The sequence below is a fragment of the Pseudoalteromonas sp. Ps84H-4 genome, assembly GCF_024124645.1.
GTDB classification, from domain to species: domain Bacteria; phylum Pseudomonadota; class Gammaproteobacteria; order Enterobacterales; family Alteromonadaceae; genus Pseudoalteromonas; species Pseudoalteromonas lipolytica_C.
Map to the genome: position 1 here is coordinate 1 of NZ_JAMXSK010000007.1, position 168,878 is coordinate 168,878.

Here is a 168,878-nt window from a genome sequence, read left to right on the forward strand (position 1 = left end):
ACATAGAAAAGGCGCTCAATGCGAGGCCGAGAAAATGTCTAGGGTTTAGGCAACCAGCGGTAATATTCGATGAATTACGCAAAGCAGCCTAATTTAGCGAGTGGTGCACTTCGGACTTGAATTCGCGCTTAACTCAACAAAAAATTATCGTATCTCGCAAAAAATAACAACAACTCCTGGTAAAACATATGAATTTAGCCTCTATTATTCTGCACGTGTTAACGGTGCACAAGGTACAAATAATATAGAGGTATATTGGAATGGTAGATTATTAGAAGCTTTAAATAGTAGTCAAAAAGGTTGGACAAAATACACTTATACTATCGAAGCTACAGGAACAAAATCTGAAATTGCAATTGCCGGTGCCGGTGCTGCAAACGGCTATGGTGGATTAGTAGATAATATATCTGTTATAGAAGTTACAAACCCAACAACAAACTTAGTTCAAAATGGCTCTTTCGAAGTAGACAGAGTAGCCTCTGCTGATGGCCGTTATCAATTTTTTGAAAACTTAACTGACTGGAGCGCCAATGAAAATCTTTGGCTTGAATTACAATCGTCTTCTTTAAATAAGATTGATGCTCAAGATGGTGAGCAGTACTTAGAGTTAAATTCAAATGGTGCTTATAGCGCTTTTCAAGAGATACCTACAGAAGCAGGTAAACAATATGAATTTAGCTTTTACTACTCTGGTCGAGTAGATAATGCTGAAGATGTTAATAATGTTGAGGTGTTTTGGAATGGTGAATTACTAGAAGCATTAAACACGACTCAGCGTGGTTGGACTAAGTATAGTTACACTGTTGAAGGCACGGATGTAAGTTCTCTTATCGAATTAGCAGGTACAGGTAGTCATGCAGGGCTCGGTGGTTTTATTGATAACGTTGTTGTGACAGAAGTTGCTGAACCTTGTGCAGTTACTACGGGTTTATACGGCATCAACAACTTTGGCTCAGAAACAGAGGGCTACGTTTATCACTTTAATCCAGAGTCAAGCGCTGTGTCGATTATTGCTGGCCTTAACAATACGGCATCAAATATCGCTAGCAAAGATGGTATGCTTTACTTCATGGAGCAGCTTGATAGCAGCAGTAAAGCATCAAAAATCTACAGCCTAGATTTAGCCACTGACACACAAGCTGAAGTTGCAGATGTAACATCATTCCCGATTTATCGCTCAACGGTAACCCCGGATGGCCTATCTTTACGTGCTACAAGCAAAACATACATGTACGATTTTGACCTAGCAACAGGTGCGAAAACAGTATTAGGGAAGCTTTCGTATGAGGGGGATACTTTCTCTGATGGCGACATTGCATACTCAAGTGACTTCAACGTGCTATACGTTTTAACAGGTAAAGCACTTTATACTTTAGATATGGGTAGTTTTGAATTAACCCAAGTCGGTGAGCACGGTGTTAATTGGGCATCAGGCCTTGCAATTGCTGATGATGGTACAATTTATATTTCAGGTAGAGAAAACGGTGAGAATGCGAAAATCTATACCTTAGATCAAAACACAGCAGAAGCGACATTCGTGATGGAAGGCCCGTCACATGTAAGCGATTTAACATTTGTTAGTGAAGCAGTTTGCATGAAGTAAACTGAGTTTAAAGCCATAAAATGCCAGCTAAGCTGGCATTTTTTTATTAATCACTAAATTGGTATCATTTATTTGTTAGTTTCTTTTGCTCTAACATTTCTTTCCAATGCATCACTTCTGTTGGCAAAATAGGTGTTACACCTTTAAAGCCAGCGACTTCAAGCATTTCCTCAACGCTCACAACGCCATTCTTACGTTTAAATACACCACGCACATAAGCAATCGCATGTAGACCACGCTCAGAGTGAAACTTTTGCTCAATATAAAAGTATTTATGATCCCAGCCAACTAAACGCGTACTCACTGTGTATTTTTGAAGAGGTTTGATATCACGAATATAGGTAATTGCAGTCGCATTAACGATTGGGAACCAACGGCGTTTCATAATATGTTTTAGTAAGCCTACTCGCTCAGTCATCCAGGTACGAGCAAGATCCATCATCGCTAAATAACGAGAATTAGTCAGATGGAAATTAATATCGCAATCGGTTGGTAACGCTTTGAATTCAATATCAATCGTGTCTAATAATTGTTGATAATCACGATTACGTTTAATTTTAAAAAACAGCAGTATTAGTCGAAAATAGAGGTTCACAGTAAAGGTCTAACCAGTTGATAATGCACAAAGTGTATCACAGCATATTGCTAAGGCGAATAATCTGCTCTAATCTGTGCATATATTAGTATAAAAAAAGAATAACCTAATGAAATTATTTAGTTTGGTAACTCTATTTAGTGCAAGCTTTTTCACCAGCTCAGCATTTGCTGACTTTAACTTTCCTGGTGAGGGCTCTTTACGCTATCCAACGGGTGTCGAAAAGGCATTTAAGTTTGGTTTTGCGTGGCAACAAGAAGCTGAGAAGTTCACCATTGGCGATAAAAGTTATGACATGTCACTACCAGAATCTTACTCTGTAGCCATCACGCTTAGTAAAGATGAAGAGCAAGTGTGGGTTCAAGAATTCAATAATGGCTTCATTGAAGGCTTTAGTTGGAATATTGCCGATCACACCTTAAAACTTGAAAAGAGAAAGTTCAGTGATTCTGTTAAAGGTGATTACGTAATTAGCCTTGATAACCGAGATTACTTTTTTGCCCGCAATAATATTAGTATCGTGATCAAATTCGATCACGATGGTATAAAAAATATCGCCATTGATGGTGTCACCAAAGATATGGGTACCAAACAATAGTATTCAACAGAAAAGTAAAAGGCTTAGTTTTCACCTAAGCCTTTTTTGCTTAATTAAATATTATTGCAAGCTGTTACCATTAAACCTTCACAGTCTTTCGGTTAATCCCATAATCTCTAAGTTTATTTGCCACTGCGGTATGACTCAACCCCAAACGTTTAGCGAGCTGACGAGAACTTGGGTATGCAGGGTATAACTTACGCAATAGCGTTGCTTCAAAACGTTTTACCGCTTGGTCTAAGGTTCCTTCAAAGTCAGACTCAAGATAACCTAAATCATGGGTAAAAGTTGGTAACTGCAGGTGCTCAATACGTAATTCATTATCATCTAACAAGGACACAGCACGGTAAATCGCATTTTCTAATTGGCGGACGTTTCCAGGCCAAGGATAATCTTGTAAAAAACGTAAGCAATCTTCCGATAATACAGGTACTGAATGACCATTTTGTTGGGCATACTTTTGAATAAAATGCTCTGCTAACGGGCCAATATCAGCTTTTCTATCGCGTAGTGGTGCAATTTCTAGAGTTAGTACATTGATACGATAATATAGATCTTCTCTAAATGTGCCCTCTTGAACCATAGCAGGTAAATCTTTTTGTGTTGCAGCAACGATACGCACATTTACTTTTACTTCGTTTTCATCGCCAACTTTACGGAAGGTACCGTCTTGTAAAAAACGTAGTAGCTTAGTTTGCAGCTGAGTCGACATTTCGCCAACTTCATCTAAAAATACCGTACCACCATCAGCTTGCTCTAAAACGCCGCGTTTTGGTGCTGCGTTTTCTTCGTAGCCCGCATAACCAAATAATTCAGACTCTGCGACATCATCCGGCAGTGAAGCACACGATAATGCAATAAATGGTTTTACAGAACGATTTGACGCGTAATGACAGGCACGAGCTAAGAGCTCTTTACCAGTACCGGTTTCACCTGTTATGAGGATCGGAGCCTCTAACTGCGCCATTTTACGCGCCTCGCGAACAACACGGCGCATTGCTGTACTAAAATTATGTATGGTAGCAAAGCTTTCTTGGCCGTAACGACGAAACGCACTCACTTGCTGACCTAGTCGACTTTGCGACTTAATATTAATCACCGCGCCAGCTAATACATCCCCTTCAGCGCCTTGTGGTACAGAAATAGGCAAAATATCTGCAATAAAGTCTTCACCTGCCACTTCTACCCGTGTGGTTTGACCAAGAACCTCTTTCCCTTCAAGCCAACGAGTAAAATTAAACCCTTTCAGCAAGTTATTGATGTTGGCGCCTATAACCTCACTTTCAGATAATTGCAGGTCGCGACAAGCAGCATCATTACACAAGCGCACCCACCCTTTTGCATCAATAGAAATAACACCATCAGGTAATGCACGCAGTAATGTATTTAATTCATTATGCTCTCGCTCAGAAGGTAAAAATGCAGTGGTACGGACATCTTTTACACCATCAATCAGGCGGATTGATGGCATAATTTTTTGGAATTGTTCAAACTCAATAGGTGGGAAACTGACGTACATACGACAATTTACCGAATCTACTTCGATGCCTTTTAAATCGACCTGGTAACTCACCAAGATATTGAGAATCTCTTGTGCGATACCTATTCGGTCAGCACAGTGGATATCTAAACGCATTACATCCTCAAAAAACGGGAACCTATAGTATGAGAATAATACGCTAAGTCCCATCAACTGGGTAGTCTATTGTAAAGAATTTTGGACAAATTTAAGTAAACTGTCTATTTACCGGGATATTTTGTCCACTCTCCACCATCAAGTTGAATATAGGGTTCATTTTTAAAATACATCATTACTGTGTCTTGATTTTCTGCTACTTTCGCAGAGGTAGGCAGATTATCTAATACACGCTTAACAGGCACTTTAGCGGCGAATATATCAAGTTCAAAGGCATTATTAATAAGCTCAGATAACGAAAAATAGCTCATCGTTTCATTTACTTCGGTTAACTGAGCATGCTGTATTTTAGGGCCAATAAACTTCACAGCTGCTGGCACAGAAACAATAGAAGGACTCGGAATTTCTCGTAAGCCTGCAAACTGAAGCTTGTCACCTTCTAAAGCAGCGCCATGCTCTGGCACTACCACTAACAATACATTTCGCCCTGAACTTTCTAATTGGCTAATAAAAGTATCAATGTCATCGAATAAACGTTGCTGTCTAAGCGGATAACTTGCCAAACTATTCATCCTCTCACGGCCAGCAACTTGATTGCCATCATGGAGACTAATGGTATTGTAGTAAAGTGCTTGAGGCTGCTGACTATTCTGATGTTTTTTCGACCAATTAGATAAAATATCAGCATCAGAGTATATAGGCTCACCATCAAAACCATATTGAGCAGGCTTTAGATTACTAAAATCAAGTTTAGGTACCGAAACACCACCATACTGTCTGATCAAGCCAATAAAATCATCAAAATGTCCATCATGATTCATAGCCACATTTGTGTTAAATCCTAACTCTGCCAAATTATTAAATAGTAAGCACTCTTGTCTGGCAGGTTTAAATAAGTCAGCTTGGCTTGTTTGTCCACAACTTGCTCGCAGCAAGCGAATAGCTGCCGGACCACTATACGAGGTCGCAGAATTAAATTGACTAAATAAAATGTCAAAATTAGCAAAAAGTGAACTAGGCTTTACACCAATTGCATTGAGATCTGCCGTTGCCAATGAACATATGTTAAGCACAACAACATCAAATGGTTCACCATTAAAGGCTTTCGGAAACTGACTAATAAGCTGCGATTGCTGTTGATAAAAGTCACCTAGCTGTTGATCTGGTGTTCTCTGCTGAGCACTGTGCGTCACAGTGACAGGCGTTTGAGCTTTTTCATTAGTAGCCACTAAAACCGGTGAGGAGCTATCATTTAAAGGTGTTGAGCCAAGCCAGTATACATAGATAAAACCAACAACTGACAAACTGGTATATCGTAACCATTTAACAGTTAGAAAATAAAAAACAATTGCAATAAATAAAGCGAAGACAAAATCTAAATTGATCAAGCGAAAGGCTATTTCAAAAAAATAGCTAATACTGAAATCTTGTAAATTATCTGCTTGCTTTGTTAAACGCGAAATAGGTGGCAGCCAAGAATCCTGATACATCAAGACAATGCCAATGACCACACTGATAGCCTGTTTAAGCCGTGTTAACCAAACCTTATCAAATGAAATAACCAGAAAACAAAAGAACGCTAAATTTGCAAATAGATCAAAGGAAATAGCTCCTTGGCTAAACAATACAAACTTAATTAAAAAATATAAATTCCAAATACCTAGACCTGACAACCTCACTTGTTATCCTTCTTTTGCTTTTTAGGGGTATAGGGGGTCAATATCACATGCCTAAATGTCAATGTGCGATATAAAAGTAAGGCTCTTTTAAACAGTAACTTACCTGCTCTACTAACAAAGAGCCCTAACACCAATGCAACAGCAAAGGTGATGAAAAATTGATTTAAGCTCATAATACTTCGCTTTTTAAGGTCACTTTAACCTGTTCTGAAATTGGCCGGCTAAGCTCTCTAAATTCAGGCTTCTCTTTATCCAAGTTTGCGATACCTGCCGGCTTTGCATCTAATATATTTCGCACATTATTTTGCAATTCTTTTGTGTAATCAGGTACATCGCTGTCAGCATAGCGTTGGTGAATACGTCGACATGCCTGTTGAATATAAAAATGATCTGCAATGATATTTTTTGATGAAAAGAAATCACTTATTTGCAACTTAAACAAATGTTTAATCGCATTCTCTACATCGTGTTCACGACAAGCATGAAGGTACAAGTAGATATACCCATCTGCATAGCTAAGAATGTCCCCCTCTCGTTTTACGTGAAATAAATGCAGCGGATGAATAGCATCTATTCTTGGTAACAATTGAAGTTTTACAAACACCCCACTGACACCTAAATTAGCTGCTGAATCACTGTGCTTTAATACTTGCTCAGAAAATTTCGTGATTGGCAAATAACCTTTTGATAATACATTTTCGCTTTCTTTAAGCACATCATCCAATGAGTGAGGAAGCGCTCTAGAAAATTGAAACCCTTGAATTGATTGAATTTGAGATAACAAACGTGATGGCTCTGAAAAACTATATAAAATAAGATTTACACCGAGCGTTAAAAATAGGCACTCATCTTGGTGACGAATGACACCATCTACATTTTGTATTACCAACTTTAATTTTCGACCACACTTTTTACGAAGTGAAAAACAATCTTTAGCTAACGCTAATAAGTCTGTATGGCGTGAAACAGCAAAAACTATGGTTGCCGCCTTCTTAGTTAGACTGATTGAAAACAAAGTATCATTATCATCTATCGTTTTAAATGAAGCCGGGAGCTTGGTACCTTGAGGAACTGCATTCCTAGTCAGCCATACCTCATCTTCGTCTAAATCTTGTTGTAATAATACATCGCTCTCTACAGTACGATTAACGTCTGAATCTATTAGTGCTAATTGACCATTAAATAATTGCAGGTTAATTGTACGTCCAGCAATTACACCCTCTCTATGCGCCCAAAAATCATACTCAAGCGAGCGAATTGACGCTTCTTTAGTCATATGAACTAAACCATCAAAAAAACGATTCATAGCGTGTAATCGCTGTCTCGCTTCACCAAGCTGCGCACCTGAAATTAAAAAGACTAAAGTCACATCCTTAGTTTTAGTGAGTGCTTGGTAGAGAGTAAGCTTCTCAATTAATTGCTCATCGCTTAGTGATGCGATAACAGCAGAGTCTAAATGCACAAAGACACTGCTATTTTGTAGCTGTTTGTAGTGCTTTAATTCTCGGATGATGCCTCGTGAAAAAGAGGCGCTTTTTGATACGTTATTACTATGCTGTAAATGAAACGGATAGAGTAACCCTTGCTCAAATAAATTAAACAAAACATCCGAGCCTTGGCTATCAAAAAACAAATCAATTTGTTCAGACAAGACAAATACAGGTTCTTTATTGTTAGACAACATATGCCCAACTAACTCCAAAAGCTGGCTATTTAAAGGTGAAAGAAACGCATAGCTTGCCCCTCGCCTTAACTCAGAATACGCAGCCTTTAACCCTGTTATGTCTAAATATGACACAAATATTTCCTTTAAAAAAATACTTTAGTACTAGTTTTAAGCAATATTCTATATATAATGCAGGCTATGTCCATCGCTTGTTGATATTTTTTAAACAAATATTTTTCTATGAGTTTTAAATGAATAACTTTGCAGTAACTAAATCGAATACATTAACTCAATACGACATAGACAACTTATTGCAAAAGTTTGGTGGCAGGCAGCAAGAGTATGTCGAAATTACAGATGTCGAAAAAAATCGTAAAACAATAGAGAAGTATCCTCTTATTAGCGATATTTCAAACGCAATAGCAGATGCCCAATACACAAGAATAATAAAGTAGTTAAAGAGTCATCATGAAAAGAGTTTTCTTAAAAGGAATTAAAGGAGGCACAGGCACAACCTCAGTGGTTGCAAACCTTGCCTGCGCGTTAAGAAAATCAAATGAGTCTGTATTTGTCATAGACTTAGACCAAAAAGGAGATCTAGGGCTTCATTTCGGACTAGCTTGGGAACACCGCTTAGGATGGACTGATTACGCTGATTTTGCTTCTGCTTGCGAGCAGTTTCACCAAGATAATGATGGCGTCATTTTTTTACCCTATGGTAATCAAACCAATATGGGGCTTGATTTTTCAAGTATTATCAAACACTCATTGCAACTTGATTGTGATGAAAATACATGGATGTTATTCGATTGTCCTGCGCATATCGATGTGCTTCGCTATCCACTAAATAGCAATGATATAGTACTTGAAATCGTTAACTGTGATGCCATTTGTCATAGTTTGGCATATAAGCGATTACAGTCTCTAAAAACGGCTACTTCAACTTGGCAGCACTATTTTTTAATCAACAAATACCATTCAGCCTCAGAAATTGAGTCCGACCTATTACAATTATGGCAATCGGAATTGCCGCTGCTAGCACCGCTATTTATTAATAAAGACGAAGTGATTAAAGAAGCCACCGCTTTTCGCAATGTTGCTATCAATTGTGCTCCGTACAGTGTTGCCAATGACGATTTTGAAACACTCGCAGGCTGGCTTGTAAGCCGTGCAAGTTATGACAAATAACCACAATAAAACACTCAGTTGGCCTGAGCGAGTCACCAGAATATTATTAAGCTTCTTTTTGACTAAGAAGCTCGTTCGCTTTGTTTTTTATAAATTTCATGGTTACTATAACCAACACAAAATGAGCCTGATTGGCGCATTCACATTGCCGTTTCTTTTATTACTAACTTCTGTATTTATAAAGTTAGACAAGCAACGTAAATACCAAATAAAACAAAAGCTAACATATTATTTTCCGCATATAAATCAGCCTGTATTCACTGCCAGCAATTGTGTCCGTATTTTATTACAGGCGTTTTACCTTGCCTTATTTAGAGTAACAAACAAAACATCAAACGATAAAAGCAACATACTATCTTGGCAAAAGGTTAGCGCTTTTTTTCGCTATTTAAATTTAATCGATCGGCTGTTAGTAAGAATTTGCAAACGCACATGGTCATTTAGTGTAAAGCGTGTAAAAGCAGCACCTTATCGACAACCTTTTGATTCAAAGTTGTGGCATCACCGCTATCTAAAAGTGTTATTTGCAGTCCTGCTCTTTTTCGCTGTTGCAGTGTTTGTCACTGTGCCTTTTAGTATTGAAGCACAAGCAATATTTATTAGTTTAATTTTAGTCGTCGCTTATTCTTTAAGACGAGTAAAGGGTCAAATGGCAACGATTGTCTTAGTCACTTTAGCAATCACAACATCAACACGTTACCTATGGTGGCGCTATTCAGATACACTAAACTTTGGCGATCCACTTGCCCTTGTATTAGGGATCGGCTTATTGCTGGCAGAAACCTACGCTTGGTTAGTGCTAATTTTAGGCTTTTTTCAAACCATCAATCCATTACAGCGTAAACCGATCGCATTGAGTAAAGATACGTCTAGTTGGCCGACTGTCGATATTTATATACCAACGTATAACGAGCCACTTGATGTCGTTAAACCAACAACAATTGCCGCTCAAAGTATTGATTGGCCAGCAGATAAGCTTAACATTTATATTTTAGATGATGGTAAGCGCCCTGAGTTTGCCGAATTCGCAAAGCAAATTGGTGTTGGCTATTTAACTCGTCCTGATAACAAACATGCCAAAGCTGGCAATATGAATCATGCAATGAAAGTAACCAATGGCGACTACATTGCTATTTTTGACTGCGACCACATCCCTGCTCGCTCATTTTTACAGATGACAATGGGCCAGTTCATCAATGATAGTAAAGTGTGCTTGGTGCAAACACCTCATCACTTTTTCTCAGCCGATCCGTTTGAACGCAACCTCAATAATCATCGAAAAATTCCTAATGAAAACATGCTGTTCTATGGGTTAATTCAAGATGGCAATGATATGTGGGATGCGACCTTCTTTTGTGGTTCGTGTGCTGTTTTAAGGCGCAGTGCCCTAGAAGAAATTGGTGGTTTTGCCGTAGAAACCGTCACAGAAGACGCCCATACAGCTCTTAGAATGCAGCGCGCTGGCTACAAAACCACGTACATTAATATTCCGCAAGCTGCTGGCCTTGCCACCGACAGTTTATCTGCACACGTAGGTCAGCGTATTCGCTGGGCACGCGGCATGGCGCAAATATTCCGTTTAGATAACCCATTATTAGGCAAAGGCTTGAGTATTGCGCAACGCGTATGTTACCTCAATGCCATGCTGCACTTTTTATCGGGCATACCGCGTATTGTTTTTCTTACTGCACCACTGGCATTAATTTACTTTAATGCGCAAATTATCTATGCCCCCTTTATCGCCATATTTCTATATATTGTTCCCACATTATTGCAAGTCAAAATGACCAATTCTCGTATCCAAGGAAAGTACCGATACTCTTTCTGGGGTGAGGTTTATGAATCAGTACTTGCTTGGTACATTTTAAAACCCACAACAGTTGCCCTTATCAATCCAAATAAAGGTAAGTTCAATGTCACCGAAAAAGGCGGCTTGAACAAGTCAGAACATTACGATTGGATAATATCAAAACCGTATATATTACTGTTACTTATCAATGTAATTGGTATGGCTTATGGCCTATCGAGATTACTCTTTGGTGATAGTTCTCATATCGGGGTTTTACTCATTAGCATGCTATGGGCAAGTTACAATATTATCACTTTAGGTGCCGCAGTCGCTGTTGCTGCTGAAGCAAAGCAAGTGCGCAGCTCACACAGAGTCAAAGCCAACTTCCCCGCTGCCATCCGCTTGGCAAATGGACGCACTATCAAAGTTCGCGTAACCGACTACTCAAATAATGGGGTTGGTATTGACACAGCCCACAATCATTTGTGCCAAGTAAACGATAAAATAGAGCTATTAATGAGTCGTGGTTTAAAACAATTTTCGTTTGACACCTATGTCTGCAATACCCGTGATTCATTGATGGGGTTAACCCTTAAAGAGCTCGATTTAGAGAAGCAAAAAGCATTTATTCAATGTACTTTTTCACGTGCAGATGCGTGGCTTGATTGGCAAGACAACTTTAAACATGACAAACCGTCATACAGTTTTTCACATGTTTTCTATACCAGCCTAAGAGGCTTTAAAAACTTAATATTTCATGCTCCAAATCAATTAAGACCGTTGATTCTATTTGTATCAAACATATTAAATTTTGTAGCGTCGTTATTACCTAAAAAACCAATAAAAGCATTAAAATCATCATGATAAAAACAATATCAACATTATTGCTGACTGTTTACGCACTAAGTTTTTCGCAGTGGGTCGTCAGTGCAGAGCCTCTTGCAAATAAAGCTATTTTTGAAGATGGCTATCCAGAGCAGGCACCTATAGAAACGCTGACTATGAGCTTTGAAAGCCTAGGGTTAAGTACATTCAAGTTAGATGGTATCAATAATAGTGCCCGTGTTGATTTTACAAACCGATTAGACAAGTTAGGTAAGCAGTTAACGCTAGACTTTTCGTATACACATTCACCGTCTTTGATTGGCAAGGTGTCTCACTTAAAAGTGTTCTTAAATGAAAACCTAATGACGGTATTACCCATCGGTGATAAAAATAACCTTATTGGTAACAAATATGAGCATAAAGTTCCTCTTAATCCCAAGTTAATCAAGGACTTTAACCAAATTCGCTTTGAACTTGTCGGTTTCTATGACCTCGTTTGCCAAGATGATCACAGTGCCACCATTTGGGCTGAGCTAAGTAAAAGTAGCCGGATCACAGTTGATAATCAGTCACTAGCACTTGACAGTTTATTTGAATATTTCCCAGCACCATTTTTTGATAACCGTGATTCAACGAAGGTCAATTTACCTTTTATATTTGCATCACAACCTGATGAACAAACACTTGAGGCTGCTGCCACATTATCAAGCTTCTTTGGTGCGCAAGCCAAATGGCGCAAAGCGCAGTTCCCAGTAAAAATCAATCACGCGCCTACTCAGCACAGTGTTGTTTTTGCCACCAATAACAATAAGCCTGATTTTTTGTTGAATTACCCTGATGTTGAAAAACCTACTGTAGAAATTATCAGCAGCCCGACTCAACGCTACGCCAAAGTACTTCTAGTATTAGGTAAAGACACTGCACAATTAAAAGAAGCCGTTGTTGGTCTAGTCTTTGGCTATAAAGTAATGACGGGTCGAAGCGCAACAATAGATGGCATAAACACGCTTCCTCGTAGAAAAGCCTACGATGCGCCTTTTTGGGTGCGCTCAGATCGCGCAGTCACATTTGCTGAGCTTATTGATTACCCAACCCAATTACAGTCAGAGGGCTTACGTGGTCAGCCAGTGCGTCTTGATTTACGCTTTGCACCAGACTTATTTACTTGGCGTGAAAATGGTATCCCGATTACCTTAAATTACCGTAACACTCCCGTTGAGCCAAACATGCTGTCACGTTTAAATATGCTGATAAACGGTCAGTTTATTGATGGCTTTATTTTAAGTAATAAAAGCAGTGACACCCTATCAAGCCAGACCATATTACCTCTACTGGCAAACGAAAAGTTGAACCAATCTCGACAAGATTTTGAGCTTAATGGTCTCGACTTATCAACAAATAATCAGCTTACTTATGATTTTAACTTTGCTGTTTCTAAGTCTGGTGAATGTAGTGCAATACCAGCTGGCGGTGAGTTTGGTGCAATTGACGGTAGTTCAAGTATTGATGTGAGCCGCTTTCACCACTATATTGCAATGCCAAACTTGCGCGCTTTTGCCAATGCAGGCTTTCCGTTTACTAAATTTGCTGACTTACATCAAAGTACATTATTGATGGAGGCAAATAGCTCTGTTAAAGCGATCAGTTTACTGCTCAATTTTACCGGCCACTTAGGAGCGATAACAGGCTATCCTACGCATCAGTTAGATATTCAGTTCCCAAGCGAACAGTTAAACCTCACTGATAAAGATATTATCATTATTGGTAAGCCCGACTCATTCACACAATCGCTAACAAAAGACAGTGATCTCAGTGTGTTAATCAATAATAGCCAACGTATTGTTGATCAAGCGATCTACAATGGTGCATACGACACACAAGATAGCGACAAAGTTAAAGTAAGCATAAAGAGTGTTGGTCGATTAGCGGTAATATCAGGCTTTCAATCACCGTTCGATTCTGAGCGCTCAGTGGTGTCGTTAATCGCCACTAACGACGATGCTTACACGCTGTTATCTGACACACTCTTAAGTGACGAAAAAACAGCCCAAATTATGGGTAGCTCAGCGATCATAAATAGTCAGGGTATAAAAACGATTAAAACGGATGAACAGTATTATGTCGGCCAAGTGCCAATCCATACTTTAATATGGTTCCATCTCTCAGATCGCCCCTTTGTTTTAGCAATTTTATCGCTTATTACATTATTACTTATTTCATTTATTTTTTGGCGATTGTTGGCACTACTAACGAAAAAACGTTTATCTGAAGGAGATAACGCATAATGAAAATATTTGCTTCTTTACTATTCGTTTTGACATTGTCTATCAATGTGTCAGCCGAGCAAAACTGTGCGGCTTGGCCTCAATGGAATACATTTAAACACCACTTTATCTCGCCTGAAGGTCGCGTGATCGATTTAGGCTCTCAATACGATATAACGACTTCAGAAGGACAGTCTTACGCACTTTTTTTCGCATTACTTGCTAATGACAAAGCAAGCTTTGATAAGTTACTCGAGTGGACCGAAGTGCAGCTTTCTGAGGGTGACTTAAGTACACGCTTACCCGCATGGCAATGGGGGATTAAAAACAATCAACCACAAATTTTAGACTCTAACCCCGCTTCTGATTCAGACTTATGGATTGCTTACACCCTGTCACAAGCTGCTATTTTATGGAATGAAAGACGATACGCAGTACTTAGCTCAGTGATGGCTGAACGCATTATTCGCGAAGAAACAGCCTATATTCCCAACCTTGGCCTCACATTATTGCCAGGGCCAAACGGCTTTGAGAAAGAAACACATTGGAAACTAAACCCTAGTTATGCGCCATTATTTATTTTGGCCCAATTTAGCCAGTTATACCCTCATTCACCGTGGCAGCAATTACATGATAACTCCGCAGACATGCTAATTAGCACTGCTCCCAAAGGTTTCAGTCCTGATTGGGTTAATTACAATACCGATAAGGGTTTTTATCATGATGAACATGCGCCGCCAACAGGGAGCTATAATGCTATTCGTGTTTACCTTTGGGCTAGTATGATGGCCAAAGATGCAAAATACAAAACAGCACTTATGCAGCAGTTCAAACCCATGGCCAATAGCGTAACTGCATCTGGTAAAGTGCCATTACAAACTAATGCTATTAACGGTAAAACTCGTGGCACAGGCCCAACAGGATTTAGCGCTGCGATGCTGCCTCTTCTAGAAACTGAGGATCAATCACAAGCTGTCGGTGCTATTCAACAAACACTGATGATGGATACACGCTTTACAACTAATCGATACTACGACAGTGTACTTTACCTATTTAGCAATGGTTTTATGACAAAACGTTTTAGTCTTGATAAAAACGGTGCCTTAACAACCAACTGGAGCAATAAATGCCAATAAAGTGGCTACTTGCTGTGTTTTTAGCAAGCTCCAGTGCATTCGCAGCAACAAATAAAGACCTTAATACTCAGTCTATTGATTGGCTAATTAGCCAAATACATTTAGGTGAAGTCGAGCGCGATACGCAATTAATGTCTGACAGCTTAGAAAAGCTGTTAAGTATTGCGCCGCAAAACACCCAAGTAAAATGTGCTGAAATACGTGTTTTGTATGCCCTTAAAGAAACGACAAAAGCACGTTCACGACTGAGTGAGCTGTCTGAAAAATCACACCCATGTGTAGCCAACATTGCACTGCTTATTCGGGTCGATAGCGAAGACAAGGCGGTTATCCAACAAGCTCGTTTACGTGCTCGCGCAGGTCAGTATGTTGAGGCTGTGAAAATTTATAACCGCTTATTTAAATCAACCTATCCAAGTATTGAATTTGAGCTTGAGCATATTAACTGGCTTGCGCAAGACGATGAACAATATGAGTATGCTTTAAATGGCTATCGCTCCTTAATGTCTCGATATCCGCACAGCGGTCGTATCGAGCTTGCTTATGCGCGCCATCTATTAAGTAAAAACCCAACAAATAAACAAGGCTTGGATCTATTAAGTCATTATGCTCATAGTAATTTTTACAGCGTTGAAGCAGAAAGTGCATGGCTATCAACACTAAAGGCGATGCCTCTTGATAAAAACACGCTTCACGCTTACGAGCAGTATTTAGATGCTTTTCCACTCAGCAGTAAGGGAAAACTTCAATTTAATGATTTTAAAAAGGATTACCAAGCGGAGCTAAAAAAACAAGCCGATCCTGCTTTCAAAACATGGCAAAAAGGCAGTGTCGAACTAGAAAAGCAAAATTTTACAAAGGCAGAAGCGCTATTTAAACGCGCCTTACAGGGCCGCCCAGATGACCCCGAAATATACAACAGCCTAGGTTTACTGAACCTAAGGCAAGGCAGAAATGCCAATGCCTACCAGTACTTTAAAAAAGCTCAAAAATACAGCATAGATGCAAATCGCATAACGGTATTAAAAGGTCTCGCCAATACCGCACGTTTTTGGCAATACATAGATGAAGCTAAATCGGCCATCAGTAGCAATGAATTAAAACAGGCTGATCTTAAGCTGGATTTAGCAGATACGTTAAATGAAGACCCTAATACCGTGTTGTTTTACCGCGCAGAACTTGCCAAACAAGCTGGGCAATACCAAAACGCGATGAACCTTTATAAGCAAGTGCTAAAAGATGATCCCCTACAACAGCCTACTTTGCGTGCCATGCTTGAATTAACTGCCTCTGATGGTAATTATGCACGTAGCCATCAATTTTATAATGGTTTAACTCGTCAGCAACAGGCATTGGTTGCTGAGGATTATACCCTCTTACAAACCCAACAATTACGAGCCCGTGCAGACGAACTTACAGCACAAGGCAAGCTTGATGAAGCGGTTGATGTATTACTGGTAGCAATCAAACAAAGCCCTCGCCAAAGCTGGCTTTACTACGACCTTGCAAACTTATATCAACAACAGGGTTTGGTTGATCATGCCAAAGCACTTTATAAAAAAACCTTGTGGCAATTTCCGTTAGATGCCGAGCTACGCTACAGCCATGCTTTATTTTTACGTTCGTTAAATGATTACCAAGGCGCACTGGCAACCTTAGATTACATTCCAAATAACGCACGTACTGAACAAATTAATGTACTAACAGAGCAGCTAAGCATTAATACCAAGCTTGAAAGACTCTCTGCCAACAATACAGCGACTAATAAAGCCACCGTGATTTATAAGCTCACCGAATTAGAAGCTCAACCATTAACGCCTTTAATGCAAGCTGAGCTTGCCAGCCAGTGGCAGCAAATCAATGAGCAACAGTATGCGATTAGGCAACTGAAGAAAGCCCTTACTCGTGACCCAAGCTTGAGCCCTTATTGGCATATGACTTATGCAAATTGGCTAATTGAAAGTAACGATAAAATTGCCGCTGAGAGCTGGTTTGCAGACTATCAACTGCCGAGGAACGCAACCGATGCTGATCAATCACAATGGTTAGCACTGCAAGTTAGTTATATTAATCGTTTTATTGATAATAATCATAGAGTTGCTAAGCTGTCTGAACTTGCAACGCAATACCCAGATAACTCAGAACTGGCAGAGGCGCTGATCAATGCTCATATCGAGCAAGGCAATAACAAAGAGGCTATTACTCGCTTTGAGCAGCACACCGCAAAAGGACAAACTGTGTCAACGGATACTGCTTTAGCTATTGCGACACTTGCTCGTCAGCAGCAAAGAGATGATTTAGCTGATCGCATCATTGCTGGGCAAATTAATCAAGTTTCAACTGAGCAAAGTTATCGTCAACAGCAGTTAATGACCGCACTTGAACAATTTACAGATACACAAAATGCCATTAATCTCGCTGAGCAGTTGCTGGCTAAATCAAACAATAACCAAGAGCTCTATTATCAAGCGGCAGCAGTTGCACAAGCTAAACAACAAACTACGCTTGCACAAAGCTGGTACCGTGCAGCCGTTGATAAAAAAACTGCAACAAGCAATTTAACTGATGAGCAGAACTATGAGCTGTATGCCCTTGATGAAAATGAAGCTTGGTATGTCAATAATGCCAAACGTCAATTGCAAAGCATCGAGCGCGATGAGCAGGCGTATATCACTGCAGCAATCAACCTAAGCAGCCAAACCAGTACGCAAAATGAGTCAACTCTTGGCGCTGGTGCAACACCTATTGAAGCTGGTTTTCCACTTTGGGGTGGCACAGGAATTGTTAAACTAGACCCGATGACAATATCGAGCCAAGAAACCCGCTTTGATGAAACCTTTGCAGGCAGTCGCTATGGACAAGGGGCTCTGTGTATTTTTGACTGTCCATTTTTAACAATTAAACCAGAGCAACAAGGCACGGATATTGGCCTTGCCTGGCAAAATGAGCAATGGCGCTTTGATATTGGCACTACCCCACTGGGGTTTTTAGTCGAAGACATTGTGTGGGGCGTTAATTACAAAGGTGATTTAGGCGATTTTGGTTATGGCGTCACGTTTAATAAACGCCCAGTCACTAGCTCTGTATTATCTTACGCCGGACTTGAAGATGTCTTTACCAACCAAGTATGGGGTGGCGTTAGAGCAACACAATTACAACTTAGCCTATCCCATGACCTAGGCCTAGACTGGGGTTTTTGGGCAAGTACCAACTATCAAATCTTGCAAGGTAAAAACGTTAAAGATAACCAAAGCTACAGCCTAATGGGTGGTAGTTATTATCGCTATATTCGCGAAAGAAACACTGAATTAAGCCTAGGACTTAACTTATTGCACTGGTCATATAAGTATAATTTAAGTGAAGAAACCTGGGGGCACGGAGGCTATTACAGCCCACAAAACTACTTAGGTGCATCTTTACCTGTTATTTTTGATAAACGGGTTGGTCATAATTTTATTTATAGGCTTCGTGCTGGGGTATCTTGGTCAACCACCACCACTGACGACATCGCGTTTTTCCCGAACGACCCTATTTTACAAGGCCAAGCTGAGGCACAAACTGCTGTAACGGGTGTTGTGCCTTACTTTGAGGGCGATACCAGCAGTGGTTTATCGTATAACTTAGGGGCAAGCTTTGAATACAGGTTCACGCCCCACTGGTTTTTTGGCGGTTATTTTAACCTAGATAGAGCCGATTTTTATGAGCCGAACTACGGTCAGTTGTATTTCCGTTATTACTTTAATCCAGTCTACAGTGAGCTGGCTTTCCCGGGTAAACCTGTTGTGCCTTATGCAAACTACTAACTATCGCACTACAAAGGGGAAGTGTCGCAAGATCTTCCCCTCACCATAAGGTCTATGTATACTGTAGCGCACTTGTAGCTAGGATAAGGGTGTGTCCCTTTCCTTCAAGTACAAAACTTGAGCAACAAACCATTATCTTAGCTGCATCAAAAAACATGGCCACCCGTTCACTCATTCTAAATATAGAACGATTAAAGCAAAAACAATAAGGCCTCAATAAAAATCTTAGAGTTAGGAAGTAAATATGAGTTCATTACCTAAAGCAGGTGACTTTTTAGGGCATCCTAAAGGGTTATTCCTGTTGTTCGGCACAGAGATGTGGGAACGTTTCGGTTATTACGGCATGCGCGCTATTTTAGTATTATATTTAGTTGCTCTTGTGCAAGAAGGTGGTTTTGGTTGGTCAAATGCCGATGCACTAAGCCTTTACGGTACCTTCACTATGGCTGTTTACATTACACCGTTACTGGGTGGATGGTTAGCTGATAATGTTTTAGGGCAACGTAAAGCGATTATCCTTGGTGGTTTATTAATGGCTGCGGGTCATTTCACTATGGGTATTCCTCACAGCTATTTAGCTGGCCAAGAAGAAAACGTTTTCTACATTGGTTTAACACTGCTTTGTTTAGGTAACGGTTTATTTAAACCAAATATCTCAACCATGGTAGGTGACCTATATAAAGAAGGCGACCAACGTCGTGATGGCGCGTTCACTATCTTCTACATGGGTATTAACTTAGGTGGTGCATTAGGTCCACTTGTTGCAGGTTATGCTGCAGCAGCAATGGGTTGGCAATGGGGCTTCATCGTAGCGGGTATCGGTATGGTGATCTCTGTACTTATGCAACTTGCATTAAGTAACAAATACTTAGGCGATATTGGTGTTGTACCTTCGGCTAAGCTTTCACAAGCTCAATCTGAATCAAACACTAAAGAGCCACTGACTAAAGTTGAAACTGATCGCATCAAAGTTATTTTCACTATGAGTGTATTCAGCATTATCTTCTGGATGGGCTTTGAGCAAGCAGGTGGTCTTATGAACTTGTTTGCTAACGACTACACTGACCGTATGTTACTTGGTTTTGAAGTGCCAGCTTCTTGGTTCCAATCTTTAAACTCAATTTTCATTATTGTATTTGCACCTTTAGTTGCCATTATTTGGTTAAAGCTTGATAAACGTGAACCTAATTCACCAGTTAAGTTTGCTATTGCACTTATTTTCTTAGCACTTGGTTTCATCACTATGATCCTAGCGCTTATGACACAAGGTCAAGGTGAGCACTTACAAATCAGCATGATGTGGTTAGTATTATTCTACTTATTCCACACGCTAGGTGAGTTATGTTTATCGCCAATTGGTTTATCTATGGTGAGTAAACTTGCACCTCTACGTTTAGCTTCAATGCTTATGGGTATTTGGTTCCTATGTACAGCGGTTGCAAACAAGATTGCTGGTTTCGTAGGTTCATTCCTAGGTGAAGGTGAAGAAGCGCTAGATAACGCTATGGGTATCTTCATTGGTTTAGGCGCAACAGCGGTTCTTTCTGCTGTTATCATGTACTTACTAAGCGACAAACTAGTAGCTTGGATGCATGGAGCTGAAGGCCAACATGAGCCACAAACTACTGAGCACATCTTAGCTGAAGAGCTAGAAGTGACAGCTGAAAAGCAATAATTTTTATTCCCCGTAGCGCCCGCTGCGGGGTATTTCTCTCTTCCCTATTCCCTCTGCGTCCTTAAAACTGATACTATATTCCGATATTAATTTGGTTTGCAAAGGAACTGAGCAAGTGCGCTTAAACACTCAACTACTGGTCATTATTCTGACTAGCTTTTTACTGACAGCATGTGGTGGCGATAAAACAACAAAAGAAGTCGCAACAGCTCCTGATCAGTCTGGTTTAATTATTTCTGTTGAAAATGGTTTTTCCGCACAATTTGCACAAGGCGATGTCACACTTAACGCAACAAGTAACACAGTTACAACAGATACCACGTTTACTTACACTGAAACAACCGCTTCAAGCACAGATATAGAGCAAGGTATTGTCTCCGCAATTCATACTTTTCGCCCCAATAATCTGATATTTGCAGAACCATTGAGTTTGGCGATTAAGTTACCAAATGAGCAAACTAACCTTGCCTTTAGCATAGTGCAGCTAGTCGATGAGCAATGGCAAACGCTAACCACTGAGCTAAGCGACGATGGATTTGCAGTCAGTGCTATCACTGAATTTGGCAGTTTTGCTTTAATGTCGCGCACCGTGCCTGCAGTAAGTAAAACCATTGGCGAGCAATGTAGTGACACTGCCAGTAACCAAACTGTACGCTTTATCCATGTTGCTGATTTACACGCGCGCTTTGGCTTTAAAGAGCAGTTATTTAGCCGTATTCGCAGTTACTACGACAATGCCAAACTTGAAAACCCAAATACCTTATTTACCAATGGCGGCGACGATTATGAAAAAGGCACCGTAGCTGAACAAACATCACAAGGGTTAGCCACTGTCGAAGCAATAAAAGCCATGGCCTTTGACGTACGTGTGATTGGTAACCACGACTATGCATGGGGACCAGAGCAACTGCTAGATTTTGCCGATGACGATAATGCTATCGTGTTATCAAGTAATACCAAATATGATGGTAGCGATGATACGCCGTTTGCCGGTGTCGATTTTTCAGTTGTTCAAGTTGGTTGTCTTCGAATTGGCTTTTTTGGCATGACTTCAGTACCTTGGAATGAACTTGATGAACCAGTTGAAGACGATCCTATTCCCGATTTTATCGCTAATTTCAAAATGAATTGGCAATGGCAAGAAGTGGCGGAGCAGATTGTTAACCAATACCGTCAAGATGTTGATTACATGGTGATGGTAAGTCACTTAGGTGAAGGCACAGATACCCGAATTGCACAAAATGTAGCGGGCATTGATTTAGTGCTTGGTGGGCATACCCATGGCGGTGAAAGTTATCAAACCTTAGATAACGGCAGCATTGTTATTCAGCCAAACTTTTTTGCACAAGGGCTAACTGATCTTACCTTAACCTTTAACCTTGAAGACAAAACTCTTGCTGATGTTGATTACAATACAGTTCCAACCGCCAGCATTACGACCCTAGATGAAAGCACTAAAACTGCCATCGATGAAATCATGGGTCGCTATGCCCCAGATGCAAACACCGAAATTGCCGTTTCAGAAAATTACCCCACAGCAGAAGAACTCACTGCAATTACAGCCAAAGCGACTATGCAGCAGTTCCCTGCTATTGATGCAGTCTTGCTTGATGCAAGCCAAGTACAAGATCGCTGGCTACCGGGTACATTAACCCAAGAAGACTTTCATGCCGCGTTTAAGGTTGAACGCCAGCCATCAAATACCTCAGGGTTTAATGCCATTTATCAAATCGCGGTGACTGGTAGCCAATTAAAAACCATGCTTGCAAGCCAGCCTGAATGGGTCTCTTTAGTACCAGATAACATTAACGATGCAAGCACTTATCAGGTTGCCCTATTTAAAGGCCCAGCGCTTAATACTGGGTTGTTCTTTCCTACTCTGCCAAGCTTAGAAGCCCAATTGGTCGCTGAAAGTTGGTGGTTGCTTGATAACTACGCGCGATCACGCACCAGCCAATGTTTATATATTGACACCGATAACACACTTAACGCCTGTAAAACGGATGATGCAGTCACAGTATGGAATTTTAATAACCCTGAGCAAGGTTTTAGTAGTGACGTTGGCCCTGCAACACTCAGCTTTTATGACCCTGAAGACAAAAACTGGGGGCCAGAGAATAGTCAATTTGCCACCACCACAGAGCTTGAAATTGCTGATTTACCAACTGGTGGCTCAGGCGTGTTAGCTTTCGCTCGCCATAGCCCTACCCAAGGCTTAATCTTAACGGCCAATAGTGCTGCCAACGGTGATTACCAAACAGAAGGGTTTATCGCTGATTACACCTTAGTGATGGATATTATGTGGCCAGAACAAAGCACCAATGAGTGGCGTTCATTATTACAAACCGATATGACTAATAGTGATGACGCAGACCTGTACGTTAGCCGAGATAACGCCATTGGTATTGCCACCACCGACAGCGGCTATTTTGGTGAAGTACCTGCTAACATTTGGCATCGTATTGCCTTTGTGTTTTATGCTGCTCCAAACAATGGTGCACTAAAAATTTACCTTGATGGCGAGCTAATTGGTTTTAAAGATGAAGGTGAGATTGATGAACGCTGGGCAATTAACAACGCGGCGCTGCTTTTAACCGATAATGACTACGAAACTAAGCCGGGTTACTTAAACGCCTTGTTATTTGCTGGTCGTGCGATGACTGATGCCGAAATTGCCAATATGGGCGCAGCGCAACAGCAACTTAATTTCACCCAATCAACCCGTACCCTAAACCAAGTGGTTGAGCGTCATTATCAAGCTGCACCACAAATTATGAGTAACCCTTGGTTACAACAACGTAGCAAGTTTTTTAACAAAGCGCGCCAAACCGTAAACTAAACTATACAATCAACTTAATAAAAAAGGCCGTTTCAGACCTTTTTTATCGCCTTACAAATGCTAAAATTAATGATTAAAAACAAATAGATAAATTAAATAAAGGATGACATCCATTAGTCAAAGTAGTGCCCTGTTCATTGCCTTTGATAATGCAACTGCTGAAATTAAAATCATTGTCCCATTTAATTTACAAAGGCTGCTTTGACTAAATGTAGTCGAGATCTTCCCCTTATTAGGATTCTGGTTAATCATCCGCTCATTACAGAACAATAATTCTTTTTAGCGCAGTGCTTATAATTGCGGGAGTAATGACAATGAGCGAAGTAAATAATCCGTTAGGCCTAGTGGGCATTGAATTCACTGAATACGCAACACCAGATGCAGATTACATGGACAAAGTGTTTACTGATTTTGGCTTTTCAAAGCTAAAAAAATTCAAAGGTAAAGACATTGTTTATTATAACCAGCATGACATTCATTTCTTACTAAACAATGAGCGTGATGGTTTCTCTGCTGAATTCGCTAAAAGCCACGGTCCAGCGATCTGTTCTATGGGTTGGCGTGTAGAGAATGCACAAAAAGCATTCGAAGTTGCTGTTGAGCGCGGTGCAAAACCTGCCACAGATTCAACACACAAAGATTTACCTTACCCAGCTATCTACGGTATCGGCGACAGCTTAATCTATTTCATTGAGCAATTTGGCGACAAAGGGTCTATCTATGAGTCAGACTTCGAAGATCTAAGCGAACAAAACATTGTTGAAGACAAAGGCTTCATCCGTATCGACCATTTAACCAATAACGTTTACAAAGGTACGATGGAAACATGGGCTAACTTCTATAAAGACGTATTTGGTTTTACTGAAGTACGTTACTTCGACATCAAAGGTCAAAAAACAGCGCTATTATCTTACGCACTTAAATCACCGTGCGGCACTTTCTCGATTCCGATCAACGAAGGTAAAGATAACAACAACAACCAAATCGATGAGTACTTAAATGAGTACAATGGTCCGGGTGTACAGCATTTAGCATTCCTTACTAATGACCTAGTAAGCTCACTTGATAAGCTTGACCAATCAACGATTGCGACGCTTGATATCATCCCTGAGTACTACGACACCATTTTTGACCGTGTGCCTTGGGTTAAAGAAGACAAAGAGAAGATCCGTAAGCATCAGATCCTAGTAGATAGCCAAAGCGAAAATTGTTACCTACTACAAATCTTCTCGAAGAACCTATTCGGTCCTATCTTTATCGAGATGATCCAACGTGTAGATGACGGCGGTTTCGGTGAAGGTAACTTCCAAGCCCTTTTCGAGTCAATCGAACGTGATCAAGAGCGTCGTGGTGTAATCTAAATCATCATCATGAATAAAAAGCAGCGTTATTCACACGCTGCTTTTTGTCGTTTTAAATTCTGTTTTAAAGTAACTGTTTAAATTGCGTTGATTGCCTCCATATAGATAACTAACAAATCAGCGCGAACAAATAAGGAAAGAGTATGAGCCTAATTAACGAAACCCACGATATTAATTTAAAAAGCTGGGTTGCATCTGCTAACGAAGCGAACTGTGACTTCCCAATTCAAAACCTTCCTTTTGCAGAAGTACGTCGTAAAAATTCAGACGAAGCGTTCCGTGGCGCTGTAGCAATTGGTGACCAAGTTATCGATTTAGCGAAAGTAAACGAACTTGGTTTATTCTCTGGTGATGCACAGGTTGCTGTTAAAGCAGCAAGCCAAGCTACATTAAATGAATTTATGGGCCTTGGTCAGCAGTATTGGTCTGCACTTCGTCTTGCCCTATCAAAAGCACTCCGTGAGGGTGCCAGTGAGCAAGCACAATTAAGCGAAGCGCTTATTGCTCAAGCAGACATCGAATTTGCGCTACCGTGTCGCATTGGTGATTACACTGACTTTTATACTTCTATTTATCACGCAACAGCAGTAGGTAGTCTGTTCCGCCCAGATAACCCTCTTTTACCTAACTACAAATGGGTACCAATTGGTTATCACGGCCGTTCATCGTCAATTGATGTATCAGGTCAAACGTTCCACCGCCCTAACGGTCAAACCAAAGCTCCTGATGCTGACGTGCCTTCATTCGGCCCTTGTAAACGCCTAGACTACGAACTTGAGTTAGGTATTTACCTTGGTAAAGGTAATGAATTAGGTGATGCAATTGCTATTGAAAACGCTGAAAACCACGTATTTGGTTTCTGTGTATTTAATGACTGGTCTGCGCGTGACTTACAAGCGTGGGAATATCAACCATTAGGTCCATTCCTTGCGAAAAACTTCGCTTCGACAGTATCACCTTGGATTGTTACAACAGAAGCACTGGCACCATTTAGAACAAACTGGACACGTGACGAAAACGATCCTCAACCAATGGACTATTTAGAGTCAGCTCATAACCGTGAGTTTGGTGCATTCGATATCAAAATGGATGTGCAAATTGAAACTGAAAAGATGCGTGCAGCTGGTGAAGCGCCAACACAGGTATCTAAATCAAGCTTCAAGCACTCTTACTGGACAGTTGCGCAAATGGTCGCTCACCACACAGTTAATGGCTGTAACTTCCAACCGGGCGATATGTTAGGTTCGGGCACGCAGTCTGGTCCTGAGCATGAAGAAGCCGGTTCATTACTAGAGCTATCTCGCGGTGGTAAAGAAAAGATCACTCTTGCGAATGGCGAGCAACGTACTTTCTTAGAAGACGGCGATAACGTAATTATGCGTGGTTGGTGTGAAAAAGACGGTTTTGCACGCATTGGCTTTGGTTCAGTTGAAGGTACAGTGTTACCTGCAAAATAAAAGTAATTATTTGTTATAAGGGCAATTTTTGCCCTTTTTTTTGCATTTTTTATAACTGGGTTACAAATTTTTGCTAGCTTTTTTGAATCATATTGCTATCTTAACTCGGTTATTAGTCATTTTTTATACGCTATGTTAGTTAAACTTAAGTCTTTTTATCGCACGTTTTTTCCAGCTAGGCAGCTGTTGATCCGTCAGAACGGCGAAGTAAAGCACCTTATCCTTGCACCTTGGTTACAACTAACGACGTTTTTAATTGTATTAACAGCAGTTGCTTGGTTGAGCATTTCGACGCTGCAAATCATTTCGCAAGCCGATCAAATATCCAGCATTGAACAATCACAACTTAGCAAGCAACAAGAATGGCAAAAAAAACATGCTCAACAACAACTTACATACCAAAAACAAGTAGAACAGTTGGCCATTCTAGAGCAAAAGCAAGCGTTATTACAAAGCATGATTGAGTCATTACCTGAATCAATCAATAAAACCACTTCTGAGGGCAGTATCGAGCCGGTACTGCTCCCAATTAAAGAACATGCCGAAGAGTTTCATGCACCGTTAGAAGATGAACACCCTAAACAAGCAATGCAACTTGAGAGCTTTTCAGAGCGTATAGCACGACTTGATAAAAGCTATAACTACACTTTTGGCATGCTCGAGCAACAAATCCAACAACGCCATCAAGAAATTTTAGCAATGCTTGAAGGTGCAGGGCTTAATGATGCGCTTGTCCGAAGCGCAACTGACGAAAGCGACACAGCACAAGGTGGTCCTTTAGATTTATTTGACGAGTCAAAAATTCCCGCTGAATTTCTAACGATTGCAGATAAATTGCTAGCGCTTAATAACCTTGAAAATCTGTTAAGTGAATTACCGCAAACCCTCCCTGCTGCAGATTATTATATATCCAGTAGCTTTGGTCTGAGAAAAGATCCAATGAATGGCCGTCGAGCATTTCATAAAGGGGTTGATTTAGCTGGCTGGCATAAAACCGAAATTTTTGCCCCCGCAGATGCAACCGTACTTCGCGCAGGAAGAAACGGTGGCTACGGCAACTTTATTGAACTTCAGCATAAAAACGGTTTTGTCACACGTTTTGGCCACCTAAATAAAATCAAAGTAAAAAAAGGCCAAACAGTTAATAAAGATGACGTTATTGGCTTAATGGGTAGTACAGGTCGCAGTACAAGTACTCATTTACATTACGAAGTTTTAGTAAATGGCAAGCATGTCAACCCAGTTAAAATAACAAAGGCGCTTTCTCGTGTTCGGTAAAAAAAAACAAGCTCCAGCTAGCTCAACTAGCTCTACTTTAAAAAGAACAAACCATACTCCCTCTATTATTGCAGAAGATGTTCGCTTAACTGGCACTTTAGTAAGCCAAGGTGAAGTTCAACTTGATGGTCGTATTGACGGTGATTTAAGAGTAAAACATCTTGTTATCGGCCTAACAGGCATGGTTGAAGGTCTTATAGAAGCAGATAGTGTCGTAATTAAAGGCAAGATCATTGGCTCCTTGATTGCGAATAAGGTAACCATAGAAAGTACAGCTCAAGTTCACGGTGATGTGTTTCACGATACATTAAGTATTGAAGCAGGTGCCAATATCGAAGGCAGCTTAAAGCATCGTCATGAAGAAGACAAAATTGCTCCTATCAAGCCAAGCTCAAGCGATGAAAGTAGCCCATCAATACTCCCTGACGATAGCAACGACTTGTCGTTTGTGAACAAACAAGCCGCTGATAAGTCTTAACGTTTTTTAGCCGTTACATACATCGTAATATCCGCGGTGAACACTAACTCATCGCGGCTATTATAAACCTTCACCGGGACAACGATATCTAGTTTATCTAACCACTCGTTTGGCACCTCAATCTGTGCGACTGCACGCATATCAGTATCAATTTTCGCTAAATAATTTACCGTCATCCCCTTTGGGATCCAGCGATGTGTTTTGGCCGGCACAGTTGCATCCACCATTAAGCCTGCGCAAAGCTCTGCTACATTACACTGGGCAATGGCGTGGATAGTACCAATATGATTATGAATTGCTCGGCGATTTTTAACGATTGCGCTGCAATGCCCTGCTGACAAATCTGTGACCAATGGTTTTATTGAGCCAAAATAAGGGGCTTTAAAACACACCGCTTTACTAAATAACCACTTCCCTTTAGGCAGTGACTGGCATTTAGTCCAAATTTTTAATAATGATGATTGTGAGCTCACGACGTTTATCCATTCTTTTTATGATGTGAGATAAAAAGCTAACACATCAGACCAGATAGCGAAATGGAAAATTTTTGTAAGCAGTTTTAATGATTACACATTTCGCTAAGTGAACGCTTTTCTTTTCCTTTAGGGGCACATAAAATACCGTTTTAAAGGAGAGCGAATGCAGTCACGCCAGCACAAAAACCTAAGTCTATTATTCATCCTAGGCCTTCTGGTTATATTTAGTCCATTAGCAATAGATATTTACCTTCCAGCATTTCCTACTATTGCTGAACAGTTCAATGCTTCAGAAAAGCAAGTACAACAAACTGTAGCCATATTTATGTTAACTGTAGGGCTTGGCCAACTCATTGCTGGCCCGTTAGCTGATAAATTCGGTCGTAAACCTGTGGCTTTAGCAGGTGTCATAATCTATGGTTTAGCTGCTTTTGGCGCTTATCTGGCACCTGATTTTGCAAGCCTTATGGTAGCAAGGGCCTTACAAGGTTTAGGAGCTTGCGCTACGTTTGTGGTGGCGTTTGCCATCGTAAGAGATAGGTTTGGTAGTGAACGAAGTGGCCAAATCATTACTTATCTCAATGGTATTGTCTGCTTTATTCCCGCTCTTGCGCCTATTCTCGGTGCTTGGCTCACAGTACAGTTTGGTTGGCGCATGAACTTTTTATTCATGGCTGGCTTTGCGCTAATTGGTTTATTCATAACTTTGTTAATGTACAAAGAAACACGCCCTGCAGACAGCATTTACAGCGGTCACCTGCTTGATTTACGTCGTTTTATTCCGATTATTAGCACACCTTTGTTTTTATTTCATAGCTTAATTTGTTTGGTAACTATGTCGGCTATATTAGTGTTTGTAACATTAGCACCTGGTTGGCTTATTACTGAATTAGGAGGCAGTGTTAGCGATTTTACATTCTGGTTTACTTGTAATGCGGTATTAAGCATTGTTGCCAGCTTTATTATGCCGCTGTACATCAAACGTCAACCAAAGCGCGCATTAAAAGCTGGTCTCTTATTACTTGTTATATCTGGTGTCTTAATGTTGACACTAAACCAACAACGCACTGCTCTGGCATTAATGTTTCCTATGTTTATTGCTGCATTTGGCTTTGCACTTACCCTCGGCTCATCAGCTGGTCGCGCATTAAGTATGTTTTCGAAACAAGCAGGCACCGCTTCAGCTCTTATTGGTGTAATGCAAATGAGTGGTGCCAGCTTACTGGTATTTCTTACACAGTTTCTAAATTTAACAACCCCATCACTGATTGGGGTACACTTTTTATTGCTCATACCATTTGCTTATCTATTATTTAGGTATAAGCAACTATCATAAAAAAGTTCACCCGCACTTTTATACTAAATACGGGTAAATGAGAATTGTTATACTTTATTTACCCGTTTAGACTTCCTGTTATACCAAAAAACTATAAAAAGCCTTTTTATAGAATAAATTGTTCCGTTTTTCTGAGTAATTTACCTTGTACCCATACTTTCGTTAATTTATTGTTTAGGCTCGTTAACGCAAAGTTAACCAAACAATATGTCAGGGATACTATTTATGAAAAAGAATAAATTAGCTTTAGCTCTAATCCTAAGTGGCCTTTGTGCTGCGGGTACAGCAAATGCAGCAAACGATCGCTTCATCATCCAAGTAGATAACAACAAAAAAGGCGTAGTTAAAGCACTCGCTAAAAAACTCGGCGGTGATATAAAAGTCGACGGTAATGGCTTTATTGCAGCACAATTTACCGGTCAAGATTTAGCAAGCATTAAAGGCTTGCTTAATAACCCACATATCAAACTGATTGAAGAAGACCAAAAACGTGTACCAATGGCGCTTTATAACGATGATGCTGGTAATGCAATGCAGCAGCAATTAACGCCTTACGCAGTTTACCAATCACAAGCTGACCTAGTAACCTTTGATGCTAATGCGGGCATGAAGGTGTGTGTTATTGACTCAGGTCTTGATGCATCAAACCCTGACTTCATTTGGGGTAATATCACGGGTGACAACGATAGTGGCACAGGTAACTGGTATGACAATGGTGGCCCTCATGGTACTCACGTAGCAGGTACAATTGGTGCTGCAGATAACAATATCGGTGTGGTGGGTATGGCACCGGGTGTTGCAATGCATATCATCAAAGTATTCAATGCCGAAGGTTGGGGTTATTCTTCTGATTTAGCACATGCAGCAGATTTATGTTCTCAAGCAGGCGCAAATATCATCAGCATGAGCTTAGGTGGTGGTGGTGCAAATAGCACAGAGTCTAACGCCTTTGCTAATTTCACTAATGCAGGCGGTCTTGTTGTTGCGGCGGCGGGTAACGATGGTAACAGCGTACGCTCGTACCCTGCTGGTTATTCATCTGTAATGATGGTTGGTGCAAATGATGCGAACAATCAAATTGCAGATTTCTCGCAATTTCCTAGCTGTACATCTGGTCGTGGTAAACGCGCTACTACAGATGAAACTATCTGCGTTGAAGTGACAGCAGGTGGTGTTGATACACTGTCTACTTACCCTGCAGGCATGGCAACTTCTGCAAGCTTAGCTGCTGATGGCGCGGGCTTTGCAACATCGTCAATGGAAAACTCAGGTAATGCATCTGGTACTGCTTATTACATGGGTACTGCTGAGAGCATTGATTCTGGTGCAGCTGGTAAAATCTGTATGATTGACCGCGGTAATATCTCATTCTATGACAAAGTAAATAACTGTGAAAACTCAGGTGGTATTGGTGCTGTTATCATCAATAACGAAGCGGGCATGTTATACGCTACATTAGGTGATACCAACGATACAACGATTCCTGCTGTAGGTGCTGCACTTGAAGACCGTTCAGCGCTGCTTGCAAGTACAACGATTGATATTACCATCGGTACTAGTGACTACGGTTTCATGAGTGGTACATCAATGGCAACACCTGCCGTTTCAGGTATCGCAGCACTCGTTTGGTCAAATCACCCTGAGTGTACAGGTACAGAAATTCGTGACGCATTAAAAGCAACAGCACAAGACCAAGGCGCAGCTGGCCACGATGTGTACTTTGGTCACGGTATTGTTAAAGCAGCCGATGCAGATGCATATTTAACTGCAAATGGCTGTGCTGGCGGCAATAATGGTGGCGATCCAACACCGGGTGGTGATGAAGTTAGCCTTTCAGCATCTGGTTATAAATCAAAAGGCACAGCCTATGTTGATTTAAGCTGGAGTGGCGCAGCGACTAGTACTGTTGATGTATACCGTAATGGTACTTTGGTAGGTTCTGTAGCAAACACAAATAGCTACACAGATACCATCACAACAAAAGGCGGTGGTAGTTACACATACCAAGTATGTGAAGCACAAAGCACAACTGTTTGTTCAAACAATAGCACTGTGGTCTTTTAAAACTTTCCCCAAACCAATATGAGCGGGCATTAATGCCCGCTTTTTCTTTTTTAATAAGCTTGTTAAAATCAGCTACCTAGCTTTTTTAATTTGTGCCAATGATCAATCCAGAATCGTTACTGTCGTTTTTAGGCGCCAGTTTTTTAATTGCCGTAGCCCCCGGCCCTTCTAATGCATTTTTAATGGCGCAAACTTTTGCCAATGGCCGTAAAGCCGGAATGCAAAGTGCCTTTGGCTTTGCACTCGGTGGCGTTGTGCATACCTTTTTTGCAGTCGTAGGCTTAACCGCAATTCTTAAAGCCTCTAGTGTCGCGTATACAACGGTACAATACCTTGGTGCCGCCTATCTTTGTTATTTAGGTATCATCACACTAAAGGACACCTTTAGTCAGCCAGAGCCGCACTGTGAAGATAAACCTCATGTGAGCACCAGTAAAAAGCAAAATGTGATGTTTCAAGCGATGATGACTGAGGTCCTCAATCCGAAAGTAGCCTTATTTTTTATTGCGTTCATTCCACAGTTTGTTGATCCAAGTTTATCTTCAACGACCTTTCAGCTCGCTTTTTTTGGTTTACTCTACCCGCTTTTTGCTTTTCCAATCGACTGCACGTATATTTATTTCGGCGATAAGATAGCCAGCTATTTTCGTGAGCATCCACAAACCCAAATTTGGATTGATCGGATCACGGGCATAGTATTTATTGCCTTAGCAATTAACCTATTGATATAAGAGCACTTATGGAACAAAAACAACAAGCCCTCCCCGCCAAAAAAAATATAGCCCTCGTTGCCCACGATGGTAAAAAAGCAGCGCTGCAAGCTTGGTGTGAAAAGCATCAAGATGTGTTAAGTAAGCACACCCTTTACGGTACTGGCACAACGGGTCATTTAATTGAGCGCACTACAGGGCTTGAAGTGATAAAGCTATTAAGTGGCCCAATGGGTGGCGATCAGCAACTCGGCGCTAAAATTGCTGAGCATGAAGTGCATATGTTGGTATTCTTCTGGGATCCACTTGCATCGCAGCCACACGACCCTGATGTGAAAGCATTATTACGTTTAGCTGCTGTTTGGAATATTCCTGTTGCCTGTAATGAAGTCAGTGCCGATATGCTATTAAGCTCACCTATGATGGAAACAGAGCTGTGCCGCACGCTGCCAGATTACGAAAAATACCTCGCAACGCGCCAAGTGACTCTTTAATTCTTAAAGTCGATATCTCAAAGTGGGGGCTATTAGCTATAAAGCTTTTGCGCCCACTTAGTTAAACCTGCAGTAACACTACCAAAGTGATCCCCGTTCAGCATAGTAATATCACCTAAATGGGATTTTAACGCGGCCTTGATCAGAGGTGATTGCGCACTACCACCCGTTAAGTAAATGACATCTGGCGTTGTGCCTGCCTCTTTAATCGCTTGTTTAGCTAAGCTCACTATTTGGCTTATCGAGTCATCAACAGCTAAGGCTAAATCATTTAAGGTCAAACACTGAGTTAATTCAGAATCTAAGAAATGCAAGTCTGTGGTAAATTCATTCGCTGACGACAATGCAATTTTTGCCGCTTCGCCTTGCTGTACTAATTGGTGACCTTGCTTATTTTGCTGCAATTGAATTAAGCGTTTAAATAGCGCTGGCTCTTTAACTTCACGCAGCTGAGTCAATAACTCACGATGATGAGCATCACTATAAAACTGGCTTTGTAGGTTCACATCATTGATTTTACACGCTTGCCAAAACGGTTGATTAGGTAATGGCAGCCCAGATTTAAAATCTGTGCCTAAACCAAGCAATGGCATTAAACCATGAAAACTCAGCGCAATATCTAAATCATTCCCTCCCACACGCTTACCACTGTGAGCTAAAAAGTCATTGTCACGACACTGTTTTTGACGGAAGCTTGGTCCCATTTGTACGAATGAACAGTCGCTGGTCCCCCCGCCAATATCAACAACCAATACTTTTTGGTCTTGCTGCAATGAGGTTTCATAATCAATCCCTGCCGCTAATGGCTCATATAAAAATGAAACCTCTTTAAAGCCAGCACGCTTTGCCGCTCGCTCTAATATACCCAGCGCTTGTTGATTAGACTCTTCACCACCAACTGATTGAAAGTTTACCGGTCGTCCAATTACCGTTTCTGTTAATGACTCTTGCAGTGATTGCTCAGCGCGTTGTTTTATTTTTAAAATCATCGCCGTAGCAATGTCTTCAAAGAAATTAATTTGCCCTTGCTTTAAGCCCACAGCGCCAAAGAACGACTTTGGCGATTTTACAAAATAACCTTCCTCAGGAAATTGCACATACTCGCTAATGGCTTCACGACCAATGAATAAGGTGTCATCTCCAGCTTGAATATCTAAATCTGATTTAATGCGGGGAATGGTATTTAGAAGCGCTTGACGCTCAGTTTTAAAATCGTGCTCAAATGAGCTGCCAGCAAGGTGTTTTGCGACAAAATCAACAACCAACGCACTGTGATGGGTATAAAGGGTTGATGGTAAATACTGTTTGCCTTGCTCAAGCGGTACTAAAGACACTTGTTGCTCGTTATCTAAAACACCGATTGCACAATTTGAACTACCATAATCAAAGCCTGCAAACATACTACCACCTATACATCATTAAAAAGGCCGCGAAATTTAACACAGTCGCGGCCATTTTTGAATGACGCTATGGCCTTTCGTGTAAAAAGCTGGCAAAGCGTGGCAAGCCATTTTTTGTAAAACCATGATATTTATAAGTAATCGTACTGCCAATCGCTGGAGGAGACTTTCTTTGCAGATCAGAAAATCCAGAGCCAATTTTAAATTCAATCCCTTCATTGTTGCGTACTTTTAGCGCCCCAAGCATATTTTTATATTTACCTTTTCCTGCTATGTGTTCAATAACAACAGCCTCAGCATCCAGGTAAGGCTTCAATTTTAACAGTACATTGCTGCGCCCCGCTGTGTGTTCCGCTTTTGCTAAGTGCAGCATAACGCCTTCGGCACCTTGTGCAATCAACTCATCCATAAACATACTAAGCTGTTGATTATTATCAAAGTGCTTCTGTTCAACTGCTTTTATATGGGGGCTATTTAGCTGTCTAACTAGCCGTGAATAGTTTTCATAGCGTTTACTAAATGGTAACTCGGCATTTGGCATATCGAAAATTAGATAGCTAACGGTCTGCCATTCGCTATCAACAGGTTGCTGCGATCGCACAATACCACTGACCTTGGCAAAATCTTGATGCTTGGTCCAAAGTTCACCATCCAACCATATATCAGGCAGTGGCGCAGTAAACCAGGTTGGAGCATTAATAGGGTTACCATTACGGGTAATTAATTGCTTACCTGTCCATATGGCACGTACACCATCATATTTTTCACTAACTAAATAGTCAGATACATTAACCTTTTCGGCTTCATAGACGTTTGCCAAAAGTACTGAGGGAGCTTGTTGAGCTTTTACTGAGAAAGCCAAAAGTAACGAAATTGCGCATACCAATGCACGAGTGAACATAACCATCATTGCTTCCTTGCAAATTTGTAAGTATTAACTGGTTATTACTGCTTAAAAATAACTGTTTAGCAATAGCCGTTTAATTATAGTTTAGTTTCTAGCCATTTATAAAATTCATGCAAATCACTAAACACCCCAGCCGCTTTGCTAAAATCATGCTCTTGGGTAAAGTGATTAGGCACTGCATACACAGCAACACCAGCGTTGCTAGCGGCTGTAACACCGGTAAACGTATCCTCGACTGCGACGGCTTCATTGGCTTTGATTTCTAACGTATCAAGAGCGAGTTGATATGGATCGCCAGCAGGTTTGGGATTGTTAACATCATCTTTGGTAACCACACAATCAAACCAATCAAAAATGCCGTAGCCTTTTAAAATAGGATAAGCTTCATCTTTGGCACTGCCTGTTACTAATGCCATTTTTACACCACTGGCTTTTACTTGCTCAAGCACAGCTTTTGCGTGCGGCATGAAAGTTGGTAAGTTTGTACTGACAAAACGGCCAAATGCAGCATATTTATCATCTGTTAGCTGCTCTGGACTGATGTTAAGTTGATAGTTGGTAACAACCTCTTTAGCTGCTTCAAGGGTTGGCCTACCAGAAAAGCGCTGACAAAACGTAGTCTCATCATATTGCACACCAAAAGGCGCTAATAAGTCGTTCCAAATATTAAAATGCACACTTTCTGAATCTACCAAAGTGCCATCCATATCAAACAAAACCGCTTTTAAAGTCATCCTCATTCCTTTTACGATCTAAAAACTAAAAGGTGCCTATGGCACCTTTAAATAATTCAATATAATTACTCGGTTAAGCCTGCCGGAGGTTCAGCAAACGCTTCTTCACCTGTTTCTACATCGACCAGCTCATAGCCTCGTTGCTTTCTAACTACTTTTAAAATCGGTTTAGAAAAAGCCGTTTTTAAACGCTCAGCATCTGCTTCTAGTTCTTCAACAGTGTGACCAAACGGAGCAGCTCCTGTTTCAGACCAATTGGTTACTTTACCATTGAGGTTATATTCAACTTCATGAATTTGATATTGTGCCGCTTCATCCTTTGTTGCTTCACAAAAAATAACGCGGTAGTTCCAAAATCCAGCCATAGAAATTCTCTTCTCTTAAATTAATCCTGCCACTTTAGCAGTTACAAATGCGATTATAAACGAAAAAACCCGCTATACAGCGGGTTTTAATAGGCTTTTAATTTCAGCTTAGAAGAAGCTTACTTTGAACTCAGCACCGATGTAACGCTCTTCGTTCACCATTGCTGTGTTGTTATTAAAGTCGATAGCGCCGATTGATTGCTGCTCGTCGAACATGTTACGAACGAATGCTGATACTTCATATTCGTTGTCGCCTTCAGCCCAAGCATAACCTGCACGTAAACCAACTTCAGTTAATGGCTTGCCTTCAAACTCAACTGACTCATATAAGAAGTAGTTGATTTCGCTACGGTAAGACACGTCAGCGTAAGTGAAGAATTCACCGTCAGCAACTTCGCGGCTATAACGTAAAGTTAAGTTTGAGATCCACTCAGGTGCGTGCGGTAAGCTGTTACCATCAAGGACAGCTTGACCTGCGCTGTTTAATGAGTTTGTAACAGTACACTGTGCACATACGTCAACGGCTAAGTCTTTATCTTTAAGCTCAGTGTTGTTGTAGCTTAAGTTAAATGTAGCGTTTAGGTTGTCTGTTAATACCCACTCAGTGTCTAACTCGAAACCGTAACCAGTTGTCTTATCAGCATTAACTAAGCGGTTGAAGTTTGCACCACCACCTACAGCTGTTAATTGTTGGTCATCCATTGTGTAGTAGAACACAGTTGCATTTACACGACCTTGGCCGTCAAGTACGTCAGATTTGATACCTGTTTCGAAAGACGTCACAGTTTCAGACTCAGCAACAGTTACTTCGTCACCGAATAAGATACGACCTTGAATACTTGGAGCACGGAAGCTGTTAGCAACACGCGCGTACCAGTTTACGTCATCGTTGATCTTGTAGTTAGCAGATAAATCCCAGCTAACGTGGTCGTCACTTGGGTTTTCTGTAAGGTATAACGCACTACCACCAATTGGGCTTAAAGTACGGTCTGCTGAGAACTCTTTTTCGTCATCTGAGTAACGAAGACCCGCAGTGATTTTTAAGTCGTCAGTGATTGTGTAATCTAATGAACCGAATACCGCCCATGCTTTAGTATCTTGTTGCTGGATAACATAGCCGTTTAACTCACCTGGCGTTGAACCGTATGTATCGTAGCTGAAGTTTTCGATTGTTAACGCTTCGTCAAAGTAGAATACACCTACTTGGAAGTTAACGTCGCCAGCATAGTTGCTAGATAAACGAAGTTCTTGCGTGTACTGGTCTTGGTCAGGAATACCGTCAGCACTTTCAGAGTAGAATGGGATAAAACCAGGGCCCATATCTGGTAAGTAGCTTGCACCGTAACCACCGTCGATGTCAGCGCGAGAATAGATTTCAGCACTTTCCCATGCAGAGATTGACGTAAGAGTTAAATCGTTGATATCCCACTCAAGCTTTAAGCTTGCGCCTTGAGATTCAACTTGCTGTGTCGCACGAGAAGCAGCATCGTGGTAAACCACATCGTGCTCGTAGTTATCAGCTAAATCGTTTGTGCCTGCTTTGATAGCGTTACCACGGAATGCGATTGGTGTACCATCCATATCACGTACATGGTAGTTGAAAAGACCCGTGAAATCGTCGCCTTCATATAAGAATTGAACACGTGCCGCTTTCTCAGTGTAACCACCTAATACGTCATTTTGCTCAAAACCTGGTGCACGGTTATCGATATAATCGTCTTTTTCTTGCCAAAGAACAGAAACACGTGTTGATAAACGGTCTGTTAAGCCACCACCAACAGCACCTTCAAAATCAACTGCGCCACGGCTACCGTAAGAAACTGAGCCATAGCCATCAAATTCTTGTGATGGTTTTACTGTATCAAATTTAACAAGGCCTGCCGGTGTATTACGACCGAATAAAGTACCTTGTGGACCACGTAGAACTTCTACGCGTGCTACGTCAAATACAGGGAAACCTTTTAAAATTGCGTTCTCTTGAACAACTTCGTCTACAACTAGCGAAACTGGTTGAGAGGCATTTAGGTCAAAGTCAGTGTTACCTAGACCACGAACATAAAAGCGTGGGAAAGAACGACCAAACGAAGATTCGATTGATAGGCTTGGGATTTTCGCGTTCATAAAACGAATATCCATACCAGCTGAGCTATAAGCGTCTAAACTGTCACCTTGTAGTGCAGATACTGCTACAGGTACTTCCTGTGCATTCTCTACACGTTTACGTGCAGTGATTTGAATAACTTCTAATTGGTTGTTTTTTGCTGCTGGTGCTTCGTCTGCAGCAAGAGTTGAAAATGAAGTACCTGCTACGGCAGAGAACAACGTTGCATTGATAAGTGTTGCTAACGTAGATCTTTTCATTGCTTTCATGTCGGGTTTTAACCTTTTTTATGCACTCTTATTCAACGGTGATGATGTTGCGTCAATTCATTTGACGGGCTCGGCCAATTTTTCGCGCCTTGTAATAAGCTGCGCGGACCTCTTAATCGAGAGTGCAAAACGAGGTAAAGAGGCTGAACGAACGCTGACGATTATAACACTTTATGACACTTTTACTGCATTAAAAATTATAAATATACAAATTTTTTACAACAATTAGCGGCAACATCGCCGCATTTAGAAGATTTTATGCAATTATTTTTCAACAAAGCGGACATATGTCCTGTGCAAATAATCACGACAATGTGTAGGCGTTGTGTACAGATGAGAGCCACTTTCATTTAACCCTTTTTTAGTAACTATTCACCAACGCGCGCGAATTCTGGATTAGCCAATTCACAATTATGCTCATTTAATAATCCTAGAATAGCAAGGTTTAACTCTTCAATTACTTCCATATAAAATGCAAAGTCAACCGTTTCTACGTAGCTTAGTACATCAATTTGTAAAGCCCAAGGTGTAAACCCTTTAAAACGCACTCTACAAGGTTCAAATGCAATATGCTGGTGCTGCTCTAAAAGCTCACGAAGGGCTGTCATAAAAGCTTGTAAGTTTTGCTGTTGGGTATTAGCGCTAAGCATCAGTTTAGGTCGATAAGAAATACGCTCACGCTCAGAAATATTCTCAAGCTGCATATCAATAAATTTAGCATTAGCAACATATATAACAGAGCGATCAAGGGTGCGGATACGCGTAGCCCTAAGCCCTATTTCTTCAATCGTACCAAGATGATTACCAAATTTGCACAAACTACCAATTTTAACCGGAGCCGAAATGTAAATTGTAATAGCCGCTATAATGTTCTCGACTGTTTTTTGCGCAGCCAAAGCAATGGCAAGGCCGCCAATGCCTAAACCTGCTAATAAGGTTGTTGCATTGAAGCCTAGATTTTCAAACCACACAAATAGCAACGAAATAACGATCGTCGTTTTTACAACATTGCTAACAGGTCTCAATAAAAATACAGCTTGTGGTTTATCTTGATTTATAAAGCGTTGGCTTAACCTATGCTTTGCTAAATCAACAGCGCGCAAACACACCCACCCCCAGGCAATAAGTAACACAGTCGCACCATGAAATAGAGCCATCACCGCAATAGTGACATTAGACTGATCACTTAATGAACGTGACAGTAATACTGCAAGTAATAAACAAATAGGACCATTTACAAAGCTCAAGACGTCGTCTTCAACCGCTACCTTTTTATGTCCAAGCACAAAAGTAATTAGCCGAGTAATGACAATCGCTGCAACTAAAAACAACACAAATGAAAAAGCAAAATAGATCCATTGCCATAACATTACGCCTAAAAATTCTAAATCAGGCAAATGCTTATATAACCATTCCCCAATCAAGTTATAGCCAAACTCCTTGGTTAAAAGAGGTATTTGACTAACGGTAGCGTTAGAGATTTTCCAGATCCGGTTACCTGTTTTTTCATCGGGCACAAGCTGTAATAAAACCTGCACTTTTCCTTCAGATGTTTTAATTTCTCCCACTAAGTCGCGATAGCTTGGCACATCTTCTTTTTGCTTCCCTTTGGGTTTATTACTTAAGCTATCTACATCTACCCACAACGTGCGATCAAGCACGACTGAAAGGTTCTCTGCAAGTTGTAATTGACCTACAGCTAGCACCTCTTGCGGCAGGTTTCTGTAATCAAGGTAATTTTTCGCACGTTCAAAGTCACGGTTTCGAGCAGCTTTTAAGTAACCTTGCATGGCACTTCGTGGGGTGAGTCGATCAAAGGCATCAAATGGCTGATCATCATATTGTTCAACGCTGGGGTCAGCGACAGTGGTTGTTGCTTCTTCAACTTGAAGGGGGGACTTTTTTTCTTCTTGCTGTTCTTTGCTATCTTTATCGATGAGCGATTTCACGGTTACTTCAGGTGTTGTAGCGAATACTGGGTTAAAAAACAATGCCAATAACCACACCGATAAACTAGCTAAATATAGCGGAAACTTGTTAGCGCAACTCTTCACACATCATTCCTTGTTCGAAAAACATTAAATACGATTACAAATTTTATCCTATAAATTAGAGCATGGTTTGGATAACTGTACAAAAAATAATTAAATACCTATGCAAGCAGTCAGCTAAATGTTAGTTATAAAGGAACATTAGCAAAGGAAAAATATAATGCAGATCTCAAGTTCACTGATCCCTCATTGGTCATCTTTACTTATTCATGGGGCTATCGCCATTATCTTTGGTTTATGTGGTTGGTTTGCACCTCAAGCCTCTTTAGCCGTATTAATGTTTATATTTGCCGCTTACTTCTTTGTAGATGGTTCCATTCGAACCTGGCTTGCAATTGCATCTAAAAAAGACAACCCGCTTTGGTGGATGCTATTAATAGGTGGCTTGATATCAATTGCCGCAGCACTCGTTACTCTGTTTGCACCGAATGTGACTGCTATTTTAATGTTGTACTTTATTGCTGCGTGGGCAATTGCTATAGGGGTAATTGAAATTGCAATAGCCAGCAAACTTCGTAAAGAGATAACTAACGAATGGCTACTAATTGGCAGCGGTATTATTTCAATTATCTTTGGTGGTTACCTGATGTTTAACCCGGGTGCGGGCATAATTACCCTACTTTGGCTAGTTGCAAGCTATGCCATCGTGTTTGGTATTATGATGGTGTTGCTAGCCTTCAAGCTTAAAAAACTTAATGAACAAGCATAAAAAAAGCGGCTAAGCCGCTTTTTTTATTTTTGACTATTACGCCTTGTTAGGGCAATTTCACCATCGATATGAATATCGCGCTGTGGGAACGCAATGGTAATGTTGTTTTCAGCAAATACTTTATAAATGCTAAAACGCAGTTCACTACGCACTTGGCGAAGCGGTGCTTCTGATTCGGCACACACCCAAAAAATAGCGCTAAAAGTTAAAGAGCTATCTGCAAAGTCATCAAATAACACAGATGATGCCGGTGTTTTTAAAATGGCAGGATGCTCATCAAGAATTTGCTTCATCAGCTTTTCAACTAACACCACGTCTGAACCATAAGCAACACCAACATTCACAAATGAACGAGCATTACGGTCAATCAAGGTCCAGTTTGTTACAGTATTCTCTAGCAAGTGACTATTTGGTACTAGCATGTGCACACCATCGTTACGGCGAATACGAGTTGAACGAGTATTAATAGTTTCAACCACTCCTTTTGCTGTACCCACTTCTAAAAAATCACCAATACGAATTGGTCGCTCCCACATTAATATCCAACCACTAATAAAGTTATTGATAATGTTTTGCGCACCAAAACCAACACCGATTGCAATGGCACCAGAGACAAATGCAAACGCCGTTAGCGGAATATTGAGTACCTCAAGTGAAGTAAACACCAGCACCGCGATAGTTACAACAAGGTAAATACGGGTGAATAAATGAACTGTGTCTGGCCCTAGGTTTTTTGCCAACAATGCTTTTTTAATTAATCGACCTATCCATGTGACCACAAACCACATTAAAAACAGCACCAGAGGCACTTGAATTACTTTAAGTACGGTAATTTGCACGTCGTTATAGGTGAACAACACAAACGATAATGCAGATTGCAGATCAGCAAAGGTCATAAATTAACATTCCTGGTAAAAAGAGAGTTTGATTCAGTTTTGACTAAGTTTAGCACGGCATAATAGGGTAAAACTTGGTAAATACTAAGTTCTTTATGCGCAAAATGCGCTAATTATTAACTCTTTTAGCCCATAGCTGCTATATACATAGGTAAAGCTTGTAGGTTTAGCAGGCTTTGAATAGCACGAGGAGAACACAATGTCACAAATGACACTCACACAAAAACTTGCCACTTTACAACCACTGGTTGATTTAAACTTATTTGAATCAAGTCTAGAATATCGCAACCGCATCTTGAACTTACTTGCTGAACAAGAACAGACACTTGCACTAATCAATAAAGAATTTGGTAATGCAATGCCTGAAAACTTTGGTTCAGAGAAAAAGTTTGTGTTGGGCTACAACTGATCAATGCCAGTTAACTCTAACAAAAATCTAATTTGGCAATCAGCGCCATTTTCAATTTAAGCTAGCCATCACCTTTATTTGATGGCTTTTTAAACACTTTATCCCTGAATCACTCTTTTTTGCGGCATACTTACCTATTAAAGCGACAAACTTGCTTCTTTCTACTTATAAATTTGATAAGTTAGAGAAGATTTATCCACATTTTTGGAGCTCTCATGCGTAAAACCTTAGTAGCAACCACCATTGCTAGTGTTCTTTTATTATCTGCTTGTAGTTCACAACAAGCTGACACTCAAACTCAAGTTGAAACAGCCGCTGAAACACAAACAGCCAATGTTGAAAACATTCTTTTTAAGCCAAGCCCTTTACAGTACATGGCACCAGAGTTTGATAAGCTTTCGACTAAAGACTATGAGCCAGCGTTTGAAGCAGGGATCGCACAACAAAAAGCTGAAATTGCAAAGATTGCAAATAACCCAGAGCCAGCAACATTCGAAAATACCCTTGTTGCAATGGAATACTCGGGTGAATTATTAGACCGCGCTTCTGCGGCATTTTTTAATTTATCGGGTTTAATCTCTGACAGTGAGTACCAACGTATCGCCGCGAAAATGGCGCCGATTATGTCAGCTCACACTGATGACATTTACTTAAACAAAGCTTTATTTTCTCGCGTACAAAGCATTTACGACAATAAATCGTCACTAAATGCTGAAGATCAACGCCTTGTTGATTACTACTACAAAAAATTCGTTAACGCGGGTGCAAAACTAACTGAAGCTGAAAAAGCAAAAATGCGTGAAATAAACGCAGAGCTTGCCAAGCTTTCAACGATGTTTTCACAAAACATCTTAAAATCATTTAAAGAAGATGTGATTTTAGTTAAAGATAAAAGCGAGTTAGCAGGTTTATCTGAAGGCGAAATTGCAAGCCTTGCGGCAGCAGCCAAAAAAGCAGGTAAAGAAGGCTACATAATCACACTAGTGAACACGACTCGCCAACCTATCTTACAAAGCCTTGAAAACCGCAAGCTACGTGAAAAAATTTGGACTACATCTGCAACGCGTGCCCAAGCGACAAATGGCCCTATTATCATTAAAGAAACCAAGTTACGTGCAGAAAAAGCTGCATTGCTTGGCTATAAAGATTGGGCTTCATATGTGATGACTAACCGTATGGCACAAACAACTGAAAACGTTTACGGCATTCTTGATGATTTAGCGCCAAAAGCGGTTGCTAAAGCAGAAGCAGAAGCAGAACAAATCCAGCAAGTAATCAAAAAATCAGGTGAAACGTTTGCACTACAGCCATGGGACTGGGCGTTTTATGCTGAAAAAGTTCGTCAACAGAAGTACGACTTAGACCCAGCTTTAGTTAAGCCTTACTTTGAAATGCAGTCAGTGATCCATGACGGCCTATTCTTTGCGATGAATAAACTTTATGGTATTACGTTCAAAGAGCGTAAAGATCTGCCTGTTTATCACGAAGACGTGATGGTGTTTGAAGTATTCAATGAAGACGGTAGCGCTATCGGCCTGTTCTATATGGACCCTTATGCACGTGAAGGTAAACGAGGTGGTGCATGGATGAGCGCCTATGTTAGCCAAAGCGGTTTAAAAGGCACCAAGCCTGTGATCTACAACGCACAGAACATTCCTAAGCCAGCTGAAGGTCAACCAACACTCATGACTTTCTCTGAAGTAACAACGATGTTCCACGAATTTGGTCATGCTGTACACGGTTTATTCTCTGATGTTAAATACCCAAGCTTAGCGGGTACAGCGACTGCACGTGACTTTGTTGAATTCCCTTCACAAGCAAACGAAGACTGGAATATTGAACCGACAGTACTTGCAAACTACGCCAAGCACTACAAAACAGGTGAGCCAATTCCAAAAGAGTTACTTGCAAAAGTACTTGAGTCACAAAAGTTCAACCAAGGCTTCGATACTACTGAGTATTTAGCGGCGGCACTGCTTGATATGGAATGGCACTCATTTGGTGTTGATGCTGACATTACAGACGTACAAAAGTTTGAACATGATGCATTAGACAAGCACGGTATCGCGTACTACCCAGTACCACCACGTTATAAGTCTTGCTACTTTAGCCACACTTTTGCTGGGGGTTACTCAGCTGGTTACTACGCTTATCTTTGGACTGAAGTATTCGCAGCAGATGCGTTTGCACACATGACTGAACAAGGTGGTTTAACACGTGAAAACGGTGACAATTTCCGTAAAGAGATTTTATCTAAAGGTAACAGCCGCGACTTAATGCAAAGCTATATTGAGTTCCGTGGTCAAAAACCAACTACAGACGCACTATTAAAGCGTCGTGGTTTAGTTGAATAATCACACCGTTATTTAAAGTATGAGGGGCAACCCTCATACTTTTTAGTTATTGGATTAATTTTCACCCCACTTTTATTCCTATTCACCTCAAAGCAATTGTCAGTTAACTCGTTTTTGCTAATCTCAAAGAAAAACACGAGTTCACACATGAGAAACGCTTTACTTTTAGGACTTTGCTCAGCTTTAGCTGCATGTTCATCAACCCCAGATGAGCGCGCCGATATCGTGATAGAAAACGCCCAAATTATTGATATGCAAACTGGGGCTATCACAGCAAAGCAATCACTTGCCATTCGCGATGGGATCATCATCAAACGTAGTGATAAACCTTTAAGTAGCCAATATCAAAGCTCAACATTGGTTGATGCAAAAGGTCAGTATGTCATGCCTGGTTTATGGGATATGCATGTCCATTTTGGCGGTGGTGATGAGCTTATTGAAGAGAATAAACAGCTACTGCCACTGTATTTAGCCTATGGCGTAACAACCGTTCGTGATGCTGCGGCTGATTTGAGTGAATCTGTACTTAGCTGGCGTGAACAAGTAAAACAAGGTCAGTTAGTGGGCCCAACTATTTTTACCTCTGGCCCGAAATTAGAAGGTAAAGGGTCTATTTGGCCCGGTGATTTAGAAGTAGAAACAACCGCAGAAATGCATGCTGCAATGGATCTGTTAGACAGCATGGACGTCGATTTTATCAAAATTACCGACAGCGCTTTAACGCCTGAGCTTTACCTAAAGGCAGTAAAAGAGGTTAAAAAGCGGGGTTACCAAATTTCAGGTCATATTCCATTTTCGTTGTCTGTAACTGATGTTTCTAAGGCGGGTCTTGATGCGATTGAGCATATGACCTATATGCTTAAAGCTGCAGCTAAAAACGAAGCAGATATTTCCGCAAAGGTTGCCTCAAAAGAGCTAAGTTATCGCACTGCGCTGCCCATTATCACCGCGCAGTTTGATGAACCAACAGCCATTGAGAAATTTACAGTTCTTGCCAACAATGACACTGCAGTGGTGCCGACCTTGATTGGTGGCAAAATAACGGCTTACATTGATGAAGATAATCATCAAGACGATGCTTTTTTAGATTATTTGGGTAAAGGTTTAAAAGCAACTTACCAGTGGCGAGTCGATAGAGCTAACAAAGACACGCCCGCACAAATCAAACAGCGCAAAGAGCGTTTTGTTAAAACCGCACAGTTACTCCCTATCGCCCAACAAGCAGGTGTGAGTATTATTGCAGGCACAGATGCAGGCTTTTTAAATTCGTATATTTATCCGGGGCTTTCTTTGCACCAAGAACTGAGTATTTTTACTGAATATGGCCTAACACCACTGCAAACACTGCAAGCTGCAACTCTTGCGGGGCCTGAGTTTTTAAATAAACAACAGCAATACGGTGCACTTAGTGAAGGCAAAGTAGCCGATCTCATTTTGCTTTCAGAAAACCCACTTATTGATATTCGTAACACACAAACACTAAGCGGTGTTGTCTCGCACAGCACGTTTTACGATAGCAACGCACTCGAGCTATTAAAGCAACAAGCCAAAGCCTTTGTTGCCAGCCAACCCTAACCCCCCATTGCCCATGACCACGTATTATCCGTCATGGGCAATTTTAATTTTCAGCCATCTCATATACACTGCCCTTTTTTGCACATAACTCGAATAACATGACCTACTTATTTGCTGTAACCCTGCTTTGGGCCTTTTCGTTTAGTCTTATTGGTGTCTATTTAGCAGGCCAAGTGGATGCATGGTTTAGTGTGTTAATGCGCATTGGCTTAGCAACTTGCGTGTTTTTACCTTTTTTACACTGGCGTAAAACTCCTAAAGCCTTAGCACTAAAGCTCATGGCAATAGGCGCAGTACAACTTGGTGTGATGTACAGCTTTTATTACCATTCGTTTTTGTACCTTAGTGTGCCCGAGGTACTGCTATTTACGGTTATGACGCCACTTTACATCACCCTGTTAAACGATTTGCTTGAAAAACGCTTTAATGCCAAGTTTTTATTCGCCGCATTACTGGCTATTTTAGGCGCCGTTGCTATTCGCTATGAAGGCGTCGATGAAAACTATCTCATTGGTATGCTAATGGTGCAGGCTGCTAATATTTGCTTTGCCACTGGGCAAGTAACTTACAAACGTTTAATGCAAGATCAGCAACTCCCCCACTCTCGGGTGTTTGCTTGGTTCTTTATTGGCGCTTTAATTGTCGCACTGATTTGTTACGGCTTATTTGGTGATACCAGTAAGCTGCCCACCACAACGACACAATGGGGCGTGTTAATTTACTTAGGCACGATCGCTTCAGGGCTTGGTTATTTCGCTTGGAATAAGGGCGCGACTATTGTCAATGTAGGTGCCTTGGCTGTAATGAATAACCTACTGATCCCAGCAGGGATCATCGTTAACATTGTTATTTGGAACCGTGATGCTGATATCATCAAGCTTGCCATTGGCGCAGCGATTATCTTGTTAGCACTTATTATAAATCAGAAACTTAATAAAACTGCCATGGAGCAATGATAAGCTAAACTCTATTAGAGGAATGCTGTTATGCGCGCACTGGTTTTATGTTGTTTAGTTTTCATTATTCAAGGTTGTAAGAGTCTGCCTGATGAGCAGGCAGTGCAAGTTGGCGCTAGGCCTTACTATTTAATCGACAAGATGACAGATGGACCCTTAAAGCAGCAACTTGCGGCATGCGGTAATGGCCCTTTTTACAAAACTAATTTTGTAATTGGTCATCGCGGTGCCCCCATGCAGTTTCCTGAGCACAGCAAAGAGTCATATTTAGCCGCTGCAAGAATGGGCGCTGGCGTACTTGAATGTGACGTCGCCTTTACAAAAGACAAACAACTCGTGTGTCGTCATTCACAGTGTGATTTACACACCACTACCAACATTTTAGCGATTCCTGAGCTCGCAGCAAAATGCAGCCAACCTTTTACCCCGGCCAAAGACGGCCAACCAGCTCAGGCTAAATGCTGCACCAGCGATATCACCCAAGCTGAGTTTTTAACCCTAAAAGCTAAAATGGATGGTGCCAATGCAAATGCCAAAACGGTCGCAGAGTATATGCAAGGCACACCAAGCTGGCGCACTGATTTATACGCAAACAGTGGCACCGTAATGACCCACCAGCAAAGCATTGACTTATTTAAATCACTAGGTGTAAAAATGACGCCCGAGCTAAAAAGCCCAGAAGTCAGCATGCCATTTAACGGTTTTAGCCAGCAAGATTATGCGCAAAAAATGCTTGATGAGTATCGAGCTTTAGGTGTGAATAGCCAAGATGTTTATCCGCAATCATTTAATCTTGAAGATGTGAAGTATTGGCTAAACAATCACCCTGAATTTGCAAACAACAGTATTTATCTTGATGGCAGAGATGAGCAAGCACACTTTGATGCGATGGATGAAACAACCTGGCAACCATCAATGCAGGCTCTGTATAACGATGGAGTACGCATTATCGCACCGCCAATGTGGATGCTTTTAAGCCTTGATGAGTCAGGTAAAATTGTGCCTTCGCTTTATGCTATTAAAGCTAAACAAGCCGGGCTGAACATCATTACTTGGAGTTTAGAGCGCTCTGGTCCATTAGATAATGGCGGGGGTTATTATTACCAGTCAATTGCCAGCGTGATTAAACAAGATGGGCAAATGATGAATGTGATAGACGTCCTTGCTAAGCAAGTGGGTGTAATGGCCATTTTCTCTGACTGGCCTGCTACTCTTACCTATTACGCAAGCTGTATGCAGTACCCTGCCTCAAAGAAATAACTGAGCATCAATAAATTTCAAGGGCTTTGACTCGTCCAAAAGGTGGGGCTGAGGTATTATTAGCTAAACCGATTTTACAAGGATTAACATGATTATTCAGCACCATAGCCACGACATAGCAACCAACACAGGCGCAATGCGCACCAGCATTTATCGTCCTGTAGAAGAAGGTAAATACCCGTGTGTTATTTTCTATTCTGAGATCTTCCAAGAAACAGCGCCGATTGCGCGCTCTGCTGCAATACTTGCTGGTCATGGCTTTGTCGTATTAGTGCCAGAAGTTTTTCATGAGTTAAATCCTATTGGGACGGTACTTGCCTACGATGATGCAGGTAAAGACAAAGGCAATGCCGACAAATGGGCAAAACCGCTTGAGAGCCATGACTCAGATACTGACGCTTTAATTGCATTTGCGCGTCAGCAAGATTACTGCACAGGAAATGTAGGTGCCATGGGCGTATGTATAGGTGGTCACCTTGCATACCGTGCTGCATTAAACCCAAGTATCAAAGCCGCTTTTTGTTTATACGCAACAGATATACACAGCGATACCTTACCAGCACAAGCAGATAATAACTCATTTGAGCGCATGGCAGATATTAAAGGTGAAATTCATTTTATTTGGGGTAAACAAGACCCACATGTACCAAAAGAAGGCCGCCTTAAAATTTACCAACAAGCGGTGGCAACAGGAATTAATTACCAGTGGCAAGAGGTTAACGCCCAACATGCGTTTATGCGCGACGAAGGCGACCGATACGACCCAGCCCTTGCCATCAGCATGTATCAACAAGCCGTTGCTTTATTTAACCGCACACTTGTTTAAATCGTCATAGTGGCTACTTGATTAGTAAAATAATCTTTCAAGTAATCAAGTAAAACCCGCAATTTTTTACTTCCCGCCGCCCCTGGCGGGAATACGCCATAAAGTTCAATATCGGCAGTTTTGTAATCATCTAATATTGTGCGTAACAATCCCGCTTTGATCCTGGGTAGCGCATCATAAACTGGGATCTTCGCTAAGCCATGCCCAGCTTCAACAAAGGCAGTTCGCGCAGCAGCATTATTGGTACTTATGCCACCACTAACAGGCACCTCATAGCGGCGCTTGTCTTTTTCGAGTGTGACAATGGCACTACTTGGTTGATACACCACCCACGTATGCTCAGCTAAATCGGCAATGCTCTTTGGTATAGGGTATTTTGTAAAGTAATCGACTGAGCCACATATGCAGGTCGCCAGACTTGCAAACTTAGTGGCTTGTAGATTTGAGCTCTCAAGGGCTACGCCTCTAATCGCTAAGTCATAGCCCTCTTTGATGATATCAACCACATCATCACTGAGCTGTAAATCGATATCAATTTTTGGATACAAACGCTTAAACTGGGCCAGTGCCGGTACCACAAGTTGTAAGCCAACATTCACCGGACAACTCAATTTAATAACCCCAACGGGCTCACTCTTTAAGTTTTCAAGGTGTAAGTTAGCAGCCTCAGCATGCTCAGTGATAGCCTGACAACGTTCGTAATAAGCCATTCCTGCTTCGGTGAGGGTCATGGTGCGCGTTGAGCGATTAAGTAACGTCAGCTTTAATTGCTGTTCTAATTTCTTTAAGTGGTAACTGACAACGGCCCTTGATAAACCAAGTTGTTGAGCCGCTTTAGTTAAGCTGCCTTGCTGCACAATATGGGCAAACACCACCATGCTTTTTAATTGCTCAAACGATACTTTCATACAAACTCCTAATCTAACCTGAATAATTGTATCAATTATTAAACCAATGAAGTCAAATTTATCTGCGTTGTTTAACTCGATTTTCACCCCTATAGTGTTATTAACGATGTTTAATAAGCAAAAAAGGGATTCACTATGTCAGCTAAGAAAATTTTAATGGTACTTACTTCACACGATGAGCTTGGCGATACCGGCCATAAAACGGGCTTTTGGGTTGAAGAATTTGCCGCGCCCTACTACGCCTTTATTGATGCTGGTGCAGAGGTAACTTTAGCCTCTGTTAAAGGTGGCCAACCTCCTATTGATCCAAACAGTGCGGCACCTGATGCTGCAACTGATGCTACAAAACGCTTTGATCAAGACAGCGCAGCACAAACCTTAATGGCTAATACAAAACCTCTGGCTGACGTAAAAGCCAGTGATTACGATGCGGTGTTTTACCCAGGCGGCCATGGTCCGTTATGGGATTTAGTTGATAACCAAGATTCGATCAATTTAATTGAGCAATTTCTTAATTCAGATAAGCCAGTAGGTGCAGTGTGTCACGCCAGTGCAGTATTACTTAATGCGAAAAATGCAGCTGGTAAATCTGTTGTGTTTGATAAAAAAGTAACTGGCTTTAGCAACTCAGAAGAAGACGCTGTACAACTTACCAATGTAGTGCCATTACTTGTTGAAGATGAGTTAATCAAACAAGGTGGTCAGTATCAAAAAACCGATGATTGGGGCGAGCTTGCGATTGAAGATGGCCTACTAATCACAGGGCAAAACCCAGCAAGTTCAGAGCTTGCTGCGAAAAAACTACTTACCAAATTAGGTTAACCCAAGCCTTTAGTAAACACCTTGCTTAGCAGGGTGTTTACCTTCACTTTTAATAAGTTATACTCATTCGGTCACCTTGATTTAAGAGCTTCTCATCATGACTGAAAAAAATGCTGTCAAACTTCCTCCTATCAGTAGTAAGCGATTCGCCATTTTAGGCATTATGCTGGTGTGCTTGGTACTGCAAATAATTAATACCCTACCCGGCATCAAATTGAATGGTTTAGGGATTTTACCAAGGCAAATGTCAGGTCTATCAGGGGTGATTTTTGCGCCATTTTTACATGGTGGCTGGGCACACCTTTTTAGTAACCTAGTGCCATTTACTATTCTCGGCTGGCTAGTTTGCCAATTTAGCGTAAAACGCTTTTGGCTGGTGTTTGCAGGCACAGCGCTTATTGGTGGATTACTAGTATGGCTATTTGGCCGCAGCAACATTCATGTTGGACTAAGTGGTGTTATATACGGTTTATGGGGCTACTTAATTAGCTACGGCATTATGCACCGTTCATTCAAAGCCATTTTAATCAGTATTGCGGTTGTTGTGTTATACAGCGGCCTAATTTGGGGTGTATTCCCGCAGCGCATCCATATTTCATTCGAAAGCCATTTATTCGGCGCAATTAGCGGCGCATTCATCGGCTATATTATGGCAAAACGTGATAAACATAAGAATCTGAAGCTTTAAACTTAAAGCTTCTAGCTTCTCAGCTTCATTGTCACCATTACAACACCATGGTCGGTGCTTTGATCATCATAGGCAAATTGCGGGTTGATCAAGTGCTGATCGTAGGTGTGATAATCCACCACTTCAAAAAAACTGCTCTGAAACCCGGCATCAAACTCTCGAGATAACAAAATATAATCAAACACTGAGCTGCTACTGCCAAAATAGTGGGTTGCTTCTCTATCATTTTCGATTACAACATGGCGCTGATACAGTTGCCAACTATCTTGTAGTTTAAACTCTGAACGAGATGGGCTATTTTGCCTATGACCGCTAAAGCGAAGATGATCAGCTATCAGGTGGTTAAGCACACCATCGTGTAACTCATTATTAAAATCCCCCATTACAATCACCGGGTTATTGCTGTGCGCTCTGCGTTTAATAATTTCAACGAGTAACAATACGGCTTCACTGCCACGCTGTATGCTGGATGCCCAGCGCCCAAGAGCTTGTGATTTTAACTGCATAACTAAGTTTTGCTGTTCACTGTGGCTTTCATCATCCTGATGATGGAGCATGCTGCGCTTTGATTTAAAGTGCACCACATAGCAATCGACGTGCCCTAAGTGAGGTACTTCAAGTGTCGCACGAATAATGCGGCGACTAAAGTTGAAATTAGCGCTCAAGCCCATCGCTAAAATATCATCTTGCTCTGCCTCAACATGACTGACAGCAACAACTTTATAGCGTGAGGCAATGGCCACAACCGGATCGCGATAAATAAAGTCATCAATCACCGTTGGCTCATCAACCACTGCAAAATAAGGGTAACCCTCTGCGTTAACTTGTTGTTTTAGTTCATTGATACTGAACACTTCTTGAAAGCCAATAATATCTGGCTGCTGATTTTTAAGGTAATCGGCCAACCAGCGCTGCTTTTTGGCCCACTGCTCAGCGCTATAAATGCGCTGAAAATCATAAAATGCGTCAGGTGGCGCTAAATAATTATATAAATTAAATGTTGCGACCTTTAATTGATTATAGTCTGTCACTTATGTCCTTGTTCATATAGCCATTCGCGAGCGATTGTTGCATCTTCAAAGTACTTAACTTCGCCACTGGTAAACCAATTACCAACTTTACTAGCAACTTGTTGCCATTTTTTATTACCCAGTACCGCAATGCGACAAAACTCTTTGTTATGTTTTAAGCCAAATTTAAAATCATCCCACGCCGCTTGTAATTCCCATCCTTCAAGCTCTGTTATATCTACAAACACTCTCATTTTGACCCGAGGCACCGAAGCAAGTGCATTATCAACCAGTGGCGTTAAGGTCGAATAATCGTCGTGAGTCAATTTACCCACCACTTTTAAGGTAAGGTAAAAGGTTGTGCCTGTTCGCTCTAAACCAATAGCTAAGCCATGCTTTTTCATAACAGCCTCCTGAAAATTATTTAAACTTAACAAGTTAACAATATCGACATAATACTATTTTATAACTCTACTTCCCTTGCTTAGGTTGATCAACTAGGATGGTAATCTCGTAATAACATTCATTAAAGCACAATTTAGGGAGTTTCAATGAGTAATACCGACAGTTATACGCCACCTAAAGTGTGGCAATGGGATGCAGAAAACGGTGGTGAATGGGCTAAGACTAATCGCCCGGTCTCAGGTGCGACCCACGAACAAGACTTGCCCGTTGGTAAACACAACCTTCAACTCTACTCACTTGCAACACCGAATGGTCAAAAAGTCACCATTATGCTCGAAGAGCTATTAGAGCTAGGTATTGATGAAGCCGACTACGATGCATTTTTAATTAAGATCGGCGATGGTGATCAATTCTCTTCTGGGTTTGTTAGTGTAAATCCTAATTCAAAAATTCCAGCCTTAATGGATCACAGTACTACACCTGTTACTCGCGTGTTTGAGTCAGGGGCTATTTTACAGTACTTAGCAGAGAAGTTTGATGCACTGATCCCAAGCGATCATACTAGTAAAACAGAATGTCGCAATTGGCTGTTTTGGCAAATGGGTTCTGCCCCCTACTTAGGCGGTGGTTTTGGCCATTTTTATAGCTATGCACCTTATAAAATGCAGTATCCGATTGACCGCTTCACAATGGAAGTTAAACGTCAGTTAGACGTGTTAAACCGTCACCTAAGTGACCATGATTATATGGCGGGCAGTGAATACTCAATTGCCGACATTGCTATTTGGCCTTGGTATGGCAGCCTAGTGCTTGGCTATTTATATGATGCAGCTGAGTTTTTAGATGTCGAGTCATATAGTCATGTAATACGCTGGGCAAAACAAATCGAACGTCGCCCTGCCGTAAAACGTGGTCGCCGAGTAAACCGCACATGGGGTGATGAAGCTGAACAATTAGCTGAACGCCACTCTAAAGATGATTTTTAAGGGCTTAACGGCCCTTTTTCATAAATACTAACTATATGAAAAAACTCAGCAAAGAAGACATATACCAACGCCTTAGTAACACCGAAGATGCCCGTGCCTGCAAAGCAATTGATGAGGCGGCTTGTAAAGTCGTACCCGGCAATTTTATTACCTTATTAGTGAGCCAACTATTTAGTAAGTTTGCCGACGCCTTGTTAAACCCAAAGGTAACCCTGCCTTGGCTGTTACAAAGCATTAATGTGCCGAGCAGTTTTATTGCTTGGCTTGTGCCCATTCGTGAATCAGGTTCTATGTTGCCACAGCTAGCGATAGCAAGTGCCATTCGTAAGCTGCCCGTCAGAAAGTGGGTGTGGGTAATTGGCGCGATTGTGCAGGCTTTGTGTATTGTGGGCATGTTGGTTTGTGCTTTAACGCTGCAAGGTACAAACGCTGGGTTTGCTATTATTGCTCTTTTGATTGTTTTTAGCCTTGCTCGCGGCTTTAACTCTATTGCTGCAAAAGATGTATTAGGTAAGGTTATTCCTAAACAACAGCGCGGAGGTATAAGTGGTCTTGCTGCCAGCTTTGCCGGATTTGCAACACTCACCTTCGGTCTTGGTTTGTGGTATCTACAAAGTCTTGGTTATGAGAATGGAGTGTATATTGCACTGATGCTAGCTGTGCTTATGTGGGTTTTCGCAGCGCTTAGTTACAGTCGTATTAAAGAATACAAAGGCGCAACCGAAGGCGCTGAAAACGGCTTGCTACATGCTCTTAAAAAACTAAAACTGCTTTACCAAGACAAGCAATTTGCACATTTTATAATTACTCGTGCATTGTTATTGTGCTCGGCCTTAAGCGCCCCTTTTTATATCGTACTTGCCAGTGAACAAGCTTTCGACTTTTCATTGCTTGCTACGTTTATGGCGCTATCAGGACTAGCAAACTTAGTATCCGCTCCTATTTGGGGTAGGCTCAGTGATTTGTCTAGTCGCCGCGTTTTAGTGCTTGCTGCGATACTCGTTACTTTTAATGGCTTTGCTGTTTATTTGGTTGCTTACTTAAGCCCATCCACTCTCAATGAGTTTTGGTTATTACCACTGTGTTATTTTTTACTCACTGTAGCTCATCAAGGAGTACGCCTTGGCCGTAAAACCTATCTTGTTGATATGGCAGAAGGTAACAAGCGTACAGACTATGTCTCTGTTAGTAATACAGTGATCGGGGTTATCTTACTGTTACTTGGCAGCGTTGGCTTACTAAATGCGTACTTAAGCACCGCCGAGCTTATATTATTTTATAGCCTTTTAGGCTTGGTAGGCGCTATTAGTGCTTGGTTTTTACCAGAAACTTAATTCAAAAAGGCGACCGAAGTCGCCTTTTATCTTTAGTTTTTCAAATTCTTATCGAAGAACTCTAAAAACGCTTTCAATGTTTTAATTCGATACGGCTGATGCGACAAGTAGTGGTCACCATCTTCAAGCTCAATATAGGTAACGTCTTTGCCTTCGTCTTTAAGCTCATCTTCCATTTCTCGACTATGATAAACAGGTACCACGTTATCATCAGAACCATGAACGAGTAACACTGGGCGATTAATTTGTTTTGCAAAATTAACTGGCGAGACCTTTTCTAATTTATCGCCATCAGTACCAAATTGCTTACGCACAATTTCTTTATTGGTGAAATATCGTGCCTTACTAACAATACGCTCAAGATCGGTGACACCAGCAAAGCTGGCTGCACATTTGAATGTTTCTGGGTGTTTAACCACTGCCATTAATGCAGCATAGCCACCATAACTTGCTCCACCAATACAGATTTTATCTTTATTAGCGATACCTTCACCAACAAGCCAATTCGCGGCATCTTGCAAGTCATCTTGCATTTCTTTACCAAAACCTTGTACAGCAGCCATTTCAAATTCATGACCATAACCACTTGAACCACGAAAGTTTGGTTGTAGCACTGCATAACCATTATAGGCAAGCAACGCAGTCCAATAGTCAAAGTCTGCGTAATCACGAGCCATTGGTCCGCCATGTGGGAACACAATGGTAGGCAATTTATCACCTTTTTTATAACCCACAGGTAAGGTTAAATACCCTTCAATAGTTAAACCATCACGGGCTTTATAACTGATTTTCTTTTTACCGCTGTAAACTGTGTCATCAATATCCGGAAATGCCGATACAAATACTGTTAACTCGTTCGTATCACGGTTACCTAACATATAGGTGCCGGGGATTTGCTCACCTGTAACCAAAACCACATATTGACGTTGATCTTTGCTGGTATCAATAATATCAATATCAAACTTATCTGCTGGCAGTACAGCGCGTAAGCCATTATAAAGGTTGCTTAAATCTTCATCCCAGTAATGGATCCCCTCATCAAGCTGTGAGTGAGTAAACCCTGCGACTTCACCAGTTAAAGGTGAATAGAATATATGACCGTCGAAGTCAGAGTTATCATCGCTAAACACTAACTCTTTTTTCATGGTCGTTAGGTTCATTTTATAAAGCGCATCGTAGCCATCTTTAAGTGCTTTGTAATAAATAATATTAGGGTCTTTATCAAAGCCCAAAACACTTACTACATCAGGGCTAAATGCTTTATATTTGAATAATGTTTTACGTTTATCTCTATCTTCGTCATATAGAATATATTCAAATTCGTCTTCATCCATTTTAAGGGCAATACGTACATTGCCTTGGCGGTCAATAATCCAATCGGTAACTTTGTTGAATGAACGCTGCACTTTCTTTTTACGAAGTGTATATAAATCAAGTTCATACACACCTGGCGCATTAGCAAAATCAAAGTCACCTTGAACTAAGATTTTGTCTTTTTTACTCGGTAAAAAACTGATGACCTGATCGCCAAATTGCGGTTGGCGCTTGTCACGATTAAAGTCTGCTTCATTGGCTGATCTAACTTTGCCTTTATCGTTAATGTTATAAGCATACATAAAAGTTGTTGAATATTTTGGGCCACCAAATTGACGTTGGATACGGCGTGCACCTATCAACAAAACTTCATCATTCGCCCACTCATACCAATCAAAGAAAATAGTGTGGTTATCTGAGCGGATCAGAGAGTTGACTTCTTCTGTTTTACGGTTATAAACCGTTAACACCAACTCTCCATTTACATTTCGAATAAACGATAGATGACTACCATTTGGTGAGAGCTTTACTTGACTAAAAGCCCGTAAAGAGGCGAATGATTCTACAGGGAGTTGCGTGTTTTCAGCAGCACGGGGCATTAAGCTTAGTACCGCAAATAGTGAAAGCAGTAAGTACTTCATCATAAAGTCCATTTCATTTTTTACTGTTCCTAAATAATAACATTAAAAGAAAATAAAAGACTATGTAAGAAATTTCACCTCTGACAATCATTCGTTTAAAACGAACAAAGTACTCGATTAAAAGCATTATTAATTTATTTTTTGCTAATTATAATGACTGCACAAATTCAGTTTTCTTAGGTGACATGATGAAAAAAGTACTTGTGTTAAATTCATCTTTAAATGGTGAACAAGGTAATTCAACCAAGCTTAGCCAACAATTTGTTGAGCAGCTTGCTAACAACCAACAAATTTCAGTAACAACTCGAGATTTAAGCGACAATGCCATTGCTCACTTAACGCAGACAGAAATGGCTGCCTGGATGACTGATGCAAACGAACGCAATGATGAACAAAAAGCACTTGCTGCAATATCTGACGATTTAATCGCTGAACTTAAGGACAACGAGTTAATCGTTATTGGTATGCCAATGTATAACTTTGGTATTCCTTCGACATTTAAAGCTTGGATTGATCGTATTGCCCGTGCAGGTATTACCTTTAAGTACACTGAGCAAGGCCCTGTAGGTTTAGTTGAAGGCAAAAAAGTAGTGGTACTTGCAGCGCGTGGTGGTATCTATCAAGGTACCGACATGGATACACAAACTAAATACTTAAAAGATGTACTTGGTTTTGTAGGTATGACTGACGTTCACTTTATTTATGCTGAGGGCCTAGCGATGCCAGACGCAGAGCAAAGTCTAGAAGCAGCGAAAAACGAAATCAACACATTTGCTGCAGCACTATAATCAGCAAAGTATAAAAAGCGGTCATCATGACCGCTTTGTGATTTATGCTGTGACCGATAACAGCGAATCACCTTCAGATAAAGCAAACTTTTCTTGCACAGTGGCAAAAGCCGCTTCTTTATCTACTCTCCTTATTGCTAAGAATATTGCGCTAACAGCGAAGTTACTAAAACATAAAGAGCAAATAAACGCTTCATAGCGACCCTCTTAAGTTATTTATGACTATAAACATAATCTGATTGCCATCAAAAAGTGTATAAGCAATACGCTAAAAATTTGGAAAGTGTGTGGATCGTGTAACTCATTAATCGAAGATAGGGATTGCTTCGTATATAAGAAGCATTTATTTCACTAACTTCAACATTATGGCAAGCTCAAATAAGCAAAAAGTGAATCTTGTTTGGTTCAAACGTGACCTAAGACTTTCTGATCATCAACCACTTGCCAGTGCGATTGCATCAGACCTGCCTTGCTTACTTATTTATAGTTTTGAGCCCCTACTACTCGAAGACCCCCATTACAGCTTAAGGCACTGGCGTTTTGTTGCTCAGTCACTTAAAGACATCAACCAACAGCTCGAAAAATACAACGCTGAAATCGCCATTTATAATCAACAGATGATTACAGTGCTAGAAACACTCAATGACGAGTTTGAAATTGCTGGAGTTTATAGTCATGAAGAAATTGGGCTTTACAACACTTTCGAGCGAGATAAACAAGTAAAACTCTGGCTAAATAATAAAGCTATTCCATGGCATGAAACGCCATTAGGAGGAGTAAAACGAGCACGACCAAAACAGTTTGATTGGCAAACTCATTGGCACGAGGTGATGAACCAACCTCTCGTAAAACCAAATTGGCAAGCTTTTAAAGCCGTACTACCTAATAATTATCAAGCAGCAGAGTGTTTTGACGATTTTCTAAACCACGATCCTCAGTTTCAATATGGCGGCCCTCATGAAGCAAGAGCCTGTCTTAAAAGCTTTATAGAACAGCGAGCTAAAGGCTACCAAAGCGGTATTTCAAGCCCATCAAAAAGTAGAGATTCATGCTCAAGACTCTCTCCATATTTAGCATGGGGGAATTTAAGCCTAAGACAGGTTTATCAAACATTGAGATACTACCTACCAAAACAACCTAAAAGTTGGCGACGTTCATTGCATGCCTTTGAGTCACGATTACATTGGCATTGCCATTTTATGCAAAAGTTTGAAACTCAATGCAGCATGGAGTTTGCTCCGCAAAACACAGGCTACCAGCACTACCCTTATCGCGATGATGATCACCTTGATGAGCACCTAAATCGCTTTGAGCAAGGCCAAACAGGCATTCCTATTATTGATGCCTGTATGCGCTGCCTCAAAGCAACTGGTTACATTAATTTTAGAATGCGCGCTATGTTAGTCAGCTTTATGACCCACCATATGAACATTCACTGGCATCCTGTTAGTTTAATTTTATCGCGTTATTTTTTAGATTTTGAACCGGGAATTCATTACCCACAAATCCAAATGCAAGCATCGGTCACAGGAACCAACATCATTCGTTTATATAACCCAATAAAGCAATCTGAAGATAAAGACCCAGATGGCATATTTATTAAAACATGGTGTCCTGAGCTTAAAGAGCTGCCTGTAGAAGATATCCACCAGCCATGGCAACTGCCGCCAATGGAAGCTTTGTTTAATAACTTTAAACTAGGCGAAGACTACCCCGAGCCTATGGTCGATATAGAAAAGGCTGCCAAGCAAGCACGTGAGCGATTATGGTCATTCCGAGAACGTGATGATGTAAAACGCGGCACAAAAGCCGTACTGCGTAAGCATGTGATTAGCCTAAAAAGGCAACGTCATGGCACATAAAAAACTTAATTTACCCAGCAAAACCTGTCCCGTATGTGACAGGCCATTTGTGTGGCGTAAGAAGTGGCAACGAGACTGGCAGCATGTTAAATATTGCTCTGAGCGTTGCAAGCGCGAAGCGAAAAGAAATATTGGCGTTTAAGTTGCAACTATATCGTTAACTCATACTTTTCGGCACGAAACCCTGAAAGCTTTTCACGGTCGCCGAAAAATTTACAAAGGAGATGACGATGACGATTAAAAAATCTGCACATACAAGTTGGTCTGGTGATATTAAATCTGGCAAAGGCTACATTTCTAGTGAAAGCGGTGCACTTGATAAACAGCCATTTGGCTTTAACACCCGCTTTGAAGGCAAACCGGGCACTAACCCCGAAGAACTTATTGCTGCTGCTCATAGTGGTTGTTTTAGTATGGCGCTGTCGCTGGCACTAACCGAAGCAGACTTTGTGGCTGACGACATAACCACCAAAGCAACCGTTAGCCTAGATGAGGTTGACGATGGCTTCGAAGTAAGCCACATTGAACTTGATGTTAGTGCGAAAATAAAAGAAATTTCGAGCGAAAAATTTGAGCAACTTTGTGAGCAAACCAAGCAAGGCTGCCCTATTTCAAAACTCATGAATGCTGAGATATCACTCACCACAAAGCTTAATTAATCCCGTTCGGCCAAGCACTGCTTGGCCTTTTCATATTCTAACAGGCCCACAACACTTTATTACAATGTAAATTCCTGCTTGTTGTATTATCTTTATGAAACAAAAACCAAATACAACAAGGATATGTATGTTTAAACAACTAGCCCCTATTGCACTTGCAACGCTCGCTTATTCAAGCTATTCAACAGCAGCAACAGAGCAACAGGTGAGTAAACAGTGGTTCAATAGTATCAATTACACTCACGTAGAACATGACAGATATAGCTTTAATGGCTACCAATTAGCAAGCCATTATTACTTTGAAGAGCAGCAGAGCTCAGGTGTGCTCGATGATTATGGCTACCTAGATACAGATTCAAACATCCTAGTCAATTACTCAGGAGGAGACTATTACAATGACATTGGTATATTTGGCGAGTATTTTTTAAATAACTGGTTTGCTGTAGCCGATATAAGGGATGTGAGGGATTTAGACAATTACACTCTAGGTATAGGCTACTTATTTGCCGATGCCTTAAAAGTTTCTGTAAATAGGGATGTGCGTGAATATGGTGATGATTATTTCCGCTTGAAAGCGCAGTATAACCTCCAAATCAACGATAAGGATTACCTTGGTTTTAGCGCAGAAACAGATGATGAACTCGACGTTTGGAATCTCTCGGCCAGATACTTTAATCACTTAAGCGGCAGCCATTACATTACCGTTGATGTTGGCCATCAAGACAGCGTTAATGATTCAGCAAGTAATGCCATGATCAGCTATTACTTTGGCGAACACTATGCCATAGGTGCAGGTTTGGATGATTCGGAACTCGTTTTACAAGGTAAGTACTTTATTAATGATAAATATTATTTAACCGCTAATTACACTGAAAGCGGCTCAGCTGAACTCTACAACCTCAAGTTTGTTGCCCAATTCTAAACAGAAATGAGTCAACAGTTTTAAACAAAAACGCCGCTATAAAGCGGCGTTTTCAGTTTATAGAATTACATATTACCTAGCTTCATCATCATTGCAGTATACATTTTTAAGTTCAGCGCTAACTGCTCTTCGGTAATAAACTCATGTTCTGAGTGACCAGTGTACTTTTTACCTGGCATTGATGGACCAAATGAAACAGCATTATCAAATAGCTTAGCATTGGTGCCACCACCGATTGACACAAAGCCCGCGTCTTTATCGCCCGTAAAATGCTTAAAGATATCAAGTAAAGCTTGGGCGTGAGGTGCACCATCTAACAGCATTGGCGTACCAATTACCACTTTTGTGTCTTTTAAAGTGACATTATTAGTGGTTTGCCAAGCGCTAAGTGCTTCATTAATTTGCTGTTTGAGCACAGCTTTTTGTTTACCAACAGGACGGCGCATATTAACCGACAATTTAATATCGTTACCATCGCGGCTTAATAACGTTGGCGAAACAGTCATCGGCCCCATAAAATCATGCTTGTAAGCAATTTCACCGAATTGCGCGCCATATAAATCAAGGCCAATTAGCTGATTAATAAACTCAATTGCTTGACCATCGCTATTGTTCTCAAGATCAATACCTTTAAAGATTTCTGCAAGGTACGCAATGGCATTTTCACCCGCTTCTGGCTCAGATGAATGTGCTGAAATCCCCTTCACTTGCACTAACAAGCCATTATCTTGCTCTGTCATCGCCACTTTTACGTTTTTAAGCTTAGCGACATTGTCGTGTAATTTAGCTACTGTCGCAGCATCGGCGTTATGCACAAGCACACTGGCATCTTCAGGGATTTGGCTAACAAAAGCACCGCCTTTTAAATTACTTACATATAAGCCTGTTTTTGCAGAGGTTGCTGAAAAAGTCGGCGCAATTAAGCTCCAGCCTTTTTCTGCAACAACCACAGGGTATGAAGCATCAATGGTGACAGCATATTTTGGTTGCTGATAGGTTTTCATAAACTCTTCGAGTGGTGCCCAGTCAGACTCTTCAGCAAGGTAAACCATTAATTCAATGCGGTTATTTAAAGTAATGCCGTTATCTTTAATCGCCTTCATTGCATGCAATGCTGTGGCAATAGCACCTTTATCGTCTTCTGTACCACGGGCAATTAGCTTTCCAGGTTCAGAGGTTTTATCCATTTTAAATGGGCTTTGCTGCCATTTACTGGCATCGGCTGGTTGCACATCACCATGGGTTACTATGGTTACTTTATCAGCTTGGTTCCCCATGCCAATTAACACTGTGTAGCCTAAATCTTGATAATCAAAACCAAACTGCGCCGCTTTCATTTTTAAGAATGACTTAAAGCCAATGAAATCTGGGTTATCTGGAGTCGCTAGCCCTTCTTTATTTACCGTTGGATACGAAACTAAATTCTCTAAGGTATGAATTTGCGCTTGTTGATATTGCTCTACCGCGTAGTTAGCCAGCTTTTCACTTTGCTCAGACACATCAGCCTGACTAGAGAAGGCGGTTAATAAGAATGCAGCAAGTAATGAATGTTTCAAGATAAGCTCCAGAGTTTAAAAAGATTTTTAAAGGTACTCGTTAATTGTAACGATTCTGACTAGGACATGATATCTCTAATTTAAGTAAAATGTATCGCTTAAAAATAACAACAAGGTACAATAGCCATTCACCCTATTAATTCGTTTGTTAGACTCATGAACCGCAGAAAAAAGATCTTCACTAAACTTAAGCAAAAAGATAAGCGCGCCAATGCAAAATTGCATAAAAGCAATAAACCGGCATACATCTCAAAGGCAGATCGCGAAAAATTAGCACAGCAAGAAGCTGAGCAGGAAAATTAAAATACCCAGCGGTAAGATTGTAGGCGCGATTTTATATCGCGCAACACACAAAGACATTTATTTGCACAAAGAGGATAAGAGACGCTTCGCTTTAGAGGAAAACAACAAGCAAGCTATTATTTTCCCTCATTGTCTTCTCATTCTGTTCTCTTTGTGAAAAAGACAAATTGAACCACAGAGTACACCGAGGCGCTTCGCGCTACACAGAGAAAACAATATTTACAAAGAGATAATGGTTTCTCCTTCTCTTTCTCTGTGCTCTCTGTGACCTCTATGGTTAGAAAAAATCTTTAACTCACAAAGAGGATAAGAGACGCTTCGCTTTAGAGGAAAAGATTAAACTGACTTCTATGGTTACCTCATTGTCTTCTCATTCTGTTCTCTTTGTGAAAAAGACAAATTGAACCACAGAGTACACCGAGGCGCTTCGCGCTACACAGAGAAAACAATATTTACAAAGAGATAATGGTTTCTCCTTCTCTTTCTCTGTGCTCTCTGTGACCTCTGTGGTTAGAAAAAATCTTTAACTCACAAAGAGGATAAGAGGCGCTGCGCTTTAGAGGAAAAGATTAAACTAACTTCTAAGGTTACCTCATTGTCTTCTCATTCAGTTCTCTTTGTGAAGATATTTCGGCACCAAAGTACCTCCTACGAGCTAGGCATTTGGTAAAGGCCTGTAAGCAACACCATCTGATAGCAGATCGCTCTTTGTGCGTTGGGTTTCGCTCCGCTCTACCCAACCTACGAGCTGATAGCTTTCTCTAAAACCGATAACTTACGCTGGCATTATACGAGCGGCCTTGCCCTGCAAGTTGCTCAAAACCATTACTCATATCTTGCTTATAATTAGCAATACTTACACCGCCAAGTGGCTGTTGGTAGTATTCATCAAGTAAGTTAGTAATTGCCAACTTAAAGGTTAAATTTTGCCACGTTTTCTGACTTGAGATAGCCAATAGCTGATAACTGTCGGTTTGGTTTTCTAAACGGCGCTCATCAACATGGGTTTTACTATCAACCCATTGCCAGCTAAGTGCGTTTTGCCAGCCTTTGTATTCGTGCTCTAGGCTCAGCTCAGTGTGCAGTGGCATAATTTGATATAAGTCTTCATTGCTATTATCACGTTCGCCATGTGTACTGGTTAGTGAGCCTTTTAACTGCCACTTCCCTGCTTGCTTTGTGTTGTAAAGCTCTACCAAGCCCGCAAGTTTTGCACCGTAAAGTGTCGCATCTAGGTTCGTAAAGGTAAGAATATTACGCTTGGTATGCGCCATGTCAGTGCGATTAAAGCTCTTAGTCACTTCAGCATCGATATAATCATTTACTTGCGTGTACCAAACATTTGCGGTTACTTGCCAGCTATCGTCTTTGGCAAGTTTGGTGTAGCTTGAACTCAATGTGTGCGCTGTTTCGGCTTCTAAATCTGGGTTACCAATGTAACCATTACCATCGCCAAACCAACCAATCATAGTGGTTGCCATCGTGCCTACACCCCAGCTGTAACGCTCATATAAATTAGGTGCGCGGTTTTTACGAGCTAAACCAAATTGCAGCTCATCGTTATTCGATAATTGATAGCGAGCAAGTAAACTAATATCAACTAAGGTGTCGTCACGTTTACGGTCTAATTGGTTAAATTCCATCGCGGCTTGGGCGTCGGTTTTTGACATATCCATCATTGAGCCCATATTAGCCATGCCGCTCATGCCACCTTCGTTATAAGCCTGCACTTCGCCAGTATCTGTGGTGACTTGCTCAACTCGAACACCTGCCGACACCCACCATGCTTGGTTTACTTGGTTTTGGTACTCAGCAAATGCCGCAAGGCGGTCACGTTTGCCATCGTTAATGTTTACGTATTCATTTGGGCCCATCATCATTGACCCTGCAACCGCTGGCCACCAGTCATCAATTCGATAACCGTAATATTCTTGCCCTAGCATTAATGATGACTGTTTTGATAAATCAGTGCGCCAATGAACTTGATAACTGTAATCTTGTGCATCGGTATTCATTGGCATCATGCCGGTTTTCTCATTACTGAAAAAACCCATTTCGTGTTTTACATCATGCGCATTCACTTGCACCTGCAAATCACCATTTTCAAGCTCTCGTTTATACTGAGCAACGGAACCATAGCTGGTGTTATCGGTCATATCCATGTATTGATTAGGAAAGCCTTGGTAAGGAATTTTTTGATGCATCAGCTTAACTACAAGCTGTTGTTTCTCATCACGAATAGCGCCCGTTAAGGCATGATTTTGCACTCGATATAAGGTATCAAGTACACGCTCACCATGCCCATCATCATAGCTGTTCGCATCTTCAAAGCTGCCTTGGTAAGACAAGCTAAACTGTTTGCTCGCAAGGCTGGCACCTAGCGCGTATGCTTGGCTATCGTTAACGCTTTTGTACTGGGCGGTAACATAGCCTGCGTGCCATTTCACTGAGTCTGAATCACTAAATTCAGGGGCAATCGTATTTACTCTAATAACGCCGGCAATATTATCCCCGCCACTGCTTACCGGTGAAACACCAGCAACGACACTGTAAGTGGCAATTTGGTTTGCCGACACATAAGAGAGTGGCGGGTTCATCTGGTTAGCACACGCTGCTGTGACATCAGCACCATCGACTAATACTTTAACTCTATCGCCCATCATGCCGTTCAGCACAGGCAAGTTAGACACTCCTCCGGCCGCTGAAAAATCAACACCTAAATCTTTCAGTAACGCGTCTGCAGAGCCAACTAATTGATGGTTATTTTGGGCATGACCTTGTACTTCTATCACTTCAATAGAATCATCAGCAAAGGCCGAAATACTTAAAACACAGCTAAGTGCTACAGCAATTTTAGAAAATAAAAAACCAGGGCGAGAAGATGGCGTGTTCATAACTGTTTTAAAATCAAAGCAAATAATTAATGACGCCGATTATAAAACTCATTAATTAGTCTGAACACGTGACATATTGTCGCACCCTGCCACAGGTAAATAACTTAGCGCAGCACCACTAAAGGAATACGGCTATCTTCAAGCATTTTTAAGGTCGTGCTGCCTAAAAAGAACTGCCGCCATTTAGAGTGACCAAATGCGCCCATCACCATTAAATCAACGGCGTGGTCACTTTTATATCGCCACAGCGCTTGGTAAACATCGCCATCGAGCATGCGCGCTCTCACATTAAAACCATTTTCAGCAAATCTTGCTGAGGCAGTGTCAAGTTTGTCTTGGCAGTGACCATCTTGTTTATCCACCATCACCAAATGGCAATCTAAGCCGGATAAAATGCCGCCATTGATAATTTGCGTAATCGCTTTGTCGGTACTTTCGCTGCCATCATAAGCTAGCATAAAGTTAGTGGGCTCATGAAATTGCGGCGGCACAATCGCAACCGGGGTATGCACCTGACGGATCAGCGTTTCAATGTGCGAGCCCAGTACTTTAAAATCATCGTAGTGCCCTTTACCAGAGCGGCCTATAATCATCACACGAGCATTGTCTTCATGTTCAAGTAAAGCATCAACAAGACTCATTGAAAGCTGTTGTTGCTCAATCTCGGTTAGGCCTGCATGCTCGGCTTTTTTCATTGCTTCATCTAGCAATAATTGACCATGCTGCGACGCTACTTTGTTGCGCTCTTGTTCAAGCTTTGCCAATTGCTCTAACAATGAGGTTTGCGAGCCTAAACCTATAATTGCGGTTAAATCATCACTGCCTTGTGGCAAAGGTGGCTCTAGTGCATGCAAAAAATTAATCGGGTGGCTGGAGCGCTTAGAAATCCAAATCGCCGCTTCTGTCACCGCATCGGTCATGCATGAACCGTCGATACAGGCAAATATCTTTTTCATTGCGCTCTCCTTTAAACCAATTCAGTTAACCAAGTATAGTTGGCTTTTTCTCTGTATTTATTTTGAACAGCAAAGACTTAAGAAGTTCAGGTTATTTTCTTATAGCAAACAAATATAGAACGTTCCAAAAAGTACTGTATCAAGCCCATTAATTTGTATTACAATAGCGCTGGGCACACACCTCTACTCCAGAACAAAGTATTTGTTACTGGCATTTTCAATTATCAAAAATCTATTTTGTTTTTAAATTTATTTTAAAGGAATTACATGACTAACGTAGCCAACTCCCAAGGCAACGCAAGCACGTTTACCATTCTGATAGTATTGGCTTTAGGCACATTCATTTTAGGCCTATCAGAATTTTCTATGATGCCAATGTTGCCCCTGATCAGCGAAACATTTTCGTCTACGCCAGCGCAAAGTGGTTATGCCATCAGTGCTTACGCGATTGGCGTAGTTGTCGGTGCCCCACTATTTATGATAACAACCGCCAACATGCGTAAGCGAAATGCACTGTTGATGTTTGTCAGCATGATGTTTTTATTCAATGGCTTAAGTGCTTTTGCAAACTCACTTGAGCAACTTATTTTATTTCGATTTTTAAGTGGCTTACCACACGGTGCCTACTTCGCCGCTGCTATTTTATTGGCTGCCGATATCGCCCCTGCCGATAAACGCGCAAGCTTTATGTCAAAAGTATTTATGGGTTTAACCATTGCCACTATTGTTGGTGTGCCCATGGTCACCCTAGTGGGGCAAAACTTTAGCTGGCGTTATTGTTTGGCAGGCACCGCTGTACTTGCGTTAGTTGCCTTGGTATTGATTGTGAAATACGTACCTAACGTAAAGAATACCGCGCCAACATCGATTCTCGATGAGTTAAGTGTATTAAAGAACAAGCTCGTATGGACTATTCTGGGTATCATCATTATTGGTTTTGGTGGCGTATTTTGTGTTTACACTTACATTGCCGACACTATTTTAGAAGTCACCCATACCCCTGCTTACACTATCTCTATTGCGATGATTATGTTTGGTATTGGCTGTACTTTAGGTAACTATGTATTAGGTAAAGCCGCTGACCATTCACCGCTGAAAACCACAGGCGCAGCGCTAATTGGTGCTGTAGTATTTGCAGCCTGTTATGTAAGCGCAAGCCATAATATTTGGCTGTTATACGCGGTGATTTTCTTTATTGGCTTTAGTGTTGGTTTAGGTACCGTGATCCAATCGCTATTAATGGATGTGTCACCACAAGGGCATGCCATGATTGGTGCGCTAGTACAGTGTGCGTTTAATACAGCTAATGCCATTGGCCCTTGGCTTGGTGGTATGGCCATTGCCCAAGGTGCATTGCCCAGTCAAACGGGTTATGTCTCGGCAGCCCTCTTTTTAGGCGGCTTTATGATGTGGTCATTAAGCGCAATACAAATGAAAAAATTACGCGTTGAAAGTTAACCAGTTAGTCAAATTTGTAGCCGCGATTCCATATCGCGTAGAAGGAGTGGCGTTTAACCAAGAATGGCTTACCATTCTGCGTTAAAACGCCTCCTTCAACTTGCTGCTCTCTTTTTATTGATCCCGAAATATCTCTTCGATTCTTACGTTAAATACACTTTATAAAAACGTGTATACATTCGATATGTTGATTTTTTTGTTTCAAAAAGGGCAACGCACTTGCTGTTAATCTCATAATATTGTATTAATCAAAGTATCGCGTAGTCTTATAAAAAATCGGTCCAATCGGACTGCGTTTCTAACAATAACAATGAAGATAACACTATGAATACGGCACTGTTTTTCGTTGGCGAATGGCAAGTTACCCCGGCCACTAATTCAATCAGGCGCGGTGAACAAACAAAGCATCTTGAACCCAAGGCGATGGATGTATTACTGCTGCTATGCGAAAAACAAGGTGAGCTACTAACGAGCGAAGAAATTATCAGCCATTGCTGGCCAAATGTGGCGCTGGGTGACAACCCCCTACATAAAGTGATCACCCAATTACGTAAAGCCTTTGACGATAAAGCAAGTGATCCGCATTACATAGAAACCATTCGTAAACGTGGTTATCGGGTTATTGCCGAAATCAACTTTCCACTCAACGAAGAACAAAAAGCCAGCCAAACCAGTTGGCAAGGTGATTCGCCCTTTGTTGGCTTAAGTGCGTTTGCACCAGAGCAAGCCGATGTATTTTTTGGTCGTAACAAACAAATTGCCACTTTGCTACAGCGAGTGTCGGCTCAAATTGAGTTTGGTCGCGCATTTTGCTTAATTTTGGGAGCCAGTGGTTCAGGTAAATCGTCGTTAGTTAACGCAGGTGTATTGCCCGCTTTAATGTCAAATAATGGCTACGATGGTATTAGAGTACACAGTTACTGCCAACTCGACTTTGCCGATGTCAGCAAAGAGCGCTTACTGCTTGATTTAGCCTCAACCTTGCTCGATTTAGAAATAAACGACGCACCTGTACTTAGCGATATAAGTGCCGATGCGTTGGCTGAATTGTTATTAAAAGACCCAGAACAGGTTATTTCCCGCTGTAAAGCAGCACTTGCAGCGCTAAATAAAGAGCGCACTACGCCCTATTTATTTTTATTTATCGACAGGCTCGAAGTGCTATTGTCATCGCCGCTATTTAGCGATGACGAGCGCAACCAGCTTTTAGCTCTTATTGAGCGCTTAGCAACAAGTGGCTGCATGATCATTTTTAGTGCCTGTCGTAATGACTTTTACCCGCAAGTAGTGAGTCAACCAAGTTTAATGGCAGGTAAAGCCAATGGTGCACACTTTGATTTATTAGCGCCAACTCGCTCTGAGCTTAAGCAAATGATCCGTTTGCCAGCACTTGCAGCAGGATTAAGTTGGCAACATCACCCAGAGCACCACACACCGCTTGATGAACAACTTTGTAACGATACTGCCAATAACCCAGATGCATTGCCAATGCTGCAATACACCTTGCAGCAGCTTTACTTGCAGCGCAGCCCAGACAACGAATTATTGTTTTCTGAATACCAAGCCCTAGGCACCATCGAAGGAGCCATCGGCCAAAAAGCCGAACAGGTATTTTGCCAATTACCCAAAGACCAACAAACTGAACTTGCTGCAGTTCTTTCTAAGCTGATCACCTTAAACCCAGATGGCGAAACACTCACCAGCCGTGCTGCACATTGGAGCGAATTAACCAGCCCTGCTGCGACCAAGCTTGTTCAGGCTATGGTCGATAGCCGCTTATTTGTATCACACCTTAAAAATGAGCAAGCCTGTTTTAGCCTTGCTCACGAAGCGCTGCTACGCCATTGGCAACGCGCCATAGATTGGGTGCAAGAGCACCAACAAAGCTTAGCAATTCAAAGTCGTGTGCAACTAGCCACCGAGCGCTGGCTGCTTGAACATAAACACAGCGACTTTTTATTAGCCCAAGGCAAACCGCTGCAAGAAGCACAAAGCCTAGTTAAAAACCCTATGTTTAGCTTATCGAGCGACGAACAAGCGTTAATTAAAGCTTCTAACAATAAAGCGAAACGTAAAAAACGGATGTTACAAATAACGGCGGCTGCACTTGTGTGCTTAACCTTTATTGCCACATTTATGAGCGTGCGCAGCTATCACGCCGAACAAATAGCAAAACAAAAACGCCAAGAGGCCGAAAGTTTATTGGGTTTTATGGTCGGTGAATTTGCCGATAAACTCAGAAGCGTTAAGCGCATGGATTTACTGGATGGTATTAGCAACAAAGCCCTTGAGTATTTTACCAATCAAGACGAAGAAGCAGCCTCGTTGTTTGACTTTAGCGATAAACAAGCCGAGTTTAATAACCGTTTTCAATACGCTCAAACCTTAGAGGCCATGGGCGAAGTCGCCTACTCTCGCGGCAAAACCGACGAGGCCTTCACCGCCTTTGATAATGCACGAACGCGCCTAGAATCATTACTAAAAATTCAACCCAACAACCTAGATGTTTTAATGCTCGCAGGGGCCAATGCTTTTTGGCTTGGTAATTTAACTTATGAGCAAAGTAATTATTTAGCGACTGAGCCAATGTTTAAACGTTACTTGGCTTACAGCGAAATGATGTATCAGCTTGCCCCTAATGACTTTAATTCAATTATGGAGCTATCTTACTCACACAATTCACTTGGCTCGCTGTATTTAAAACAGTTTAATTACGCACTTGCAAAACAAAGCTTTACTGAGTCTTTAAAACTTAAAAACCAAGCCCTTGAGCTTAAACCTAATAACAAAAATTTATTACGCGATAAAACAGACACCATTAGCTGGATTGCAAGCACAGAAGAAAGGCTAGGAAATTTAAACGAAGCATTGACCATGCTTGAGCAAGCTATTAATCAATTAGATTCTGTCCTAAAAATAAGACCTGATGATGCCAGTCTTCTTAGCGACATTTTTAATATTTATATGCAACAAAGCTATCTTTTAAGTTACTTTCCAGATAAACAAGATGCTTATAGAAAAGTAGAAAAAGCATTGTTTGCAATAAACAAAGCACGTTTACAAGATCCTGAAAATGAAAATTTCAAACGCAAATATTACAGGGCTCTTTCATTTCAATTAATGCTATCAGAAGAAAGTAAAACAAATATCGATGAAATAGTTAACTACACTGATAGCAACGGCTTTGAAAAATCTCAAATTATTGAAATCCAATTAAATACCATAAATTACTTAATAAACGTAAAAAACTTCTCCCAAGCAGAGAGCCTCTTACTAAAACTTGAGAATAACACTGACTATAAGGAAAGAGAAAGTAATAAAGAAAAAGTAGAAAGTAACATTGATTTTATAAAAGTAAGTTTAATAAAAGCAAAACTATCAAAAGATAAACTAGTTAAAAATTCTATTTGCCGAGATATCATTAATTCAATAAATGAAAACCACTACCGAAGTAAAAGCATAAGAATAACTCACCCGCTTATACAAGCTTACACATGTTTGAATATGGAAAGTGAAGTCAACACAATTAAAAGTAAACTAATAGAGTTAGGTATTACTAACTTTGATCTATAAAAAACAACTAGAAGGTAATAACAATGAGCGAAAGTCAAACTTACAACTTTACAGTGAATGTTACACTTAACACTGAAAATGAAGCTGTATTCAAATACTTCCAAGACGGTCAGCAAGTTTCTGGTGGCGGTACTGTCAATGAAAGAAACAGCCTAGGTATTTATACACTTGATGACGCAACTGTTGATGCTGGCTTTCAATTTACAGGTGCTAAATTTGCAAACCTTGAAGGTGATTGCGAGCAAGACTTTAGCTTTAAAATCACTAACAATGGTCAAACAATTGAAATAGCGGATACTGATGAAAATAGCGGCACTGCGTGTATGATTTTCATCGTTGAGTGCAATGGCACAAGCTATGAAAGTGCCGATCCGCAAGTAAAAAATGAAGACTAAAACTAAAAAAACTTCATAAAGAGCTCCTTTCAAGGAGCTTTTTTACATTTAAAAACAAACAATTAAAACCAGAAGATTACCAGAAGGTTAATTTGCACTTTTTTAAGTAACTTTATAGACACCAAAATCGTTTGCATCGGCGAAAAGGAAACGAACGTGTCTACTAACAAAAATGAACAACCAAGCACTGCTAAATCAGAAGCTAAAAACGCACTTGCGCAGTCTATCAATTCAGAGCAACTTGCACTAATTGCCCAAATGTTTCAGAACATTCCTGAAGGGGTGTTTATCATTAATGGTCAAGGCACGTTTGAATTTGCAAACCCGATGGCGGCACAACTTTTAGGTGACAACCAAGAAGCCTTAATCGGTCAAAACCTGTTACATTACCTACACGACACCGACCGTGATAAATACATGTATACCCTACTCAGTTGGTTAGATCATAAAGACTCGCCGATAAGCCTTGGTCCAAACGAAGTTAAAATAAACCGCGCCGATAGTAAAACCCTTGAAGCGGATTTATGTATTTCAAGCTTGCCAAAAAACATTGCCGTTGCAGATAATTTATTTATTTGTTTATTACATGATTTATCATCGCACAAAGAGCAATATAATCGCTTAGTTAAACAGGCCACCACTGATCATTTAACCGGCCTTGCAAATAGATTAACCCTTGAGGAATCATTAAAAGAGAATTGGCAAGAAAGCGTACAAACCAACCAAGCTATTAGCACTATATTAATCGACATTGATTATTTTAAATTATTCAATGACCGATTTGGTCATGTTAAAGGCGATAAGTGCTTACAAAAAGTAGCGAGTATAATTGCAGAATCACTCCCCTCTCATGACTGTTTGGCAGCCCGTTATGGTGGTGAAGAATTTGCGGTTATATTACCAAGGTGTCAAAAAGATACGGCAGCAGTTATTGCAAAGCATATTCAAATAAAAATAAACAATATGTCATTTACTGAAATTGGCTTACCGAGTGACTTTAGAATAAGTGTAAGTCAAGGAATTGCTTGCGAGTTTAATAATCAATACCGTACTTCTGAGGCACTAATTTGTGCTGCAGATACTGCTTTATACCGAGCAAAAACAGAGGGCAGAAATAAAATAAGCATAAGCGCATAAAAGGTTATTTTAGTGTAGAACTATGAGCTAAATAGCTTGTTTAGATAATCATATAGTATACTTTTATGTTATTTGTTTGTTCCTTTTTTATTGATAAACTGCAACGTGAAATCAACGTCACAAGGGATCCAACAATGACACTTTTTAAAAAAGTACCTTTGCAACTCGCTATTGCAAGTACGCTAGCTACATCAGTGACTGCAATCGCTGCTGAGCAAACAACAGAAAACACTGCTCAAGATGTTGAAGTTATTTCTGTAACAGGTACTCGCCGAAGCCTTCGTAGTATTTCTGAAAGTACTGTACCTGTCGATTTATTAACAAGTCGCGATCTAACAAGCACTGGCCAACTTGATATGAGCCAAGTACTTGCCTCTCAGTTACCTAGCTTTAACTACCCTAGTGCCACCATTGCTGATGGAACTGACCATGCAAAACCGGCTGTTTTACGTGGCCTTGCTCCTGACCACACATTAGTACTTATCAATGGTAAACGCCGCCATGCGGGTGCACTATTAAATTTAAACGGTACAGTAGGCCGTGGTTCAACAGCTGTTGATTTAAATAATATTCCTACTTCAGCAATTAAACGCGTAGAAGTACTTCGTGATGGTGCTGCTGCTCAATACGGCTCTGACGCGATTGCTGGTGTGATCAATATTGTATTAAAAGACGCCGATGAAGGCGGCAGCGTGAGCTTCACATATGGTGAATACGATACACAAATGGCAGGGTCTCCTCAGCTACTAAACACCACAACTGATAGCGAAGGCAACCTTAGCTTTGAGACTGGCGGCGACCGTGAAGTAAATGATGGTATTTCACGCACAGCAAGCGCTAACGCGGGTTTTGCGCTGGGTGATAATGGCTTTATTAACCTGTCTATTGAGTCACGAAATAACGAGCCAACGAATCGCTCTGGTTTTGACCAACGCGAACAGTACAGCCGTGACGCAAATGGCAATTTAGACCCTCGTGAATTCGACTTTGACCGCTATAACCACCGTTTTGGTAAAGCAAGCATTGAAGATTTCGCGCTTTTTTATAACCTAGGTTATGAGTTTGATAACTCGTTATCACTATACTCTTTTGCAAGTTACTCAAACCGTGAAGGTAACTCGGGTGGCTTTTATCGTCGTGCCAAAGACTCTCGTAACTTAACTGAAGTGTATCCTGACGGCTTCTTACCGCAAATAGATACTGATGTAGATGACTACTCATTTGCAATTGGCCTTAATGGCGAAACCAATGACTGGGCGTGGGATGTAAGCAGCAATTATGGTCGCAATGACTTTGGTATTGGCGTAAGCAACAGTTTAAATACCTCTATGGGTGTTAGCAGCCCAACAGAATTTGATGATGGCTCGCTCGTATATGAGCAATACCTAGTCAATATGGATGCCAGCAGCACGCTAGATTTAGGTTTACCTGATGATGTGTTTGTGACGATTGGTGCTGAATACCGCCACGAAAACTATCAAATCAAAGCGGGTGAAACGGCCTCTTACCTAACCGTATTAGATGACGAAGGTAACCCTGTTGCTGCCGGTGGCGCACAAGTATTACCGGGTTTCTCACCTGAAAGTGCAACTGATAAAAGCCGCCATAACATTGCAATATTTGCTGAGTTTGATACTTATCTAACAACAGATTGGAACCTTGTTTTAGCAGGTCGTTTTGAAGATTACAGCGATTTTGGTAGCACCTTTACCTCTAAACTAGCTTCGCGTTACAGCATTAATGAGTCACTGTCGTTACGTGGTGCAATTAGCACAGGTTTTAGAGCGCCATCACTTGCCCAAACTTCATATAAGTCGGTAAGTACTTTATTTGAGAATGGTGTGCCAAGTGAAGTAGGTTTATTCCCTGTAGATGAACCTGCAGCGCAAGCACTAGGGGCTCGTGATTTAGATGCTGAAGAGTCAGTTAATATGACGGCAGGTTTCATCTTTACTCAAGGCGGTTTTAGCTTAACTCTTGATGCGTATCGCATTGAAATTGATGACCGTATCGTATTATCTGAAAACTTAAGTGGCCCAGAAGTTGAAGCGATTTTAGCCGAAGCTGGCGAAGTTAATACACAACGCGTTCGCTACTTCACCAATGCCATTGATTCACGTACACAAGGTGTTGATATTGTTGCTACTTACTCATTAGGCTTAGAAAGCTATGGTGATTTACGCTTAAGTGCTGCGGTTAACTTTAACGACACTGAAGTAACACACGTTAAAGAAAATCCACCGGAATTAGAGGCGTTAGGTGACAGCTACGAGTATTTTTCTCGTCGAGAAGTAACCCGTTTTGAAAAAGGTACACCAGCGGATAAATGGAACCTATCTGCAACGTGGGATTATGAAAACTTCCAAACCACATTACGAGCAACTCGTTATGGTGAAGTTATTGATACCTCAAATAGTGCTGAAAACGATGAAGTACTTGATGCAAAATGGATTGCTGACTTAGAAGTGGCTTATCGCCCTGATGAGCAGTGGAAGTTTGCATTAGGTGCCAATAACCTATTCGATCAGTACCCTCAAGATACTGTAAGCAATATTGGTTATAGCGATTTTAACCACATATTCCCTTATAGTGGCTTTGCGCCATACAGCTTAGATGGCCGTTTTATTTACGGTAACATCACTTATAGCTTCTAAATTAATGTGTGCTGGTGTGCTGGTTTAGGCTAGCACACAGCTAACTTTTTAAAATTAGGCGCTTTTTTAAATAATATTTAAAAAAGCGCCTATGCCATAAACTTTATTCCCACTTGCTGCGACTAACTAATTAACATCACCTATTAGGAAAGACAGCATCATGAAATTACGAAATTTTACCACAAGAGCACTCCTCATCACTGCAAGTGCTGCATGCATCAGTTTAGCAAACGCAGATAATGCAGTTTCTCAGGGCGATTATCGCGTTATTACTTTTAAAGACTGTAAAAAGGTAAGCGAAAGTACCCTCAATAACGAACAGATTGCTGCATACCTAAAGCTTGAACGTGAACAAGTAAAACTAGAAGCGCTAGAACAACCAATTAGTGCCATAGAACAACAAGTTACTGACTATTCTGAGCAAATAGAAGCGGTCACCGAAGAAGCAGTTATTGAAGACGAGAACCACCTACGAATTAATAAAAGCTTATTAAAAGAGCAAGATAAACTGGCTAAAGAACTCAATAAACTTATGGCTGCTCATGATGCCGATTTTAAAGCGTTAGAACAGCAAGCAAAATTAATTGAACATGCCGCTAAACAATTTGATAAAACTATGAAACCGTTGATGGAACAAGGTGAGTCAACTCACCTACAAATTTTAGCGCCGGGTGAAGACGAAAAACCGGGCTGTTTTTACAATATTTAAAGTACGTTTTCTAGCTGTGCATAAAGCTTCGCGTGTGTTTTACGAATGTCACCTTTATGCACTTGCTTAAACCACTTTAAAGCTTGTTCTGGCTTGCCTGCCTGCCAATTGATTTCAGCCAAGCGTAGCTTATAAATAGCAAGAACAAAACGATCAGACTCTACATCAATATACTTAAGTGATTGAACATACAATTTATCTGCTTCGTCGTACTGAGCAAGTATTTGATACGTTCTCGCTAAATTGCCTAATGCTACAGAGATTTTACGCTTATGGTTTGTTTTTAAAATCCAATCTACAGCAACCCGACGACTTGCGAGTGCTCCATCTACATCACCCAGTGAATGGAAAACATTGGCTTTATTTGAAGCAAGTTCAAAATGAAAAATAGGATCTTTGCTCTTTCCAAAGCGACGTTCAGCCCTATCTAATATGTGCAATGCTATTTCTTTGTTGCCAAACACGTATTGCAAATTGGCCAATTCAACCATGCGCATTGGGTTACCGAATGAATCGAAAATAGCCTGTAGGTTTTCAAATGCCAAAGTCGCGAATTTGCGGCCTTGTTCATGATTGCCGAAATATTGCATCGACTTTGCGTAATAAAAATAAACTTGAACTTGAAAAACAACAGGAAGGTCTTTGCCATTTATAAATGGCTCGGTGCTATCTTTAAGGGCGAGATATTCCATTTTGTCGTAAAAGTAATCAAACTGATACGACTTAATTTCATACCAGCGTGCCGAACCAGGCTCTGCTACCGCTAGCTGTTGATTAATATAATCTAAGCATAGAGCCTGAGGTTGTTGGCTACAGAATATCTCATGGTCACTAAAGTTCTCTGATGCTAAAGCATTAAAGCTGCAGAAACTAAATAACAAAAAGGTTAAACTTTTCTTCATCTACTAACTTCTAAGTGACAATACACACAGAAAAATAACAAAATATCCTGCTATATTACAGCTCTTTTTAGCTAAATTTATATTTAATATTAATAATTTAGATTCTTCACACAGTGAATTTAAGCATTTTTATACACTTAATAAGTTTGAAATTGCATGACTAACAAAAAAGCAGGCTAAGCACCGAGTTAACCTGCTTTAAAATTATTTAGAGTAGCAACAAACTACCTAAGCCAAGAAAGGTGACAAAACCCACAATGTCGGTGACTGTGGTAAGAATCACAGAGCCTGAAAGAGCAGGATCGATTTTGAGCTTATCCAAAATAGATGGGATCACGACTCCCGATAACGAGGCAGCCACTAAATTAAGTAAGATAGCGATAGTAATGGTTAAACTTAACATGCCATCGTTGAACCAGAAATAAGTAAGCACGCCAATCACAAAGGCCCAAACACAGCCATTTAATGCCCCTACTCTTAGCTCTTTTTTCAACAGCGCTCTGCGGTTAGAGTCGGTCACCTGACCGAGTGCTAAACCGCGCACAATAACCGTTAACGTTTGACTACCTGCAATACCGCCCATAGAAGCGACAACCGGCATAAGTACCGCTAGTGCAACCACTTGCTCGATAGTTGCACCAAACAAACCGATAAACCAAGAGGCTAAAAATGCCGTTGCTAGGTTAATACCAAGCCATATACCGCGGTTTTTTGCCGATTTGGTCACGCTCGAGAACAGATCCTCGTCTTCACGTAGACCACCCGCTTTTGCAGCGGCTTCGTCTGTTACTTCTTGGCGTAATTCATAGGCTGATGACACCGACAAACGGCCTAACAGTTTGTTGTCGGCGTTAACCACTGGCATGGCCATTTTTTCGCTATGAATAACCACTTCGGCCGCTTCGTATAAGTCGTCATCAGCGTGTAAAGCCGACACATCAAGGTTCGCGTAATCCAGCAGGCTGTCGTTATCATTGGCTTTAAATAACGAATTAATTGCCACTTCACCAATGAGTGTGCCTTTACGACTCACCAAATAAATCACTTCGGTGTACTGTGGTAAGCCTTTTTGAAAAATTTTACGCGCGCCAGCTACGGTGAGTTTTTCTGACACTTTAAGCGCATCAAAATCGAGCCAGTGACCTAGCTGCTCAGGATTATATTGCTGTGCAAGGTCGTATTGCTTCGTTTGAACTTCATCAAGTTGTCTGCGTGCATAATCAACAAAGCGTTCGGGAATAATTTCTTCAAGTTCAAGTAGCTCTTCAACGCTAACTTCGTCAAGTAACTTAAAGCCCTCAGCTTCATCTAAACTCTGTAACAACCAGCGACAACTATCACCACCTAAGTTAATGAAAATTTCATGCTGGGTATCTTCATCAAGTAATTGCCAAATTTCTAAACGTTGTTCTTTAGGTAATGCTTCAAACAATAACGATAAATGCTCAGTAGAAAGCTTTTCTTTAGCATCGGCAAGTAACTTATTTTTACGTGTTGTAGTGTCACACTGAAGCAAGTCATCAATTAACTGGGGAAGTTGGTCGACAGGATACTCAATCATTTGAGACCTCGGTTAATTACATCAATAACAGTAGTCTAACGCAGCTTAATTAAAATAACTGCCCGTAATTGATATATTTTTATCTTCATCCAATCAGTCATATAGGTGAGCTTAAGGACTTTTTTCAATTATCACTCAGTAAATCTTAGTGAGTATTACCCCTTCAATTGACTTGGCGTAAGCCCGGTCCAGCGTTTAAATGCTCGTCTGAAATTAGCAATATCATAAAATGATAAGCGCATGGCGACTTGCTCATTGCATTGCTTGCGCATGGCAAGTAGGTAAATCGCTTTGCGCTTGCTTTGCTCATCATACAAGCTAGAAAAACGCACGCCATGAGCTTTTAGTTTGCGCTTGAAGGTTGCTGGGCTCATGGCAAATTGGCTGGCTACCTGCTCTAAATTTAACGCCGGATTTTGATAAATTAATCGGCTTACGGCTTCCACAAAAGTGCTGTTTGCAGTATTTAATGCCGCTAGTTGCGAGTTAATTTGTGAAAACCTAAAACTACTAAACACGGGGTTAGTGAGCCTGAGCGCGTGTTTATTCAATACCCAACGAGTTATAGGCTTTTCAAAAGCGACTTTAAGGCCCAAATACTGCTCGTATTCTTGGCTATGTCTGGCGCGTTTATAGGCAAACTCAAACTGACAAGGGACTCGCTCACCCACCACTTTTTTAAGAATTTGGTAAAACGCAGCGCTGTAAATTTCCATAACATACTGGCTTATTTCATCATCCAAGCCCACAGCATTTTGCAGCACAATGTAATACTGCTCGTTATGCACATAACTATAACTAAATAACAAAGGTGCCAGTTGCATGCGCAAATTGTGTAACTGCTTTAAAGCTTGGCCGATATGCGCTGCATGTAACACGCCTTGGGCGGCAACAGAGGTATCGTTTGCTAGTTGACTGCCTAATAAAAAGCCACTGTCGGCGGATTTCATCAACTGCTTAAACTGCGTCAATAAGCGCACTTGCTGCGAAATACTAAACTGATGCTGCACACTCATTAAGTCTTGCTCAAACACACCTGTGCCTCTGAGTAACTTATGCAGTGCAATGCCGCGACTTAAGGCCAGCTCCACCAGCGTGGTAATTAGCCCTTGTGCGGTGAGGTATTTGTCATCTTGGTTAAGATACGGCTTCACAATGGCTGACTCTTTGTTGTTTTTGTTGTTGTAACTTAGCGTGTAAACGCGAGCTTAAACTTTGTGGTGTATCGCCTTGCATACTGCCCACTAAGGCCGCTGTTACATCTTGAAACTTAGCATGTTTTTCGCCTTCAACCTTAAAAGCACAATGGCTCAGCGCCGAGGTAATTTGCGCCACCAGCTCTTTTGCTTGTACTGCGCTGGTGTTTGGCATCAGCACCATAAAGCAGTCTCCTGCATAGCGGCACACTACATCGGTAAGGCGGCAATTCATCAATAAAAGCTCGCTTACTTCACGTAGTAAGCGGTCTCCTTCGATAAAACCAAATTCAGCGTTAAAATCAGCAAATCCACGAATATCAATGGCTGCCAGTTGCAGTGGCTGTGGCTCACTTAATTGTTCTTTTAACACTGCTTGTAAGTAATCAGCCTTATACAGCCCTGTTATTGAGCACACTAACTCATGCTCACGATGCTGTGCTTCACGACGTTTTAATTGCCTATTCAGTACGTATTGCTCTTGATGCCATTGATACAGCCCAAGGCTTGTGAAAATCATGCCTATCGGCGCAGGCAGCGATTCAATCCAAGTAAGCCAAGTATTGGTTGGTTGATGTAACCACTCATCAAATAAATCAAGGGAAGCTGAAAACATAAAAAGCCCAAGTCCAAGCACTAAAAAGCTGGTGACTTTGCCGGGCGGCCTCGAAATAAGCAGCGCAGCTATCCAAGTAAGGGTCATTAGCACAATGCCCCCCTCGCCTAAAATATCTAACCATGCGATATCGGCAAGAGGCTTTAATTCTCCTGCTTGTGCGCTTAGCAAAAACGCAATTACAAATAGAGCAATAACTGCATTGGTTAAAAGTCGATGATGAGTAAAAGGATTATATCGCATTCTCAGTACCTAACAATAATTCACGCTGCCATGCTAACTCGTTAGCGTTTAAAGCAGCAGGGTCATATTAGCTCAATGATGTGACAGCAAAACGACAGTCAAACCTTGTTAAACCCCTTAAGCACTGTATTTACCTTAACAAGATGGGGTTATTGCAGCTCAAAAGTACTTTTAAAATCCGCTAATCACTTGTTTTTACAGGCTGTTAGCGATTTTCTGTCACATTTGCGTCATTTAAGCTGCGTACTTTGCTCATCAAACCAAGGACAACCAGGAGCAAACCCATGAAACAATTTAAAACGAAGGCGTTAGTAAGCGCCCTCGCCTTATGCCAATTTGCCGCTTACGCACAAGACGAACAAAACAGCGATGAGAAAAAAGTAAAAGTCTCTGAAGAGCTTGTTGTCTATGGCGAGATTGGTTATCGCAACCGCTCACAGGAGCTGGCACCGACGCTTGAATACTCACAAGAATACTTTCAACGTTTTGAACCGCTTACTGCCGGTGATGCACTAAAACGCGTACCAAGTGTGACGTTTTTATCAGATGTTTTAGAGTCTGATGGCGCGCGTATGCGTGGCTTAAGCCCAGCTTACACAAAGGTTCTTATTAACGGTGAAGAAGTACCAGGTGCAGGTGCTGACCGCTCATTCTTTGTTGACCGTATTCCTGCTGAGCTAATTGAGCGTGTAGAAATTATTCGTGCTTCAAGTGCAAACCGCTCTGCGGATGCCATTGCCGGTACGCTAAACATTGTATTGCGTGATGGTTACAGCCTAGATGGTGGTTACTTACGTGCAGGTGGCCTGCGTTATGACGATGGCGAATTAAAAGAAAGCTTTGCTGGTGTTTACGGCACCGAGTTTGCTGGTGGCCGTTTATTACTTGGCGCTAACTTACAAGGGCGTTATAACCCAAAACAAAAATCAAGCCTACGCTATGGCGACAGCCCAGAGAATAACGCTAATTACAAAACCGAAGAATTTGATAACCGCGAAGATCAATCAGATATTCGCGACGGTGACGATACCTCGCTAAATGCCAGCTACGAAATTGCTTTTGATGATGGCAGCAAGTTTGATATCAGCGCGATTTGGGTTGATACCGACCGTACTGAAGATGAGCGTTCATTTGAATATGACGACCCAACAGCAATCAATAACTCAATTGTTGAAGGCGGTAATCTTGAAACCGACAACGCCAATGTATCTTTCATCGATCAAACCAACTACAACATCAACTCGGGTTATGAGTTACCCCTTTTTGGTGGCACCAGTAAATTCAAACTTGGTTTTGCAAGCTTTGAAGAGTCTGTTTACGAGCAAGAAGTAGAAATCGATACCTCTGAACTACCTATGGTGTTTGAGGAAGAAGAAGAAACCGTAGACCTTGATGACAAAGAATGGTCATTACAATGGCAACATAGCTTATTTGCAGGCGAGAACAAAACAATTCAATTTGGTGCCTTTGTACAAGGTAAAGAGCGCGACACTGCGGTTTATCAAGCCGAAGATGAAAGCGAGCAAAGCTTTACAAGCTGGGATCAATTCAGCCAAACACCAATGTCACTGGCAGGCTTTAACAACGAGTTTGAAGCAGCCGCTGGTGGCGTAAATAAACTCGAAGAAGACCGCCTAGATGTATTTGCATTAGTTAAGCACGAAGACCAAGACTTCTCGTGGGAGTTAGGTGTGCGCTACGAAACAACTGACTCAACCATTACAGACAAAGCAGAAGGTGTGAGCGCTAAAAACGATTATGACTTCTTCTTACCATCGGCACATTTACGCTACAACGTCTCTGAAAATGGCCGTGTTAGTGCCTCGGTTGCACGTAGCTTACGTCGCCCTGATTTTGATTACATCACCCCAGCTCTACTTGAAAAAGAATTAGGCGATAACGACTTTTTAGGTAACCCAGACCTACAACCAGAATCATCGTGGGGTATGGACTTAGGTTATGAGTATCGCTTAGGTAAAAGCGGCGTTGTGGGTATTAATGTGTTCTACCGCGATGTGACTGACCTTATCGAAATAGCTAATACAGGCCAACAAGGCTCAGAAGGTGACGGTACTTACATTTTGCAACCGCGTAACACAGGCGATGGCAACGTAAAAGGTATCGAGCTTGATTTATCAACGCCGCTAAGCGCCATTAGCATGCCAAACACCGGGGTATTCTTTAACTACTCATGGCTTGATTCAGAAGTAGATGACACTTTCGGTAGCCGTAAATTCAACGACCAATCTGACTATGTGTTTAACGTTGGTTTTATTCAAGACCTACCTGATTTAGGCGCTTCGTTCGGTGCAACTTACCGTAAACAAGGTGATGCTTATGGCCGTATCGTGGGTGAAGAAGTGACCACACACTACGGTGCTGACCTTGAAATATTCGTAGAAAAACGCTGGCAAGACGTCACGCTTCGTTTAGTGGGCTCAAACCTACTTGATGCAAGCAAAGACGAAACGTTTAACAAGTTCGACACGGTTGATGACCAAATCAACCGCGATTTTGACGAGTATGAACTGGAGTCTGAAGAAGCAGGCCCTGTTATTCAGTTAATGCTGCGCTACGCGTTTTAATACACAAAAGAGTTATTAAGGCAGCGCATTGCTGCCTTGTTGTATATTTGGGGATCCCATGAATTTTAAAAAACCACTTAATCTTGTTGCCAGTGCAGTGATGCTGAGCACCCTAGCAGCGTGTAGCCAAACAACGGCAACCGAGGCGCCAAGTAAAAACCAATTAACAGCCTTTGGCACAACTGAAAATATGCAAGGCTCACAAGCTGCAGCCCTTGCTGATGACGCTTGGCTATTAAGCTCACAAAGCCAAGGCCTTCAGCTTATTGATGCCACAGGTAAACAGCACGCATTACAAAAAGGTAATTTCGAGGCGCTATCTGTAAAAGCAATCAACAAAAACAGTTACCTTGTTGCTAGCATCGACAACGAAGCCGACCAAGCGGTGATTTTTAGCTTACAAAAAGCGCCTAAATGGCAGCTGACTGAAATTAGCCGTATCAGCCCACCCAAAGCAAAACCTGAAGCGGTGTGTTTATTTGCTAACCCGACCACTCAAGCTGTGTCGGCGTTTGTGGCAGATGCTCGTGGTCTTATTCGCGAAACACTGGTGTTTGATATGGCAAACAAGCGCGCGTTAAACCTTGAATTACGCGAGTTTGCCGGTGTGAGTGAAACATCTGACTGTGCGGTTGATGATAACAGTAAAACCCTTTACTTAAGCGAAGGCGAAGTGGGCATTTGGCAAATTAACGCCGACGCTGAATCGCGCGCTGATAAAAAGCCCCTTGCTATGATGTCGCCATTTGGCAGCTTAGCACCTGAAGTTGGCGGTTTAAGCACAACAGATGATGGCAGCTTATGGTTTACCACTTCTGATGATAACCAATTACATCGCTACGAAAATAACACAAAGCGTTTTAGCAGCTGGCAATTTGCTGGTGAACTGGCAATTGAATCTGCCGCAGTGCGCTTTAACAATAATCAAGCTGATATCGTGCTGTACGATGATGAATCAGGTCATTATGTAAAAGGTCAAATCGATGGGCAAATTAAAGCACAAGCTAAGCAACAAAATAGCGCTAAAACAGCGGCTGTGACTTACATCAATGCACAAGCGCAAACCGATGCAGTACAAGCTTTTGGTGATGCCGCCGATGACCCTGCAATTTGGGTAAACCCAAATAATGCAGCAAAAAGCCTAATTTTAGGCACCGATAAACGCCGTGGTTTAATGGTATATAACCTTGCTGGCAAAGAGCTACAAGCGCTAGAAACGGGCCGCTTAAATAATGTTGATGTGCGCCAACATGCCAGTATCAACAACGCAACAAATACCTGGATTGCAGGTAGTAACCGTTCTCATAACAGCATCAGTGTTTACAGCGTCGATACAAGCAATCAGGTGCAACATCTTGCTGAGTTACCAACGACTCTAAACGAAATTTACGGTATGTGTATGTACTCATCAAACACAGGCAACTATGTGTTTATGAATGACAAATCAGGCCTATTTCAGCAATACAAACTAACTGGTAATAATGAGAGCGTATCAGCACAACTAGTACGCGAATTTAGTGTACCGAGCCAACCTGAAGGTTGCAGTGCTGATGATAAAACCGCACAGCTATTTTTAGGTGAAGAAGACGAAGGTATTTGGTTTATTGGCGCTGAGCCAACAGCAGGAAAAAAACCTGTAATGCTGCAAACCGTGAACGATATGCTGGTTGATGATGTAGAAGGCATGGAAATCTATCACGCGAAAGATGCCCGTTATTTAGTGGTTTCTAGCCAAGGTGATTACAGCTATGTGCTTTATAAAATTATCGATGGCAATACCCCTAACCTTGAATTTGCAGGTAAGTTTGCAATCAGCAATAACTTAGAGTTAGCAATAGATGGTGTTTCAGAAACCGATGGCCTAACGGTAACACCGGCTGCGCTACCGGGCTACCCTGAAGGGGTGCTAATTGTGCAAGATGGTTACAACCGTATGCCGCAAGCACCGCAAAACTTTAAGATTATTGACTGGCGCGAAGTAAAAAAAGCTATTCAATAAATTACTCCGTAAAGGTGCTCGGTTTATCTGGGCACCTTTTTTATCTGCACATGTTTAATCAGTAAAATAGGTAACTAAAGCCCCCAACTATTGCTCCGTAAATTAGCATCGGCAAAAAGGTTTTCTTAAGCACTGGCCCTTCTTGATTATTCACTCCAACAATACTGGCTACAGCAATAATATTGCTAATACAGATCATATTACCCATCGCCGCCCCTGTTGATTGCAATGCAAGCACTAAGGTTTCTGACAAGCCCACTTGCTCAGCAATACCATATTGAATACCGCCAAAAGTAAGATTAGACACCGTTGCCGAACCTGAAAAGAAAGTGCCGAGTGCCCCCAAGTAGGAGGCAAATAACACCCAGTGCTCACCGCTTAAATCAGCAAAGGTGCTTGCCATATAAAATATGGGCGCATTATGGCCGCCTTGCATTAAAACATTCACCATCACCAATGCACCGATTAAAGCAATACATGGCATAGCAATGCGGCCTAAGGTGTCGGAGCACATTTGCTTTACTTGTGGCTTACTCATCTTAAGTAACGGCACGCAGATCAACACCACCAATACAAACGGGATCAAGGCTGGAACAAACAAGGTTTTATACGACCACTCCACTGAGGTGCCGAATATCTCATGTAAAGATAAGATCAGCGCTTTACTTAATTCAAATTGCGCAAAGCCTAAATTGACACTCAGCCAGAGCGTTTCGTCGTTAAGCAGTGCTTTAATACCCAGCTGATGAATACGGGTTATGACCAGCACAACAATCAAGAGTAATAACGGGAATAACGCTACAAACAACGCTTTTGGTGTGAGCTCAGCTTTGCCTTTCGTGCTTTGTGCATTTACAGCTGAGTTATCTAACCCCACTCCCCGGCTTGCCAAATAAATAGTGACTAATAGCCCCACTGCACCACCTATCAACGATGGAAATTCATAGTTCCACTGGGCAAACAACCAATAAGGCAAGACACATGAAAACACACTTAAATAAATGAATACGCTATTTTGACGCACCTTTTTTAGTGGCAGCACTAGACACAGCGCAATCATAGGAATAACCAAAGCAGCAACAACATGACAAAGCGCCGTCCATCTTGAGATAGCCAACACTTGCCCATCGTCTAAGTTTAGCGCCGAAAAGCCAAACCATGTTGGTGTGCCTACTGCACCAAAAGATACGGGGATCGAGTTTAAAATAAGAGTGAAAATAATCACTTTAAAAGGCGAGAAACCAAGCCCGACCAAAATAGGCGCCGCGATGGCCGCAGGCGTGCCAAAGCCCGATGCACCTTCGAGCATAAATGCAAACGCCCAACCAATGATCATCAACTGCGCAACTTGATTACTGCTAATTGATTCGAGCCAGTGTTTTATCGTGGTTTCGGTCCCTGATATTGCCAACATGCGGTTAAGTAAAATAGCTCCAGCAATAATCGAAATAGGCGTCATAACAGACAACACACCAGCAAACACATTGGCAAGCAACAGCCTTAAATCAGCTTGAAAGAAAAACAGTTGCAGTAAAGCAGCAAGTAGCGCTGTTATGGGTAAGGCAATATAAGAAGCGATGGGGCTGCGTTTTACCATCATCCAGATCAGCACCAAAATAGGCAGTGCAGCTACTAGGGTATTCATGGGTCATCCTGTTGTTTTTATTAAGCGCTTTCCTTAATTCAAAGTATAGACAGGATAACCATAATCAGTATTTTTTATTTGTTAAATGAGTGTACTGAGCCACCAAATTAACAGTACTAACACAGAAATAGCGACTAAGGCTTTGGTTTTGTGCTTTTGAATAATTCGCTCAGCCTGATTACCCGCATAATAAACAACAGCAGCAAGGGCAAAGTAACGGATTGAGCGCGCAATGACCGTAGCCAGTAAAAAGAGAAAAATTGAATACTTAGTTGCACCCGCGGCAAGCATGGCAATTTGAAATGGAATGGGCACTATACCGAGCGTCAATACAAACCAAAAGCCTTGCGCTTGCATTTTTTGTTTAACTTGCTCGAATTGCTCAGGATTTGAGAAGGTATTAATTACCCAATCGCCTACTACATCAAATAGGTAATAACCAAGGGCATAACCAAAAATAGCACCAATAATACAGCCAATGGTCGCCATTAATGCGATTAACCACAGCTTTTCACGGCGGGCTTGCATTAACGGAACAAGCACAGCTTCAAGCGGTATAGGCACTATGGTTGACTCTAAAAATGATGCCACTGTTATCGATTTAAGCATATGTTTAGAGTCGATAAACTGCCGTGTTTTTTGCTTTAACTTTTTAGCAATTGCCATTATTCATCCTTAATCGTTTTGCTCGGCTTTAGGGTACAACAAAAACCCTTAACCGTCCCTTACGGTTTATGAATATAACGGCTACGGCCTTGGTTTTTAGCCTGATATAGTGCCTGATCAGCTCGTTTCATTGCATTACTAAATGTTTCTGTGGCGCGTTTTATAGCTGAACCTACACTCACACTGAGTGTTTTACTCGGCGTAACCATCACGTTACTGGCCAAGCACAATAGTTGCTGACATGTCTGACTCAATATTTCTTGATCTTCAGTCGGAACAAATAAAGCAAACTCTTCACCACCTATACGGGCAAATAAAATTTGCGGGTCTAATGCCTCATGGCATTGCGATACAAAATCAATCAACACCTGATCGCCAACATCATGACCATGTTCATCATTGATCGCTTTAAAGTGATCAATATCTACAATTACAATACTATGCGGTGTATCTTGATTTTGCAGTACATAGTGGTAGAAATAACGGCGATTATAGGCTTTGGTAAGCACATCTGTTTTTAGCTCTTCTTCAAGTTGCTCGCGGGTTTTAGCTAAGTCTGACAAAGCTAAAAATAAACCAAAACCAGTAACCAACATACCAATTGTTCGAGCAATATCCTCAATATAAATTCCCACCCAAATAGGCTGAAACACAAGTTCATCTAGAAAGTCGAAGGTCAGTCCGACACTCCATAGAAAAATACCGATACTTAAAAATAAATAGCTTCTTTGTGCTACTACCGATGTTTGCACAAAGGCAAATATACATATGAGGATCAATAGATTAATAGCATCTGTTAATACGCCATTGAGATAAATATCATTTTCTAATCGATTAAAATGGTAAAGATATGTCACCACAATCATCAACAATGAAATAATGAACACGCTTATAAAAAGCTGCTTTATAACTAGAGGTACTGAGTTTAACTCAGCTTTAACTTCGATTGGTGGAGGTTGTATACTCATAACAGATCACGACAACTTACTGCAATTGGCTCAACATTAGCAAAGCGTGTTTAAAAGTGCATGACAAAGCGACCGTGAATTTTAAAAACCAGCATTTTGGCTGGAGCAATTAACCTAAAGCAATCCCTTTTAACCAGCAAAAAAGTCTAACGTCATGCTATTTGTTTGTAACAGTCGCATTCTCGAGATTAATTTTTTATCATCTGAGCGAATTCTGTTTAAATAAATATTAGCATAATGATTAACGCACGCTTTATTCCTTTTCGTAAACACGACATCATCAACCTTTGCCAAGCCTATTTAGGTGAGTCGCAATCAAGTTCGTTTATGGAGTTTGCTACACTTTTGCAAAGCGTGACCCATTATCAATATCACGGGTTGCTGGAGTCATTAAAAAACAACTATGCGCCATTTGACCCTAATAGCGATACCCGCACGCTGAAACCTATTACCGATGCTGAGCGTGCCAACTATCAATCAGCTTTTGCTAAAGATTTTGCCACGGTACTCAATGCCGCCAATTTTGAAACCATTACTGATCAAGACCTACAAGATGCACTTAAAGAAGAGTCTTTATTTAAAGTCCGTTTGGCTGTTGAGTTTAACGACTTTGCAGAAGTGGTCTTTTATCGTCGCGGCGAATCGCAAAAAACCGAGACGCTACGCAGTTTTTGGGGACTGCGCAAAAAACAAATTCAGTTCACCAACTATGACCGCGTTGCCATATTCATTCGCTTTAAAGACGAGCAGTACTTTTTAGAAAAAGGCAAAATGCCGGTAGGATTCGAGCCCAATTCAACCATCGTCAAATTATTCCAGAATGTCCCCAAAGCCGATTTAGAAATGCTGTTTCCGAATAGCGAAGTAAAAATGCGCCCGATTGATAAACTGATTATTGGCTCATCTGCCCTGATTGGTGGTGCTGTGGTGTTGGTAACAAAATTAGGCGCGTCAATTTTACTGCTTATTGCCTTGATTGCTTTTTGGGGCGGTTGGCGCAGCGAAGAAGTGCATATGAGTCAGCAGCACTTTATTACCTTTGCAATCGGCATGGGTGTGTTTGGCAGCTTTATATTTAAAGAGTGGAGCAAGTTTAAAAATCGTAAAATTCGCTTTATGAAAGCACTGGCCGACAACTTGTATTTTAAAAATCTCGATAACAACGCAGGTGTTTTTCATACCCTCGTTGATGCAGCTGAAGAAGAAGATGTAAAAGAAGCGCTGCTTGCCTACACCTTTTTATTAAAGAGCAAATCTGAGATGACTGCAGAGCAATTAGATAAGCAAATTGAGCAATGGTTTAACGAGCAACATAATTGCCAGCTCGACTTTGAAATTGATGATGCTTTAGACAAACTCGTCAAGCTTGAACTGGTTAATCAAAACAATGATCTTTATTCGGCGGTTGATTTAGCCAATGCCAAACAACGCTTAGATAGTCGTTGGGATGACTATTTTAAGTTTGCCTAAGCCTTTAAAATCAGGTACTAGCGAAGCACATATAGACTTTGAGTCAATTCAACTGGGGTAAATGCAACTTTATCTCAATGTGCTTGCGCACAGCATGGTCTGCTTTTAGGATAAAATTTTACGGCTAAAAAAAGACCATTCCATGCAATTAAAAAAATCAATTTTTATTGGAGCCAGCTTGCTGTGCGCAGCAACAACAGCTCAGGTATATGCTAACGACAAATTTGTTTCTGAAGATATTTTTCAACTTGAATACGCAGGCGACCCACAAATAAGCCCAGACGGCAAAAAAATTGTTTATGTGCGTAGCGGCTACGACATCATGAAAGATGGCAACAAGCGTAGCTTTTGGCTGTACGATTTAAAGTCTGGTCAACACACGCCGCTGTTTTCTGATGAACATAACTACAGCCAACCAACTTGGTCTCCAGATAGCCAAAAAATTGCTTTTACCAGCAATTCAAGCGGCTCAAATCAACTTCACGTTTATTGGTTAGCGCAAGACAAACAAGCGCTTTTAACGCAACTTCCAAAATCAGTACGTAACTTAACTTGGTCCAATGACTCAGAGCAAATTGCCTTCACTATGAGCATTCCGGAAGGTAAATCTGCGTTCGCTAAATCAGTAAAGCTGCCAAAAAAACCAAAAGGCGCCGAGTGGTCAAAACCAGTTAAAGTAATTGAAAAAGCGCGTTATCAAGCTGATGGTGCAGGCTTTTTAGAACCTTCATATCGTCACGTTTTTGTTATTCCGGTTTCGGGTGGCACACCACGCCAATTAACATCGGGTGATTATCAGCACTATGGTCCACTTGCTTGGGATCCAAGTAACACAAAACTGGCTTTTTCTGCTGATCGCAATGATGACTGGGAATACCGCACTACTGAGTCAGACCTTTATGAAATTGACGTAAAATCAGGTGAGCTTACACAGCTAACAGATTTACCGGGCCGAGAAAGCAATCCTTACTATGCTAAAGACGGTGATGAACTAGCCTTTGTTGCTCGTGATAACGCCCCTGTGCCTTATATTAACTCAACGCTGTCATTACTTGATTTAGATGATAAATCAATCAAGCATATTACTGAAAAATTAGACCGTTCAGTGGCTGATTATAAGTGGTCAGGCGATGGCGACTTTGTTATTCAATACGATGATTTTGGTAAGCGTAAGCTCGCTAAAGTAACCAGCCGCGGTAAGGTAACTGATTTAACTGATACGCTATCGGGCACTTCAATTGGTCGCCCGTATGTTAGCGGTAGTTTTAGCATGGCCAACAATGGCGCAATTGCTTATACAAAAGGCAACGAGTATCGCCCAGCTGATTTAGGCTACCTATACAAAGGTAAAACTAAAACGCTTACTTCATTAAACGAAGATATATTAGGCCATAAAAAGCTAGGTAAAGTACACGAGTTGAATGTTAAGTCGCAGTTTGACGGCCAAGCCATTCAAGGTTGGTACATCACGCCACCTGATTTTGATGAGAGCAAGCAATATCCATTAATGGTTGAAATTCACGGCGGTCCACATCTAGCCTATGGCCCAAGCTTTACTGCTGAATTACAACGTTATGCCGCTGAAGGTTATGTGGTTCTATATGTAAATTACCGTGGTTCAACAAGTTACGGTAAAGACTTTGCATTGCTGTTAGATGGTAAATACAGCTCAGAAGAAGACTTTGCTGACCATAACTCAGCGGTTGATGCCATGATTGCTAAAGGGTTTATCGACAAAGATAACTTATTTATTGCTGGTGGTTCAGCAGGTGGTATTGCAACAGCTTATGCTGTAGGTTTAACAAACCGCTTCAACGCGGCTGCAATTACCAAACCAGTGATCAACTGGTTAAGTAAAACACTGACTGCCGACAGCTACATTGGTCAAATTCGTAACCAGTTCCCGGGCATGCCATGGGATAATGTTGAACACTACTGGAAACGTTCGCCGCTTTCATTAGTGGGTAACGTAACCACGCCATCATTGATCATGACAGGTGAAGAAGACCGCCGTACGCCAATTTCAGAATCAGAGCAATTCTATCAAGCATTAAAACTGCAAAAGGTAGATACCGTACTTATTCGTGTACCGGGCTCACCACATGGTATTGCGGGTCGTCCATCGCGTATGATTTCGAAAATTGAATACACGCTTGCGTGGTTCAAACAATATCAGAAGTAATAAATTAAACAGGAGTGAGCTGCTCACTCCTGTTTAAAAATAATGATGACTAAGCGCAAGTTGAGCAGAGCCTATCGACTGCGCTTTTTCTCCGCACACACCTAAACTCACTTCACAGCTACGTAGTCCACGACTATCTAAGCGTGCAAATGCTGCAATTGATAACTGCTTGAGCTGTTCAAGCGCCATACTCGGTAACGGCGAATCAATTATCACAGCTTGCATATCTAACAAACTTAAACTGTTATGCATGGCAATACTGATAGCCTCTGCGGCTTTTTCAAGCCAAGGCTGAACTAGCCGTTTATGCTCTGCAAACTGACTGTCTGTTAGCTCATACACAGAAATGCCAAGTTGCGCATTATCAAACTCACTTTGCAATGACAGTAACGAACACTGGCTAAGTAACTGCTCCCGTTCAGCGTTTAGCATGGAGCCTATTGCACCGGCATTACCACTTTTGCCTTCGAGAAGCTGATGGTTAATCACCACAGCGCCACCTAAAAAAGCCCCTAAATAGACATATAAAAAATCGCTATAGTTATTAGGATTTCCGAGGCTTAACTCTGCACAGCAGGCTGCGTTATTGTCGTTACTAATATAAACAGGTAACTGAAACTGACTTTCTAAGTAGCCTTTCAAATCAAAGTTTTGCCATTGGCTAAGGGGATTTTTTGCTGAGTCTGAAGTTGCCTGCCATTGCCAAATATCAAACGGCATAGCGACCCCAAGCCCGCAAACATGTGAGCGCAGCTCAGGTTCTAATTGGCTGATTAATTGAGGAATATGTGTTTCTAAAAATACTTTAAGCTCATCAACCGATGCCTCATTCACCTCCAAAGATACAGACGCTCTTTGCGTGCTTTGTAAATCAACGAGTATCAGATCGAAGCGTCGTCGTCCGATTTTTAAACCAAAACTAAACGCGCCATCAGGGTTAAGCCTAAAAGGCACACTTGGCTGCCCTACTCGGCCTTTAACAGGTGCATCACGAAGCAATAGCTTATCTTCTTCGAGCTTATTGATATTCACTGTTGCCGCCTGAGCAGACAAAGCTAACGCCTTCGCTATTTGTGCCTTAGGCATGCTTTGCTGCTGCCTAATTAAACTTAAAATTGCGCGCTCGTTATTGCTTCTTGGTGCTCGCGATAAACTGCTCTTCATAACATCCTTCTTGATACCAGCTTGATAAGCGGCCTATTAGACCTGTTTGGAGTACTATCTACCAGTCAAAATAATAAATCAACTAGGTTGATTTATTATTTGTAGTCATGAATACTGTCGGCCACAACAATATGAACACATTAATCTGGTGAACTATGCAAACACAGTCCGCTATTGTATCGCGCCAAATGCTATGGCCTTTTATTCTGCTTACAATTTGCTTTGCTGCTTGGGGCACTGCAGCCAATATGACAGACCCATTAGTGAAAGTTTTTAGCAAAACATTTTCGATGAGTGCCTTGCAATCAGCATTGGTGCAGTTTAGTTACTATGGCGCTTATTTTTGCCTAGCTTTACCGGCGGCCATGATCAATAGACGGTTTAATTATAAAACGGGGCTGTTAGTAGGTTTAGCCATGGCCGCCTGTGGTGCCTTATTGTTTTACCCTGCTAGCCAAACCATGCTCTATAGTCACTTTTTATTGGCCTTGTTTATACTTGCAGGTGGCTTGTCTATTTTAGAGACCTCTGCAAATCCCTATGTCATGCAGTTAGGATGCGAGCAAACAGCCACCCGTAGACTTAACCTAGCACAAGCTTTTAACCCTGTTGGTACTAATATTGGTGTGTTTTTAGCGGCGACGTTGATTTTACCAAACTTAAATCAAGCCGATAGTGCAAGCCGCGCTTTGATGAATGAGGCACAATTAAAAACCGTTGTTAGTGCTGAACTCGATGCTGTGATGGTGCCGTATGTGGGCATGGCCTGTTGTTTAATCTTGCTATGGCTATGTATCTTCTTTAGCCGCTCTCCTGCAACAGAAACAAAAATAACAGCGCAGCCGTGCAAACTTAAAAAGACCTTTCAACATTTGTATCAAAACAAGCATTATCGATTTGGTGTGCTGGCACAATTTTTTAATGTTGGCGCTCAAACCTGTGTATGGACCTACACCATTGGCTACACCATGGAAGCACTTAACACCACAGAGGTGACTGGTGGCCAAGTATTACAATATTCGATGTTGGTATTTTTAGTATCTCGCTTCATTATGACATGGCTCATGCGCTTTATAAGCGGCGCTAAATTACTGCGTTTTATGGCTTTAGTTGCAGCTGTACTTTGTTTTATTGTTGCAACGCAAGTTAACTTAATGGGCGTAGTCGCACTTGTTGCTATTTCGAGCTGTCTATCTTTGATGTTTCCAACCATTTACGGCACAGCACTTGAAGGTCTGGGTGAAGATGCAAAAGTGGGTGCAGCAGGCTTAGTAATGGCTATTTTAGGAGGCGCATTTTTACCGCTGATCCAAGCCGCAACCATAGATGCCTTTAACACTGCGGTTTCGTTTGTTGTACCACTTGTTTGCTTTTTAATTGTTGCTTTGTATGGTCACCATACCAAAGTAGCAGCAATACCCGCCAAAGCGCAGTTGCAGGACTAAACGCATCAATGAGATAATGCACCTCGTTTACCTACTTAAGCGAGGTGTATCGTCAATTAATGGCACATATTACATTTTTCATGGTCAAGTTTTTGGCCTTTTCTGTTGGCTGTTTTGCCTGCTTTTTACTTCATGACCAAGCTAATGTTGCCCTTGTTTTATCTGCCGCAGTTACTGGGTTAGTTGGCACATTCATTCCTTTTCCTGCTCGTTTTGGTAATCACCCATATGCAGCCATATACGCTGGCAGCTTTGCTGGCATGTGCTCATCAAGTTTAATCAACAGCTACTGGGAACTGAGCTTTATCTCTTTAATTGGTGCCAGCCTTTACGTATTAACTATGAATCTATTTGCAGGTTTTGGTGGTCGTCTTGGTAGCGTTGCTTTTGCCAGTGTAGCGCTTTATATGCTGGCAAAAGGGGTCTTTTAATGGATTTATTTATTGCTATTACCGCTTTATTAGGTGCCTACTCAACGTACTTTTTAGCGCATCATAATCGCTTTGATGGCATCCGTGCATCAGCGGCTACCAGCATTATTGCATTTAGTGTCTTGAGCCTTTTATCTGTTGATGTGGAGCTCTACAGCGTGGCTTTCTTTGGCGGGACTTTCATTGGCATGAGCGCACCAAAGCGCTTTGGTATCTTCACGTTAGCCATTTCTTCGTTACTATTTGCAATGTTGTTTGAATACTTAGTGCCACGTTTGCATGGCTACGGCGGCGCACTTGGCGTAAGCGCATTTTTATCTGTATGTGTTTGTCATATAGGTATTTTACTGGGTGCTCCTCGCAGTAAAAAAAGTAACTAAATCTTACGCAGCAGCTAAAAACCTATACCTTTTCACTAATATTAATTAATATGTTAATAACTTGTTTAAGGATAAAGGGTCTTTATGCTGCTCCGCTCATTTCTGATTGCTACCCTGCTTTGTTTGATCAGTTGTGCGACGGCTGCGAAAACACTGACCTTTCTTGCTGAAGATTTACCACCGTACCATTTTAAAAATCAGCAAGGCGAAGCAGACGGTGCGCTTGTTGAAGTAGTAAAAACAGCTCTAGCACGCGCAAACATCTCCGGCGAATTCAGAATTATGCCAATGGCACGGGCTTTTTATGAGCTTGAAAACAATCCAAACATGTTAATGATTTCGTTACTAAAAAATCCAGCTCGTGAAAGCCGGTTTAAGTGGTTAGAACAAACCTATTTTTCAGATGCTTATTTAGTGGATCTATCGAGTAAAAGCCACAAAATATTTAGCTTAAAGCAAGCCCAGCAGTACCGTGTAGCAACTATTCGAGGCTATTCAAGTGAACATTATTTGAAGCAAGCGGGATTTAATGAAGATAAAAACTTGGTGCTAGTCAGTCATTACCATCAACTTTGGCAATTGCTTGAAAAAGAGCGCATCGACTTTGTGCTTACCAACACTCTAACCTTGCAAAACGAACTGGCATTATCTGGAGTTGACCCTAGTGACATTCATAAAAGCCTGCACTTAGACGACTTTCCCTCAGGCCTTTACCTCGCTGCAAACCTTAATATAGACAAACAACTCGCTATACAATTAACTGATGCAGTTAAAGCTTTAAAGCAAAGCGGTCAATACCAAGCAATTTTACAAAAATGGCAGTTGCCTTTACCCAAATAAAAAATGAAAAATACTCCATTATTTTACAAAAGCTTAGCTTTGGCTTGCACCCTTAGCTGCCTATCGTTAAGCGCCTTTGCAATAACTCCTGAACAGGCTCAAGAAAAACTAAACGAAGCACAATTGCTACGTAACAGTGATCCAAGCCAAGCAACGGATATATTTGAGCAGTTAACTAACGATACAACCCTCATCAATCAGCCACAGATCATTCAAGAAGCGCTCGAATCGTTGGCGTTTATGAATGTAAGCAATGGCGATTATGACCAAGCAATGAGCTATGCAGAGCAACTACTAGATTACGGACAAACACAAAACAATCAGGCTGTAACGGTACGAGCAATGCTTATTCAGGGTTACGCACAAGGTAGAAAAAGTAACTTTCTAACAGCAGAGCAGCACTACCGAGATGCATTATCCATTGCCAAACAGATACAAGATTCTATGCTGATAGCCCAGTCTTATGAGCGATTAGCAGCTATTTTACGGTGGCAAGATAAATACATAGCAGCTCTAAGCGAAGCACAAAAAGCAGTCAATATTTTACGCGAGTTCGATGACGAAAAATCATATGCATCTGCGCTACAAAACTTAGGTATTATTGAAGCCATTATTGGCGATCACAATGCGGCGCTTGCAAATTTAACTCTATCATTTTCTTTGCATCAAAAACTTGATGATAAAAAAGGCATTGCAGATGCGCTTTATGAAATTGGCGAAGTTTATCGACGTATGGGTGACAATGCTCAGTCGTTAAAGCACTTTAAAATGTCTCACGTGTTGGATTTAGAAATTGGCTCTAAAGTCGATATTGGTAATAGTGCCATGAAAGTTGGCTATGCTGCACTTAAACAAGGTGAACTGGCTACAGCCACCGATTACGCTGAGAAGTCGATTAGCTATTATCAACAATCATCTTCAAACACAGGGCTATGTCGCTCGTATAATTTAATGGCGTTAATTGCTTTAAAACAAGGCAACATTAGTGAAGCGCAAGCATATATTGATCGCGCTTTAGCAATCGCTACTGACTATAATTTTCGATCACACTTAGTGTCTTTAGGGATCACTCAAACGCGCATCTATCAAGCCCTTGATGATCATTCAAAAGCTATTAAAACCGCAGAGCAAGCTTTAAAACAGGCTGACGAACTGCATGATGTTGAAGATCAAATTAGCTTAAATAAGTTACTCACTGACTCTTACCTTGCTTTACAACTGTATAAACAAGCATTTGAATCGCAAAGCCGCTATCAAACCCTTGAAGATAATACCGGTAAAAATCAGCACGACTTAACCGTGGCCGCAATGCAAAGCCAAGTGGCTTTTATGCGAAATCAGCAAGAAATCAATCAATTGAGTGCTGATAAGCAAATTCAAGCCGCCCAACTAAGCGAAAGTGAATGGCAATTTAAAGCGTGGTTATTGGGCTTAAGCTGCGTGATTTTACTGATATCAGGCTTTGGCTACCACTCATTTAAAAAGCGTAAACTTGCCAGCGAACGAGCACAGCTACTCCAAGAAGTTGTTGATAAAAAGAACCGCTTACTAGCCGATGTATCTCATGAAATTCGCACGCCACTCACAGCACTACAATTGCAAGTTGAAGCATTGCAATACAATATCGCCAAAGACGTTGATGCCTCTTACGATGCAATTAATCGAAAACTAACCGATATCAATATACTGATCCGTGATATCCATCAACTAGCACAAGCAGATTCAGATAGCCTGTACCTTAACTTAAAACCCTACTTACTTGCTGATGTATTATCCGTTTGGCAACAAGACTTTGCTGCTTTTGTAGAAAACAAAGGCTTTGAATTTACCAGTAACATTCGCGTTGCTGCTGATATCAAGGTGACATGGGATATCGATAAAATTAAGCAAGTACTGACGAACCTTTTATCAAACAGTACTTTTTATACTGATAAACCCGGCAAAATTAAATTTGTAGCGACAGCCTCAGAGCAGAGCATTTCTTTTAGCATTGAAGATACCCCACCCGGCGTTACCGACAATCAGTTAGTTGAAATATTCGAACGCTTATACCGCGTTGATAAGTCGCGCAGCCGCCAAACGGGTGGCTCAGGCCTTGGTCTGGCGATTTGTAAAAGCCTGATTGAAACACACAAAGGCACTATAAAAGCTGAGCACAGTGAGTTAGGTGGCATTAAGATCCTCATTTGCTTACCGCTTATTAGTGAACAACAGGTTTAGTATCACAACTCCCTGAAATCGCCCCTAAACCGGGCGGTTTCACTACATCTAGCCCAATTAATGCCGACCAAGGTCGCATATTATTTAATCAAAAACCGCCCTATATTTTTTAGTACGTTGTACAAATCTCTCACTAAAAAGTATAGGAGCCTCACAATGGCGGGCGAATATCAACAACAATATCAACAGTTCCAGCGCGATCCGGGTCAGTTTTGGCTTGAGCAAAGTAAACGAATTCCTTGGTTTAAAGAGCCAAGTGCTCCTTATCAATATGACGATAATGATTTTTACCATTGGTTTGCCGATGGTCAGCTAAACACTTGTTACCTAGCCCTCGACCAACATGTCGAGGCAGGCTATGGCGACCAAACTGCACTGATTTACGACTCCCCTGTTACCAATACTAAACAACAATACACTTATGGCGAGTTACAAATTCAGGTAGCTAAATTTGCAGGGCTCATGCAATCCCTTGGCGTAAGCAAAGGTGACCGCGTAGTCATTTATATGCCAATGATCCCACAAGCGGTTATTGGTATGCTGGCATGTGCGCGCCTCGGTGCCATTCACTCCGTTGTATTTGGTGGTTTTGCACCGCACGAACTCGCGGTGCGTATTGATGATGCAAAGCCTAAGCTTGTGCTTACTGCGTCTTGCGGGGTGGAAATCAATCATGTGATTGAATATAAACCACTGCTTGATGAAGCACTCGACAATGCCAAGCATGCTGTTGAACACTGTATTGTATTTCAGCGTGAACAAGCCATCGCCGAGATGCAAGATGGCCGAGACATCGATTGGCAATCAGCCTCTGATGCAGCAAGTGCAGTCGCTGCAGTACCTGTTGCAGGTGATGACCCACTTTATATTCTTTACACATCAGGCACTACAGGAACTCCTAAAGGGGTGGTTCGAGAAAACGGGGGGCACGCAGTTGCAATGCATTACAGCATGGAAACCGTGTATGGCATGAAACCCGGTGAGGTATTTTGGGCAGCTTCTGATATTGGCTGGGTAGTTGGTCACTCGTACATTGTATATGCGCCGCTCATTTATCGCTGTGCCACCGTACTTTATGAAGGCAAACCAATTAGAACCCCTGATGCCAGTGCGTTTTGGCGTGTTGTCGAAGATTATAAAGTCACTGCTTTATTTAGTGCTCCAACTGCGTTTCGCGCAATTAAAAAAGAAGACCCTAACGCTGAGGGCTTTAAACAATACAACACCTCAAGTTTAAAGCGTTTATTTTTGGCCGGCGAGCGCCTCGATCCACCCACTTATGAGTGGCTAAAAGACAAAACGGGCTTGCCCGTACTCGACCACTGGTGGCAAACAGAAACAGGTTGGGCAATTGCGTGTAACCCAATTGGTATTGAACAACTTGCCACTAAACCGGGCAGCTCTACGGTACCGACACCGGGCTTTGATGTACAAATTCTTGATATGAACGGTGAACAGTGTGCAGCAAACGAAAGCGGCGCTGTAGTTATAAAGCTTCCCTTACCACCGGGCTGTTTACCTACAATTTGGCAAAACAATGAACGCTTTCAAGCGGGCTATTTAAGTGAATACCCGGGTTATTACCTCTCTGGTGATGGCGGCTATATTGATGACGATGGGTATCTATTTATTATGGGTCGTACCGACGATGTGATTAACGTTGCAGGTCATCGCTTATCAACCGGTGAAATGGAAGAGATTGTAGCAGCCCACCCTGCTGTTGCTGAATGCGCAGTATTTGGGGTTAATGATGCACTCAAAGGGCAACTACCCATGGCAATGATTGTGCTCAAAGATGATTACCTTGGCGATAGCAAAGAAGTCGAGCAACAATTAGTTCACTCGGTAAGAAATCAAATTGGCGCCATTGCCTGCTTAAAAAACATTTTGCATGTTGAGCGCCTCCCAAAAACCCGCTCAGGGAAAATACTCAGAAAGAACTTACGTCAATTGGTCGATGGAGAAGAACTACAAATTCCATCTACCATTGATGATGCAAGTATTTTTGATGAGATCAACCAACAACTTAACAATCGCTGATCTGCGTTTGTAATTTTGTAATGTTACCCAAAGGCCTTGTTTAAGGCCTTTATTCGTTTTGGCCTATGGCTTGCAATTTTACTAGTAAATTAGCAAACGAAAAGGTGGTTAACATGGCTGTTATCGCAGGTTATATCCAATTCAATGAATTAGGCAAAACAGAATTTCATTATATTAATCAACTAGCTGATGTGTTTAATCGCTATAAAAAAGCAGATGTTCAGCGCTTTGATTGTGATAATGGAGCTATTTTTCAATATGATTTTGATGCATACCAACAAGCGAGTTGGTTGCAAACTGAGTCGCAAATTGCAACGCTGATTGGTCATCCCTTACTCAGTAGCTCCCGTAGTGATGATTTAAAGGCCATGGCCAATACAGCTTCGCTCAACACCTGCTTACAGCAATGTGAAGGGGTATTTAGCTTTTGCCAGTTTAATAGCCAATTAGGCAGCTTAGTACTTGCCACCGACCCACTTGGCTTAAAACCATTTTACACCTTAAAAACGGCGCAAGGCTTACTGTTTTCAACCAACTTGGGGATATTTAAACAACTGAGTATTGAGCTTGAAAGCGATGCCGAAGCACTCACAGAGCTTGCGGTACTTGGCTACCCGCTTTTAGATCACACGCCTTATAAAAACATTAAATGCTCATATCCAGGCGAAATATTACGTTTTGATGCCAGCCACGGCGTGGTAAAGCAACGTTACTTTGATTGGGTCGCCCTTGCCAAACAAAACCGAGAGGTGACCGATGCAATTGAAGGCGTTACTCAGGCATTTCGCAGTGTTGTCACAAAAGCGATGCACACCGATAGAAAATTGCTCAGCACCCTGTCGGGCGGCTTAGATTCACGGTTAATTAACTGCGAGCTATTACGCCAAGGTGTTGAGCTTAAGTCGTTTAATTTTTCGCAATCAGATAGCCAAGATCTCTACTGCGCAAAACAATATGCTTCGCAAAATGCTCTTAAACTTGAAGTAGTGCAAGTACGTGACACGCAAAAGCTCTCCGTTGAGCAGCGCCTTGGCAAATACTGGCGCAAAGCACATCACAATGAATATAAAACCGTTTCAAGACCACAAATTAGTTGGTCTGGTAATGGCGGCAGTGTTGGCTTAGGTGCGGTGTTTTATGGCGACGCTATTTATGCTGCGGCAAAAGAAAACAATCTTGATAAACTCATTCAAGCTTATTTAGATCAGCAGTACGCTTATTTGCCAAAGTCAGTGGTTCATAATGCATCTATGCTGCAACAAAAACTAATTGATAATCTAAAACTTAGTTTTAAACCCTTGGCTGAATTGCCACTCGAAAAAGCATTCCAATTGTTTTTGCTACTCAATGATCAGCACCATCATTTGAGCATTCCAAACGAGCAAGTATGCGAGTTTAAAATGGAGTTCTTTCATCCGTTTTATTCGTGGAAAGTGCTGCAATATCCTTTAGCAGTCTCTGTTGAATATGTTCGTAAGCACCGTTTTTATCAGCGCTGGCTGAAAACCAGTTATCCGCGTGCCATGCTTGCACCATGTCAAGCCTATCCGGGCCATATGCCCTGCCCAATCAAAGTAAACTACCAGTCGCAGTGGCAATTTAACAATAACAACCTGATGCGTTTTGGTGAGCTGTTTAAGCTATGGTACGAGATCATGCGCTTTGACCGTCATCAGCTTATAAAACGCAGTCACTTTACCGCGTTATGTATATTGCAATTAGTACATTTAAAAAATGCACAGCCAAATATTCGCATCGCCCAGCGGTTCTGTCAGTGGTGATAGATACTAATCGGCAATAATACTTAATCGTGTGAGGGCATTGTTATGAAATACAAAAACAACTTTCTAAAAAATAATATTTCAGGCTAGAATCAAGTAAGTTATTAATAGTTCAAGCTGAAATTTCAATGAGAAAATGGATCCTTGCCCTGCTTCCTTTAACCGTATTAGCAGGCTGTACCTCGGTAAGTAAAGATGAATGTTTACAAGCCAATTGGCATGGTATTGGTTATAAGCATGGTGCAGATGGCACTGAGTATCGTGATGGCATAGATGCCTTATCACAATGCAGCGAATATGGCGTAAGTGCCAATATTGCTGAATATAAAGTGGGATATGATCAGGGTCTGGCGGTATATTGTGAGCCCGAAAATGGCTTTACCCTTGGCATGCAAGGCGCATCTTACAATGGCGTTTGTAACAGCACTGCTTTTCGTAAAGCATGGCAAGAAGGTAATGATAGGTACGAAGTACAGCAAAGACTGATATACATTGATGAGCGAATTGACGACATTGACCGTCGCTTAAAAGATATTCGCGCAGAGCTTAACAGCAACCAGCTTGATAATGGCCAGCAAAAAGAGCTTTATCGAGAACGCAAAGATTTAGAAAACGAACGCAAAGATTTACGCAAAGAGCGCGCCTTACTACCGCTTTTAAATAAACTACCTAGCGTCGAAATATCAACCGAGTGGTGATGCTTTATGTTTAAGCTTCATCTTATACATTTGCTCGTCAGCTGAGGCGAGCAACTGTTTGGCATTTTTACCATCCTCTGGAAACATCGCAATACCAAAACTTGCACTAACGGGTAACAATGTTGCGTAACGCTTGGCAACTGCTTCAACCGCTTTTTGACAGCGCTCGGCAATATCCTGACAAACAAAGCGTTTTGCTAAGGTCGGCAGTAGAATAACAAATTCGTCCCCGCCAATACGCGCCAACACATCATTATCTCTTAACTGTAATGAAAGTTGCTCACTGATATCTAACAGTAAATTATCGCCCTTTTCATGGCCAAAAGTATCATTAACAAGTTTGAAGTTATCGAGGTCTATATAGATTAACGAAAAGTGATTATGCTCGACGGGCGCTTGCATTGAGAATGCATTCAATTGAATATCTAAGCCACGTCGGTTTAGTAATTTAGTTAATGGGTCTTGATTGACTAATTCACTTAATAATTGTCTGTTTGCCACCTCTTGTGAAATATCATCAAATGCGCCAATGTAATGACTTACATTGCCGCTGTCATCATATAAAGCATCAATCGATAATAACTCAGGAAATACCTCGCCTGATTTACGTTTATTCCACACTTCTCCTTGCCAAGAGCCATCAGCAAGTAATGTCTGCCACATAGATTTGAAAAACTCACAAGGATGACGGCTTGAAGATAAAATGGCAGGGTTTTTTCCTAAAACTTCAGATTTTTTAAAACCCGTTATCTGTTCAAAAGCAGGGTTTACATCAACAATTTTAGGTTCTGAGGTGGTGATTATGATGCCTCTACTGGTTGTCGAAAAAACAGCTGTAAGTAGTTTTATTTGCTCGTTATTTTTAATTTCTTCGCTAACATCTTCTAAGTACCCATTCCACTCAACACTTCCATCTTTATGTGCTACAGGTGAAGACTTGCCTTCAACCCATATTAATCCCTTGGTTGGATGATTAACCCGAAAAACCTCATGCCAATCGTCTAGACTAACGCGTGACCGCACAACACTTTTGTAAATACGTTCATAATCATCTGGATGAACTGTGTCTGTTAAGATACTGGCTGATTGTTTTATTTCTTCAGGTGTACACCCATAAATATCAACCACCTTAGTTGTTGCAAAAGGAAATGATGCATGGCCTTGCTCATCAATTACAAATTGATAAACAAACCCGGGAAGATTGTCAGTAAAGGTTTGTAGCTTAGCGTGCAAAAACTCTATTTCACGTTCTTTGAGCCATTGTTCTGTAATATCAATGTGAACCCCTAGCATCCATTCAGGATTACCTGCTTCATCCCAGCTTTGCACCTTACCTTTATCAAGCACCTTTACCCAGTGCCCTTTTTTATGCTTCATACGAACATCACAAATATAACGCTCAGACTCACCACGAAAGTGAGCATTAAGAAGCTTTTCTGAATTTTCTAAATCATCTGGGTGGGCTAAATTCATCCATGTTTCTATCGATACAGGCTTTAATTCGTCTAAGGTGAAGCCAACGATTTTAGCCCACTTATCATTAAAAATTGTTTCGCCGGTTTGTATATTCCAAAGCCAAATGCCTGCATCACTGCCATCAAGAATTAATTGAGCCACATCTAAACCTAGCTTAGATTTGACCGTCTCATAGCCTTCACTAAATATCATAGTTTTCCTTGCTCGCTAACCCAATGGCACCAATCAAGCCTCTATATTTATATTAGTTAACAAACAATAAAACCTCTAACAGAGTAGGCAAGTATATTGATCTACAACAGCTAAGTGGCTATTGGCCAATCAGCTGCATCGACAACATCAATAAGCTCAGAGACTGTAACATCACCTTGCCATTTGCGAATGAAACGAGCCAAAGGATCATACAGCGCTGTTTGCTTATTAATATGAAAGTGCCGCCCTCCTCTGGGGTCAACACCGACACCCGCAATGTATTGCCAATTCCCCCAATTAGCTGCTACATCATAATCAATGAGCTGTTGCTCGAAATAAGCCGCACCATAGCGCCAATCAAGCTCAAGTTCGTTGACCAAACAACTTGCCGCAATTTGGCGCGAGCGATTAGAAATATAGCCTGTCGCATTAAGCTCATGCATTATTGCGTTCACCAAAGCAAACGGCGTGCGGCCTTGGCACCACGCCTCAAAACGCTGACTATTAAAGGTAGTCAAAGGCGCGCTTTGCTTTTGCCCTTTAAAATGGAAAAGTTTTACACCAGCCTGTACCGCATGCCACTTAAAGTATTCGCGCCACAGTAATTCGAATTTTATCCAATAACTAGACTCATTCGCCCCGTTTTTAAGCTCATATACTTCAACCTCTCTGTACAGCTGTTTTGCGCTAATTGTGCCACCAGCGAGCCATACACTAAACTTGGTACTGTTACTAAAACCATCTAACTCGTTACGTGTTTCTTTATAACTGCTTGGCGCTTTAGACGAAAAGTATGCATTGCAATGCTGCTGAGCTGCAATTAAACCACCTTTAAAACTGCCTGAGTGAGCAGGAACATCATCAATAGGGTTGTCAGGGCATAGTTGTACAGGATGAGGTAAGTGGCCGACCGCTGGCAAAGGCGCTGCTATAAAGGTTGGCTCAGCTTCTACCTTTTTACGAAAAGCAGTAAAGTTTTTTGGTAGGTTATCAAGTTGAAAAGGCAAGTCACTTGCCTTGAACAAGGTATCTTGCTGATAGGTTTTCACCGTCACATGTGGGCATAATGCTTTGATTTTATTGAGCTGCTTTTGCTCGTAAACACCAACCTGCTCAGTACAAACCAATGTTTCAATTTCATATTTTTGCAATCGCTGACTAATTACTTGCTCAGGCTCTCCAGTGATCACATGCAGTGTTTGCCCAAGCTTCTCAACTGCTTGTGCAAATGCCGCGAGACTCTCACGTAAAAAGTTGAATTTATGCGTACCAAACGATTTCGACTGATAGTTAGTTTGCCGAAACCAGCGTGGTTCAATCACAAACACTAAATCAAGCTCACCATCAAAATCAGCTAACTCAGATAGAATTTCATTGTCGACTAGGCGTAAATCATTTTGCAGCCAATATAAAACACGCTTTTTCATTACTTACTCTATTAGAAACCTTAAGAAATCATACGTAAGCCAGCTATTTCACGATTAATTTCGCCTTAGTTGATTATCATATCCCTTATTAATCATAACCTTACAATCTTCAATCAAGTTTAAGTTTTAGTTAAGTTTTTCTTAAGTTAGCGATTTTATGCTGATAACTGTAAAGAATTTAAGGTTGATAAAGCCAAACACGCTGCGTCTTCTTGGTATTTAGTAGGCATAACAAAGATGAATAAAATAACCTCCGTTTTATTATTTTCATGCACTGCTACAGGGACAGTTTATGCAAAAGAACCTTTAAGCTTAGATGTTGTTTGTGAAGTAAAAAGCAAACCTACAACTGAGTTGAGTGAAGATAAAGACATCTTCGTTGATAAACTCAACATTGATACACACACGATTTTTGACACCAATGATCCTGAAACGACTGCACTGCATCGCTTTATCAATTGGTTACATATTGATACCAAGAAAAACGTAATCAGCGAACAGATAACCTTTAAAGAAGGCGACCAAGTCAGTGAGCGTCAGCTACAAGAAGCAGAGCGCATCCTACGCGGCAAAAAATACTTAAGAGATGCCAAAATTAGCTATACAAACGACTGCCTTGAAGATGAGCCACGCGTGGTGCAAATCGATACGTGGGATACCTGGAGTTTATTACCAACCATTAATTTTGGGCGTAGTAGCGGCAATAATAAGTACAGCTTAGGCTTTAAAGAAGAAAACTTTTTAGGGTACGGTATTCGCGCATCATTAAAGTATAAATCAGATCATGAACGCTCTGGCTACCACTCAGTACTGCAGATGCCAGTGCCTTGGCAACCTCATGCAACTCTCACTTTACAAGCTGATGATTACGATGACGGGCAAGTCTTTTTAGTGGATTATCATCAGCCTTTTTATCAACGCAGTAGTGACGCACTAATGCGCTACTTTGCACAATCTCAAAAGCAAAAAAGTTATATCTATCAAAATGGTCAAACTCGTTCAGAGTTTTTTACTGATGAATTAATCGCCCAGTTTGCTTACGGCGGAATTTTATCGCAAGACAGCCAGCAAACCTTCCACTGGCTTGCTGGGATTGATTACCAAGATGTCAGCTACCGCCCTTTTGAAACAGAGCCTTTGCTTGCAGGCCTTAACGATTACACCATTGCAGCGCCTTGGGTCGGATTACATTGGCTAGAAGACAATTACGCCGTATTGCACGATATTGACCTAATAAACCACAACGAAGACGTTAACCTCGGTTGGGAGCTAAATTCAAAGTTTGCCATCGATACCGTAAATTTTGGCCAAGGCTTTTTATTTGATACAAATCTTACCAAAGCGTGGTTTAACAATAACGCCTTGTATCGATTTGCCGCTGGAATAAAAGGCAATGTCGGAACTGAGCTTGATGACCGTTTAGCGCTTTATTCAAAAGCACAAATGAACTATCGCTGGTCAGACTCATTTGCTTTTTATGCGCATGTAAATGGTCATTGGCAAAACCATGAATTTGCTGACAAACCACTGGCTGTTGGCGGTGAAGAAGGTATGCGTGGCTTCCCAGAAAGTTACCAACATGGTACTTCAAGCGTACAAGCAACGGCTGAGCTAAGAATGTACCCTAATATTAATTTGTATCAGTTCGTAGATGTAGGCTTTGTTGGCTTTGTTGATGTTGGGCAGGCATTTGGCAGCACTGAAACTGCGAATATTTCAGATTCAATGCTAACCAGTGCGGGTGTGGGTATTCGCCTATATTCATCGCGCTCAAGTAACGATAATGTTATCCATATCGACTTTAGTACGCCACTTGGCAGTTACCAAGAGGTTGATTCATGGCAAATAGGAATGTCGGTTGAAACAACTTTTTAAGCATCTTGCTCTTTACTCATAAGCTCGCTCATACGCTGCATCAGCTCTTGCTCACTGAGGTCTTCTTTGTGTGTGCCTATAGTCCATATATGGCCAAAAGGGTCTTCTAAAGTCCCTGATCTGTCGCCATAAAATTGGTCATGCACGGGGCGCAGCTCTTTCGCGCCAAGCGACAAAGCTTTAGCAAAAACAGCATCGACATCTTCAACATACAGCATAATGCTCACCGGTGTACCGCCAAGTTGTTGCGGCGACTTAAATTGCACATCAGGGCAATTATCAGAAAGCATAATATGAGAGTCGGCTATTTTTATTTCAGCATGCGCCACTCCACCATCAGGCAGAGGCATTTGCATTACAAGTTCAGCAGCAAAAGCTTGTTTGTAGAACTCTATCGCCTTAGTGGCACCTTCAATAACCAAATACGGGGTTACCGCATGGAAACCTTTTGGGATTGCAGAAACAGCCATGTTACACCTCAACGTTAAATGTGTGAGTTATAAAGGTAGCAGCTGTTGTGCAATTTCACGTTATAAATTTACTTTGATAATGAGTTTGCAAAATCTGGTCTGGGTAGCTTTTCGAGTATGGCGTATAAATAAATCACCACAAGGCAAAGGCCTCCCGCTGCGAAAAATAACGTTGGGCCGTTGTAATAATCTAAAATTAAACCACCACCGAGTGGTGCTAAAGCAAACCCTAAATCATAAAACGAAGCCGCACCAAAGTACGCACCACGAAGATGAGATGGCGCGAGCCTATCGAGGTGCACGTTCATCGTCGGAAATAAAATGGTTTCGGCCAAACTCATCACCACTATTGCACCAATCCAGCCCCAAAATAAATCGATCGGATTAAGTGCTAGCCAAAACTGCGACACCATTAATAGCACTAAACCAATTTGAATTCGCACCGTTAAGTTAAATCGTGCCATCATTTTTAACAGCAAAAATTGGCTTGAAATGATCACTAACGCATTGGTAAATATCAGCGCAGAAATCAATGCAAGTAGGTCGGGTGCCTCTGCACGAGTGAGGTATTGTATGAGTGAACTATCCATTTGCGCATAAATAAACATGCACAAAATATTGGCTAAAATTAAACATTGCAGCAGTTTATCGGCAAATAAAATACGTAAGATTTGCTTGCCCTGTACAGCTGGCTTTTTCTCTTCGGGCTCGTCAATTGCGGCAGTATTTTTTGCAGCTTTATCACTAAAATTAAAGCCCCAAACAAGTAGCACCAATAAAATAGCAAATGCTGCTGCGGTAATATAAAAGCTCGACTGCTCACCTGTTAAACCTAGCCATACTCCAGCTAATGGCCCCACCGCACAGCCCACATTTACAATAAAATACAGCGACTGCATGGCCAGCTCGCGAGTTTGTGCATCATCAATAATATCGCCAATCGCCGCGCTGGTTAATGGTCGCCAAAGTGCGGTTGCTATCGAGCATAAGGTCATCACAATCACATACCCTGCTACCGTTTCTACCTCAGCTAACAACGAGAAAGAAATGATATACAGCACGCCAGTAATGTACATCAGCGTATGCCGGCCCACTTTATCTGATAGGCTGCTACCAATAAAACTGGTGAACACCGAAATCACGGCAGCACTGGTAAGTACCAAACCGACTTCTGTCGCCGATAACGCAAACTTTTCGTACAAGATCACCGCAAGAAATGGCCACACCATGTAATAACTGCCACGGGTAATAAACGAGCCAAATAAGAAGATCCACATAAGCACAGGAAATTGCTTAAAGCGCGCTAAAGAGATATCTGAATTCATTACTAAAATTTTAATTGTGATGGTTAAAACAATATACCTCAATAACCTCTGCTAAGAGTATTTAATCTACAGCTCATTTGTAACACCGCATTAATTAGCTAAGAACCAAAACAACTCAACTAAAAATATTATTTAATGAGTTAAAACCCAAAAACCTAAATACGAATAATTATTGATTGTATTTTTAATTTCTGTACTATACGCACCGTTCCTCAAAAGGAAAATCAACATAAAGAACTGGAAACCTACAATGAAATCAATAAAACCAAGCTTACTGGCACTTGCCATAGCAACACATTTTTCAGCCTTTGCTGATGACGCTAAGCCTAAACAAGATATGGAACGTTTAGTGATTACTGCAACAGGCTTTGAGCAAAAAGTTACCGAAGCACCTGCAAGTATTTCAATTATCACCAATGAAGATATTAAGTCTCATTCCTTCACCTCAGTGCTTGATGCTGTTCAGTATTTAGAAGGTATCGACATTGGTACAACTCGTGATAAAACCGGCCAAGGCAGTGTGAGTATGCGTGGTTTAACAGGTGAATACACCCTGTTACTCATTGATGGTAAACGCCAAAATAACCACGGCGATATTTATCCAAACAATTTTGGTGGCAACGCGTTTAACCACGTACCACCAGTTGATGCCATTGAGCGTGTTGAAGTTATTCGCGGCCCTGCATCAACGCTTTATGGTGCAGATGCACTGGGTGGTGTAATCAATATCATCACTAAAAAGCACACTGATAGCTGGAGCGGTGCTGTTTCATTTAGCCGTTCATTACAACAAAACGATGATTTTGGTGATGACATTACCACTGACTTTAGTGTGATGGGCCCGCTTATCAAAGACGTTTTAAGTTTAGGTGTACGCGGCAGTGTTTACGAGCAACAAGCATCATCGCCAACATTTGAGCCAGCAACCGATCCTAATGGTGTTGTACATGTTCGTTCATTAGGCTTTGGGAGTGGTGGTCGTACCGTTGATAACACCAACGAGCAGTATGGCTTTACGTTAACTTATACCCCGTTTGAGTCTCATCATTTACGTTTTGATTATGATAACTCAAGCCAAGTTTACGACAACACGCCAAGCTACGACATTGAATCAGGCACCATTACTTACCCTCTTGGCACTAAAGATAATATTGAATCAATTTGGCAAGACCGCCGCGGCCAAGTAAACCCGCGTGCAGGTTATGCAGCAGACCAAGAGTTTGATCGTGAATGGTGGTCAATCAGCTACGATGGCGAGCTCGACTGGGCAACGGTGAAGGCCTCGGTTTCTTATGTTGATACACAAAATAATGGCCGTACTTTACCGCTAAGTGTAAGCGAGCGATTGAAGCTGCAAGCGATGTACGATGGTACTGGCGAATACGAAGGAATGGACGAGCAAGCACGTAAAGACTTAGCTGAAGAAACTTTCCTACCGCGCCCTGCTCGCCCACTAGAAAGCAGCCAGTATACCTATGACTTACGCTTTGATATTCCTATCACAGGCAGCTTTGGTAGCCATAATCTAGCAATTGGTGGTCAGTTAATTGATGGCGAGTTAAAAGACGGTGTATTTGGTCTTGAAAGTGACCAAGCAGGTAAAGTACAAGAGCAAAACATGTACTCAATCTTTGCCGAAGATAACTGGATGGCAACCGACAACTTTACCTTCACATTAGGCGCTCGTTACGATGATCATGATGTATTTGGTAGCCAAGTATCACCTCGTGTTTACGGTGTATATAACCTCTCTGACACTTGGACCCTAAAAGGCGGTGTGAGTACAGGTTATAAAACACCACAAACCACTGATCTTTACGACGGTATCACCGGATTTGGTGGTCAGGGCACAAGCCCATTTGCGGGTAACCCAGATTTAGAACCAGAAACCAGTGTGAACTCAGAAATCGCCCTTTACTGGACTTCGCTTGATGGCGATCACAACATTAATGTGACTTACTACAACACCAAGTTTGAAGACAAAATTGCCCGCGGCGACACTATTTTAAGCTGTGAACAAACTAACGATGTGCGCCCTTGTGTGAACTTAGGTCAGTACGATCAGCTTGGCTACGATAGCTACAGCCAAAAAATCAATATCGACGAAGTAGATCTACAAGGTGTTGAAATTGCAGGACAATATACTATCACCAAAACAGTATCGATTAACGGTAACTACACCTGGACTGATAGCGAACAAAAGAGTGGCCCAGAACAAGGTCAGCCATTAACGAACTCAGCTGAGCACATGGCAAACCTTACCTTAAACTGGAAAGCGACTGACTTTATAAACCTATACCTACAAGGTGTATATCGTTCAGACCGTTACCGCGGCTGGGATAACGTGCACGACAAAGCGCTGTACTACAAAAATTACAACCTACTTAATTTAGGTGCGCAGTTTTATGTAAATGAGTACGTGCAAATCAATGCCCGCGTAAACAACCTATTAGACGAAGATTTCACCTCGTATAGCACTAGCTATACCGACCTAAATGGCGATGGTGAGTATGAATACCTAACAGGCCGCGGTGTAGTTAGCGAAGTTACATTCACAGACGACTACAACGTTAAGGATAAAGGCCGTAACTTCTGGATTGGCGTTACCGCTTACTTCTAATAAAACTCCCTGACAATAGACAGCATGTAGCCATATGCTGTCTATTCTTCTTTCTGTCACTAAACTGCCAACTTCACACACTAAGCTGATGATACCTGCGTAAGCTTATTTGTCAGTCTATGGAACATATCCTTACAGCCAGTGGTATCAGTATTAGTTATCAAGATGAAGGCGATAAAAATGCGCCGGTGATCATTTTAATTATTGGCTTAGGTGCTCAATTTACCGTTTGGCCAGAGTCGCTTTATTTTGGCTTGGTCGAAAAAGGCTTTAGGGTTATTCGTTTTGATAATCGTGATGCAGGGCTATCTTCATCATTAGATGAATTAGGCAAGCCGAGTCTTGTAAAGCATTGGCTTAGCCGCCGATTACCCATTCGCACAAAGCTGCCCTATTCGCTCGATGACATGGCTCGCGATGTAAAAGAATTAATGGATGCACTGGCTATCAAAAAAGCGCACTTAGTGGGGGCTTCGATGGGAGGCATGATTGCGCAAATTACCGCGGCAAAGTATAAAAAACGTGTACTGAGCTTAACTTCAATTATGTCGAGCAGCTCGCCGTTATCGTTTTCGGGTTCAAACATTAACCTGTTGGTAAAGCTCGCTAAAATACGCCCCCGCAGCAGTAGTAAAGAAGCTGCGATTGATTACAATGTTCGGCTGAACCAACTCATTGGCAGCCCGGCCTACCCACAAGATGAACACGCTTTATATGCCAATGCTGAGCGCTATATTGAGCGTGCCCACACGAATCAAACTGGCTTTAAACGTCAGCTTGCAGCCATTGCCGCAACGCCCTATCGCGAGCAACTTTTAAAGAAGATTAAAGCCCCAACGTTAGTGATTCACGGCAGTGCTGATCCTGTTATGCCACTGTCTGCGGGCATCAACACCGCTCTGTTAATAAAGCGCAGTAAGTTAAAAGTTGTGCCCGGAATGGGCCATGATTTTCCACCCGCTTTAATGAAAAAAATGACTAAATGGATTGCCAAGCATGCTAATAAAGTGAACTGTAAGAATAATTAGAATTCATGGCTATGCGGACCAACTATATTAACAGCTTCCAGTAAATTGAGGCACTCATATAAGAGTGCCTACAGAATTAAACACTAAACTGGTGCCATGGGCCTGTTATAGCTAGCGTTTTAGAAGGTGAGTAAACATTTACAAACAAGGTACTTCCATCCGGTGAAAAACAGGCACCTGCCAGCTCAGTTTGCGCAACCAAACGGGCAAAATTATAAACTTGGCCTTGAGGTGTAACACCACGAAGATGGTTATCAACCACATCGGTGTATTGGTCTTCACAGACAATTAAATGCCCATTAGGTGACACGGTTAAGTTATCGCCAAAGTTGTAGAGGGTTTTACTGGTACTTTCTACAAACAACGAGATTTTACCGGGTTGCTGTGCTTCTTTATCGGTGCCTTCAAATTCTGATGGTTGATATTTCATAACCTGACCAAGTTGTTTTTTACCACCATTGGTACAGCAAAAATAAAGCTCTTTATCACCCCAATGAATACCTTCACCGCGAGCAAACAGTGCCGCGCCTTGCTTGTATCCACGTAATCGTAAGTCGTCTTTTGGGCTTTCTGGGTTATCTAGATTTACCCACTCAACCTCAAGCTCTTGATGTAGCCTCATGGCTTTATTGTTCCAGTTCCGGCTATCGAATTGTGGCTGACCTTTTACCACCATAGCCTGTAGTTGCCCGCCTTTTTGCAGCTTGCCATACTCTTTTGGAATAAAGCGATAAAAGACGCTATCACCCTTGTCTTCAGTTAAATAAACAATGCCTGTGCGCGGATCAACGGCAGCCGCTTCGTGGTTAAATCGACCCATGGCTTTTAACGGCTCAGGTTTAATTAAGCCTTTGCTACTTGCGGGTACTTCAAAAATATAACCATGGTCTTGGTTAAATCCATCGGCTTTAGTATCGGTGGTTTCTTCGCACGTAAGCCAGGTGCCCCATGGCGTGATACCGCCAGAACAGTTACGAATAGTGCCGACCAATGACAAGTACTCTTGCTCTTTTTGATGGGTTTTTAGGTTATAAATGATATGACTTGTGCCACCGGGTAACGCCACCCCGTCACTGTTAGTATCAAAAGCCAGGGGCGTTTTATGGTTAGCAATACTTGCTTCAGCTTTCGTTAAATCTTTTGGTTTTAGCTCATGGTTTCGCACTAATGCAACACGGTCATTACCAAGTGCAAGGCAGCCCATGCCATCGGCTTTATCAGGTACCGTAAAGCCATCAGACATTTTCTCACCTAAACTTGAAACGACTTGATAACTGAAGCCCTCAGGTAAATCGAGCAACTTATCTGGATCGGGAATTAACGGGCCAAAGCCGACAGCCGTTGTTTTTAAATCACCTAATGACACCTTTCCTATGGCACTTTTTGATAATCCTAAAAAGGCTAACGTGCCCGCCCCTACTAAAAAATCTCGACGTGAAACCATACTAACTCCAAGCTAAACCCAAGTTTATCATACAAATAAAATGGCATTATAAAGCAAAGAAACGATAAAAAGTTACATTATCACAATCTTCACGAAATTGTCATAAAGCTTGATTTTAGTGATTGAACCCGTGCAGCATTAAAAAATATTGATTTAGAGTTTGCGTAAAACGTGCTTTCTAGACGGCGCTTGCATTTAACACACGTTTTGATGCAAATTCAGTAACTGAGGCATGGCTATGTATCTGCTTACTGCTGCCTATGTGTTTTTATAAATCAGTAATAACAACTAAAAAGCTTAAACTCTGTCGTTATGCACGTTCATCTTTAGGTGATTCCATTACTACATGCGTTGTAATGGTGCGTACTTGTGGGATAGAGCCGAGCACATCAGCATGAAACGCTTTATAAGACTTAAGATCTGCCGTCTCGACTCTCAGCAAATATTCAAACGAGCCAGTTACATTGTGGCACTCTTTTACTTCATCAATAAACTCAAGGGCTTGCTCGAATGCTCGCTGAGATACTGTTGAGTGCTCATTTAAGCCAACCCCAACATAAGCGATAAATCCTAGGCCCACAGCCTGATTATTAATAACCGCCCGATACCCCGCAATAACCCCAAGTTTTTCTAATTCTTGCACTCTACGAAGGCATGCCGATGGCGATAAACCCACTTTATCTGCCAGCTCCGCATTGGCAATTCGACCATTGCGTTTAAGCTCATGCAATATTCTATCGTTAATCTTATCTTTTTTCATTTTATGTTGTGAACTTTGAATACATATAACAACATTAAGCGCAAAAATTGCGCTTAATTCAACTTATAATTGCATAAAATTAAAGTGGAGAGATAGCAATGAGTTTTGAAATTTTAACAGCCCTGGCGTTATTTGCCTTGGTGTCATCAATTACTCCTGGACCGAATAACTTAATGTTGATGAGCTCAGGTGCCAACTTTGGCTTTAAAAGAACCACACCACACTTACTTGGCGTGACGCTTGGCTTTATGTTGATGCTGGTTCTAGTGGGCCTTGGCATCATGCAACTATTTGATTTATTTCCACCAAGCTACTTGATATTAAAAGTGTTTTGTATTGCTTATTTACTCTATCTGGCGTTTAAAATTGCCACAAGTAGCGCTCAACAAAAAGCCAATAGTGAAAGTAAGCCGTTTACCTTTATTCAGGCTGCACTTTTTCAATGGGTGAACCCAAAAGCATGGGCAATGGCATTAAGCGCAGTAAGCTTGTATGCCCCAGACAAAAACCTCACCTCTGTGTTAGTAGTAAGCCTCGTATTTGGTTTAATTAACCTGCCATGCGTCAGCTCGTGGACTCTACTTGGCGACAAGCTTCAACACTGGCTTGCCAGCCCAAAGCGCTTAAAAGCATTTAACTACTTAATGGCAATACTATTAATCGCTTCAGTGATGTTTAGTTTGTTTTAAATGAGCAAGATTTGCTAGGAAGTATTACGTACATAGCCTTTGGCAGTCGTATTTTAAGATTTTAAGATGAGAAATTTACCCTGTGCTAAGATTTATTTATCTAGATCTTTTCAGTGCGATTCATGGCTAGTAACGTAGAGAATTACTTTTACCACGGCTTTTTCGTCTTCTTACTTATTACGGTAGTAACCTGCTCCATTATAGCTACGCGCCTGATGCGCAGTAGTTTTAATAACCGCTCAATTTACCTATTTAATCTATTCTTTTACCTCGGTGTAATTGGCTTTGCATGGCTTTGGATCCAAGATCTATTCAACCTTGCGCCGAGCTTTCGCTCTGGTGTGGTGATTTATATGATCTCCATGACATTGCTGCAATTATCTATTTATAACCACGACGAACCCTGTCGATTTAATAAGATAATTATTGCTCATGGGGCTATTTTTTCTGTATTTGCCATCCTTACTCAAAATATTAACCAACTGGCCTTAGTCGAAGCTTGTTATACATTAAGCGTGCTACCTGCACTGATTTACTACACAACAAAGCGTGCTGTATGTGAGAAAAATATAGGCAATACTGTGTTGTCGATGGCGCAATGTATCTTACTGTTAGTGCCCATTTCACAACTGAGTATCATTACCCATGAGCACAACTTAGCAACCCTTTATTCACTTACTGTAATTGCCCATGCAACCGTATTTGTTATGACAGGTCTTGGACTCATCACGACACTATTAGTTGACGAAAAGAAACGTTATTTGGAGCTGTCTTTAAAGGATCCGCTTACCGGACTTTATAACCGCCGCGGACTGCAATTTATTATCGAACAACAGCAATTATTCAGCCCGAACCAAACTTCTAGCCTTTATGCCTGCGTTGTTGATATTGATTACTTCAAGCAAATTAATGATAGATACGGTCACGATGGCGGTGATCTAGTACTCGAAGTGTTCTCTGATTTAATGAAACACCATTTAAAAAAAGAAGACTTATGTTGCCGCCTTGGTGGTGAAGAATTCTTACTGCTATTCTTTGCAGCCGACATCAGCTCAGCAAGACAATTTTTAGACAGTCTTCGTAAAACCATTGAAGCCAGTCAAATAGCTTTTCAAGAGCATCGTATATCGGTTACCGCTAGTTTTGGATTAACTAACTGGCAAGTAAATGACAGCTTTGAAAGCTTAGTGAACCGCGCAGACAAAGCGGTTTATAAAGCGAAAAATAATGGCCGTAATCGAGTCGAAATCAACACCTAAAACCAGAATAAAGAACCAAATATACTAAATAGACAAATGCTTTTGTATTAATCTTGTAAATTCAAACTCTACCACTATAATTAGTGCGTGCTTATACTTAAATTGCAATATGTAGTGCTATGTCTTTAAAAGTATTATTAAATTTTAAATTAAACTGGTTGTTTATTTGTGCCAGCTTATGGCTTTTTGCCCTGCCGATTCAGGCTAAATATGTTGTGCTGTTGTGGGTAAAACCAAAAACGATAGCTTCTATCAGCAAGCCTTTAAAGGGTGTGAGCAATTTGCAAAACAGCATCTCGATTTTGAATGTATTTACGATGGCCCTAAAGACTTTCAAGATATCCGCACGCAAGTATTAGTGATCACCGACCTCGTGCGCAGAAACAACATTAGTGGTTTATTAATCGCTACTACAGACTCTAATTACCTTGTTGAACGCGCTTTAAAAAAGCTTAAAGACAATAATATTCCTGTAATTACCTTTGACTCTGATTTGCTCGAAGATGATCAGCAGTATCGTTTAGCCTATGTGGGTACTAATAATTTTGATTATGGTGTGGCTTTAGGGAACGAACTAAAAAAATTCACTGACAAAGAAATTAACCAAGTCTGTATTCAATCTGGACATTCCACAACACCTAATTTGAACAAACGCATTGAAGGTGTTCGTTATGCGTTATCAGGGCAAAAAGATAAACGCTTAACTGGTGAAAATGGCTGGAGCGAGTTTGACCGCTGCCCTTTATATAGTTTAGGAAAACGTGAAGTATCACTGGGTCAGCTCGACAAACTACTTAATATTGAAAACCCACCACTATTTTTAGCTGTAGCAGGTTTTGCCCAATTTAATCCTAACTACGCAAAAGTGATTGCTAAACAGAAACAACGTATTGCCAGTAAAGAGGTGGTCATTGTTTCTGCCGATACAGAACAAATGCAATTAGAAGTATTAAAACAAGGATTATCATCGGCTAATATTGGTCAAAATCCATTTGAAATGGGACGCCTGTCTGCCGAATTGATGTATCAATACCTAACAAAAGGTGAGCGACCAGCTAAGTCTCACTACTATCTAGACTTTCATTATTGTCAGCAAAGTAATGCAGGTACATGCACAGTTAATCACTAAAACTTTGATCTCACTAAAGTGCAATTAACTCGATAAGCGCTAGACTTACCACAGCTTGATTAATTGTAAGGATTTAGCCATGACACACCTAGTTAGTGATTTAATGACGCCAGACCCATTCGCCATTAGCGCGCAAAATACCCTGCATGACGCGCATAATCTAATGAAAGAGAAAAATGTCCGCCATATTCCAGTGATCAATGAGCACGGTGGTTTAGTTGGCATGTTAACGCAAAAAATCATGATTGCTCAGGTAATGAATATCATGGCGAATTACAGCGCCAGCGCCCTTGAACGCAAAGAAAAGCAAACTAAAGTGGTTGATATTATGGCCACTGATTTTACCAGTATCTCGCCAGAGCAGCCGCTACACGAAGTTGCTAAGTTTTTTGTTGAAAATCGTCATGGCTGCATGCCTGTGGTTGATAAAGATAACAACTTAGTGGGAATTCTAACCTCATCTGACTTTGTTCGTTTAGCGGCGGCATTACTTTCTTAAGTCGTAAATTTGTATCTGCACACTGAATTTTTTACAGAAGGTGTGCAGAGTTTTCATACTCATACCTCATCACAACCACTCCACCTCAAAACAAAACAAAATTAACCCTTTAAATTCAATTGGTTACTAAAATACCATTTTAGGCACAACGTTTGCTTCTACCTAATCAAGCGCGCTTTTAAACTAAAAGCGAAAGGAAATTTATAGATAATCTCGGAGGAGTAATGAGTAATTCATCATCAAAAATCGCAGAATTTACAGCACCCGGTGTTAAAGACCAAGCTGCAGCTGACACGATTGCAATTTTAGACCAGCGTATGGTCGCTTTAATCGATTTACACCTCACTTTAAAACACATTCACTGGAATGTTGTTGGTCCTAACTTCATTGGTGTACACGAAATGCTAGACCCACAAGTAAGCGCAGTGCAAGAGATGACTGATACGATTGCAGAGCGAATTGCAACCATGGGCGGCGTACCTGTTGGCACACCGCAATCAATTGTTGATCGTCGCACTTGGCAAGACTACTCAATTGGCAAAGGCTTAGTCACTGACCATCTAACAGCGCTTGATAAAGTGTATAACGGCGTTAATAAAGATCACCGTGCAGCTATCGAAAAGCTTGCTGAGTTAGACCCAGTTTCTGAAGATATGATCACCGGCCAACTGGCTGATCTAGAACAATTCCAATGGTTTGTTCGTGCGCATATCGAATCGTCTACTGGCGAATTGAAAGGCTAAAACCGCAAAGTCTATCCGAAGACCCCTTGCCCAGCATTTGCTGGGCTTTTTTATGCTTTGCTACAGCCAACCTTTATGTTTAAAGAACAAATAAGGTGCAAAGCCAGACAGCAACATGATGCCAATTGCAAACGGGTAACCCCATGCCCATTGCAGTTCAGGCATGCTGTTAAAATTCATGCCATAAATACTGGCAACGACGGTCGGAGGTAAAAACACCACAGAGGCAATTGAGAAGGTTTTAATAATTTGGTTTTGTTCGATATTAATAAAACCCTGAGTCGAGTCCATTAAGAAATTCACCTTATCAAACAAAAATGTACAGTGAGACATAAGGGTATCAATATCGAGTACAATTTCACGTAGTGACTCGCGGTCTTCAGTTGGTGCACCTAAATGACGCAGTAAAAACGAAATATTTCGGCGCGTATCCATCAAACATAATCGCACCTTACCGTTGTTATCTTCAAGGCGCGAGATCCGGCTGACGGCTTCTTCTAAATCTGAGTCGTCCTCTTCAAGTACATAGGCACTGAGTTTTTCTAACTGGTGATGCATATCTTCAAGCATATCAGCGTGGTTTTCGACTTTTTGGTCAAACAGAGTCACTAAAAGTTGCTTTGGATTATCACACGCCACTTGCCCTTTACGAGCGCGAAGTCGTAATAAACGAAAATCGGCTAATTCATCATCGCGGATTGTCAGCAAACAGTTGTCTTTTAACAAACAAGCCACGGTCACCGTATTAAAGCGTCCTTCATTTGGTGACATAAAAAGCGCATGCACATGTAGGCCTTCGTGGTCGATAAAACAACGGGAAGATGCCTCGATTTCTTCGACATCATCAGCGCCGGGTAAGGTGATATTAAGGGTGCTTGCTAGCGCTTGTCGCTCTTCTTCAGTCGGATTTATGGTGTCAATCCAGTGGGCATTTTTAATAGAAGTAACAAGAGGCGTATCTGCAGCTGGCTCAGTTTCTGTGATCACACCTTGGTCTATAGAAAAAAATCGTAACATTTGCCCTACCCTGATAAATCAATTTAAAACAAATACTATAGCTGTTCACGTTAATGAACAATGACAATGCAACGAATTAAAAGGTAAAGTAGAAAATAATTAAGACCTTACATCATTTACTTATTTCGTTTTTTGAAACGCACAATAATCATACCTATGAAGATGACGCCAAGGCCTATTAAGCAAGGTACAAAAGCGCTTTGCAGGGCAACATCAAACGCTAAAAAGTCGGGGTATCCGGTTTGCCAGAGCGTCCATTCATAACCGAGTTTTGATGCAATATGTTCACCGCCGCTGCTAAGTACGATGATTGCATCATTGTTATCGGGGTTAATGCGAAGCGTGCTATTTATTGCCGGCTCATTTGCGCCATCATGACCAAAGACAAAATCTCCCGATGCTGTTGGTGCATAAAGCATGGTACCTAGCCCCCAAATTGGTGCCCCAAAGCTAATTGCCAAAGGCGCTCGCATAGTGCTGATCATTTGTGAGCTTAACTGTCCTTTTTGAGGTGATGTTAATGCGTTAACTAAGGCTATTAAATCATGACTACTTGCCAGTAAACCTGTTGCCGCTGCCGATGCGTATTGAAAATGCCCAGCAGCTTGCCCGCTTTTATCATAAGCAGGTGCGATGTTGTCCAACTCAGTTAGTACATCGTAACTGGCATCAGTCATGTTAACTGACTTAAAGACGTTATCATTCATCCAAGTTGCAAAGTGTTGATTGGTTTTCTCTTCTACCAGCAACTCTAGCATCAAATAGCCGCCCCCAGAATACTGAAAGTCGCCCACAGGCTTGGTGACTTTAATTTCACGCACACCCGTTGATGATAGCGGCTTGTTTAGCGACTCAAGCAAGCTTGGTACGGTTTCATTTAGCTCAATATCAGCAAAGCCTAAACCATCACCAAGCCCCGCAGTATGAGATAACAGATGAGCAAGGCTAACAGTTTGATTATCAAACTCTGATTCAGGTAACTGCCAGCCCGTCAGTTGCTCATTAATCGCGCGATCTAAACGAATTTGTTGTTGCTCAGCCAGAGTCATCACGCCATAGGCGGTAATAAATTTACTCAGTGATGCCACGGGGAACAGAGTATTGGCGGTTATTTCATCTTTGCTTTTTGAGTAATCTTGAAAAACCACTTGGCCATTTTCAATCAAAACATAAGCGATGTTTGCGTGTTTGTTGGCAATCAGCGCCTGACTGTTGGCAATAAATTGCTCAGTGTTGCCCGTTTCGGCGATGGGTTTTAAAAACCAACCACTAACACCACCATACACACAGGTTGCAGCCCAAACAGATGACAAAAATAGTGTTAACAAAATTGTTTTAAACCAGCTCATACTCTATCCCTTGTATTACAAAGCGACCTTAAACTACTTCGATTTGTTCAGGTTTTTTGATAAAGAACACCATTAAAATTAATAATGCTGCTGGGAATAAGAACACATTCAAATAAGCAAAAATAACCGTTAGCTGTAAGATGCACATCAGTAACAGTAGAATAGAAAACACCGTTAGCAACGACGACATTCCATGGCGTTTTGTTAGTAATAACGCGGCGGTGATCAAACCCACTAGCGCATACAAGCCTAAACTCCCAGCCGAGACCACCATGGCAATAATTGAAATACTTTCAACAACATCGCTCGATGCTTTATCGCCAGCAACGGCAAGATAAACATCGCATAACACAGTGGCATGAAAAGCCAATACCAGCACGGCTAACACGCATAACAAGATGCGAACGCCTTCAACATCAAACATATCTTTTAGTGCCTTGCGTAAACTCAGGTACACATAGATTTCAAGTGCACCAATGAGTACAAACACAAGGTCTGAAAAGTTTAAGCTTTGCAAATCGAGCTTAAGCGCTTCGCCTAAGCCATCAAGTGTTTCGCCAAATACTGAAATCCAGTACATAGGAAAAATTATGGCAAGTAACCCCGCTGCTATGCCGGGTAGTAAATAGTCACGGTTGAGCATATGCCCTCCAAAATCCTGTTGCGTTGTAAAGTTATTCGCTATCGCGTTCGTACACCAAAATATCGCCGGGTTGGCAATTAAGTTCTTCACAAATAGCTTCAAGGGTACTAAAGCGGATCGCTTTCACTTTTCCGTTTTTTAGTAATGATAAATTGGTCATAGAAATACCAATGCGCTGAGATAGCTCCTTCAGCTGCATTTTGTTCTTTGCCAATTCTATATCTAGGTTGATTCGTATTTTCATAGCCTAAAAAGTACGCAATGGATTTATGATTGTCAAACTTTATTTTACGATTATCATAAAACAAAGAATTAAAAACATAATTAACACTTTTTATTTAACTCCGTTTTAAGACTAAAAACCCAGTTAAATCAGCAGTAGGTTCATTCATTGTTGTTTTTTGTAACACTTCTCACATTTTCTTTTCGGCGCGAATCACCTAACCTGAGAAAACACATGCAAGGAGAGAACAATGAAAGACTTACAAAAATTAGTGGGTAATTTAAATAAATCAGGTGCGCTGAGTGGTTTTTTAGGAGGTGTTGCTGGCGGCGGACTAACGAGCTTAATGGGCGGAAAAAGTAAAAAGAGCAGTAAAAAAGCCGTAAAATATGGTGCGCTTGCTGCTGTTGGTGGCCTTGCTTGGAAAGCCTATAAACAATACTCAGAACAAAAAGCGGCTCCAGTTCAGCAAACGAGTTCACGTGGTTTTGATTTTACCCCCGCTACGCTGCCTGAGCAGTCATTTACTGATGCAATCGACGATAATCACAGTGATGGGCAATTATTACTCATGCGTGCCATGATTGCTGCCGCCTATGCTGATGGCCACATTGATGAAACGGAAAGACAAAAAATTTTCGCACAAGTAGAAACAATGCAATTGTCTGTAAAAGAAAAGGCCATGCTGTTCGATGAGCTAAGAAAACCAATGCAACTATCAGAATTAGTTGCCGCTGTGCCAAACGCACAAATGGGTATTGAAGTCTATGCAGCCAGTGCCAGCGCAATTGATTTAAGCCAAGCAATCTCTAAACACTACTTAGAAACGCTGGCTAATCAATTATGTATTCCTAGAGAATTGGTAATGAGCATTCATAGAGAACTTGCCGAGTACCAATAAAAATGGGGCCTACTAGCCCCGTTTTTAGTATTAAGCCTTTGCTAATTAGTGCGGTTTTTTAGTGCCGTAACGCACCATATCTTTACCGTTTTCATACACATCATTGCTTACGTAACGACCAAGTAAAAGTTGATGTTTATCATCAAGTACCGCGATAAATGGGCGGCCATCACTATTGTTGGTTGCAAGGGCTACACCGGTTACATTCTCAAGCCCTAAACCGCCATTTTCAACTAGGCGTAAAAACGTTTCTAATTCGTCTAATGTTTCAATTACATCGTTATCGTTAATCATCTCAAATACTCAGTGATTGCTAATGGGCGTAGCATAGCAGGATTAAAAATAAGGTGCGAACCAGTGCGTAAATTTGCCACCATAAATGTCGTTTTTTTGCAATATTTCGCCTATTGCCATCGTTACACTTATTGCTCTTCAAACAGCTTAGGAACCACCATGAACCGAGCCAATTATTTTGCTTTACAACCTCAATTAACAAAACATCTAATTGATCAAGAACAGTTAATTAAACAAGCAGCCGAGGCAACTTTCGGCTTAACGACTTGGGAACTAGTGAAATTAAGAGTATCCCAGCTAAATCAATGCGCGTATTGCATTGCTATGCATACCAAACAAGCCAGAGAGTACGGTGTAACTAACAACCGTATTATTGCTTTAAGTGCTTGGCAAGACATGCCAATTTACTCACAGCACGAGCGACTAGCCTTAGCATTGTGTGAAAAATTGACACAAGCACACACCATTGATGATACTTTCTACCAGACCCTAGAAAATCAATTTACAGAGCCAGGCTTGGTTGCACTCACCATTGCTATTAACGCGATTAATAGTTGGAATCGTGTAGTGAAGATATTTAAGCCTACAGTGGAGTTTAATGAATAACCATTTAACGCTAGAACTAAAAACCCCAGAGGGCAATCTTGCCGAGAGTATACAGGCTATATGGTATGCCAAAGCACACTTAGCAGGTGAACAATGGCTGGCTTGTGATGGTGCAACTGGGGTTATTTTTCCCGTTACAGGTGAAGTTTTATTGGATGATGAATCTCTTGCGCATCCCTATGTATTTCAACAAACCTCAACTCATGCTTCTAAGCTCAGCTTTTCTAAAGGTGCTCAATTTTGTGGTATTCGCTTTAATCCAACCGTATTGCCAGAGCTAAAAAGAAACGACCATCCGCTGATTGCTACGCCTTCACTGTGCGCCATAGCTGAAAGCCTGCAAGATAACGCCAGCTTAGCAGCGTTTGTTGCGCTTATTAGTCGTCACTTTACAAATAATAAAAACATTAACCAAAGTAACAAACACTCAAAACACTTAATTCGTAACCTTATTGAGTTAACACCACTTGAAACCGCTTATCAACTTGCCCCTCTCAGTCAACGCCAGCTTGAAAGGCAAGTAAAGGATCAATGCGGTGTCACCCCTAAGTATTTTGAGCGAATATACCGGGTAAAACTTGCTAAACAAGCGATTAAAGATAACCCCGAAATGAGCTTTGCAGATATTGCACTAGAATGTGGCTTTGCCGATCAGCCTCATTTAATCAAAGAATTCAAAGCAATAATGCACATCACGCCAGCAAAATACCGCAAGTTATTAAAAGACTCTCAAACTAAACAAACAAAGCTCATTTTGCGTTAGTCATCCTCAAAACGCAGAATATCACCAGGCTGACAACCTAAGTGCTTACAAATTGCATCTAAGGTCGTAAAGCGCACAGCTTTAGCTCGCCCAGCTCTAAGAACTGATAAGTTTTGTGGCGTAATACCTATCGCTTCAGCTAATTCTGCAGACTTCATTTTTCGCTTAGCTAACACTACATCTAAATCAATAATAATCGCCATTAAATCACTAACTCTTGCTCTTTTTTTAGCTGCTGCGCTTGACCCATGATCCAACCAATAACATAAATAATTAATCCCATCACTAAGCCTATAATATCAGTATCTTGTATAGCCACGACCCTTCCGATATCTGATCCTGTTGCCAAGTTAAGAAGAGTTATAAGTAGTGACGGGTAGCACACAACTAGTGCAAATTGCGCCAATAATACGCCACCTAACCATTTAAAACATTGTATATTTTCAATAGCGAAGAAGGATCCACGTCGGTAAAGCAAAAATAACCGAATCAAAATTATGTTGATCAGAATAAACGGTAGCAATTGCACAAGACCAAGCCATAAAACACTATCAAAACCATGCTCATTTAATGTTTGTGCTACTCCTTGCCAAGAGCCGCTGACTTCAAGACCAATCCACATATGCGCACCATTACTTTGTGTAAAACTTAAAACATTACTGTCACTGAAAAGCACAATAATGCTTGTTACTAACAAGCTAATAAGCGTAAAAAATAGCAGGCTTAGGATAAACGAACTCATCCAAACAATTTTTTTCATGACGATTTACTCAGTGTTATTTGTTTTAGAAGTTGCTCATAATGAGTCGCTAACTGCTTACCTGTTAACGCATTAGAATGGTGCTTCCCTTTTGCAATGTAAATCTGCTTTTGCTGAGATTTTGCATGTTGATATAGTGACTTAGCTAACTCAGGTGGAGTTTGAGTGTCTTTTTCACCGGTAATTATTAATAGCGGTGCTTGATAAACTTGTAACGCTTTTAAATTATCGACTTGTTTAATCTCTTCACTAAACTCAACACTAACAAACGGTTTAGCAAACCACGGAATTCGTGCTGCTGTCATCTGTTCAACATTTGTCACACTCCCTTCAAGTACCAGAGCATCAACGTTACGCTGACTGGCAAGATAACCGGCAATCATACTTCCTAAAGAATGACCATGGATCACCACAGGCAAAGTATTTAGGTCTGATCTGCTTTTTACATAATCAAATACCTGTAATGCATCAGCTTGCAGATTAGCTACGCTAGGTACTCCAGAACTAAGCCCATAACCACGATGATCCATCATTAAAATATTAACTTGAAAAGGTAAAAGTAGCTTGGCAGGTTCCCCACCTGCGGCACTAACGCGAAACTGGTTACCACCGAAGTAAATTACCGTGGCACGAGCATCTGCAACTTTAATAAGGGTACCCTTAAGTCGAGTACCCTCATCGGTAGTTAAAGTTATCTCCAGTGTTTTGGCGGTGGCATTAACACTTTGTATTTCCTGCATCGTTATTTTTTTATCAGGGTATAAAAAGTGAGACTCCTCAACCTTAATTGTCGTACAACCAGTTAATAACAGCACAATCAGCGAAACCACCGCAATAGAACCAAATTTCATTTTCACGATCCTTCTAGTAAAAAAACTACTATGGCACTAGATAAGTTAAAAAACAAACTAAAATTACCGAAAAACGATAATTAATTATTTAATATCGAACATTAAAAGCCCTTCCTTTGAGAAATAACTTTGATCAAAAGCGCTATCTCCTTTAATTCATTATTTTTCAAATTCTGTGTTGAGCGATTTTATTTGCGCTCGGCTTTTATCCATAGGATAGTTAACGCAAGCCTACTAAACGTGCTGTAACTAAATAGGATAATCATGAAAAAAGTTTTACTTGCCACCGGCTTAATTGCCTCGTCATTTACTGCATTTGCAGCCAATTTAACCGTTGAAGAACTGCGTATTGAAAAAGCCAGCAAAGCAATGCCAAAAGTGTTGAGCGCTTTCTCTGATCAAGTAAATCATTTTGAAAAGCAGTGGCAAGCTGCCACCAGTTATCAGCAGGCAAGTGACCTTATTGATGCTTACGCCAAACAATTATGGCGCGACGCCAAAGCACGTATCATTAAAACCAACAGCTTCGACGACCGAGAGCTGTACTGGGCGCGTTTACTTTCAAGCAAAATTATTCGTACCAGCAAACCCCAGTTTGCAATGACCGATAGTGAACAAACCGCGTTATTAACAATGCTTGAAAATGGCAGTCGTGGCCGCACCGACCTTGATTACAGTAAAAAAACCGACAAACGCATTTTAATTACAGGTTTTGATCCGTTCCTTTTAGATAGAAATATTAATCAAAGTAACCCATCAGGTGTTGCGGCATTATTACTTGATGGCCAAGTTATTAATTACAATGGCATTAGCGCTGAGATCAATACGGTGATGGTGCCAGTACGCTACGAAGACTTTGACCAAGGTATTATCGAATCATTACTTGCGCCATATTACGCGCTTAACAATGTCGATATGATTGCCACTATCAGTATGGGCAGCAAAGACTTTGATCTTGAACGCTTTCCGGGTAAACGCCGCAGTGTAACGGCACCCGATAACGCCAACATAGTGTATGGCGGCACAGCCACTGCACCGAAAATTTCGAGCCTAAACGACCGCCCTCTTCCGGGCAATGAGTTTGTGACTTTTAGCTTACCAGTTAAGCAAATGCAACAAGCCAAAGGGCCATTCCCAATCAACGACAATCATAAAGTTGTGACTCTAGAAAAAGCATTTGAGCCAAAATCACTTAAAGAGTTAGAAGGTGCGATTGCGGTTAAAGGTGGCGGTGGCGGCTACTTATCTAATGAGATTTCGTACCGCAGTATTCGTCTTCGTGATGAGCTTAATTCAGACATCCCTACAGGGCATATTCATACCCCACGTATTCAACAATTTGAACCAGAAACAGAAGCTAAAATTGTTAAGCAAATTAAAGCCATGCTAGAGCACAGCTTAGTTGCAATTTAAAGCGTGAAGCTCAGCTATAAAGCAATAGCTGAGCTTCACCCTGCAACACAGCAGTTGCGGCTTTGCTTTTTCGCTTTATAAAGCGCGTCATCCGCTATTTTAAACAAGCTATCTGAATCAAACGCCTCATTAGCAGCCTTACTGGCAACACCTATCGATAAAGTAACATAGCTTAAGTCTGTGCGACCTTGGTGAGTAATGTGAGCTGACGCAACAGCAGTTCGTAGCGTTTCAGCCACTTTGAGTGCCTGATGCTTATCGGTATTGCTAAGCACAATTACAAATTCTTCGCCGCCATACCGGGCAACAAAATGGTTGTCTGGATTGGTATTATCTTTAAGTATATTGGCGACTTCACATAGCGCTTTATCACCCTGTTCATGGCCATAATAGTCGTTATAGAGTTTGAAGTGATCAACATCAGCTACGATAAATGATACTGCGGTCTCTTCACATTGCGGATCATTAGCAAGATCTTCTAAATGCTTATCCAATGCTCGACGATTTGCCAGTAAAGTCATTGCATCTGTATTACTGATTTGCTCAAGTTTTGCATGGCGCGCAAACAGTTCAGCGCGCTGTGTTTCAATTAATGCGAACAGTTCATTAATACCTTGTCCTAACTGGTGTAATTCATTGTCACCATAGTAATTAGCACGGATACTAAAATCGTTGTTACTGATTGCCGAATATACCGACACTTTCACTTTACTAAGGGGGCGTAAAACTTGCTGATTAATGTAAAGATAAAACAATATAAACACAGAACCAGATATCATTAACCCGGTTAGCAAAGAACTATCAAATAAATTTTTATCATAGGTATGTTCTCTGGTAGGAATAGATAATACAAACAGAAGGTTAGAATATTTATCTTCAACACCAATGTAGAGTTGATCATTGTAAGTGATCGGCTGAAAATCTGTATTTTTTTTGCCAAAAACTGTGGTTAAGTAATCAGAGTAACGTTGTGCTTCCTCACCTTCGTAATAGCCAATATCCTCGGCAAGCCCAGGCGTTAAAGTCTCAATAAATGCTTCATCAATAAAACTCCACAACATTAAAGAGCCGGTCGGTACGCCCAATCCATCTGACTTAGTAACATTATAAGACACTGTTAATGCAGGCTTGTTATCAATTTGTATAAAGTGAACTTTAGAAATTAATGGCTCTGATTGACTATTCAAATCACTCGGTAAAACAATCAAATCATTATCTATGAGTAGTTTTGGTGTCTCAAGAATGACTGGAGAATAGGCTTGGTACTCATTGTCAAAGCTTCCTCCTGCAATAATTACAGCTTCAGTATCGTACAAATACCAACCATTAACGTCTAATCGTTGAAGCGCATCTGCAATAATATAATCATTGTTGAACCAGTCTGCATTGCGCTCTTTGGCTGCATTATACATGACGTCCCAAGCCGAGCTGTCGAACACCATTTTCGATAAAGCATCTATTTCTTGTTGTAGTTGTGATTGAACTCGTTGAATATCAATTTTGTCGTTTTGCTTAGCCATTGCCTCGAAAGAGGGCAAAATCCAAAAATGCCTAATAATGGTCTGCGCACCTAAAATAGCAAAGCAAGCAAAGGTAAAAGCAAGAAGTAAACGTTTTTTCAGTCTCGTTCCTATAACCATAAAGCAGTACACCAACCACAAAAGAACAACTTAAGTACTACCAGTATAATCCCCTTTTGCCTGTTTGCTTGTTAGTCAGCTAATAATCTGTCAATAAAGGATAAAGTACGATGCCCCTTACTCGTATGAAATTGTAAATCTAATTTTTACATCTAAACTCTTATTATGAGGAATCGTTAGATTTACGCATGAAAGGTATTATTTTTACTGAATTTATAGATATGGTTGAACATGAGTTCTCATATGAACTAGTGGATAAAATAATCACAGAAAACTCACTGTTCACTGATGGTGCTTATACGAGTGTGGGCAACTATGATAATAAAGAATTGATCATGCTAGTCACTTCACTAAGTAAACATATTGATAAGCCTGTTGATGAGCTTGTACATGCCTATGGTAAGTACCTGTTAGGTCGCTTCTTTGTATTATTCCCACATTTTTTCAAAAACGTCAGTAACACCTTTGACTTCCTTGATACTATTGACCGTCACGTTCATATCGAAGTCAAGAAGCTATACAGTGATGCAGAGCTTCCAAGCTTTTGGACACAACGTATTAGTGATACACAAATGCAAATGTTCTATCGCTCATATAACCCTTTTGCTTATTTAGCTGAGGGGTTAATCGAAGGAGCATGCGAACATTTTAATGAAACATTGACCGTTAAAAGTGAGATTGAACCTGATTATCAATCGGCCATTTTTACCCTAACAAAAGTAATCTAGCGTGGATGAGAACCTTTTTAAACGTCGATTAGAGCGAGAGCGCCGAGCTAGAATAGAGGCTGAAGCGCTTCTTGAGCAGAAGTCAATGGAGTTATATGAAGCGAATATGACTCTAAAAAAAGCAGCCGAAACACTAGAGCAAGAGGTTGCCCAGCGCACTGATGACTTAAACAAAGCCAAAATAGCCGCTGATACTGCAAATAATGCAAAATCAATGTTTCTAGCTAATATGAGCCACGAAATTCGCACTCCGATGAATGCTATATTAGGCATGGCTTACCTTGCCTTAGATACTGAGTTAACTGACAAACAATATGATTACATTGAGAAAATTCAATTATCAGCTAAGTCTTTACTAGGGATCATTAACGATATTTTAGACTTTTCAAAAGTCGAAGCGAATAAATTAGAATTAGAAAGTAATGATTTCAATATTAATGACCTTTTATCCACTTTGGCTAACTTAGCCAGTAGCTTGATCGAAAAACATAACATTGAGGTCATATTTGATATTGATGATAATATTCCCGAATACCTCATTGGCGATACGTTAAGGTTAAATCAGGTACTGTTAAACCTACTTAGTAATGCAATTAAATTTTCAAATAATAAAAATGTTAAGTTAACACTCTTATGTGTATCGCAAACTGATGAGAATATTCAAATTGAATTTAAAGTCACTGATCAAGGGATTGGTATGACTGAGGAGCAGGTCAAGACGATATTTAAGCCATTTTCTCAAGCTGATATTTCAACAACAAGAAAATTTGGAGGTACAGGCCTTGGCTTAGTGATCAGTAAAAAAATAGTTGAATTAATGGGTGGCAATATTCACGTTGATAGCCAGCTAAATGCTGGCAGCTGCTTTAGCTTCACCGCATCTTTTGGTAAGTCGGCTGTAAAAAGTAACTATAATACAAACGATTACAAAAACAAAAGTGCGCTAATAATTGAACAAGACCATATAAAAGAAAGGCACCTTTTTAAATTACTCGAAAAGTTGGGCATAAAAGTTGATAGTATTTCTTATCATGATGACAAACTATTAAACATAGATCCCTGCCAAGACTATGACTTTATTTTCCTTGATTGGCATATTTTTAATGATGAACACAGCTCCCTTCTCAATAACCTAAAAAAACAACTTACTATCAATATTAAGAAAATAATTATTCTTGCCTCATTTGAAAATCAAAAAGTAAAAAGTAGCTTAACTAAGCTTGATAAAAATATTGATGAAATTTTATTAAAACCAATTATCAAAGCTAACTTATGTAAATCACTGGATCACGTCTTAGGTATTGAGAAAAAGAAAACAAACAAAATTGATACCAGCTGTTTTAAAAAACTCGCTGGTTCAAGAATTTTATTAGTTGAAGACAATCCGCTTAACCAACAAATTGCATCCCAAATACTGCGCTCAAATGGCTTTATTGTTGATATTGCCGAAGATGGTATTGCGGCCATTGAAGCTGTCGAAAAAGACACATTCGATTGTATTTTGATGGACTGCCAAATGCCAAGAATGGATGGTTATACCGCAGCGAATAAAATTAAAGAGCAGCCAAAGTTTGCCCATATCCCTATTATTGCCATGACCGCCAACACCATGGAAGCCGACCTCACCAAAGCCAAAGAGTCAGGGATGCAAGGTTATATAGCCAAGCCTATAGAAGTACAAACTATGTTTGAGGTCATTGCAGAGCATTTAACTCAAAAACCACTGTGAACGCTAATCAGTAAGCTCCACGATTTGTTGTTCAACTAATGAGTTGTTCTGCTTACGAAACTCATTAGGGTTTACCCCGACAATGCTTTTAAAAACACGGTTAAAGGTAGCAAGCGAAGAAAAACCACTTTCCAATGCAATACTAAGAATACTCCAATGACTTGCTTCATCTTTTAGTAATAGCGTTTGTGCGTACTGAACTCGGTACTGATTTATAAATAAATTAAAATTAGTGGCTTTAAAATGATGGCGAATAGCGCGGCTAATCTTGTACTCAGGTACTGCTAATACTTGTGCAAAATCAGAGATTTTTAAATTACTTTGTAAGTAAAGCTGCTTGTTGATCAGTGCTTCTATACCCGTGATAATCTCAGGCTCTACCTCTTTATTTTCAGACAACTCAGTTTGTTTGTGAGCTGTGCTTACATCTTCAGAGTTCACTACTTCAGTATCAACTGATTCAGGCACGCTACTATGAGCACGTTTTTGCAAAAACATCACTAACTGCATCGCAAGTATAATCAATAACGCAGATGAGGTAATTATAAGCGGCTCAAAGCGTTGAAATTCGCTTTCACTAAATAAAAACTTAGGCAAAATGCTGGCATTAAATACCGCTAAAAAGTAGCAACTACCAAAAATTTTTGCCTGCAACTTTTGTGTGTCGGTTTTATCTTTATAACCTCGTAATGCTTCCCAAAAAGACAGCACCAGAATACTTGAAGATAGCAGCACTGTTATTTCGGCCATACCTTGCTTTAATCGCCACATAAATTGGCTATCAGGGAAAACCTGCACATCAATACTTACTAAATAATGCCAAGTTTGGTTGAACATAATTAACCCCGCAATCGCGCCTGCCACTGCAATATGTACGGTAGAAATAGGTTTGTGCTCACGAAATAAAGTACGTGAAATCAGCCAAGACATATTACAGGTAGCACAGGTAAATAAGCCAATTAAATAGCTGTAAACACCTATACTTGGTGCACTGATTTTTTGCACACCAACCATGCAAAGCGAGCCACAAAATACAGCAAACAGATAATGAATGAGCTGCTTATCCTTTTTCATGCCATTTAGCAGCATTAGCCCCATACAGACAAAAACGAGCACGTAATAAGGGGAAGTATTTTGCATAACTCGGCATACCTTAAATTGGGTGTTTGATGAATTATTTACCAATCAGACAAGTTTACTGTCTCAAAATCAACATAGCAAAAAGAGTTTGTTAGTGAATGTGTCAATCCCTGTTTTAGTAGTCATAAATAAATACAGTTTTTCATTGCTCAAATTTCGAATTTGAGAAGAAATCTTGCTCTAGCCCTTTATATTTGCGGTATTAGAAAAATGTAATGGAATTGGTTATGTCTAACAGAAATAGCAAAGTCACGCCTTTGAAGGCGCTCGAATACAGTAAAAAACTTTGGTTTATTAGCCTGCTAATGGCACAAATTTGCTTTGTGGTTTACCTCATTCTTGGTTATGGAATGACAGGATTAACAACAGGCCTATCAGGTTGGAACCGACTAAATAACACCGCCTATGTTGCCAATGATGCTACCGGGAATTTAATGTATGCAGTGCATGTATTATTTGCAGTCGTGATGATCCTTGGTGGAAGCTTACAGCTCATTGAGAAATTGCGAGCAAAATACAGAACATTTCATCGTTATAATGGCCGTGTCTTTGTTGTTTTAGCTTGCTGTATTTCATTTGCAGGCATGTACTTAATGATAGTAAGGGGCACCGTTGGTAATACCTTGATGCATGCACTGACGATGTTTGGCGGCTTTGTGGTTATTGTATCAAGTATATTCGCGGTTAAAACTGCGTGGGCTCGTGACTTCAACGCGCATAAAACTTGGGCGATACGCTTATACCTTGCAGCTAATGGTGTGTTGTTTTTTAGATTAATGATATTTGCATGGTTTTTAGTATTTGGCACCTTAGGCGTTGATACCGCGACCTTCACAGGGCCAGCAGTGATTGCCGTAAGCCTTTGCTCTTATTTAGTTCCTCTTTTAATCGCTGAGCTTGTCCGCTATGCAGAGCAAACTCCCCATACATCTATCACTCTCGCTACTGCATCTTTGATGGTGTTAATATCTGTCGTATTTTTAATCGGCTTATTTGGGGTGACGCTGGCAAACTGGTACCCTGCCATCACCGCTTAACCAAGCTTTAAAGCTAAAAAGCTAAAAAGCTAAAAAGCCACCTATATAGGTGGCTTAATACTTTTAATCTGCATTACAGTAAATTAATACAATTCAAATAACGGGCGGCCGTTTTCGTCGAACTTAACTTCCATAACACGAGCATGGCGGTTTGGATCGTAAAGCGGATCTTTTACAATCTCTTCAAGTGGACGCGTATCTGTTTTTGGCACCACACTTGGTTCACCTACTGCGTGCTCATAGTCACGGGCATGGTAAACACACAGTGGTGTTTGTCCATCTTCAGCAACAGTAAAACAGTTATGACCAGGGCCGAAGATTTTCTTTTCAACGTTGGTCTCCAGCACTGGCATACGTGTTTTAGTCCAAGAATTACGATCAAGCAAGTCACTGTTTTCGTCAGCTTCCATATAGCCCATGCAGTAACATGCACCAGTTGCGCTCGCAGAGAAAGCAATGAAGATTTTCCCGTTATTTTTAAGCACTGCTGGGCCTTCGTTTACCCAAAAGTCGACACGTTCCCAATCATAATCAGGGGTTGTTAGCATAAACTGTGCGGTTTTTAGCTTAATTGGCGATTCCATTTCAGCTAAATAAAGATTTGATGCCGCAAATTGGCCACCAGTTTTCTCTGCCCAGCAAAAGTAACGTTTACCGTTATTTTCAAAAATGGTGGCATCTAAAGAAAAATCAGTGAACGACTTTTCATCGCCGTCAGCTGCTTGCATCATGCCAAGCTCAACCCATTCGTCATTTAATGGATCTTGACCTTTACACTCAAGTACATACGGGCGTAGTGCCCAGATATCTTGTTCTTCGCTGGCTGCAAAATAGATATACCACTTACCATCAAGGTAATGAATTTCAGGTGCCCAAATATGTCGGCTCATTGGGCCGCTGTCGTGTTTAAACCAAATATCAAAGGTCTCAGCGTCTTTTAAGCCCTCTAAAGTCGTAGACTTACGAAGTTCAATGCGATCATAAGTGGGTACAGAACCGGTAAAATAATAAAAGCCGTCGCTGTGCTTATGCACAAACGGGTCGGCACGTTGCTCTACTAGCGGGCTATTAGTGTGTAATGTCATATTGAAACCTGATCATTGGATTTTTATTTGTATTATTTTATTACTTTTATAAGAACCACAAATATAGCATTATTTTTAGCAAACGGTAAAAGGAAATGTAAGGTGCAACAGATTTTTAGAGGTAAACTCAATATAGACAAGAAAAAGCAAGCTTAAAAACGCACAATTTGGACGACTCTAAGCTTGCTCTAGAATAAAAAGGGGGACATCACTCCACCCTTGATTTAGGTATCGCTATTGCGATTTGGCTTTATATTCTTCAGGTTTTTTCGATAACACAACATCAACGGGCATAACATCACCCGAAACTTTCTTAACGGTTAAAGTATGTGGCCCCGCTGCCAAGTCATGCTTTTCAAAAACAATGCTTTGTACTTGTCGATAATTGTTACCGTCAAAAATTGAATACGTCCCTTGTGATTGACCATCCAAGATCACTTCTATGTCACCTTGGTTTGCAGCTTTTGAAGTAGCAAAGACAATACTCGAGCCAGTAAACTGGTAACTAAAATAAGCTCCATTTACTTCGGTTATGTGCATATCTTGCTTATACTCTCCAGTATTCGTTTGGCTTACAGATTGCCAGTTCCCATTATCACTATATTGGATACGTGGATCATCATCGTTGACTAATTCAAGGCCTGAGTAAGTTGTATCTTGCGTTGTACCCACTGTATTACCGACTGTTTGGATCTGCACCAAGCGGTCAACTAACCAAGTGCCATTTGGATTAATCGCAACATCTAAAGTGGTAACCCCCCCGACTTGCGAAATAGCTTTCACCCGCTCGGCGACTTCTTCATTGCTGTATTTTAGGCTTCGTTTTACTTGACCCCAACCACCAAAAAGTGGGTCTTCTAGTGATGTATATGTAAAGCCATGCCACTGCACTTTGGTGCCAAGTGCTGTTGTCACTTCGCCTGATTCAGGAATGGGCGGAAGCTCATTATGCTCACCTTGGGTGTAGTTACTTTGTGGGTCATTTGGAATGAAGCTATAGTCAAATCCATCACTAATAGTGATAACAGCATTTGGATTACCACTTCGCACTGACTCAGCTAACTTATCAGCAACTGGGTAAGCATTGTTTGCAGCTAATTCTTGCTCTGACTCATCAGCTTGGTACCAACCATCAAACCACCAACCAGCAATATTATCGCCCCATTTTTTTGCTCGCTCACTAATAAACCCTTTTAAAAACCAATCTGGATAAGGCGCTTTCACTTTTGTGCCCGTCCATCTATCTCCTAAATGAGAAGGTAGATATGCAATTAGCTTGATGCCTTTTGCTTTAAGTGCAAGCGCCAAATCCAAAACAAGGTCGCGCGATGGGGTGTAATCAGCTTGATTCGAGTTAAGTTGAGTTTTACAACCTGGAGCAACCTCAACCTTTGGACAAGCAGGTGAATGTAAATCGTATATCTCACTGGTTGTAGACAAATAACCGCGATTCTGGGTCAAGGTAAAAATCACATACCTGTAACCTAGTTTTTCTGCCTTTTGTGCATAAGCGTCAACATCAAATCCATTTACATAGTTATTCCATTCATCATAATCGGTAATTTGATACCAAGCGTTATCTAGCGTCCCACCTGCCAGATAATGATGGCTAATGCCCCACTTGGCATCTTGCATCCACCTAACCTCTTTAGGTAACTCTGATGAGCAAGCGCTCAATGAAGCAAAAGCTAGAGCAATGCTTGGAACGACTTTGAGGAGTTTATTATTCATTATTTCTAAACCACTGATGATTAAAGGCTATAATATGAGTCTACACAACCGCTTTTAATTAACAAATAAATTACAAAGTTACACCTCACTATTCTCTCTATGTTTTATCTGTAAGACATTAAAAATAATTACGTTTCAGATATAAAATGGCTATAAGTAAACAGTGTGCTGAAGTGTTTAAAATCTATTTTTTAAACAAAAAAAAGCCATGCAAATGCTCTTTACAAGAGCACTGCATGGCTTGCGACACAACTAAAAAACTCTTTTGTTATACTTCTTGCCTTAATGAGGCTATTACTTTAGGCATCTTAATTTTTACCACCCAACCAGATGCAATTATGAATATTAAGTAATAACCAAAGGTAGACCAATCTTCAAACAGGGCGTTACCTATGCCAAGCAGTAGGGAATAAATAAAGATAATACTCGCGACACAGGCAATAGCATTATCTTTAATTCCAGCTGCTATTGGCTCTATACCTGTGATGTCTCTAACTTTTTTCCATCCTCTACCGTGAATCTTAAGGCGGCTATAAAATTCAATTGTTTTCGGGCTGGGTGTTTTGCTCGTTGTAAGCAATGTCACAATTAAGCTAATAACCAAAGTTGCGCATGTGGTTATCAGCATACGAACAGCAAACCATTTAGCATCGCCTTCATCAGGTAAAATATACATCATTGCATTACCTACAATTACTGCAGATAAAAGTGCACTTATTTCTGACCAAACGTTAATGCGCCACCAATACCAACGAGCTATTAATACAACTGAAATCGGAATAATGATAACGGTAATATACTCATAGGCTCCCAAAATACTCTCCAGCTGAGTCGTGACTATTAGAGCAAACAGAGTGAGTGCTAGCATGCTGATGCGTGCAACTTTTATATAATGCGCTTTTTCACGTCCTTTCACTAAATAAGGCTCGTAAACATCGTTGACCAAGTATGACGACCCCCAGTTTAGCTGCGTATCTAAAGTACTCATGAAGGCAGCAAGTAACGACGCCACCATAATGCCTTTTAAACCTACAGGTAAAAACTCATCAATCATCATAGGATAAGATTGTTCGGCATCGGCGATCGCTGGGAAATACACTAATGACGCCACACCTACAATGATCCACGGCCAACTTCTCAATACTAAGTGACAAAACGCAAACCAGTACAAGCTCAGCATGGCATCTTTTTCGCTTCGCGCAGCTAATGTTCGCTGAAGGAAAAAGCCAAACCCTGGGGCATAGTTTAACCAGCCTATGCAGACCAAAATTAAGAAAGTGGCTGTTTTTAGATCCCACTCAAAATCAGGGATCATTTTTAACGTATCACTATTAAAGCCAGGTGACGCTTCAACTGCAGCTACGATACCTCCATGATCTTGCAAATCAACATAAACGATAACAGCTAAAACCATCGAACCAATGATAGCGAGCGCAAATTGAATTAGGTCGGTGTACACAACACCATATAAACCCGACATAGCGGTATAAACAACAGCAGCAACCGCTAATACAATAAGAATTAATGTCGTCGCAGTAATGTCGCCAAATAAAGGAATTGCAAATAAGGGCTCTGGTGAGAGCCCTAAAATTACCACTATAATTTTTGACATTGCTAACGTAACCGAAGCAATAATGATGCAGTTTACAAATACACCATCAAATATCGCTTTGAATATACGCAAAAAATCTGTAGCTAAGCTCTTATCATAACGCTGTGAGATTAATTCAATCTCTGTCAGTGCTTTAGAGCGACGCCACAAATTAGCAAAGAAAAATACAGAGATAATTACCCCGATTACGCTAACCCACCAGATCCAGTTTGCATAGATGCCCTGCTCACGCACGGCCCCTGCCACAAACAAGGGGGTGTCTGACGAAAACGTCGTTGCCACCATGGATGTGCCAGCGATGTACCAAGGTAATGATCGACCTGCAACAAAAAAATCAGCCGTACTTTCACTGGCCTTTTTTGTAAAGAGCATCCCTATAACAACGGCTGCTACTACATAAAACGCAACTATTAACCAATCAATTAAGACCATGTGAATCTCCCAATGCTTTTAATTTTTATTTAGGTAGCTATCAAATTTTTTCCATGTTTCAGTCATGTCTATAATTGTGCCGGTTTGGCGAGCTTCATCTAGCTTGATAGCCGTTAAGCCAGCCTGTAAAGCATCAACAATTGAAACTGGTAACGGTGTTCCATTTTCAAAGTAAGCAATCCAATCGGCAGCCATTTCCTCTTCAGCACCGTAGTGCATAGAAACTGAATCATCATGTATGTATGACTTATCGATAAGAGCGCCTGAGGTAATACAGTCATGTACTTTAAAGTAATTTCGTACAAAATCCCCTTCAGCCATACCAATCGTGCCAAACACACTGAAATGACGATAATCATTCGGTACGTTCAAATTTGTATGAAAACTTAAATTTATGCCATTTTCATACTCAATAAGCGCTGTTTGGTGATCCACCAACTCCGAGTCGTTATCAAACACTTCATCAATACCATTCCAACGTGACTTACGTTGATGATAAACAGGGTGTTTACCAAGGTGTTTGTTTTCTGGCGTAAATGTTTTACGACCACCAAAACTAACAAGTTTTTTTGGACGGCTCTTCACAAGACCTTGGTAAAGATCAAGATCATGACAACATTTCTCAAGTAAGAAGCCCCCAGACAAACCATGGTGTCTACGCCAATCACGCATAAAAAATGCACCATGTTCTGGTGGAATATGCTCAGAAGCTTCAATACTTGTAATGTCACCCAATAGCTTTGAAGAAACAGCTGCAATTAAATCTTTGTATAAAGGAGCATAGCGTAAAACCATGCCTACCAGAATTTTATCGAACGCATTATGCTTAGCGATAAGTTCAAGTACGTCATAGGTTTGCTGCTCTGACATGACAATTGGCTTTTCTGCAAAAATCAGTAAACCTGCTTCAATTCCTAATCTAAGGTGCTCTAAATGCATATGATTGGGTGATCCAATCATCAACATATCTAGCTGCTCATTAGCTAACATATCCGCAAGATCATCATAAGATCGCATTGAAATACCATGGGACTCCATGTACTCAACTTTTACAGATTCCGGATCAGCAAAAGCGACCAAATTAAAGTTTGGGATTAGCTCATGCATAACTTTGGCGACATAACTCAAACGGTCACCTAAACCACAAATACCTACTTTCACAATTTTATTCCTAGCAACTGATGCACTGTTACTTACGTTAGTAACGGACGACTTACTAGGTCAATCACTTGTGACTTTGACATGAATGAGATTTTTTTAATGAAACTAAACGCAAGCAGGGTTTCAAATACAAAACATTCACATTTAAAACATGAAATTTACAAAGCAGACTGTTAACTATTGCCTAGCTATGTTTTGGTTCAATGGAGGCTAAACGTTGTTTAAAAAACGTTTGATGAATAATTTATAGGCAACTTAACGCTATAATTTTTATATAAAAATAAGAATTGGTTTATTGACCAAAACGAAATAGATGCGATATACAAATACTTTTACCGCTTTTTTCAGCGATATAAAAGTGCATAAGTTAACAAAAAGTCTACACTTATGTATGACCACCAACCTCTTTTTATAAGTGATTAGACGTACCCAATGACTGAGAAAGATACCAAGTATAAAGCACCTGCTCTTGAGAAAGGCATGGCCATTATAGAATTACTGGCAAAAACTCCTGAAGGCCTTAACCTTACGCAAATTTCTGATTCATTAGGGAAATCTAAAGCTGAAATATTTCGTATGGTCGCAGTACTAAATGATTTACATTATCTTGAGTTTTTTCAGCAAGAACGTGTTTACAGACTGTCCCTAAAACTATATCGACTAACCCACAGGTACGCCCCAGTCCACCATTTAAACAACGTTGCATTTCCGATCATTCAAACGCTTTGTAGCGAAATTCAACAATCTTGTCATTTAGTCGTGTACTCCGATGGCGGCGGTTTAATACTTTCGCACCAAGATTATGACACCAACAGTAACTGCTTAACCTTACCAGTCGGAGGGCGAGGCCCGCTCACTGATAATTGTGCTGGTCATGTGTTACTTGCTTTTGCATCTTATGATAATCGCGAGCGCATGCTTAAAGCATATCAAGAGAATCACCCCGAGGTTTCACTTGATTTGATGGCACTGCGAAATATTTGGTTAAGGGTAAAAGAGCAAGGCCATGAAGCTATGCCCAGCCCTGTTTTGACAGGCGTATACGATATCGGTGTGCCTATATTTGATTACTACCATAATGCAGTGGCCGTGTTATTAACATCGATACTTATGTATCGTGATGAATCTCGTAATGCTAATTTTGATGAGGTAATTAGAAAACTTAAAGACACGTCATTGTTAATCTCAAAGAAAATGGGCTTTAACGACGAGAATTGACGGATGCACAACTAATTATGCACTTACCTCACCTCCCCACTTTTAAATACTTATTTGTCTTTTGGTACGTGCTGTTTTTCTGGTGAAAAAGCGTTTTTCAGGAATATTCAGAAAACGTCTTGTTAACAGGTTTGCAACCAACTTGTTTCATTTATAAAACATTAATCTTGGCAAAATTTTAACTAAGAAATCTAAACAACGTAATCACTAAAGCGCGTTGACGGAATTTTAGTCTTTATATATCACTGAATGGACATTTGAACATTCACGATAACAATACGCTTAGAGCGATGGGGGTCAATATGATGAAATTCACCAGAAGCCAAATAGCCTTATCTGTAGCGCTCTCTCTAATGGGAAGCACAGTAGCGGCGGAGGAGAATACACAAGCACAGGATGCTAAAAATGATGATATCGAAGTAATTGCAGTCAGCGGCGTAAGATTGAGCTTGAAAGAAGCCATCGCGACAAAACGCGGTTCGGACAAAATTCTTGATTCAATTGCTGCTGAGGATATGGGTAAATTTCCCGATGAAAACGTCGCGCAGTCGTTGCAACGTGTTCCGGGTATTTCGATAGACCGTCCTCGTGGTAGCCCAAATGGTGGCACGAATGGTAGTACAGATGGTCGCCTTGGTGGTCAATATGTACAAATCCGTGGCTTACCAGTTGACTTTACACAGGTAACACTAAACGGTCGTTCATTATCGTCTGGCCGTAGTATTGGCCGTCAATTCTCTCTTGATGTACTTCCTTCTGAGTTAATTGGACAACTGGACGTGTATAAAACCGTTTCGGCAGACCAACTTGAAGGCGGTATTGGTGGTAACGCAGATATTAAAACGCGTAAACCGCTTGATGCTGATGAAGTAGGCTTTTCGGGTGCTTGGTCAGCCGAAGGTGTTTACAGTGAACTTGCAGATTCAACAGATCCTCGCTTGTCAGGTATCGTGAACTGGAAATCTGACGATGAAAAGTTTGGTATACTTGTAGGTGTTACCTATTCAGAACGTCAAACGCGTGAAGATGAATACTTCTCTTGGGGTAATGTAAACTTTGGCCCAGGTACAGGAGACGGTGTTGAAATTCGTCCTGATCTTGCCACAGTTCCAGGTGGTACTAACGATGGTAGTATCGATTACCCTAACTCTCTATACCCAATTGAGCCACTAACTCAATACTATGGTGATGAGAGAACTCGTACAGGTTTAAATGCAGTTATTGAATTTCAGCCAAGCGATGAGTTGAACATTACATTCGATGGTTTATATGCAACATTCGATGTTGATGAGACAGCACTGCAACTGCCTGCTCGTTTCCAATTCCGTGGCCCACAAGATCCAAGTCAATGGGTAGCTGCCGATATTAATGATCCTAACGGTCGTGGTGTAGGTGGTATTTTCCCATTCTTAGTTACTGAAGCTGTTGTTGAAAACGATAATCTTGTTTATGCCGTTGCACCACAAACACAATTCCGGAGTGTATCAGAATTAACTAAACTTGAATCAGATACTCTAGCACTTGGTACACACGTGAACTGGGCACCAAATGAAGATTGGGTACTTGATTTTGATATCGGCTATTCAAAAGGCGAGCAAACACGTGATCTGAAGAGCGTACTACTACAAGCCTTTGCAGACGTAGTATATGACGCACGTAATCCAGATAATGGTATTCCTGATCTATATGTTACAGGCACTGATCTTAATGATCCTGACAACTACCGTGTTGCATTTGGTAATTCAAATGCCCGTGATGTAAAAGATACGTCTTTATCATTTGCTTTTGATGCCAAATACTTCTTAGACAATGACTATTTCACAAGTCTTGAAGCTGGTGTACGTTACACACAACGTGCAAAAGAGATCAAAGCGTATGTAGGTAATAGCTTTACAGGTGCAAATGGTGTTCCTGCGGTACTACCAACATCTGCAATCAACTTACTTGACTTCCCTGTTGACGATTTCTTAGGTGAAGCGCCAGATGCAAATGTAATACGTAGCTTTGTTATTGGTGACCCAACTGATTTCCACAACAAGTATGGTGTTGAAAGACAGTTTGATAGCATCAGCTCATTCAAAGTTGAAGAAGACATTGCCGCGGCTTACATCAAAGCAAACATGGCCTTTGACGTTGCAGACATTCCAGTAAAAGGTAATGTTGGTGTACGTGCAGTCAAAACTGATGTAGAAGCAACGGGTGCACTACCTGTAGAAATCATCATCCGCAGTGCCGGTGACTACGATGTTGTTGGTGAAACAAGCTCAACGAGCAGTAATTACACAAATGTCTTACCTAGTTTAAGCTTAAATGCTGAATTAACTGACGAAGTGTACTTACGCTTTGGTGCAAGTAAAACTGTAACACGCCCAACGCTTTCACAGCTTTCACCGCGTTTTACATTTAGTACTACAACTCTAACAGGTTCTGCTGGTAACCCGGCCCTTGAACCGTTTGAATCTGATTCATTCGATTTATCACTTGAGTGGTACTTCAACGACACAGGTCTTCTAAGTGGTGCATTATTCCAAAAAGAGATCGATGGTTTCGTATTTAATTCAAGTGCGCCAGAAACAATCGCTGGAATTGATTGGGCATCTGTAGACCGTCCACGAAATGCGGCTTCTGCAACTATCTCTGGTGCTGAGTTAAGTTTCCAAACAACGTTTGATTTCTTACCTGCTCCATTTGATGGTCTAGGCATGTTAGCAAACTACACTTATACAGACAGTGACACTAACTTTGGTGATGGCTTTGAAGGTCAAACATTCAGCTACACAGGTCTATCTAAGAATGTATATAACTTAGTTGGTTACTATGAAAAAGGTCCAGCATCAGTTCGTTTATCTTACAACTATCGTGAGAAATACTTACTTGAGCCATCATTTGGTTTCTTCGCAGGCCCTCGTCATGTAAACGACTACCAACAGCTTGATTTAAGCTCGTCATATAAAATCAATGACAATTACTCATTGACATTCAATGTGACAAACTTAACCAATGAGCGCTTCGATCGTTACTTTAATAACGATGAGTCAATCATTGCGACAACCAACTTTACAGGTCGCCAATACTACGTAGGTATTCGCGGTACCTTCTAACTCATTATGTTGTTGTAGGTGATATACCTAAGCCAAAGCCTCCTAACGGAGGCTTTTTTTGTGAACTATTTATCTTTCGTGATGCCGATATTTAACAGCAGACATAAAAATGCTGCACCAAGTAAATTGATACAGCATAAATAAACTACTTTTACTTATAGCTTAAGTTTACGTCTAAACGCGACCATGGCTAACAGCAAAGATATTAAGTAGTACACGCTACCACCAGAACCTGAATCAGAACTTGAGTTGTCAGCTTTGCCAACTACGTTAATCACGACAGTTTTAGCCTCTGAAGAAGCAAATCTGTCTTTTGCTCGGTAACTAAAGTTAACAGCATAAGTCGACTCACCCGCAGGCTCGTAGACAAACAAGCCTGTGTCCTTATCAAAACTAAGCTCGCCAGAACTTGGGCTTGTTACTAGCTCAAATTCTAACTCATCACTATCTTCATCATTGCCAATAAAACGACCATTAACTACCGTTGAGTAATAAGTTTCATAACTCAAATCTGTAGCTGTTGGTGTGGTATTTGTTAATTCAACAACAACATTGGCAAGTGCCGTCTCTTCAAGGGAATCTTGCGCGGTAAAAGTAATTGAAACAGGCTGTAAAGATTCACCACTCGGCGTGTATTTAATTTCACCCATGTTTTGATCAAGTAACTCAATATGACCATGTTGAGGCTCATTTTTTACAGTGAAAATAAGTTGCTCATCATCTGCATCAGAGGCTGGCAAATTAAGTATCAAGGGTGTATTCCAGTGTGTTTTAATCGTAGAGTTTTCAACGACCGGCGCCTGATTTGTTAAAGTAGCTGTGAACTTTGCGAGCTCAGAACGTGAACGACCTTTTACTGTATAAAACGCTAATTCATCAACACCTACAGTGCCGTTAGGCGTATATGTGAACTGCCCTGTTTTGCGGTCAATAAACGTTAATTGGCCAAGGCTAGGGCTATTTTCAAACACTACAAAATCAATATCACTCAAATTAAGATTAACGTCGATTGCTGCAAGCACATGAGATGTTACCTCGCTATCTTGCGGTGTAGCTAAAGGTGCTGCGGCTTCATTCGAGAACACCTCTATAGATTTTCCTGAAAGCAGTGAATAGTCCACACCATTGTATGTTGCACTCACAATAGAACTGCGTTGATTTGCACGCGCTACTTCATAAAGTAGTTCATCATTAATTAAATCGTATTCTCCAAACTTATCTTCACAACTAAATAAGATGAAGCCTGCGCGTGTAGATACTATATTGTTTAATGAATTGTCACATAGTTGCGCAACTTCTGACATTTCTCCTGATTCTTTAAACGAGAATAAAAGGCCATACTGATTGGCAACATAAAGCGCTTTTTTACCATCAACAACAACACCCTCTAGCGACTTAAAACTGTCGTTTAAAGAGTAATTAGTGACACTATTATCAGTGTAATTATATTTAACTAATTGGTTACCTGTTAAAGCAAATAATTCTTTACTGCTTTGCTGTGTATCTATGCCTGCGACTATGCCAGAAACCCCACCCCAAAAGTTCTGTAAGCGAGGTGATTGCTTAAGTAGCTCACCCGTTTGCCCATTAAAAACTCGTATATAAGAGCCTTCACTGCCGGTGTGTGATGCGCCGTTACCTACAATCAGCTCTAACAGACCATCGTTATTGATGTCATGGGCTTCAATCGTTGAAATTTGGTCGCCACTTTGAAAAGGAACTGTATACAATAAGTTTCCATTTTCTGGTGAAAATACTTGTATATTTCCAGTGTAAGTTTCTGAGCCAGCAACAATTAAATAGTTTTTGCCATCATTGAATAAATCAGCAGTAATCACATACTGGTAGTCATTCCAGCCATCGGTCAAAGCAATGCTAGGTAACACCTGCTCTTTTGTTTCTATATCAATAACTTGAAGCTTATTTGTGCCATTCTCAGAAAAAATAACATCAATTCCTCCTTTACCGTCAATATCAGCAAGTCCTAGCAAAAATTGTGAATAGACAGTGATCGTTTGCGACCATTGCATAGACTTATCTTCAACGGTATGAATATAAAACCCGTCATCACCTGAAGATGTGTAACCCGCTCCCCATGCAATATCTGTTTTGCCGTCAAGATTAAAATCATCCACCAAAATACTTGAAACACTGTGTTCAGGGTTATTGATTTGCCAAAACTCCTCGCCAGAACTTAAAGTCAAAGCATGAATTTGCCCCCACTGACCATCGCCATATACTAGCTCTTGGGCACCGTCATTATTGATATCTGCAACTATAATTTTTGAAATATCTAAATCACTATTGGCTGTCCACACAATACTGTCTGTATTTGGACTGATTAACTCAATTGAATACCAGCCTTGGCCATTAATGACTTCATCTAAGCCATCTTGGTTTGTATCAACACTTTGTAAATGGATACCTGTTAGTTGGCTGTTCAGTGTTTTTATATAATCTATTGTATTTTCAGAGATACGATACAACTTGCCATCTTCAAGCATTAATTCGTGAACATTTTGCTCGGTAAACGAACCAACAACAAATTTGTTACCGTAATACTCAAGCTCTGAAATAACAGAAAGGTCTGACTGGTCTAGTATTAAAATCTGGCTATTGGCAATAGCAATAAGCTCGTCCTGACCATCGTTATTAATATCTCTTGCCGTAACTGATTGGCTAGAAACTACATTCTTAGTACTTTCGACTTTCATTGTTAGTAAGTTAATTTTTACTATCTGACTGCTCGTCATAAGTATTAAATAATATGTATCATCGGCAATGCTTTTTACCAATGTACTATCAGTGATGTAATCCTGAGAATCGAAACCTTCAACGACTGAATATTGATTATCTTTATACTCAATAATATTAAAATCGTTTTGTTGCACCGAAATAATTTGCTTATTACCGTTACCGAACAAGTCAACAGCATAAAGGCCATTGAGACCTGTTGAATTACTTAATGAAAAACGGCGAAACACCGAGGTAAGCTCTATGTTTTCTAATTCTGATGTAGTTGTTGTCGCTAAGGTTTTACTCAACGAAGTAGTCGGCGCTATATTTTGCTGTGCGCGACTTGTAAAATAAGATTCGTCATAATTAATTGGTTGCGAATTCGAATAAGTCGCATCGCCAAATTGATTATATTCAGGTGTGCTTTTAGTCGCACTGATAGCTTGCGTGCTAAGTAAAAGCATCGCTAGACATGTTAGTTTGGTCATTTCCCTATCCTTAAGGTAGTGCTTTAGCTCTCGATTAAACAATAGCCGGAGGTGAGTTCACTTTAGATGTTGGTATTAAGTTCTATTTTTAATTTAAAAACCGTGCATTTTCCCTTATCAGAAACACACGGTCAAGGTAATTGTATCCTTCATGTTAAAAATGCTAAAAAATACAACATAATTCTTGCTTCACTTAGCGAACGTATTCACTCATCAACCAATATAACACCCCGTTATTTTCGCTCCTTGTCTCGTACTTTTACATTGAAATTAATAACCTCACGGTCAACCCTTTGTTATGTTCCCCGCACCATCAAACACACAGATAGCATTATTAAAAACTGCCACAGCAAGCTGCTTTAGGTAGTACTGAAGTTAAAGGCACTGCTTCTGTGAATATGCAGTTTTTAGGAGCAAAGACTCAATGCGCTCTGGCATCTAGACTATTTTGCCATTGCCCACTTTGCTTATTGCTTGGGCTTTAGACATTAAAAAAGGCGTAACAGTTAATCACTATTACGCCCCTTCATATTAAGTTTTAACTAACTCAAAGTGCTAATGCTAAGATTGATTTCACTTTTTCTAAATCAATATCACCATGCTCACCTAATTTCGTTAGCTCGTTTTTCTCTAAATTAGCAACAACGGCCTCAATAGCTTGCTCGTCAAGGTCATAATCAGCTAGACGTGTTTTCACCGTCATGGCCTCAAAGAAGTCCTGTACAGCTTTAATCGTTTTATCGATTTGCTCAGCTTCGTCGCTATAATTTAGTCCGAACACTCTTTCACCAAGCTGCTGAATTTTAATTGATTTCTGTTCTTTTTGAACATGCATTAAGGCAGGTAGAACAATCGCCAACGTTTGTGCATGATCAAGGTTATAAAGTGCCGTTAACTCATGGCCAATCATATGTGTAGACCAATCTTGCGGTACACCTTGGCCAATTAAACCATTCAGTGCCATCGTAGCCGACCACATCACATTAGCTCTAACATCGTAATTTTGTGGCTCGCTTAGCGCCTTTGGCCCTTCGCTAATCAAGGTTTGCAAAATACCTTCTGCAAAACGGTCTTGTAATGGTGCATTAACAGGGTACGTTAAGTATTGCTCAATAACGTGAACAAACGCATCAACCACACCATTACTTACCTGACGTGCAGGCAACGAAAACGTGTATTCAGGATCAAGTACAGCAAAAACAGGTTGTACTGTTGGTGACGAAAATGCGCGCTTTTGCGACGTCTCTTTTTTAGTTACCACTGAGTTACCATTACTCTCAGAGCCTGTTGCTGGTAAGGTTAATACCGCACCGATTGGTAAAGGATTGCTAAACTCTGCCCCTTTAACAAGGATATCCCACGGCTCCCCAGCATAGTTATAGGCTGCAGCAACAAACTTAGCGCCATCAATAACACTGCCACCACCAACAGCTAAAATAAAGTTAACATGGTGCTCTTTTGCCGTTGTAACCGCTTGCATCAGTGTTTCGTAAGTTGGGTTTGGCTCAACGCCACCAAACTCTATAACGTCAACATCGGCTAGTGCACTCATAGCTTGGTCGTATACGCCATTTTTCTTTATTGAGCCACCACCGTAGAGTAACAACACCTTTGCATCGGTTGGTAAGCGTGATGAAATTTCGCTAATTTGACCTTTACCAAATAAAATTTCTGTTTGATTTTTATAAATAAAGTTTAGCATCGATTTGCCTCCTAAATTTTTGATAGGTAATACTTTTACAAATTTACTTTGCTAACATTTTTAATAGTTTTTCAGCTAACAACGTATCTGAAAATGGGTTTTGCCCCGTAATGAGTTCGCGGTCAACAACCACGTTAGGCTGCCACTCGCTGGCAAATGCCATATTTCCACCAGCGTTTTCCATTGCCATAGCCGGAAAGAACTTAAGCTTTTTACCTTCTAAACTGCTTTCAAACACTCGCTCTTCTGGATCAGAAAATATTGTCATTTTATAGCCATCATAAATCCAATTGCTTGCTGACGCCGTCTGCCCAGTTTGGATTGCACTGTAATACACCTTAGGCTCAGTTTGTGCCGATAATAAGGTAATTGGGCCGTGGCAAATTGCCGCCGTAGGTTTACCGTGTTGATTAAAGTGGCGCAAAATTTCACCGACTTCAGGATTATTTGCTAAATCAATCAACGGAGCATGACCACCAGGGATAAACACTGCATCATATTGGCTCAAACCGCCTGCCAAAATCTCTCTCAAACTAGCGGTATCATTAATATTGGGTAACGATGCAATAAATTTTTGGATCTCTCTCATTTTTTGCTCATCACCAGCAAAGTAATCTACGCTGATTGATTTTTTATCAACCTGCGGAGCATTCCCCTTTGGCGTTGCTAACACAAGCTCATAGCCCGCATCTGCGAGAGCTTTTGCAGGTACACCAAACTCGTTAAGGTAATAACCTGTCTCAATGCTGTGCCCACCAGCAAGTTCCATGGTTGTCTCGCTTGATAAAATGACTAATACCTCGCCTTCACTTGCCACAGCAAATAATGACATAGTCGAAGCTGCTACGAATGTTAAACACTGCAAAACCTTGTTCATGATTTATCCTCTTATTTGAATGCATCTAGAATAGGCTGTTTGCGCGATCGTGTGAATTCGGATAAATTAAGGGAAGCAATCAGAAAATTTTATGGCTCGCCTATTTTATGTCTTACCTCACACAGCTAAAAACCTTTGTGGAAGTTTATCGCTGCAAAAATATAACAAAAGCAGCAGCTAACCTCGGTTTGTCGCAACCTTCGGTTTCGGCCCATATTCAAGCCATGGAGTCAGTCGTTGGTAAAGCGTTGTTTGAACGCAAAGCTCGCGGAGTTACTCCGACCGCCGCTGCGCACGATTTAGCACTGCAAGTGTCTGGTCACATTGATATTTTAGAGCAAAAAATTATGTCAATCCGCGCCCGCTCAAGTGCCGTCTATGGCACTGTAAATATCGCAGGGCCTGCCGAATATATTAGTAGTGTGTCAGGGCCACAAATCGCCAACTTATTGCAATCTGGCAATGTAAACCTTGTTCTGCATATTGGTAATAAGGTGAGTATTTTTGATGCCTTGCAATCTGGTGCAGCAGATATCGCTATTGCCGCCTCCGAACCCGATCCTTCACTTTTTGACAGCTTAGTGCTTGATAGAGAAAAGCTTATTTTAGTAATGAACCGCCTTCACGGAAGAGAAGTTAAAGATAGCACCATCACCGCAGACCTTCTCTCAAGCTACAATGTTGTCGCTTATGATGAAGAGCTGCCTCTAATTAGGCAATACTTTGAGTCTGTGTTCAACGCAAAATGCCACTCAAACGTGATAGCTATTTGCCCTGACATTCGTGCAATTAGCAATATTATTCGCTCAGGTATTGGCTACTCTGTGTTGCCTGATTATCTATGCCGCGATCAGATAAAAGCTGGAGAGCTTGTACAACTGGGCCCTGTAGGCCCAGAAAACATAATTTACTTAGTATGGAACAAAGGCGCGTTAAAGCATCCTCGCATTGCATTTGCCAAAGATGTTATTTCAGCCTTTGCGAATATTAATTACTTTGCAAACTAAGCAAAGCTTGATTTGACTCTAATAGCTTTACTCGCGGGGCAAGGGCATTTAAAGCGATTAAGTGAAGCATTTCAGTAACGGTTGTACACGCATCCGTTAAGACTTCCACGTCGTATTCTTTTGCTTGCTCAGATATTGCCGTATGAGTCACACAGTTTTGAGTCATCATACCTGCGATCAAAAGTTTTTTAATACCATGCTGCTTTAAAATATCATCGAGATTTGTTTGATAAAAACTATCTGCATAGTGTTTTACAACCACAGGGGCTTCTGGTGCTGCTTTTAAAATATCAGGATGAATATTGACCCCTATCGTATCTTGGTTAAAAAAAGGAGCCAAGCCTTGTCGTGATTCAGCAATATGTTGAATATGGATAGGTAAAATGCCACATTCTGTTGCTTGTTTTATTACCTCAACAAGCTGATCTTTTACTTGTTTAGCCTGCCATAGAGGAAATGCGCCACCTGCAAAATAATCATTCTGTAAATCGATAATCAATAAAGCTGTATTTGTCATTGTGAGAACCTTTTGGAGTTGTGTTGTGGCACAGTTTGCTTAATTTTTAACGCAGCAAACAGTGACCCAAACACCATTTATCGATAATATTGGGCCAAAGTATCTGATAAGGCTTTACCTTGAACGTTGCTGTATTAGCATTTCCAAATATCAGCCCATTTCATCTTGCAGCACCATGTATGGTGTTTGGTGAGGGTGCTCGCTCGGCAGGCATCAAAGAATTTAACTTAGCAGTGTGCAGCGAAAGTAAAGCTGTAATGCCTTCAAGCTCGGGGTTTGATATTCAAGCGCGTCACTCAATTTCAAAGTTTGATCAGGCAGATATTATAATTATTCCGTCTTGGCCATTCCCTGAAACAATTCCCTCTAAAGAATTAACAACCAGCTTGCTAACCGCGCATCAGCGTGGCGCTATTATTGTAGGACTTTGCTTAGGAGCTTATGCGTTAGCGCACATTGGGCTTTTAGATAATATTGAAGCAACCACTCATTGGGCCTATAGCAATGACTTCAAAGCACGTTTTCCTAAAGTGAAGCTTAACAATCAAGTGCTTTACCTTAAACATAACCAGCTTTATACATCGGCAGGAACCGCAGCAGCCATTGATTGCTGTTTACACTTAGTACGTCAGTACTTAGGTAGTAAGCACAGCAATGCCATAGCAAGGGTAATGGTAACAGCTCCCTATCGAACAGGCGGGCAATCGCAGTTCGTCGCTTTACCAGTACCAAACAATGTTGCAGACGAGCGCTTAGCGTCATTACTTGAACAAATACAAAAAAATCTGTGTGCCACACACACAATAGATGAACTTGCAAAACAAATGCATATGAGCCGACGTACCTTCACCCGCCATTTTCAGTCTCTTACAGGGCAAAGCCTAGGACAATGGCTTTTGAATCAGCGTTTAAACTATGCACAGCAATTACTAGAAGCAACCGATTTATCATTAGAGCACTTGTCAGAAAAATGTGGTTTTGGCTCTGCTGTTACTTTAAGGCATCACTTTCGCAAGCAATTTGGCTTATCACCTAGAGATTGGCGTAATGCATTTCGCCAAGCTTGATAGAAGATAACTTATTTAATTATTAATGATTTTGACTACCCTAAAAGGGTATTTAAAAGCGCTCAAATCTATTCAAGCGATTGCCTACATATGGTAAATAAACTTAGCTCTATAAACATATAAAACCGCGCAAAAATGCGCGGTTTTATAATTATGTACACCAACACAACCGCTAACAGACACTAATCAAATGTAACGGTTACTTCATTTGAGCATACATCTGCCGATTGACAAACCTGATAAGAGTACGAGCTTTCTGTTGCTCTACGTTCAAAATCTAGGTATTTGCCCGTATTTTCTGTAGTACTGATCAGCTCGCCATTACGATAAATGTTAACGCTATCGGCACTACTTCCTTCCCAACCAAGCTGCACACGCATGTAGCCAAGGCGTGTTTTATTGGCGCGCACTAATTCAAGTTCAATTACATCAGAGCTCACTGACAGTTGTTGGGTTACAGTATCGGTATATCCTTCACTATCGATCACTGTTAAGGCTACAGAGTAAGTTCCTGATTCTGCATAAGTATAAGTTGGGCTAGCATCAGAGCTTGTTGCGCCATCACCAAAGTCCCACATCCAACTGACAATATCACCATTTACATCAGTACTCGCATCTGAAAACTGAACATTTAAGCCATCTGCAGTAAATGTAAATCCAGCTTGTGGTGGTTGAGGAGAGACTTCTCCAATCCCAGTTAAGTTTAATGACCAAGCATTGAGAGTACCTGTATCAGAGCTGGCATTATCAGACACAAAGAGAGTCCAGTCACCTGTGGCAACTTCACCATTGAAAGCCGCCGAATTATAGGTTTCATTGATGTCATCAGCACTACCACCCGACCTATTATGTAAGGTTACCATCGTACCTGATGGAGATGTTAAGGTAACAATTAAATCGCCAATCCAAGTATGTGTTATATCTACAAAGGTATTTGTATCAAAAACGGTGATGTCATCATTAATGGTAATAGTAGATGTAATACCCTGTGAGTTAGTATCAGGAATAGCCATCGGGGTGTCATTTTGATAGCTAAACTCGGTTAAACCTTGCGGCAATACATATAATCCGACAACTTCTTGTTGCTCCAAATCACCCGATACAGCGTTTATAGCTACACTGTAATCTCCCCATGTGGTTTGTTCAGTTGTAGGAACGGTTAAAGTAACAGACTCGCCGGGCTGAGCTGTATTTGATGATAACACAGCACCGCTAATAGGGCTGTCTACCGATAATTCAACCACACCTTGCCATTGTGCAATGGAGCCAATACTCAACTCGTAGCTTGCATTCTCACCTGCTACAATTTCTTGATTCCGTGGTGCAACAGATAATCTAAAACTAGGTTCAGGGTCTGCATCGAGCAGTGCCTGATGAACATTTAAACGGGTGCCAGCAACTGTCAACCCAGCTAAATTTGCATTAGCATCACCACTACTCATTAGTAACTGCTTTAATTCTAGCGCTGTTAAATTAGGATTAATTGATAGCACGAGTGCTGCAGCCCCAGCAACATGTGGTGTAGCCATTGAAGTACCAGAATAAGAAGCATAACCGCCCCCAGGTACTGTTGATAAAATTGCACTACCTGGTGCTCCCATATCAACGCTTGTTAAGCCCCACTGCGAGTCCCAGGCCATTTCATCTGTATGTGTTGTATTTGCCACTGCCAAAATTGAATCATGTTCATAACTAGATGGGTAATGAGGGTTTACATCATTGTCGACGCCATCGTTACCTGCCGCTGCGACAAATAAAATATCTGCATTTTCACTGGCTGTAATAGAATCAGCTAAGGCTTGGCTATAGCCACCTCCTCCCCAACTATTATTCGTTACCCTAATATTATGACCGGCATTTTTAAGGGCTACAAAATAGTCAACACACTCAATTGCATCTGACGTAGAACCCGTTCCCGCTGAGCTCAAAAACTTACAACCTGCGATAGATACTTCATGATTTACACCCACAACTCCTTGCGTATTATTACCAGAAGCACCTAACGTACCTGATACATGCGATCCGTGCCCCTGATCATCCATAGGATCACCATTTCCTGTAATCGCATTTATGCCATAAACATCATCAATGTAGCCATTACCATCATTATCGATACCATCCCCAGCTATCTCGCCAGGGTTTACCCACATATTTGCTTGTAAGTCAGGATGATTATAATCTACACCAGTATCAATAACCCCAACAATTATCTCACTTGAACCTGTGGTTATGTCCCATGCTTCAACTGCATCGATATCAGCATCAGCAACTCCCCCTGTTTGCCCAGTGTTATTCATCCCCCAAAGTTCAGCAAAACGAGTGTCATCAGGAATACCTAATACCCGTAACTGATAATCAGGTTCTGCATATTCTACTGCTGGATGCTTAGATAAGGCTTCTAATGCAACTTTTTGGTTTACTTCTGAAAGCTTAAAGTTTGCTAACCGACCACCTAAAATGTGTTTGTAACGGTCATCGATACCATCTGAATTTAAGTCTCTTATTTTTGCTTTAACTAAAGAGCGTGCTTGTGCTCGAACTGCTGCAGACGTTCCTTTTTTAAATACTACCAATATGCTATTTTCATCCACACTTTTTGTCGATTTATTAGGCTGAGTGCTTGCATGTGCACCAACCGTAAGGAGTGGAATAATAGCCAGTGTTAAAGCTGATAATTTTGTTTTCATAGTGCTATTCCATAAACAGACGCTGTGAAAACACAGCGTAGAGTATTTCTTCTCTGAAACACCGATACACAATCTTGCGGCAACAAAACCTTTTTAGTGACTGTTTAAAAAATACGCAAACCTAAACGAAGAGAACTTAAAATTTTCATTCTTTTTTGTGATCTAAAATGAAATTAAATCCAGAGTTTCAAGCTTTTTTGTTAGCTTTAACCTGCCGAAACTCATGCCATCTTTCTCATTCTTTTTTTGTACTAGATCCAATTTTCATAAAGGTCCCAAGCAAAAGTAAGCCTAAGCAATTGACTTAAATAGATTAAAAAAATCACAAAAACATTCCATTTATCACTTTGTAAAGTAAACATAAAGTTAATACTCTCGGTTGCGAAATTATCTTCTTTCATTCGCTACAAGCGAAACGACGTTTTGAAGTAGCCATTTTCACAGCCGTTTTTGGGCTTCTCTGTATTCGATATACAAACAAAGGTTCTTTTTTCTATACGAATGATGCCATACGCAATCACGGAAGTTTTGGTGTTTCACCACCAAGTAAATAGCACAAACATTTTGGATTCGCGCACACCTGTTAAGTAGCAAAAATACAAGCCGGCAACCTTGTAAAAACGCTTTGTGTATCGCGGCTAAAAATATTTTATTGATTAAGGAGATTAGCGTGAAACTATCTAAATCGATTTTAACCTGCGCAATAGCAATGGCTTTATCTTCTGCTGCGTATGCTCAAAATACAGATAAACCAAGTTCAACATCTGCGTTGACAAATGTAGAGCGTGTTACGGCACAAGGTAACCTGCTCGTCATTTCTCAAACGTCTATCCAAGGCTTAGGAAATGCAGCAAGTACATTACAACAAGGTAATTCAAATCAAGTTGAGATAATTACCACAGGTGATGGCAATGAGACCGATACCGTTCAAACGGGTAATGGGAATCTTATTCTTGTAACAACTTACGGTGATAACAACCAACAGTCTTATACGCAAGATGGTGAGCAAAATGGAGCTCTAACTGAAGTAATAGGTGATAGCAACCAGCTTTCAGTAGTTCAAAATGGTGCAAGTTTTTTTGGTATTACAAATGAAGTAATCAATATCATAAATGGCGATGAAAATGACATTACTGTAACACAAGATGGCGATGGAAATTGGTTTTATAACTACAACATGCAAGGTAGTGCTAATGAAGTAACTGCTGAGCAGTATGGTATTTGGCATGAAGCAAAACTATATGCCATCTATGGTGATGAAAATACCATAGAAATAGAACAAGACGGTTTTTGGAACCAGCTCACTGTTAACAACATCACTGGCAACATGAATGAACTTACCAGTGAGCAAATTGGCTCTTACAATGAAATTAGTATCACTGAACTCTATGGTGATGAAAATGAAATCAGTATTGAACAAGATGGTGATGAAAACCAAGTAAGCATTGATTCAATCAACGGCAATGAAAACAATATTGAAGTTGAGCAAAGAGGAAATAACAACGAATTCAATTCAGGTGTGTTCACAGGTAATGATAACGAAGTTGATAGTATTCAATATGGTGATGACAACATAGCAACCGCGGAGTTAATTGGTGACGAAAATGACATGTTGTCTGTTCAAAATGGCAATAACAATACCACTTACTTTGGGGTTATCGGCAATAATAACGAATTTATATCACTTCAAGTAGGAAGCGATAATATTGCTCATGCCGTTAACTTTAATGGTTCAAATAATGACATTGAAATGGTGCAAACAGGGGATCTAAATACCGCAATAATTGAGTCATCTTATCCAAATACCAGCATTGCTAGTAATGCGAATGAAATTGTTATATCACAAAATGGCTATGCTAACGAAGCTACCCTTAGCTTGAGCTCTGTTATGGAAAGCTCGAATAACCAAGTTGATTTAGCTCAAAATGGAGAGCTTAACGCAATTGATCTTATGATTGAGGGTCTTGGTAATAGTATTGATATTGCGCAAGAAGGTAACTTTAACTTAGTTGCAGGTATTAGTGAGGGTGCTTTTATTGTTTCAGGAGACGAAAACTCTGTTTCAATCAGCCAAGTAGGTGAAGGTAACCTAGTTGAAGGGTCTATCATGGGAAGTGGTAACGTTATATCAGTTACTCAGATTGGTGACTTCAATTCAGCAACTGTCATTCAACAGTAATAGAGTGTAAGGAGGGACCCTCCCCTCCTTAGATGCGATTATGAAAAATATCAACTACTTAACTTTAACCATCATTTTACTTTTTTCTGTATTCCAACGCTGTGATGCTAATGAAGTAGAAATTGACGGTTTAGTGCTTGATCGTAGCATCAGTCGCTTTGGTCATCAGTTTTACTATGGCTTTTCGCAATTGTGGCTAGACCTACCTAACAGCTCTGATACTCATGTTGTAATCAAAGAAACGGTACTTCCTCGCGCCGGAACTCGACTTGAAGTTTTACTTAATAACGAACTAATTTATGTCACTTTTATGGGACGTAGAGGCGGCCCTCTAAAAGAAAGAGTAGAAAGCGCAATGTTTGCCGCAATGGATGCAATTGCGCGTGCACGCTTTAAACAAACATCTCCAGATTTAGCACCCAGTGGATGGTAATAACAATGAAAAAAATAATTTTCGCGACCTTATTTTTAACCTCCCCATTAATGCTCGCTACTGAGCTAGTTTACAAGCCCATTAATCCATCGTTTGGCGGTAATCCATTAAACGCAAACATGCTTTTATCTAAGGCTCAGGCTCAAAATAAACACAAAGCACCTATTGATGAGAAAAGCTACGCAGAAAATTTTCAGGATTCTTTAGAGCGAACTTATCTAAACAGAATGGTCCGTGAAATCACTGATATCGCTTTTGGTGATGATGTTGAAGAGAGTATCTTTAACCAAGACTCTACCTTTGTTAGTGGTGACTATGAGATTCAAATAATCACCAGTTCATCTGATGCTATCACGGTGCAAATCACCAACTTAATTGATGGCACTATCACAATTATTGAAGTGCCGAGGTTCGGATAATGATACGCATACTAACATTACTACTTTTTTTAGTATTTTTGACTGCTTGCTCAACATTCAAAGCAACACTGCCTCCGGCACAACAAATTGCTACAGAAATAACACTAACAGACACCTTTGCTGAACTAAAAGCATTGCCAAAACCAAAAGGAGCCATTCCTGTTTCTGTTTATTCATTTCGAGATCAAACAGGTCAGTATAAACCTCAAGAAAATGTAAGCTCCTTCTCAACGGCTGTCACCCAAGGCGCTAACTCTATTCTTATGCAAGCGTTACATGAAACTGACTGGTTTATTCCTGTTGAACGTGAAGGACTACAAAATCTACTCACCGAACGTAAAATTATTCGCGCAGCTATGACCGACAACGAAAATTTAACACCTGAATTACCACCACTAACAACTGCAAAAATAATTTTAGAGGGAGGTATTATCAGTTACGACACAAATATCAAAACAGGTGGCTTAGGCGCTGAGTATTTTGGAATTGGTGCATCAGAAATTTATCGTGAAGATATTATTTCTATTTACATGCGTGCAGTTGATGTGCGAACTGGTCAAGTGCTGCTGTCAGTGGCTACAAGCAAGAAAGTTCTCTCTAAAGAAATGCGAGCAGGTTTTTTCCGCTACATCAGTTACAAGCGCTTGCTTGAGGCTGAAGCAGGATACAGTGATAACGAACCTATGCATATTTGCGTCTCTCAAGCTATTGAAAAAGCATTAACTTTGCTCATAGATAAAGGAATAAACAAGGGGATTTGGTCACCTCAGATTATTTAGTAACAACTCTTGCTCACCTAGTTACAATGGATGCAGCGGGCATAAAGCGCTGCGCCCAATTTGCCAATTCGATACGATTACGTGACTTCGTTTTGCGAAATGCGCTGTAGATATGTGTTTTAACTGTGTGGCAACTAATATTCAAGGTGTTTGCAATATCCTCATTTTTTGCTCCCTTTGCCAACAAAGAGATCACTGACTTTTCGCGAGCAGTTAACACATTTAAACTTACCAAATCGGTCTGCGGTGTTTTTACAAAATTGGGCACTTGCTGAACGAGTTCTGATAAAGTTTTAGACATTGTTTTTCGACAAAACCAAAGCTCACCAGACAAAATCCGTCTCACTCCTTTAAAGGTATTTTCAGGCTCATCTTTTTTATAAATAATGCCTTTTATATTTGCCAATAATGCTGTTTGTTCGTGTACTTTAGTCGGCATGGCATTGTATAAAGCAACATGATTACTTTTCGCCAAATCGATAATTTCTTCGTTTAACAATTCTGAACAACTGCTATAAGCGGCATCAACTAAAAATAATGCAAAATTAGCACGACTGTCGATAGCAGGTAATCGGCTATCAACCTTAACCTTTGGGGTGACAGTCTCTAACACTTTAAGTAACAACAAAAAATCATCGTTGTATAAATCTGTGTGATATTTAGTAAGTACAAATAAAGATTTACTGATCATTACTTCATCCTTTGAAGTACCCAGAAGAGGGATAAAAATAGTGTACCTATTTTTCTTAATTGAGCAAGAATCTCTGAGAGAAAATAAGATTTTCAATAACATTACATTAACTTTAAAAAGTTTTAATAAGAAAAATAAACTAGTCGCAAATCAAAACTTTTAGCAATGAGTGAGCTTATGTATACTTCCAGCTTCTGAAAAATGACCTTACAAAGGGTTAATAATGAAAAAGCTTTCTAAAGTACAATTAAAACAACAAGCCCTTGTATTAAATGTTGCCGATGCTCTTGAAGAGCAAGGCCGCGCTGAGCTTGAAGGCATGTTGCAATGCTGGTTCGATGTGGAATACCACTTATTTCCAGGCTCATTGCTTTTATGTTTTCAATTTGAAAATCAACAAACTCTTGATGCTGCCACACCAGAATTATTAAAGTGGCAAAAGCGCCTGAGTGGCGCAATGCTGAAAAAGGGCGTGATTTTAAAAGACATGCGCAGGCATTTAGTATTTACCCTAAAAGGGCCAGACGATTAAGCAGCAACTGCTGCAATAATCGTAGGCCTAAGCTCTGGTGTAAATAACTGACGTTTAGTTAAAATTTATAATTTAAGCTCAACTTGTAATTTACCGGCTCCCCTGGCTGAGTCCAAATAGCAGAGTACGAATTAGAATAATATTTTTTATCCAGCAAATTATTTACATTAAATTGCAAGCTTAAGTCATTAGTCACATTGTATTTTGCAAACATATTTACCAAAGTGTAAGAAGGTAAGTAATAGGTAGGATCAATGGTTTCTCCAAGCCTCTCGCCAACATATTGTACAGCAAGCCCAACAGTTGCATCTAAATCTATTAGGTCGTTTAGCTCTCTCTTAATTTGAGCATTTGCACTGTGTTTAGGGATATTAAGTAACGGACTGCCTTTTGGCAGCTTTACCCACCAATCTGGGTTGACTGTATCGTTTGCTGTTTTAGCGTCTGTGTAAGTATAAGCAAAATCAAATAATACATTGCTTGTAATGTTGCCATGTAAATCTAGCTCAATGCCATCACTTGTTACTTCACCTAGCGCAGTAGATACACCAGCTTGTAGGTCTGTAGTTAGCATATTGCTCTTTTCGGCACTAAATACTGTAAAACTTCCACTTACACTATCGGTAGTAAACTTAATACCCGCTTCGAAAGATGTTGTTTCTTCAGGCTCAAATGCATCTCCTTTACTATCGTAACCGCTGTTAGGTCTGAAGCCTTCAGAGTAACTTGTGTAGTATTGGAGGCTGTCTGAGTAGACATAAACTAGACCGACACGCGGGCTAAATGTGCTTTGATCACTTTTAGACTGTTGCTGATTAATATGATTATCTATTTGTTGATCAAACCAATCAAAACGACCACCTACTTGAACTTTCCACTGCTCAGTTAGGTCTAGTTGATCTTGAATATACACTCCATAACTATGTTGTACTTCAGTACTGTTGAATAAAAGAGACCCTTCAGGCGCTGCTTTTCCATACACTGGATTATACATGTTAATTGCGTAACGGGTGTCTTCAAGTGTTGGACGATATCGATACCACAGTTTATCAAAATCGAACTTGCTGGCATCTGCTCCGATTAATAAGTGATGTGTCAAACCTGCAAGCTCAACACTACCGCTAAGTTCTATTCGCGCTGAAAGGTACTCAGTTTGAAAGTCGCGCTGATTATGCTGCCTACTTAATGTTTCGCCATCTTTGAAATAAATTTGTCTACTTGGAGCAAGTTCGGCATCACTCGACTCACTTAAAAATTTTGAGTCACTGTAACTTAAACCATTCAAAAGAGACCACTGTCCAATTTGCTTCTCAAACGTAAGTTGATGAGAAATAGCGTCAACTTCTGTAGGTTTATCACTTGGTTCACCTAAAAAAGTGTCAATTGGTAACGCATCTATTTTTCCCTTAATGGCGACAATACCACGATCGAAGGTTGTACTTTGATCTACATACTCAAGCTCATAATTCAACTTTGATGTATCTGAAATTAACCATAGAATTGAAGGCGTAACGACCGTTTTGCTTGACTCATGATGATCTCGAAAACTTTCACCCTCTTCAACAGCACCATTAACTCTAAAAGCAACATTGTCTGAAACAGCATTGGTGTAGTCAGCCTCTGCTCGGTAATTCTGCCAACTCCCTGCTGTTACTTTTATATAACCCTGCTTTGCAAACTGTGGTTTTTTAGTGATTATATTAATTGTTCCCCCAGGCTCAGAACGACCATAAAGCGCAGAGCCAGGTCCTTTCATCACTTCTACGTATTCGATATTACTTGTATCACGTGTACCACTGAAGCTTCTGCCAGATGAATAGCCGTTAATTAAGAAACCTGATGGAATACTCTCATCGCCAACTAACCCGCGTATTGCAAAGCTTTCCCATAAACCACCAAAATCATTTTGCTCAGCAATACTTGGAGTTAGGTCAAAAATATCGGTCAAAGTGTTCACTGCCGCATCATCGAGGTTTTCAGCAGAAATAAATTCAACACTCTGTGGTTGCTCACTCATAGGAACATCACCACGAAACGCTTGCCTAACACCTGAAACTGATATTTTTTCTATGTTCGGTGATGCTGTTTTGGCATAAACAGCTGGAGTCAAAATTGTGCTAATAGCAATTGAAAGTACAGAACAGTGGAATCGGTTAATTATAGTCATTTTATCTCTTGGGTATAAATACAGCTTAATCGGTTAAGTTTTTAAAGGTGATAAGTAATGGTAACAATTATCATTTATATTATAATAACTAAATATAACTCGAAGTGCTACCTTAATCAGAGCTGAAATGTCTTTGTACGATTAGTGAGAAAACCTACAGGTTAGAAGAGATAGTCTAAGTCGATTAAACAGGTGTTTTAAGAAAAGTTACTAACGCATTTTCCTATGCTTTGAATGTGTTAACTTTGATTGTTCAAAATTTGGAGGCAATACATTTTTCTTGTGAGATAAGTTATAGCCCATGGTGATAAACCTAACCAGAAACAAACTTTTATTAATAATCACTAAAAACCAAAGAATGCACCGAGGCACATAGCAACAGATTGTTTACCATAATTAATCTGTACGCTATATGTACTCGGTGATTGAAGTAATTAAAGTGAAATAACTTTTACGATTAAGCGTTACAGTTTACACACTGCCAACGCCCGCGTACTTAACACCAGATAACAACGCCATATCTTTGTGCCACGTTGCTAGGTCATTAGCATTAAACTTAGCTAAAGAGTCATGCCCACATGCCCTAGCCATTACCGACATTAACTCAGTTGAGGCTTCAAAAAAGTTCTTTAATTGATTTGCCGACTTTTCAATATTTAAGCGCTGACGTAAGTCTTGCTTTTGTGTGGCAATCCCTGCTGGGCAGTTATTGGTATTACACATACGCGCAGCAACACAGCCGATTGCTTGCATTGCACTATTTGAAATCGCCACCCCATCAGCACCAAGAGCGAGCGCTTTTACAAAATCAATGGGTAAACGTAAACCACCTGTAATGATCAAAGTAACATCACTTGCACCTTGTTCATCTAAGTACTTTCTTGCTCTGGCAAGTGCAGGAATAGTCGGTACACTAATATGATCCCTAAAGATCTCAGGAGCTGCACCAGTACCACCACCACGACCATCAAGAATGATGTAATCGGCGCTCGCATCGAGCGCAAATTGAATATCTTCCTCAATATGATTAGCACTTAATTTAAACCCGATTGGGATACCGCCAGTTACCTCGCGAACTCTATCAGCAAATTTTTTGAAATCAGCCGCACTGTGTAAGTCTTTAAATGTTGGGGGTGAAATCGCCGAAGTACCCGCTTCAATTCCTCTTACTTCAGAGATTTTGCCAACATTCTTATTGCCTGGTAAATGCCCCCCCGTGCCTGTTTTTGCGCCTTGTCCGCCTTTAAAGTGAAAGGCCTGCACGTTTTTTAATTTATCTTCGCTATAACCAAAACCCGCGCTTGCTAACTCATAAAAATAGCGTGAATTGGCTTGCTGCTCTTCAGGAAGCATACCGCCTTCACCCGAGCAAATACCCGTTCCGGCAAGCTCTGCTCCTTTTGCTAACGATACTTTAGCTTCTTCTGATAAAGCACCAAAACTCATATCTGAAACAAACAGCGGAATAGCCAGCTTTAATGGCTTTTTCGCTCGCGGACCAATCACAAGTTCGGTATTAACGGCTACATTTTCCATTAACGGTTGCGTTGCCATTTGTGCCACCATTAGTTGTAAATCATCCCACTTAGGTAATTGATATCGCGGCACACCCATCGACACCATAGGGCCATGATGACCAAGCTTTGATAACCCTTCACGTGCCAGTTGATGAATAAGCTCAACGGTGGGCTCCTCTTTGGTTGCAGTAGCTACAGGCGAATCAGAGGCTTGAATTTGTACGCCTGGCCCTTCTTGACCAACTTGGCTTTGATCAAATTGCTTGTGACTACCATCACAAAATGGCGCATTAGCGGTGTGCTTACATTGGCATAAATAGGCATCGCCCGACTCTTCTGCTGTAAATGCTTTGGGTTTGAAATCGGTTCCGGCATGTGAGCCGTCACAAAATGGCTGGTTTTTAGAACGCCCACAGGCACAAAAGTAATACTCTTGCCCCTGCTCTAAGGCGACTTTTTTCGGCGAAACGGCTGCAATTATGGGTTTGCTCATTATTATTCCCTCACGGTTGCTACATTACATTGCTATGTTCAAGTTACTGGGATTGAGGTAAGTATTAATTTAAGGCTTACTTGCTTTACAAAGGGTAGTTCAGCTCAGTTAAATAACGAGCTTTTAAGCGCCTTGGAGTTTACTTAGCTATCGATAACCGACTATATAACCGCAACAAGCAGCCAAGATATCAGCCATTTCATATTTTAAGGTAAGAGGTAAATCGGTTTATGAACCGCAGTGTGGGTAATTTTCACATAGAGGATAAGAGGCGCTGCGCTTTAGAGGAAAGAACTAAATACTCTTTTGGTTTATCTCATTCACTTCTCATTCTCTTCTCTTTGTGCAAAAAACAAATTGAACCACGTAGTGCACCGAGCCGATTCGCGCTACACAGAGATAAACCGTAAATTACGCGGGGTAAACCAGCTGCTACTAGTTAACTTGTTGGGTTTCACTCCGTTTTACTCAACCTACCAGCAAATAGCTCCTTTCCCCTTTACTCTAGAAACTCGCCAACTCATTCCATCCCCTTTTGCTTCACATGCTCAACCAGCTCGGGGAAAAACGCTAAAAACACCGCGTCTAATTGCTGATAATGACGAGCAATATCGTCAGCCGCTCCTGCAAAGTTGTTAGCAAAGCGAATACGCTTGGCGATGTTATCAAGGGCTAGGCCGACCCCATCGAGTGTTTCATATTCTTTAAACCAATCATTATTAGTCATACTGGTCACAACTTGCTGCATGCGTGAAGGCATCATGGCTTGGCGCTCATTTAAAAGCCCATAGCTGTGCTGTTTGAATTCAGCTAAGGGCTGCTCATTAAAGCGATGCCAATGCTGAATAAGAAAGTGATCAAACGCCACATCAATCGCGACACTTGCAAAGCGTTTACGTGCTGGCGAAAAATACTGCTTAGCCTCTTTTACAAGGGGATGTGAATCGGTATACCTATCAACCAAATAATGATTTTCAAGGCCGTTTTTAACCGCGTCAGGTAACTGCGCTGAATACCGACGCCCACCAAAATCCCCAAGCAGATTACCAAAGTGTGAATCAGCCGTCGGTTGTGCTAAGTAAAGGTGGGCCAAGTAGTTCAACGCATTCTCTAAATTAAGTCATTTTATGCATTGTAAAAGAATACACGTGAAAGGGTCTAGGGGCGCGAGTTAGCAAAATTTTAGCAGCGATTTTATATCGCGTAATCCACTGAATAATCACGAAGAGTGATAAGAAACGCTACGCTTTAGAGGAAAGTAACTAATAGTTTTATTGGGTTACTCATTTACTTCTCATTGTCTTCTCTTTGTGCAAAAGAATATTGAACCACAGAGATGTATGGACTCCCCTCCCACAGGGGGGTAACGTAATAAGCGACAAAACTTTTACAAAAGGAGTCCATACATGGTGAATCTTAACGTTATTGCGATTGATTTAGCAAAAAATA

At 40.9% G+C, this 168,878-nt stretch carries 134 protein-coding genes; 78 read left to right on the forward strand and 56 right to left on the reverse strand.

Annotated elements, in window-relative coordinates; translation table 11 throughout:
• Window positions 1-100 precede the first annotated feature (100 nt).
• Window positions 101-1,603: a DUF642 domain-containing protein gene (locus tag NH454_RS08310; RefSeq protein ID WP_253038692.1), complete on the forward strand. Its 1,503-nt coding sequence runs from the start codon at window positions 101-103 to the stop codon at window positions 1,601-1,603.
• A 64-nt stretch (window positions 1,604-1,667) separates the two neighbouring features.
• On the opposite strand, the gene NH454_RS08315 is transcribed toward NH454_RS08310, so the two are convergent.
• Window positions 1,668-2,198 carry a thioesterase family protein gene (locus NH454_RS08315; protein ID WP_135925649.1) on the reverse strand — a complete coding sequence of 177 codons (531 nt, stop codon included), beginning with the start codon at window positions 2,196-2,198 and terminating at the stop codon, window positions 1,668-1,670.
• 109 nt (window positions 2,199-2,307) lie between these two features.
• Here NH454_RS08315 and NH454_RS08320 point away from each other — a divergent pair, with 109 nt between their 5' ends.
• Window positions 2,308-2,796 (forward strand): hypothetical protein, encoded by a 489-nt coding sequence (locus NH454_RS08320; protein ID WP_135925652.1) that lies wholly within the window; start codon window positions 2,308-2,310, stop codon window positions 2,794-2,796.
• A 79-nt stretch (window positions 2,797-2,875) separates the two neighbouring features.
• On the opposite strand, the gene tyrR is transcribed toward NH454_RS08320, so the two are convergent.
• The 3 genes from tyrR to bcsE all read right to left on the reverse strand — a co-directional run bounded on the left by tyrR (window position 2,876) and on the right by bcsE (window position 7,909).
• Window positions 2,876-4,432, reverse strand: a complete 1,557-nt coding sequence (tyrR, locus tag NH454_RS08325) for a transcriptional regulator TyrR (RefSeq protein WP_135925654.1) — start codon at window positions 4,430-4,432, stop codon at window positions 2,876-2,878.
• A gap of 104 nt (window positions 4,433-4,536) precedes the next feature.
• Complete coding sequence (gene bcsG, locus NH454_RS08330; protein ID WP_138556813.1) at window positions 4,537-6,111, reverse strand: cellulose biosynthesis protein BcsG; 1,575 nt, start codon at window positions 6,109-6,111, stop codon at window positions 4,537-4,539.
• A gap of 169 nt (window positions 6,112-6,280) precedes the next feature.
• Window positions 6,281-7,909 (reverse strand): cellulose biosynthesis protein BcsE, encoded by a 1,629-nt coding sequence (gene bcsE / locus NH454_RS08335; protein WP_253038693.1) that lies wholly within the window; start codon window positions 7,907-7,909, stop codon window positions 6,281-6,283.
• A gap of 119 nt (window positions 7,910-8,028) precedes the next feature.
• On the opposite strand from bcsE, the gene bcsR reads away from it, so the two are divergent.
• The 12 genes from bcsR (at window position 8,029) to NH454_RS08395 (ending at window position 27,870) form a co-directional block, all read left to right on the forward strand.
• The gene (bcsR, locus tag NH454_RS08340) at window positions 8,029-8,232 is read left to right on the forward strand and encodes a BcsR/BcsP family cellulose biosynthesis protein (RefSeq protein WP_135925662.1); all 204 of its coding nucleotides are present in this window, start codon (window positions 8,029-8,031) and stop codon (window positions 8,230-8,232) included.
• A 13-nt stretch (window positions 8,233-8,245) separates the two neighbouring features.
• Window positions 8,246-8,965: a cellulose biosynthesis protein BcsQ gene (gene bcsQ / locus NH454_RS08345; protein WP_135925664.1), complete on the forward strand. Its 720-nt coding sequence runs from the start codon at window positions 8,246-8,248 to the stop codon at window positions 8,963-8,965.
• Entirely contained in the window at window positions 8,955-11,618 is a 2,664-nt protein-coding gene (bcsA, locus tag NH454_RS08350; RefSeq protein ID WP_253038694.1) for a UDP-forming cellulose synthase catalytic subunit, read from the forward strand. The genes bcsQ and bcsA overlap by 11 nt, the downstream gene beginning before the upstream one ends.
• Complete coding sequence (gene bcsB / locus NH454_RS08355) at window positions 11,615-13,864, forward strand: cellulose biosynthesis cyclic di-GMP-binding regulatory protein BcsB (protein ID WP_253038695.1); 2,250 nt, start codon at window positions 11,615-11,617, stop codon at window positions 13,862-13,864. The genes bcsA and bcsB overlap by 4 nt, the downstream gene beginning before the upstream one ends.
• Window positions 13,864-14,979 carry a cellulose synthase complex periplasmic endoglucanase BcsZ gene (bcsZ, locus tag NH454_RS08360; RefSeq protein ID WP_253038697.1) on the forward strand — a complete coding sequence of 372 codons (1,116 nt, stop codon included), beginning with the start codon at window positions 13,864-13,866 and terminating at the stop codon, window positions 14,977-14,979. The genes bcsB and bcsZ overlap by 1 nt, the downstream gene beginning before the upstream one ends.
• Window positions 14,970-18,782 (forward strand): cellulose synthase subunit BcsC-related outer membrane protein, encoded by a 3,813-nt coding sequence (locus NH454_RS08365; RefSeq protein ID WP_253038699.1) that lies wholly within the window; start codon window positions 14,970-14,972, stop codon window positions 18,780-18,782. The genes bcsZ and NH454_RS08365 overlap by 10 nt, the downstream gene beginning before the upstream one ends.
• 244 nt (window positions 18,783-19,026) lie before the next feature.
• Window positions 19,027-20,457, forward strand: coding sequence for a peptide MFS transporter (locus NH454_RS08370; protein ID WP_075594538.1), 1,431 nt, complete (start codon window positions 19,027-19,029; stop codon window positions 20,455-20,457).
• 115 nt (window positions 20,458-20,572) lie between these two features.
• Window positions 20,573-23,296: a metallophosphoesterase gene (locus NH454_RS08375; RefSeq protein ID WP_253038701.1), complete on the forward strand. Its 2,724-nt coding sequence runs from the start codon at window positions 20,573-20,575 to the stop codon at window positions 23,294-23,296.
• 314 nt (window positions 23,297-23,610) lie between these two features.
• On the forward strand, window positions 23,611-24,657 hold the full coding sequence (gene hppD, locus NH454_RS08380) for a 4-hydroxyphenylpyruvate dioxygenase (protein ID WP_062564358.1): 1,047 nt from the start codon (window positions 23,611-23,613) through the stop codon (window positions 24,655-24,657).
• Between the two features lie 143 nt (window positions 24,658-24,800).
• Window positions 24,801-26,114, forward strand: a complete 1,314-nt coding sequence (gene fahA, locus NH454_RS08385) for a fumarylacetoacetase (protein WP_138556807.1) — start codon at window positions 24,801-24,803, stop codon at window positions 26,112-26,114.
• Between the two features lie 132 nt (window positions 26,115-26,246).
• Window positions 26,247-27,392 (forward strand): peptidoglycan DD-metalloendopeptidase family protein, encoded by a 1,146-nt coding sequence (locus NH454_RS08390; protein WP_235382301.1) that lies wholly within the window; start codon window positions 26,247-26,249, stop codon window positions 27,390-27,392.
• Window positions 27,382-27,870, forward strand: coding sequence for a polymer-forming cytoskeletal protein (locus NH454_RS08395; protein ID WP_135925682.1), 489 nt, complete (start codon window positions 27,382-27,384; stop codon window positions 27,868-27,870). Before NH454_RS08390 ends, NH454_RS08395 begins: the two co-directional genes overlap by 11 nt.
• Here NH454_RS08395 and NH454_RS08400 read toward each other — a convergent pair.
• A complete protein-coding gene (locus NH454_RS08400) occupies window positions 27,867-28,343 on the reverse strand; it encodes a hotdog fold domain-containing protein (protein WP_253038702.1) in 477 nt (158 codons plus the stop codon). The two genes, NH454_RS08395 and NH454_RS08400, sit on opposite strands and share 4 nt — an antisense overlap.
• 166 nt (window positions 28,344-28,509) lie before the next feature.
• Here NH454_RS08400 and NH454_RS08405 point away from each other — a divergent pair, with 166 nt between their 5' ends.
• The 4 genes from NH454_RS08405 (at window position 28,510) to NH454_RS08420 (ending at window position 32,950) form a co-directional block, all read left to right on the forward strand.
• Window positions 28,510-29,682, forward strand: coding sequence for a multidrug effflux MFS transporter (locus NH454_RS08405; RefSeq protein WP_253038703.1), 1,173 nt, complete (start codon window positions 28,510-28,512; stop codon window positions 29,680-29,682).
• 225 nt (window positions 29,683-29,907) lie between these two features.
• Window positions 29,908-31,746, forward strand: a complete 1,839-nt coding sequence (locus NH454_RS08410; protein ID WP_135925685.1) for a S8 family serine peptidase — start codon at window positions 29,908-29,910, stop codon at window positions 31,744-31,746.
• A gap of 98 nt (window positions 31,747-31,844) precedes the next feature.
• The gene (locus NH454_RS08415) at window positions 31,845-32,477 is read left to right on the forward strand and encodes a LysE family translocator (protein WP_138558859.1); all 633 of its coding nucleotides are present in this window, start codon (window positions 31,845-31,847) and stop codon (window positions 32,475-32,477) included.
• An 8-nt stretch (window positions 32,478-32,485) separates the two neighbouring features.
• Window positions 32,486-32,950, forward strand: a complete 465-nt coding sequence (locus NH454_RS08420; RefSeq protein WP_135925687.1) for a methylglyoxal synthase — start codon at window positions 32,486-32,488, stop codon at window positions 32,948-32,950.
• 32 nt (window positions 32,951-32,982) lie between these two features.
• On the opposite strand, the gene yegD is transcribed toward NH454_RS08420, so the two are convergent.
• From yegD to NH454_RS08450, 6 genes are all read right to left on the reverse strand, one after another.
• A complete protein-coding gene (yegD, locus tag NH454_RS08425) occupies window positions 32,983-34,350 on the reverse strand; it encodes a molecular chaperone (protein WP_253038704.1) in 1,368 nt (455 codons plus the stop codon).
• A 67-nt stretch (window positions 34,351-34,417) separates the two neighbouring features.
• Entirely contained in the window at window positions 34,418-35,251 is an 834-nt protein-coding gene (locus tag NH454_RS08430; RefSeq protein WP_135926299.1) for a DNA ligase, read from the reverse strand.
• Between the two features lie 83 nt (window positions 35,252-35,334).
• Window positions 35,335-35,991 (reverse strand): HAD family phosphatase, encoded by a 657-nt coding sequence (locus tag NH454_RS08435; RefSeq protein ID WP_253038705.1) that lies wholly within the window; start codon window positions 35,989-35,991, stop codon window positions 35,335-35,337.
• Window positions 35,992-36,056: 65 nt separating this feature from the next.
• On the reverse strand, window positions 36,057-36,356 hold the full coding sequence (locus NH454_RS08440) for a hypothetical protein (protein WP_135925690.1): 300 nt from the start codon (window positions 36,354-36,356) through the stop codon (window positions 36,057-36,059).
• Between the two features lie 108 nt (window positions 36,357-36,464).
• The gene (locus NH454_RS08445) at window positions 36,465-38,726 is read right to left on the reverse strand and encodes a TonB-dependent receptor (RefSeq protein WP_135925691.1); all 2,262 of its coding nucleotides are present in this window, start codon (window positions 38,724-38,726) and stop codon (window positions 36,465-36,467) included.
• 368 nt (window positions 38,727-39,094) lie between these two features.
• The gene (locus NH454_RS08450) at window positions 39,095-40,780 is read right to left on the reverse strand and encodes a mechanosensitive ion channel domain-containing protein (RefSeq protein WP_253038706.1); all 1,686 of its coding nucleotides are present in this window, start codon (window positions 40,778-40,780) and stop codon (window positions 39,095-39,097) included.
• A gap of 157 nt (window positions 40,781-40,937) precedes the next feature.
• On the opposite strand from NH454_RS08450, the gene NH454_RS08455 reads away from it, so the two are divergent.
• The gene (locus NH454_RS08455) at window positions 40,938-41,486 is read left to right on the forward strand and encodes a DUF308 domain-containing protein (protein WP_135925692.1); all 549 of its coding nucleotides are present in this window, start codon (window positions 40,938-40,940) and stop codon (window positions 41,484-41,486) included.
• Window positions 41,487-41,509: 23 nt separating this feature from the next.
• On the opposite strand, the gene NH454_RS08460 is transcribed toward NH454_RS08455, so the two are convergent.
• Window positions 41,510-42,382 carry a mechanosensitive ion channel domain-containing protein gene (locus NH454_RS08460; protein ID WP_135925693.1) on the reverse strand — a complete coding sequence of 291 codons (873 nt, stop codon included), beginning with the start codon at window positions 42,380-42,382 and terminating at the stop codon, window positions 41,510-41,512.
• A 199-nt stretch (window positions 42,383-42,581) separates the two neighbouring features.
• Between NH454_RS08460 and NH454_RS08465 the strand changes: the two genes are divergently transcribed.
• The 6 genes from NH454_RS08465 (at window position 42,582) to NH454_RS08490 (ending at window position 49,762) form a co-directional block, all read left to right on the forward strand.
• The gene (locus NH454_RS08465) at window positions 42,582-42,791 is read left to right on the forward strand and encodes a hypothetical protein (RefSeq protein ID WP_135925694.1); all 210 of its coding nucleotides are present in this window, start codon (window positions 42,582-42,584) and stop codon (window positions 42,789-42,791) included.
• A gap of 215 nt (window positions 42,792-43,006) precedes the next feature.
• Entirely contained in the window at window positions 43,007-45,145 is a 2,139-nt protein-coding gene (locus tag NH454_RS08470; protein ID WP_253038707.1) for a M3 family metallopeptidase, read from the forward strand.
• Between the two features lie 147 nt (window positions 45,146-45,292).
• Window positions 45,293-46,720, forward strand: a complete 1,428-nt coding sequence (locus NH454_RS08475) for an amidohydrolase family protein (RefSeq protein ID WP_253038708.1) — start codon at window positions 45,293-45,295, stop codon at window positions 46,718-46,720.
• A 98-nt stretch (window positions 46,721-46,818) separates the two neighbouring features.
• Window positions 46,819-47,676, forward strand: a complete 858-nt coding sequence (locus NH454_RS08480) for a carboxylate/amino acid/amine transporter (RefSeq protein ID WP_253038710.1) — start codon at window positions 46,819-46,821, stop codon at window positions 47,674-47,676.
• Window positions 47,677-47,706: 30 nt separating this feature from the next.
• Complete coding sequence (locus tag NH454_RS08485) at window positions 47,707-48,936, forward strand: glycerophosphodiester phosphodiesterase family protein (protein WP_253038712.1); 1,230 nt, start codon at window positions 47,707-47,709, stop codon at window positions 48,934-48,936.
• Between the two features lie 88 nt (window positions 48,937-49,024).
• The gene (locus tag NH454_RS08490; protein ID WP_253038714.1) at window positions 49,025-49,762 is read left to right on the forward strand and encodes a dienelactone hydrolase family protein; all 738 of its coding nucleotides are present in this window, start codon (window positions 49,025-49,027) and stop codon (window positions 49,760-49,762) included.
• On the opposite strand, the gene NH454_RS08495 is transcribed toward NH454_RS08490, so the two are convergent.
• Complete coding sequence (locus tag NH454_RS08495; RefSeq protein ID WP_135925700.1) at window positions 49,759-50,670, reverse strand: LysR family transcriptional regulator; 912 nt, start codon at window positions 50,668-50,670, stop codon at window positions 49,759-49,761. The genes NH454_RS08490 and NH454_RS08495 overlap by 4 nt on opposite strands.
• A gap of 135 nt (window positions 50,671-50,805) precedes the next feature.
• Between NH454_RS08495 and NH454_RS08500 the strand changes: the two genes are divergently transcribed.
• Window positions 50,806-51,492 (forward strand): type 1 glutamine amidotransferase domain-containing protein, encoded by a 687-nt coding sequence (locus tag NH454_RS08500; protein ID WP_135925701.1) that lies wholly within the window; start codon window positions 50,806-50,808, stop codon window positions 51,490-51,492.
• A gap of 97 nt (window positions 51,493-51,589) precedes the next feature.
• Entirely contained in the window at window positions 51,590-52,180 is a 591-nt protein-coding gene (locus tag NH454_RS08505; RefSeq protein WP_253038716.1) for a rhomboid family intramembrane serine protease, read from the forward strand.
• Between the two features lie 11 nt (window positions 52,181-52,191).
• On the opposite strand, the gene NH454_RS08510 is transcribed toward NH454_RS08505, so the two are convergent.
• A complete protein-coding gene (locus NH454_RS08510) occupies window positions 52,192-53,211 on the reverse strand; it encodes an endonuclease/exonuclease/phosphatase family protein (protein ID WP_253038718.1) in 1,020 nt (339 codons plus the stop codon).
• On the reverse strand, window positions 53,208-53,594 hold the full coding sequence (locus NH454_RS08515; RefSeq protein ID WP_135925704.1) for an STAS/SEC14 domain-containing protein: 387 nt from the start codon (window positions 53,592-53,594) through the stop codon (window positions 53,208-53,210). Before NH454_RS08515 ends, NH454_RS08510 begins: the two co-directional genes overlap by 4 nt.
• Before the next feature lie 147 nt (window positions 53,595-53,741).
• Between NH454_RS08515 and yghU the strand changes: the two genes are divergently transcribed.
• Both yghU and NH454_RS08525 read left to right on the forward strand, forming a co-directional pair.
• Window positions 53,742-54,581 carry a glutathione-dependent disulfide-bond oxidoreductase gene (gene yghU, locus NH454_RS08520; RefSeq protein WP_135925705.1) on the forward strand — a complete coding sequence of 280 codons (840 nt, stop codon included), beginning with the start codon at window positions 53,742-53,744 and terminating at the stop codon, window positions 54,579-54,581.
• A gap of 35 nt (window positions 54,582-54,616) precedes the next feature.
• Window positions 54,617-55,915: an MFS transporter gene (locus NH454_RS08525; RefSeq protein ID WP_235382314.1), complete on the forward strand. Its 1,299-nt coding sequence runs from the start codon at window positions 54,617-54,619 to the stop codon at window positions 55,913-55,915.
• A 32-nt stretch (window positions 55,916-55,947) separates the two neighbouring features.
• Here NH454_RS08525 and NH454_RS08530 read toward each other — a convergent pair whose 3' ends face one another.
• A complete protein-coding gene (locus NH454_RS08530) occupies window positions 55,948-57,870 on the reverse strand; it encodes a S9 family peptidase (protein ID WP_253038720.1) in 1,923 nt (640 codons plus the stop codon).
• Window positions 57,871-58,058: 188 nt separating this feature from the next.
• Here NH454_RS08530 and NH454_RS08535 point away from each other — a divergent pair, with 188 nt between their 5' ends.
• From NH454_RS08535 to NH454_RS08560, 6 genes are all read left to right on the forward strand, one after another.
• Window positions 58,059-58,658, forward strand: coding sequence for an NAD(P)H-dependent oxidoreductase (locus tag NH454_RS08535; RefSeq protein ID WP_253038722.1), 600 nt, complete (start codon window positions 58,059-58,061; stop codon window positions 58,656-58,658).
• A complete protein-coding gene (locus NH454_RS08540; RefSeq protein ID WP_253038724.1) occupies window positions 58,642-58,857 on the forward strand; it encodes a hypothetical protein in 216 nt (71 codons plus the stop codon). The genes NH454_RS08535 and NH454_RS08540 overlap by 17 nt, the downstream gene beginning before the upstream one ends.
• A gap of 166 nt (window positions 58,858-59,023) precedes the next feature.
• On the forward strand, window positions 59,024-60,520 hold the full coding sequence (locus NH454_RS08545; protein ID WP_253038726.1) for a deoxyribodipyrimidine photo-lyase: 1,497 nt from the start codon (window positions 59,024-59,026) through the stop codon (window positions 60,518-60,520).
• Window positions 60,510-60,662, forward strand: coding sequence for a DUF2256 domain-containing protein (locus NH454_RS08550; protein WP_135925712.1), 153 nt, complete (start codon window positions 60,510-60,512; stop codon window positions 60,660-60,662). Before NH454_RS08545 ends, NH454_RS08550 begins: the two co-directional genes overlap by 11 nt.
• Window positions 60,663-60,750: 88 nt before the next feature.
• Complete coding sequence (locus tag NH454_RS08555) at window positions 60,751-61,179, forward strand: OsmC family protein (RefSeq protein ID WP_253038728.1); 429 nt, start codon at window positions 60,751-60,753, stop codon at window positions 61,177-61,179.
• A gap of 127 nt (window positions 61,180-61,306) precedes the next feature.
• Entirely contained in the window at window positions 61,307-62,101 is a 795-nt protein-coding gene (locus NH454_RS08560; RefSeq protein WP_135925714.1) for a putative porin, read from the forward strand.
• Window positions 62,102-62,166: 65 nt separating this feature from the next.
• Here the strand turns inward: NH454_RS08560 and NH454_RS08565 are convergent, their stop codons facing one another.
• The gene (locus NH454_RS08565; protein ID WP_253038730.1) at window positions 62,167-63,657 is read right to left on the reverse strand and encodes a dipeptidase; all 1,491 of its coding nucleotides are present in this window, start codon (window positions 63,655-63,657) and stop codon (window positions 62,167-62,169) included.
• Window positions 63,658-63,813: 156 nt separating this feature from the next.
• Between NH454_RS08565 and NH454_RS08570 the strand changes: the two genes are divergently transcribed.
• Complete coding sequence (locus tag NH454_RS08570; protein ID WP_138558837.1) at window positions 63,814-63,960, forward strand: DUF2986 domain-containing protein; 147 nt, start codon at window positions 63,814-63,816, stop codon at window positions 63,958-63,960.
• Window positions 63,961-64,721: 761 nt separating this feature from the next.
• On the opposite strand, the gene NH454_RS08575 is transcribed toward NH454_RS08570, so the two are convergent.
• Window positions 64,722-66,854, reverse strand: a complete 2,133-nt coding sequence (locus NH454_RS08575) for a TonB-dependent receptor (RefSeq protein ID WP_253038731.1) — start codon at window positions 66,852-66,854, stop codon at window positions 64,722-64,724.
• Between the two features lie 104 nt (window positions 66,855-66,958).
• Window positions 66,959-67,810, reverse strand: a complete 852-nt coding sequence (locus NH454_RS08580) for a universal stress protein (protein ID WP_063527966.1) — start codon at window positions 67,808-67,810, stop codon at window positions 66,959-66,961.
• Between the two features lie 267 nt (window positions 67,811-68,077).
• Here NH454_RS08580 and NH454_RS08585 point away from each other — a divergent pair, with 267 nt between their 5' ends.
• The 6 genes from NH454_RS08585 to NH454_RS08610 all read left to right on the forward strand — a co-directional run bounded on the left by NH454_RS08585 (window position 68,078) and on the right by NH454_RS08610 (window position 77,736).
• A complete protein-coding gene (locus NH454_RS08585) occupies window positions 68,078-69,268 on the forward strand; it encodes an MFS transporter (RefSeq protein WP_253038732.1) in 1,191 nt (396 codons plus the stop codon).
• A gap of 324 nt (window positions 69,269-69,592) precedes the next feature.
• Entirely contained in the window at window positions 69,593-72,841 is a 3,249-nt protein-coding gene (locus NH454_RS08590) for a winged helix-turn-helix domain-containing protein (RefSeq protein ID WP_253038733.1), read from the forward strand.
• 23 nt (window positions 72,842-72,864) lie between these two features.
• Window positions 72,865-73,236, forward strand: a complete 372-nt coding sequence (locus NH454_RS08595; RefSeq protein WP_253038734.1) for a DP-EP family protein — start codon at window positions 72,865-72,867, stop codon at window positions 73,234-73,236.
• Between the two features lie 156 nt (window positions 73,237-73,392).
• Window positions 73,393-74,373 (forward strand): sensor domain-containing diguanylate cyclase, encoded by a 981-nt coding sequence (locus NH454_RS08600; RefSeq protein WP_253038735.1) that lies wholly within the window; start codon window positions 73,393-73,395, stop codon window positions 74,371-74,373.
• 134 nt (window positions 74,374-74,507) lie between these two features.
• Window positions 74,508-77,027, forward strand: a complete 2,520-nt coding sequence (locus tag NH454_RS08605; RefSeq protein WP_135925721.1) for a TonB-dependent receptor — start codon at window positions 74,508-74,510, stop codon at window positions 77,025-77,027.
• Between the two features lie 160 nt (window positions 77,028-77,187).
• Complete coding sequence (locus NH454_RS08610; protein WP_253038736.1) at window positions 77,188-77,736, forward strand: hypothetical protein; 549 nt, start codon at window positions 77,188-77,190, stop codon at window positions 77,734-77,736.
• On the opposite strand, the gene NH454_RS08615 is transcribed toward NH454_RS08610, so the two are convergent.
• From NH454_RS08615 to NH454_RS08630, 4 genes are all read right to left on the reverse strand, one after another.
• Window positions 77,733-78,638, reverse strand: a complete 906-nt coding sequence (locus tag NH454_RS08615; protein ID WP_253038737.1) for a tetratricopeptide repeat protein — start codon at window positions 78,636-78,638, stop codon at window positions 77,733-77,735. The two genes, NH454_RS08610 and NH454_RS08615, sit on opposite strands and share 4 nt — an antisense overlap.
• A 208-nt stretch (window positions 78,639-78,846) precedes the next feature.
• Window positions 78,847-80,199 carry a magnesium transporter gene (locus tag NH454_RS08620; protein ID WP_253038738.1) on the reverse strand — a complete coding sequence of 451 codons (1,353 nt, stop codon included), beginning with the start codon at window positions 80,197-80,199 and terminating at the stop codon, window positions 78,847-78,849.
• Between the two features lie 155 nt (window positions 80,200-80,354).
• A complete protein-coding gene (locus NH454_RS08625) occupies window positions 80,355-81,353 on the reverse strand; it encodes an AraC family transcriptional regulator (protein ID WP_253038739.1) in 999 nt (332 codons plus the stop codon).
• On the reverse strand, window positions 81,337-82,254 hold the full coding sequence (locus NH454_RS08630; protein ID WP_199526816.1) for a sensor domain-containing diguanylate cyclase: 918 nt from the start codon (window positions 82,252-82,254) through the stop codon (window positions 81,337-81,339). The genes NH454_RS08625 and NH454_RS08630 overlap by 17 nt, the downstream gene beginning before the upstream one ends.
• 284 nt (window positions 82,255-82,538) lie before the next feature.
• On the opposite strand from NH454_RS08630, the gene NH454_RS08635 reads away from it, so the two are divergent.
• Together NH454_RS08635 and NH454_RS08640 are read left to right on the forward strand one after the other, a co-directional pair.
• Window positions 82,539-84,839 (forward strand): TonB-dependent receptor, encoded by a 2,301-nt coding sequence (locus tag NH454_RS08635; RefSeq protein WP_253038740.1) that lies wholly within the window; start codon window positions 82,539-82,541, stop codon window positions 84,837-84,839.
• Between the two features lie 58 nt (window positions 84,840-84,897).
• Window positions 84,898-86,838 carry a phytase gene (locus NH454_RS08640; protein ID WP_253038742.1) on the forward strand — a complete coding sequence of 647 codons (1,941 nt, stop codon included), beginning with the start codon at window positions 84,898-84,900 and terminating at the stop codon, window positions 86,836-86,838.
• Window positions 86,839-86,896: 58 nt separating this feature from the next.
• Here NH454_RS08640 and NH454_RS08645 read toward each other — a convergent pair whose 3' ends face one another.
• The 3 genes from NH454_RS08645 to NH454_RS08655 form a co-directional block, all read right to left on the reverse strand.
• On the reverse strand, window positions 86,897-88,483 hold the full coding sequence (locus tag NH454_RS08645) for an L-lactate permease (RefSeq protein ID WP_253038744.1): 1,587 nt from the start codon (window positions 88,481-88,483) through the stop codon (window positions 86,897-86,899).
• Window positions 88,484-88,564: 81 nt separating this feature from the next.
• A complete protein-coding gene (locus tag NH454_RS08650; RefSeq protein ID WP_135925729.1) occupies window positions 88,565-89,149 on the reverse strand; it encodes a VTT domain-containing protein in 585 nt (194 codons plus the stop codon).
• A 59-nt stretch (window positions 89,150-89,208) separates the two neighbouring features.
• Window positions 89,209-90,117, reverse strand: a complete 909-nt coding sequence (locus tag NH454_RS08655) for a GGDEF domain-containing protein (protein WP_253038746.1) — start codon at window positions 90,115-90,117, stop codon at window positions 89,209-89,211.
• Between the two features lie 237 nt (window positions 90,118-90,354).
• Between NH454_RS08655 and NH454_RS08660 the strand changes: the two genes are divergently transcribed.
• Together NH454_RS08660 and NH454_RS08665 are read left to right on the forward strand one after the other, a co-directional pair.
• Complete coding sequence (locus NH454_RS08660; protein WP_138556595.1) at window positions 90,355-91,587, forward strand: TMEM143 family protein; 1,233 nt, start codon at window positions 90,355-90,357, stop codon at window positions 91,585-91,587.
• Between the two features lie 142 nt (window positions 91,588-91,729).
• Window positions 91,730-93,769: a S9 family peptidase gene (locus NH454_RS08665; protein WP_253038748.1), complete on the forward strand. Its 2,040-nt coding sequence runs from the start codon at window positions 91,730-91,732 to the stop codon at window positions 93,767-93,769.
• Window positions 93,770-93,802: 33 nt separating this feature from the next.
• Here the strand turns inward: NH454_RS08665 and NH454_RS08670 are convergent, their stop codons facing one another.
• The gene (locus tag NH454_RS08670) at window positions 93,803-94,933 is read right to left on the reverse strand and encodes an ROK family transcriptional regulator (RefSeq protein WP_253038750.1); all 1,131 of its coding nucleotides are present in this window, start codon (window positions 94,931-94,933) and stop codon (window positions 93,803-93,805) included.
• A gap of 155 nt (window positions 94,934-95,088) precedes the next feature.
• On the opposite strand from NH454_RS08670, the gene fucP reads away from it, so the two are divergent.
• From fucP to NH454_RS08710, 8 genes are all read left to right on the forward strand, one after another.
• Window positions 95,089-96,378: an L-fucose:H+ symporter permease gene (fucP, locus tag NH454_RS08675; RefSeq protein ID WP_253038752.1), complete on the forward strand. Its 1,290-nt coding sequence runs from the start codon at window positions 95,089-95,091 to the stop codon at window positions 96,376-96,378.
• Window positions 96,379-96,458: 80 nt separating this feature from the next.
• On the forward strand, window positions 96,459-96,809 hold the full coding sequence (locus tag NH454_RS08680; protein WP_199526831.1) for a hypothetical protein: 351 nt from the start codon (window positions 96,459-96,461) through the stop codon (window positions 96,807-96,809).
• A complete protein-coding gene (locus NH454_RS08685; RefSeq protein ID WP_135925735.1) occupies window positions 96,809-97,189 on the forward strand; it encodes a hypothetical protein in 381 nt (126 codons plus the stop codon). The genes NH454_RS08680 and NH454_RS08685 overlap by 1 nt, the downstream gene beginning before the upstream one ends.
• An 84-nt stretch (window positions 97,190-97,273) precedes the next feature.
• Window positions 97,274-98,029, forward strand: coding sequence for a transporter substrate-binding domain-containing protein (locus tag NH454_RS08690; protein ID WP_253038754.1), 756 nt, complete (start codon window positions 97,274-97,276; stop codon window positions 98,027-98,029).
• Between the two features lie 39 nt (window positions 98,030-98,068).
• Window positions 98,069-100,249, forward strand: a complete 2,181-nt coding sequence (locus NH454_RS08695; protein ID WP_253038755.1) for a tetratricopeptide repeat protein — start codon at window positions 98,069-98,071, stop codon at window positions 100,247-100,249.
• A 156-nt stretch (window positions 100,250-100,405) separates the two neighbouring features.
• A complete protein-coding gene (locus tag NH454_RS08700; protein ID WP_253038756.1) occupies window positions 100,406-102,289 on the forward strand; it encodes an acetate--CoA ligase in 1,884 nt (627 codons plus the stop codon).
• 113 nt (window positions 102,290-102,402) lie between these two features.
• A complete protein-coding gene (locus NH454_RS08705; protein ID WP_253038757.1) occupies window positions 102,403-104,070 on the forward strand; it encodes an asparagine synthase-related protein in 1,668 nt (555 codons plus the stop codon).
• Window positions 104,071-104,198: 128 nt separating this feature from the next.
• Complete coding sequence (locus tag NH454_RS08710; RefSeq protein WP_135925740.1) at window positions 104,199-104,768, forward strand: DUF2799 domain-containing protein; 570 nt, start codon at window positions 104,199-104,201, stop codon at window positions 104,766-104,768.
• Here the strand turns inward: NH454_RS08710 and NH454_RS08715 are convergent.
• A complete protein-coding gene (locus NH454_RS08715) occupies window positions 104,754-106,436 on the reverse strand; it encodes a sensor domain-containing diguanylate cyclase (RefSeq protein WP_253038763.1) in 1,683 nt (560 codons plus the stop codon). The genes NH454_RS08710 and NH454_RS08715 overlap by 15 nt on opposite strands.
• A gap of 110 nt (window positions 106,437-106,546) precedes the next feature.
• Window positions 106,547-107,863, reverse strand: coding sequence for a DASH family cryptochrome (locus tag NH454_RS08720; protein ID WP_253038765.1), 1,317 nt, complete (start codon window positions 107,861-107,863; stop codon window positions 106,547-106,549).
• Window positions 107,864-108,100: 237 nt separating this feature from the next.
• Here NH454_RS08720 and NH454_RS08725 point away from each other — a divergent pair, with 237 nt between their 5' ends.
• Window positions 108,101-109,738, forward strand: coding sequence for a hypothetical protein (locus NH454_RS08725; protein WP_253038767.1), 1,638 nt, complete (start codon window positions 108,101-108,103; stop codon window positions 109,736-109,738).
• On the opposite strand, the gene NH454_RS08730 is transcribed toward NH454_RS08725, so the two are convergent.
• Window positions 109,735-110,208: a VOC family protein gene (locus NH454_RS08730; RefSeq protein WP_138624797.1), complete on the reverse strand. Its 474-nt coding sequence runs from the start codon at window positions 110,206-110,208 to the stop codon at window positions 109,735-109,737. The genes NH454_RS08725 and NH454_RS08730 overlap by 4 nt on opposite strands.
• Window positions 110,209-110,276: 68 nt before the next feature.
• Entirely contained in the window at window positions 110,277-111,533 is a 1,257-nt protein-coding gene (locus NH454_RS08735; protein WP_253038769.1) for an MFS transporter, read from the reverse strand.
• 250 nt (window positions 111,534-111,783) lie between these two features.
• Here NH454_RS08735 and NH454_RS08740 point away from each other — a divergent pair, with 250 nt between their 5' ends.
• Both NH454_RS08740 and NH454_RS08745 read left to right on the forward strand, forming a co-directional pair.
• Window positions 111,784-114,153: a TonB-dependent receptor gene (locus tag NH454_RS08740; protein WP_253038771.1), complete on the forward strand. Its 2,370-nt coding sequence runs from the start codon at window positions 111,784-111,786 to the stop codon at window positions 114,151-114,153.
• Between the two features lie 119 nt (window positions 114,154-114,272).
• Window positions 114,273-115,181, forward strand: a complete 909-nt coding sequence (locus tag NH454_RS08745; protein ID WP_253038772.1) for an alpha/beta hydrolase — start codon at window positions 114,273-114,275, stop codon at window positions 115,179-115,181.
• Between the two features lie 76 nt (window positions 115,182-115,257).
• On the opposite strand, the gene NH454_RS08750 is transcribed toward NH454_RS08745, so the two are convergent.
• The gene (locus NH454_RS08750) at window positions 115,258-116,625 is read right to left on the reverse strand and encodes an alkaline phosphatase PhoX (RefSeq protein WP_253038773.1); all 1,368 of its coding nucleotides are present in this window, start codon (window positions 116,623-116,625) and stop codon (window positions 115,258-115,260) included.
• A gap of 310 nt (window positions 116,626-116,935) precedes the next feature.
• Window positions 116,936-117,385, reverse strand: coding sequence for an Lrp/AsnC family transcriptional regulator (locus NH454_RS08755; RefSeq protein ID WP_138556612.1), 450 nt, complete (start codon window positions 117,383-117,385; stop codon window positions 116,936-116,938).
• A gap of 98 nt (window positions 117,386-117,483) precedes the next feature.
• Here NH454_RS08755 and NH454_RS08760 point away from each other — a divergent pair, with 98 nt between their 5' ends.
• From NH454_RS08760 to dps, 5 genes are all read left to right on the forward strand, one after another.
• Entirely contained in the window at window positions 117,484-118,074 is a 591-nt protein-coding gene (locus NH454_RS08760) for a LysE family translocator (RefSeq protein WP_253038774.1), read from the forward strand.
• 122 nt (window positions 118,075-118,196) lie between these two features.
• On the forward strand, window positions 118,197-119,333 hold the full coding sequence (locus NH454_RS08765; protein WP_253038775.1) for a GGDEF domain-containing protein: 1,137 nt from the start codon (window positions 118,197-118,199) through the stop codon (window positions 119,331-119,333).
• Between the two features lie 223 nt (window positions 119,334-119,556).
• Window positions 119,557-120,462, forward strand: a complete 906-nt coding sequence (locus NH454_RS08770) for a substrate-binding domain-containing protein (RefSeq protein ID WP_253038776.1) — start codon at window positions 119,557-119,559, stop codon at window positions 120,460-120,462.
• A gap of 79 nt (window positions 120,463-120,541) precedes the next feature.
• Window positions 120,542-120,961, forward strand: a complete 420-nt coding sequence (locus NH454_RS08775; RefSeq protein ID WP_054551886.1) for a CBS domain-containing protein — start codon at window positions 120,542-120,544, stop codon at window positions 120,959-120,961.
• Window positions 120,962-121,185: 224 nt separating this feature from the next.
• On the forward strand, window positions 121,186-121,704 hold the full coding sequence (dps, locus tag NH454_RS08780) for a DNA starvation/stationary phase protection protein Dps (protein WP_135925754.1): 519 nt from the start codon (window positions 121,186-121,188) through the stop codon (window positions 121,702-121,704).
• 60 nt (window positions 121,705-121,764) lie between these two features.
• On the opposite strand, the gene corA is transcribed toward dps, so the two are convergent.
• The 4 genes from corA to NH454_RS08800 form a co-directional block, all read right to left on the reverse strand.
• A complete protein-coding gene (gene corA / locus NH454_RS08785; RefSeq protein WP_135925755.1) occupies window positions 121,765-122,721 on the reverse strand; it encodes a magnesium/cobalt transporter CorA in 957 nt (318 codons plus the stop codon).
• A 116-nt stretch (window positions 122,722-122,837) separates the two neighbouring features.
• Window positions 122,838-124,070, reverse strand: a complete 1,233-nt coding sequence (locus NH454_RS08790) for a serine hydrolase domain-containing protein (RefSeq protein ID WP_253038777.1) — start codon at window positions 124,068-124,070, stop codon at window positions 122,838-122,840.
• A gap of 28 nt (window positions 124,071-124,098) precedes the next feature.
• Window positions 124,099-124,713 carry a hypothetical protein gene (locus tag NH454_RS08795; RefSeq protein WP_253038778.1) on the reverse strand — a complete coding sequence of 205 codons (615 nt, stop codon included), beginning with the start codon at window positions 124,711-124,713 and terminating at the stop codon, window positions 124,099-124,101.
• 31 nt (window positions 124,714-124,744) lie between these two features.
• Window positions 124,745-124,957 carry a helix-turn-helix transcriptional regulator gene (locus tag NH454_RS08800; protein ID WP_130050899.1) on the reverse strand — a complete coding sequence of 71 codons (213 nt, stop codon included), beginning with the start codon at window positions 124,955-124,957 and terminating at the stop codon, window positions 124,745-124,747.
• Between the two features lie 229 nt (window positions 124,958-125,186).
• Here NH454_RS08800 and NH454_RS08805 point away from each other — a divergent pair, with 229 nt between their 5' ends.
• A complete protein-coding gene (locus NH454_RS08805) occupies window positions 125,187-125,837 on the forward strand; it encodes a tellurite resistance TerB family protein (RefSeq protein WP_253038779.1) in 651 nt (216 codons plus the stop codon).
• Window positions 125,838-125,882: 45 nt separating this feature from the next.
• Here NH454_RS08805 and NH454_RS08810 read toward each other — a convergent pair whose 3' ends face one another.
• Complete coding sequence (locus NH454_RS08810) at window positions 125,883-126,131, reverse strand: hypothetical protein (RefSeq protein WP_135925759.1); 249 nt, start codon at window positions 126,129-126,131, stop codon at window positions 125,883-125,885.
• Window positions 126,132-126,290: 159 nt separating this feature from the next.
• Here NH454_RS08810 and NH454_RS08815 point away from each other — a divergent pair, with 159 nt between their 5' ends.
• Together NH454_RS08815 and NH454_RS08820 are read left to right on the forward strand one after the other, a co-directional pair.
• The gene (locus NH454_RS08815; protein ID WP_253038780.1) at window positions 126,291-126,737 is read left to right on the forward strand and encodes a carboxymuconolactone decarboxylase family protein; all 447 of its coding nucleotides are present in this window, start codon (window positions 126,291-126,293) and stop codon (window positions 126,735-126,737) included.
• Entirely contained in the window at window positions 126,730-127,500 is a 771-nt protein-coding gene (locus tag NH454_RS08820; RefSeq protein WP_253038782.1) for an AraC family transcriptional regulator, read from the forward strand. Before NH454_RS08815 ends, NH454_RS08820 begins: the two co-directional genes overlap by 8 nt.
• Here NH454_RS08820 and NH454_RS08825 read toward each other — a convergent pair.
• From NH454_RS08825 to NH454_RS08835, 3 genes are read right to left on the reverse strand one after another with little or no spacing between them, the layout of a single operon-like run.
• Window positions 127,497-127,703: a helix-turn-helix transcriptional regulator gene (locus tag NH454_RS08825; protein WP_054560721.1), complete on the reverse strand. Its 207-nt coding sequence runs from the start codon at window positions 127,701-127,703 to the stop codon at window positions 127,497-127,499. The two genes, NH454_RS08820 and NH454_RS08825, sit on opposite strands and share 4 nt — an antisense overlap.
• Complete coding sequence (locus NH454_RS08830) at window positions 127,703-128,260, reverse strand: DUF2975 domain-containing protein (RefSeq protein ID WP_253038784.1); 558 nt, start codon at window positions 128,258-128,260, stop codon at window positions 127,703-127,705. Before NH454_RS08830 ends, NH454_RS08825 begins: the two co-directional genes overlap by 1 nt.
• Entirely contained in the window at window positions 128,257-129,111 is an 855-nt protein-coding gene (locus NH454_RS08835; protein WP_253038785.1) for an alpha/beta fold hydrolase, read from the reverse strand. The genes NH454_RS08830 and NH454_RS08835 overlap by 4 nt, the downstream gene beginning before the upstream one ends.
• Window positions 129,112-129,375: 264 nt before the next feature.
• Here NH454_RS08835 and NH454_RS08840 point away from each other — a divergent pair, with 264 nt between their 5' ends.
• Entirely contained in the window at window positions 129,376-130,524 is a 1,149-nt protein-coding gene (locus NH454_RS08840) for a hypothetical protein (protein ID WP_253038786.1), read from the forward strand.
• Between the two features lie 35 nt (window positions 130,525-130,559).
• On the opposite strand, the gene NH454_RS08845 is transcribed toward NH454_RS08840, so the two are convergent.
• Window positions 130,560-132,164: a diguanylate cyclase gene (locus NH454_RS08845; RefSeq protein WP_253038788.1), complete on the reverse strand. Its 1,605-nt coding sequence runs from the start codon at window positions 132,162-132,164 to the stop codon at window positions 130,560-130,562.
• A 188-nt stretch (window positions 132,165-132,352) separates the two neighbouring features.
• Between NH454_RS08845 and NH454_RS08850 the strand changes: the two genes are divergently transcribed.
• On the forward strand, window positions 132,353-132,892 hold the full coding sequence (locus NH454_RS08850; RefSeq protein WP_138556623.1) for a heme NO-binding domain-containing protein: 540 nt from the start codon (window positions 132,353-132,355) through the stop codon (window positions 132,890-132,892).
• A gap of 1 nt (window position 132,893) precedes the next feature.
• Window positions 132,894-134,621 carry a response regulator gene (locus NH454_RS08855; RefSeq protein WP_253038790.1) on the forward strand — a complete coding sequence of 576 codons (1,728 nt, stop codon included), beginning with the start codon at window positions 132,894-132,896 and terminating at the stop codon, window positions 134,619-134,621.
• Between the two features lie 3 nt (window positions 134,622-134,624).
• On the opposite strand, the gene NH454_RS08860 is transcribed toward NH454_RS08855, so the two are convergent.
• On the reverse strand, window positions 134,625-135,761 hold the full coding sequence (locus tag NH454_RS08860; protein ID WP_253038791.1) for a helix-turn-helix domain-containing protein: 1,137 nt from the start codon (window positions 135,759-135,761) through the stop codon (window positions 134,625-134,627).
• A gap of 227 nt (window positions 135,762-135,988) precedes the next feature.
• Between NH454_RS08860 and NH454_RS08865 the strand changes: the two genes are divergently transcribed.
• Entirely contained in the window at window positions 135,989-136,798 is an 810-nt protein-coding gene (locus tag NH454_RS08865; protein ID WP_253038792.1) for a DUF2306 domain-containing protein, read from the forward strand.
• 83 nt (window positions 136,799-136,881) lie between these two features.
• Here the strand turns inward: NH454_RS08865 and NH454_RS08870 are convergent, their stop codons facing one another.
• The 4 genes from NH454_RS08870 to NH454_RS08885 form a co-directional block, all read right to left on the reverse strand.
• The gene (locus NH454_RS08870) at window positions 136,882-137,883 is read right to left on the reverse strand and encodes a family 43 glycosylhydrolase (RefSeq protein WP_253038793.1); all 1,002 of its coding nucleotides are present in this window, start codon (window positions 137,881-137,883) and stop codon (window positions 136,882-136,884) included.
• Between the two features lie 234 nt (window positions 137,884-138,117).
• A complete protein-coding gene (locus NH454_RS08875) occupies window positions 138,118-139,614 on the reverse strand; it encodes a hypothetical protein (RefSeq protein ID WP_253038794.1) in 1,497 nt (498 codons plus the stop codon).
• Between the two features lie 268 nt (window positions 139,615-139,882).
• Entirely contained in the window at window positions 139,883-141,658 is a 1,776-nt protein-coding gene (locus NH454_RS08880) for a sodium:solute symporter family protein (RefSeq protein WP_199526781.1), read from the reverse strand.
• A gap of 18 nt (window positions 141,659-141,676) precedes the next feature.
• Window positions 141,677-142,819, reverse strand: a complete 1,143-nt coding sequence (locus NH454_RS08885; RefSeq protein WP_135925770.1) for a Gfo/Idh/MocA family oxidoreductase — start codon at window positions 142,817-142,819, stop codon at window positions 141,677-141,679.
• A gap of 432 nt (window positions 142,820-143,251) precedes the next feature.
• Between NH454_RS08885 and NH454_RS08890 the strand changes: the two genes are divergently transcribed.
• Both NH454_RS08890 and NH454_RS08895 read left to right on the forward strand, forming a co-directional pair.
• Window positions 143,252-144,037 (forward strand): helix-turn-helix domain-containing protein, encoded by a 786-nt coding sequence (locus tag NH454_RS08890; protein ID WP_135925771.1) that lies wholly within the window; start codon window positions 143,252-143,254, stop codon window positions 144,035-144,037.
• A 302-nt stretch (window positions 144,038-144,339) separates the two neighbouring features.
• On the forward strand, window positions 144,340-147,138 hold the full coding sequence (locus tag NH454_RS08895; protein WP_253038796.1) for a TonB-dependent receptor: 2,799 nt from the start codon (window positions 144,340-144,342) through the stop codon (window positions 147,136-147,138).
• Between the two features lie 155 nt (window positions 147,139-147,293).
• Here the strand turns inward: NH454_RS08895 and NH454_RS08900 are convergent, their stop codons facing one another.
• The 3 genes from NH454_RS08900 to NH454_RS08910 all read right to left on the reverse strand — a co-directional run bounded on the left by NH454_RS08900 (window position 147,294) and on the right by NH454_RS08910 (window position 152,941).
• Window positions 147,294-150,362: an Ig-like domain-containing protein gene (locus NH454_RS08900; RefSeq protein ID WP_253038798.1), complete on the reverse strand. Its 3,069-nt coding sequence runs from the start codon at window positions 150,360-150,362 to the stop codon at window positions 147,294-147,296.
• Between the two features lie 547 nt (window positions 150,363-150,909).
• Window positions 150,910-152,064: an iron-containing alcohol dehydrogenase gene (locus NH454_RS08905; RefSeq protein ID WP_135925774.1), complete on the reverse strand. Its 1,155-nt coding sequence runs from the start codon at window positions 152,062-152,064 to the stop codon at window positions 150,910-150,912.
• A 43-nt stretch (window positions 152,065-152,107) separates the two neighbouring features.
• Window positions 152,108-152,941 (reverse strand): type 1 glutamine amidotransferase domain-containing protein, encoded by an 834-nt coding sequence (locus NH454_RS08910; RefSeq protein ID WP_253038800.1) that lies wholly within the window; start codon window positions 152,939-152,941, stop codon window positions 152,108-152,110.
• A 107-nt stretch (window positions 152,942-153,048) separates the two neighbouring features.
• Between NH454_RS08910 and NH454_RS08915 the strand changes: the two genes are divergently transcribed.
• A complete protein-coding gene (locus tag NH454_RS08915; RefSeq protein ID WP_138556630.1) occupies window positions 153,049-153,948 on the forward strand; it encodes a LysR family transcriptional regulator in 900 nt (299 codons plus the stop codon).
• Here the strand turns inward: NH454_RS08915 and NH454_RS08920 are convergent.
• Window positions 153,929-154,465, reverse strand: a complete 537-nt coding sequence (locus tag NH454_RS08920; protein ID WP_135925777.1) for an isochorismatase family protein — start codon at window positions 154,463-154,465, stop codon at window positions 153,929-153,931. The two genes, NH454_RS08915 and NH454_RS08920, sit on opposite strands and share 20 nt — an antisense overlap.
• Before the next feature lie 119 nt (window positions 154,466-154,584).
• Here NH454_RS08920 and NH454_RS08925 point away from each other — a divergent pair, with 119 nt between their 5' ends.
• Window positions 154,585-155,532 carry a helix-turn-helix domain-containing protein gene (locus tag NH454_RS08925; RefSeq protein WP_253038802.1) on the forward strand — a complete coding sequence of 316 codons (948 nt, stop codon included), beginning with the start codon at window positions 154,585-154,587 and terminating at the stop codon, window positions 155,530-155,532.
• Window positions 155,533-155,714: 182 nt separating this feature from the next.
• Here NH454_RS08925 and NH454_RS08930 read toward each other — a convergent pair whose 3' ends face one another.
• Window positions 155,715-158,219 (reverse strand): S8 family serine peptidase, encoded by a 2,505-nt coding sequence (locus tag NH454_RS08930; protein ID WP_253038804.1) that lies wholly within the window; start codon window positions 158,217-158,219, stop codon window positions 155,715-155,717.
• 670 nt (window positions 158,220-158,889) lie between these two features.
• Between NH454_RS08930 and NH454_RS08935 the strand changes: the two genes are divergently transcribed.
• From NH454_RS08935 to NH454_RS08950, 4 genes are read left to right on the forward strand one after another with little or no spacing between them, the layout of a single operon-like run.
• Window positions 158,890-160,398 carry a curlin gene (locus NH454_RS08935; protein WP_253038806.1) on the forward strand — a complete coding sequence of 503 codons (1,509 nt, stop codon included), beginning with the start codon at window positions 158,890-158,892 and terminating at the stop codon, window positions 160,396-160,398.
• Between the two features lie 40 nt (window positions 160,399-160,438).
• A complete protein-coding gene (locus tag NH454_RS08940; protein WP_135925781.1) occupies window positions 160,439-160,831 on the forward strand; it encodes a CsgE family curli-type amyloid fiber assembly protein in 393 nt (130 codons plus the stop codon).
• Between the two features lie 5 nt (window positions 160,832-160,836).
• On the forward strand, window positions 160,837-161,250 hold the full coding sequence (locus NH454_RS08945) for a curli assembly protein CsgF (protein WP_235382655.1): 414 nt from the start codon (window positions 160,837-160,839) through the stop codon (window positions 161,248-161,250).
• Window positions 161,250-162,029 carry a CsgG/HfaB family protein gene (locus NH454_RS08950; protein ID WP_253038808.1) on the forward strand — a complete coding sequence of 260 codons (780 nt, stop codon included), beginning with the start codon at window positions 161,250-161,252 and terminating at the stop codon, window positions 162,027-162,029. The genes NH454_RS08945 and NH454_RS08950 overlap by 1 nt, the downstream gene beginning before the upstream one ends.
• A 13-nt stretch (window positions 162,030-162,042) precedes the next feature.
• Here NH454_RS08950 and NH454_RS08955 read toward each other — a convergent pair whose 3' ends face one another.
• Window positions 162,043-162,720 carry a response regulator transcription factor gene (locus tag NH454_RS08955; RefSeq protein ID WP_253038810.1) on the reverse strand — a complete coding sequence of 226 codons (678 nt, stop codon included), beginning with the start codon at window positions 162,718-162,720 and terminating at the stop codon, window positions 162,043-162,045.
• A 223-nt stretch (window positions 162,721-162,943) separates the two neighbouring features.
• Here NH454_RS08955 and NH454_RS08960 point away from each other — a divergent pair, with 223 nt between their 5' ends.
• The gene (locus NH454_RS08960) at window positions 162,944-163,252 is read left to right on the forward strand and encodes a hypothetical protein (protein WP_054560743.1); all 309 of its coding nucleotides are present in this window, start codon (window positions 162,944-162,946) and stop codon (window positions 163,250-163,252) included.
• A gap of 58 nt (window positions 163,253-163,310) precedes the next feature.
• On the opposite strand, the gene NH454_RS08965 is transcribed toward NH454_RS08960, so the two are convergent.
• The 3 genes from NH454_RS08965 to NH454_RS08975 all read right to left on the reverse strand — a co-directional run bounded on the left by NH454_RS08965 (window position 163,311) and on the right by NH454_RS08975 (window position 168,531).
• Window positions 163,311-165,419 carry a TonB-dependent siderophore receptor gene (locus tag NH454_RS08965; RefSeq protein ID WP_253038812.1) on the reverse strand — a complete coding sequence of 703 codons (2,109 nt, stop codon included), beginning with the start codon at window positions 165,417-165,419 and terminating at the stop codon, window positions 163,311-163,313.
• Between the two features lie 471 nt (window positions 165,420-165,890).
• A complete protein-coding gene (locus NH454_RS08970; protein ID WP_199526770.1) occupies window positions 165,891-167,429 on the reverse strand; it encodes a glutamate synthase-related protein in 1,539 nt (512 codons plus the stop codon).
• Window positions 167,430-167,949: 520 nt separating this feature from the next.
• Window positions 167,950-168,531, reverse strand: coding sequence for an ACP phosphodiesterase (locus tag NH454_RS08975; protein WP_253038814.1), 582 nt, complete (start codon window positions 168,529-168,531; stop codon window positions 167,950-167,952).
• Between the last annotated feature and the right edge of the window lie 347 nt (window positions 168,532-168,878).

Coding starts and splice junctions, on each gene's coding strand:
- NH454_RS08320 (WP_135925652.1), top strand. CDS start 2,308: ATGAAATTATTTAGTTTGGTAACTCTATTTAGTGCAAGCTTTTTCACC.
- tyrR (WP_135925654.1), bottom strand. CDS start 4,432: ATGCGTTTAGATATCCACTGTGCTGACCGAATAGGTATCGCACAAGAG.
- bcsR (WP_135925662.1), top strand. CDS start 8,029: ATGAATAACTTTGCAGTAACTAAATCGAATACATTAACTCAATACGAC.
- bcsQ (WP_135925664.1), top strand. CDS start 8,246: ATGAAAAGAGTTTTCTTAAAAGGAATTAAAGGAGGCACAGGCACAACC.
- bcsA (WP_253038694.1), top strand. CDS start 8,955: ATGACAAATAACCACAATAAAACACTCAGTTGGCCTGAGCGAGTCACC.
- bcsB (WP_253038695.1), top strand. CDS start 11,615: ATGATAAAAACAATATCAACATTATTGCTGACTGTTTACGCACTAAGT.
- bcsZ (WP_253038697.1), top strand. CDS start 13,864: ATGAAAATATTTGCTTCTTTACTATTCGTTTTGACATTGTCTATCAAT.
- NH454_RS08365 (WP_253038699.1), top strand. CDS start 14,970: ATGCCAATAAAGTGGCTACTTGCTGTGTTTTTAGCAAGCTCCAGTGCA.
- NH454_RS08370 (WP_075594538.1), top strand. CDS start 19,027: ATGAGTTCATTACCTAAAGCAGGTGACTTTTTAGGGCATCCTAAAGGG.
- hppD (WP_062564358.1), top strand. CDS start 23,611: ATGAGCGAAGTAAATAATCCGTTAGGCCTAGTGGGCATTGAATTCACT.
- fahA (WP_138556807.1), top strand. CDS start 24,801: ATGAGCCTAATTAACGAAACCCACGATATTAATTTAAAAAGCTGGGTT.
- NH454_RS08390 (WP_235382301.1), top strand. CDS start 26,247: ATGTTAGTTAAACTTAAGTCTTTTTATCGCACGTTTTTTCCAGCTAGG.
- NH454_RS08405 (WP_253038703.1), top strand. CDS start 28,510: ATGCAGTCACGCCAGCACAAAAACCTAAGTCTATTATTCATCCTAGGC.
- NH454_RS08410 (WP_135925685.1), top strand. CDS start 29,908: ATGAAAAAGAATAAATTAGCTTTAGCTCTAATCCTAAGTGGCCTTTGT.
- NH454_RS08415 (WP_138558859.1), top strand. CDS start 31,845: ATGATCAATCCAGAATCGTTACTGTCGTTTTTAGGCGCCAGTTTTTTA.
- NH454_RS08420 (WP_135925687.1), top strand. CDS start 32,486: ATGGAACAAAAACAACAAGCCCTCCCCGCCAAAAAAAATATAGCCCTC.
- yegD (WP_253038704.1), bottom strand. CDS start 34,350: ATGTTTGCAGGCTTTGATTATGGTAGTTCAAATTGTGCAATCGGTGTT.
- NH454_RS08430 (WP_135926299.1), bottom strand. CDS start 35,251: ATGTTCACTCGTGCATTGGTATGCGCAATTTCGTTACTTTTGGCTTTC.
- NH454_RS08435 (WP_253038705.1), bottom strand. CDS start 35,991: ATGACTTTAAAAGCGGTTTTGTTTGATATGGATGGCACTTTGGTAGAT.
- NH454_RS08440 (WP_135925690.1), bottom strand. CDS start 36,356: ATGGCTGGATTTTGGAACTACCGCGTTATTTTTTGTGAAGCAACAAAG.
- NH454_RS08445 (WP_135925691.1), bottom strand. CDS start 38,726: ATGAAAGCAATGAAAAGATCTACGTTAGCAACACTTATCAATGCAACG.
- NH454_RS08455 (WP_135925692.1), top strand. CDS start 40,938: ATGCAGATCTCAAGTTCACTGATCCCTCATTGGTCATCTTTACTTATT.
- NH454_RS08460 (WP_135925693.1), bottom strand. CDS start 42,382: ATGACCTTTGCTGATCTGCAATCTGCATTATCGTTTGTGTTGTTCACC.
- NH454_RS08465 (WP_135925694.1), top strand. CDS start 42,582: ATGTCACAAATGACACTCACACAAAAACTTGCCACTTTACAACCACTG.
- NH454_RS08470 (WP_253038707.1), top strand. CDS start 43,007: ATGCGTAAAACCTTAGTAGCAACCACCATTGCTAGTGTTCTTTTATTA.
- NH454_RS08475 (WP_253038708.1), top strand. CDS start 45,293: ATGAGAAACGCTTTACTTTTAGGACTTTGCTCAGCTTTAGCTGCATGT.
- NH454_RS08480 (WP_253038710.1), top strand. CDS start 46,819: ATGACCTACTTATTTGCTGTAACCCTGCTTTGGGCCTTTTCGTTTAGT.
- NH454_RS08485 (WP_253038712.1), top strand. CDS start 47,707: ATGCGCGCACTGGTTTTATGTTGTTTAGTTTTCATTATTCAAGGTTGT.
- NH454_RS08490 (WP_253038714.1), top strand. CDS start 49,025: ATGATTATTCAGCACCATAGCCACGACATAGCAACCAACACAGGCGCA.
- NH454_RS08495 (WP_135925700.1), bottom strand. CDS start 50,670: ATGAAAGTATCGTTTGAGCAATTAAAAAGCATGGTGGTGTTTGCCCAT.
- NH454_RS08500 (WP_135925701.1), top strand. CDS start 50,806: ATGTCAGCTAAGAAAATTTTAATGGTACTTACTTCACACGATGAGCTT.
- NH454_RS08505 (WP_253038716.1), top strand. CDS start 51,590: ATGACTGAAAAAAATGCTGTCAAACTTCCTCCTATCAGTAGTAAGCGA.
- NH454_RS08515 (WP_135925704.1), bottom strand. CDS start 53,594: ATGAAAAAGCATGGCTTAGCTATTGGTTTAGAGCGAACAGGCACAACC.
- yghU (WP_135925705.1), top strand. CDS start 53,742: ATGAGTAATACCGACAGTTATACGCCACCTAAAGTGTGGCAATGGGAT.
- NH454_RS08525 (WP_235382314.1), top strand. CDS start 54,617: ATGAAAAAACTCAGCAAAGAAGACATATACCAACGCCTTAGTAACACC.
- NH454_RS08530 (WP_253038720.1), bottom strand. CDS start 57,870: ATGAAGTACTTACTGCTTTCACTATTTGCGGTACTAAGCTTAATGCCC.
- NH454_RS08535 (WP_253038722.1), top strand. CDS start 58,059: ATGAAAAAAGTACTTGTGTTAAATTCATCTTTAAATGGTGAACAAGGT.
- NH454_RS08545 (WP_253038726.1), top strand. CDS start 59,024: ATGGCAAGCTCAAATAAGCAAAAAGTGAATCTTGTTTGGTTCAAACGT.
- NH454_RS08550 (WP_135925712.1), top strand. CDS start 60,510: ATGGCACATAAAAAACTTAATTTACCCAGCAAAACCTGTCCCGTATGT.
- NH454_RS08555 (WP_253038728.1), top strand. CDS start 60,751: ATGACGATTAAAAAATCTGCACATACAAGTTGGTCTGGTGATATTAAA.
- NH454_RS08560 (WP_135925714.1), top strand. CDS start 61,307: ATGTTTAAACAACTAGCCCCTATTGCACTTGCAACGCTCGCTTATTCA.
- NH454_RS08570 (WP_138558837.1), top strand. CDS start 63,814: ATGAACCGCAGAAAAAAGATCTTCACTAAACTTAAGCAAAAAGATAAG.
- NH454_RS08575 (WP_253038731.1), bottom strand. CDS start 66,854: ATGAACACGCCATCTTCTCGCCCTGGTTTTTTATTTTCTAAAATTGCT.
- NH454_RS08580 (WP_063527966.1), bottom strand. CDS start 67,810: ATGAAAAAGATATTTGCCTGTATCGACGGTTCATGCATGACCGATGCG.
- NH454_RS08585 (WP_253038732.1), top strand. CDS start 68,078: ATGACTAACGTAGCCAACTCCCAAGGCAACGCAAGCACGTTTACCATT.
- NH454_RS08590 (WP_253038733.1), top strand. CDS start 69,593: ATGAATACGGCACTGTTTTTCGTTGGCGAATGGCAAGTTACCCCGGCC.
- NH454_RS08595 (WP_253038734.1), top strand. CDS start 72,865: ATGAGCGAAAGTCAAACTTACAACTTTACAGTGAATGTTACACTTAAC.
- NH454_RS08605 (WP_135925721.1), top strand. CDS start 74,508: ATGACACTTTTTAAAAAAGTACCTTTGCAACTCGCTATTGCAAGTACG.
- NH454_RS08610 (WP_253038736.1), top strand. CDS start 77,188: ATGAAATTACGAAATTTTACCACAAGAGCACTCCTCATCACTGCAAGT.
- NH454_RS08615 (WP_253038737.1), bottom strand. CDS start 78,638: ATGAAGAAAAGTTTAACCTTTTTGTTATTTAGTTTCTGCAGCTTTAAT.
- NH454_RS08620 (WP_253038738.1), bottom strand. CDS start 80,199: ATGATTGAGTATCCTGTCGACCAACTTCCCCAGTTAATTGATGACTTG.
- NH454_RS08630 (WP_199526816.1), bottom strand. CDS start 82,254: ATGCGATATAATCCTTTTACTCATCATCGACTTTTAACCAATGCAGTT.
- NH454_RS08635 (WP_253038740.1), top strand. CDS start 82,539: ATGAAACAATTTAAAACGAAGGCGTTAGTAAGCGCCCTCGCCTTATGC.
- NH454_RS08640 (WP_253038742.1), top strand. CDS start 84,898: ATGAATTTTAAAAAACCACTTAATCTTGTTGCCAGTGCAGTGATGCTG.
- NH454_RS08645 (WP_253038744.1), bottom strand. CDS start 88,483: ATGAATACCCTAGTAGCTGCACTGCCTATTTTGGTGCTGATCTGGATG.
- NH454_RS08650 (WP_135925729.1), bottom strand. CDS start 89,149: ATGGCAATTGCTAAAAAGTTAAAGCAAAAAACACGGCAGTTTATCGAC.
- NH454_RS08655 (WP_253038746.1), bottom strand. CDS start 90,117: ATGAGTATACAACCTCCACCAATCGAAGTTAAAGCTGAGTTAAACTCA.
- NH454_RS08660 (WP_138556595.1), top strand. CDS start 90,355: ATGATTAACGCACGCTTTATTCCTTTTCGTAAACACGACATCATCAAC.
- NH454_RS08665 (WP_253038748.1), top strand. CDS start 91,730: ATGCAATTAAAAAAATCAATTTTTATTGGAGCCAGCTTGCTGTGCGCA.
- NH454_RS08670 (WP_253038750.1), bottom strand. CDS start 94,933: ATGAAGAGCAGTTTATCGCGAGCACCAAGAAGCAATAACGAGCGCGCA.
- fucP (WP_253038752.1), top strand. CDS start 95,089: ATGCAAACACAGTCCGCTATTGTATCGCGCCAAATGCTATGGCCTTTT.
- NH454_RS08680 (WP_199526831.1), top strand. CDS start 96,459: ATGGTCAAGTTTTTGGCCTTTTCTGTTGGCTGTTTTGCCTGCTTTTTA.
- NH454_RS08685 (WP_135925735.1), top strand. CDS start 96,809: ATGGATTTATTTATTGCTATTACCGCTTTATTAGGTGCCTACTCAACG.
- NH454_RS08690 (WP_253038754.1), top strand. CDS start 97,274: ATGCTGCTCCGCTCATTTCTGATTGCTACCCTGCTTTGTTTGATCAGT.
- NH454_RS08700 (WP_253038756.1), top strand. CDS start 100,406: ATGGCGGGCGAATATCAACAACAATATCAACAGTTCCAGCGCGATCCG.
- NH454_RS08705 (WP_253038757.1), top strand. CDS start 102,403: ATGGCTGTTATCGCAGGTTATATCCAATTCAATGAATTAGGCAAAACA.
- NH454_RS08710 (WP_135925740.1), top strand. CDS start 104,199: ATGAGAAAATGGATCCTTGCCCTGCTTCCTTTAACCGTATTAGCAGGC.
- NH454_RS08715 (WP_253038763.1), bottom strand. CDS start 106,436: ATGATATTTAGTGAAGGCTATGAGACGGTCAAATCTAAGCTAGGTTTA.
- NH454_RS08720 (WP_253038765.1), bottom strand. CDS start 107,863: ATGAAAAAGCGTGTTTTATATTGGCTGCAAAATGATTTACGCCTAGTC.
- NH454_RS08725 (WP_253038767.1), top strand. CDS start 108,101: ATGAATAAAATAACCTCCGTTTTATTATTTTCATGCACTGCTACAGGG.
- NH454_RS08730 (WP_138624797.1), bottom strand. CDS start 110,208: ATGGCTGTTTCTGCAATCCCAAAAGGTTTCCATGCGGTAACCCCGTAT.
- NH454_RS08735 (WP_253038769.1), bottom strand. CDS start 111,533: ATGAATTCAGATATCTCTTTAGCGCGCTTTAAGCAATTTCCTGTGCTT.
- NH454_RS08740 (WP_253038771.1), top strand. CDS start 111,784: ATGAAATCAATAAAACCAAGCTTACTGGCACTTGCCATAGCAACACAT.
- NH454_RS08745 (WP_253038772.1), top strand. CDS start 114,273: ATGGAACATATCCTTACAGCCAGTGGTATCAGTATTAGTTATCAAGAT.
- NH454_RS08750 (WP_253038773.1), bottom strand. CDS start 116,625: ATGGTTTCACGTCGAGATTTTTTAGTAGGGGCGGGCACGTTAGCCTTT.
- NH454_RS08755 (WP_138556612.1), bottom strand. CDS start 117,385: ATGAAAAAAGATAAGATTAACGATAGAATATTGCATGAGCTTAAACGC.
- NH454_RS08760 (WP_253038774.1), top strand. CDS start 117,484: ATGAGTTTTGAAATTTTAACAGCCCTGGCGTTATTTGCCTTGGTGTCA.
- NH454_RS08765 (WP_253038775.1), top strand. CDS start 118,197: ATGGCTAGTAACGTAGAGAATTACTTTTACCACGGCTTTTTCGTCTTC.
- NH454_RS08775 (WP_054551886.1), top strand. CDS start 120,542: ATGACACACCTAGTTAGTGATTTAATGACGCCAGACCCATTCGCCATT.
- dps (WP_135925754.1), top strand. CDS start 121,186: ATGAGTAATTCATCATCAAAAATCGCAGAATTTACAGCACCCGGTGTT.
- corA (WP_135925755.1), bottom strand. CDS start 122,721: ATGTTACGATTTTTTTCTATAGACCAAGGTGTGATCACAGAAACTGAG.
- NH454_RS08790 (WP_253038777.1), bottom strand. CDS start 124,070: ATGAGCTGGTTTAAAACAATTTTGTTAACACTATTTTTGTCATCTGTT.
- NH454_RS08795 (WP_253038778.1), bottom strand. CDS start 124,713: ATGCTCAACCGTGACTATTTACTACCCGGCATAGCAGCGGGGTTACTT.
- NH454_RS08800 (WP_130050899.1), bottom strand. CDS start 124,957: ATGAAAATACGAATCAACCTAGATATAGAATTGGCAAAGAACAAAATG.
- NH454_RS08805 (WP_253038779.1), top strand. CDS start 125,187: ATGAAAGACTTACAAAAATTAGTGGGTAATTTAAATAAATCAGGTGCG.
- NH454_RS08810 (WP_135925759.1), bottom strand. CDS start 126,131: ATGATTAACGATAACGATGTAATTGAAACATTAGACGAATTAGAAACG.
- NH454_RS08815 (WP_253038780.1), top strand. CDS start 126,291: ATGAACCGAGCCAATTATTTTGCTTTACAACCTCAATTAACAAAACAT.
- NH454_RS08820 (WP_253038782.1), top strand. CDS start 126,730: ATGAATAACCATTTAACGCTAGAACTAAAAACCCCAGAGGGCAATCTT.
- NH454_RS08825 (WP_054560721.1), bottom strand. CDS start 127,703: ATGGCGATTATTATTGATTTAGATGTAGTGTTAGCTAAGCGAAAAATG.
- NH454_RS08830 (WP_253038784.1), bottom strand. CDS start 128,260: ATGAAAAAAATTGTTTGGATGAGTTCGTTTATCCTAAGCCTGCTATTT.
- NH454_RS08835 (WP_253038785.1), bottom strand. CDS start 129,111: ATGAAATTTGGTTCTATTGCGGTGGTTTCGCTGATTGTGCTGTTATTA.
- NH454_RS08840 (WP_253038786.1), top strand. CDS start 129,376: ATGAAAAAAGTTTTACTTGCCACCGGCTTAATTGCCTCGTCATTTACT.
- NH454_RS08845 (WP_253038788.1), bottom strand. CDS start 132,164: ATGGTTATAGGAACGAGACTGAAAAAACGTTTACTTCTTGCTTTTACC.
- NH454_RS08850 (WP_138556623.1), top strand. CDS start 132,353: ATGAAAGGTATTATTTTTACTGAATTTATAGATATGGTTGAACATGAG.
- NH454_RS08860 (WP_253038791.1), bottom strand. CDS start 135,761: ATGCAAAATACTTCCCCTTATTACGTGCTCGTTTTTGTCTGTATGGGG.
- NH454_RS08865 (WP_253038792.1), top strand. CDS start 135,989: ATGTCTAACAGAAATAGCAAAGTCACGCCTTTGAAGGCGCTCGAATAC.
- NH454_RS08870 (WP_253038793.1), bottom strand. CDS start 137,883: ATGACATTACACACTAATAGCCCGCTAGTAGAGCAACGTGCCGACCCG.
- NH454_RS08875 (WP_253038794.1), bottom strand. CDS start 139,614: ATGAATAATAAACTCCTCAAAGTCGTTCCAAGCATTGCTCTAGCTTTT.
- NH454_RS08880 (WP_199526781.1), bottom strand. CDS start 141,658: ATGGTCTTAATTGATTGGTTAATAGTTGCGTTTTATGTAGTAGCAGCC.
- NH454_RS08890 (WP_135925771.1), top strand. CDS start 143,252: ATGACTGAGAAAGATACCAAGTATAAAGCACCTGCTCTTGAGAAAGGC.
- NH454_RS08895 (WP_253038796.1), top strand. CDS start 144,340: ATGATGAAATTCACCAGAAGCCAAATAGCCTTATCTGTAGCGCTCTCT.
- NH454_RS08900 (WP_253038798.1), bottom strand. CDS start 150,362: ATGACCAAACTAACATGTCTAGCGATGCTTTTACTTAGCACGCAAGCT.
- NH454_RS08905 (WP_135925774.1), bottom strand. CDS start 152,064: ATGCTAAACTTTATTTATAAAAATCAAACAGAAATTTTATTTGGTAAA.
- NH454_RS08910 (WP_253038800.1), bottom strand. CDS start 152,941: ATGAACAAGGTTTTGCAGTGTTTAACATTCGTAGCAGCTTCGACTATG.
- NH454_RS08915 (WP_138556630.1), top strand. CDS start 153,049: ATGTCTTACCTCACACAGCTAAAAACCTTTGTGGAAGTTTATCGCTGC.
- NH454_RS08920 (WP_135925777.1), bottom strand. CDS start 154,465: ATGACAAATACAGCTTTATTGATTATCGATTTACAGAATGATTATTTT.
- NH454_RS08930 (WP_253038804.1), bottom strand. CDS start 158,219: ATGAAAACAAAATTATCAGCTTTAACACTGGCTATTATTCCACTCCTT.
- NH454_RS08940 (WP_135925781.1), top strand. CDS start 160,439: ATGAAAAATATCAACTACTTAACTTTAACCATCATTTTACTTTTTTCT.
- NH454_RS08945 (WP_235382655.1), top strand. CDS start 160,837: ATGAAAAAAATAATTTTCGCGACCTTATTTTTAACCTCCCCATTAATG.
- NH454_RS08950 (WP_253038808.1), top strand. CDS start 161,250: ATGATACGCATACTAACATTACTACTTTTTTTAGTATTTTTGACTGCT.
- NH454_RS08955 (WP_253038810.1), bottom strand. CDS start 162,720: ATGATCAGTAAATCTTTATTTGTACTTACTAAATATCACACAGATTTA.
- NH454_RS08960 (WP_054560743.1), top strand. CDS start 162,944: ATGAAAAAGCTTTCTAAAGTACAATTAAAACAACAAGCCCTTGTATTA.
- NH454_RS08965 (WP_253038812.1), bottom strand. CDS start 165,419: ATGACTATAATTAACCGATTCCACTGTTCTGTACTTTCAATTGCTATT.
- NH454_RS08970 (WP_199526770.1), bottom strand. CDS start 167,429: ATGAGCAAACCCATAATTGCAGCCGTTTCGCCGAAAAAAGTCGCCTTA.